The organism is Acinetobacter sp. A22 (assembly GCF_030913345.1).
GTDB classification, from domain to species: domain Bacteria; phylum Pseudomonadota; class Gammaproteobacteria; order Pseudomonadales; family Moraxellaceae; genus Acinetobacter; species Acinetobacter junii.
This window is the reverse complement of record NZ_CP133162.1, coordinates 1,498,437-1,729,122: the sequence shown is the minus strand read 5'-3', so window position 1 is coordinate 1,729,122 and position 230,686 is coordinate 1,498,437. Positions and strand designations below refer to the sequence as shown.

The window sequence follows — 230,686 nt, the reverse complement described above, 5'->3', positions numbered from 1 at the left end:
AAAATAGTCATATTTATAGTGGCAATAAAATAGATTTAAGGAAAATCATATTTTAAAAATTGCTTATTAAATATAATTTCTCATAATAAACAGATCGGACTACATTGAAGTATTAATTTGTCTAATTTAGAAATTTTCGCCGTTTTAATTAGTATTATTGGCGTTAGCTTAACCATAAAGCGAAATATGTGGTGTTGGGGATTTAATGTATTCGCATGTGTTCTCTATGCATATCTTTTTTTTAATTTTAAGCTGTATGGAGAAACGATTCTACAGTTCTTCTTTGTAGGTATGAATCTATATGGATTGTATGTATGGCTGACAGGTAAACGCCAAGATCATGAAATTCGCGTTGAAACAATAAATATAAAATCGATGTATCTGCACATAATTTTAGCGTCGATTGGTGGTTTGTGCTTCGGTATGTTTCTTAAGCAATTTACGGATGCATCTGTTCCAATGCTGGATTCACAGTTAGCAGCATTTAGTTTACTAGGAACCTATTGGACAAGTCGAAAATATATTGAGACTTGGATTTTATGGATCGTCGTTGATATTGTTTATGTGGCTATGTTTATCTATAAAGAGTTACTATTAACAGCAGGCTTGTATGCGGTATTTGTAGGTTTAGCGGCTTATGGTTGGTGGCAATGGCAACAGGTAAAGCGTAATCAAATTGCGATGTAAGGAAATGGGTAGTCTGAAACTACCCATTTTTTTGATTTATTGTGCAGAGGTAGTTAAATAACTTTGGACCGCTTTGCGCCCAATAGCTGGATCATCAGTAAATACACCGTCAACACCTGCTTTAAAGTAGAGTTGCATTTCTTTGATAGAGCCAGATTCACAACGTTCGTCAGCTTTTGAGCTGCATTTTAAGGATTCAGCCAAGAAATTATTCTCAGGTCTGAAAGTATAAGGATGAACTTTTAAACCAACTTGGTGTGCATCTTTTACAAAGGATGTGGTTTCAGTCATGCTTGCATCTTTAAAGACATATACTTTCCATGGTCCAACACCATTTGCATAGCTTGCCACTTCTTTTAAGCCTTGAGCTGTTGCCATATCTCCATATGTTGTCGAGATTTGTTTAGCAACATAGTCTGCTGGTCGAGCTGATTGTTCATCGTAAAGCTGGATGAGTTGTGCGTGTTTGAGGCTCTTGTGCAAATCTAACTGTTGTTTAAGGTATTTTAAATTGCTTACTTCAAATGATTGAAGATAGATTGGAGCAATATCTCGACTGTATTTATATTTAGATAAAGTTTGAAGTAAACGATCTTCCATTGCTAGATTTTGATTTTGGAAATACGTTGGATGTTTCGTTTCTATATATAAGCCGACAATCTTGCCTGTTTTTTTTGTAATGAGCATCAGCAAGTTCAATAATTTGCTCTAGAGTCGGAACTGGATATAAATCATTGTATTTAGTGTTTTCTGGTCGATATTGTGGAATTCGTTCACGCGCTTTCAGTTGCTGAAGCTCATTTAAGGTAAAGTCTTCTGTAAACCAGCCTTCAATACTTACGCCGTCAATGACTTTAGTTTTTTTACGATTAGCAAATTCTGGCAATTCTGCAACATTGGTTGTTCCACTAATTTCATTTTCATGACGTGCGACTAACACACCATCTTTGGTCGAAACTAAATCTGGTTCAATGAAATCTGCACCATCTTCGATAGCTTTTTGATAGGAGGCGAGTGTGTGTTCTGGGCGTAGAGCACTAGCACCACGGTGACCAACGACTAAGATTTTCGGTAGCTCATAATTCGGTTGTTTGGAGTTGGTTTGATCATTATTGTCATCATTACAACCAACTAAACTGAGTAAGCTCAGGCAAATCACTGCTTTTTTTAACATAAATTGACTCTTTCATTTTTAATTAAAGCAGTCAGTGTGCAAATTAAATTTATCAAACGGATGACAATAAGATGATAATTTTATGAATTTTTTATAGATAAAAATAAACCCAGCTTAACCTCTTGATCAAACTGGGTGAGATAATAATTTTCTTAGGATTTATTTTCCCAGTAGGGCCAATTTGCCTCAGGTGTAAAACGATAATCTTGATCTAGCCAATACGAATGATTGGAAGAGGATTTATCTTTCAAGCCCATGATATGCATTAAATTCTGATCCAGTTCAGCGGTATTGAGATTTGTGTCTTTATTCACGCCTGTTAAATTTAACTTATCCGACCACATGATGACAGGAACTTGGTAGCCTGCTTTGGTTGTTGGGCTATGACCAGCATAATCTAGTTCATGTCCAACTTCATTACCGTGATCTGAAACTACCGTGAAAGACCTAAAATCAGGTAAATGATCAGCTCTTAAAGTGTCCAGCATTTTTGCCAATAAATGATCTTCATATAGCACTGCATTGTCATAATCATTACGTAAGGAGCGAATCCAAGGATCGATATTTCGTGCTTTTAAATCTGATTCAACACGATCATTACTATTACTATTAAATTTATTGAATGTCGTTGGGTAGCGTTCTTGGTAATTAGGATGAGTCCCGATCAGATGTAAAATAATAAGCTTCTTCTCGACGGGATCAGCAAGTGCCTGCTGGTAAATAGGGAGTAAATTTTCATCTAAAGATGAGCTGCTACGACCTGAACGGGTATTTTTATAAATGGCTTGATCCGCATAAGAGCCAAACAATGATGATAGATAACTATCATCTTGATTACTTAGCCAATAAATTTTATATCCTGCTGCTCGAGCATAAGCCAATACACTTTCGGGTGAATATTTTTTATGTTCTGATGCAGGGCTTTCAGTCAATAAAACACGTAAAGCATTGATGGTAGATGACGATGGCGAAAATGCATTACAGAAAACTTTAATCTCTGAAAGTCGTTTATTTAACTCAGGAGTGGTATCTCTAGGGTAACCGCAAATGCCAAGATTCAAACTGGTTAAGCTTTCTGAAAGCACTAGGACATGGGTTTGTTTACCTTTGGCCTGTCGCGTCATGACTAGATTTTTTTCAGCACTTAAATCCCATTGCTTATGTACATTTTTATGTTGTTTTACTCGCCCGCGGAAATCTTGAATCTTAGTTTGATATTCTGTCCAAAAAATAAGAGGATGCACCTTGCGAGAAGGTTTCATCAAATAGCTAGTCAGACTTAATACGGTAAGCAAAATGATAAATGAGCGAAAGATTTTACTTTGCCAAATTTGCTCTACATGTTGAACTTTAATTAATTTAAAGACTGCAAAACTATGCAGCGCGATGAGAATAATTAAACTGATAAAAACAGTAGATACTGCGACTGAATGAAGTTGTAGAAATTCCCAAATTTCTTGGCGATTAGTATTGGCAATCGCTTCAATAATAAAGTAGGCTTCACTATCACTACTGAAAAGAAACCATGTACTTGATCTGAGCAGTGAGTCGAGTAAAAAAATAAACCACCACAACAAAGAAAAAATATACCAGTATGTATTTCTTCGTGTGATTGCAAAGTAAGTAAAAATAACGCCTGGTAGGGATAAAAAACCTAGACGTAAACCATCTGATAGGTTTCCTGCAACAATTAACAAAACACCTGTAACGAGAGCAGGCAACAGAATAAGTAGCAGAATATTAAAACTTTTTAAGCTTGCCGTCATAAATGTCAAGTACAATAGGAGAGAGAGCCGAACACGCTAATATCTGTGGAAGTTCTTGACCTGTCAATCTGTATTTGTGAAGTATTTGATTGCGCAGTAAATTAATTTTAAATGTATGATCTTCATTTCAAAATGCTTCATACATTTAAGATGTGAACCTTGTAATAAAATCCATTATTTCTCCTCATTTCCTTCGATTTGAAATGATATGTTAAAAGGCATAGTGTTTGCTTAATTGTTCAGTAATGATCAAGAACTGAACTACTCTTATTAGTCTCATTTAACAATTGACTGTTTCAGAAAATGGAATGAACAGCCATGCTATCCAAGTTTTTTATTGAGCGACCAATTTTTGCCACCGTACTCGCGATTATCGTTATGGCGGTTGGTATTTTTTCGATACAAAATCTCCCTGTTGAGCGATATCCAGATATCGCGCCTCCTCGAATTACTGTTTCTGCAACTTATAGTGGTGCAGATGCTCAAGCTGTTGAAGATAGTGTTACGCAAGTGCTTGAACAACAGATCAAAGGAATCGACAATTTACTGTATTTTAGCTCCAGCAGTGATGCGAGTGGTAATAGCCGAATAAGTTTGTTCTTTGAACAGGGCACAGATCCAGATCAAGCACAAGTCCAAGTCCAAAATGCAGTTAATGGGGCAATAAATCGTCTGCCTGAAGATGTTCAACGTCAAGGGGTGAACGTACGCAAGTCACTAAGCGATTCATTTATGGTGATTGGTCTAGGTGATAAATCTGGACGTTCAACAAATTTAGATATTTCTGACTATTTGACCAATAACTTTGAGCTTAATTTGAGCCGTATTGAAGGGATTGGTGAAGTTAATATTTTTGGTTCGCAGTATGCAATGCGAATTTGGTTGGATCCACAAAAACTACAGAGCTATCAATTACAAGTTAGTGATGTTCGATCAGCATTAGAAAATCAAAATACTCAAGTAGCTGCAGGTGCAATTGGAGAACTACCTTCGGTTGAAAATCAATATCTGAATGCGAAAGTGACCTCAGGGTCTTTGTTACGAACACCTGAACAATTCGAAAACATCGTCGTAAAAGCAAATAATGATGGGCAATTTATTTATCTAAAAGATATCGCACGCGTTGAAGTAGGAGCAGAAAATTATCAGGTTTTTAACCGTTTAAATGGTTATCCAGCATCAGGTCTTTCGCTGTCATTGACCGTTGGTGCAAATGTAATGCAAGTTGCTGATGCAGTATATAAAGAGGTTGCTCGATTAGAAAAAGCATTACCTGAAGGGTATTTTGTGGTTTATCCACGTGATGATACTCCTTTTGTAAATGAGTCTATGTCACAAGTGGTTTCGACATTAGTTGAGGCAATTATCCTCGTTGTCTTGGTGATGTTTATCTTCCTCCAAAACTGGCGAGCAACACTTGTTCCTGCTGTGACCGTACCCGTTGTGATTTTGGGGACGTTTGCTGTTTTATCTGTTTTAGGGATGAGCATTAATACCCTGACATTATTTGCGATGGTATTGGCAATTGGCCTGTTGGTCGATGATGCGATTGTTGTGGTTGAAAATGTTGAACGTCTTATGCACGAACAGCAATTAAGTGCTAAACAAGCTTCGATTCAGTCCATGCAGGAAATCAGTGGAGCATTGGTCGGGATTACTTTGGTTCTAACTGCGGTTTTTATTCCGATGTCGTTCTTTAGTGGAGCAACAGGGATTATCTATCGACAGTTTTCGATAACCCTTGTCGTTGCCATGGTGCTATCACTTTTTGTTGCTTTGATTTTGACTCCAGCAATGTGCGCCATTTTACTCAAACCGCAACAGAAACAGGCGAAATGGGCGATCTGGTTCAATAATAGTTTGGACAATATCAAAACGCGTTATTTGAAGTTTTCAAGTAAGGTTATTGGTTTTAACGTATTTTCTTTAATCACGATTGTTGGCTTAATTGCAAGTTTTGTTTTGGTTTATCGAATTCTTCCAACGAGTTTCCTACCTCAAGAAGATCAAGGTTTGCTGGGAGTACAATTTACGCTTCCACAAGGTACACCGATGAGTAAAACAGAAGCGGTAGGTAAGACGATTTCTGATTATTTCCTTGAAAATGAAAAAGCAAATTTGAATGGTGTCATGGTCATCCATGGTCGAAATTTCTCTGGTACAGGACAAAACCTTGGACAAGCATTTATTTCTCTTAAACATTGGGATGATAGACCTGGTTCAGAAAATAGTGCTCAACAGATTCGTGCTAGAGCGATGCAATATTTTTCCAAAAATAATCAAGCGCGAATCATGGTGATTATGCCTTCAGTGATTCGCGGTTTAGGTAACTCAGACAAAATGGATTTCTGGCTTCAGGATACTCAAGGTCTGGGGCGGGATAGTCTTGTGAAGTCTTTTGAAGCTTTACAACAGCAGGGCAATCAGCAGGATTCTGTAGAGAATCTCGATAAAAAAAGCAATGATGATCAAGCTGTATTAAATATCAAGATCGATTATAAGGCTGCGATGATTCATGGTCTTAATGTAAATGATATTAACCAAACTTTATCTACTGCTTGGAGCGGAAGCTATATCAATGACTTTATTGATCGTGGACGGATCAAACGTGTCTATTTACAAGGTGATGCACCATATCGTTCAAAGCCTGAGGATCTAAACTATTGGTATGTAAAAAATGCCAGTGGACAAATGGTGCCTTTTACTCAATTCAGCCAAATAGATTGGCAAGGTGCACCGCCCATGTTAGAGCGTTTTATGGGTTACCCTGCGATCAATCTCGAGGCTGATGCAGCTGCTGGTTTTAGCAGTGGGCAAGGCATGCAAGCGATTCAAACTTTAGTAGATCAAATGCCCGAAGTCGGATTGGAATGGAGTGGTCTATCCTATCAAGAGCAACAATCGAGTAATCAAGCGATTTGGTTATATCTGGTTTCAGTCGCGTTTATTTTCCTTTGTTTAGCAGCACTTTATGAAAGTTGGTCTATTCCATCTGTTGTGATGGCAGCCATTCCTTTAGGAATTGGAGGAACGATTATCTTTAGCTATCTGTTTGGCTTTGCTAATGATATTTATTTTCAGATTGCACTACTAACCACGATTGGTTTGTCATGTAAGAATGCAATTTTGATGGTTGAGTTCGCAGCAAGCTTACAGCAACAGGGTCGCAATAGTTTAGATGCGGCATTGCATGCGGCAGGTTTACGTTTAAGACCGATTCTAATGACATCAATTGCTTTTGGTGCGGGTGTTATCCCATTAATGTTTTCAACAGGAGCAGGGGCGTTGAGCCGACAAGCGATTGGTTTTAGTGTGTTTGGCGGTGTGGTTTTTGGAACTGTTTTGGTGCTGATATTTATTCCATTTATGTACGTGTTAGTCACACATTACTTTAAGCCTAAAATGAAAACTGCAAAATTATAGATTATTAAAACTTTAAGTTTTACGAATGAACAATTTGATAGGGGGTATTTTACCTTTGACTCAAATTGTTCATTTTTGTTGTGTAGGTTGAGTAAAAAAAGAAATATTTGTAGTATTGCCCTGCCGTATAAGCGGTTCTAAGAGGTTTTGTTCCCTAAATGGACATACATAGTTGTGATTTATTCATAATTTCACATTTTTTTATTCATCAAAATCAGGATGAAGAGCTTCTTTTATCAGTCAAATAATTGACTGTACATCACTCTTCATTGCTGATTATTTGTAGTGAAGAGATCCACATGAGCTATAACAACTTTTTATATTTATTAAGCGACGCGTTAAAAAATAATCATATCGAACTCGCTCTAGCATCACTAAAAACATTTCGCCCTGTTGATATTGCAGATGTATTGACCCAGTTATCTTTAGATCAAAGTCAATTATTATTGACTCATTTGCCTGATCGTGCCTATGTGTTTTCATATTTAGCACCGAATGCACAAGTCAAATTGGCAAAAGCCATGCCACGAAATACCTTGGCTGAAATCATAGGTGAAATGTCATCTGATAAACGTGCAGATGTATTTAAGTGTTTGGATGAAGATCAACAAAATGCACTGTTGCCTGCACTAGCGCAGGCTGAAAGAGAAGATATTCGCCAGCTAGCATCCTATCTTGAAGGAACAGCTGGTGCGATTATGAGTTCGGAATATGCAACCTTAAAGCCTAATATACAGGTCAATGAGGCGATCAAAATGTTGCGTTTAGAGGCTCCTGACACTGAGACGATTTATTTTGCATATGTTCTCGATGATGCTAGAAAGCTTCTAGGTGTTTTATCCTTAAAGCAACTCATCTTAGCAGCTGAAGATCAAAATATTAATCTACTTATGGAAACCAATGTACTGACAGCTTATGCCGATACAGACCAAGATGAGGTTGCAAAGACGATTGCACGTTATGATCTATTGGCATTGCCGATTATTGATCGCAAGGGCATGATGGTCGGTATCGTGACCTATGATGATGCGATGGATGTTGCTAGTGAAGAAGCAACAGAAGACTTTTTAAAAGTAGGTGCAGTAAATGCATCATCGAAACTTAGTATTAAATCTGCTCCGATTCTTCAGCTCTATCAAAAACGTGTCTTTTGGTTGGTGTTTTTAGTTTTTGGTAGTTTGCTTTCAGGTATCGGAATAGCACACTACGAAGATGTGATTGCCCAAAACTTAGTTTTAGTTTTTTTCTTACCGTTACTTGTGGGGAGTGGAGGAAATGCTGGTTCGCAATCATCTACTCTGATCGTGAGAGCTTTAGCGACAGGCGATGTCCAATTTAAGGATTGGTTTTACTTACTCGGACGTGAAAGCCTAGTCGCGTTGTGTTTGGGGGGAACAATGGCGATCGCTGTATCATTACTAGGTATTTTCCGTGGTGATGAAATGGTGGCTTTAGTCCTTGCCCTAAGTATGATGGGAATCGTATTGATGGGGTGTTTGATTGGTATGAGTTTGCCTTTTATTCTGAATAAAGTAGGTTTAGATCCTGCAAGTGCTTCTGCGCCTTTAGTTACTTCGATTTGTGACGCGACAGGTGTCATTGTTTATTTGTTTATTGCATCAATGATTTTATTCTGAATTTTAATAATAAATGTACCGACAAAATCTAAAAACTACTTTATTCTCAAGCATAAACGTAGTTTTTAGGTTAGGTTGATGACTGGTCAAACAGAACAAAAAAAATTAACTCAACAGCAAGCAATCGCAGTCGAGCGAGATTTAGCTAAATTTGCCAACACAATGGATAGTTTAGTCCGAATTCCTTTCACGAAACAGGGCGTTGGTGCGGATGCTGCATTAAGCACAATCCCATTTGCAGGAGATATTGCGGGTTTCATTCTGACCATGTATGCCTTTAAAAAGGCAAAAGAAGTTGGTGTACCGCAACATAAATTAGCTGGTGTAATTAAGCTTGCCATTCTCGATATGCTGGTTGGATTTGTACCGATTGTTGGGACACTATTTGATGTATTTATACGTCCAAGTCGTAAAACATTAGAGATTGTGCATGACCACATCCGTGAGGAATACCAAGTGCATAGTGATATCCATGTGGTACATCCATTTTTGCATGAGTCTTTGGAACAAAAGCAAAAGACCTCAGCATTTTGGCGTAATCCTATTGTAAGTTGGATTTGGTTACGTATTCCTGATCTATTAGGAATTGCTGTGTTGATCTTACTGATTATCGCTGTTTGGCTCGGTGTCAGTTATTTATGGCAACTTTATCACTCATTATAATCGGCTTAATTTGCACTCATAAATATAAATAAAGCCTCCATTAAGGAGGCTTTATTTTGTTTAATCTATTTGAATTATTGAACATTTAATTGTTGTAGAGCTGCTACACGTTGTTCAATACTTGGGTGAGTTTGGAATAAAGCTGCTAAGCTGAAACCTTGCTCTTTACCTTCAGTAATCGCAAAAGCTTTCATTTCTTTTGGCATTTGATCAGGCATCTCTGATTCTGCTTGTAAACGGAGTAATGCCGAAATCATCGCTTGTTTACCCGCTAAACGTGCTCCAGCCTCATCTGCGCGGTATTCACGTTGACGAGAGAACCACATCACGATCGTAGAGGCTAAAATACCAAATACGATATCGAGAACAATGGTAATTGCGAAGTAAGCAAGACCAGGTGCTTCTCCATCTTCACGACCAAAGACATTGCGGTCAATGAAATCGCCTGCTACACGTGCAAAGAACATCACAAAGGCGTTCACAACACCTTGTATCAATGCCAAAGTAACCATATCACCATTTGCAACGTGACCGATTTCATGTGCAAGAACCGCACGCAATTCATCTTTATTCATTCGCTCAAGTAAGCCAGTTGATACAGCTACTAGAGCATCATTCTTGTTCCAACCCGTTGCAAACGCATTTGATTGGTATGACGGGAAGATACCCACCTCAGGCATTTTGATACCTGCACGTTGGGATAATTGAGCAACTTCTTGTAACAACCACGCTTCAGCCTGATTTCGAGGCGCATTTGGGTCAATTAATTCAGTTCCAGTGGTTTTTTTAGCCATCCACTTCGACATGAAGAGGGAAATTAATGAACCCACCATACCAAAGACAAAACAGACGACCAAAAGGTTGCCTAGATTCAAGCCACCCGCGCCATGGTAACTACCGACACCGAAGAGTGACAAGATAATGCCAGCTACAACCAGTACCGCGAGGTTGGTTAGCAAGAACAAACCAATCCGCATCATTGAGAAAACCCTCATGTAAAGAAAAAGTAATCTGATTTATAAATTTAAATCATGATCATAATATGCAGGGCGATGCTTAAAAATTCAAGCAAAAAATGGGCGTAGATACATTAAGCTAATAAAACAATGAACTAGTATTTAAACAGTCACTTAGCGAGTGAGAAAGTTATAAAATCAACACCAAAATCATAGTATGAGAATATAGGCTAAACGATCATTCGCTAATATTTATTCGAGCGGATGCAGTTGCATTTGCCGTAGTATATGTACCTGATGGTGCATCAGTAAAAGTACCATCAGCTAGGGTAATGATTTGTCGATTATATTGTTTTGGTGGAGGACTCGGTTCGCTTCGTGGTGGAGTAGTGTAGTTCGCAGACTGAGCTAGTACTTGTCCACTTTGAGCAGACGATGAATTACTCATGCCTAGACCAGAAGCATATAAGTTTTGATAACGACTAGTTACTCGACGGACATAATCTTGAGTTTCTCTAAATGGAGGAATTCCACCATATTTATCAACATTACCTTCACCAGCATTATAGGCTGCAAGTGCAAGTTGAGTATTTCCATTAAATCTTCGTAGTAACCAACTGAGGTATTTTGCACCAGCATATATGTTTTGTTGAGGGTCGTATGCATTACTTACATTAAAACGTCGAGCCGTTGCTGGCATGAGTTGCATTAAACCTTGAGCGCCAACAGGAGAACGTGCGTTGATATTAAATCCTGATTCAGTATGCATCACGGCTTTGATTAATCCTTCTGCAACTCCATGTTGTTGAGCTGCTTGTCGAATTATTTGATCAAATGCATTTTTATTACGACTATAGCTAGGAAGTACTGAAGCTTCACTCGCACCCCAGTTGCTATAACTGTGAATATTACTGTCAGGATAATAAGTGGCTTTTACCACTTTGAGATGGCTATATTCTGCCTTTTTCTTATTGGTGAGAAGTGTAGTGCCGTTAGTATCTTTGAACTGATAAATGGTCTGACCAGCATATATTGCTGAGCAGCTCATTAAACCGACTGTCCCCAACCAAAGGGCGAAAAAATAATTTTTACTATCCATCGTTATAATATTCGCAAAAAAGCATAATTTCTTCACAGCAGTTTAACAAAAAAAATCATAAAAAGAACTTTTGCTACAATTTTTTTAATTTTGACTGTCTGACAAAAATCAAGTCCTTTTGTGCGAATGTTCATCAAAAAAAATTAAATATTTTTTTTGAAAACGAAAACTTGACATATATAAGTAATTGATTTTAATTGTTAAAAAGTGTTGGTTAAAAAATGATCAATTTGATCGGAAGCCTTATTTTCAGATAAAAGCAGTTTGTCAATAGCGAAGAAATCCACAATTTTATCCACAGGTTTTGTGGAAAACTGTGGAAAAGTTTGAAATATAAGCAATCTAGCTAAATCTGATCAAATTTGATGCAGGTTTTGTCAGTATCCTTTTTGAATATGACGAATGAAAGAAATTGAAAAATTCTTTTGGTGCGCAAATTTTCGGAATCGGATAAAATCTCGCGGTATTTTTGTTTATGGGTAAATCACGTCTATGTACGCGCCAGTGGAGTCCAACCAAGGATTTAATTTCAAGCCAGAACTTCCGACAAGTTCGGCGTATTATCGCCTGTTGAAAAAACTTCGTCGCCAAGTAGGGCATGCAATTCGTGATTACAACATGATCGAAGATGGCGATAAGGTAATGGTATGTGTGTCTGGAGGTAAAGACAGTTATACATTGCTTGATATCTTGTTGCAGTTTAAGCGCATTGCACCGATCAATTTTGACATCGTGGCTGTGAATCTTGACCAAAAGCAACCTGGTTTCCCAGAAGACGTGCTACCACGCTACATGGAAGAAAATAATATTCCATATTATATCCTTGAGAAGGATACCTATACGATTACTAAGCGTTTAACGCCAGAAGGTAAAACGTATTGCGCCGTTTGCTCTCGTTTACGTCGTGGTTCACTCTATGGTTTTGCTCAAGAAATTGGCGCGACCAAAGTTGCATTAGGTCATCACCGTGATGACATCATGGCGACATTCTTTTTGAACTTGTTCCATGGCGGCAGTTTAAAAGCGATGCCACCAAAATTATTGTCTTCGGATAAAAAGAACATTCTGATTCGTCCATTGGCATATGTTGAAGAAAAAGACATCATCAAATATGCAGAGTTAAGAAAGTTCCCGATTATTCCGTGTAATCTTTGCGGTTCGCAAGAAAATCTACAGCGTGCGATCATCAATGACATGCTACGTGAATGGGATAAACAATATCCGAAACGTTTACATAGTATTTTTGGGGCATTACAGAATGTTTCTCCATCACAACTAGCGGACCGTGAATTATTTGATTTCGAGGCATTGGATAGTCAACGTGAGTTTGATATGAAAGATCCAGAAGAAATGAAAAATCGTCTCGATGTAGTGAATTTGAGTTTTGCTGCAGAGTAAAATGTAAAAGTTTTTTAAAAGGCACTTTGATAAGTGCCTTTTCTTTATAAATTTTTTAAAAATTGAATATCGCGTACAAAAAATCATAGCCTAAAATAAAAATTACATGCTATAACAGGGCACGAGCAAAAAGCTTCATGTGATGTCGTCTGGATAGATGGCACAAGAAACTGAACAAATACATTTGAGGAATAATCATGGCTGCATTTTTAACTGATGATTGGTTTGCAACTGTTGAAAAACTTACTGCTGAAGCAGGTGATTTAAATTTACCACCAGCACTTGCAAACTTAGCGATTAACTTGGTTGTAACAGATGCAGCTGGAAATACAGAGTTAGCTTTAGACGCTGGTAAAATCCAAAAGGGTTTATCTCCAAATGCTAAAACAACTTTAAATATGGATGCAGAGACTCTACGTAAAGTGTTCTTAGAGTTTGATATGGCAGCTGCTATGCAAGCATTCATGACAGGTAAAATTAAAGTGCAAGGCGACATGTCTCAATTGATGGCATTACAAACTGCTAAGCCTAGCCAAGAACAAAAAGATTTATTCAAAAAGGTTCTTGAACAAACTGCATAAGTTTATTCATAAAAAAAAGCTTACCGTTGGTAAGCTTTTTTTTGCTCTAAGCATTTTAAACTTCCATACGATTACTCGTTTTGAGATGCTCTAGATATGTACGGATTCGGGTGACGTACTGTAATGCTTGCTTGTAACGACCATTACGCGCTTGATTACGCTGTAAATAGTCATATAGGTTTACCCATTGATTTGGGTTCTTACCTTGAGCCTTAATACGTTTTTGAATCTGATTTACTGCACCTGGTCCCATATTGTATGCAACCAGCGCATACCAGTTACGATCTGGATAGGGAACATTTTCATATTGATCTAACATAAGATCATAATACTTTGCACCGCCCTGAATGCTTTGTATTGGATCTGTACGGTTAGTTACACCCATAGCTTGCGCTGTGCTGCTCGTCAGCATCATCAAACCACGAACACCCGTGGGAGACACCGAAGTGGGTTTTAAATATGATTCTTGATAACCAATTGCAGCTAATAAATGCCAATCTAAATTATATTTCGCAGCACTTTGTTTAAAGCTTGCCTTATAGATTGGAAGACGCTGATTGAGGTCTTTTTGAATCGTTGACCAAGATTCAGGTTTAACGACATTACGATTATAAAAAGAGGCTAATTGCTGAGTTGTTCCTGACTGTTTGCTTTGGCAAACAAAACCACTCGCAGTTAAAGTCAGTGGATCGTCAGCTTGTTTAAACACCCAGTTTAATTGAGGGTTTAAACCATTTTTACTCAAAGTTGCTTGATCGCCACAACTTGCAGAAAAGGAAACAAGGTGTTTACTTTCTATCATTGCAAGATTTGCTGTGGTCATTGCAAGATTTGCTTTGCCTTGAGCAATCCACTTTAAAGCAGTGGCATTGTCAGGAACGGTCTTAAAATCTAACTTTACGTTGAGACTTTGTGCGTAGTTTCGAGCTAAATCGTAACCAAAACCATGTAAAAATTCGCCGTCTTTAAAAACTGTGGTTGGATTTTCAACTGCAACCACGGTTAAAACTTTTGTCGTTACGACTGTGTTGTATTGATGAGATTTCTCAGCATTCAAGCTATTAAAAGGAAGGATTGCGAATCCTAAAGCTAAAGCTTGAAATGGACGTTTAGAAGATAAAGAGTTAAGGCTAGGCCTAGACCCAGAACTTGAATTACTGTGCATGTTGTCTCCGCTACAGATAATTTATGCCCTAAAAGCTCAGAAAACAAAAACTTCGCTTTTAAAAGTTGATAAATTCGATAAGGGGTGGGCAAGTCATGAACGTCATTCAAAATGACATTGGGTTGATCGGATATTTAATAAATGTTTCACAACATTTACAAAATGTATAAAAAGTAAACAAAAACTAACTTAGGGGCGCATATTAAGGGTCAAAAAACTGATTGTCAAATTTTGTACAGTAAAAAAATGCGAAATACATCACAACCGTCTGATTTGAAAAAGAATAAAATTTATACACTTTGGTGATGATCAAATAAGGAATACAATGCTAAATCTTGTAAATGGAATGTTGTAATAGCGTATTTTTATCTATGAAATCGAATTTAATTACTCGTACAGGACATGATTTATTGGTTGCTGAGTTGAAAAAGCTTTGGCATGACGAGCGACCTGAGATCACTAAAAAAGTAAATTGGGCAGCAAGTTTAGGCGATCGTTCGGAAAATGCTGATTATCAGTATAATAAACAATTACTTAGGAAAATTGATCGCAGGGTTAGATATTTAGGAAAGCGTTTAGAAGAATTAAAAATTGTAGATTATGTCCCTGAGCAAGAAGGAAAAGTTTACTTTGGAGCTTGGGTTGAGATAGAAAATGATGCTGGCGAGAAAAAAACCTTACGTATTGTCGGTGTCGATGAAATATATGATCATCATTCACAACATATATCCATTGAATCACCAATGGCGCGTGCTTTATTGAGTAAACAAGTGGACGACGAAGTTGAGGTCATCACTCCTCTAGGGAAAAAACTTTGGTATATCAACTCAATTCGCTATGAAAAATCTCAAAATCAATAAATTTATAAGCTGTTGATTTTATTTTGAGCGTTCAGTGCATTATTTTGAATAAAAGATTTGCCAAGTTGAATTTTTATTTATATGATAGCCGCCATTGGAAGCGTGGCAGAGCGGTTTAATGCACCGGTCTTGAAAACCGACGAGGGTGTGAGTCCTCCGTGAGTTCGAATCTCACCGCTTCCGCCAAATACTTAAAAAGCCTCTGTTTATACAGAGGCTTTTTTATTTCTATAAGAAAATTTTAAACATCTATTTATTATTTAAATTTTTTATGGAATCTAAAGTGGATAGATTTTGTGAAAAAAGAATACTGATGTTAATGCGTTCATCCAAGCAAATTTCATACTCAATTTATTGTTTGATAAATTAAGAGAATTGTTATCTAAAATAAAAATAAATTTTGTATGCCAAGAAACAAGAAAAATCTTTGCTAATTGGATTGCATAATTATTATCTATGTTTTGTACTGTTTTAAAAATCATGCATTTTTTGCATGAAATATTTAATTTTTGCATTATCGTTTTTAAAAGAAAAAAGTAACACTTGCCTGTGCTTATTGTTGAGTCGAAAGTTCTGCTGTATGGCTGAAAACTTTTGACTGAATCAACATGGATTATCACCAAGGTTTGATGTGTATTGATCACATTGGTGTAAAGAAGGATAGGGAAGGAATAATTATTATGAACCAAAAAAGGTTGCTCAAATATATTCTCATCGCAATGATATTGGGAATATTAGTTGGTTGGGCATGTCATAGCTCAGTAAGTACAGCACAAGCAACGGATATTGCATCTTATTTTAAGATTGTCACGGATGTCTTTCTTCGATTGATCAAGATGATTATTGCTCCATTAGTCTTTGCGACGATTGTTTCAGGATTAATTTCGATGGGTAAATCATCCTCTTTAGGATCGATTACAGTCAAAGCTATGAGTTGGTTTATTGGCGCCTCATTTATTTCACTATTGCTAGGTATGGGACTTGCGAATTATTTCCAACCGGGTGTGGGAATGAATCTCGTTATACCAAAGGAAGCTGTAGATGTGGGTGTAAGTGCATCAAGCTTAAGTCTTCAAACATTTATTACGCATATTTTCCCGCGTAGTTTCGCTGAGGCAATGGCGAATAATGAAATTCTTCAGATTTTAGTCTTTTCGATATTTTTTGGTTCGGCTTTAGCTTATGTCCAACATCAATCTGGGGCTACCATCATTGGGCGCATTATTGATGAGCTATGTCGTGTGATGTTTCGTATCACGGATTACGTGATGGCTGCTGCACCAATCGCTGTTTTCGCGGCAATTGCATCTGCAATCACAGTTCAGGGTCCGAAGCTGATCTTAGACTATAGTATTTTTATCGGGCAGTTCTATGTGGGTCTGTTGATCTTATGGATGATTCTGATTTCTTTTGGTTATATTTTCTTGAGGAAAGATGTTTTTAGATTGGTCAAAGCTGTACGTGAACCGACAACTTTAGCTTTTGCTACGGCAAGTAGTGAATCTGCTTATCCTAAGACAATGGAAGCGTTGAATAAGTTTGGTGTACCGAAACGGATTACCAGTTTTGTGTTGCCACTTGGTTATTCATTTAACCTAGATGGTTCAATGATGTATATGTCTTTTGCAGTACTCTTTATTGCGCAAGCTTACAATATTGATCTAAGTTTTACTCAACAAGTTTTAATTCTATTAACGTTAATGATCACCAGTAAAGGAATAGCCGGTGTTTCAAGAGCTTCAATTGTTGTGATTGCATCTACTTTAGTGATGTTTAAATTGCCTGAGGCTGGAATTTTATTGATCCTTGCGGTTGATCAATTTTTGGATATGGGCAGAACTGCAACAAATGTCATAGGCAACAGTATTGCTACAGCTGTGATTGCTAGAACTGAAGTGGGCAATGAGGAAGTCGATGAGGTTGAGGAAGTGGTTGTTGATTCGATCGTGCCAGTGAGTCGTTTAGCAGATAACACTTAACTTTTGAAACCAGTAAAAAGGATTGGATGACAAGTAAATTTATTTCATAATTATTATTATTTAAATTCTTGTGAGGTTAAAAAATCCCAAATATAGTTTATTCTTTTGGAGAGTACGATTTTTCTTCTGATGATATAAACGTCTTGATATGTGTGAAAATTAATTGGTTCAACGATTTTAAGTTTATTTTCTGCAATCTCTTTTTCAACAAGAAGCTTTGGTAGCCAAGCAATTCCTAAACCTTGTAAAACGAGTTCTTTTAAATCACTTGCATTATCAGTTTCATATAATATTCGATAGTTTAGTTGATTTTTTATAATATCATCGACACATTTTCTCAAATAAGCCTGTTTGCTATATGATAACAACGGAAATAATTCATTAAATGAATATTTTGGTTGGTTATTATAAAGGGCGGTGACAGGCAAAATTTCCATTTTCACGATTTTGTGGAAAAGAAAAAGTGAAAAATCCATTTGAGCTAAAGTTTTCTGGTCACAATAACAAATCAAGAAATCGCAAGAACCATCTGTGAGCAAGCGCATGCCTTGTTTGAGGTTTGCTGCAATAATTTCTAATTTTAAATCACTCAGATCTTCGGAAAGCTCATGAATAAAACGAGGGAAAAATTGTGTAATAAGAGAATGCGAAACAGCAAATTTGGTATTTAGTTCATTGTTTTTAATATTTTTTTCTAAATAGGTAATTGTGCTTGAAAGTTGGTTGTGAATGTTTTTAGCAGTAGCTAATAAAATTTGTCCAGCTTCAGTGAAATCAATATTTTTACTTTCTCGATCGAGGATTGGGAAACCCAAAGCATTTTCAATATTTTGTAGTCTACGTGAGAAGGCAGACTGAGTTACATGCCTGATCTCTGCTGCTTGGGAGATTGATTTTTCCTGTTCTAATGCAAGTAAATCTTCAATCCATCGAATTTCCAAGGTCATAAATTATCCTTAATGCATGCTCATACACTATTATAATCTATTATGCAAAAAATGCATGTAGTAATATTTTTTTACATTAGAAAAAACACACACAGTCTTTTAACATAAAAATATAGTCGTACAGGATTTATTCAAATGAACATTAAGATTAATACGCGGACTGAAAAAGATTTATTGGGTTTTAAAGAAATTCCTTCGAATTGTTATTATGGTGTACAAACTTTAAGAGCAATCGAGAATTTTAATTTAAGCCAAAGTAAATTAAGCCAGTTTCCAAACTTTATTAAAGCATTGGCAATGGTTAAGTCTGCGTGTGCTTATTCAAATCTTAAATTAAATAAAATTGATGAAAATAAGAACAAAGCAATTCAATATGCATGCCAGCAGATTTTAAATAACCAATATCATGACCAATTTATGGTGGATATGATCCAAGGTGGTGCTGGAACCTCAACCAATATGAATATAAATGAGGTTGTGGCAAATATTGGATTGGAATATCTAGGTCATAGCAAAGGAGAATATCAATACTTACATCCTAACAATGATGTGAATATGTCTCAGTCGACCAACGATGTATATCCTACTGCAATCAAAATAGGTTTAATTGCGGCAATTGAACAGTTAAATGTACCTTTTAATCATCTAATTGCGAGTTTTAGAGCAAAATCTGAAGAGTTTTCGGATATTTTGAAAATGGGTAGAACTCAGTTACAAGATGCCGTGCCGATGACATTAGGACAAGAATTTGGGGCTTTTGCTGCTACATTACAAAATGATTTAGATAAATTAAATCAGATCATGCCTGATGCTTTGAGTGTTGTAAATCTAGGTGGTACCGCGATAGGTACAGGCATCAATACTGAAGTGAAGTATCGTGAATATGCTATCGAAGCTTTGTCAGAAATTACGGGTCGTAAGATTAGCAGTTCACCTGATTTAATCGAAGCCACATCAGATATGGGTGATTTTGTTTTATTGTCGAGTTTCCTAAAACGTACAGCGACGAAGCTTTCAAAAATCGCCAATGATTTGCGTCTATTATCGAGTGGTCCACGTGCTGGTTTAAGTGAAATTTATCTTGAGCCACGTCAGCCTGGAAGTTCAATCATGCCAGGTAAAGTGAATCCTGTAATTCCAGAGGCAATGAATTTAATTTGTTTCCAAGTGATTGCAAATGATTTGGCCGTCACTTTAGCTGCTGAGGCAGGGCAGTTGCAGCTTAATGCAATGGAACCATTGATTGCATTCAAACTATTTGAATCAATTGATTTGCTAGGAAAAGCAATGCAAATGTTCCAACTCAAATGTATTGATACGATTCGTGCTAATGCGGAACTTTGTCAGTCACAAGTTGAAAATTCGATTGGTATTATTACAGCATTAAATCCATTTTTAGGTTATGAAACAACGACACGTATCGCTAAACAAGCAAATGAATCTGGTCAAAGTGTGCTGAGTCTAATTAAAGCTGAAAATCTAATTTCTGATGAAGTTTTGGCAGATATTTTAGCTGTAAAAAATATGGTACATCCAAAGCAATCAGTCTGACTTTTAAAGACTTGATGTAAATTTGTTAAACTCAAGAAAGCTTGTGACAGCTTTCTTGGGTTATTGATCTTCAAAACGATATAGCTCTAAACCGCTCTGAAAAAATAAGAAATAAAATCGTATTTTTACATTTTCAATACTACTCCTATACATGTGGGTCCAAGCAGAATGATTCTTGCTATGTAAAATATGAAAAATTAATTAATTTTTATAGTTTTGCTCGTAGTTTACAAAATTTTAGTGTTGAAGTTGACATTGAATCCTTGTGTAAACGTTCAAACCATATTTGGAAATAGATGATCTTTTTAATCATTCCAATTTGAAATTTTGATCCATCTATTGAGTTTATCCAAGTCTAAAACCGAAGCTGATTTAGAGACTTTTTATGTTTTCTCCCTACATCCATGCATTTGCATTGTTTTTTTCATTACTGAATCCATTCCTTATGAGTGTTTATATGATTGGTATGATCCGTAATACGGATGCTAAAGTTTTTAGCAAAGCATTGATTCAAGGATGTTTAATCGCATTTATTGTCTTTATTTTATTTGCTTGGGGTGGTGAAAGTATTTTTAGCCGTTATTTGAATGTTCGATTTGAATCATTTCAAATTTTCGGTGGTCTCATCTTTTTAGTCATTGGTTATCGTTACGTTTTTCAAGGTGCAGAAACAATTGGTGAGATGAGAGGTGCACCTGAACATTTAGCTGGAACAATAGCTATGCCATTTATGATTGGTCCAGGAACCATAAGTGCTGCAGTAGTCACGGGGATTAGTGTTCCATTTTCAGGTGCGGTTGCAGTCATTGCGATTACGTTGATGTTAACGTGTAGTATTTTGATTCTGATGAAATTTGCACATGATCATTTACGCTATAAACATGCAAAATATATTGATCGTTATTTTGACATTGTAGGGCGTTTGTCGGCTCTGCTGATTGGCACAATTGCTGTTGATATGATAGTTAATGGGATTATGGGGCTGATTGAAAGTGCTAATATTATTAAATAGAAGTATATATGGTATTTAAAATATAAATGCCAAATGAACAATTTTCTCATTTCTATCCGAAAATTGGTGCGATGTAATCATTTTGAAATATTCATCGTAATTTATATAAATATATTTGATGGTATTTTGAGCTAATTTGCATATGTTTAATTGTCTGAATAAAGGATAATAGTGGCGTAGCATATTTACGAGTTTTACTCATGTCTCCTTTAGATCAATTAAACCAAGCTCCCGATGATCAATCTGAATTAACGATGTCAGTGCTTATGACACCTGATATGGCAAATTTTTCAGGCAATGTTCATGGTGGAGCAATTTTAAAGTTACTTGATCAAGTCGCATACGCCTGCGCTAGTCGTTATTCAGGTAGTTATGTTGTGACTTTATCTGTGGATAAGGTCAATTTCAAAGAACCTATTTATGTAGGAGAGCTGGTTACCTTTTTAGCAAGTGTGAATCATGTTGGTCGTACATCTATGGAGATTGGTATTCGAGTGGAAGCTCAAAATATCCAAAAAAGAACGATTCGTCATACCAACACATGCTACTTCACGATGGTAGCAGTAGATGAACAACGTCAGCCAAAAGCAGTTCCAGCATTAAATTTAGATACAGATTGGAAGCGTTGTCGTTTTGAAGCAGCTGAATTACGCAAAATTCATCGTTTAGAAGAAGTGCAACAACCATCATGCAGCATTTTCAAAAAATCTTCTCAATGCTAATAGCTTAATTCTCTGATTTTAAAAAAGAACGAACCGCAGCATGGTTCGTTCTTTTGCATTAATAACAAGATTCTATTGTTATTAATGTGGTCTAAAGGTCTGGAGGAACCTTGAGATCAGTTTAGTTTGTAGCAGCAGGTGCAGATGCAGGTGTTTCACTCGCAGTTGCATCAGTTGTTGCTTGACCTTGAGTTTCTGGCTGTTCTTGAGTTGAGACAACAACTTTCTCTTCTGTTTCATGCGCAGCATGTGATTGATCATGTGCTGTAGCAGCAAAGGTTGTTGCAGCAGCAAGTGTAAGCGTAGTAGCTAACAAAGTCTTAACAAGTTTCATAATTGGCATCCTTAAATTCAATTTTTAAAAGCCGCTATCAAGTTTACTGAACAACCAGAGCCTGATTTCGACATGGGATCATGCTAAGTGCCAAAATTATTTACAGCAATATTCTTAACAATGTTTTACGCCTAGCTTAACAATGTGAAATAATAATTAATGTTATGTTGCAGACATGTAAAACAAAACGCCAAAATGAATCATTAAAATGTGTGCAAATATGTTTTTTTGATTAAAAATAGAACAGGTGAATTACGAACGGGAAACATAAATTCAGATTTATATAAAATCTATTTATTGTATAAAACGATTATATTTTTTAATTTAATTCCTTTATTTGATTTAATGTGTTTATTTTGTCTTGGAAAATAATAATTATGTGACTTAAGTCTCAACTTGTGGTTTTTAATAAATTGCTTCATATTCAGTTTTCTTTATCGATACAATAGGCTTAACACTTAGATTGAGATTGTCGTGAAACTCATTAGCCATAAAGCTGTACCCACTCATATTATTTCTGGTTTTCTCGGTGCTGGTAAAACCACATTACTTCAGTATTTATTGACTCAAAAACCTGAACATGAGACTTGGGCTGTTTTAATGAATGAATTTGGGCAAATTGGTGTGGATCAGCAGCTTATTACTCAACAGCAAGGCTATGCGGTTAAAGAATTATTAGGTGGATGTTTATGCTGTAGTAGTCAGCTTCCTATGCAGATTGCACTTTCACGACTTTTAAGTGAAACACAACCAGATCGTTTGTTTATTGAGCCGACAGGTTTGGGACATCCCGCCCAATTGCTTGAGCAACTTACAGAACCGCACTGGCAACGAAGTTTAGATATGCGCGCGTTGGTCATTGTTGTTGATGGAAGTCGATTACATGATGAAAATTGGGTCAGACAGAACTTATATACAGATCAACTTAAAGCTGCACAAATTGTTGTAATTTCACATGCTGATTGCATGACAGATAGTGATCAACAGATTTATTTTGAACTAAAAAAAGAATTTCAGGCTTATGTGCAGGATTGGATTGAAGCTGAACATGGCCACGTCCAACTCGAAGTGATTGATAAAGCACAGCGACCTGTTTTACGTAAAATTCAACCATTATTGAAATTACAACAGCATCAAACGCTAGATGAAAATGTCAGCGCAGTGAAACAACTACCGTACCATTATGTTGAGTCATCACAAGGCTATACCGTTGCAGGGTGGAAATTGCCGAAACGCTGGGTGTTTAATTTTAATGAGCTTTTAGATTTGCTTTGTGCACAACAGGATTGGGTGCGTATAAAAGGTATTTTTAATACAGATCAAGGTTGGAAAAGTTTCAATTTTAATCCTGAGCAATTTAATTACAAGTCAACTGAAGCAGGGCTAGATAATCGAATTGAAATTATTACGCAGGCATCAAATGACTGGTTTAAGTTTGAATCGGAGTTGTTAGATTGTCAGCTAAAAGATGAATGATTCATCGTCATAACGGTCAAATGGCATCTTTATTTTTTCAAAATAGAGTATGCTTAGCGCCAAATTTGAGGATGTATTCTATGGCTCTAAAAGCAACGATATATAAGGCAGATTTGAATATTGCCAATATGGATGAGCATATTTATGCTGATTATCAACTTACACTTGCGCTGCACCCGTCTGAAACAATTGAACGACTCATGGTCCGTGTGCTCGCTTACGCGCGTTTCGCTGACGAGCGTTTAGAATTCACAAAAGATCTGTTTGAAACTGACGAACCTGCTTTATGGCAAAAGGATCTAACAGGGCTTTTGGAAAAGTGGATCGAAGTAGGTTGTCCAGCAGAAGATAAAGTCAAAAAAGCAAGTGCTCGTTGCAAGCAAGTCGCAGTTGTTGCATATGGTTCGCAAGTAGATGATTGGTGGAAACGTAATAGTAAAATCAAAACTTTAACGAATGTCGAAGTTTGGCAGCTGGGTGATAAAATAACTAGTGAACTAGAGCAGTTGTGTGAAAGAACGATGCAGTTACAACTGAATATTTTAGATGGTGAGTGGACTTTGTTGAGCGATAAAGGTCAAGTCGATATTAAATGGCAAAAATTGCAATAATTGGCTTGAACGATATTAGGAGATAATTTGAGATGATAACTGAATTAGAAATTATTGATTTAAAAATTGGTGAAGGTAAAGAAGCGGTTAAAGGTGCGCTTATTACCACTCACTACACGGGATGGTTAGAAGATGGTACTAAATTCGATTCTTCAATTGACCGTGGAAATTACTTTGAAACCGTGATTGGCACAGGTCGTGTAATCAAAGGTTGGGATCAAGGTATCATGGGAATGCGCGTGGGTGGAAAGCGTAAGCTGATTGTTCCTTCACACTTGGCATATGGTGAAAGAAAAATGGGAAAAATAATTCCTGCACATTCAAACTTGATATTTGAGATCGAATTATTTGATGTCAAAACACGTGATGAATAATTAAAAAAATATGTTGATAGAAATCACAATTTAATCTTAATTTATGATTTTATTGTGATTTTTATATTTCATACAAAAACAATACAAATAATATTATAGAAATAAAAATAAGCATATGATTTATATAACTTTTATTTAAATGAGTTTTTTAATAATTTCTGCTTAAAGTTATTGATTCTATAGACAGTTCTGTATATCTTTGAGTTAAAAGAGCAGTGTTTTGTGAATCAAACTTTTTTCATAAAATGTGAATTAAGTTTACCTTTTGGAAAAATTGATTAAACTGGATAATCATTAGGCAAACTAGCTTATTGATGTAATTGGCTAAATATAAAAATATTTCACTTGTATGAACCAAGTGATAAAAATTGAGTGAGTAGAGGTGGGTATGAATGACTATTTGGATATTACCGCGTCTGAGCTATTAAAAGAGCTAAATAATTTTTTCATGATTGATACGTATGATGGCTCGGAAAATGGTTTTTGGGCAAATTCTAAAGCATTGACGGATAAACATTACTGGATGGATGGAGACAACAAAGTTGAAATCATTCGAGAGTTGAGTTCTTCTAATCCTCATGCAGAATGTAATTATAAAATTACATTACTTTCACCTGAGGAGGGTAATGTAGTTCTTCTTGATTATGATGGATTCAATAAAAAGATTTTAACTTTCCGTCGTGGTGATTGGGTCAACCGTCTTTATCGTTACTTTTATCATAAAGAGCGCTGCTACTTACAAGACCGTGCAGAACATCCAAATTTCCAACTTATTCAATACTAGTCTGGATACATTGATAAAGATTGCCTCGACTATCCAAGATGATCGAGGCAAATTTTTTTGTGGGTTTAAAATAACAATTTATTTTTAAGATTATTTTCAGTTTAAAAAATTATAACTACAATCCTCATATTACCCGACAAAGTCAGCCATCTAATTGTCGATAAGATGAAATCCTTCTGCATATCTCTGTACTGATTTTTCTTTATTATTGAGAATATTCTCCATGTCTACTCCTTCAAGATCGCCAGCTTTAAAATGCTTTTTAGGGCTCGTGGTTGGTATGTTATGCAACGCGGCAACTTTCGCAGCCAACCCCAAAATTGATGCTACTACCTTGACGGTGATTGGTTATCATGAGATTACCGATGAAAAAGATGCCCTGATACCAAGCTATGCGGTAACAACGCAGCAATTTAGTGAGCATATCCAATGGTTAAAGAAAAATGGTTACCATTTTATTAATGTAGATCAACTTATTAAGGCTCATCAAGGCAAGTATAGATTACCCAAAAAACCTGTTTTATTAACAGTAGATGATGGTTATCAGTCTTTCTACCAAAATGCTTATCCAATTATTCGTAAAAATAAAATTCCAGTCTTACTTGCAGTGGTGGGTTCATGGTTAGAGCCATCCAATCTTGAAAAAGTCGATTTCGGTGGTGAGCCGATTGATAGAAATAAAATCTTAAGTTGGAGTGAACTTAAAGAAATGCAGAGTTCGGGTTTAGTGGAAATTGCTAGCCACAGTTATCATCTGCACGAAGGAGTCAATGCAAATCCACAAGGTAATTTAGAACCTGCTGCAATTTCTCGAATTTATGATCCCAAAAATCAAAGTTATGAAAGCGATTCAGCTTACCAGCAACGTATTTATCAAGATTTAAAAAAGAATAATGATTTACTACAGGCACATGGATTGCGATCACCACGAGTTATGGTATGGCCATATGGTCGATATAATATGCAGCTTGTGCAAACAGCAAAACAACTTGGTATGCCAATCACCATTACTTTGGATGATGGTGCAGATCATGCCAAACAGTCCTTGCAGAATATGAGTCGTATATTAATACAAGGTAATATGTCGACAAATGCTTTGGCACAAGAAATCAAAAATAGAGAATTGAATTTAAATGACAATAATCGACCGCAAAAAATTATGCATGTCGATCTTGATTACATTTATGATCCCGACCCTCAACAAGAAGAACGCAACTTAAGCCATTTGCTTGATCGTATTAATGGTATGGGCGTGAATACAGTTTATTTGCAAGCGTTCTCTGATCCTGATGCCAATGGTTCAGCAGATATGGTGTATTTTCCAAACCGTCATATACCAATGCGGGCTGATCTATTTAATCGTGTAGCTTGGCAAATTCAAACGCGTACCTCAGTACAACGACTTTATGCATGGATGCCAATGTTGGCTTGGGAGCTACCAAAGACTAATCCTGTTGCAAATGAGCTAGTTCAAACAGAGCAGGCCAAAGCAGGTGAACATTTAAACATGGGCTATATACGTCTGAGCCCATTCTCGCCAAAAGCTCGACAAACGATCAAAGAAATTTACCAAGATTTAGCGAAATCCACACCATTTGATGGTCTGCTATTTCATGATGATGTGACTTTATCTGATTATGAAGATGCTAGTCCTCAGGCTTTGGCTGCTTATGCGCAACAAGGCTTAACAACCGACTTAGCTAAAATTAGAAATAATGATGCTGATTTGCAGAAGTGGACTGCATACAAAACTCAATATCTAGATGATTTTGCAATGGAATTAGCAAATGAAGTGCGACAATACCAACCTTATTTAATGACTGCTCGGAATCTATATGCTCAAGTTGCATTAAATGCTTATGCAGAAAACTGGTATGCACAATCACTAGAACAATCTTTAAGTCGTTATGATTTCACTGCGATTATGGCAATGCCATATATGGAAAAGGTAGACCAGCCTGAACAGTTCTATAGCAACATTTTAAACCGTCTTAAAAAATATCCAAATGGTATTAAAAAGTCAGTGATGGAATTACAAGCCGTGAACTGGCGAAATGATCAAAAAATTCCATCTGAAGAGATGGCTGCGACAATCAAATCATTATATCAACAGGGTGCAATGCACATTGCTTACTATCCAGATGATCCGATTAAAGATCACCCTGATGTAAAGCAAATGCATGATGCTTTTGCACAGAAATCATCACAACTAGTGCCTTAATTGAGTATATGAAATGACTGAAATTGCAGCCTTATGGTCATATGCCATTAAGTTCGTATTCTATTATCCGTTATTCATGTCTTATTTATGGATGATGGGGGCAATTCTATTTTATTGGAAAGAACGCCAAGACCCACCTTATCAACAACCAAAAAGTTTAGAGCTTTATCCAAAAGTTGCAGTACTTATTCCTTGTTTTAATGAAGGTGATAATGCTGAAGAAACCATTAGCCATGCTTTACAGCTGGATTATCCGAATTTTGAAGTGATTGCGATTAATGATGGTAGTTCAGACAATACGGGAGAAGTGCTTGATCGTCTCGCAAGTCAATATGAAAAATTACGTGTTGTACATCTAGCTCAAAATCAAGGCAAGGCAATGGGATTGCAGGCGGGTAGCTTGATGACTGATGCTGAGTTCTTGATTGGCATTGATGGTGATGCTTTACTTGATCCTCATGCAGCTAAATGGATGATGCGACATTTTCTAGAGGATGAAACGGTTGCAGCGGTCACAGGAAATCCACGTATAAGAACACGATCAACCTTGCTTGGTCGAATTCAAGTGGGTGAATTCTCATCTATCGTTGGAATGATTAAAAGAGCACAGCGCACGTTTGGTCGATTATTTACGGTATCGGGGGTGATTACGGCATTTCGTAAAAGTGCCGTACATCAAGTCGATTATTGGTCTCCAAATATGTTGACTGAAGATATTGATATTACTTGGAAGCTTCAACGAGCAGGGTGGGATGTACGTTTTGAACCGAATGCCTTGGTGTGGATTTTGATGCCAGAAACCTTTAATGGTTTGTGGAAGCAGCGTTTACGGTGGGCGATGGGCGGGGCACAGGTCTTAATCAAGAATTTGGACGTCTTCTTGAAACCCAAACTTAACTTCTTATGGCCATTAATGCTTGAATTATGCTTGACCTTGGTATGGTCATATTTGATGCTAATTATGGCTGTCATATGGCTATTACATTTTGTTATTACACTCCCAAGTCTCGCTATTGTAAGTTCGCCATTTTTGCCTTACGGAAGTGGGATTTTATTAGGGGCAACCTGTTTAATTCAGTTTGCTTTAAGCAAATGGATGGATAGTCGTTATGAACCAAACTTGGGTAAAAATTACTACTGGATGATTTGGTATCCCTTTGTATTTTGGTTAATTACGATTACTGCTACAATCGTCGCCTTTCCAAAAGTACTGCTTCGTGGACAGGAAAAACGTGCACGTTGGATTAGTCCTGATCGTGGTATTCGTTAAGTTGTAAGTCTAATCTTACAGAGTATAGTGAAATGAAAGTAAATAGCTTGATTATTGATTTACGTCGCCAACTCCCATGGCATAAACGCTATTTTTCGACCACAACAACAGCGATGATGTGGGCAGGCTGGTTATTATTATGGCGTCCATTCGTTTTAGTTTGGGTATTGATTGAAATTCAGAAAACCCATCTAGCACAGCGTTTAATGTCAGGATTTAGTAATGGTATTGAACATGGTGTAATCGCATTAATTTTTTGTGCTGTCATACTTATGTTATGGGGTTTATTGCCTTCTAAATCAGTGAGTGAAAGGCAAACTGTTGAAAAGCGAATCACGGATTTTGCTCGCTATTTTGAACTATCAGAACAAGAAATATCTTCTGGTCGTCAGCAAAAGATCACAATCGTTCACCACGATGAGAATGGTAAAATCATCCGAGTGGAATAACATTCAATTCTAATAGATTTATTAGATACCTTAGTTTCGACTGAGGTATTTTTTTTATTTTATAAATTTTAGGCATAAAAAAACCAGCATACGCTGGATTTTTTTACTGCACCAAACTTCAATAGTTGAAGGATGGTGCCCGAGGCCAGACTCGAACTGGCACGCTTTGTGGGCGGGGGATTTTAAATCCCCTGTGTCTACCGATTTCACCACTCGGGCATGTGCGCAATAATAGTGGAGGCTTTAAATCTTGGCAAGAGTAAAATCAACTATTTGCTTTATTTTCAATCAAAACATGTTTTTAACCTATAAAAAATAATCATGTGCTATGTATTTTTCATAGTTCTTTCACAAAATTGAGATCATTTGTTCATATTAGCTGATTAGGTTTAAGCATTTAAGGTGATAAAAATAAGGTAGTACTTAAATGACTGTAAATATTTCACGACGGGAACTCATTCAAAAAAGTTTATTCGGTTTGGGTGCATTATCACTCACAGTGGGAATGACAGGTTGTAATGATAGTTCAGATAATGAAACTAATAGTTTAAAGGTGAGTTTTGAACATGGTGTTGCGAGTGGTGATCCGTTGCAAGATCGCGTTATTTTATGGACACGTTTAACGCCAAATGAAACCAGTGCACGTTTACAAGTGACATGGGAGCTTGCATTAGATCAACAGTTTAAACAAATCATTAAAACAGATAAAGTGACTACATCAGCATCACAAGATTTTACGGTGAAAGTGGATGCAACGGGACTTCGGGCTGATACAAGTTATTATTATCGGTTTATTTTTGGAAATAAGATTTCTCCAATAGGGCAGACTAAAACGTTACCCCTAAGCACATCTAAAGTTAGTTTTGCAGTATGTTCATGCTCAAATTATCCAGCGGGATATTTTTATGTATATCGTGAAATTGCAATGCAAAATGTAGATGTAGTGATTCATTTAGGTGACTATATTTATGAGTATGGTGCTGATGGATATGCCACTGAAGATGCTACAAAACTTGGTCGTACTTTAGCGGCAGATAACAATAAAGAAATTATTAAATTAGATGATTACCGAAAGCGATATGCACTATATCGAAAAGATAACGACTTACAGGCTGCACATCAACGTCATCCATTTATCGTGATTTGGGATGACCATGAGTTGACGAATGATACTTGGAAAAATGGTGCTGAAAATCATCAAGCAAATGAAGGTTCGTTCCTTGAGCGTAAGTTGGCTGTCTTACAGGCATATTTCGAATGGATGCCAATTCGTCCTGTAGATGATCAGCATGTAAAGATTTATCGCCAATTCGATTTTGGTAATCTTGTTCAATTGACTATGTTGGATACCCGTATTATTGCTCGAGATCAACAATTAGATTATGCAAATTATTTAACTGCGACAGGCATAGACGTTGCAAAGTTTCAAGCTGATCTTACTAGTCCTACGCGTACTTTGATGGGGGTTGAACAACGTGATTGGTTATTAGGCAAATTACAGCAATCAAATGCAACTTGGAATGTTTTTGGACAGCAAATTTTAATGTCTAAAATGTTTATTCCTGCTGAGTTGTTACTTTCTTTGGCTGAAATAACTTCAGGCAATCCAACAGCTGAAACACTCACAAAAATGAATACGCAAATTACTGAACTGGTAACGCTAAAAGTTCGACTACAAAATAATGATCCAACACTTACTCAACAAGAGAAAGCGCGTGTACTTACGACTGCACCGTATAATTTAGACGCTTGGGATGGTTATTTCACTGAACGCGAGATTTTGTATGGCACATTAGCGCAGTTGAAAAAGAAAATCGTGGTCTTGGCGGGTGATACACACAATGCTTGGTCTTCAAATTTATACAGTAAAGATGGGGTATTCGTTGGAGTAGAGTTAGCTACCAGCTCAGTATCTTCACCAGGATTGGAAAAATACCTCAACATTCCTTTGGCACAATTGCAACAATTTGAATTTGCATTCAAGACATTAATTGATGAATTGAATTATTGTAATTTGAATCAACGTGGTTATTTGGTGGTTGAATTTGATCAGTTACAGGTACAGTCGAAGTGGATTTTTGTTGATTCTATTAAGCAGACAAACTATTCCGTTGATGAAAGTCGTCAGCACCAACTTAATTTAGATGTCAATTTATTGCCCATTCAGACAGTTCAGCAAGTTGCATAATTTTTGAAATCAAAAAAGCCAAGTATGCAAAGCTTGGCTTTTTATAAAACATCAAATTTTAGACATAAAAAAACCAGCTTACGCTGGATTTTTACTGCACCAAACTTCAGTAGTTGAAGGATGGTGCCCGAGGCCAGACTCGAACTGGCACGCTTTGTGGGCGGGGGATTTTAAATCCCCTGTGTCTACCGATTTCACCACTCGGGCTTTACCAATGGAGGCGGAGGTCGGAATCGAACCGGCGTACACGGAGTTGCAGTCCGCTGCATGACCACTCTGCCACCCCGCCATCTCTTGGTGATGCACATATTAGCAATCTTTAAAAAAAAAACAATAGTGTTTGCGGTGAATATGCACATAAAAACAACATCTAAAAGAATATTGGCTAAATTATCATGTATTATTTGCATTATTGATTCATACCCACTTTGGAGATGCGCTGTGGCATTGGTTTTAGACGGTCGTGCATTGGCAACACAAATCGAAGCTGATTTGTTGGTACGTGTAGAAGCATTAAAAGCAAAATCGGGTCGTACCCCAATTTTGGCAACAATTTTAGTTGGTGATGATGGTGCATCTGCAACTTATGTGCGTATGAAAGGAAATGCTTGCCGCCGTGTAGGCATGGATTCTCTAAAGGTTGAACTGCCAAAAGAAACGACAACTGAACAATTACTTGCTGAAATTGAAAAATTAAATGCAAATCCTGATGTGCACGGTATTTTGCTTCAACATCCAGTACCTGAACAAATTGATGAAAGAGCATGTTTCGATGCGATTTCACTCGAAAAAGATGTGGATGGTGTGACTTGTCTTGGTTTTGGTCGTATGTCAATGGGCGAAGCCGCGTATGGTTCAGCAACTCCAGCGGGTATCATGACGATTTTAAAAGAAAACAAGATTGAAATTGCAGGTAAGCATGCCGTTGTTGTTGGTCGTTCAGCAATTTTAGGTAAACCAATGGCAATGATGCTATTACAAGCCAATGCTACCGTGACGATTTGTCATTCACGTACTCAAAACCTTCCTGAGTTAGTGAAGCAAGCCGATATTATTGTGGGTGCAGTAGGTAAGGCTGAATTAATTCAGAAAGATTGGATCAAACAAGGTGCTGTTGTCGTTGATGCTGGTTTCCATCCACGTGATGGCGGTGGTGTGGGTGATATCCAATTAGTGGGTATTGAAGATGTTGCATCAGCTTATACACCAGTCCCAGGTGGTGTAGGACCTATGACGATCACGACTTTGATTCGTCAAACAGTTGAAGCTGCTGAAAAAGCTTTAGGTTAAATATCCACTTTAAGCCCTTCTAAATAGAGGGGCTTTTTTCAAGAATTTAAGAAATATGAGCTGTACATTTCAATTTGCGAAAGCACCTGATCAATTGCTTAAAGCCTTACATGAAGTTATTCCAAACACTGATTTATTGGCACAGCAGTTACCTGAAACCCCAATTTCATTGTGGCTAATTCCTCCTGTATTTCCAACTGATCGTTTAGATGATGAGGTGATTCGTCGTATTTGGAATGAAACTCCTTATTGGATTTTTTGCTGGGCTTCAGGGTTGGCGATGGCGCAATGGCTACTCGCTGAACCACATCATGTAAAAGATAAGGTGGTATTGGATTTTGGTGCAGGCTCAGGTGTGGTTGCAATAGCAGCAAAAATGGCTGGTGCAAAACGTGTTATTTGCTGTGATATTGACCAAGTAAGCTTGGAGTCATGTCGTGAAAATGCATTACTCAATAATGTAGAACTTGAATATTTAGATGATTTATACAAATCTGAACAGGTCGATGTCTTACTTGCTGCTGATGTACTTTATGATCAGTGTAATCGTTTCTTTTTAGATGAGTTTTTGAAGTTCGCACCTGAAGTGTGGGTGGCGGATAGTCGTGTGAAAAATTTTAGCCATCCACAATATTTGAAAATAGATGAACGAAGTGCAACGACTTGGCCCGATTTAGATGAAGCCAAAGAATTTCGGAATGTAAGTTTTTATCGTACACATCCTCAATAGGCTCTAAATCAAGATAGGGTACTTTGTTGTGTTCTCTGTTTATCAAATAGCAACAGAGATTATTTTGTGTGGATGATAAAACAAGTCTCAGCGATTCAAGTATTGAAAGTTAATTCATTAAATGCTTTCGTACTTGATCGCAATACAATCAAAATGAGGCTTAAATAGTGAATATTAAACAATCAGATGACACTAAACACGGGACCTTTGAGATTTTTGATGCTGATGTAAAAGCTGGTGAGATGGCTTACACGTGGGCAGGTGATTCAATGTTAATCATTGATCATACAGATGTCGAAGATCAATTTCGTGGACAAGGAATTGGTCGTCAATTGTTGGATGCTTTGGTTGCATTTGCACGTGAACGAGAGATTAAAGTTATTCCTTTGTGTCCTTTCTCTAAATCTGTTTTTGATAAAGATCAGTCAATTCACGATGTGCTAAAAGTATAACGATTGATGAAACGTATCTGAAATTGATTCAGATACGTTTTATGTCTTTTATGAATTAGTTGCAGTGATAGCGAACGACTTTAAGGGTAGAAGGTCGAGCTTCTAAAGCCTTACGAGTCGCATAACCTTCACTATTGTTCAGATCTGGCGAATTTGTAAGACCAAAAGTGGTACGGCTATTGCCAAGCTTAACACCATATTGTTCTTGTTGAGTTGGGTTCATGATTTCATTCACACTCAGCACTGAGATTTTATAATTTTTATCAGCACCTAAAACTTGTTTACAAGCATGTTGTAATTTGCGCTCGTCAACATCACGATTGCTATGTGCTGCTAAGGTGTATGCTAGAGTCGCTGATGTTGCTGTTTTATTTTCAATTTGATAGCCAGTCACGCCATTATATTGATGCGGACTAGTTTGACATGCTGCAATGAAAAGACTACCGCTTACAATAACGAATAAATTAGTTTTTTTCATATCAATGGTCCTGTTATTTCTGTTTTTAAGTATCGCATAAAATCAGCTTTAAGTTGTTAGGATTCTTTAAAACCTAAGCTATTCATCGCATATGGGTTCAAAGTTAAAGAAAGAATTTTCGTTTTCGAACAATTTTGCATATAATCTGCCAAGTTTTTTTATTTAATACAGAAGTCATTGCTTTATTGCAGTATCGAAGCCCGTTTTTTTACGGGCATTTAATTTGTTGCTCAAATAAATAAGGCAAGTCTGGATAGGTATGTCATGATCTCTACAGATAGTCAAAAAAAATATGTGGTTGCATTTGACCAAGGTACCACGAGTTCACGTGCGATCGTTTTGGATCACGATGCAAATGTAATCACGATCGCTCAACGTGAGTTTACTCAAATCTACCCACAACCAGGTTGGGTAGAGCATGATCCGATGGAGATATGGGCAACACAAAGTGCAGTCTGGGTTGAGGCACTTGCACAGGCAAGTATTTCAAGTGATCAAATCGCAGCGATTGGGATCACCAACCAACGTGAAACTACTGTAATTTGGGATAAAAAAACAGGTAAACCTATCTACAATGCGATTGTTTGGCAAAGTCGTCAAAGCAACGAAATTTGTAATCAGCTTCGTCAAGATGGTTGGCAAGACTATATTCGTAAAGTCACAGGGCTTGTAATTGATCCTTATTTTTCTGCAACAAAAATTAAGTGGATCCTAGATCGAGTAGAAGGTAGTCGTGAGCGTGCGGAGCGTGGTGAGCTTCTTTTCGGTACGATTGATACATGGTTGATTTGGAAACTTACCAATGGGCAAGCACATGTAACTGATTATACTAATGCTTCTCGCACCATGCTTTTCAACATTGAAACTTTGGAATGGGATGATAAGTTACTCGAAGCTTTAAATATTCCGAAAGCAATGTTGCCTGAGGTACGTAGTTCTTCGGAAGTGTACGGATATACACATACAATTAGTGGGCAAGAAGTTGGAATTCCAATTGCAGGTATTGCTGGAGATCAGCAAGCAGCATTGTTTGGACAAATGTGCGTAGAAGTTGGACAAGCTAAAAACACTTATGGTACGGGTTGCTTCCTTTTAATGAACACGGGCAAGCGAATTGTTCAGTCTGAACATGGTTTACTTACAACAATTGCATGTGGTGCAAAAGGTGAAGTGAATTATGCATTGGAAGGTGCTGTGTTTAATGGTGGTTCATGTGTGCAATGGTTGCGTGATGAATTAAAAGCGATTAATGACTCACATGATTCTGAATACTACGCAACGAAAGTAAAAGACAGTAATGGGGTCTATGTTGTACCTGCGTTTACAGGTTTAGGTGCGCCATATTGGGACCCTACAGCACGCGGTGCGATTTTGGGTATTACACGCGGTGTGAGTATTGAGCATATTATTCGAGCAACTTTAGAATCGATTGCATATCAAACACGTGATGTTTTAGATGCGATGCAACAGGATTCGGGTGAAAAATTACGCACATTACGCGTTGATGGTGGCGTAACTGCAAACAATTTCTTGATGCAATTCCAAGCTGATATTTTAGGCACTTCAGTTGAACGACCTGCAATGAAAGAAACTACAGGTATGGGCGCTGCGTTTTTAGCTGGTTTAGCGGTCGGGTTTTGGTCTGATTTGAATGAATTAAAGAGTAGAATGACGATTGAGCGTAGTTTTACTCCTGAATGTACCCGCGACGAAACCGAAAAACTCTATAAAGGGTGGTTAAAAGCTGTTGGACGTACTCGTGATTGGGCAGAAGATTAGGGTAAAATAGCCGCCGAAGATATACAACAACACAGGATATATGAGCATGAGCTTGATACTACGCCAACAAAAAACCCTCGAATTAGTGAGAGAACGTGGCTATATAAGTATTGAAGAGCTTGCTCAATATTTTGATGTAACACCTCAAACGATTCGTCGTGATATCAACCAGCTTGCTGATGAGGGTTTGCTGCGTCGCTATCATGGCGGAGCGGCACATGATTCAACGGTGGAAAACACGGAATATACGACTCGTGTTGGCTACATGCTTGAAGAAAAAAGAACGATTGCGGCTGCTGTAGCAGCGGCTGTTCCAGACCATGCATCTTTATTTATTAATATTGGTACAACAACTGAAGCAATCGCTCATGCACTTTTAAATCATACTGGTTTAAAAATCATTACTAATAATCTTAATGTGGCTAAGATTTTGAGTAATAAGGAAGACTTTGAGGTCTTAATTGCGAGTGGTCGTGTTCGTCCTGATGGTGGGGTTATTGGTCAAGCTACGGCTGATTTTTTTAAACAATTTAAAGCTGATTATGCGTTGATTGGTATTAGTGGTATTGAAGAAGATGGAACGCTTCTTGATTTTGATTTTCAAGAAGTGTGTGTTTCTCAAGAAATTTTATCTAGTGCTAGGCAAGTGTTTTTAGCAGCCGACAGTAGTAAATTTGGTCGTAATGCCATGATCCGATTGGGATCACTCAAACAAGTTGATTGTATATTTACAGATCAGCAGCCTAATGAAGAATACATGAAGACAATCCGTGAATTGGATGTTGGTTTGATTGTCGCAAAATAAGTATTCATTTTCGAACATTGCGATGTACTATTTGAGCTAATTGATTTAGCTCAATATTTCTATTATTTAGTCTAAAAACTTTCAAAAAATCTTTTTTGTTTAATACTTCAGCATTTTTCCTGTGATTTATAAATTTACCATTTATCTTTAAATGACTGCTGATTGGCATTTTTATGTCTATTTTTTATTGTTTATTTTCATTTGATGTGTTTTAATTTTCATTATTGAACAATAATGAAAATTTGCGGTGACATATGCAAACTTCTCCTCTGTTAAAAGACAAAATTTATGATATCGCTGTGATTGGTGGTGGTATCAATGGTGTAGGTATCGCTGCAGATGCAGCAGGACGTGGTTTGTCTGTGTTCTTATGCGAAAAAGATGATTTAGCAAGTCATACATCATCTGCAAGTAGCAAGCTCATTCATGGTGGATTGCGCTACCTCGAACATAAAGAATTCCGTCTCGTCCGTGAGGCATTGGCTGAGCGTGAAGTGTTATTGGCTAAAGCGCCGCATATCATTCGTCCAATGCGATTTATCATGCCGCATCGCCCACATTTACGTCCAGCATGGCTGATTCGAACAGGCCTATTTTTTTACGACCATTTAGGTAAACGTGAGAAATTATTGGGATCAAATAATGTCTATTTTAAAGATGATAGCCCACTAAATTCAGCAATTACTCGCGGTTTTGAATATTCTGATTGTGCGGTTGATGATTCACGTCTGGTTGTGTTAAATGCTATGCATGCACGTGAAAAAGGCGCTGATGTTGTTACTCGCACACGTTGTTTATCAGCTCAACGTGTAGAGGGTTATTGGGTTGTAGAACTAGAGAATGCACAAGGTTCATTTAAAATTAAAGCTAAAGCTTTAGTTAATGCTGCAGGTCCTTGGGTCGCACAATTCATCAAACAAGATTTAGAGCTCAAATCACCTTATGGCATTCGTTTGATTCAAGGTAGTCATATTGTTGTGCCGAAACTGTATGAAGGTGACAAAGCATTTATTATGCAAAATGATGACCGCCGTATTGTGTTTGCGATTCCGTATTTAGAACAATATACAATGATTGGTACGACTGATCGTGAATATCAGGGTGATCCATCAAAAGTACAAATTACGCAAGCAGAAACAGATTATTTGCTTGAAGTGAGTAATGCACATTTCAAAAAACAGCTTACTCAAGCTGATATTATTTGGACATTTGCTGGGGTTAGACCATTATGTGATGATGAGTCCGATAATCCTTCAGCCATTACACGAGACTATACCTTAGCTTTATCTCAAGAAACTCATGATCAGACACCATTACTTTCTGTTTTTGGTGGAAAGTTAACGACTTATCGGAAATTGGCTGAGTCGGCTATGCAGCAGTTAAAAGCATTCTTCCCTGAAATGAAGGGGAGTTGGACTGCAACTGAGGCTTTACCTGGTGGCGAAAATATGGCATCTGCTGAACAATTAGTGAATGAGATTCGTGCACAAATTACAGATGTTTCTGAGAGCTTAGCAAAACGTTGGGCGACTTCTTATGGTTCGCGTATTTGGAATATCTTGGGCGAGGCTGTTTCAATTGATCAGCTTGGACTGAGTTTTGGACATGGATTATTTGCTAAAGAAGTGGATTACTTATGTCGATTTGAATGGGTAACAACTAGCGAAGATATTCTTTGGAGACGTTCTAAATTAGGATTGGTTTTTGCGCAAAATGAAATTGATCGCTTAGATGCCTATTTATCAAATAAGCCGAATCATATTGTAGCCGCTTAAATAGACTAATATAAAAAAGATCGCTGAAGCGATCTTTTTTATTATCCCTTGATCCCTCTTTATTAAAGGGAGGGAGCTAAGGTAATTAAGCAGATTTAACAGCTGCTAATAATTCATTTTGACGATCTTTAAGTGCTTGTGGTAAACGATCACCAAGTTTAGTAAATAACTCAGTGTGGCTTTCAAGCTCTTTGATCCATTGGTCTTTGTCTTGTGCTGTAACAGTTTCGAATTGCTCTTTAGAGAAGTCGATACCTGTCCAGTTCAATTGTTCATAAGTTGGAACGTAACCAATAGGAGTTTCAGTTGCTTCAGCACGACCTTCACAACGATCAATGATCCACTCAAGAACACGCATGTTTTGACCGAAACCAGGCCATACGAAGTTGCCTTCAGCATCACGACGGAACCAGTTTACGTTGAAGATTTTTGGTAATTTATTACCTGCAGCTTCTGCTTTAGCACCCACTTCTTGACCAAGTTGTAACCAGTGACCGAAGTAATCAGCCATGTTATAACCTGCGAAAGGAAGCATCGCAAATGGATCACGACGAACAATACCTTGTTGACCAACAGCAGCAGCAGTTGTTTCTGAGCCCATAGTTGCAGCTTTATACACGCCATCAACCCAGTCAAATGCTTCAGAAACTAAAGGTACTGTGTCTGCGCGACGACCGCCGAAAATGAATGCAGAGATCGGTACACCTGCTGGATTTTCCCAGTCAGCGTCGATAGAAGGGCATTGACCTGCTGAAACTGTGAAACGTGCATTTGGATGTGCCGCTTTTTCACCAGCAACGTGTGGCTGACCTTTCCAGTTGGTAAGGTTTGATGGAACTTCTTTAGAAAGACCTTCCCACCAAACTTCACCGTCTTCAGTAACTGCAACGTTTGTATAGATTACATCTTTAGTTAATGTCGCCATACAGTTCGGGTTGGTTTTGGTGTTTGTACCAGGTGCAACACCGAAGAAACCAGCTTCTGGGTTGATTGCATATAAACGACCATCTTCACCTGGTTTAATCCAAGCAATATCGTCACCTACAGTCTCAATCTTCCAACCTTCATAACCAGCTGGTGGAATCAACATTGCAAAGTTAGTTTTACCACAAGCAGAAGGGAATGCCGCTGCGATGTAGTGTTTTTCACCTTGTGGGTTTGTTACGCCCAAAATAAGCATGTGCTCAGCTAACCAGCCTTGTTCACGACCCATTGCAGATGCAATACGTAAAGCTAAACATTTTTTACCAAGTAAAGCGTTACCACCATAACCAGAACCGTAAGACCAGATTTCACGAGTTTCTGGGTAATGCACGATATATTTTTCATTGTTACAAGGCCAAGCAACATCTTTTTGACCTTCTTTAAGTGGAGCAGCTACTGTATGTACACATGGGATGAATTCACCATCTGTACCTAACACGTCATAAACTGCTTTACCCATACGCGCCATTTTAGTCATGCTAACAGCAACGTAAGGTGAATCTGTTAATTCGATACCGATATGTGCAATGTGGCTACCTAATGGACCCATAGAGAAAGGAACCACATACATGGTACGGCCTTCCATTGAGCCATCAAATAAACCATTTAACTTTTCGCGCATTTCTGCAGGAGCAACCCAGTTATTCGTTGCACCAGCATCTTCTTGGTTTTGAGAGCAGATATAAGTGCGATCTTCAACACGAGCAACGTCAGAAGGGTCAGAATTTGCAAGGTAAGAACCAGGATGTTTTTCTTGGTTAAGTTTTTGCATGGTGCCGTTAGCGATCATCAAGTCGATCAGACGTTGATATTCTTCTTCGCTTCCGTCACACCATTCGATTTTTGCTGGTTTGGTTAGTTTTGCAATTTCTTCCACCCATGCAATAAGCTTAGGGTGACGAACGAATTCTGGTGCGTTCACTTGGGTCATGGTGATGCCTTTTTAAAGTGTGTACGACGTACAGTTCTATTCATTGGGTGACAATGAAAATAGATGAAGTAAAAAAAGTGGCTGTATTAAAGCACAAAATCGTAAAAAAAATAAGACTATCGGATCATATTCCCGATTAGCGAAAGAATGTATATTTTTTCATAAGTTATTGTTTTTGATGTTTTTGGTTATGGTTTTTGTTCGCATGTGATTTTTTTATGTGTGTTATTTTTATTATAAATACTTATTAAAAACAATAGTTTATGATTTTTAACTTTTCTTGAGAATTATTATTGATAAATTGAATAATCATCATCCGAATTTTACATAAACTAGCTTTTAATTGTTGTTTTTATAAACAAATATATTGGATATCGTCGTCAAGGCTGCAGTATATGAATCAAGAGTTACAGCCCTTATCTATTATTTATAATCAAAAGTCTGGATTTCATGCAGCTCAACAAGATGAAGTCTACGAGCGTTTGATGACATTTTGGACTCGATATGGTTTTGAGATTCAGGTATTTGAGCTAAATGCGAGAAATGATTTTGATGCGATGATGGAAACAGTATTACTAAGACATCAGCAATCAGAAAAAACTGGTGTTATTGTGGCTGCTGGGGGAGATGGTACTCTGAATGCAGTTGCAAAAAAATTAATGCACACTGATATTCCTATGGGAATTATTCCTTTAGGAACATTTAATTATGTTGCTCGTGTTTTAGAAATTCCAATTGATATTTTTAAAGCTGCCGAAGTGATCGCGACAGGTACTTATCGAGAAGTGCATATTGCAACTTTAAATGATCAGATCTATTTAAATAATGCAAGTTTAGGTTTATACCCATTCTTTATAAAAAAAAGAGAAACATTCAATCGACTTTTTGGTCGCTTCCCCTTACATGCTTATACATCCGCTTTAGATGTTTTATTGCGTGAGCATCAATCTTTGAAATTATCGATTAGTATTGATGAAAAAAAATATCCAGTTAAAACACCTTTGATTTTTTTTGGAAATAATCAATTGCAGCTCTGTGATATGAAATTAAGAATTGCAGAATGTGCTGCAAATGGAAAACTGGCTGGTGTTTTGGTGGCTAAAAATGATCGATTGAGTTTATTAAGAATGTTATTTCAGTTTGTTCAAGGAAAAATTGATCAAGCATCTGATGTTTATTCATTTTGCGCAGAACATATTCAGGTTGAATCTAAAAAGAAAAAATTAACGGTTGCACTCGATGGTGAAATTGTCGAGTTGGAAACTCCTTTAAATTTCGCAGTAAAAAAATCAGCATTAAAAGTGATGGTTCCCCATGTTATTACACCTGTCTGACTTACATTTTGGAACTGAGCGTGAAGTTTGTATTCAGGCAATTCGTGATTTTTGTGAATTACACCGCCCAGAAGCTGTGATTGTCAGTGGAGATTTGACGCAAAGAGCGAGATTGAAACAGTTTTTTGATTGTCGACAATTTCTCGATTCCTTAGATTTGCCTTATTTGGTTGTTCCAGGTAACCATGATATTCCCTTGTTTCACGTATGGAATCGCTTTTTTTCACCATTTGTTCGTTATCAGGCATTTTTTGGTCGATTAGAAACGACACTAGAAACATCGAATTTCTATATTGTTGGGGTGAATAGCATACGTCGCCGCTATCATACACGCGGTCATGTATCACTAGAACAAATACATGAAGTAGCTGAAAAGCTAAGAAATGCTCCGAATAATAAAACCAAGCTCGTTGTGTTTCATCAACCTTTTTATACATTTCCTCATGATCATGGGGATAAAGATTGTCCTGTACTGGCGAAGATAGCGCTTGAACAATGGGGTAAGACAGGACTTTGGGGACTGTTACATGGACATTTGCATAAAGTCGCTATCCATGATTTGAATCAGGTGTTTAATTTGGGATTTGATCATTCAATTTATGACATTCATGCTGGAACAGCTATTTCTAATCGATTGCGTTTTGGCTTGTCTAACAGTTTTAATATAATTTCAGCAAATGGCAAAATCGAACATTATTGGTTTGATGAAAATGAAAAAAAATTTTTAAAATCAAATAGTGTCGATTTATGAGTCAATCATTTTTTTGTTGGATTAAAAAATCATCAAAAAAGTATAAATTTTTTTATTTTTACCCTTGAAGCCTTTTTTTTTAACCCCACAAATGTGGCATATCAAATTTTTTGTTCATTGCTACTGATTAGCAATGCAAATTAATCAAAAAAGACTAAGTCTGATGGAGTTAACTATGAGCAACATTCGTCCGTTACATGATCGTGTTGTGATTCGTCGCGTAGAAGAAGAAACCAAGACTGCTGGTGGTATTTTACTTCCAGGTTCTGCTGCTGAAAAACCTTCTCAAGGTGAAGTGATCGCAGTAGGTAATGGTCAAATCACTGACAATGGTGTGCGTGCTTTGGATGTTAAAGTTGGAGACAAAGTATTATTCGGTACTTATGCAGGTACAACTGTAAAAGTAAACGGTGAAGAACTCTTGATTATGAAAGAGTCAGATATCTTAGCTGTGCTTGAAGGCTAATCGACACATAACTCACATTTATTATCAGATAAAGTATTTAAAGATTCGGAGTTTAACATGTCAGCTAAAGACGTAAAATTTGGTGATTCAGCTCGCTCAAAAATGATTGCAGGTGTAAACGTACTTGCAGATGCGGTTAAAGTCACTTTAGGTCCTAAAGGTCGTAACGTTGTAATCGATCGTTCTTTCGGTGCACCTCACATCACTAAAGATGGTGTAACTGTTGCTAAAGAAATTTCTTTAAAAGACAAGTTTGAAAACATGGGTGCTCAACTTGTTCGTGAAGTTTCTTCAAAAACAAATGACATCGCGGGTGATGGTACAACGACTGCAACTGTACTTGCTCAAGCAATCTTAAATGAAGGGATCAAATCAGTAACTGCTGGTATGAACCCAATGGACTTAAAACGCGGTATTGATATTGCAGTTAAAACTGTTGTTGAGAACATCCGTGCAAATGCAAAGCCTGCTGATGATTTCAAAGCAATTGAACAAGTCGGTTCGATCTCTGCAAACTCTGATACTACTGTTGGTAAGCTTATCGCCCAAGCGATGGAAAAAGTAGGTAAAGAAGGCGTTATCACTGTAGAAGAAGGTTCTGGCTTCGAAGATGCATTAGATGTTGTAGAAGGTATGCAGTTCGACCGTGGTTATATCTCTCCATACTTCGCAAACAAACAAGATACTTTAACTGCTGAACTTGAAAATCCATTCATTCTTCTTGTTGATAAAAAAATCAGCAACATCCGTGAATTGATTTCTGTTTTAGAAGCAGTTGCTAAAACTGGTAAACCTCTTCTTATCATCGCGGAAGATGTTGAAGGCGAAGCGCTTGCAACTCTTGTTGTCAACAACATGCGCGGTATTATCAAAGTATGTGCAGTTAAAGCACCTGGTTTTGGTGATCGTCGTAAAGCGATGCTTCAAGATATCGCAATCTTGACTGGCGCAACTGTAATCTCTGAAGAAGTAGGCATGTCTTTAGAACAAGCTTCTCTTCAAGATTTAGGTACTGCTCATAAAATCACAGTGTCTAAAGAAAACACAGTGATTGTTGATGGTGCCGGTAATGCTGAACAAATCGCTGAACGTGTTCAACAAATCCGTGCGCAGATCGAAGAGTCTACGTCTGAATATGACAAAGAAAAACTTCAAGAACGTGTTGCTAAATTAGCAGGCGGTGTTGCAGTGATTAAAATCGGTGCTGCAACTGAAGTTGAAATGAAAGAGAAGAAAGACCGCGTAGACGACGCACTTCACGCAACTCGTGCTGCAGTTGAAGAAGGTGTTGTTGCTGGTGGTGGTGTTGCTCTAGTACGTGCTGTTAATGTGTTAGAAGGTCTAAAAGGCGCTAACGAAGATCAAACAGCAGGTATTAATATTTTGCGTCGTGCAATCGAAGCTCCACTTCGTCAAATCGTTTCAAATGCTGGTGATGAACCATCAGTTGTAATTAACGCAGTGAAAGCAGGTGAAGGTAACTTTGGCTACAACGCTGCAACTGGTGAATACGGTGATATGTTAGAAATGGGTATCCTTGACCCAGCTAAAGTAACTCGTTCTGCATTAGAACATGCTGCTTCAGTTGCTGGTTTAATGTTGACTACAGAATGTATGATCACTGATATCCCAGAAGATAAACCAGCTGCTCCAGATATGGGCGGAATGGGTGGTATGGGCGGAATGATGTAATCACATTGTCGCTCATATTTAAAAAAATCCCTGCCTTGGCAGGGATTTTTTACGTTTGAAGTATAGAAAAATCACAATCAAAACGTTATTAATGATCTGACTTAAATAAATAACTTGATAAGTAAATTTTAAATAATTAAACGGTTTTAGGAGTAGAAAATGGTTCGGTTATCATTATTAATTCTTGGGTGTATGGCTTTAAGCTCGTAAGCCTACGCGGATACGATAAAAGATTCATTCCAAGGTGAGACTAAGGTTTTTTTGAATATTTATGGTTTTGCGGCGGACATAAATGGAATAATAGGTTATCAAGGGATTAACTATCAGTTAGATCAACCTTTTAAAGATACCCTAGAGGCGCTTGATCAAGCTTTGATTGGACATCTGGAAGTAACCAAAGGGAAGTGGGGGATTTATACTGATATTTAATATGTAAAGACTGAAGAAGAAAAGCAAGTTTATAATTACCCAATTGCATTATCGACCACTGTAAACTTAAGTAATGCAGGAATTTATTATCGTGCATTTGAACAATTTTCTGATGGTACAGGCTGGATCATTGAACCCACTCTAGGTGTGAATTATACAGATCTAGAGGGAACCTTAGATGCTTTGGGCAAAGGTGTTGCTGTTGAAAAACACTGGTTTGAATATTTTGGTGGGGCGCGGATACGTTACAACTCTACTTCTCCGTGGAATTTAGCAGCGCAATACACTAACGGTACCGAACAAACACAAATCGCTCAGGCTTATTTGGGATACCGTAAAGCTGTATTTTCAACCCCAGTAAATTTTAGTGTGGGTTATCGATACGTATCACAAGACTATTCTGATGGTAACTTTAAATGGGATACCTTACAAAAAGGTCCTGTCGTTGGTCTAGGATTCGGATTTTAATTTAGAATCAAATGACTATGAGTATTGAAAAAATAAGAAATGCAAAAGCATTTCTTATTTACAAATCACTTTAACAGGATAATCATCCATGTTGAAAAAATGATTCCAAGAGATATAAATTGAGCAGCACTGCCCATATCTTTGGCATTTTTTGAAAGTTGATGTTTCTCCAACGATATTCGATCAACCACAGCTTCAATTGCAGAATTAAATAACTCTACAATAATAGCAAGTAAGCAAACAGCGACCATCAATGCTTGTTCAAGGGCAGAAACATGAACAAAAAAGCTAGTTGGAATTAAAACAAGATTGAGTAATAAAATTTGTCTAAAAGCGGCTTCATGGCTGAATGCGGCTTTAAATCCAGCGAGAGAATAACCCGTTGCATTCAAAATACGCTTGATACCATTTTTGCCTTTGTAGGGAGAGTAAGGCGTCATAACAGAACTTTAAGAGATAAAATATGTCGCCATTATAAAAGTAAAACTGCTTCTGAGGATTGGCAATAAGTCGCATGATCTCTGCAAAGTTGTAATGTTTCTCGCCATTTTATTGGAAACGTTGATATTTAATTTGTCAATTTGACTGATGCTAAGGATAATAAGCCTAGTTCAACAGATGGAATATCCTGCATGAAAATTATCGCAGATGAAAATTTGGCTTTTACCGATTATTTCTTTGCGGAATTTGCAGAAATACAACATCGAGCGGGGCGAACATTGACTCATGCAGATGTTCAAAATGCTGATGCTTTATTGGTTAGATCGGTTACTAAAGTTAATCATGCCCTAATTGACCAGACTACAATTCAGTTTGTCGGTAGTGCAACGATTGGAACAGATCATCTCGATATTCAAGCGCTAGAACAACAAAACATCACGTGGACGAACGCAGCGGGTTGCAATGCTCAAGCAGTCGCAGAATATGTGATTACTGCGTTGCTGCACCTAGACATTAAATTATTAGAAAGAAATCATGAATTTACTTTAGCGATTGTTGGCTTAGGTAATGTTGGTCGTCGACTTGCAAAAATGGCCCAATTATTAGGTTGGACAGTGATTGGCTATGATCCTTTTGTACAGCTAGATGGTATTGAAAATGTATCGTTTGATGCGTTACTAGCACGTGCTGATGCCATATCCATTCATGTACCGTTAACGTCAACTGGTGATCATCCAACACAACATTTATTTAATGAAGCAACGTTTGCTCAAATGAAAGAATCCGCGATACTGATTAATAGCGCGCGTGGTCCAGTGATTCAAGAAGCAGCTTTAATGACAGATATCCAAAGGAATAATCGAAAAGTTGTGTTAGATGTATTTGAGTTTGAACCTGAAATTTCGCAACAGTTACTAGATATGTTGGCTTTAGCAACACCGCATATTGCGGGTTATAGTCTTGAAGGTAAGGCCCGTGGTACACAGATGATTTATGAGGCATTTTGTCATAAATTTGATTATCCAATATCTAAACAGTTCGAAACCCAATTACCGCATGTTGAGCAATTCTTTGAACAACAAGACTTGAAAGAAGTACTCAAGCAGCATCTTAGCCAAATTTATAATATTGCTGAAGATGATAAAAAATTAAGGGCTTGTGTCATGGATGGAAAAGTTGAACAAAAAGCGTTTGATTTGCTCCGAAAGAATTATCCATTACGCCGTGAATGGGCAGCACACGGTGGACCAAAAGCATGAGCCAGACTAAGAAATCTTATCAACCGACTTGTTCGCTTGAGGCAATAAAAGCCCGTGCAGAGATGTACAATAAAATTCGTCAGTTTTTTGCTGAACGAAATGTTTTAGAAGTTGAAACCCCAGTTTTGTCTCAAGCAGGGGTCACAGATGTGCATTTGGCGTCAGTACAAGTACAGCGTCATATTCATGGAAAATTAAATACTCAATATTTACAGACTTCGCCTGAGTTCCCGATGAAGCGATTGTTGGCGAGTGGTAGTGGCCCAATCTTTCAAATTTGTAAAGTCTTTCGTGATGATGAGCATGGACGTAAACACAATAGCGAATTCACCATGTTGGAATGGTATCGACCTGCTATGGATTTGAAAGCCTTAATGCATGAGACAGCGGATCTATTGGAAACCTGTTTAGCACATCGTTTTGGTGAAATTCGTCCTATTATTTTGAGCTATAAGCATGCTTTTCAAGATCGTTTAGAGATCAACCCATTACAAGCCAGCTTAAAACAACTTAAGGACACCGCACATCGTGTCGGTCTGAATCTTGATTTGGGTGATGATCGTTTGGCTTACATGGACTTATTATTTTCTCATTTTGTAGAGCCAAGTTTGGGCTTTGACAAACCTGTATTTTTGACAGATTTTCCACCTGAGATGGCATCATTAGCAAAAGTAAAACAAGATGAAGATGGGGAATGGGTTGCAGCTCGTTTTGAGGTCTATATTGAAGGCTTAGAGCTTGCTAATGCCTATGACGAACTTCTGGATGCAGAAGTATTAGCAGCACGATTTGAAGCCGATAATCAAGAACGTGCTTTACAAGGTTTACCCGTGATACCTACTGATCAATATCTATTATCTGCTTTACCTCATATGCCTGAATGCTCCGGTATTGCATTGGGTATTGATCGTTTACTTATGGTTGTAATGAATAAGATGAAAATTGATCAAGTGATCGCTTTTCCTGCTGAAATTGCCTAGAGCTGTTATAGAAATTGCATTAATAATTGGATCAACTCACTTTGACGGTGAGTTTGGGTCTTTTTAAAGATGGACTGTAAATGCTTTTTGACAGTATCTGATTGAATATCTTGTGACATAGCAATTTCTTTGACCGTTTTTCCATCTAGGAGTTGTTCACAGATTCTGTGTTCTACAGGTGTAAACATAAATAGTTTTGCGCAAATTTCTTTCTGATATTTGGGTCTATGTTTTAAGCCTGAGAATGTTACTAACAAAACTGGTCGCAAACCAAAAATCTTATGCGCTTTTTCAGGAGAGAGTAAATCTAGGCTCAGGAAAAGTTGGTGATCCAACATCATAATTTTTGTTCGCTCGGCATAACTTAGATCTGGATTATTTTTATAATTTCGCTCCAATTCGATTAGATTTTGGTCGAAAATAGTTTGATTCTCACCAGTAAAAACAAAGCGTCGCTGTTTTATTTGAATTTGAGGATTTATTTCAAATAATTGTTGTGCCTCCGCATTAAATTCTAAAATATCACCGTTAAAATTAATGATCGCAATAGCTTGCTTCATCTTTTGAATAAGTTGGGAGCCTAAAAGGGTCATTGTGGAATATTCAAAATGATGTCGATATTGCTGAATTTTTTGCTGCAAGATCGGCAAAATTTCATAAACAGGCTGAACCGTACCGGGTTTGTCGGAGACTTTTTTATTTAAGTTAGGCCACCTGACCTAACGGGTTAATCTTATCATAGTACATTGCTTCAAACTCAAAAGGTGATACATAACCCAGTGCACTGTGTACACGCTCTTTATTGAACCAATCTACCCAGTTTAGTGTCGCAAGTTGTACATCCGCTAAACCTTGCCAATCCGCTTTTAAATATTCAATCACCTCTGTTTTGTATAAGCCATTCACCGTTTCAGCCAAAGCATTATCGTATGAATCACCGGTCGTACCGACTGATGCTCGTAAATTTGCTGCTTCTAAACGATTGGTATAACGAATGGAAAGATATTGCACGCCTCTGTCACTATGATGAATCACGTTCTTTGGCATGCCTCGATCATGCAATGCTTGCTCCAGTGCATCGAGCACCATATCTGTATTCATACGTGTTGATACTTTCCATCCAACAATTGCTCGCGAGAACACATCAATAATAAAGGCGGTATAGACCCAGCCTGAATGAGTTTGAATATACGTGAAGTCAGCGACCCACAGCTGGTCAGGATGATCTGCATTAAAATTGCGTTTTACTAAGTCATCTGCTCGTTTTTGATCATCTCGGCTACGGGTGGTTTGTTTATTCTTACCACGCCAAACACCTTGTATACCTAGCTTCTGCATCAATCGAGCAACTGTACAACGTGCGATAACATAACCTTCACGTTTCAATTGTTGCCAGACCTTACGCACACCATATCGACCTAAACTTTCTTTCCAAATACGTTTGATTTGCTCTGCATGATGTAAATCATGCAGAGCACGTTTCGCTCGATGTTCTGGGTTATCAACGAGATCTAAAGCCCGATAATAGGTCGAAGCTGCAATCGGTAAAATTCTACAAATCGCTTCAACACCATATCGATCTTTATTGTTCTGGATAAAATCCACCATTATTTGTGTGGGCGGTCGAGCTCCGCCTGGGCGAAAAAAGCGGCTGCTTTACGTAGAATTTCGTTAGCACGTTGCAGTTCTTTATTTTCACGTTCGAGTTGTTTAATACGTTCTTGATCTGAAAGTTGCTGTACTTTAATTGGGTTTTGTTTATCTAAATATTTTTGATACCAAACACGTAGAGTTTCAGGAGTACAACCTATCTTGGGAGCAATAGCGGTGATTGCAGCCCAAGTAGAAGGATAATCTTTTTCAGATTCAATCAATAATTGAACCGCTCTATCTCTGATTTCAGGGGTGTATTTTACTTTTTTCATCGGGACATTCTCTCAAGAAAAGTGGTCTCCGACAAACCCGGTACGGTTCAGGCTTCAACTCAGAACAGCTTAAGGCACCACGATCATAACTGGTTAGAAATGAAAGAATGACACATACCTTATGATCAAAAATAACTTGGATGGCAGAACAGAATCTTAGATCAAGTGGTTTTAATACTTGTTGATAAACTTGTGTTTGGGTGATCTCATCTTCTTGGAAATGCTCTTTGCAATGCATCCAACCATTCATCGGTGCAGATAACATTTTTTTTAAACGAGGATCATCGTCAATTTCAAGACGAATTTGCTTGAGTGCTGCTTGTTCAAGTTGATGCGAGTCAAGGTTGACACCGTGATGAATACTAAATGAAAGTGCTTGAACTTCGAGATCAACTGCTAAAAGTTGAGATGCTTGGACATCAAAATGATGATTGAGATGCTCTAAAAAAATAACCCAGTCATCCGCATTCTGAACTTGATTCAGGATTTCTTTAACTGCACAGCGTTGAATTAGATCCATTGAAGAAATCCCATCAAAATGAAGAGAATAGATTTCCTTATATTTTATATGGCATTTTAATAAATGAAATCGCTAGAAGTAAAAAAGTGTGAAGTTTTAGGCAATTATTCGATGAAATGTGTGTTTGAATTAGTAATGATTTTCATTTGATTGCAGGAGGAGGAAATTGTCTAAACCCAACAAGTGAGTTTAGACAAAATTAAACTTAGCAGCGACCTTTTTTAGCCTGTCCAGGAGGACAGAAATCTCCATGGCCACCACCATAGGTACGATCTGGATCAACAACGACGCTACCATGAGGTGTATGTACAGCACACGCTGATAAACCTAAACAGAACAATGCGCTTAGGCACAATAATGCTTTCTTCATAACTTCATCCCAAAGTTTTGTTTATTCATTTTAGACTTTAATGTGCAATTCATTTTTCTACTAGATGAATGACGCATTTTTTTATTCAATTTCTGTATCTTGGCATACATTGTCAATAATCCCTTTTGTTATTTACAAAAGGGATTGAGTGTGAATATTTTAGTTTAGAAGGGGAGTTTTGTGAGTTGGCTAAGAAAATGTGGCAGAACTTTAGGTTCGAGGATAACGGTAACAATGACACCGTATGCTGCTCCCCATAAGTGAGCACTATGGTTTATATTGGTATTTCCACGTTTACCAGACCAAATACTGTAAGCCACATATAAAATAGCGAAAATAATCGCAGGAACTGGAATAAAGAATACGAAAATTAAATTCCACGGTTGAAATAAAATATATGCAAATAAAACGGCCGAGACTGCTCCTGAAGCGCCCAGACTCGCCCAACGGACATCATTCTTATGTTTTAAATAACTTGGCAAGATAGCAAAAATTAATCCACCCAAATAAAACAGTACAAAGCCCATATCGTAGAAGAATTCACGATAAAAGCTTTCAATGATATTACCGAAGAAAAATAGGGTAATCATATTGAACAGTAAATGTGTCCCATCTGCATGTACAAAACCATGGGTAATAAAGCGGTCAAATTGCCCACGTTGCATCGCTGGTGGCCAAAAAATCAAACGGTTCATCACGGTTTGATTGCTAAATGCTAATAAAGAAATCGCAACGGTAATAATCATCAGAGTCACAGTGTGACCAAAGGGTAGATGTAGCATAAATGAATTAAATTGATCAGTGTCTAAGCAATAATGCCATTAAAAAGTTAATAAACAATCATCTTGCATATAATTCCTACAAAAATGGTTGATTTTTTTTTATTACCCTCCATCTTCGGTTAATATAACGACATCAGCTTGAGGATTATTGTTATGTCGACTGAGAACACCAACACTGCTGTCGCAGAAGAAATTCCAAACCTTTTGATTACTCCCTCTGCACAAGAGTATTTACGTGATCTATTAGCAAAACAAAATACTCCAGGAATTGGCGTTCGAGTTTTTGTAGAGCATCCAGGAACACCACGCGCTGAATGTTGTATGGCTTATAGCGCGCCTGAAGAAGTGGTACCAACGGACTATAAACAGGATTATCCAGACTTTCCTGCATATGTAGATGCACCATCGATTCCTTATTTAGTTGATGCAGTCATTGATTACAATAAAGATCGTTTTGGTGGTCAGCTGACTTTCCGTGCACCTAACTCGAAAGTTCCACGTGTAGGGCCTGATGCATCAATCGAAGAGCGTATTACTTATGTATTACAATCTGAAATTAATCCAGGTTTAGAAGGTCATGGCGGTAATTGTAGCCTTGTGGAAGTACAAAATGATCCAGAACATGGTTTAACAGCCGTATTGAAGTTTGGCGGTGGTTGCCAAGGTTGTTCAGCGATTGATGTGACTTTGAAACAAGGTGTTGAAACCACTTTAAAACAGCATGTACCAGAATTACAGCGTGTTGTAGATCAAACAGATCATACTCAATCAGAAGGTGCATATTTCAAGTAATTTGAAGGATTGCATTCATGAATAAAAGAGAGCCTATATGAGGCTCTTTTTTAATTTTTGAACCTTTGCTTTGTTTTTAATATTGTTTCATAACAATAAAATCATGTGCATTAATGAGTATATAAATAATAATTATCATTTGTATTGAGTTTTATTTGTTTTTTGTTGGAATTCACATAAATTTTTAAGCAAATCTTAAGATTTGTGTCGTTTAGGTGAAAACTATGTCGAATAAAATAACCCGTAAATCTTTACTCACACTTTCAGTGATGAGCGGAATGTTTTCCATTGCATATGCAGCAGAAACCAAAACACAAGAGCTTAATCAATTAGAGACCATCGTGGTGACAGCGAGTGGTTTTGAGCAAGATATAAAGAAAGCAGCAGCCTCGATCTCAGTACTTTCACAAGAAGAAATTAATAAAAAAGCTTATCGAGATGTCACAGATGCACTGAAAGATATTCCAGGTGTTGTCGTGACGGGGGGAGGAAGTTCTAGCGATATTAGTATACGGGGTATGGGAAGTGCCTATACCGTGATTATGGTCGATGGTAAAAAAGTGAATACCCGCTCTGTGAGACCAAATAGTGATAATTCTGGGATCGAGCAAGGTTGGTTACCCAATATTGGCGCGATTGAACGAATTGAGGTGATTCGCGGTCCAATGTCTGGTTTATATGGCTCTGATGCGATGGGCGGTGTAATTAATATTATTACTAAAAAAAATACAGCTCAATGGACAGGTTCTATTAAGCTAGATACAACACTACAAGAAAATTCAAAATCAGGTCATCTTTATCAAACCAATGCATATATCGCTGGTCCTTTAATTGCAAATCTGTTGTCGTTCAAAGCAAATGGCTTATATTCTCAGCGAGATGAAGACGAGATATATGGAGGTTATAAGGAGCAGAAAATTCGAGCGGGTGGTGCAGCCTTGAGTCTGACCCCGAATGATCAGCATACGATTGATTTGGACTATCAGCGTTCAATTCAAAATCGTAATGGAACCGTTGGAAAAAGTATCTCTCCTGTGCAAACAGGTCGAAATCCTCCAGTAGATTCACTTACAGATTATTATCGAACAGAGTACAGCTTAACTCATCGAGGTCAGCTTGGCCCTGTTGAAACACATTCATATATTCAGCGTGAAGAAAATGAAAATCCATCACGCAATATGGAAGCCATCAATACTACTTTTAATACGATTAACAAGATTAACTTTGATTGTCATAGTTTGAGTTTTGGTGGAATGTACTTAAAAGAAGAATTAGATGATCAAGGCAATCAACTAAGTGTGGGAGGGGCAAAACCTGTCTCAAGTTTAGATCGTTATAGTTGGGCATTGTTTGCTGAAAATGCATGGAATATTGTTGATGATTTCACTCTGACTACATCATTACGTTTAGATGAAGATGAGAAGTTTGGTGATCATTGGAGTCCAAAAATCTATGGCGTTTGGGGTTTAAATGATCAGTGGGTGATTAAAGGAGGCGTGTCTACAGGATATAAAACGCCTGCACTTCGTGCGACGGTAGCTGAGTGGGGGCAAGCAACAGGTGGTGGTCAAAGTAAGGGCGTAATTGTTGGTAATCCAGACCTAAAACCTGAAAAAAGTGTTAACTATGAGGTGTCTTTCAACTGGGATAATTTAGATCATCTCACTGCTGGACTTACTATTTTTAATAGTGATTTCAAAGATAAAATTACAGAAGTTAGAACCTGTCAGGGTGAAAATATTGGTGCCTTAGAGTGTGATTGGTTAGGTGAAAAATTCGACTTTGTCAGCTTACGTGAGAACGTGGATAAAGCCAATATGCGTGGTGCTGAACTGACGTTTGGATGGCAGGCGTTGCCTAATGTGAATGTATCAGCGAATTACACCTTTACAGATACAGAACAGAAGAGTGGTATTAATAAAGGTAAGCCTTTAAATGAAATGCCTAAGCATATGTTCAATACAACAGCGGATTGGGAAGTATCGGATCAGTTTTCTAGTTGGGCAAGAGTTAATTATCGCAGTAAAACATCTGACTATTTAAGTCGAACAGCGATGACCAAAGGTAAGCCTGCCTATAGCATGGTTGATGTTGGTTTCAATTATAAACCTACGCAAAATGTCGCAATTGCCGCAGGGGTATATAATTTGCTAGATAAGGAAATAGATATAGAAACTTATAGTTATGTGTTGGATGGTCGTCGTTACAATTTAGGTCTTACATATAGTTTCTAACTTTAAATGATAAAAAACAAGGCGCTTAGGCGCCTTGTTCATGATTGAGGATGTTCATTACTTGGTCAGAATAATAAAATTTCTCTAAATGAATACGTGCGCGTTGTCTTAAATAACCAGTGTCAATTAAACGCTTTAACACTGGCGTTAATAAAAGACTTAATTCATTTTGAATCAAACTCTCATTAATATTGAGATCTCGAAGGAGTTGATCAAACGTACGCTCCTGATTGCGTGCATACCATGCGTAAACACCATCATGTACTTGTTGTTTCATATAGGGTGTCTGACGAAGATGATCCCAGATCTCATGTCCCATACCAACAGTTTGAGTTAGATCTTGAACTTCAACATAATTTTTTAACACGGAAACAGGCATAACTTTAATTTTGTGCCAAATATTAGCTTGGAAATGATATAGCTTTTCATCATTAAAATGCTGATTGAGCACACGCTCACTCATTTGGCTAATTTTAAGAATATTCTTCTGTAAATAATGGCCGACTGTGTCATTTAGATTAGAGTCCGTAACAGTCTCTAATACAGATTTCCCCATTTTCATGAAATGACCAACGCCTGGGACACGTTTAGACATCACTGAATTATCCAAATAATCTTGAATAGAGTGTTGAATAAGTTGAGTAATCAGAGCAGAAAATGCAGGATTATTTACAATCGTTTTAATTAAGCGTTGGCGATGCCCACTTTTACTTGCAACGTATTGAGCAATCGTATCGATCGTTAAAACAGGAATAATTTCTTCGATGGTTGTTTCATCATTTAAAGGATGAATAAGTGCAAATCGAATGTGCTCGGCAATTTGTTCAACTAAAAATGAACTAGCAGGTGTATTTAAGATCTGTTTTTCAATTAAGGTATAAATTTGTTCAAAAGACCAAATATGTTGTAGTTGTTGTAAACGTATCCAATGATAGAGCTGCGAGAACTCTTGTTGAATTGTTTCTGATTGCGAAAACTGTTGATCTAAAAAGTCCAGTTGAGCATCAATCAGTTGTTCTATCATTGGGTGTTTAAGCATAAAGACTCTAAATAAATGATTAAGGAGTAGGTGCAGTCACCGACTTTTGGGCTTGGGTTTTACTCAAGAACGGTAGATATTGTTGAACGACGAGCTGATCTGCTTCTAAGATCGGCATATGACCGACATTATCCAAGATGACAGGTGCTTGAGCGTTTTTCAAAAGTGATTTTAACTCAGGTGCGACTTCAACATTGATAATTTTATCTTGCTTACCCCATAAAATCAGTGTTGGTGCATCAATTGATTTAGCAAGTAAGGCAAATGAGTCTGGTGTAAATAATTTATTGAGTGCAATGATTTGGTCAACCATTTTCTGAGTTTGTTCTATTTGTCCAATCATCATCTTCTCTTGTGCTTGGGCAATTTCTTTAGGAATAAACGGCGGGTTATGCATTGCTTGCTGCATTAAGAAATTAAAGTCGCCTTTTTTACTGACGATCATACTTCTGATTTGGTTTGGATCTTTTAAGTAAGGTGTATTTCCAGCTTTGTAGACACCAGCCGCATCAACTAAAAATAAACTCTTGGTTTCAAATGGATATTGACCCGCATAAAGCATCGCAATAGAGCCACCTAGAGAGTGTCCTGCAATATGAGCAGGTCCTGTTAAGTTTGCAGCCTCAATAAAACGGCGTAATTTTTCTGTGACATTAGGTACAGAATAATCAAATTCTTTCGGAACTTGGGTTTCGCCACTGGCAGGTAAATCTGGAATGATCACATGATAGTTGCCTGTTAATGCATTCGCGACACGATTCCAGTTATCACGACTACCAGCCAAGCCATGAATAAGTACAACAATCGGTTTACCGACTTGACCACCTTCACTATAAGACCATGTAATGTCACCAACTTTAAGCGTTTTACTTTGTAACCCAGCCCAAGCACGTTCCTGTTGTAATACATTTTGGAAACTCATTTCGATTTCAGCGGCTTGAGTCATCGTTGTTGTCATGGTTGCAGCAAGACTGCAACTGAAGGCGATAGCCGTCAGTGTTTTTCGGATTGGTGTGGAAAAGCTTCTATTCATCATGATTTTTCTGTCCTTGATTTATTTTTAAACCTTTTGATTATTGTTGAAGTTTCAAACATAGTCATTTGCATATTCAACAGATGTCTGTAAATTATTGCCAATGAAATGATTATTTTTTCCTTATTTTTCTTGATAAATCGATCACCAAATGTTTGAGAGTTTTTATTTTTGTCAGTGACAATCTATCGTCCTCACATTAAACTATTTTTTCATGTCAATCATAGATGGATTTAAGCATGCTCACCGCTCATGAAGCTCTAGAACGTTTAAAAGCTGGTAATGCTCGTTTTGTGAAAGGGGAAGCCGCCCTACAGAAGCAACTCACTCACCAAGAACGTGCTGAAATGGCAAGTGAACAAAACCCTTTTGCTATTGTTTTAGGATGTTCCGATTCTCGAGTGCCAGCGGAAATGGTTTTTGATCAAGGCTTAGGTGATTTATTCGTTATTCGTGTAGCAGGAAATATTGTTGCACCTTCTCAAGTAGGTAGCGTTGAATTTGCTGCTGAACGTTATGATTGTGCTGTTGTTGTGGTATTAGGTCATAGTCACTGTGGCGCAATTCAAGCAACGATCGATACTTTAAAGCATCCTGATCAAGCACCTTCTTCCAACTTAATGTCGATCGTAAACCGTGTACGCCCATCTGTTGAAATCTTAATGCAAACAGAATTGAAAGATGATTTGAAAAAGTTATCGGCACATGCTGTACGCTCTAATGTATTTGCTTCAGTAAATCAGTTGCGTCATGGTTCCGCTGTACTTGAAAGCTTAATCGAGAAAGGCAAAATGATCGTGGTTGGAGCTGAATACTCACTTGAGACAGGTGAAGTGACTTTTTTTGATTTCTAAATAAAGTTATAGATTGTTAAATTATAAAAGGTGCCTACAAGGCACCTTTTATATATGGATAAGCTAAATTTAACATGATCGGCTGCGCCTGAGCATTTGGATGAATTTGATCTTTTTGAATAAGATTTTTATTGCCAGCTACACCTTCCAAAAAGAAAGGTAAAAGCTTAACTTTGTATTGCTGACTTACAACTTTATAATTTTTTTCAAACGCTGTGCTATACGCCGTTCCATAATTTGGTGGTATCTTCATACCAAACAGTAAAACTGTTGCCTTTTGTCTTTGACTGAGTTGTACCAACTGAGCAAGATTACGTTGGATCATTTGAGGTGGTTGTCCTCGAAGTCCATCATTACCACCTAGCTCAATCACCACAATTTCAGGCTTATAGGTTTGTAATAGCTTAGGCATTCTTGCAAGTGCACCGCTTGTTGTTTCACCGCTTACACTTGCATTGACCACTTTGTGTTTTTTCGGATACTGTTGGTCAAGCCGTTGTTGTAATAAGTTAACCCAGCCTTGTTTGACATCTATTCCATAGCCTGCACTCAGACTATCTCCCACAATCAATATGGTCTTAGCTGAAACGATTGTCGGGAATACACATATTGCAAGCGCTCCCAGTGTTTTAGAAACGAACAAGATAACTTTAGATATTTGCATAGCACTTAAAATTTGTTCTAAAGGATACGTGACATCATGCCACAACCGATTATTTCTGCTCGAAAAGTTACACAAACCATTCAAATTAATCAGCAAAATTTAACGATTTTAAAAGAAATTGATTTGGAAATTTATCAGGGAGAGCAGATTGCAATTACGGGACGTTCAGGTTCAGGAAAGTCAACATTGTTGGGGATTTTAGCGACTTTGGATCGTCCTAGTAGTGGTGAATTGACGGTTTGCGGTCAAGATGTACATCAGCTAACAGAGGAACAGCGAGCACAAGTTCGTTTAGAAAATATTGGGTTTGTATTTCAGTCATTTCAACTTCTTCCACAGTTAAGTGCTTTAGAAAATGTCATGCTGCCGATGCGTTTACAGCCAGACTTCCAATTTAAAGATGCTGAGAAAAAAGCGTTGGCATGGTTAGAGCGTGTTGGTTTGATTCGACAGGCTCATCAAACACCCAAAGTTTTATCTGGTGGTGAGCAACAGCGTGTCGCTATTGCACGTGCCTTGATTGCTGAACCTAAATTAATTTTTGCAGATGAACCCACAGGTAATTTAGATGGGCAAACTGCAGAAGAGATTGAACAATTACTTTTTGATTTAAACAAAGAGTTGGGAACAACATTGGTTCTAGTCACGCATGATCAAAACTTAGCTGAACTTTGTCAACGTCATGTCAAACTTATCGATGGTCAGATTCAGGAGATTGTTCGATCAGAGGGGGCAATATGAGTTCTATTTTAAAGCCATTACTGATACAAAGTTTTCGAACGGGTGGTTTGTATTTACTGATTATTGCACTTTCATTGGCGATCAGTGCGACAACGGCTTTGAAATTTAGCAACACTCAAGTACAAAATGCTGTGACCTTACAAGCAGCTGAAATGCTTGGAGCTGATCTGGTATTGTCGGATAGTCATCCGATTCAGTCCAGTTGGATAGAGCAAGCGAATAAGCTGAACTTGAAGCATTCTCCAGTCACTGTATTTGGTTCTATGGCACATACCCATGATCAATTTGTCATGGTTAATGTCAAAGCGGTCAATGATCAATTTCCTTTGCGAGGCAAGTTAGAAATTGAACCCCAAGCCAAATCAATACAACCAAATCAAGTCTGGTTAAGCCCACGGGCAGTTGATTTACTCAAAGTTAAATTAGGTGAACAAGTTGCAATTGCAGATGGAACATTTACTTTCACAGGCGTGATTGAACATGATTCAAATCAAGAGTTAGGTTTCTCTGGATTTTCACCAACAGTTATTATTCATCAGGCGGATATTGCGAAGACAAATGCCATACAAGTAGGGAGTCGGATTGAATATCGTTTATTGATGGCGGGTCAGCTAGAACAAGTAAATGCATTTAAAACGATTTATAAGCAGCAAACGCATCAAGAGGATGAAACCTCTCCGAATGCAAATTCATCTGTAGAAAATTCGGAACAAACTTCACTTCGATTACGTGATGCTAGTCAGTCCAATACACGATTAATGAAACCAATCGAGAATTTGGATACATTCCTACAGCTCGCCAATTTACTTACTATTTTGCTTTGTGGGATTGCGATTGCTCTAACTAGTCAACGTTATGTACAACAAAACCAAGATCATATTGCTTTGATGCGGTGTTTGGGTTCAAGTAAGAAACAGATATTGATTGCTTATTTAGGCTTGTTAGCCTTGGTAAGTGCTATTTCCATCGTGTTAGGAAGCCTGATTGGAATCGCATTAGGCTATGGATTATTGCAATTGATGTTGCAGCTCATTCCGCAACTACAAGTTAGTTTTGCTGTATTTGATATCCTGATGGCATTACCGATTGCTATTTTCACCAGTGTAATGGTTTTGATTGGTTTTATTCTGCCGAGTATTTGGGAGTTATTAAATACGCCGCCAATACGCGTAATTCGTCAACAAGAACGTTCACGCAAATCCTATATAGCAATGTTTGCTATCGGCACGATCAGTTTAATGATTTTTAGTTTAGTTCTTAGTGATAATTTACAATTGAGCCTAATGGTTCTCGCTGCAATTCTTGTGCTTTGTGGAGTCTTATATGCTGTTATTTGGTTGCTTCTCAAACTGATCAAACAATTAAAGCACCCATTATCTGCCTATGTTCGGATACCGCATCAAACTGCATTGCAAATTACGGCACTTGCACTGGGATTAAGTTTAATTACGGTACTTAGTGTATTGAGAACAGACTTACTTGAGCGCTGGCAACAACAACTTCCTGAGGGAACACCTAATCAATTTGTGTATGGTCTGCCTCCATTTGACATGCCTTTGTTGAAACAATCGTTGGAACAGAATCATTGGAGTTCAACGCCGTTGTATCCAAATATTCGAGGTCGATTGATTTCAAAAAATGGTGAAGCTTTCTCTCCAGAATTGATCAAAGAAAATAACTCATTACGTCGTGAATTAAATCTTACGCAGTCCTCTGTGTACCCTAAAGATAATGTGATTATTCAAGGACGTTCAACATTTACTCAAACTGGGCAAGTTTCTGTTGAAGAAAAATTGGCGAGTGAACTTGGAATCAAAATTGGCGATCAACTGAGCTTTAGTCTGCCTGAAGGAAGCTTGAATGCAACCGTGATTAATTTACGCTCCGTAGAATGGGAAAGTTTTAGCCCCAATTTCTTTTTCATTTTTTCACCTAAAACGATGGATGAAAATGCTGGAAGTTATTTAGGTAGTTTTTATGTTCCGCCAACTGATCAGGCAAAAATGGTTGAGTTGATTCAGCAATTTTCAAATACTGTTTTTATTGATGTTGGACGTGTTCTAGATGAAGTGAAACGTTTGATGACTGTGTTGGTTCAGATCGTGACAGTACTTGCAATATTGGTTGGTTTGTCAGGTATCTTAGTCTTGATTGCGTGCTTAAATGTATTGATGGATGAACGTCGTCGAGAAGTGGCACTGTTAAGATCATTTGGAATCGCTAAGAATCGATTAAAACGCATGTTGAGTTTAGAAATCGGTTTTATTGGATTAGTCTCAGGTGTTGTGGCGTGTTTTTTTGCTGAGGTGATCAGTGCTATCGCTAGCTATAAAATGCAAATGTCTATTCAATGGCATCCAGAAATCTGGATTATTCTTCCTTTGACAATGATGGTGGTATGTACATTGATAGGTCGTTATCGCTTAAGCTATCTTTGTGATATACCACCTTTGCAAAGTTTAAGAGAAATTAATCAGTCTTAAAAACTGATCTGATTTTGGCGCAGAATCTCAGTCCACAAAGGAGTGAGTTCTGTGCTGAGTCGGGTGCAATACCAATAAAAGATACTTAAAGTAGAGACTGCAACAAGCAGTGCTATAAATTGGAATACACCCGTTCGTTGTGTTTTTTGAGACAGGTACCATAAGCCCGCCAACAAACCACCCATCAGCATGCCACCGATATGTGCGGCATTGTTGATGCCAGATACGGTGAAACCAAATACAAGGTTGATTGCCATAATCATCAGTAATGATTTTTTATCTAGAATAAAACGTTGATTTGCGAGTTGAGGCAATAATGAAATTACGGTCAATGCAGCACCGAGTCCCATAACCGCACCTGATGCACCTGCGCTAATACGAGGTAATAAAGCAGGATCAAAGTTTTGTAGCAAATCATATGTATCTCGAATCGAGAGATAACTCGATAATACACTTCCCATTAAACCAGCAAGAAAATACATACCTATATAATAGGGACGACCAAATAGTTGTTCAGCTACACTGCCAAAAATATAAAGCGCCCACATATTTAGCATCAGATGGATGAGTCCAAAATGGAAAAACATGCTAGTGAATAGGCGCTCAGGCTGAGATAAGAATGTAAGTGGTGTAAAATCTGCACCCCAAGCAATTGCATCTAGAGGTGAAGGGTCGGTAATATTCACACCTGAAAGAACTTGCCAACCAAATAAACTGACATTGACGGCAATAAGTAATGCGGTAAACCACCATGTATGGATTCTCAACTTTTGATTGATTTGTGGTGGTGTCATGTCAGTCATATGTGTTTAAGCTAGTCATCAATATAAAAAACAGCTTAGCATGAATTCGTTGCCCTAGGAGTGATGCACTTTAATGAAAGCCTTTTTAGCACGTGCAGTAATGTTGATTATTGGAGTGATACTCCTCATCCAACTTTGGATCTTTGCAAGTTTAGTTTGGTGGAGAACCAATCCAGTTGAAACTACAATGTTTATGCGGTTGGACTATTGGTCTGATATGAAGCCAATTCAGCAAGATTGGCGAGATTATGATGAGATTAGTGACAACTTTAAGCACGCAATTCTTGCAGCCGAAGATGCGAAGTTTGTCCATCATCATGGATTCGATTGGGCAGGTATCCAACATGCTTTAGAACGTAATAATGAGAAGGGTGAAGTGGTTGCAGGTGGATCAACAATTTCGCAACAATTGGCAAAAAACCTATTTTTATACAACCAACGTTCGTTTATTCGCAAAGGACAAGAAGCAGTTGCAACTTGGATGATGGAGCGGATGTGGTCAAAGCGCCGAATTTTAGAGGTATATATGAACTCTGTAGAATTTGGTGAAAATATTTATGGGGTTGAAGCTGCAACACAATATTATTATGGGAAAAGTTCAAAAAGCTTAACACGTGAACAAGCCGCATTTTTAGCAGCGTTGTTACCAAATCCTAAGTATTATCAAGATCATCGTAATGACCGTAAGTTGCAATATCGCAAACGCGTCATATTGAGATATATGAACGGAACACAGCTTCCAGAATAATCCGATCGATTAAAAAAGCTCAATATTTTTGGGCTTTTTTACCAAATTGACATAAATTTGCAGCATACTTAAATTATCAGTAGATGAATGCATAAATAACAAGGTTCAGTATGAATACGGCAGTGACGACAACAACGCCAATAGAATATAGTTACAACGATCGTTATATTAATCGCGAATTATCCATCCTCGATTTCCATTTACGTGTCTTGGAACAGGCTGTCGACCCACTTCATCCGTTATTGGAGCGTATGAATTTCTTACTGATCTTTTCCCGCAATTTAGATGAGTTTTTTGAAATCCGTGTTGCAGGGATGATGGAGCAACTAACTCTGGGCAATGAAAGTCGCACACCAGATGGCTTAACTCCAAAGCAAGTTTTAGATCAAATCTCTGTTACTGCTCATGCTGCAATTGAACGACAATATCGAATTCTAAACGAGCAGATCTTACCTAAGTTGCGTGAAGAAGACATTTGTTTCCTACGCCGTGGTGAGTTGACACCTGCACAGTCAGCATGGATTAAAAAGTATTTTCAAGAGCAAGTCGCTCCTGTGTTAACGCCAATTAGTCTTGATCCAGCGCATCCATTTCCTCGTTTAGTGAATAAAAGTCTAAACTTTATCGTGACCTTGGAAGGTAAAGATGCTTTTGGTCGTCAAATTGATCTAGCTGTCGTCCCTGCACCGCGCTCATTACCGCGTGTGGTTCGTTTACCAGATGAGCTGACAGGTGGAAAAGAACATCATGTCATGCTATCTGCGATTATTCATGAGCATGTATCTGATTTATTCCCTGGTATGACAGCGACGGGTTGTTATCAGTTTCGTGTAACACGTAATGCCGATTTAGCTCTTAACGAAGATGTTGAAGACTTAGCGAAAGCCTTAAAAGGTGAGTTAAGTTCTCGTCGTTTTGGTCGTGCTGTACGTTTAGAAGTAACTCATAATTGTCCAAAACACATCTATGAATATTTGTTAGATGAATTTGATCTAAATGAAGAACAACTTTATCGTGTAGACGGTCCTGTAAATTTGGCGCGTTTGTTGTCCAATTTTAAACGTCCACATTTACGATATGATTCCCACACACCAATTATTCCAAAAGCATTCAAGAAATCTGAAAGTGTGTTTTCTGCGATGCAAAAGCAAGATATTTTGCTGCATCATCCATTCGAATCTTTTGCACCTGTAATTCAATTATTACGTGAAGCAGCACGTGATCCACAAGTGCTTGCAATTAAGCAGACTTTATATCGAAGTGGTGCTGATTCTGAAATTGTTCAGGTACTTGCTGAAGCTGCACGTAATGGCAAAGAAGTCACAGCAGTAATTGAATTGCGGGCTCGTTTTGATGAAGAGTCAAACATCGAGGTTGCAAACGTTTTGCAAGAAGCAGGTGCGGTCGTTGTATACGGCATCGTAGGCTATAAAACACACGCCAAAATGATCTTAGTTGTGCGTCGTGAGAATAATAAACTAGTCCGTTATGTTCATTTAGGGACAGGTAATTATCATGCAACCAATGCCCGTATCTATACGGACTATGGTTTGATGACGACAGACAAAGATTTATGTGAAGACGTACATCGCATATTCCAAGAGTTAACTGGCATGGGCAAAATGGCGAAGCCGAAGAAGCTCTTGCATGCACCATTTACTTTACATGCTCAATTGATTAACTATATTGATGATGAAATTGCTAATGCAAAAGCAGGTAAGCCAGCTCAAATCATTGTCAAAGTAAATGCTTTAACTGAAGTTCAATTGATCAATAAATTGTATGAGGCATCTCAAGCGGGTGTTCAGATTGATTTAATTATTCGTTCAATTTGCTGTTTACGTCCTGGTTTACCGAACCTGTCAGAAAATATTCGCGTCCGTTCGATCGTTGGGCGTTTCTTAGAACATACCCGTGTTTATTACTTTAGCAATAATGGAAATCCACGTATTTATTGTTCGAGTGCAGACTGGATGGATCGTAATTTATTCAACCGTGTTGAAGCTTGTTTCCCAATTGAAGACCCTGCATTGAAAAAACGTATTTATCAACAAGGTCTGCTTAACTATCTGAAAGATAATCAGCAAGCATGGTTATTGCAAGGTGATGGTGTTTGGGAGCGTGCTAAACCTGCGGAAGGTGAGGAGCTACATAATGCTCAGCACACCTTGTTAGACTTGATTAAATAAGCACTAAAAAACCGATCTTCAATAGATCGGTTTTTTAATTCTGCCTTGATCAGTGCTTAATATGATTTCATTTCTAAAACCAATTGGTTAATGAGATCAGCTGCTTCAAGTTCACGAATTTGTGCAACATTACTACCTGCCCAAAATGCATTGTAGCCAAATTCTTGTTGTTTGTTGGCAATAGCCATCAGTTGTTTGGTTAGATCATAAGTGTATGGGTAGGCTGGAACTTTTGGTCGCTGTGGTGAGTCAATTTCTGTATGCCATGTGCCCAATAAGCCACGTGCAGGGCGACCAGATAAACTCGCACTGATCTGGGTGATTTTTTGACTAAACAATGCTTTTCGATAAGCTGCATTTGCACTTGAACTTTTACATTGAACAAATGCTGTTCCAAGTTGAACAGCTACAGCTCCCGCTTTCATCATCTGTTTAACTTGATCACCATTCATAATACCGCCTGCAGCAATCACAGGTATTTTGCAATGTTTTGAAATTAAGCTCACCAAATCTAAAGTTTTGATAGCTGCATCAAATTCTTGATTAAAAATACCGCGATGTCCTCCAGCTTCTATACCTTGAGCGATGATCAAATCTATACCAGCAGCTTCAATGGCTTGGGCTTCAATTAAATTTGTTGCAGAAACCATGGTGATAATTCCTGCTTGTTTTAGTGCAGAAATTTGATGAGCTTTGGGAATGCCGAAATGGAAACTGACAGCTTTGGGTTGGGTTTGTAAAACAATATCCAAATAATCATCGCTGTCTAAAAAGCTAGGATATATACAATTCAGTTGTTGGGGTGGTTGTGCATCAAATTTCTCAAAATGAGGGCGTAGGTAGTTGATCCATTGTTGTGCTACATCTTGATCAAGCTGTTCAGATTGATGACAAAAGAAGTTCACCTGAAAAGGTTTATCAGTTAATGATTGAGTTTTAATAATCTGTTCTTTAGCTGCTTCAGGTGTGTTTGCACCCAACCCAAGAGCACCAAGAGCGCCTTGGTTAGATACCTCCGCTGCAAGTTCAGGTGTGGAAACACCAGCCATCGGTGAAATAAAAATGGGATGTTTAATTTCTAATAATTCTAAAATAGTCATATTCTATACCTACATCATTTTTATTCAACATAGCTTAAATGCTTAAAAAATGGCAAATAATAATGGTGATCCTAGCCAAAATAATGGACAGATAGTCCCTCTAAAGCTAACGTAAAGTTAACTTTGGAGATACAAGAAATGGCGAAACGCTTTAGTCCTGAATTTAAACAACAATCGATAGAGTACGCACTAGCAAACACACATGAACCATTAGCTGTCATAGCCAGGAAGTTAGGTGTGGGTTATTCAACACTAGATAAATGGGTACGTGCAATGAATCTGGCTGGAACCAGTAAACGACAACTTACACCAGAACAACAACGTATTGTTGAACTTGAGAAGGAAAACAGACAACTCAAGGAAGCCAATGATATTCTAAAAAAGGCGCATGTGTACTTTCTGACCGCCGATCAAACCAAGAAAAGTACACGGTAATAGCGGATTTAACGATGAAAAAGGCAGTCACTATATCTTCCGCCTGTAAATACTTAGCCGTCAGCCCTTCTGGTTATTATGCTTGGCGTAAGCGACGAGTTGATACTGCTCAGAAATATAAGGATTTAAAAGCAGTGTATTGGTACCATCATGCTCGCTTAGGTGCCCCATCACTAGTTCATGATATGCATGATTTGGGTTATAACCTGAGCGAACGTACGGTAGGAAGAATGCTCAAGCATCTCGGGTTACGCAGTAAAATTTCCCGTAAATATAAACATACGACAGATTCAAATCATCGTTTGCCTACAGCTCCCAATCTATTGGATCGCCAATTTACCGTCACAAAGCCGAATCGGGTATGGACGACAGACATTACATACATTCGAACCAAAGAAGGCTGGTTATATTTATGCGTGATGTTAGATTTGTTTAGCCGTCGTATTGTGGGTTGGCAAACCAGCTATCGAATAGACCGTCAATTGGTGTGTGACGCATTTAATTATGCAATGGCACGTCAGGGTTATCCAAAGGGGGTGATGGTTCACTCAGATCAAGGATCACAGTACTGTAGTCGTGATTTTAGAGCGATACTATTGACGAATGGGTGTATTCAAAGCATGTCTCGCAAGGGGAACTGTTGGGATAATGCTGTTACAGAAAGCTTCTTTCATACATTGAAAGGTCATGTGGTACACGGTAGTGTGTTTACTACTAGAAAAGAAGCCAATGCTGTCTTGTTTGAATATATTGAGATTTACTACAATCGAATGAGGCGACATTCTGCCAATGGTTGGTTAAGTCCAGAAGCCTTTGAACAGAAATATTTTAAGAATTTAGAGGGATCGATTGTTCACAATTCTGTCTAGGATCACCGTTAAGCCTAAATCCATGATGAATCCTCCATTTCTCTGATCAAAATATTTTGATTAACAGAGTGAAAGAGTGCTTTTTTAAGGGTGTGTGTAACACGCTCTTGCTGAAAATCAGCAAAAGAAAAATGATTAAGCATAGATAAACTCACATTCTCAATAATTGATTAAATAAATGAATACATTGAGAACTTAGAGGGCGGGGCTCGACCTTGAGGGATGAGAAATAGACGTTGTAGTGAAAAGAAGAAACCAATAAATACTTGATACAAATGCAAGTATCGGACTTGTACACGCACGAATACTTCTTTAATCCCAAGTGTGGGTGGTGCAACTAAGTGTCCATAAAAGAAACAAAAAGGACATTGGTGATTAAGATCGTGATGGTGCTGCTCAGAATGAGAATCTGCTTGAGGCTGATCTAGATGCAAACTGTGGTGATCAGTATGTAAAACTTGTTCCGAATGTAGATGTAATTTTTGTTTTATTTGGGTAGACAGAAGCAAAACAGTCTCGCATGCAGGGGAAATTTGATATTCCTCTGGCAATAAAGGCTGTAAAAAAACAGCGATCTGTAATGCAATTGTTGCAAAAGCCAACAATATCCCAAGTCGATGTATCAAGACACTTCTCTACATTGGACATTTCAAACCAGAAAGTTAGTCTTTGGTTAATTCAGACCATCAAACTAGGCTTTGTGTTATATGTCATCATACACCTAATTTTGAAAAAAATCTTAATGATGCTTGGGATATATTATTAATTTGTAGTTTGATTGATTGGTCAAAATAAAATGGTTATCTTACAAGGGTTGCAGATTAAATAATGAGCCTACCCAACTTGAAAATGCCATTGCGATCACGCCCCAAATCACTATTCTTAGGCTTCCTTTAAGCATCGATGTGCGTGCAAAATAACTAGATAAAGCACCTAGAACTGCCAAAGACAGAACACCCGTAATTAAAACAGTTTTTGATACCCATTCATTTGAACTTAATAAAATAGCGAGCATGGGGAGTGCTGCACCACATGAAAATGATGCGGCGGAAGATAATGCTGCTTGAATGGGATTTGCTGCTGTATTTTCGTGAATTCCAATTTCATCGCGAGCATGTGCGCCAAGTGCATCATGTGCAGTTAATTGAGTTGCAACCTCATGTGCAAGTTCAGGATTTAAACCCCGTGAGATATAGATTTCAGTCAGTTCTTTTAATTCAGCATGAGGGTTTTTCTCAAGTTCTTTAGCTTCTCTTCGAAGATCAGATGTTTCTATATCTTCTTGTGACTTAACCGAAATATATTCTCCTGCAGCCATAGATGTAGCACCTGAGATTAATCCTGCGATACAGGTAATCAATAAAGTATGAGAACTAACACCGCTTGCAGCCACCCCCATAACTAAACTCGTGACGGAGATGATTCCATCATTCGCCCCAAGAACTGCGGCACGGAGCCACCCTGAACGTTGCATAACATGAAGTTCTGAATGATGTGAATGTGACATAGGCTTACTCTTAATTAATCAATATTGTTAAAAATATTAAAGTCATTTATCTGTGATTATTGCTAAATTTTTCAATGATTCATCAACTTATCATACTTATAAAATAACTTATTTTAACGATACCGTGATGATCTCTTGGTTATAATATGTGAATAATTTGACATTTTAATGCTTTGATTCTTCTTTGAAGTTTTCGTTGTGAACCATAATTATTTGAAAATAAACCTTCATACACACATTATTTAACTTTAGTGTAAGAAGGCTATTGTGCTGTTTTATGATAATGCTTGGAAAGCTTGAATAGCACGTTCTCGACTGGTTTTTAAGTCAACAATTGGATGGGGATAATCTAATTTCAATGCGGTATTTTGGGCATAAGGCTCATGAATGCGTTTGGCATCTAGTTGAGTTAGTTCTGGTACCCAACGTCGAATATAAACGCCATTTTCATCGAACTTTTGCGATTGGCTAATTGGATTAAAAATTCGGAAATAGGGAGCTGCATCAGTTCCAGTGGATGCACACCATTGCCAACCGCCATTATTTGCAGCTAGATCGCCATCAATCAGGTTTTGCATGAACCATTGTTCACCTTTACGCCAATCAATTAATAGATTTTTAGTTAGGAACATGGCACAAATCATGCGAACTCGGTTGTGCATCCAACCTGTAGAAAGAAGTTGACGAATACCCGCATCAACAATTGGAATACCTGTTTGTCCTCGTTTCCATTTTTCAAAACCTTCGCTATCATCACGCCATTGAACATTCTGTGTTGCAGCTTTAAAAGGCAAGTGCTTAGAAACTTGTGGAAAATCAAATAATATATGTTGATAAAACTCACGCCATAATAATTCATTTAACCACGTTTGTTGTCCTTCGGACTGGATAACAAAATCACCTTGTTGATGTCTAAATGCTGCTTGAATGCACTGACGAATTGAAATAATTCCAATATTTAAATAAGCAGAAAGTTGACTAGTTCCTTTAACCGAAGGGTAGTCCCGTAAAGCGTTATATTGAATAATTCGTTTTTCAACAAACTGATTGAGTAGGTTTCTCGCATGTTTTTCACCCACTCGCCATTCACTCGCATTTTTGTCTTTAATTTTGTCAGCATAGTGATTTTGGATGTGCTGTAAATCTGTTTGGTGTAGTTGACAAAAATCAAACTCTATGGGTGCTTGGGTTTCTGGGATTGGATAACACTGAGGTAAACCGAGTTCTAAGCGTTGATAGCAACTTTTTTTGAAAGCACCAAAAACTTGATAGGGTAGATTCGATTGAGTTCGAATACTTGCAACTGGAAACAGCGTTCGATCTTGAAACAGTATCAGTTGTTTTTTTTGACGATTTAAACTTTGTTGTACTTCATTATCGCGTTTGAGTTCATTGAAGCCAAATTCAATATTGGCATACACATTTTCAAATGGTAATTTTTCTGCGAGATCAACAAAAAACTCCGCAATGTCATCCCAAAGAGGCACAGTAAATATGAGTAAAGGGATCTGTAGTTTGGAAAGTTCTGTTTTTAGCTCTAAAAGTTGGCGCAAATAAAAATCAATTTTAATATCCGCATCGTCATGACGTTGCCATTGTTCAGGTGACAGAATACAAATCGCTATACATGGACCATTCTGACGGGCATGCCATAAAGCAGCCTGATCACGGACGCGGAGGTCTTGGCGGAACCAGATTAATTGATAAGTATTTGACATAGCAATTCTATAAATTTCTTTAAAAATTATTATTTATATTTTATAAGTGCTTATGTGAAGAAAAAGCAAAGCCGAGGCTTTGCTTTTTGAGATGTTCTAATTCACAGAGGAATTAGTGGTGGTGACCACCTACACCGTGTACGTGACCGTGATCTAACTCTTCTTGAGTCGCATCACGAATTTCAACGATTTCAACTTCGAAAGTAAGATCTTGACCAGCTAATGGGAAGTTCGCATCAACGATAATGTTGTCACCTTCAACAGCTTTAACAGTTACGATTTGAACGCCATCATCAGTTTGAGCTTGGAACTGCATGCCCGCTTGGATGTTATCCACGCCTTGGAACATTTGAGCTGGAACTTCTTGAACTAGATCAGGGTTATATTCACCGTAGCCTTCAGCAGCAGGTACGTTTACAGTGAATTTTTCACCAACAGTTTTACCTGTAAGAGCATTTTCTAGACCAGGGATGATGTTGCCTGCGCCGTGCAAATATGCAAGTGGTTCACCTTGAGATTGATCAAGTGTTTCACCCTCAGCGTTTGTTAAAGTGTAGTGGAATGAAACCACGTGGTTATTTGCAATAGCAGTCATGTTGTTTGATCCATTCAATCAATTTAGATGTATATCATAAAGTGAAAAATAGATTTTGTTGACTATTTTCCACTTTTTGAAACTATTTCGTTATAAATGGGAACGAAATTTAAGATTTCAACTCAATAAAGCTTAATTTTTGGACGTACACGACGAGTTAGAAAATCTTTCATCGTCAGCATGCCTGCTTGTGTGTAGCCGTGAATGTTGGCTTGATGTAGTCGATAAAGGGAAACGTACATGGTTTTTGCAATAAACCCTTGTACGCTAACATCGCCGAGTAGTTCACCCACAGCCTGATTACGACTTAAGGAAACCAATGAACCTTTGTCATTAAAGCTGAACATCGGTTGTGGTGTGCTTGCAATACGCGCTGCCATAGCGTCAACTAAAAAAGTTGCTTGTTGACTAGCGACTTGAGCACGAGGTCCGAGTGGTGGTTGACGAGCATCTAGCTGACAGTTTGCACAATCACCAAAAGCGAATACATTTGGATCAGTCTGCGTTTGTAGTGTTGCATAAACCATCAAACGATTAATCTTGTCACGCTTAAAGTCATGAAGTGTTTCTAAGATTTTAGGTGCTTTAACCCCAGCAGCCCAAACGGTAATGTCTGAATGTAAAACTTCACCATTACTAAAATAAACGTTTGACTCATCTACTTTTTGAACTTTATGTTCAGTCAAAACATCAATACCCATTTTCTTGAGTTGCTTGGCGCTGTGTGCAGCCGTCTTCTCATTCAATGCGGGTAAGATGCGATCTGAGGCTTCGATTAAAGTGATCTTGACTTGTTTAGGGTCGATTTTTTTCAAGCCGTAACGATAAAAGTTTTTCGTTGTTTCAATCAATTCGGCAGCAAGTTCAACACCTGTAGCGCCAGCACCAACAATACCGATATTTAAAGCACGTTCAGTTGACTGATTTTGAGCTTCGATATAAAGGTGGAATAAATCTTGTTGGAATACATCTGCTTGTTGTCGGCTATCCAAGAAGTGACAATATTCACGTACACCTTCAGTTCCAAAGTCATTCGACACAGATCCCACGGCGAGAACTAAGGTGTCATAATTGAGATCTTGAATGACAGGGGTGTGTTCTTTAGAAAGCTGAGGAGGGGAAAGCGTGATTTGTTTTTGATCTTTATCAACTGCGACGAGGCTACCGAGTACAAACTCAAAGTGATGTTTTTCTGCATGTGCAAAATAATTGGTTTGTTCTTCGTGGGGGTTAAGCGAGCCAGCGGCAATTTCGTGTAGTAGAGGTTTCCAAATATGGGTGAGGTTTTGGTCAACTAGGGTAATTTTAGCTTTCTTTCGTCTGCCAAAACGTTCACCTAACTGTGTTGCAAGTTCTAAACCACCTGCGCCACCACCCACAATCACGATATGATGTAAGGTTTTGCTCATGATCAACCTAATTATTTTTGTGAAAGGATGGTCCGATTATGCCATCCTTTTCACTGGATTCTGTGGTTAATCTTGAGAAAAATAGTCGAGTTTCTACCCTTGATTTAATGGGTAGAGTTTGGCACTCTGACTGTCATTTGTTGAAAAAAATGAAAATAAATTAGAAAACCAGATCATAATTTTTTGAAAAATATTAGCTTCTTCAATTTGTACATCATTTTCAATCTGGAGACTTCGGATCAATTGATTATTCTGATAAACCGAAACTGTCGCTAAGTTCATGACTTGCATCAGCGGCGCTGTCAAATGCTGTTCATTCAATTCAATATTGATATGTGTATTGGTACTTTGGAGCGGTTCAACTGTAGTGACCAATTGATTTGCGTCAACTAGGTGGATGCGCTGAGTTAAAAGATTAAATGTATTCAGATCAATAGGCATTGGTCGATCATAAAGAGAAGTTGTCACAATAGTAGGTTGTTGTGTTTCTACTCTGAACATTTTTAGCGTTGAACGAATTACAGGAAGTTCTGCAATTAAACGGTGCTTAGGGATTACAACTTCAACCCGTGTATAAGTAAATGCGAGATTCATTAACTTGTGTGCGACTTCAGCACGTTTTACAGCACTAGGTGTCCCTAAAACCACAACGATTAAACGGCGTTTCTCGACATCAGGATTGAATGTTGGACGCTCTGCTGTTAGTGCCAAATTATAACCAGCAGCTTTGGTATAACCTGTTTTGAGACCATCTGCGGTCGGATCCATTTTGAGTGCGAGGTTAGTTGCATGATGGAATCTTTGGTTATAACTGAAGCTAGGCATTTTTGAATAATATAAATATTCAGGCGTATCTTGAACGATGGCTTTGGCTAATAAACCTAAATCTGCTGCTGTCGAATAGTGATCAGGCATTGTAATTCCAGCAGGATTACTAAAATGTGTATCTTTCATCCCAAGAGCTTGTGCTTCTTGATTCATACGAGCAACAAATTGAGGGACGCTACCTGAGATTTTCTCGGCTAGTGTAACAGCTGCATCATTTGCAGACATGACAATGAGTCCTGCCAGTAGTTGGTCAACTGAAATTTTTTCGCCCGTTTTTAAATACATTTGGGACTCATCCCACATGACCGTATTTACAACGGGTGTAGCCGTTAAGATATCTTCTTTACGTAATTTTCCTGCCTCAATTTCTTTTAATGCGATATAAGCAACCATCATCTTAGTGAGTGAAGCAGGGGCACGTTGAACGTGGCTATTGTGCTCGGCAATAATTTGTCCAGACTGCGCATCGACAATAGACCATGCTTGTGCTTCGACCGTTTCAGGCGCTATTTTGAGTAAGCTTGCATGTGCAAGATTTACACACAATAGGCTAAAGAACGTAAAGAGGGAGAGGATGAATTTCACGAGTACACCTTGAGCAGCCGATCCATGGGCATGGAATGCGAAAAAAGCATCCTATGACTTTTTTAGTGGAGAATCCAGCCACTTTTGCTGACAATTACGACATCTACGCATGACTTTGTAAAAAAATGCTAAGCTGTGTGAAACCGTTCTTATTTTTATGATCTTAAATTATGTTGCACTATCAAATTGAGTTCGACGATTATCGCCAACATCTGATTCACGTCACCCTTCGTTTTCTGGCTAACCCTAATCAAGAATTATGGTTACCGACTTGGATTCCTGGTAGTTATTTAATTCGTGAGTTTTCTAAGCATATCGAATCGGTAAAAGCTTCTGACGAAGCTGGGCGCTTATTAAAAATTAAAAAAACAGAGAAAAATCGCTGGCGTTTGTTTAATACCGATCATGAGCTTATTACTGTTGAATATGATGTCTACGCATATGATTTATCCGTACGTGGTGCTTATGTTGATCAAACACGACTATACGTAAACCCAGCGTGTGTTTGTCTAGGTCTCCAAGATCAGGAACATGCGCCATGTGAAGTAGAACTATTTCTACCAAGCGAATTAAAGCATTTCCAACTGGCAACAGGACTAGTTTCAAAGAGTCTTGTTAAGGGGCGTTTTACTTTAAAAGCAGAGAGTTACGATCAGCTAATCGATAGTCCATTTGAGTTAGCCGAGCAAAGCCGTTTTAGCTTTGATGCAAATGGTATCCCACATGAGTTTGTGATTTCAGGCAAACACGCGACTAATTTAAATCGTCTTCAGGCAGATATTGAAAAAATATGCCGTACTGAAATAGATATGTTTGGTTCAGCACCTTTTAAAAACTATACCTTTATGACGATGGCAACAGGCAATAGTTATGGTGGTTTAGAGCACTGTAATAGCACAAGCTTAATTACACCTCGTGATGATTTGCCTAAAGCAAATGAACCAGAAGAACCATCAAAAGACTATCAGCGCTTTTTGGGTTTGTGTAGCCATGAGTATTTCCATTCATGGTTAGTTAAATTTATTCGTCCAGAGAATTTCGCAAATTACGATCTACACAAAGAGTCATACACCAGTTTGTTGTGGATCTTTGAAGGATTTACTTCGTATTACGATGATTTAATTTTGTTGCGTAGTGGCGTCATTTCACAAAAGTCTTATCTTGATTTATTAAAAGCTCAAATTGACCGTTATCTACAGAATCCTGGACGTTTTATTCAATCTGTTTCTGAGTCAAGTTTTGATGCATGGATTAAATTCTATCGTCAGGATGAAAACTCAAATAATGCAGGAACGAGTTACTACAACAAAGGTAGTCTAGTCGCATTGTGTTTAGATTTGGGTTTACGTTTACGTGGTTCAAATCTTGATGCACTTATGCGTCGTTTGTATGAAAACACTCAAAATGGCATACAAGTTAATGATCGCACGATTTTTGAGTTATGTAATGAATTGACTGGCGATAATTGGATTGAACAGATTAATCATTTGATCAATACCACTGATGAATTACCACTAGATCAACTTTTACCTGAGTTTGGTTTGAGCTATACGCTTAAAAATGACAAAGCATTACCATTCGGCTTAAAAGTTACTGACAAAGCTGAAGGTGTTGTTATTCAAAATGTTCGTCGAGAAAGTTCTGCAGCAAAAGCAGGCTTATCTGCAAATGATGTGATCATTGCAATCGATGGCTTAAAAGCTTCCGAAAAACTACTATCTAAGTATGCTAAACAGCCAGGGACATATAATGCATACGCATTTCGTAGAGATGAGTTATTGCAATTTGAACTCATAGCAGGGGAAAACACCTTAGCGACTGTTGAACTCAATATTGAAGATCAAAACAAACTGGATGCATGGCTAAAACTTTAGTCTTATCCAAGCTTTCAAAGAAACACCGCTCAAGATGACAGTCTTGAGCGGTGTTTGTTTTTGTTTCTATTAAATTATTGAAATAAATAATAATTTGTAAATTCATTTCAAATTCTAAAATAACGAAGAGTATATGTTTTGTAGTATTTCTTAAAGAAATGTCGTTATCACAGGATATGACATTGACTGGCTTAGTGTGAATCCTGATAATCTCATGTTTTATTTAAGCTAACCGGTTCGCAGGGCTAAATGCCTAAGCTCACAACTACTATTTCGTAGCGAAATGTCGTTATCACAGGATATTGCGTTGACTGAGATGCGATCAAGACTGATACTCTCAGGCCTAAATCAAGCAAACCGGTTCGCAGAGGCTGGGCCAAAAGCTCGCTTCTAAAAACTCAATTTAACACAAGGGGCTATATATGGCTGGTGGAAAGTCAAAAATCATTTATACACTGACTGATGAGGCGCCGTTATTGGCGACCTACTCGCTACTGCCGATCATTGAGACCTTTACTAAGCCAGCTGGCATAGAAATTGTCAAGAGTGACATTTCTGTTGCAGCGCGTGTGCTTGCAGAATTTTCGGACTACTTAAGTGATGAGCAGAAGGTGGCTAATAACCTTGCAGAGCTTGGTCGCCTTACTCAAGATCCAGATACGAATATCATCAAACTGCCGAATATCAGTGCGTCTGTTGCTCAATTGACAGCATGTATCAAAGAGTTACAGTCCAAAGGATATGCAATTCCTGATTATCCAGAAAACCCTACTACGGATGAAGAGAAAGAAATCAAGACTCGTTACGGTAAATGTCTTGGTTCTGCTGTAAACCCTGTATTGCGTGAAGGTAACTCAGATCGTCGTGCGCCTGCTGCTGTTAAAAACTATGCGAAGAAGCATCCACATTCGATGACTGAATGGAAACAGTGGTCTCAAACCCACGTATCACACATGGAAGAAGGTGACTTCTATCATGGTGAAAAATCAATGACGCTTGATCGTGCACGTAACGTGAAGATGGAATTGATTACTAAGCGTGGTGAAACGATTGTTCTGAAACCGAAAGTAGCACTTCAAGATGGCGAAGTAATTGATTCAATGTTCATGAGCAAAAAAGCATTGTGTGACTTCTATGAGAAGCAACTCGATGATTGCCGTGAAGCAGGTATTTTATTCTCGTTACACGTAAAAGCCACAATGATGAAAGTTTCACACCCGATCGTTTTTGGTCACTGTGTGAAAATTTACTACAAAGAAGCATTTGAGAAACACGGTAAGTTATTTGATCAGTTAGGTATTAACGTCAATAACGGTATGGCTGGTCTTTATGAAAAGATCGCTACTTTACCAACCTCACTTCGTGAAGAAATCATTGAAGATTTACATGCTTGCCAAGAACATCGCCCTGCATTAGCAATGGTTGACTCAGCAAAAGGCATCGACAACTTCCATTCACCAAACGATGTAATTGTAGATGCTTCAATGCCTGCAATGATTCGTGGTGGCGGTAAAATGTGGGGTGCAGATGGTAAACCTTACGATTGTAAAGCGGTAATGCCAGAATCGACCTTCGCACGTATCTACCAAGAAATGATCAATTTCTGTAAGTGGAATGGTAATTTTGATCCGAAAACGATGGGTACTGTACCTAACGTTGGTTTGATGGCTCAAAAAGCAGAAGAATACGGTTCACACGATAAAACATTTGAAATTCCTGAAGCTGGTATTGCGAACATTACAGATTTAGACACGGGTGAAGTACTGATGTCTCAAAATGTAGAAGAAGGCGATATCTGGCGTATGTGTCAGGTGAAAGATGCACCGATTCGCGATTGGGTAAAACTTGCAGTAAGTCGTGCGCGTAACTCTGGTATGCCTGCAATTTTCTGGCTTGACCCATATCGTCCACACGAAAATGAGTTGATCAAGAAAGTTGAGAAGTACTTAAAAGAGCATGACACTGAAGGTTTAGACATTCAGATCATGTCACAAGTACGTGCAATGCGTTATACGCTTGAACGTGTAGCTCGTGGTTTAGATACTATTTCTGTAACTGGTAACATTTTACGTGACTATTTAACTGACTTGTTCCCAATCATGGAGTTGGGTACTTCAGCGAAAATGTTATCTATCGTTCCGTTAATGGCGGGCGGTGGCATGTATGAAACAGGTGCAGGTGGTTCAGCGCCGAAGCATGTTCAACAGTTAGTTGAAGAAAACCACTTACGTTGGGATTCGCTAGGTGAATTCCTTGCGCTTGCAGTATCTTTAGAAGAGCTAGGTCTTAAAGAAGATAATCCACGTGCTAAATTACTAGCGAAAACACTTGATCAAGCTACGGGTAAACTGCTCGATAACGATAAGTCTCCATCACGTCGTACTGGTGAGCTAGATAACCGTGGTAGTCATTTCTATTTAGCAATGTATTGGGCTGAAGCACTTGCTGCTCAAGACGAAGATGCTGAGTTAAAAGCGAAGTTTGCTCCTCTTGCAAAAGCTTTAGTTGAAAATGAGCAAAAAATTCTTGCTGAATTGAGTGAAGTACAGGGTAAAGCAGCTGATATTGGTGGTTACTACGCTGTGGATCCAGTAAAAGTAAATGCAGTAATGCGTCCAAGTTCAACTTTTAATGCTACGCTTGAAACGATTTAAGTTTTAATGCAGAACTAACAAACCTGTTGGTAATGTAAAAATACCGATGCGAAAGCATCGGTTTTTTATTTGATAAATAAGATATTTTTAAATTTGACTGTTTATTAATAATCTATTTAAATTTAAATAAAACATAAATTTATAATTCATTTCTTTAAAATCTATGAATAAGAGAAGTTTAACTATTGGAATTCTTGTTACAGTAATTTGGATTGCAATTATTGTATTTATTTATCTTTTTACAGGCTTAGAACATCCGAAGTCTTTGAATGAGTTTGGAGATTTCTTAGCTGGTGTTTTTGCACCCGTTGCTTTCTTTTGGTTGATTTTAGGGTATATGCAGCAGGGCAAACAATTAGAACAAAATACCAAAGCTTTAGAGCAACAAGAAAGAGCGCTTCAACTTCAGATTGATGAGATGAGAGAAGGGATAAAACAGCAAGTTGAATTAGTGCAACTTCAAAGACAACAACTCGATGAACAGCATAAGATGCTCGAACCAAGATTTATTATTTCTCAATCTAAAGTAAATTCTCCCGTTTATGGCAGTAGCACAGATCCTAAGATAGATATTAACCATAATATAGTATTTCTTGTGATCAATTACACTCTAGAAAATTTGGGAGGAGATGCTTTTAATTTGAGAATAACACACCCGAAGAGTAAGGAGATTTTAAAAAAACTTAGTACCGTAAAAGCATCTACATCAGAGGAAATTAGATTTGAATTGGCACAATTTCAAATAGATCAATTAAATCAAAAAAAAGAATTGGAAGATTCATTAGATTTTTTTTATGAAAGTATAAATGGGCGTTCAGTAAAATATGAATTACTTATTCATGTATATCAAACCAACCATCCATTTTATGGTGTAAATCTCTTTTTGAAGAAAGCTGATTTATAGAAAATACAAACTATACAAATTTAAAAAGCCCACTTCCGTGGGCTTTAAAACATCTAAATTCTAACGACTATTTCGGCTACGTCCGCGTGGAGCTTTGGTATTTGGTCGTGTTGTGCCATTAGTCTTGCGACGTGGTTTCTCACTTTCATCCATTTGCCAAATACGCTTAGTACCAGACTTCTTCTTATTTGGGTCTTTTTTATCGCCTTCTTTCTTTTTCTGATGCATTGGTTTACCACCAGTGCCGCCTGGTTTTTTCACGTATGAGCGAGAACGATAAGGCTTATCTTCAGGAAGATCTTTAAAATCAGGATAAAGTAAAGGTTCGATCTCTTTTTGTTCACCAGGTTGTAAACCTAAACGTACAAGGTCGATGGCACCAATCTTAGTACGAATTAAACGTAATGTCGGAAAACCAACAGCAGCTGTCATACGACGAACTTGACGGTTACGACCTTCACAAATCTGAAGTTCAATCCAACTCGTTGGGATGTTGGCACGGAAGCGAACAGGTGGATCACGATCCCACAACCACTCAGGTTGATCAACCTTAATTGCTTTTGCAGGGAGTGTCATACCATCAGCAAGCTCAACACCTTTACGTAGCTGTTCTAGCGCTTCTTCTGTGACATCACCATCAACTTGTGCGAGATAAGTTTTAAATTTTTTATTGGTTGGATTGGTGATGTACTGGTTTAAACCGCCGTGATCAGTCAGGAACATGAGGCCTTCAGAATCGAGGTCAAGGCGACCCGCAAGACGTAAATCAGGATCGTGGATAAAATGTGACAGCGTTAAATGCGCCTCATCCTCACGAAACTGTGACAACACGTCAAAAGGTTTATTAAATACAACTATTTTCATATGAATATACTACTTTGGCTTTAAGTGGCACCATGACATAAAGCTTTTTATTTAAGAGAGAAATGTTTGTATTTCTCCTATAAATCTCAAAAACCTTGCTTATGGATTAAACTGTTTCATGTAATAACAACGAAAGTATGCCATAGAAGGCATACATTTACTCGCAAGATACACATGAGGGAGAACCTGTAAAATGGGTTATCAGAAGATCGTGGTTCCTGCTGACGGTGACAAAATCACAGTAAACGCAGACCTGTCACTGAATGTTCCAAATCATCCAATCATTCCTTTTATAGAAGGTGATGGTATTGGTGTGGATATTACACCAGCTATGAAGGCAGTAGTAGATGCTGCTGTTCTAAAAGCGTATGGTGGTAAACGTTCAATTGAGTGGATGGAAGTATATTGCGGCGAAAAAGCAGATAAAATATATGGCACTTATATGCCAGAAGAGACTTTCGAAGCATTACGTGAATTTATTGTTTCAATCAAAGGTCCTTTAACCACTCCTGTTGGTGGTGGTATCCGTTCATTAAATGTTGCGCTCAGACAAGAACTTGATTTGTATGTCTGTGTTAGACCAGTGCGTTGGTTTGAAGGTGTACCATCACCTGTGCAACATCCTGAGTTAACAGACATGGTTATTTTTCGTGAGAACTCTGAAGATATTTATGCAGGGATTGAATGGAAAGCAGATTCGGATGAAGCTAAAAAAGTTATCAAATTTCTAAAAGAAGAAATGGGCGTAACAAAAATCCGTTTTGATGAAGGTTGTGGTATTGGGATTAAACCTGTTTCAAAAGAGGGTACTCAACGTCTTGTCCGTAAAGCCATTCAGTTTGCAATTGATAATGATAAACCTTCAGTGACGCTTGTCCATAAAGGCAATATCATGAAGTACACCGAAGGTGCCTTCAAAGAGTGGGGCTATGAGCTAGCGATGGAGCGTTTTGGCGGAGAACTATTAGATGGTGGTCCTTGGGTTAAAATTAAAAATCCAAAAACAGGCAAAGACATCATTATTAAAGATGTGATTGCAGATGCATTTTTACAGCAAATTCTTATGCGTCCAGCGGATTATTCAGTTATTGCCACGCTTAATTTAAATGGTGACTATATTTCTGATGCGCTTGCAGCAGAAGTTGGTGGTATTGGTATTGCGCCAGGTGCAAATATTGGTGGTGCGATTGCGGTGTATGAAGCGACACATGGTACAGCACCAAAATATGCGGGACAAGATAAGGTAAATCCAGGTTCGATTATCCTTTCTGCTGAGATGATGCTGCGTGATATGGGATGGATTGAAGCTGCTGATCTGATTATTAAAGGTGTATCAGGTGCGATTGAAGCAAAAACAGTGACCTATGATTTCGAGCGTTTAATGCCTGGTGCAACCTTGGTACGTTGCTCTGAATTTGGTCAAGCAATTATTGAACATATGGGTGATTAATCTATTCATGATTTTAAAAGAGCGGTTAAACCGCTCTTTTTTTGTTCTATATATTTCATATTAATTCTGTGTTGACCTTTTTAGTTGTATCGTAAATTTTAAAAAAACTGTATCTAGTATTTTTAGATCATTTGTTCAAAATATGCTGAAAATTATGAAGAGTTTGCTGTTATGAAAATGTATCAAGTTGATGCTTTCACCAAAGAATTATTCAAGGGCAATCCTGCAGCGGTTATAGTTTTGGATAATTGGTTAGATGAGCATTTAATGCAAAATATCGCATTAGAAAATAATCTATCAGAAACAGCTTTTGTCCGAAAAATAGATGATGCTAATTACGAAATACGCTGGTTTTCACCGACAGATGAGGTTGCCTTTTGTGGACATGCAACTTTAGCTAGTGCTTATGTTTTATTTAAAGATTTTACAGAAGCGAAGACCATACAGTTTCATGTCCGTCAACTTGGAATTTTTGTAGTTACTCAAGATGCTGATGGGAAAATCAAAATGAATTTTCCGATTCGTAAAGCTGAACAGGTTTCTGATTATCCACAAGCTTTACGTGATGGCTTAACCAAGCCATTTAAGGCAGTTTATTTAAATGCTCAAGCCTATATTGTTGAATATGAGTCTGTCCAAGATGTATTGGATGAGCAACCGAACCTAGAGAAATTAAAACAATTAGGACAGGTACGTACAGCAATTACTGCATCTCAACCTGATATTGCAATAACTGCAAAGGGTGAGGATGGAAAGTTCGATTGCGTGTCACGTTATTTTGCTCCTGCGATTGGGATAGATGAAGATCCTGTAACAGGTTCGATTCATACGGCAATTGTTCCACTTTGGGCAGAAAAACTGAACAAACAACGATTAGTTGCATATCAAGCATCAGCACGTGGTGGCATTTTGGAATGCTTCATTGAGTCAGCAGAGCGTATTGAAATTTCGGGATATGCAAAGTTATATATGCAGGCTGAACTATCTATTTAGCTTGTAACAAAAAACGAATAAAAACAATGAAAAAAGCTGTTTAAGTGAACAGCTTTTTTCAAAATATAACTATTAAAAAACTATGCTGTTTACTAGTATGGACACTTGTATTTATTTAAATCATCAAAAATATTCGGATAATCTATGTTAATGCGGTTTAAGCAACTTACACTCTCTCTTTGTTTACTTGGGGTGAGCGCAGCTTCATGGTCTCAGGCTGTACTCGTAAAAACTGAAAAAAATATCGAAGAATATAAATTAGACAACGGCTTTAGAGTTATTCTCGCCCCAAATGAAAAAGAAAATAAAGTCTTTGTAAATACAGTTTATATGACAGGTTCTTTGAATGATCCAAAGGGCAAAGGTGGTTTGGCTCACCTGCTTGAACATTTGGCTTTTAAAGGAACACAAAATGTAAAAGGTGAGGAATTTCAACGTCGCCTTGATCAATATACCTTAATGACAAATGCAAGCACGGATTATTATTCAACTAAGTATTTGAATATTGTTCGTCCAGAGAAAAATGCGCTCAATGAGATTCTGTATTTAGAATCTGAACGCATGGATAAATTGGTGCTTCAGGAGAAATTTGTTCCATCAGAAATTGAAATTGTGAAACGTGAACGTGAAATCCGTATGGATCAGCCATTTGCGGTATTGATGGATCAAATGTGGAAAGCTGCCTACGGAAATCAATATTTAGGGCGTTTGCCGATTGGTGATCTACCTGAATTGAAATCGATCAAAATGAATGAGCTGAACCAGTTTTATAAAACTTGGTATGCACCTAATAATGCGGTCATGGTGATCTCTGGTAAATTCGATAAAACAGAAGTTTTACAGAAAATTGATCAGTATTTTAGCCCTATTCCAGCACGTAAAATTCCAAACCCAGTACAAGTCCCTGTTTTAGATTCAAGTAAAATTGAACAACGCCAGTTTACGGTACAAAAGGGAAGTGATCTTGCCAAGTTTAATATTTATATGAATGGCAAGAATGAAAAATTACAGCCAGCTTTAGCGCTCGCTCCAGCATTATTTACGATGCAACCGAGTGGAACTTTATATAAAAGTATGGTTGAAACAGGAATTAGTACAGCAGTCCAATCAACCACTTGGTTAGATCAAGACTTTAATGTCGTATTTATGGGGGCGATTTACGCACCTAATCATGATGCGAAAAAAGTGGGTGATGCTCTAGTTGATGGGGTTGAAAATAGTAAAACTTTTACTGATGCAGAATTACAACGTATAAAAAATATTACTCAAAATACAGCCGATACGATTGCAAATGATGCAGTCGCTTTAGGCTCACGTTTGAGTGATTATGCTGTGTCTTCACACGGTCAGTGGGATGAATACTTTAGAGACTTAGAGGCGATTCAGAACCTAAAACTTGAAGATGCTAATCAAACTTTAAAACAATTTTTAGTCGCTTCACATCGAATTTCTGGGGACATTTTGCCTACTCCAGAAGATCAGAAAAAAGCGATGACTTTAAAAGCTGAAGATAAACCAAAAACCTTAGATCAAAATACTGAGCAAGCTGAACCGCTGAAAGATCCAAGTGTTTATCAGCAAGAGGTCAAACAGTTCATCGAACAATCTGCCCAGCAGTTACAAAAGAATGAAAAGAAGATTCAACGAGGCGAATTAAAGAATGGCATTCGTTATGCTTTATTCCCAACCCCAACTCGTGATGATAAAACCTATGCCACGATTAGTTTAGATTTTGGTAATGAGAAATCTTTATTCGGTAAAGGTGTTATTTTAGATTTAACCAGTTATTTGATGCTACGTGGTTCAGAAAAACATACTTTACAAGAAATTACCGATAAGGCGATTGCTGCAAGTGGGGGAGCATCGGTGAGTTCGAATGGTAATGGAATGACCATTGTGGTTCAGGCTAAAAAAGACAAATTTGAAGACTTTTTAAGTTTTATCATTGATGTCATTAAACAACCTAAGTTTTCTCAGTCTGAATTCGATTTGGCTAAAAATCAGAGTTTATCTGCTTTAGATCGTCCTTATACAGAACCAGCGATCGTATCATCAATGACTTTAGCAAGGCTACTTGAAACCTATCAACCAGGTGACTTGCGTTATCATTTTGAACCTGAGTTGACTAAACAACAGCTTAAAGATGCCACTCAGTCACAGGTTAAGCAATTTTATGATCAATTCTTCATGACCAATCATGCGCAAATTGCAGTGACTGGTGATTTTGATGCTATAAAAATACAGAAAACTCTAGAAAATGCATTTGGAAAATGGAAGACGAAACAGCCATATCAAAAGATAGTCACTCCATTTGTAGCATTTAAAGCTCAAAAAGTTCATGCCTTATCTGAGCAACGTGAGTTTGGAAGTTATCAAAGTGTGCTCACAATTCCAGTAGGTGCTTATCATCCAGATGCTGCTGCATTGATGATTTTAAGTCACATTATGGGGAACTCTCAGCTTTCGTCTCGTTTAGCACAAGAGCTAAGAGAGAAAAATGCATTGGTTTATGGATTTGGTAGTAGTGTAGATTTAGATTCAGATACAGAAAGTGGTTCACTGAGTATTTCAGCAAATTATACAGCTGGCCGCTCAGATCAAGTCTCACAGTCTGTGCATAAAGTATTGAATGACTTACTTGATAAAGGTGTAACTCAGCAAGAAGTTGAAGCTGCAAAAGCTGACATTATGAAGAAACGTGTGACTTCATTAGAAGATGAACGTTCGATTCATGGCATGTTGACGGGTCAACTTGAGCGCAATAAAACACTGCTGGATCGAGCAAAACGTGATCAGGAAATTGCTAAACTAACGAAATCTGACATTGATACTGTGATTAAGAAATATATTAAGCTTGATCAGTTTGTTGAGGTTATGGCAGATCAGTATGGAAAAGCGCAACAATAATTGGCATCAATAGTTTCGGACTAAGCTAATTTTTAGTCATCAATAAAATAATACTTAAGTGCTTTATTTTTTTTGCATGAAATGAGATTTTATGATTCATAAACCTCATTTCAAACTAAAGTGCGGGGAATAATATGCTTTTAGCTTTAATCGCTGTTCTTGCTGGAATTGTTTTATTAGTGTGGAGTGCTGACAAGTTTATTGATGGTGCTTCTGCAACTGCTCATCATCTAGGAATGCCTTCATTATTGGTTGGCATGATCGTTGTCGGATTTGGTACGTCTGCTCCTGAACTTGTTGTCTCGGTCATGGCTGCACTAGATGGTAATCCTGGTATTGCGTTAGGTAATGCTTATGGTTCAAACATTGTTAATATTGCATTAATACTAGGGCTGACGGCTATCATTCACCCCATCGTGGTGCATTCAACAATAGTTCGTAAGGAGCTACCTCTTTTATTAGCCGTGACAGTGGTAGCGATTATGCAAATCATGGATGGCGAACTGAGTCGGAATGATGCATTGTTACTGTTCTTGCTTTTATTTGTTTATATGGGATGGACAATTTGGCAAGGTATGCGCAGTAAAAGTGATGTTTTAAGCCATGAATTTGATTTTGAATTACAAACACATCAAATGCCTCTTAAAAAGGCTATTCCACTACTAATATTTGGGTTAATTGTATTAGTTATAAGCTCACGTCTATTGGTGTGGGGAGCTGTTGAGATTGCTCAATCCTTTGGTGTAAGTGAATTAATTATTGGTTTAACTGTTGTAGCTATTGGAACTTCATTACCAGAGTTAGCCTCATCCATCGCTGCTGCTAGAAAGGGTGAACTTGATATCGCGATAGGAAATGTAATTGGTTCAAATATGTTCAATACTTTGGCAGTGGTTGGACTTGCTGGAATGATTCATCCTACTACAGTACCCCATGAGGTTTTACAGCGTGATATGGTGGTAATGGGTATACTCACCTTGAGTCTACTTTTTTTCACTATCAGCTTGAAAGGGCATGGACGTATCGGGCGTTTAAAAGGTGGAACTTGGTTATTCAGTTTTATCGCTTATACAGCTTATCTAATTAATACAGCTTTTTAATTTATTGAATCAGAACAAGGCATTAAACTAATGAATGCCTTGTTCTGATGAAGATAAATATTTAATCTCTAAAGACTAATTTACTCGTCAATGATCATGTTTATGAGCATGAAAATCTTCATTTTTACGGAAGCGTAAATAGTTTTCAAACTGCTCGCAATATTCGTCAAAATTATCTTCGAGCATCATTTGAAATTGTTGAAGCAAATAAGTCATCACTTGCTCTTTAGCGTCGCGCATTTCATTGCCATCTTTAAAGTTATTTGCAGCAACCCATGTATTAAAACGAGCAGTCGCAAATAGCATAGCAGCGCTCACTTGTCCGCGTAATTCCTCTGGTTTTGCTGGTTGACCTTTCGGTGGGCGGCAATACTCATTGGCGAGTTTGATGAATTCATCTGCACGCTCAAAAAACACCGCATTTAACGCTTCTTCTTCCGTCACATCGGTGGCGTTGATTTTTTGAGACATGATCATTTTCCAACAAAAATAAGACGTCTTATTATAGTCAAAGCCTTGTCGAAACTAAACCTTTGCCTTAATCTAAAATAGCCTAAGCAAATCGAATTATCATCATGCAAGATGCTATCGCCATTCAAAGCTTAAAAACAGATATCGCTTTACTTCGTCAACATATTTATCCACCTCAATATTTGGAACATGTTGAAGGTTTACCGATTTATTATGGTCTAAAAGATCAGGTCGATGAGTATTATCGTCAATGGCAACCATTGATTGAAAGGGCGCAGGAACTTTGTCAGCCTTTTATGGAAGATGAGCCTGTGGATGCGATTCATTTACCCAGCCATCTGAATCTGCCATTGTTTTTCTTTCACGTCGATCGTATTCGAATCAATAAAACTCGCGCTAAAGAGTCTAAAACTTTTCGTGGTGTTGCGGCATTGATCGAAAAGTGTGGGCAATTTGACACAGATCAGATTTTTGCGATGCAAGAATGGTTAGGGAGTGATGACACTGCTGCTTTGGTGGCTCATCGTGAGTTTATAGATTTACGTACTTACGTCTTTCAGCATGGGCAAAGTGAATATACACGAACCCGTTTTTATATGAATGGTGTAATTTTAAGCGTCGAACCACATTTTAAATTGGTGGATGCACGGGATAAACTACGTAAGCAACGTAATGATAGTTATAGTGATCCGATTGCAGATAATGGAACATGGAAGATTTTTGGGAAGTATCGGTAAATGATTTAAGTGGAATAAATAGTTTAACACTCTAATTTTCATTAAAAAATAATAGCACAGCCACAAGTGCTATATAAAGTTTGGATGTTTTCGCGCAGACGATTTCCTACTTTGTTTTCGGACAAAGTAGGCAAAGCCATTGTCATCAGCAAAACCTGTTTATTTCTTGGATTTATTAAAATGCATCGCAGAAACATTACTTTGCTTATATCACGCAGGTTGCTGATGACGTTTCAGAGTATCCGCTTTTTTTGTTAAGATTTAGATTATTTGTGGCGGCATCCATGCCACCAGCACGATAACAGAGTGAGGTGATTTTCCCTTGCAGAGCAATCACTCCTCATCCCAAAAAATGTCTTTGATCGATAAATCCTCTAGTTTCTTTGCAGCCTTCTTAGCAACATGTGGTTGTTGTGCTTTTACCCAACCTAAAGCAAATAAAAATTGTGGGTGCTCTGTAGCTTGTTCCTCGAAAATATGTTCAGCGACAAACAAATCATTATAAAAACCTAAATATTCCTGAATTGGCTGTAATTTATCTAGGAATTGTTGAACATCTTTCTCAGGATAAAGATCAGAAATAAAGTCGATGCAATAACGCAATTGTTTTACTCGTTTGCGGGTTCGATGCTGTTCTTCTACAGCAAGTGATGAAAAATGTTCTGCATCCTTGAGGATTTTTTGATAGAGCTTGGTTAAACTTTTTGCAGCTTGTTTAGTGACTTTAGGCTTTGATTCAGATTCACGATAGCTAAAGTTGAGTAGTGATAAAAATAGCTCAGTAGTTTGAGTCCGACTGAAAATCTGAGCAATATTAGTTGCGTCAGAGGCTGTAAGCTTAAATTCAAAATCACACACTTTCTGAATTAAAGGAATGACCGAATCTTGGATTGCATCATTGTCACGCGATTTACCCAAAGCTCTAAAAATTTCAGCTAACTGACTTTCCCAAGACTCATCAACTTGAGTTGACCAGTTTGAAAAATGTTTTAAGGCAGAACGCAAACGTCTTATTCCCACACGTGCTTGGTGAATATGATCCGCTTCTGCAACACCATCAGCAATCGCTGCTGCATTAGGTAAAATATGATTTAACGTATTTTCGACAATTTGTTTGATTGCTTGATCAGCACTAATATCAGATTCTAATTTGAGCGTTTTTGCTTTAGTAGCAGGAGAGACACGTTTAGTTACGGCAAGCAAATTACCACGTTCAGCCTTACTGCGAACATCTAGCCATAATTGATATTTCTTCACCCATGTATGTGCGAATGTAATTAGGTCTTGGGGTGAGCCTTGTTTCAGTTCAAATTCAACTTCACATATTTGGGCTTGATCGTTAGGTGTACGAATTTCACCATCATCTAAACAAACTTCAATTAGCGAATTTTCAAATTCAAAAACATGAAATGTACGTTGCACATCTGTTTGGAACTGAAGTAGTAGTTCAGTAGGCGAGTCACCTAATACATCACGTAGTACACTTTGAACGGTTTGATTATGTTTATAAAGTGTAAGGTCCAATTCAGGTTCTTGTTCACATTTACCTAAATAGATGTCTTCTTCAATACGTTGCAAATGATTTTTAGTCGCAGCTTTAAAGGTTTGTACCCAATGATCACCCTCTTGACGCAGACGAATAGCCACATAATTTTTTGCTAATAGACGATCAGCAGTATCATAGTATTTTGCTTGCAAACGAATTTTCTGAGCCGATTGTTTATTTAAAAATTGCAGGACACTTTTTTTCTTAGATTCAGGTAGCTGAAATTTAAGCTCTATTTCCATGATGTTATAACTCCTGACCATTTTTGATAAATATTCTAAAATTTAGTATAACGTGTTGATCTCAAAAATTATTGTAAAGATCTTTTAAGTCTCGTTGAGGATGGCTCACAATGACTTTATTTTGAGCAAAAAATACTTTAAGTTGTGGGGAGTTTAAAGATTAGGATGATCCACATGAATGCACCAGCGAAGATCGACAAGCCAGTAGAATTCACATTGCCAATTAAAGACTATAATGAATTTTACCGCTTTTATTTAACTGAACATCGTAGTATTGCGAGCCGACGTTTGCATGTAGCAGGTAGTACACTGGGTTTGTATTTTTGGAGTAAAGCAATTAGCCAGCGTAAAGCAAAGTATTTAGCTTATGGTTTATTGTCTGGATATGCGTGTGCATGGGTTGGACACTTTTTCTTTGAACACAATAAACCAGCGAGTTTTAAACAACCGCTTTATAGTTTTATTTCAGATTGGCGTATGTTGTCTGATGTTGTACGTGGTCGTCTCAGTTTAATTGATCGCAAGTTTGACAAGATTGAGTCTTAAACAAGATATTAAAATTAGAAATGTCTAAAGCTGCGTCATAGCAGCTTTTTTGTTCTAAGGTTTATTTTTAGTAATGTAAATGTGCACACTCTCTTTAATTTTTAAATAAGAAAATATACCCTGAAACCAACGTTTTTTTAGTGAAATTTTCATGCGCGGTTTATACCTCATCACCAATGATGATCCCATTCAACTTCTTTTAGAAAAGTTAGAGACTGCACTAGCTACTGGTCATATAGCTATTTTGCAATATCGTCGAAAAAAAATAGAAAAAATAAATCAACCATCTGAAGTGGAGTTGATCAAAGTCCTGTGTGAAAAATATCAAGTCCCTTTTGTCATTAATGATGATTTGGCGTTAGCAGAACAATTTGGTTTAGGTGTGCATCTAGGGCAGTCCGATGGTGAAATTACTGATGCGATTAAGCGTTTACCCCAAGGAGTAATTATCGGACGTACTTGCTTAAACTCTTTAGACTTGGCAGCAAAAGCAATTTCCGAAGGCGCGACTTATGTAGCATTTGGTGCTGTCTATGCGACATCAACTAAACCAGAAGCGGGCAATGTGGGAATCGAAGTCATCAAACAGGCTCAACAAAAATATGATGTGCCAATTTGTGCGATTGGAGGTTTAACTGTTGAAAATTCTCAAGTCGTGATAGAGGCTGGAGCAAGCCTTTGTGCAGTAATTAGTGATATATTAGGACGATCAACAGCCGAAATTCCTGCTCGTGTCAGCGCATGGGCGAAATTATTTGCATAATTCTGTGTGTTCACAAGTTGGGACTTTAGTCACTCCCCATTATTTCGATTTAGGTTGAGCCTCATATGAGTTTATCTCCAAAGCAAGAACAGTTATTTAAACAGGCGAATAAACATATTCCAGGTGGCGTAAATTCACCTGTACGTGCATTTAACGGTGTAGGTGGTACGCCAGTTTTTATTGAGAAAGCGAAAGGTGCGTACCTGTGGGATGTTGATGGCAAACGATATATTGACTATGTAGGTTCATGGGGACCGATGATCTTAGGTCATGCACATCCTGATATTATTAAAGCGGTGCAAATCGCAGCTGAGGATGGCTTAAGTTTTGGTGCGCCAACCGTGCATGAAACCACTTTGGCAGACACGATTTGCGAAATTATGCCTTCGATCGAAATGGTTCGTATGACCAGTTCAGGAACTGAAGCGACGATGACTGCAATTCGCTTGGCACGTGGTTATACAGGACGTGACAAGATTGTGAAATTTGAGGGCTGTTATCATGGTCACTCTGATTCATTATTAGTTAAAGCAGGTTCAGGTTTACTTACTTTGGGTGAGGGGGAGCCGACTTCTAAAGGAGTACCTGTTGATTTTGCAAAACATACTTTAACTTTGCCATATAACAATATTGAAGCATTAAAAGAATGTTTTAGTAAGTTTGGTCATGAGATTGCAGGCGTAATCATTGAACCTGTAGCAGGCAACATGAATTTAGTAACGCCGATTGAAGGATTCTTGCAAGCCATTCGTGATGTTTGTGATGAATATCAATCAGTCTTCATTATTGATGAAGTAATGACAGGTTTTCGTGTTGCTCTTGGTGGAGCGCAATCAGTCTATAAGGTAAAACCAGATTTAACGACTTTAGGTAAAATCATTGGTGCAGGATTACCAGTGGGTGCTTTTGGTGGTAAACGTGAAATCATGGAGTGTATCGCACCGCTAGGCGGCGTGTATCAGGCAGGGACATTGTCAGGAAATCCTTTGGCAATGCGTGCGGGTATTGCGATGTTTAAGCATCTACGTGAACCTGAATTCTATGACAAATTAGCTGCCCAATTAGAAAAACTGCTTGCTGGTTTACAAGTTGCAGCAGATGAAGCTGGTATTCCATTCAAAACTCAGCAAGTGGGAGGAATGTTTGGTTTGTACTTCACAGATCAAGATGACATCACAAGTTTTGATTCGATGTTAGCCTGTGATGTGGGTGCGTTTAAGAAATTCTTCCATGGTATGCTTAAACGCGGTGTTTACCTTGCACCTTCAGCATTTGAGGCTGGTTTTATTTCTTCAGTACACTCTGATCAAGATATTGCAGAGACCATTCAAGCAGCAAAAGAAACATTTGCTGAAATGAAAGCTTCTGCTTAATTTCAGATATCAGGAAACACCATGACTATTGTTGTGGTGTTTTTTTAGATATGGAATAAAAAATTAGAATTAAATCGATTTTTTCATTGTATTTCTAGTCTAAGCTTTTTATGATTGCCCGCTTGTTTTCATCGAGTCGTTGGAAGGCTATCTTGAGTGATTTTCTAAGTGAACATTTGATTCATCGTGATGAAGATTTTATGGTCATCCATAAACCCGCAGGGCTACTCACCGTACCTGGAAAAACACCTGATTTGCAAGATTGTTTAATCAATCGCTTATTAAAACTAGAGCCAAAAACTTTACTGATTCACCGTTTAGATCGGGATACTTCAGGAATACTCGTTTTTGGTTTATCTAAATTTGGGCAGAGTCATATTTCTCGCCAATTCCAAGATCGTCAAACCTCAAAAATTTACCAAGCTTTGGTTGCTGGACATCTCGAAGATGAAGGCATCGTCGATATACCCGTGATTTATGATCCAAGCCGTCCGCCATTGCATATCGTTGATGCATCGCATCACAAACCAGCATTAACAGAATGGCAAGTCATCGAACATTTAGAAATTAAAGGACATCCTGTAACCCGAGTTCAACTCGTTCCGATTACAGGTCGTTCGCATCAGCTTCGTGTGCATATGCAGTATTTAGGTCACCCGATCTTAGGTGATACTTTGTACGCTACGCCAGAACAACAACAGCTTTATGATCGTTTGTGTTTACATGCGACAGAACTAAGCTTCACTCATCCTAAAACAGCTCAGCAGTTGACATTCAATTGTCCTGTACCGTTTTAGCCCAAAACTTTTTTATGAAACATGATGTGATGCGCGCTATCTGAACGCGCTTTGTGTCAAAATACATATCGTTGAAAACTACATAAAATGCATTAATTCTTCGTTGAATTAGGCACTACAATATGTAGGCTAACTTGAGATAAAGGTGGAAAAATTGCAGCAGTTTGCTATTGGTCAACGTTGGTTATCAGATACAGAAACTGAACTAGGTTTAGGCGTTCTTATTGATGTGGATGAACGTTCTATCAGCATTTTATTCCCCAAAAGTGATGAAACACGTGTGTATGCACGTAACAATGCACCTTTATCTCGTATCATTTTCAATGTAAACGATGAAGTGCAAGATCAAGAAGGCTCAAAATGGATTGTTGAAGCAATCGAAGATCGTCATGGAGTGCTTCGTTATGATGTTGTTCGTACTTTAGAAAATGGCGAGCAAGAACGAAAATCATTGAATGAAACACGTATTGGTGCGCAAATTCAGCTTTCAAAACCTTTAGAGCGTTTGCTTGCTAGTCAAATTGATTATAAAGAATGGTATGACCTTCGTATCGAAGCGATGCTATTACAAGCGCAAATGCATACTAGTCCTTTACGTGGTTTCCTTGGTGCTCGTGTTGGATTGATTCCACATCAACTTTATATCGCTCACGAAGTCGGTAAGCGTTTTGCCCCACGTGTTTTGTTAGCAGATGAAGTGGGGCTAGGTAAAACCATTGAAGCTGGTTTAATCATCCATCAACAATTAAAAACGGGTCGCTCAGAACGTATTCTGATTTTGGTTCCTGATTCATTGCAGTATCAATGGATGATTGAAATGCGCCGTCGTTTCAATTTGCAATTTTCACTTTTCGATTTAACACGTACTGCTTCGATCAAAGAACACGATCCTGATCTCAATCCATTTTTAACTGAGCAATGTATTATTGCCAGTGTTGATTTGATGGTTGACCATGAAGACTTACGTGAGCAAGCCGTAGAAGCTGGCTTTGACTTACTCGTCGTAGATGAAGCACATCACTTAATGTGGAGTGAAGAAGACGGCGGTAATGATCGGTATGATTTAGTAGAAGAACTCGCTGAACAAACAGCAGGTGTGCTTTTGCTTACTGCCACACCAGAGCAACTAGGTGTAGAAAGTCACTTTGCGCGACTTCGTTTACTGGATCCACAACGTTTTAGCAGTTTAGATCGCTTCCTCGACGAAGAAGAACAATATCAGCATACTGCGAAAATAGCAGAAGTATTGATGTCTGATGAGGCATTGACTGAAGAGCATTTGGTCGTACTAGATGGCCTATTGGGTCATCGTATTGATGATCAGCCAGAACAGCGTATGCGAGCGATCCATGAGTTATTAGACCGTCATGGTACAGGTCGTATTTTATTCCGTAACACGCGTGAAGCGATTCAAGGTTTCCCAGGTCGTGACTGTCAACCTGCACCATTGCCTGCACCAGAAGACTGGTCTTTTGACGGCAAAATGCGAGAACAAATGTGGCCTGAAGAGGGACAGCTCGATGGTTCTTGGATGGAAACCGATCCTCGTGTGCCGTGGTTGATGGAAGTACTGCGTAAAGATCTCAAGCACAAAAAAGTATTGTTGATCGCACGTAGTGGACCTGTAGTTGAAGCTTTAGAAAATGCCCTACGTTTACATGCAGGTATTCGTACAGCAATGTTCCATGAGGGCATGAGCTTATTAGAGCGTGACCAAGCCGCCGCATATTTTGCTGAAGATAGTTATGGTGCTCAGATTTTACTGTGCTCTGAAATTGGTTCAGAAGGGCGTAACTTCCAGTTTGCCAGTGATTTAATTTTATTTGATTTGCCTGCAAACCCTGATGTGCTCGAACAGCGTATTGGTCGACTAGATCGTATTGGTCAAGAAAACCGTATCCAAATTCATGTGCCATATTTGGTAGGCACCGCTCAAGAGCGTATGTTCCGTTGGTACAACGAAGCACTTAATATTTTCAGCAATATCTCTCCAACTGCGCAAACCTTGCAAGAGAACTTTATTGTTGAGTTGAAAGATTGTTTGCTTGCTGATCAAGGTCAGACTTTTGAAGATTTACTTGAAGAGGTGAATGTACAACGTCAAGCTTTGGAAGCTGAATTACAAGCTGGTCGCGACAGATTGCTAGAATACAATTCATGTCGTCCAGTGGTTGCACAAGGTATTGTACAAGCACTCGAAGATTATGATGACAATACGACTTTGCCGATGTTTGTTAAACGTTTTATGTCATCTACCAATATCGATTTTGATGAGCAAAGCAATGGTACTGTAATCATCAAGCCTACTGATCAAATGCAAGTTCAAGGTTTGACCTTAGACGAAGAAGGTATGACAGCGACTTTCTACCGTGATCAGGCTCAGATTCGTGAAGATGCGCAGTATTTGACACTTGAGCATCCATTTATTGAAAGTGTGATGGAAATGATCCGCACACAATCATTTGGTAGTACCAATGTTGCGTTGTTAAAATCAAATGCATTAAAACAAGGTTCAGTTCTGTTGGAAGTTTGGTTTAAGGTGGATGTGGTTGCACCAAAAGCCCTGAACTTACCATCAAGCCTTCCAAAGCAGTTGATCCGTGTTTTATTGAGCGAAAATGGTCAAGATTTATCTGCCAAGATTGATCCAAGTATTTTACGTCCATACTTGCACCATTTAGATGGTAATAGCTGCCGTCAGGTGGTGAAAGCGCGCCGTGATGTGATTGAGACACGTTATGCTCAAGCTTTGGATATTGCTAAAACATCGTTACCTGAATTGATGCAGCAAGCGAAAGAGCATTACAGTAGTAAATGGCAATATGAAATTGACCGTTTAACTTATCTGAAGCAATTCAATCCAAGTATTCGCCAAGATGAAATTGAGCGCTTACAAAAATTCCAAAAAGAAGGTTTAGGACTACTTGATGGACTTTCTGTTACCCCAGAAGCGATTCAGGTACTGGTTGTGGTTAAACCATAATTAGCGCTAATAAAAAAGAGGACTGAATTGTCCTCTTTTTTCGTCTTGAATAAACTAAACTTAGTTTTGGTCAATATTGGCTTCTAAGAACCATAAATACTGATCTAAGTCTTCTAAAGCTGCATGAATAATATCTTCAGAAATTGGGTCTTTAATATCTTCGATCGTATCACGAAGGTGATTTGCGACTACACCATAACGATCTGCCAATTCTTTCAAATGGTCTTGTACAGCATGAATCGCGACAGGATACGGTTTAAGATGTGAACTTTCAGCAACTGTTTGGGTTGTACCGAAAGCTGTTCCACCAATTTGCACAGCACGCTCAGCGACATTGTCTAGATGGGTAATGATTGAGGTGCGGAACATATCTAACATTTCATGGACTGCAATAAAATTACTACCACGCATATTCCAATGTGCTTGTTTAGTAAGTAGTGATAAATCAATCAGATTCGCAAGAATTTGATTTAGAATTTTGACCGTTGCTTCTTTAATAGAATCATCTAAATTATTACGTGTATATACTTTTAGAGCTGCTGAAGAATTCATAGTTACCTCATTCAATTATTGTATGTGAAATTTGATGAATTAAACGAATGATCTATTTCAAGTTTCAGCTTAACCCGCGCTGTGCAGAAGGAGTGTTTTAATTCTTAACCCTTTTGTAAATTATGGTGAGTTTAAATATTTTTTCTATTGTAATTACATGGTGTTAGAGTAAGGTTGAACTAAGCATGATTTAAATAATCAACCAAAAAGTAAATTAGGACTTTGCATGAAACTTCTGTTTATGAGATGAGTATAAAAACAATGGAAAATGAAAAAGATAGACCTACAATCGTCATTAATGATCATCCTGAACAGGCTCATATAGAACGTTTAAAGGAAAAGCTTAGATATAAACAAGCCTTAAGAGAAAATTCTAGGAAAATTGATCACAAGCATGTACGACTAAATATTCAGGCAGATGCTTTACCAACCAAAACGTATTTTATTATGAATGCCTTAGCTGCAGTGATTGCTGGTTATGGATTGTTGGCAGACTCAGCCGCAGTTGTAATAGGAGCAATGCTGGTTGCAATGATGTTGGGACCCATTTCAGGCATTGCACTAGCATTTATTGATAATCGGTGGATTCTATTACAAACCGCTCTGAAAACCCTAGCACTGGGCGTGGTGATGATTTTTAGTATTGGTGTCGTATTGGGTTTGATTAACTTCAATATGCCTTTAACCAGTGAAATTTTATCTCGAACTCAGCCGACAGTAATTGATTTGATGATTGCCTTAGCAGGCGGTGCAGCAGGGGCGTTTGCTTCAATTTCACCAAGATTGTCTGTAGCGGTGGTTGGTGTTGCTGTGGCGACTGCATTGGTTCCACCATTAGTGGCAAGTGGCATATTGTTAGCCCATGCGGAATTACGTCATTCAGCAAATGCATTTTTATTGGCTTTAACCAATATGGTTGCTATTCAGATTAGTTCTTCACTCGTGTTGTGGATTGCAGGTTTCAGACGTGGTTCAAATGAACAAGTACAAAGTAATGTTTTGGAATTTATCAAAAGAAATGCAATCAGCTTAATTTTCCTTTTGATACTCGCAATTTATTTATCTGCTAATTTCATACATATGTTGCAAAAACAAATGTATGAAACTAAATCTAAAACTGCGATTGAGCAATTACTAAATCAAAAAAATAATATTATTGACACTATTCAGTTCGAGCAGCAAAAGCAATACACCTTAATTCGAGTTGTCGTGCGAGGGGATACGGTACCTACGCTCAGTCAAATCAAGCAACTGAATCAGATGATGGCAGCAGATGATCGAAGTAATCCGACTGTCGTGCAGGTTCGATTTATTCCTGTAGAAATTATTGAAGAGCAAATTCGCTTTAATACTGAGATTTCACCCGATGAGGCGAAGCGGCTTGTCGTGCAGTGATGAACAAGTATTATCGAATACTTGATTCATCTAAATGACGTGCACCTTCCAAGATCATACGAATCATAATCATGGTTTGTTCAGCAACTTCGGTGCGCTGTTCAGCAGGTATCTCAATAACTTTTGCACCCATATTAAATACGAGTTGTGTAATCGCTTTCGCGGCAATATCAGCATGACTAATTTTGCCATTATTCATTTGTTCTAAGCGGATTAAATCTTCTTGGAGTTCTTGTTGGAAAAAATTGAGTTGGCGATCAACAGCAGCTTTGTAGGAGGTTGAACCTGTATAGCCTTCACGCAACAATAAACTTAAGTTGCCTTCATCTGCATCCAATTGCTGGATAAAGACTTCAACAGAACTGCGAATAATACTTTGTTGTTTAGAGGCTTGCAGTCGAGCTTCACGAATGATACGGCGCAATACCAAACCAGAGCGGTCTATCAATGCAATCGCAAGTTCATCAATGTCTTTGAAATGACGATAAAAGCTATTTGGTGCAATCCCTGCTTCACGGGCTATCTCACGCAGACTAAGAGAAGCGATACTTTTTTGAGGACCGATCAAGTTTAAGGTGGCTTGGAACAATTCCTCACGCGTAATCGTTGCTTTTCTACCAACCGAACGTACTTGAGATTTCATTTGGATGACATCTTGTTCATTTACTGTGTCATTGCCAAGCGGTAAAAAAGAAGAATGAACCATTGTTTTCAAAATATAAGTGAGCTAGTCAGGATTATAGCTGTTGTACAAAGACTTGTGAAATGTAAATTTTTATACGAGTGTATATACAAATATATATACACATGTATAATAATTAAAAAACGATCAGAGTTCCCGATCATGCAAGCACTCCAAAAGAGAACTTCATTATTTAATTCATTGGTTCAAAGCGTAATAGCACATCACGATGCTGATTTTTGGTTGCAAAAAGTTAATCCTTTATGGTCAATCAATCAGTCCCTAGCACGAGTCGTAAAAAAACAAGTTGTAGCAAAAGATACAGTTAGCCTTATTTTAGAATGTAATCGTCATGTAGCACGTGGACTTGCAGGGCAACACCATCCTGTGACGGTTGAAATTGCAGGTCGTCATTACGAACGGACATATAGTCTGATGCAGTTAGATGCTGATCATCTGTGCTTAACAGTCAAAAAAGTTGATCAAGGTTTGGTCAGTTCATGGTTGGTCGAAAAAAGCCAAGTTGGAGATATCCTCCGTTTGGGACAACCATATGGTGATATGCAACAGAGTATTCAGACACCAAAGTTACTTTTACTCGCTGCGGGCAGTGGTATTACACCGATGTTGAGCTTGATCGAAAGTTTGAGTCAGACCAAGCAATTGAACAAAACACCTGTACAACTTATGTACTGGGTCAAAACTCATCAGGACGCTGCATACACAGATTATTTAAAAGAGATCGCAGAAAACTTTCCAAATTTCAGTTATCAGATTTTCTATACCCAAGAACAAGATCAACGCCTAAACCAAAATCATGTCGAAACTTTGGGTGCGTTAAATGAAATTACCGTTTACGCATGTGGTCCCTCAGGATTTGCTTCAACAGCAGAATCTTTATTTGTTGAGGCTGCCGTCGTACAGACTGAGGCTTTTAGCTTAAGTCAATTTAGTGCTGAGCAAACAGATATTGGCTTCATTAATGTCACGTTGACTAAGTCCAATAAAACAGTCGCCATTCCTAAAGGTCAGTCGATTTTATCGAGCTTAGAACAGCAAGGTATCAAGCCAAATCATGGTTGTCGTATGGGAATTTGCAACAAATGTGCTTGTACTAAAGCCCAAGGTGCGACAAAGAACTTGCTGAATGGTGCTGCAAATCAAGAACCGACTCAGTTATTAAAAATTTGTGTGAATTCAGCTCAATCAGATCTTGTGATTGATCTATAAGAGAGATAAAGATTATGAACATGTCTGTTAAAGTTCAATATTTTAAAAATCCAAAAAACCGTGATTTAACTGCTGCTGAGTTAGATGCTTTTGCCCGTGAATTAGACCAAATCAAACAAGAAGTACTGAATGATTTAGGCGAGAAAGACGCGAAGTATATTCGTCGAGTTTATGCGTCTATTCGATATAGTAGTTTCTTAGGTCGTGCATTACTCTTTGCTGGATGGTTTCCACCAGCTTGGCTATTAGGTACTGGCTTATTGGGCTATGCCAAAATCATGGAAAATATGGAATTAGGTCATAATGTGATGCATGGACAATATGACTGGATGAATGATCCAAAATTTAACGGTCAAACCTACGAGTGGGATACAGTTGGGACGTCGGATAACTGGCGTCAAACTCATAATTATAAGCATCATACTTATACCAATGTTAAGGGAATGGATGATGATGTGGGTTATGGGGTATTTCGTTTATTTCCAGAACAACGTTGGACTAAATTTACTTTAATTCAACCAATTTATATCGTGCCATTTAGCCTATTGTTCCAATGGGGTGTTGCGATTCAAAATCTTGAATTAGGTAAAGTTGTCTACAAGCGTAAGACCATGGACGAGTTTAAGCAGGAATGGAAACCTGTGCAAAAGAAAATCGCGAAGCAACTGTTTAAAGATTATGTTTTCTTTCCATTGATCGCGGGTCCATCGGCGATTCCTGTTTTCACGGGTAATCTTGTTGCCAATGGTCTTCGTAATATCTGGACATTCAGTATTATTTTCTGCGGACATTTTACTAAGGATGCAGAAGTTTTCCCTAAAGCAGTTTTACAAAATGAAAGCCGCGGTCATTGGTATATGCGACAAATACGCGGTTCGTCAAATTTAACAGGATCGGAGGCTTTTCATATTTTGACGGGTCATTTGAGTCATCAAATTGAGCACCACTTATTTCCTGATATTCCAGCACGCCGTTACCGTGAAATCGCACCTAAAGTTGAAGCGGTATGTAAAAAATATGGTTTGAATTACAACAACGCAAGCTTTGTAAAGCAATTCGGCGAAGTTGTGGGACGTATCTTCAAATATGCATTACCTTTTAAAAAGTAATCTCTGATTCAAAAAAAGCCCCGATATGTTTTTATATCGGGGCTTTTTTTATTTCTTTTTAGAAATCCACATTGTAATTTTTGCGTGGAAAACTTTTTCATTGGCTTTGTCGAAAACATCGACATTGACAAGATATTCACCTGCTTTATCCCAATCATAATTTTGTTCAACAGGTGAGGCAATTGCGATCAAATCAGTTTCTGCTTTTTTCAAATATTCAACAGTCATTCCTTTAGGAATCCAACGATGTGTTGCAGGAACGGTAACTTCTGTCATTGTTCCTCCAGCAAGTTCAGCCATATTACACATCGCGATCGCGTGTACAGTTCCTATATGGTTGAGCACTGAACGTTTTTTCTTAATCGAAATTTTGCACGAATTCGGCTTTAGTTCTTCAAATAGCGGAGAAATACTACTGAAATATGGTGCTTTTAGGCAAAGCATGCGTGTAAATGTCCATTTGCCTGCGGGTAAAGCAGAAGCTTTGTTCCACAATTCTAGAGTTGAAGCCATGTTAAATTACCTTGATGAAAACAGAATTTAATTCTTTTACAGAATATAATTCTGTTTACAAGTTATGGTCAAGTCATTCACAATAGTTCCGACAATCGGTGAACTCAAATTGAATATGCAAACGGCTCAACAATTATTAGAAAGGTTGTATCCTCAACGAAGATCTTTATTAAAGCGTCAAATATTATTTGATGCGTTATCGTGTTTTTTAGAGTTTGGATTAGATGCCACTAGCATTGAGATGATTAGAGAACGTTCAGACAGCAGTGTAGGAGGGATCTATCATCATTTCAAAAATAAAGAGGGTGTAATTGCCGCTTTAATGTTTGCAGCTTTAGATGATCAATCAAGATTAAGAGATCAATACTTAGAGCAGACGCAATCTTTAAAAGAACTGATCTATAGCTTGATTTATAGTTATGTTGATTGGGTTGCTGATCAGCCAGAGTTCGCTAAATTTTTATTACTTGCACATTACAGTGTGATGAAAGGTGAACACCGTTCGGTTCTAATTGAAAAGAATAAGCTCAGAAATAAAACGCTACGCAACTACATTTCACAGTATTCTGAAGCATCTTTATTGAAATCAGCTCCAGCAGAGTTAATGATGTCTTTAGTGATTGGTGCAACAGAAAACTATTGCCGTGCTTGGTTATTTGAAAAGGTTGATACTAATCCGAAAATTTATCGGGAAATGTTGGCTAAAGCTGCATGGGATTCTTTACAAAACTTAGCTGAGATAGAGTGAAGAAAAGGCATATTACATGCCTTTTCTTGTATTTATGCCCATTCAAAAATTATTTGAATTGAATCGAACCATTAGCATTTACGATAATTTTTGACTCACCCGCAGCCATATCTTGAGCAGGAGCAGCTTCTGCCATTGCAAATTTTGCAACGCCACCACGCATCATGGGTTGAGGGAAGTAATTGCTCGTATTTAAATTTAAACTGACAAGATTATATTGTGCTTTGTTCCACGCTTGCGTGATTGATAGAGCACGCTGTTGAAAGTTTTTAGAAGCCTCAATCATTAACTCATTTTCAACTTTCTTTCGTTGCTCATCAGATACGGTAAAGTTAATAGATTGAGTTTGAAAATTTTGTTGCAGTTCACTGATTAGCTGACTTGCCGCCTTGAAGTCCTTACTTTCTAACTGGATTTCTGCACGTGCACGCCATTCTTTTAATTTATTGTTGTCATTGTCATAAATAGGATAAGTGCTTTGAGCACCCGTTTCGACTTTGACTTGAGGATATTTTCGAGAAAGAGCTTGAGCTTGATTCATCAGTTGATTGATTTGATTTGAGAGTTCTGCAGGTTGCTTATGACTCTTTTCGATGTACAGAACTGCCTGCATTTGATCATTGGCAACTTGGCGTGATGCATCTGCTTGGATATTGACGATATTATAGTTTAATTGGTTGGAATCTTGGGCAAATGCGCTTGAACTGAGAGCTGCACCTAACATCATCGAAGCGAGTGCTAAAGTACGCATAAATTTTTCCTTAAAGTGACGATTAACAAATTATTTTTACAACTTTCATATTAAAAAGAACTGATGTTGAACTTCTGCAGATTTTGTGGTGTCTTTGTAATAAATTTGAGATGTTTTGCAATGAGAAAATAAAATAAAAATATTTAAATAATAAATAGTTATGATGATGGTTTTGACCATTTATCGGCTTTGTTGCACAAACCTATCTGTAAAGGCTTTTTCAGCGATATAATTTTCAAATGAAGAAGCCTACACACAAAATCTACCGCACAACCAATTGGCCCGCATATAACCGAGCACTTATGAGTCGCGGAAATATTGCCATTTGGTTTGATCCGGCTACGCAATGGTATGCTCCATCAAAAGGCAAACAAGGGCGAAATCAAACCTACTCCGACGCAGCCATCCAATGCTGCTTAATGATTAAATCCTTATTCCGTCTGTCTTTACGTATGGTTACTGGCTTTGTGCAAAGTCTGATTAAACTTTGCGGATTAAATTGGATAGCTCCAGATTACACCACGCTTTGTAGAAGACAAAAGCATATTGATATTGTAATCAGCTACCAAAAAAGTAGCGATGGGCTGCATCTACTCATGGACTCTACAGGCATGAAGTTTCTAGGTGAGGGCGAATGGAAGCGCAAGAAACATGGACCTGAATATCGTCGCCAATGGCGTAAACTTCATATTGGTATAGATGCTAAAACCCTACAAATACGAGCAGTTCAGCTTACAACCAATAATGTCAGTGATTCACAGGTGCTTGGTGATTTACTTAATCAGATTCCACAAGATGAGCAGATTGACTCTGTTTATACCGATGGAGCTTATGACACCAAGCAATGCCGTCAGGTCATTGCAGATCGGCAAGGGCATGCGGTGATTCCACTTAGAAAAAATGCGAAACCATGGAAAGATACAAAGAGTAGCTCGCTAGAGCGAAATGAATTACTTCGAACAGTTAAGCGTTTAGGCAGGACACTATGGAAAAAATGGTCAGGCTATCATCGGCGAAGTTTGGTTGAAACTAAGATGCATTGCATCAAATTATTAGGAGATAAACTCAGTGCAAGGAGTTTTGATAGCCAAGTGAATGAGATCCATGCACGTGTAGCAGTCCTTAACAGATTTACGGAATTAGGTCGACCACTTACCCAAGTTACGCCTTAAATTTGGCTCAATTAGGGGCGCTTTGCATTTCAAATCTTTGTGCAACAAAGCCCCATTTATCTAAAAATTAATATGTAGATAAAAAAAGCATACTTTCTTTCGCTTGTCACATAGTATGATGATAATTCATCATAGTTAATTGAAAGAAACATTTTTTCAATAATATTAGATGAATGTCAGGCATAAAAAGAGTTTATTTTATTTCAAAATTAGGTATCATCTCGCACCTAGTTGAAAGATATAAAACATTTTGTCTGCACTAGATTCTAAAAAGCACCGAGTCAAACGACCGCAAGTCACCAGACTTATTTCTTTTACCCATATCAGAGATGGTAATTCGATATGAGCGTTACTTCCGTAAACCCTGCCGCTAATGCATCCAACGAATATTATTTGACTCGCCAAAGTCAGATGGAATCAAATGTTCGTAGTTATCCACGTAAATTACCGTTAGCGATAGCGAAAGCACAGGGCTGCTGGGTTACAGATGTTGAGGGTACTCAATACCTCGACTGTTTAGCTGGGGCAGGAACATTGGCTTTAGGTCATAATCATCCTGCGGTGATTCAAAGTATTCAAGATACATTGGCAAGTGGCTTGCCTTTGCATACTTTAGACTTAACGACTCCTTTAAAAGATGCTTTTACTGAAGCACTTTTGGCTTACTTGCCAGGCGGTAAAGAAGAATATTGCTTACAGTTCTGTGGACCATCTGGTGCAGATGCTACAGAAGCGGCGATTAAACTTGCTAAAACATATACTGGTCGTAGTTCTGTGATCAGTTTTTCAGGTGGATACCACGGTATGACTCATGGTTCACTGTCGATGACAGGTAACTTGAGTGCTAAAAATGCCGTGAATGGTCTTATGCCTGGCGTTCAGTTTATGCCATATCCACATGAATATCGTTGCCCACTTGGTTTAGGTGGTGAAGCGGGTGTTGATGCTTTGACTTACTTCTTTGAAAATTTCATCGAAGACGTTGAAAGTGGTGTAACGAAACCTGCTGCTGTGATTCTTGAAGCAATTCAAGGTGAAGGCGGTGTCGTAACTGCACCTGTTAAGTGGTTACAAAAAATTCGTGAAGTGACTGAAAAGCACAACATCGTTTTAATTTTGGACGAAGTTCAAGCTGGTTTTGCACGTTCAGGTAAAATGTTTGCCTTTGAACATGCCGGTATCGAGCCTGATGTTGTGGTGATGTCAAAAGCTGTAGGTGGTGGTTTACCATTAGCCGTGCTTGGTATTAAGCGTAAGTTTGATGCTTGGCAGCCAGCAGGTCACACGGGTACTTTCCGTGGCAACCAGTTGGCAATGGGTACAGGTTTAATGGTTCTAAAAACTATTTCTGAACAAAACCTTGCTCAAAATGCGCAACAGCGTGGTGACTTCTTACAAGCTGAATTCAAAAAGTTAGCTCAAGAGTTCCCATGTATTGGTAATGTCCGTGGTCGTGGTTTGATGATCGGCGTTGAAATCGTTGATGAGCGTAAACCAGCTGATCATATGGGTTCACTTCCTGCTGATGCACAATTAGCTGCGGCAATTCAAACCGCTTGTTTCAACAATAAACTTTTACTAGAGAAAGGTGGTCGTAACGGTACTGTAATTCGTTTACTTTGCCCACTTATCATCAATCAAGACGAATGTGTTGAAGTAGTTGCACGCTTCAAAAAAGCGATTGCAGAAGCTTTAAAAGCAGTACGAGGCTAATCCATGGTTGATTTTGCAGAACATCGTAAAGCGTTACTCTGCAATGATGCACAATCCATTGCTGACTATCAGTCAGCAATGGGCGAAGCGGTTAAAGCCGTTTCAGCATGGTTGCAAAATGATAAAATGTACACAGGTGGAAGCATTAAAGATTTGCGAGCAGCAATTTCTTTTAATCCATCAAAAGAAGGTTTAGGTGTACAACAATCATTACAACGTATGGTTGAGCTTTTCCTCAACAAAAGTTTAAAAGTACATCATCCACACTCACTTGCACATTTGCATTGCCCAACGATGGTGATGAGCCAAATTGCGGAAGTGTTAATCAATGCAACGAACCAATCTATGGATTCATGGGATCAAAGCCCAGCGGGTTCATTGATGGAAGTTCAGCTTATTGATTGGTTACGCCAAAAAGTGGGCTATGGCGCAGGTCAAGCAGGTGTATTCACTTCGGGTGGAACACAGTCTAACTTGATGGGTGTATTGCTTGCACGTGACTGGTGTATCTCGAAAAACTGGAAAGATGAAAATGGTAATCCATGGTCTGTTCAGCGTGATGGTATTCCTGCAGAAGCAATGAAAAACGTCAAAGTCATTTGTTCTGAAAATGCACACTTCTCTGTGCAAAAGAATATGGCAATGATGGGGATGGGCTTCCAGTCGGTCGTGACTGTTCCTGTCAATGAAAATGCGCAAATGGATGTCGATGCACTCGAAAAAACCATGGCACATCTTCAGTCTGAAGGCAAAATTGTTGCTTGTGTTGTTGCTACAGCGGGTACGACAGATGCTGGTGCAATCGATCCACTCAAGAAAATCCGTGAAATTACCAATAAATTTGGTTCTTGGATGCATATTGATGCTGCTTGGGGTGGTGCGCTGATTCTTTCTAATGATCATCGTGCAATGCTTGATGGAATTGAATTGTCAGACTCAATCACACTTGATTTCCATAAGCATTATTTCCAAAGCATTAGTTGTGGCGCTTTCTTGTTGAAAGACGAGGCTAACTATCGCTTTATGCATTATGAAGCTGAGTATTTAAACTCTGCTTATGATGAAGAGCATGGTGTACCTAACCTTGTGTCTAAATCATTGCAAACGACTCGTCGTTTTGATGCATTGAAATTGTGGATGACGGTTGAAGCATTAGGTGAAGAGCTTTATGGTTCAATGATCGACCATGGTGTGAAATTAACACGTGAAGTTGCAGACTATATCAAAGCAACCGCAGGTCTAGAATTGTTGGTTGAACCACAATTTGCTTCTGTTCTGTTCCGTGTTGTTCCAGAAGGCTATCCAACTGAGTTTATCGATAGTTTGAACCAAAATGTTGCAGATGAATTATTTGCACGTGGTGAGGCGAATATTGGTGTGACTAAAGTTGGTCAGGTTCAATCATTGAAAATGACAACTTTAAGTCCAGTTGCAACGCTTGAAAACGTTCAAAATCTTCTTGCGCTTGTGCTTGCAGAAGCTGATCGTATTAAAGATGCAATCGTTGCTGGTACTTATGTTCCTGCGATCGATTAATTGCAATTTAATTTGATATGCCAATAAAAAAGAGGTCTTTGAAAGACCTCTTTTTTATTTATAAATTTATATAAAGTAATATTAAGCTGCAAAAATGTAAGCGTCCGCTGAACACACCTTATGAATTCATCCTATAAGCCTTAATTTAGTCCCCACTTAAAAACAAGTGGGGACTAAAATTTATGACTACAAATCACCAGACATCCATCGCATCTCTTGCGAAAAAACGAAGAACATACAGTGCTGAATTTAAACAGCAGATCGTTCAGGCTTGTAAAGCACCGGACGTTTCAATTGCTTCGGTCGCTTTGCAACATGGATTGAATACAAATCTTGTATCCAAATGGATTCGCTTAATTGATGGTAAGCCAGGGAATGATCGCTCACCACTACCGAATAAACCTGCATTTATTGCCTTATCTTGCTCTGCACCATTAGATCCTACTCCTACTGACATGTTAAAGGTTCAAATTACTTTACCCCACTCAAAAGCAGAAATTGGCTTGAAATGGCAAGTATCAGAAATACCTGCCTTGGCAGAATTACTCAAGGCACTTGCAACATGATCCGCATTGATGAAATCTGGTTGTCTACTCAGCCCATGGACATGCGTGCAGGTATGGATACGACCATGGCTCAGGTGGTGAGAGCCTTTGGCTACATCAAACCGCATTGCGCCTACCTGTTCTGTAATAAACGTGGTCATCGTATGAAAGTGTTGGTACATGATGGACTGGGCATCTGGCTGTGTGCCCGGCGTTTGGAACAGGGTAAATTTCACTGGGCTCAAGTTCACCAAGGTGAAACCGTGGCCCTCAGCCCGGAACAGTTACAGGCACTGATCCAGGGTTTGCCCTGGCAGCGCATTGGACGACAGCAGGTAGTGACGATGCTCTAAACCAGGTTGGTGCATTCTGCTATTCTCCAAACGTTCTATTTCCTCTGCGTCATGACCTCAGGCATACTGCGGTCATGAATACGCTGCCTGACTTAAGCCAACTGACCCATGAACAACTGCTGGAATTCACCAGACAGTTGGCAATGCAGCATCAGTCTCTGGCACAATCAAATCAAGAATTAGAAAAATCAAACCAGCAATTAGATTCTAAAGTTCAACATCTTTCTATTCTCAATCAAAAATACGAGCATGAACTGGCGCTGTTTAAAAAGCACAAATTCGCTCAAAAGAATGAACACTTAACGGCAAAACAAATCCATCTGTGGGATGAAGCGGTTGAAGAAGATATTGCCGCGGTTGATCTAGAACTGGAACGGCTAAATGCAGATAAAACCAATGCAGCGACACACAAAGCCACAGTCAATAAACCTAAACGTCGACCACTGCCAGATCATCTACACACCATCCGTATTGAGCATGAACCTGCATCAACCCAATGTGCTTGTGGCTGCCAACTCCGTCGTATCGGCGAAGATATCAGTGAAAAACTGCATTTCAGACCGGCACAGTTCTATAAGGAACAGCATGTGCGTGGCAAATGGGTCTGTGATCAGTGTGACACCCTGACTCAGCAAGCGATGCCCGCCTATGTGATTGATAAAGGCATTGCTTCACCTGAACTGCTCAGCCATGTGCTGGTATCGAAGTATGCCGATCATTTGCCGCTGTACCGTCAGCGCCTGATCTATCAGCGGGCGGGCATTGATCTGTCCAGATCTACTTTATCTGACTGGATAGGTCGCTGCGGTGTGGAACTGGAACCTCTGGCCAATGCCTTAAAACAGGTGGTGCTGCAACAGCGGGTGATCCATGCAGATGAAACACCAGTCACCATTATGCGGATGGGTGATGATGAGAAAAAACCGAAGAAAGGTTATGTCTGGGCCTATGCCACTACACAGTACAATCCAGTTCAAGCGGTGATCTATGACTTTCAGGATAGCCGTTCAGGTCAGCATGCTGCAGAGTTCTTGAATGGCTGGCAGGGTTATCTGGTCTGTGATGATTACAGTGGTTATAAAGCACGCTTTAAATCAGGCGATGTCATTGAGGTGGGCTGCATGGCGCATGCACGTCGTAAATTCCATGAGCTACATGTGACTGGGAAAAGTCAGATCGCTGAACAGGCATTACTGATGATTCAGAAACTGTATGCGATAGAAGCCGAACTCAGGAAAAAGACCGATAGTACAGCAGAACACCGCCGCGAATACCGACAACAGCACAGCCAACCGGTGATGCAACAACTGTATGAATGGCTCAACCAACATTATCTGACGGTGCCATCGAGTTCTCCAACCGCCAAGGCCATCAATTACAGTCTGAAGCGTTGGCCAGCCTTAAGCCGCTATCTGGATGATGGCAATCTACCCATTGACAATAACTGGGCAGAGAACTCAATGCGCCCCTGGGCATTGGGCCGTAAGAACTGGTTGTTTGCAGGTTCGCTGCGCAGTGGACAGCGAGCGGCAAATATCATGACTTTAATCCAGTCAGCAAAGCTGAATGGGTTGGATCCGTATGCCTATCTCAGTGATGTGCTGAAAAGGCTGCCGACGCATAAAGCGACCCAAATAGAAGAATTACTGCCACATCGCTGGAAATCCAACTCAAATTAAAAAATAGGCATGGGGTTCAGCGGACGCTTACGCAAAAATTGGACTGAATCCCATTTTTCGCAATAGTTTTCGATACATGCTTGAACTGCGATCGGCTGGAAAATGAGCTTCCATAGAAAGATCTAATGGAAGATATTTAGGTTTTTGCGTCTCGACAATTAGTCTGTCTTCTTCAAATATAGCTAAGTTAAATTTATAAGCATCTTCAACAGGGAGATATTTATCATAATTCCGACAGATTGGAGCAAATAAGCGCGTTTGACGAGCAGATACAGGACTCGCTGCATTCATAATTACTTGCTTACTATTGTGGGGAAAATGGATCGTTAGTGTTGCAGTGAAAGGAAGACTGATTTCGAAATGTCTTAGCCATTGAAAACCTTCTTTGCCACGTTGGTCAATCCCAATTGGATAACGACCAACACTGCTGAGATAGTCTGCATCAAAACCATAATTGGTCTCGGTTGTTATGTAATCAGGAACTTCAACATTGTCAGGATCACCAAAAGTATCAGGATGTACCCAAGCAAAATGAGCCACATCAATGAAGCCTTCTAGCTGACGACCAGCAAAACAATTTAAATCTACAAATGGACAAACCAGTTGTTGAAAATTTGAATCATCCCAATAGGGCATATGTGGAATATTGGGTTTTTCATTTAATGGAGCGGTTAAGCAACACCAGATCAACCCATATTTTTCAGCAGCAGCATATGTTTTTAAATGGAAGCGATCAGATATTTTATGCTCTGGGTACGTAGGAATTCGATTGCATTTTCCATCTTCGCCAAAACGTAAACCATGATAGCGACAAACTACTCCAAGACCATCATTACGCCCTAGACTTAGAGGAACACCACGGTGAGGACAAGCATCCTTTGCAACAATAACTTGATCGGCTATTTTATAAATTACTAATGGCATATCCAATAGCATTGTAGCAGTTGGCTGTTCTGTAATATCACGTGCTAAGGCAATCGGATACCAGTGTTGGGAAAGCAAGTGCCAGTCATGCTCAGGAAAGGTCATATGGATCGGTAAATCTGGGTTAAATGTCGCAATGGCTTTGGTATTCATGATCTCAGTTTTCTATTCATTTAAAATGAATATAGATCAATACACCGTTCTAAGAAATTTCAATAAACTGAATAGATTGTTGATTTTTTTAGAACACAGTCTTTATTTAAATGTACTATTTTTTGATCATTCGATGAGTTTAAAGAAATCTAAAAACATACTTTTAAATTCAAAAATGTTGGAATTGTTTGGTTTTTAGACCATATTTGAATTAATAAAATTGTCATACTATTTTAGAGTGGGAAAAATGCTTTAAATCTTAGTCGCAATATTTTTTCAATTAATGGATGCATATTTCCTTTAAAAATCGAGCAGAGGGTGTAATAATTCAATGAAATATTGCAGCTCTGCTGAAAATAGCAATTTTTTAACAATAAAATTATTCGTTTATATAATTGATATTGATAAATATTTAATTAATTATCACACATCACATCAATTATCATCAAAGCGTCACAAAGTTGTAACCTATTTGTCATATTATCTGATCAAAATGCAGTTAACCAAAGTACAACACTTGAAGTTAAAAGAGTTGTAAATCAAATTGTATAAATGAGAGAAGACAGAATGCGCTTAAATCCACGTTATATCGCACTTGCATTAGCTGTATCTGGGGCAACTGTAGCAGGAACTGCTAACGCAGCTCGTGATACGATTCAAATTGCTGGTTCATCAACTGTATTACCTTATGCAAGTATTGTTGCAGAAGAATTTGGTAATACTTTCCCACAATTCAAAGCACCAGTTGTTGGTTCAGGCGGTTCTTCAGGTGGTTTGAAACAATTCTGTCAAGGTGTTGGCGACAACACAATTGATATCGCGAACTCTTCACGTGCTATCAAAGATACTGAAATCGCTGCATGTAAAAAAGCTGGCGTAAACCAAATCCAAGAAATCAAAATTGGTTATGACGGTATCGTATTTGCATCAAATGTAAAAAAAGCTGCGTATAAATTAAAACCTTATCACGTATTCACAGCATTATCTGCTCAATTACCTTCAAATGGTAAATTAGTTCCAAACCCATATACAACTTGGAACCAAATTGATAAATCTTTACCAAATGAGCCGATTACTTTAGTTATTCCTGCATCTAACCACGGTACTCGTGAAGTATTCCAAGAGAAAATGGTTGAAGCAGGTTGTGAAGCTTATGATTACTTCAAAAACTTAGACAAAGAAGCTCAGAAAAAAGCGTGCTCTACATTCCGTAAAGATGGTCGCGTAATCGAAATCGCTGGTGACTATACAGAAACTCTTGCTCGCTTAAAGACTTCACCAAGCGCTGTAGGTGTATTTGGTCTTGGCTTCTATGACTTGAACCGTGACAAGTTACGTGTTGCAACTGTAAACAACGTTGTTCCTTCTGAGAAGACAATTTTAAGTGGTCAGTACCCAGTTTCTCGCCCATTGTTCTTCTATGTGAAAGGCGAACACTTGAAGTCAATCAAAGGTTTACCACAATACGTAGAATACTTCTTAAACAAGAAAGTATCTGGTAAAGGCTCTAAGTTAGAAAAAGCTGGTTTGATCGCTTTGAGTGACAAAGAACGTGCAAAAATCCTTGCTGATTTTAAAGCTGGTAAAACAGTTAAATAAGTTTACTTAATAACGGAGGCTGGTGAGACTTAGGTTCATCGGCCTTTTTGTCTAGCTAAGTTTTTTCAAATGATGAAAATTGAGAAAACAGTGGAGATTACATGAATCTGCTACTTATCGGTGTGTTATTAGCCCTTGTGGCAATCGCATATCAAATCGGGCTGAGCAAAAGCCGTAACCTAGCAGGTAAGGGGAATAACTCAGTAGCACTACATTCTCGTCCTGTGTATTACGGGGCTTTGGTTGCCTTGTGGTGTGGTATTCCTGCTTTTTTAATTTTGATAATTTGGAACTTGGTTGAACCGAGTGTTTTACAACATATTATTTTTAATAATATCCCAGCATCCGTCAGTGCAACTTTAGATGAAGCAGGGCGTGATGTATTAATTGATCGTGTTCAAGCCATTGCTTCAGGTTTTGGTGTCACGGATCAAGCTGCGGCTTATGAAGTTGCTGCTGCACAACAATTAGCAAAATTTCAAACGATTGGGACTTTTGCTAAGTTAGCTGTAGTTATCAGTGTCGCGTTAGCTGGTTTAGTTTGGGCAAAGCGTAAAGTTAGTGAGCAATATCGTGCACGAAATCAGGTTGAAAAAACAATTAACGTTGCCTTGATTCTATGTTCTGGTGTTGCGATTTTAACAACTATTGGTATCGTTCTTTCGATGCTGACAGAAGCATTACATTTCTTTAAATTTGTCAGTCCTACTGATTTCTTCTTCGGTACAGAATGGAACCCAGGTTTCAGCACAACAGGAAATGCTGAAGGCAGTTATGGTATTTTGCCATTACTTTGGGGGACATTAATGGTCAGTGGTATCGCATTACTTGTTGCGGTTCCGATTGGCTTAATGATTGCAATTTACTTGGCAGAATATGCATCTCCAAAGCTGCGTGCTTGGGCAAAACCAATTATAGAAGTATTAGCAGGTATTCCTACTATTGTTTACGGTGTATTTGCACTTATGGTCATCGGACCATTCTTTAAAATGGTAGGTGAAAGTGTTGGTATCAATATCAATGCGACAAGTGCTTTGACTGCTGGCTTTGTTATGGGAATTATGATTATCCCATTCGTATCATCATTATCAGATGACATCATTACTCAAGTTCCACGTTCACTCCGTGATGGTTCTTTAGGTTTGGGTGCTACAAAATCTGAAACGATTAGACAAGTTGTTTTACCTGCTGCACTTCCTGGTATTACAGGCGCATTTTTACTTGCTGTTTCTCGTGCTGTTGGTGAGACCATGATTGTGGTACTCGCAGCAGGGAATAGTCCATTACTGCATGCAAACCCATTAGAAGCGGTTTCAACAGTGACGGTAACGATTGTAAAACAGTTAACTGGCGATACAGATTTCGCAAGTCCACAAGCATTGGTTGCATTTGCCCTAGGTTTAACGTTGTTTGTGATTACTTTGGGTCTAAACATTATTGCACTGTATATCGTGCGCAAATATCGTGAGCAATACGAATGAGTTCATCAAAGACATCTCCTTTGGATCCAAATGCGTTTGATCCTCAAGTGGCTGCTGAACAACGTGAACAGCGCAAAAAAGTTATCCAAAGCTCGTTGGCAAAACGTCATCGCAAAGAAAAAATGTTCCGTCTGGGAGGTTTTTCTGCAGTCGTGATTGGTTTGGCATTTGTTGCTTTACTATTCGGAAGTATTTTAGCGAGAGGCTTACCAGCTTTCTGGCAGAGTAGTATGACTGTTCCTGTTTATTTTGATCCTACGATCATTAATGCAGGACCGAAACCAAAACCAACTGCGGGTGAATCGCCAGCTCATTTTGAAGAGCGCTTTGTTGCTTGGCAAACTGAAATGGGTATGGTGGATTGGGATGCATTGATCGTAAATGGTATTGTTGCTAAAGACCCAGCACTTGAGTCGCAACGTGATTATTTGACTGGTATGTATACTAGCTCTGAAGCATACCGTTTACGTGATATGGTTCTTGCAAATCCAGCATTAATTGGCACTAAGCAAGAACTTAAATTCTTGGCAGATGCCAATGTCGATGTATGGTTATCTGGAAATATTGATCGTTCATTGCCTGATGATCAGCAACAACTTGATCCAGAAGTACGTCAACTCGCTGATCAGTTAGAAGCAAAAGGGATCATTGAAAGTACGTTTAATACCAACTTATTTGTTAGCCCTGACTCTCGTAGTTCTCCTGCAATCAGTGGTTTGGCTGGTGCATTCATGGGTTCATTGTTCATGATGCTCATCGTGATCGTGATCTCTATTCCAATTGGGGTTGCAAGTGCCATTTACTTGGAAGAATTTGCGCCGAAGAATATGATGACAGACATCATCGAAGTAAATATTAATAACTTGGCTGCTGTTCCTTCGATTGTGTTTGGTTTGTTAGGTGCTGCTATCTTTATCGGATGGATGCAACTGCCACTTTCAGCTCCGTTGGTGGGTGGTTTGGTTTTAAGTCTAATGACATTACCAACTGTAATCATTACTACACGTGCATCATTGAAGGCAGTACCACCATCTATCCGTCAAGCTGCATTAGGTTTAGGCGCATCGAAAGTACAAACGGTCTTCCATCATGTATTGCCACTCGCGCTTCCTGGCATTATGACGGGTTCGATTATTGGTGTAGCACATGCTTTAGGTGAAACAGCGCCATTACTTTTAATTGGTATGAGTGCCTTTGTAGCGAGTGTTCCGACAACGCCTCTTGATCAAGCAACAGCATTGCCTGTACAAGTATATTTGTGGCAAGGTAATGAACTACGTAACTTCTTTGAAGGACGTACAGCAGCAGCGATTATTGTGCTTTTGGCATTGATGATTGGTTTAAACAGCCTTGCTATTTGGCTACGTAAGAAATTTGAAGTGCGTTGGTAATTGAGGAGAGTACAATGAATACGATTGAAATTATGAACGCATTAGAAAAGGATAAGTCAGTGAATCCACAGCAAACAGAATCGAATTCATCTGAAGCACAAGTTCAGCAATCTAATACTGCTTTTGTTTCTCAGTTTGAAACGGCTTCATCAAATAAAAAGCCTAAAAGCAATGAAGTAAAAATCACGACCAAAGATGTTCATGTTTACTATGGTGAAACTGAAGCGATTAAAGGTATTGATCTTGATATCTATCAAAATGAAGTGATTGCTTTTATTGGTCCATCAGGGTGTGGTAAATCGACTTTCTTGCGTACTTTGAATCGCATGAATGATACGATTGATACTTGTCGCGTAACAGGTAAAGTCACTCTAGATAACCAAGATATTTATGATCCAAATCTTGATGTGGTTCTACTACGTGCGCAAGTTGGTATGGTATTCCAAAAACCGAATCCATTTCCTAAATCAATTTTCGATAACGTAGCTTATGGTCCTAAGCTACATGGCTTAGCTCGCGATAAATACGATTTGGAAGAAATCGTTGAAAACAGTTTACGTAAAGCTGGTCTGTGGGAAGAAGTGAAAGATCGTTTGAGTCAGCCAGGAACAGGTTTGTCAGGTGGTCAGCAACAACGCTTATGTATTGCACGTACAATCGCAGTAAGCCCTGAAGTGATTTTAATGGATGAGCCATGTTCAGCGCTTGATCCAATTGCAACAGCGAAGATAGAAGAATTAATTTCTGAACTTTCAGAACAATATACGATTGCCATTGTAACGCACTCAATGCAACAAGCAGCTCGTGTATCTGATCGTACTGCTTACTTCCATTTAGGTGATTTGATCGAAGTGAACTCAACTGAGAAAGTATTTACTCAGCCAGATCATCAATTAACTGAAGCATATATTACAGGTCGTTTCGGTTGATATTTTTACAGTGAAAAGAAGAGCCTTCGGGCTCTTTTTTTGTATAGGCAGATGAAAAAGAATCTATTTTTCAAAATCACTATTGAATTTTAACTCAACTGACCACATCTTAGACGGATAAAAGCCGAACTTAAGAGCACTTATTTTATGTTATTCCATTTACCTAAATTTCCTGCTGAGATTCGTATAAGTCATTTAAATGCGCGCGTGAATGAGCAAAGAAAAAGAATTGCGCAAACAACAGCATCTCGTTTGGAACTTTTACAACTGGTGCAACAGCTTGCAAAAGAAGCGAAAATTCGTAAAAAAAATGATCAGAAAATTTATGTGCTCGATTTCAAAGGTGATGTACAAGCCTCTGCTGTAGATACGATTCGTGAGGAAATTACCCTTATTCTAGCAACCGCAAAAGCAGGGCACGACCGCGTTGTAGTTCGTTTAGAAAGTCCTGGTGGAATGGTACACGGTTATGGTTTGGCTGCTGCTCAGTTAGTTCGTTTACGTGATGCGGGTTTTAATGTGACGATCTGTGTAGACAAAGTAGCTGCAAGCGGTGGCTATATGATGGCTTGTATTGCCAATGAAATCATTACAGCACCATTTGCTGTGGTCGGTTCAATTGGTGTGGTTGCACAGGTTCCAAACTTCAACCGTCTTTTAAAACAACATAACGTTGATTTTGAATTGTATACGGCTGGTGAGTATAAACGTACTGTGACAATGTTCGGAGAAAATACACCTGAAGGCAAGGCGAAATTTGAAGAAGAATTGCAACAAACGCATTCTTTATTCAAGCACTTTGTTGAAAAATATCGTCCTCAATTAGATATTTCAAAAGTGGCAACAGGTGAGCATTGGTATGGTGAAGATGCTCTCGCATTAAATTTGGTGGATAAGTTACAGACTTCGGATGAGTATTTACTTAGCTTGTTACCAAAACATGATGTATACGTGATCAATACTCGCAAACGCCCGACATTTGGTGAGAAACTTGGATTACAAGCAGCGCAAATGGCAGAAAGTTTAATTCCAGCAGTACTTGGGAAAATGACTGATACTCTAGTAAAAGCAAACAATACGCTCGTTCAAATGCGCGATCCTAAATTCTAAGTTAACAAAGAAATCTTTAAACCAGCTTCGGCTGGTTTTTTGTTTTATGACATCTGATTTTAATTGATGGTCAATTAAATAAAATGACAAAACTCAGCTTTGAATAGATTATTCTAAATGATTGCATTTGATATTTTAACGAACAGATTAAGTGCTTAATTATTCATTAATCTAAAGTTTTTAAAATAAAATTGATCAGTGGGTATAATAATGACAAGAGTTATCGTTTCTTCAAAGACGAGCCTAAACATTTTACAAGATGGACAAATCAAGGATGTCATATTAAGTCAGCCATCTATTATTCAATTAGGTATCAACCAAGAGAGTATAAAATCCATCATCAAGCAAGGCGATGATTTAGTCATTACTTTAAAAAATGGCGAGAAAATAATCATTCGTGATTTTTACAATGAAATGAATGCCAGTGAGCATACATTGGCGCTTAGCAATGATGATGGTAGCTACTCGATTGCCGAATTTGATGATTCGGGCAAATTTGTTCGTTACACATCATCAAGTCAAGCTGTACCTCAAGTTTCGACAGAGTTACCTACACAAGTCTCTTCAGTATCAGAACCCGCAGATGATCTTGGGATCACTAAATCGCAATTGATTAAAGGCGGACTGATAGCTCTGGCTGCTGAAGGTCTTTATTTGTTGGCAGTGAATGATGATGACGACAATAATAATGATAAAAATGATTCGACGGATATGATTGCTCCGATAACACCAACGGCAGTACTCAGTTCGGATACACAAACGATTACAGGTAAAACTGAAGCCAAAGCAAAAATTGAGATTAAAGACTCAACAGGAAAAGTCATTGCCACTGGTCTAGCGGATCAGGATGGAAACTATACAGTAAAACTAAACGAACCTTTAGTGAATGGAAGCAAAGTGGCTGTCTCTGCAATTGATAGTGCTGGTAATGTTTCGAAATCAACAGTTGTGACTGGAACTAAAGATACAATTGCACCTGATTCACCTTTGGCACAGCTTAATCAAGATGGCACTATTGTGACAGGCAAAGCTGAAGCAAATGCAAAAATAGAAGTTAAAAGTGCAGATGGTCAAACAACTATTGGCTCTGGAACAGTTGGTGCGGATGGTAAGTTCAGTCTGAGTTTGTCACCTGCTTTAACAGATAAAAATATTGCCAAAATTTATATTATCGATTCTTCAGGAAATCGTTCTGAACCTACAGATATATTTGGTGCTAAAGATACAATTGCACCGACTAAGCCTCTGCTACAAACGGTAATGGATGATATTGGCGCAGTTAAAGGCGCTGTTAGTTCAGGTGGAAGTACCGATGATACCAAGCCAACATTATCAGGAATTGGTGAAGCAAAAGCAGTACTCACAATATTTGATAATGGCTATCCGATTGGGACTGTTACAGTTGGAGATAATGGTAAATGGAGTTACACCGTAACGAATGATTTAGTTTTAGGCTCACACAAAATTACTTTAACTCAAACAGATGTAGCTGGTAATACCAGTGAACTCAGTGATGCCTTTAATTTCACAATTGTAGCTCCAGCTCAACCTAGTGCGCTGATGTTGAGTGATTCCTTAATCATTGAGGAGGTTCAAACTTCTTTTGTGGACTCTGTTAATTTAGATCGTCTTTTAAGAGCTCCAAACATATCGGATAGCTTTGTAGATGAGGAACAATTATCAATTCCGCTAGAGCATTTATTAAGTGCAGAAAAGTTGGAAACAGATGTGATAGATCAATTATTAAATGAGTTTGATCAGAATCTTGTGAGTCAAAACTCGCTATTAGGCACTGTGGAGACGATTTCTGTGCAAACTGACTTAGCTGAGACATCTTTCAAAGAATTATTCAATGATTTAGATGTCTCTTCAAATTGGATGTTCTAAACATGGGGAAAACTCTTATTTGTTCTGAATAAGAGTTTTTTCTTTATATAGATATAGTAAACCAATCAAAATCGAACCAAGAGTTGCTAGAAACATATCTTTATGTGCATCCCAAATATCTCCTTGTTGCCCATTGTAATTTTCGGCATCTTCTGGCGATAAACCGATTGCGATCCACCATTCAATCAACTCATAGACTAAACTCGATGCCATGACAAATTGGACAACTAATAAAAATATTGCAACGGGTTTAGATTTGGGAAAGAAGAACTCAAAACAGCGGTAGAAGAATGGGTAGAGTAGTAGCCCATAAGCGAAATGTACAAAACGATCATACATGTTTCTCGACCATCCCATTGTTTGATTCAAATCAATATGGAATAGCGTTTGAAACCACTCATTGTAAGGTACGTATGAATATAAATAGTGTGCACCAACAATATGAATGAATAAAAAAGCAAGGTATAAGCAAAAACTATAGAAATCGATACCAATTTTCTTAATTGCAATAATTAATGCAATCAACATGAGTACCGTGCCAGCTTGATGCAACAGATACGATTCAAACTCAAGTGGGCGAATACTAGCGATGATGACTGCGAGGCATATAAAACCGAAGGCAATATAATGTTTTAAAGTTATTTGTTGTTCTATCATGCGAAGCGATCCAATTCGCTATCAAGCCCCGCTAGTATCCTCATGATTATTGGTTACTATTACAGGCTCAGTTCTAGGTGCAACACCACCAAGTGCTTGACATGCTTGTTTATAAAGTTGATATTTTTGTTGTACTACTTCATCGAGTGGTATGTCAAAGAGATCTTCGCCATTTTTGTATTGCTCAACATATGTTGATGCTTTTGACTTGTTTGCAGCCAAAGTTTGCTGATGAAAATTGGTAATTGATGAGGTTGCAATTTGGTTGGTTTCAATATTATTACATTCAAAACTCTGCAAAACTTTTTCTGCACGTTTCACTTCATTGGATTGACCAAAGATACAACCTGTTAAATTCAAGATTATCGTTAACAAGATAAAACGTTTCATAATTTTTTGGAGTTGAATTAGATGATGAGATTGGGGGTATTGTATATAGAATTCAATCTATAAATTAATAGTTTATGTCAGACACAAATGAAATTAAATAATCTTTTTGGACATCATTAGCAATTTCTACATTCCGAAATTCACTTAGACGTATACTTGATTCTATAAAATTGGGTTTGAGGACTTGTTGAATTGTTATTTGCCAAATCCGTTGATTACTATCACATACTTTTAAACTCTATGTTGCTTATGCTCAAGAAACTTTTATTGAATGCTATGTTAGCTAGACGTCTATGTTTACTTACTTGTCTTTTGATGCCTTTACAATTTTTAGCAGCACAGCAATACGACTTTTTTGCTGGATTTGAGGATCAACATACTGAAGAGATGTTTGAATCTGCTTATCCAGAAATTAAAACGGACTATTCAATTTTACACAATCAATTTTATCATGATGAACGTCTAAGAATTTATAACTATACGGCTTATCAAACTGACCAGCTGAACCAAAAAGTGTGGACGGGAGACACGATGAGTTTTGGTCTCAATGATTTATCCATTTCACTTGGCTATGGCATCGTTTATCAGATTAACCAAGACAATCGAATAGGATATGAATATTTGTCGAGTTTTCCGTTTGATCGAGGACAAATGGTTCGATTGTTTTGGTTAAGAGTCCTTTAAGGCATTTTCTGATATAAACCTGCTTTTACTATTCCTGCTTTGGTTTCTTTAACCTTTTTCCAAGAAGCAGGCAGTTTTAGTTCAGATAACTCACGATCAGCTTCTACATAAATAAAACCATTCGCTAAGATCTTTGTATCCACAGACTCAGCTAACTCTTGCCATAAATTCAAGCCATAGGGCGGATCAAGAAAAACAAGATCAAATTGTTGGTTAATTTTATGTAAAGCTTTCTGTGCTGTGGTCACGTAGAGCTGACATTTATTGGTTTTTAATAGCTGAATATTTTGTTTTAGAAATCCAGATTGAGTGACATCGGGTTCAATCATGATAACTTCAGCTGCGCCACGAGAAAGCGCTTCAAAAGCTAAAGCTCCTGAACCACTGCATAAATCTAATACCTTACTATTTTGGATATCCCACATTAACCAATTGAATAATGTTTCGCGTACACGATCAGGTGTTGGTCTTAATCCTTCAATAGATGCGAACGGTAATGTTCGACGTTTCCATTCTCCTCCGATAATGCGTAACTGATTTTTCATTATTCAGATACTCCATCGGCATGTGCTGTTGAGCTTACAGCAGGAGTTGAAGCAGGAGCATTTGTTGAACTAAATGTACCACTACCGCTTGGAAGTTCTGCAGGTTTGATGCCAGCTGTCATTAACCCACCACTGACTTGATGGTTCAAAGGACGAATTGGATTTTTCTTACGATTAACCAACCAATAATCAAATACTGGACGCGCAAGTTGAGCGGCGGAACCACCATGCTTACCATTTTCCCAAACTACGGCGATCGCAATTTCTGGATTTTCTGCAGGTGCAAATCCGACAAATAGACCATGATCCCACTGTCTAGAGGACAATGCTGCTTCGTTATATCTTTTGCCCTGAGCAATACTTTTTACTTGTGCTGTACCTGTTTTACCTGCAATAGAATAACGCAGACCGCCTTTGATCCCGCGACCTGTACCAGATTGAATGACATCAATCATGGCAGCGTGCATATTGATCCAATCTTCATCTGTCCCATTAAACTGAATTTTTCCATCAGGAGCATTGTGAACAGGAAGCTTCTTGGCGCCTTTATGATCTCTCAAAACATGTGGTGTGACATGTGAGCCTTTGTTGGCTGTAATTGCCGTTGCCATAGCGAGCTGTAATGGTGTCGCTGTAAATGCGCCCTGACCGATACTGACTGAAATGGTTTCACCTTTTAACCATTTCGTATTTCGAGTTCGCATTTTCCATTCTGGACTTGGATATAAGCCTGAGCTTTCACTTGGTAAATCAACACCAGTTTTCTCACCAAAACCGAATTGGCGCATCCAAGTATTCATTTTGTCGATTCCCATACGATACGACAAAATATAAAAGTAGGTATCACAAGAAACCACTTGGGCTTTATGTAAATTTACTGCACCATGCCCACTTTTTTTATGGTCACGGAAGCGATGGCTATCACCTGGTAAAGAGAAGTAACCTGGGTCTGAGATTGCGGTACTCCAATCGACTAATCCGTAATGAATCCCACCTAGACCAAACATTGGCTTGATCGTTGATCCTGGAGGATAAGCACCTTGAACAGCACGATTGTAAAGAGGTTGATCAGGATTATCCCGTAAACCACTATAGTCTTTAGTACTGATCCCTGTAACGAATAAGTTTGGATTAAAACTTGGACTTGAAACTAATGCTAAAATTTCTCCTGTACGAGGGTCCATTGCAACGATTGCACCACGGCGATCAACTAACTGTTGTGCTGCAATGGTCTGTAAACCATAATCAATAGACAAATAAAGGTCATTTCCACGTACAGGGTCTTGTCGACCAAGATGTCTAAGAACGTTACCGTGTGCATCAGCTTCTACAGATTCATAACCTGGAGTGCCATGTAATAATTCTTCGTAACTTTTCTCGGCACCAATTTTCCCGATCAGGTTGGTTCCAGCATATAAATCTTTATCAATCGATTTGAGTTCTTTGTCGTTGATTCGTCCAACGTATCCAATCACATGAGCAAACAACTCGCCATGTGGATAGTAGCGAGTCATTTGAGTCTCAATTTTTACACCAGGAAATGCGTATTTAACTTCACTAAATTTGGCAATATCTGCTTCTGTGAGATTTAACTTAATCGCGATTCGTTCTGTTTTTCGAGCAGTTTTGACGCGGCTTTTAAAACGCTCAATATCTTCTTCAGTGAGACTCAAAATTGGAATAAGACGTGCTAGGGTTCCGTCTATGTCGCTAACATCAGTTTTACTTAATGTGGCACTGAATACTGGATAATTGTCTGCGAGCAATACACCATTACGATCGTAGATATAACCACGTGCTGGAGGGAGGGGCTGCAAGCGAATACGGTTTTTGTCAGAAGCCGTTGTAAAGTCATCGTAATGAATAATCTGTAAATATGCATAACGACAAATCAATAAAAGTAGGAAAACAACGACGACTGAAATCGCAAAAAAAATTCGACCCTTATAAATGCGCTTCTCTTGTTGCATATTTTTTAAAGGAAAGTGCTGTTTCATAGGGTATCGACTTAAATTGCAGGATGGCAGAGAACGAAAGTGGACTATTTTAACGTAAGTTGAACGATCTTACTGTAGATTTTTCAACTGATCATATAAATGATGGTGCGACAGTTTTTGACTTTGCAGACATGAAAATTGTAGGGTCTTGTATATTAGAAGCAAAATAATTCTGTTAAAGTCTGAAACTGTTTGAAATAGGAATGTCTAAGACACACTCTTAGGGAAAATGGAGAAAATAATGAAAAAACTTTATCTTTTATTAGCGGTTATGTCGTTGAACACTGTTGTTTACGCAGACGAAAATCCTTATTTACCTGAGCCAAAATTAAAAGACGCTAAAGTTTCAACATGGAATGTTGGTGCAGGTTTCACTAAAAAGTTACTACATGGCAATGTTGAATGGGTTAATCCATATGGGATTGCTTATGCCAAAGCAGGTGTGTTTTTGAATGATGACAATCCTGCAGGTGGTCAGGTTGGATTTCGTTATCCATATCATTTAACTGGTACAGATAAAAACGGATATTACATTGGTGCTTATGCAGGGCACATTGAAAGCAAACAAATTAATGGAAAAGAAAAAGCACGTCTCGGTGCAGGCGTAGATTTAGCCTATGTTTGGCTAAACCCTGAACGCATCAGCACATTTAGTGTAGGAATTGGTGCTGGTGAGAGAATGAAAAATGGTCGTGGAGAAGTAATTGAAAAAACTGAACCAACGATTCAATTCTCTTATACATTAAGTTTTGGTTTGTAAGTGCTGTACTGATTGTTTAGCCCACAAGCCATAATCTACTAATAATTTTGAGAGTCATGCATGTTTGATTACGTCAATGAATTGTGGCAGATTTTCCTCGCTCGCCCAGATTTTTGGGCAGTTCTGAGTATTATTCCAGTAACTGCTTTTGTGACATGGGCGCATGTGTGGATGGCTTTAAAAATGGTATTTTACCCAATTACTTTTTGGGGATTCCATTTAGGTCCATTACCCGTAGGCTGGCAAGGAATTGTACCTCGTAAAGCAGGGCGTATTTCAGGCATCATTACTGACAATACATTATCTAAGTTAGGCTCATTGCGAGAGTTTTTAGAGGCAATGGACCCCGAAGACATGGCGATGATCATTGGTGAGCAAGTCGGTTTCGAGCTTGAACACCTCATTGACGAAGTCATGATTGATCGTAATGCTGTTTTATGGGAAAACCTACCTTATTCGATTAAACGTCGTATTTATGCTCAAGCACATAAACAATTACCAAATACCTTAAAAGAACTTGTGACTGAGCTGACCATGAACGTCGAGTCACTTGTTGATATGCGAGAAATGGTTGTTCGCCAAATGGAAGGTGATCGCCGTTTGATGGTACGAATGTTCTTAAAGGTTGGTCAAAAAGAAATCAATTTTATTTGGCATATCAGCGCATTGATTGGTATGTTCTTTGGTATTTTCCAAATGATCGTTTGGTTTGTGGTGCCATGGCATTGGACTGTACCTTTTTGGGCTGCAATATGGGGTTTCCTAACCAACTGGATTGCAATTTGGATGGTTTTCAATCCTATAGAACCTCACTATATTCGATATCCTCAGATTTTCCGTCTGACTAAAGATCGTAAATTCCCTTGGATTGTCCCAGTCTTGAAAATCGGTACATATAACGTTCAAGGTGCATTTATGAAACGTCAAGAAGAAGTTTCTGATGTGTTTGCTAGTGTGGTTACGGAAGACCTTATTACGCTTAAATCGATCATGACAGAAATGATGTATGGGGCGAAGAAAGATAAAACTCGTCGAATTGTCAAGCGTCATATCAATGAAATCATGGAAACCCCATTAGTCAGAACATCATTACAGTTATCATTAGGTCCAAGAGAATATGCTAGACTCAAGACCGACTTGATTGATCGCTCAATTGAAATTACCATGGGGCCAGTATGTGATCCTGCATTAAATGCAAGCCGTGCACAGAAAATCTTTCAAATGTTTAGAGATCGTATTCGTGAGCTAACACCGAAAGAGTTCCAAAACTTATTGCGTCCTGCGTTTCAGGAAGATGAGTGGATTTTAATTGTGTTGGGTGGTGTGACTGGTTTTTTAGCAGGTTTAATCCATTTATTTGTTGCTTTCTTATAATTAATTTGATGTTGGTTGAGCAATAAGTCTGTATGATATTGCTCAATTTAAGATTTATTGTTTTTAAATGAGGATGTTCTTTATGCGCATTATTTTACTCGGACCACCTGGGGCAGGAAAAGGTACTCAAGCTCAGTTGATCTGTAAGCGCTACAATATCCCACAAATTTCAACCGGTGATATGCTCCGTGCTGCAATTCGTGAAGGTACTGAACTTGGCTTAAAAGCGAAAAGCGTTATGGAGTCAGGTGGTTTAGTATCCGATGAATTGATCATTGGTCTGGTGAAAGAGCGTATTGCTCAACCTGATTGCGCTAACGGTTGTATTTTTGACGGTTTTCCACGTACGATTCCACAAGCTGAGGCATTAGAAACAGCAGGAATCTCTATTGATCACGTGATTGAAATTGATGTTCCTGATGAGGAAATTGTTCAACGACTTTCTGGTCGTCGTCAGCACCCAGCATCTGGCCGCGTATATCACTTAGTTTATAATCCACCTAAAGTGGAAGGTAAGGATGATGAAACTGGCGAAGACCTAGTACAACGTCCTGATGATCAAGAAGAAACAATCCGTAAGCGTTTAGCTTCTTACCATAGTGAAACTGAGCAATTGGTTGGCTTCTATCAAGGTCGTGCTGCTTCAGGCGAAAATGCACCGACTTACGATAAGTTGAATGGCTTGCGTGCGATTGATGAAGTTCAAAAAGATCTTTTTGCTATTTTGGATAAATAATCTAAACAGCAAATTTAAAAGAGCTCTTTAAATAGGGCTCTTTTTATTTTGGAGAGGTAAATGTTGAAGTTTGTTCTTATCCTTGTCGTTATTTTAAGTGCTTTACTGTTACTTTTTCTATTATACCAAAGTCAAAAAATGCTACGTCATGTGCAGAAACAGCAGGCGATTGAAAATAAAAAATATGGCAAGCCACGCCAGTTACACCCAAAATTACAGCAGACTAAAAAAGATCAGGATTAATGTATTTCTTTGAGTTTGATGGGCTTTGTCGCTCCAAACTCAAAACGATCTTTCCAATTACAGACATCGGCTACGATACATTCACCACATTTCGGTTTACGTGCGATGCAACAGTAACGACCATGTAAAATAAGCCAATGATGTGCATCAACAATGAATTCTTTTGGAATAACTTTGATGAGTCGATGTTCTACTTCTAGAACATTTTTTCCTATCGCAAGTCCAGTGCGATTACCGACACGAAAGATATGCGTATCGACCGCCATAGTCGGATGCCCGAAAGCTGTATTCAAAACAACATTCGCTGTTTTTCGACCCACACCAGGAAGTGCTTCGAGTTCTTTACGTGTTTCTGGAATATTTCCTTGATATTGATCAACTAAAATTTGACAGGTTTTAATGACGTTTTCAGCTTTAGAGTTATAGAGTCCGATGGTTTTAATATAACTCTTTAATCCTTCAACACCGAGATTTAGAATGGATTGTGCTGTATTGGCAATAGGATAAAGTTTATCAGTTGCTTTATTGACACTCACATCAGTGGCTTGGGCTGAAAGCATAACTGCAATCAATAGTTCAAAAGGAGATGAGTAATTGAGTTCAGTTTGTGGGGTCGGTCTTTGTTCTCGTAAGCGCTCGAAGAAAGTCTGAACTTGCTTCTTAGTCATATTTTTACTCGACATTTAGACCTCCTGTAATTCTTTTAATTGTGTTTGTAGGGCATCAAGTTGTGCTTGCTTTCGCGGATCAAGTCGAACACTTAATTGTTTTTCCAGTTTTTTGATTTGAGTTCGTATTTTGGCGAGCTCAATAGTAGTTTTAGCATCTTGTGCGCTATGGTCTTTTGCTTTTTCAGCTAATGTTATAGTCGGAACATTTTTCAAAGCCTGTGAAAATTGTGCGAAAAATTCAGTGTCAATTTCGGCTCTAACTACAGGACCTTTGCGGTCGATACGACGTTTTTCTTCACGTTGAATATGTGCGTAGTAACGCTGACGAAGATTGTCCTGCTCGTTAATACGTTGATCCTCAGTGGGGATGGGATTGTTATCAGGAACGAGGTCAATACAATCAACAGGGCAAGGAGGGATACAGAGCTCACAGCCTGTGCACAAATCTGTCAGAATCGTGTGCATGAGCTTACCACTTCCGATAATTGCATCAACAGGACAAGCACTAATGCACTTGGTACAACCAATGCATTCATCTTCGCGAATAATGGCTTTCATTTGTTGTGGGCGACCATCAGCTTGGATATCCCAAACACTCGATTCAGCTATTAAACGCGGTCGATCAAGTAATTGAGCGAGTGCATCTGCTACAGGTTGCCCGCCAGGTACACATTTGTTTGCTGCTTCACCCTCGCTAATCGACTTTGCATATGGCAAACACCCATCACGGTGTCCACATAAACCACATTGTGTTTGAGGCAGTAATTGGTCTATTTGAACGATAAGAGAGACTTGCTGATCAGAAAGTAACATAGAAGCAGTGAGGTGAAAGTAAGAGCAGAACTGAATTATAACAAATAATCCTTTATTTAGAGACTGTGGATTTATTTAAACAATAAGTAGCATTTTTATCTGAATTAAAATGGTGCTTCATTGGTTTTATTTTGGTGCGATTTTATTTTTAAAAATTAGTTATTTTCACTTTTTTGTTAATTATTCATGTATATTTCTCAGCATTTATAAAATAAATAATGAATATTTATTGGATTAAGTCTTTGAAAATTATATTTAATTTTATTTTGTAGAGGAAGTGCTTTGCTTGTCTGATAGTAATTTATAGTTGTTTTATGAGATATTCTACTTTGGTGCAAAAATGGCACTAATTTGAATCATAGACTCGGGGGTGAGTGTTGAAATACGGTAGCTTAAATGAATTCTTGGATTACGTGAAACGCAGAGATCCTCATCAACCAGAATTTCTACAAGCTGTAGAAGAAGTGATGATGAGCCTGTGGCCATTTATCCAGAAAAACCCTAAGTATGCACAATACGGTTTACTTGAACGACTGATTGAACCTGAACGCGTGATTCAATTTCGTGTTTCTTGGATGGATGACCAAGGTCAAACTCATGTAAATCGTGCTTTTCGAGTTCAATATAATTCAGCGATTGGTCCTTTTAAAGGTGGGATGAGATTTCATCCTTCAGTTAATTTATCGATTTTAAAGTTTTTGGGATTTGAGCAAACTTTCAAAAATGCACTTACAACTTTACCGATGGGTGGTGGTAAAGGTGGTTCAGATTTTGATCCAAAAGGAAAATCTGAAGCCGAAGTGATGCGCTTTTGCCAAGCCTTGATGATTGAGTTATATCGACATTTAGGTGCAAATACAGATGTTCCTGCGGGGGATATCGGTGTAGGCGGGCGAGAGGTCGGTTACATGACTGGCATGATGAAAAAGTTGAGTAACGATACTGCATGTGTTTTTACTGGGAAGGGAATTTCCTTTGGCGGTAGTCTTATGCGTCCTGAAGCAACAGGCTATGGAACGGTTTACTTTGCTGAAGAAATGTTGAAAACACGTGGCGAAAGTTTTGATGGCAAAACGGTATCAATTTCAGGTTCCGGTAACGTTGCTCAATATGCTGCTGAAAAAGCCATGTTCCTCGGTGCAAAAGTCGTAACTTTATCGGATTCAAATGGAACTGTTTATCTCAAGAATGGTTTTACAGATGAGTTACTTGCAGAAGTTATGGAACTCAAAAATGTTCAACGTGGACGTATTTCTGAGTTTGCTTCAAAACATGGTTTTGAGTATTTTGAAGGTCAGACACCTTGGCATATTGCTGTTGATATTGCTCTACCGTGTGCCACACAAAATGAATTAACGGGTGCTGATGCTGATAATTTATTAGCGAATGGCGTCATCTGTGTAGCTGAAGGTGCAAACATGCCTTCTACCTTAGAAGCCGTAGAAAAATTTATTGCGGCGAAAATTCTTTATGCTCCTGGTAAAGCCTCAAATGCTGGTGGAGTTGCGACATCAGGACTTGAGATGTCACAAAATGCATTACGTTTTGGTTGGACACATGGTGAGGTTGATGAAAGACTTCATGCGATTATGAAAGACATTCACGCAAACTGCTTACGATATGGTACTCAAGAAGATGGAACTGTGAACTATGTCGATGGTGCAAATATCGCTGGTTTTGTCAAAGTAGCAGATGCAATTCTGGCACAAGGGATTTATTAATCTTTGAACAAAAAAATCCGATGCATCTGCATCGGATTTTTTGACTGAAATTATGATTATTTAACGATTTCTTGTTCAATAACCATATCTAATACATCAGCAAGACTTGACTGATCTGCGGCCGGATTTTTTATCTCAAAACGTTTTACACGTACGATCACGCGTTGCTTAGGATTGTGTTCAAACCCTTCAATTTGACCGTAGTATAAAGACCAGTTTTTATCAGTATATGTTTTGATACCTTTTTCGTCGTATTTAACTTCACGTACTTGCATACAAGTTTGTGGTGCAACGCCTGTACATGATTTAGTTTCAGGTGAGATTTCTAAAAATACGGTTTTAGGCTCTGATTGATATTTAGTTTCAGGTGTCATTTTACCGATGAAATTATATTTTTGACCTTTAGCATCTGTAAGCGTCAAAGTCGGTTCGTGTAAGTTTGTAGTATTCACTTCAAAAGAGATTTGACGTTTTTGTAATAATTCACCTGCAAACTTCTCTTGCTGCATCAGTGCTGGTTCACATGCCATCATCGTTGATGCGCCATCACCTGTCACGATCAAACCATTCTCGACTTTCCAAGATGTATTTAAGCGGTTACAGCCTGTATCTACTGATAAGCGATCATTATTTAAGAATGTTAAAACGATAGGTTTTTGTGTATTTGTCGGCTGGTACGACCATGTGTAATTGCTTAATACATTTGCATTCACAATTTTAGTTCCTGTAAATACATGTTTTTGCCCTTTGCTGTCTGTTACAGTCAGGATTGCTTGATCATTGCTTGTACTAAGTGAAAAAGGTACTTTCTTTTCGCTAAAAATATCAGATGACAAACGCTCTTGTTGCATTAAATCATCAGCACACGCCATCATGGTTGAAACAAGAGGTGAGGTGACAATTTTGTTGCCTTCAACTTTCCAAGTTCCACCTTGATTATTACAACCTGTTTGAATTGTTACTCTTTGATCAGCGTTAAATGAAAGCACTATTGGTTTTGAAGCTGTAGAACCTTGATAAGTCCAATTATATTCAGTTAGATTTTTTTCAGCATTTGAGTTGATTTGAGAAACTACACCGTCAGTTACATTTTGTACTGTTTGACAAGCCATCAAAGAAAGGGGAAGTAGAGCAAGAACTAAATATTTAATTTTCATCGTTAAAACAACAGTTAATAAATCACAGCCCTAAGCCTAAAGTATTCTTAAAAAAGAAAATGTAATCCAGTTAGCGGTTAAGTTTGTTAAATGTATCTGATTGTAATTTTTAGAAAAGCATAATAGATACTGAGGTTTAAACACAATTGTTAAACCTCGATTTAAATATTTGGTAAATAATCATCTTTAGTCGAAACGATAGATATCCATGCCAAGTGAGCCCATCGAGAAACTACTGTGCACGATATTAAATCGATGACCTGTGCCCATAGCGAAAAAAAGTGGGGCAAAATGCTCAAGCGTAGGGTGGTTACGTTCTATAAATGGCAATGAAGGCCAATCAAGGACAGCATCAAAATTTTGATGTTGGAGTCGATTGACGACAGTATTTCTAAAAGTACTAGCCCAAGTGGGAACTTGTGCATCTGCATGCCATGACAACTCAGCCAAATTGTGCGTTATGCTTCCTGATCCGATTAATAAAATCTGTTGTTCACGCAGGGGAGATAAAGCTTGTCCAATCTTGTAAATTTCTTCTGCATTCATTTTTGTTGGCAGTGAAATTTCTATCACTGGAATATCTGCATCTGGATACATATGTAATAAAGGCATCCATACACCGTGATCACGAGGACGTGTGCTATTGGCATGTGCCTGAATACCAGCTTCTGCAAACATGGATAATATTTTTTCAGCAATTGTTGGTGATCCTGGTGCTGGATAGCGAATTTCATAAAGCTCTTTAGGAAAACCTCTAAAGTCATGCCAAGTATTTGGTCGAGTGGCAATATTGACTTCAAGAACTTGACTTTCCCAGTGTGCAGACATGACAACAATCGCTTGTGGCTCAGGTAAGTTGATACTCAAGCGATGTAGTGCAGGACCAACCTGCTCTGGATCTAGTGCAAGCATAGGCGAACCGTGGGAGATAAATAAGCCTGGTAAAGTTTGCACATTCATAATCGGGCACCTGATCGAAATTACCTATTTATCCTGACAAAAACATCAAGACAATGATAGCGGATTAAACTCAACAGATTGTTCTATAATCAGAACAACCACATTCAACGTTAAGCACGATGGTAGGGATGATTATGATTAATGCTCATGGCTCTATACAATTGTTCAATTAATAAGATTCGAACCATTGGGTGAGGCATCGTTAATTTAGATAAAGACCAATGCCATGCTGCTGCTTTGCGTACTGCATCAGAATGTCCGTCAGGTCCTCCAATTGCGAGTGCAATATCGTTACCATCAAGCATCCATTGTTTCATGGTATCGGCAAGCTTTTCTGTACTGAGTTCTCTGCCACCGACTTCCAGTGCAATTAGGGTTTCATTAGGTTTGAGCGCATTTAAGATACTCTCACCTTCGATTTGACAATATTTTAAAATATCTGCTTCTGAATCATTTTTACCACGTTTAGCCATAGGTAATTCAATGACTTGGGTTTGAACGAAAGGCTGAATTCGTTTGAAATAATCCTCAAACCCAGTGAGAACCCATGCAGGCATTTTTTGCCCAATAGTCAGAATACGAATCTTCATAAAATTTAAAGGTAAAAATAATTTATGCGGATTATAAACTGAGTCGAAGTTGCTAGGTAATTTAGATCTAAGTAATAGCTGTAATAAAAACTAAAAAAAGAAAATTTATACTCACCATAAAAAACGCAGCTCAAAATGTGTATGAGCTGCGATCAAAGTGCCTTCCGTCTGGAGTTCAGAGGGCACTAAAAATTAGTTTCAGAGTCAATTTTAGCCTTTATTTTTATCGACTCTATTTTATTATGCAATAAATTGGTTGTTTTTCAATCAAATTGTGTAACAAAAAAAGAGAGCCGAAGCTCTCTCTTTAATCATGATCTTTACATCAATGACGTGCAGCTTTTGTATCTTCAACTGGTTTAACAATTGGTGTCTTAGGCAATGGCTTTGGTGTATCTGTCAACGCCAAAGGTAAGATTTCATCAATGCTTTTCACAGCTTTGATTTCTAAACCTTCTTTTACGTTATTAGGTATTTCAGCCAAGTCACGGACATTGTCTTGTGGAATAAATACAAGTTTGATTCCACCACGGTGAGCTGCTAAAAGTTTTTCTTTTAAGCCGCCAATACGTAATGCGCGACCGCCTAAGCTAGTTTCACCTGTCATCGCAATATCTGGGCGAATTGCGATACCAGTAAACGCTGACACTAGCGCTGTAGTCAAAGCTAAACCTGCCGATGGACCATCTTTCGGTGTCGCACCTTCTGGTAAGTGGACATGGACATCAGTTTCATCGAAACGTGATGCTTCAATACCCAATTCATCAGCACGAGTACGAACAACTGTCATCGCAGTGGTAATTGACTCTTTCATTACATCACCGAGCGAACCCGTAGTAATGAATTTCCCTTTACCTTTTACAGCTGCGACTTCAATAGTCAATAACTCACCACCAACAGATGTCCAAGCCAAGCCATTTACACGACCTACTTGGGCTTCATCTTCTGCGATGCCAAAGTCGAACTTATGTGGACCTAAGTATTCAGGAAGATTTGCCGATGTCACATCAAGCTGTAAGTTTTTAGATTTTTTGCTGACTGCTTCTTTAACAACTTTACGTGCAATTTTAGACACTTCACGTTCTAGACTACGTACACCAGCTTCACGTGTATAACGTTGCACGATGTCACGAATCGCTTCTTCATGAATTGTTAATTCTTTTGCACGTAAACCGTTGTTCTTGATTGCTTTCGGAACAAGGTAGCGTTCAGCAATATTTACTTTTTCATCTTCGGTATAACCCGGTAGACGAATGACTTCCATACGATCCAGCAAAGCTTCAGGAATATTCATGCTGTTAGCTGTACAGATGAACATTACTTCTGAAAGATCAAGATCAAGGTCTAAATAATGATCGTTGAACTTGCTATTTTGTGATGGGTCTAATACTTCAAGCAATGCAGAAGCAGGATCGCCACGATAGTCTTGTGCCATCTTGTCAATTTCGTCGAGCAAGAATAATGGATTCTTCACGCCGACTTTTGTTAAAGACTGCACAATTTTACCTGGCATCGCACCGATGTAAGTACGACGATGACCACGAATCTCAGCTTCATCACGCACGCCACCTAGCGCCATACGTATAAACTCACGACCTGTTGCTTTAGCAACCGATTCACCTAGTGAGGTTTTACCTACACCCGGAGGACCAACTAGACAAAGAATAGGACCACGGAGTTTTTTCACACGTGATTGAACAGCAAGGTATTCAACAATGCGATCTTTAACGTCATCAAGACCGTAATGATCTGCATCCAGAATTTCTTGTGCTTTTGCCAAGTTAATGCTGACTTTGCTTGCCTTGTTCCAAGGTGTATCTAGAATCACTTCTAAATAGTTGCGAACAACTGCCGCTTCACTTGAAGCAGGTTGCATTGCTTTGAGTTTACGAAACTCAGCTTCAGCTTTTTTACGTACATGTTCAGGTAAGTCAGCTTCAGCAAGACGCTTCTCAATCTCAGCAACATCATCCTCAGCACCGCCGTTCATATCAGACAGTTCACGTTGAATGACTTTCATTTTTTCATTTAGAAAGTATTCACGTTGGTTTTTTTCCATCTGACGTTTAACGCTGTCGTGTAGGGTTTGTTCAATTTGCTGTTCAGCAGATTGATTCATCAAATAACCCATCAACTCTTGTAAATGTGCCTCGAACTCATCGTGTTCTAAAAATTTCTGTTTGACTTCGATATTTAAAGGCACACGAGTTGCAACGAAGAACATCAATTGCAGAAGGTCTTCAATTTTGTTTGCTGCCGCAATAAGTTCTCGTGCATTACGAAGTTTAGCTTCGGCATACTGAGCAAAGAGTGTACGTAATTCATTTAAGCGAGTTTCTTTACTTTCTTGATCCAATTCCACTGTCATTGGGCTTAAATGATGTTCAGCAGTCAGATACTCTTCACCATCAATGATACGCTCTAGCTTCGAACGATGTAGTCCTTCAATCAATACTTTAATGCAGTTTTCATCATTCTCATGATTGACCACTTGAACGATTTTAGCCACAGTTCCGTACTGATACAGATTATCGTGATCAATTTCTTCTGTAAGCGAATCTTTTTGCGCAACTACAAATACTAAATTGTCACCGTTACGAGCCACATCCACTGCATTGATCGATTTTTCACGACCCACGAATAGCGCAATTTGCATGTGTGGATAGACCACAACATCACGCAATGCTAATAGTGGTAATACACTTGGAACCTGTGGCTCTAAGCTTGTTTCATTATTTAAAATATATTCAGACATGGGCACTCCTAATGAGTGACAACGGTGTTGCCATGTTTTTATAGTGATGTGCATTTCAAAAATTACAAGGGTTTTAGAGTAGAAAATATAAAAAAAGACAAAATTAGTTGGTTTTAATATTCAAATAACTCTAAAAATAATGTTTGTGAGATGGTGTGATGAGTGCATCAAGTGGTTGGTCCCAGATGTTGCGGTGTAAAGTTTCTTCAATATATTGAAAATCATGTGCTATCCCTAAACGAAAGGGAAAATGGCGGGCTGATGCAAGAGTACGGTCATAGAATCCGCCACCCATACCAATTCGAGTACCATGATGATCACAAGCGAGTAGGGGCATGATCAAAAGATCCAACTTTGAAACATGATGTCCACGACTAGCCATTGGTTCTTTCATACCCAAAGGATGATGGGAAAAGCGTTTGTTTTTATATTGTTGGAGATTGATTTTTACCCAGACTAAATTCTGATTCATGTTGCAAATCATGGGTAAATAAACATCTTTGTGATGTTGAAAACAAAGTTGAATAATTTTTTGAGTACGTATTTCCCCAAATGCATCTAGGTACAGACCAATTTTTTGAGACGTTTTAAATTGTGGGGTGTTTTTAAGTCTGTTTAAGATCTGATGTTCGTTTTTTTTATGTTGTGAAATACTGACATTTTTACGTTTTCGACGAATGTCACTGCGCAGAGATTTCAGATGATCTTTCATAGATGCCACAACAATTTTAATTACTGTAAATCTTACTTGATTTAATCCCTATATTTAATCAGATTGCTCATCTAAATATTTTTTATGACCGGAAAAGCTTCCACGCATTTTTTTAAAGCGCTCCTCAAGAGGTCTTGAGTCGCGCTATAAATTTTTTTGGTAAACATTTTATTTAGTGTTTACTGAGTAGTCTAAATTAAGCTAATGCATAAATTCTTATTTCTTTATGAAAATATTGAATAAGAACAATGCTTTTTTGAACATGTGAACCGTACCGGGTTTGTCGGAGACTTTTTATTTAAGTTAGGCCACCTGACCTAACAGATTAATTTTATCATAGTACATTGCTTCAAACTCAAAAGGCGACACATAACCCAGTGCACTGTGTACACGCTTTTTATTGAACCAATCTACCCAGTTTAGTGTCGCAAGTTGTACATCTGCTAAACCTTGCCAATCTGCTTTTAAATATTCAATCACCTCTGTTTTGTATAAGCCATTCACCGTTTCAGCCAAAGCATTATCGTATGAATCACCCGTTGCACCGACTGATGCTCGTAAATTTGCTGCTTCTAATTGAGTTTAAATGCAGAATGGCTACTTTGACGTAGCCATTTTTTTATCAAAAAACTGGTGCGACAATAAATGTCGTTCATGCCTCATCCTGCGATTAACTCTCAGTAATATTTCTTTATAATCAAAACATCAGAAAATAGTCGTTGGATGAAGATGAATTGTTATAGAATCTTGGAATTAAAAGAAATCTTATATTGATTTTTAAACCAAAAAATCAAAAGTAATTAAAAAATTGGGGAAAATAAGAGGTTATTTTATGTTTGAAAGTATTAAGAATAAAGTCGCTGAATTCATCAATCCGCAGAGTCAAAACTCACTAGATTCTGAAAGTTTGGCGTTACTCAGTACCATTGTTGAACCTTTATCTGAAGTAGAGGCGACGTTACCAAATCAAGTTTTAAACTTTATCGTGAATGGTCAAAAACCAGAGGTTTTATTGACATTACAGCAGCAAGCGACAGATAAAGTATGCGCCTTACTAGGTAGCCCTGGAACTTATGGATGGTATTGGCCATCAACTGAGCTTACTAAAGCACAAGAAAAACTATGTAAAGCCTCACAAAATGCGCGCTATAAACTATATATCAATATCTTTTCAAAACTGAGTAGCGATCAGATTATTCGCTATGGAAAATTCTTAGAAGCCGCAACTCAGCAACGTAATTATTCTCAACTTTCTAAACAAACTCCAGTTTGGTTTAGCTATGTACTGATAGATGGATTATTAACAAGTTTTAATCATCAAAGTTTTGATGATCGTCAGAAAAAATCACATCGTGATCTTTGGTCACTTACAGCATTAAAGCAACTTTATTTATTTGAACCTGAAAATAATATTGAAGGGTTTATTACGACTTTATTTGAGCGTAATGGCGTAAATAGTTATCACTACGATCAATTAAATTTCTTGTTTAAGCTTTCGGATAGTGTCCAGTTCTTCACTGATTATGCACAAGAAATTCGTGAGACTTTACCTAAACTTTCTGCCGCAGCGCAGGGGATTTTCCTAGAGTTTATTGCTCAGCATCACGACTTATTACAACAGCAAACTGAACTTATCATCATGCTCGCATTAAGTTCGAGCAAAGGTGTTCGCGAGCAAGCGACTGTTTTACTCACACATCTTGACGATGCTCAAAGCCAGCAACATTTGCAAAATTTCTTGATCAATGGCGAAAGCAAACAACGTAGTTTCGCTGCCGATTTGCTAGCACGTTTAGGAGAGCAAAATCGGGAAATCTTGCAGCAAGCAGCAGAAAATGAAAAATTAAAATCAGTTCAGGCAAATATCCTTTCTGCTTTACAACGACTCGAATCTTTGGGTCAAGTGGTCGAGCTTGAATATACCTTACCTGATATTGAAGTGATTGAGGCTCAAGACATTCCTGAAAGTTTTGTTCAGGTTCTACAGGATAATTATTTGGCAGTAAAAGAAAAATATCGTCAAGCTGCAGAACAGGAAGTTGAAGATAATAAAGCTGTTGAGAAAGGTGGATACAAAAGCCATTGGAGACAGAATAACTACCGAGACTTCTGCAAATCATATGACAAAGTTGAAAATGTTGGGCAATTAATTCTTGGTCATCTAAATGGTCAAAAAAACTATCGTTCCTATATTGAAGAAATTGCCAATTATCAAAAAAAATTACAGCAGTTACCTGAGTTTAGTTTGATTCATGCAGCGCGTTTGGTGCTAGGGCATCGAAACAATGATTGGATCAACTGGTATCAGTTTTTCCAGTTTTTAGAGACTAAGAGTTGGGAAACAATTGAGTTACGTCAGTTAGCCCAAGTTTTGCAACAAGTCGGTATTTCAGAAGAGAGTAGTAAACGTTGTATTGCAAATGAATACCTAGAAAACTATAGCGGTGATGAACTAAACACTCGAATTGCTGATGATGAAAAAGTCATTCCTTTTTTTGTTGAGAACATTGATTTAATTGCTGAAGCTTTGGGATTACTACCAAGTAAAAATCAAAATTCATGGCGCTATTATGATCCGATCAAGGCATTAGCTCTATTACAACGTTTCCCACAAGTACCTAAACAGTTTATTCCTCGATTACTTGAGTTCGCTTTGGGTGATGGAAAACGTTTACGTTTTGACGCTCAGGAAGTATTAAAAAAACTCCCTGATATTCATTTAAGAGCGATTGAAGCTTTAGAAAATGGTAAACAAGAAATTCGTATTACAGCAGTCGAATGGTTAGCGCGTTTACAACATCCTTCTGCGGTCACAGCGCTTTATGATTTATTAAAAAAAGAGAAAAAAGAAGTTGTTATTGCTGCAATTCTGACGGCTTTAGAGCAGTTAGGTGAAGATATTAATATTTATCTTTCGCCAAAAGCATTGCTCAAAGATGCTGAAAAGGGTTTGAAAGCTAAGATTGCTAGTAGTTTTACTTGGTTTGATTTACAGCATTTACCTCAAGCGCAGTGGCAAGATGGTACAACAGTTGATCCTCAAATTATTCAATGGTGGGTCGTTTTAGCAGACAAATTGAAAGACCCTGTGCCCAATGCATTGTTACAGCGTTATATGGGACTGTTAAATGATAAAAGCCAACAAACGCTTGCATTGTATTTACTGCAAAGCTTTATATATCAAGACACTCGTAATCCAACTTTAGAAGAGGCGATGGAGGTTGCAACGAAAGAAGCACCGAGTCGTTTAGCATCTTATCAAGATTCATTTAAACGCTGGGGACAAAAGTACCCTGAATATTATGGACGTTATGAACACATCACATTGGAAGAAGTGGTTGAAGAAATTAAACGTGAGCGTTTAGCAATTTATTTAGGTTCTGCAATTAAAAGTAAAGGAATGTTGGCACTTACTTTTAAAACGCAAGGTAGTGTTGCGGTGAAATTGTTGCAAGATTATATGAAGCTACATTACCAACGTCGTGCACAAATCGAAGCGATGTTGAGTAGTTTTTCAATCAGTGATGATCCATTGATTATTCAATTACTTCTGAGTTTGTCACGTCGTTACCGCACTGCATCTGTTCAGAATCTAGCGAAACAATTGGTTGAACAAATCGCAGAGCGCAATCAATGGAGTAGTGATGAATTGGCAGATCGCACAATTCCGACCGCAGGCTTAGATGATGCAGGTGTACTGAGTCTAGAGTATGGTTCTCGAGTCTTAACTGCCTATGTAGATGATAAAGATAAGTTCGTACTTAAAAACGAAGATGGAAAAATAATTAAAGCGTTGCCTGCTGCACGACAAGGTGATGACGAAGGCTTAATTAAAGAAGCTAAATCATTATTCAGCAGTAGTAAGAAAGAATTTAAACAAGTGATTGATCTACAAACACAACGCTTATATGAAGCGATGTGTAGTGAGCGAGCTTGGAGCAGTACGGATTGGCAAGAATACCTGTTTGCACACCCAATTATGAAACGTTTGATTCAACGTTTAGTTTGGTTAGAAGTTTCTTCAGAAGGTACTATTTTACAAAGTTTCCGTCCTAGTGATGACGGCAGTTTATTAAATCTTGAAGATGATGAAATTGAATTAGCACAAAATAGCCAAATCAAAGTTGCACATGGTGTTTTGATCAGTGCTGAAGATGCAGAAGCATGGCAAGCACATTTTAAAGATTATAAAGTGAAGTTCCTATTTGAGCAGATGACACACCAGCTTCCTGTTTTTGAAGCACATGCGGAAATCATTGAGGATCGTAAAGGCTGGTTAACCGATACATTTACTTTACGTGGAGTGATTACCAAGCTTGGCTATCAACGTGCTTCAATTGAAGATGGTGGCTCTTTTGATAGTTACTTTAAACCATTTAGCCAAATTGGTTTATCTGCGGTGATTCGTTTTAGTGGCAGTTATGTGCCTGAGGAAAATCTTGCAGCTGTATTGTACGACCTCAGTTTTGAGAAAAAGAATGTACGTTCTTGGCGTGACAGTGGAATGAATTTAGCAGATGTACCGCCAGTGTTATTAGCTGAAACTTATGCTGATTATTTAAAAGTTGCTGAGGCATGTTCTGGTTTTGATCCTGAATGGCAGAAGAAAACACCTTGGTAAAATGGTAAAGATATGAATCCACAAGACATTATTAAATTAAGTGCTGAACAACGTTTTGCAGAAGAACTTGCAATAATCAGTGAGCATGACCATGCGCCTAAACCACAAGGTTGGTTACGTTCACCACGTGCGGTACGCCAATTTATTCTCGGTGATGAGAAATTAGCGATTAGCCGTAAATTTTATGGTGATGATGCTTTAGTCGACAGAGCAATTGTGACTTTACTGGGTAAACAAGGTCTCATGTTAGTAGGTGAACCAGGTACAGCAAAATCTATGCTGTCCGAATTATTAGCAGCAGCGATTAGTGGTGATTCAGGATTAACCATTCAAGGAACAGCAGGCACAACTGAAGATCATCTTAAATATTCATGGAACTATGCTTTATTACTTGCTGAAGGTCCTAATGAGAAGTCTTTAGTTGCATCACCTGTTTACCAAGCGATGCAGCATGGCAAGATCATTCGTTTCGAGGAAATCACGCGTTGTCCACCTGAAATTCAGGATGTCTTAGTTTCATTAATGTCTGAAAAGACCATGATGATTCCTGAGCTTGGGGATCAAGGTCGTGTTTATGCCAAAGCAGGATTTAATATTATTGCTACCGCAAATTTAAGAGATCGCGGTGTGCATGAGATGTCATCGGCATTGAAACGTCGTTTTAATTTTGAAACTGTACGACCGATTGCTGATCCTGTTTTTGAACGTGAGCTTGTACTGACTCAGTTGAAACGCGAGTTAGGAGAGTTATCTGATCAGATTCAAATGTCTGAATCTGTGGTTGATCTACTGGTCACAGTTTTTCAAGAGTTACGCCAAGGCACAACCAAAGACGGTACCTCAATTAAAACACCTGATGCGGTGATGTCGACTGCTGAAGCGGTCAATATCGCTTATGCAGCTGCTTTAGAAGGTTATTATTTAGGTGATCAATCTTTGAGTGGTGCTGCGATTGCACGTCAGTTGATTGGTGTAGTGTTAAAAGATAATGCTGACGATGCCAAGCGGATGCGTTTTTATATGGATAATGTTGCCCGTGAACGTGCCAAACAGGATGTAACTTGGAAGGCTTTTTTTGATGCAGGAAAAACGTTTTGGCAATAGATTTTTTGAGTCTTAACTAGGTCGTGCCGAGTTCTCATCTTATTTGAGGATAAGCCTTCGGCTCGACCTACTTTTGTTTCGACAAAAGTAGGTAAAACCATTTGTCATTCACAGAACCTGTTGACTTCTTACATTTAGTTAATCGAGTCGCAGAAACAACATTTGACAGATACCACGCAGGCTGTGAATGACGTTCCGAGTATCAGATGTTGTATGTAGTTTATATAAAAAGTGAAAATTTATTGAAATAAAGAATATGACGATACCACAACGCTTACAACAAGCATTACAACAGCAAAAGGCTTTGGCAGATAAAGGTATTCATTTTTTACCGATTCGCCATCATAGCCCAGCGTGTGCTTATGCGGTTTTACAATCGTTGCAGCAATTGCAGCCTAAGCATGTATTGATTGAAGCACCACGTTCATTTAATCGCTTAATTGCAGATTTACAGCATCCAGATAGTCAGCCACCACTGGCTGTGCTGTGTCAAACCGAAATCATCGAAGCAAAGAGTAATGCTGCTACTGATGAAAAGACGGAACAGAAACAAACCCGTACTGCTTATTATCCATTTTGCGATTATTCACCTGAATGGGTTGCGCTGCGATATGCGCCAGAAATTGATGCTGAGGTTGAGTTTATTGATTTAGCATGGACAAGTCAGATTGATCATGAATTAAAGACGATCACCAAACAAACTTGGCAAAGTCGAAGCTTACAGCAAGAGCGCTATTTGGCTCATAGTCAGTATTTACAAACCCTAGCACAGAAGTTGCACTGTCGAAATCATGATGAACTTTGGGATCACTTATTTGAGTTAAAGCCAAAGCTGGAGATGCATGATTGGCAAAGCTTTTTCCATGAGGTGCTCGTTTGGTGTGCTATGTCTCGTTTAGATTATGAGGATAGCGTTTTAGAAGCTGATGCTTCTTTAATCCGAGAACAATGCATGCTGCAAACCATCTTAGAATGTTATGCAAATAAAAAGGGTACAATCTGTATCCTCACAGGTGGTTTTCATACCTTAGCCTTAATTGAGCAATTGGCAGCATATTTACTGGTTGAGAAACCTAAGAAAATTAAAAAAATGAAGTCAGCCGATCAGGATGACCAAGCGTGGTTGATTCGTTATAGTTTTGATCGTCTTGATGCTTTAAATGGTTATGCTTCTGGTATGCCATCACCTGCATTTTATCAACGTTGCTGGCAACATATGATGGAGAAACCCTTTGATGATGCTCAACAGCGACAAGCCTTAATCGTTGAGTCACTGTCTGATTTTTCTACGCAATTACGCGAACAGCAGATTTTAGAAAGCAGTTTTATTACGGTTAAAAATGCGACTGAACAGGCGATTAGATTAGCGACTTTAAGAGGACATCATTTAATTAGTCGTTTTGATTTGATTGATGCCTGTCAAAGTAGTTTTGTCAAAGGCAGTTTAGATGAGGGACAACAAGCATTTCAAAGCCTATTGAAGCAAATTCTGGGTGGTGCACGTCTAGGACAAGTGGTGCAATCCACACAGACACCACCATTGTTAGCTCAAGTCTATGATCTAGCAAAAGTTCATCGTTTTAAATTGGATGAAACGACGACCAAACGCGCAAAACTGGATGTCTTTCGTAATCAAAAACATCGTTTGCGCAGTCGTTTTCTACATTTACTTGATTTCTTGCAAGTGGGATTTGCCAAGTCAGTGAGTGGCCCCGATTTCTTAGGTGGTGGGCGCTTACATTTATTATTTGAAGAATGGGATTATGCATGGACACCCCATGTTGAAGCTCAGTTGATTGAATTATCAGAGTTAGGAAGTGAATTAAATACTGTTGCAGTACAAAAACTCTTGCATATCAAACAGACTTTTTCTCAGGCAGGACAAGGAAGATCATCACATCTTGCAGTACAGCTTTTAATTCGAGCAGCATTGATGGGATTGCACAAACAAATTCCAATTCTGTTTGCTGAAGTTCAACAATTCTTACCCACTGATCCTGATTTGGATTCGGTGATTCAATGTGGACAAAAATTATTAAATTTATGGACAGGCAAAGATTTCTTAGCTTTTCAGCAACAACCTGAACTTAAAGCACTGATGCAGCAAGTCATTCCCACAGCATTATTTTTACTGTCTCAGTTGGCAACGCCACCAGCAGACCAACAACAGCAAATTCTTAATCAAGTTTTGCAATTACGCAATTTGTCTAAGCAGATAAATCGTGTACTAGGTGGTGAGCAAAATTTCTTAGCACAATTTTATAATGCTTTAGCACGATTAAATACGGACTGGCAAAAGCTAGATGTGTTGGCGGGTGCGGTTGATGCCTTACGTTTTATTGATGGTGATTTGACTGAACAGGATTTACAGCAATCAGTTCAGCGACATTTTGGTTTGGGTGCTAACCCTGAACATGCGGTCGCTTATCTATCTGGAATGATGCAAAGCGCACCTGAATTATTATTGCGTTATCCTGCAATGGCACAACTACTGAATCAACTGTTATTAAAATGGGATGAGGCTGCCTTTGTGGCGATTCTACCTGATTTACGCCAAGCATTTACTCATTTTAAACCGAAGGAAACGGCAGCTTTTGCTGAGCAGATTGCGCAGTTGAATGATGTTTCAAGTTTGGATATCTCTAAATATATCAGTGAGGTTTCGCAAGCTGAAATGCTACAAGGTGTTCAATTAAATCAACAACTACAAGAATTTTTGATCGAGCGAAATTTACAAGGTTGGTTAGTATAATGAATGATTCAAACTCTAATAACCTTGCAGCACGTTGGCGGTTGATTCTGGGTCGCTATAGTGATCGAGCTTTGGATCAGGTACAGCTTGATGGAGAACAATTACGTTTGGAACGTACTCTCGATTATTTATACAACCGTGAGTATGAACAACGTGGTCATCTTGCAGGGGAGTCTCGTCATGGCTCATTAGATGACTCACAGCTCACTGCAATTAATTGGCTCAATCAAGCGCGAAAATTATTTCCGCAAAGTACTTTTGAACGTATTCAAACTCAAGCAGTTGAACGCTACCAATTAGATGCATTACTCAAAGATCCGCAAAGCTTAAAAAGTTTAGAACCTACACCTCAACTTGCTAAAGCCTTATTGACGATGCGTGGGCGAATGAATGCGCAAACTCGAGATGCTGTCCGAGAGATTATTCAAACCGTAGTAGAGCAAATCGTTGCACGATTAAAACCTAACTTTATCAATACGATTCATGGTCGACGCAATCGTTTTCGCCGTTCTTTGATCGCAAATAGTCAGAACTTTGACTGGCGACGAACGATTCGAGAAAATCTAAAACACTATAACGCTGATTTAAATAAGCTCATTATTCAACAACCATTCTTCAATGCGCGGGTACAACGTCATTTACCTTGGACTGTCGTGTTGTGCGTGGACCAAAGTGGTTCAATGATGAACTCTGTCATGTACAGTGCGATTTGTGCCAGCATCCTCGCCAGTTTACCTGCTGTGAAAGTACATCTCGTATTATTTGATACCAATATTGTTGATTTATCTCATATGGCACATGACCCCGTTGAAGTGCTATTGACTGTTCAGCTTGGTGGTGGCACAGACATTGCTAAAGCGGTGAATTATTGCGAACGTTTTATCACTCAACCAAATCGCACGATTTTTACGTTAATAAGTGATTTTGAAGAAGGTGGTTCTGTAGCACATTTACTCAATGCGATTAGTCGCTTGCAAAGTCAACACGTAAAGTTATTGGGCTTAGCTGCTTTAGATGAACAAGCTAACCCTGTCTATGATATTCAAATGGCACAAAAACTGAATGAGAGGGGCATGTCTGTTGCAGCGCTCACCCCTGAACATTTTGCTGAATGGATGGCGGAGGTGATGCAATGAGCTGGCAACACCAATATTTGGCTTATGATCAAGACAGCCTTTCCACTTATGCAAATACAGGTTTAGTTCGCCGTGCCTTAAAAGATATTGAGGCAGGAAAGGTTATTTTACAAACCGAGCAATCTGAACACATCACCATTGAGAGTGATGGTCAACAGGTCAGTTTATCATCGACAGGTTTAGTCAATGCATCATGTACCTGCCCAGCAACAGGTGCTTGTAAGCATATTGTTGCAGCCGTTTTGTATCTGCAACAACATTTACAAAGCCCTGTTCAGCAACCGATCGTAAATCTAACAACAGACTCAGCTGAGGATATTCAAAGTACGACTGTTGAATTGGTTGAACAACTTGAAAATAATTTCCAACCCAATCTGATCGAAGAAATATTGAGAGTTGATCTCAACCAAATCGCAAAGAAAATAGGTAAAGCTCAAACTCAAAAAGCCATCAAACTCGCTCGGCTTTGGCAAAAAGAACAACAAACAGAATTATTTGAAGAAGAATACAGTTTAAAAATTCGTATCAAGAGTCTGGCTGAAGACATTATTTATGTGGCAGGGGCTGGTTTTGCTGGAATGCTGTCCAATTTAGAAAAGGATCAGTCTGCATATTATCTAGCAGCTTTAAGTGAAGTACAGCGACTTCAAGGAAAATTCTGGACTGAGTTGGAACTCAATGAGACAGAGAATCCCGCGGTTCTGAGTGAGAGTGAAGGTCAATTTATTATTGAATTAAAAGATGATCTTGCTCAGTTGATTGAGTTTGGTTTATCGCATGTAAATGAAATGACTGCACGACAATTACATCTACTGAATATGTCTGCTAGAAGTGAGTCATTACCTCGTTTGGCTGCAATGTTAAGGCAACTGAGCGGTCAGGTCAGTAGACTTTTAAATCGTGACGAACATAGTTCTGAACACGAAACATTATTATATTTAGCTCAAATCAATGCGTATCTTTACCAGTTAGAACATGCTGAGGGTGAGGCTTTAGTTCGCTTAAGAGGGAAGTCACGTCGTCAATATGAAGTAGGTCAAGAACAAATAGACTTAGAACTTTTACCTTTAGGCACACGTTGGTGGCGAACATTGGGTGGTGCTAGAGGAATAACTTTATATTTCTCAGAGCAAGAAAACCCTCAAATTTTTGAGGTTACACTAGCGCGTACTGAAAATAATGACCCGAACTTTAATCGTTACAATGCATGGTCTCAGCAAAGCATTTGGATGATGACAGCTCAACAACTCATGCAAAAAAAAGTACGATTACAACAGCCAAGATTTTCTGAGGATGATCGTTTATCTGCTTCAGGACAAAGTCGAGCCTTACCACTTAATAGCTTAAAGGATCTTCAGGATTTTAGTATTTATCAACACATCGGATTTGATAATTGGCACAAACTACAGCAACTTTGGCAGCAACAATTACAAAGTATTGAAGGTGTTGATCAAACAGTAATGCTTAATATTTCTAGCTATGACAATCCTCAAGTTGATGAAATTGAGCAATGTTTGTGGTGGACGGTCTATGATCAGAAGAAATCAGCGATACATTTACGTTTAGATTGGAAAACGTCAGAAATAGAAAAAATTCGTCAGCTCGAACGCTTGTGTAATCAAAAAACTCAAATCAACTCTGTTTTTGTGTATTGCCAGATTAAAGGACATGCGTTGGTGTTATCGCCAATGAGTTTATTGATCACGCAAAATGAAAAAACTCGCTTGTTTAACCTAGATTTTGATCAATTCACTGAATCAAAAAAGACTTTGAAAGAAAGTATCGTTGGACGGATTGAACAACTCTTAATGAAAAAACAACAACAGAGAGCAAAATTTTCATCTATTCAAATGAGTTTAAGTCAAAAAGTGTGTGAACCAATTTTTGATGTATTACTTAGTCTGAGTTGCTCTGGGCGTATGATGCTGAGTTCATCACAGATCGAAACATTGCAACAACAACGTCAGTTGGCATTAGATGCAGGAATGAACATACTTACAAAGCAAATCACATCACTTTTAGCCGAATCTAAAATCAATGTTGAGTCAATTTTACGGCTTATTTATCTCTGTGATTTAATTCTACGAATGCAAGTGGAGTTACCAATTCAACTCAATTAAAACTTGTAATATGTTTGATATTTGATTTTTAGTTAAAGAAAACTCGTTGGATTAATTCTAGATTTTTCATACTTTATGTTGTTTGGAAAAGCCGATTTGGGGTTTTACTAAGGTATAGAAGCTGGTTTTAGATTGTTTTAGTCGGATAAATATCGTCTCTCGTATTCTATAAACTTCGATAAAATATAGACTATTATCAAATAACGAGAGTTTTTATACTTTTCTTAACTTAATTGACATCATCTAAGTAAAAGCAGTCAATTCTATTTTGATTTAATGACCTTAACTTCAATAAAAATTATTGGGAAATAGCTAAAAATGGACCGTTTAATCCAAAAAAATAAGTGCAGGATGTCAATTAAATCAATTCTTATCTCAGGAATGTTGGTCTCGTCATTCGCCATGATGAGTCCAACCTATGCTGCACCTGAAGGGAAGTTGGATCTAACGCTTTCAACTCATTCGCAGAATAAAGTTAAAAAACTACTCAATGACCCTAAAACTTGGCAGCAGATTCCTAAACAGGTCACTTTATGTGTGTATTCGCCGAATGGTGAGCATAGTGAAGCATTTGAACAAGCAACTAGCTATATCACTGAAATTCCAAGAATGGTAAACGTCGCCAAGCAGTTTGGTGTCAATATGAAAGTTGCTCGCCCTTCGCATTTACAATTTAAACTGGATTTTGATTATCCTAAACTTAAAAAAACAGCATCTACATTGGTGAACCTAAAGGTTTATACCAATGAAGCTGTTTTAACCGAAGATTTTCGTAGTAAACGCTGTGATGGTGCAGGTATTAGTAATCTACGAGCGAAACAATTTAATAAATTTGTTGGAAGTATTGATGCAATTGGTGCACTACAAACATACAAACAATTGAGCGCAGTGATCCAAGTTTTAGCAAATCCAAAGTTTGATGAAAAGATGGTGAACAAAGACTATGAGGTTGTCGGGGTAGTACCATTAGGTGCTGCTTATATTATGGTCAACGATCGAAATATTAATACTCTAGCTAAAGCTGCAGGTAAAAAGATTGCCGTATTCCAATTCGATGAAACCCAAAAGAAATTAGTTCAAAATGTAGGTGCTCAACCTATTTCGGTAGATTTAGTGAGTGTCGGTGGTAAATTCAACAATAAAGAAGTCGATATTATGGCTGGACCTGCGATATTGTTTGAACCACTTGAGTTACATAAAGGGATGAGTGATAAGTCTGGCAAAGTTGTTGGTGGGATTATCAAGTTCCCTGTCATTCAAGTGACAGGCACATTGATCATGCATCGCAATAAATTCCCAGCAGGAATGGGATCAATTGCGCGTGAGGTCATTTCTAAACAGCTCAATCCAGCATTTGAATTTGTCGATAAATTGGAAGCTAAAATTCCAAGTAAATATTGGTTAACACTAAATGAAAGTGATAAGCCTGGTTATGTTCGTCTCATGCGTGAAGCACGTATCCAAATGACTAAAGAAGGCTATTACGATCCAGATATGATGAAGTTGCTGAAACAGGTTCGTTGTTCACAAGCGCCAAGTCACTATGAATGTGCCTTGAACGATGAATAGATCTTAAAATTTTGAACTGATAACGCCATAGTACATATCGCATGTGCTATGGTTTTTTTAATTTGAAATGTACTAAAAATAAGAAGAGTTTTGAAGGTTATAAAAATAAAAAACGTTTTGATTGAGAGGGGGATTATAAATTGAATTTTCTTTTGGTGAGAACCATTAGAAAAGTAATGCTCCAGAAGTGCCGCTGCATGGTCGTTACCCTGAACCCGATGAGTTCAAGGTGGAGGTGACGTACACTTACTGGGTTTCCTACTCGAGGCAGGCATACACTCAAAATGTACAGGACACATCCATAAATTTAAGTATCGGCAGGGGACTAGACGTACTGGCGAACACCCTAGAGACAGTTTTAGTATAACTGATCTTTACACGATGACAATCCTTGCAGATCACATATCTGTAAAGATACTTACTAATTGATGGGGCTTTGTGCAATTTTACTCAACAGTTTGTTCGACATCTTCCAAGATGGTTTGAAGTAGGCGCTCACAGTGAGCATATTCCTGCAAAGATTTATTCAAACTAAACACATCTTGTGCCATCTGTAAGGCAACCATAATGACTAATTTATTGTGTTCTACACGAGGAGCATTACGTCGCATATCCTGAAACTTTTGATTCAGTAGTTCAGCTGCACGCTCTAATTCTTCACGTTTGTCTTCAGTGGTATTTAAGCGAAAAGTCTGTTCAATTAAACGAAGTTCTACTGTCACTTGTTCACTCATGATCAGTTTTCCTCTTGTAGTTCAGCATTCGGGTGAGCAAGTTGCTGAATTTCTTGTGCATGATGATCTTGCGCAGTACCTAGGATGGCAAGACGTTGAATAATTGCTTCAACTTTTGATTTTGCAAGCTCATTTTTTTGCAATAAACGATCACGATCTTGCTGAAGATCTTGGATTTCTTGCTGGCTATGACGTTGTTGCGCTTGGAGCTTCTCTTTAGTCACACGTAAATCATTACGCTCTGCCAAAATCTCTTGAAAGCGATTTTTTAAGTCAGTCGTACTTTTTTCCAAGCGGCTATAGCGTTCAGCAAGTGTTGTCGCATCTTGATTGAGCTGTTTAAATTGATCTTGTAACTGAGTTAATTGTTCAGTTAAGTTATCAACTTCGTCCTGCTTTTGCGTGATGATGCTATTTTTTTGCACGATTTGTGCATGATGGTCTGTTTCAGCTAAAGCTTTAGCTTCAGTGAGCGAAGTGTTTTCGCGCTCTAAATGATGTAAACGTGTTTTTAAAACACCAATATGCGCTTGTAGACGCTGTAATTGTTCTAACATAACGAGGTCGCACAGAGTTGCAATCAAAGGTAATATATACAGCAGTATAGAGATTGGATAAACGAATGCAAGACGATATTTCAGGTTGGACGGATTGGAATGCCCATTTTGATGGGATTGAAGAGATTTCAAGTCCAAGTGAGTTACATGGATTACTCACAGGTATAGTTTGTGTCACACAAGCACCAACCAAAGACGAATGGTCACAAATTTTAAATACTTTAAATGTTCCTGCATTATCGGAAGAGGCATTAGAAAGCTTAACTGACGAAAGCGAAGATGTTTCTCATGCCTTGTCTGACGATGAGTTAGATTATTTGCCGATGTTGCCAGATGATAGTCATCTACTTGTTGATCGAGTTCAAGCTTTGGCAGATTGGTGTGCTGGTGTGGTTCTAGGCTTCGGTTTAGCATCAGGACATATTCGTGCTGATGAACAAGAACTCATTGAACACTTACAAGATGTTGCAGCAGTAGAGTTTGAAGATTCAGATAATGATGACGAAGGTGAAGCAAGTTATGAAGAGTTATACGAGTTTGTTCGTTTAATTCCAGTGAGCTTATCGATTGGTCGAAAAAAGATTTCTGTTAGTGAAAGCTCACTCTTAAAAAACTTTCATGCCAAAAGCAGAAATCAAGAAAGCACAGCTGATCCACAAACTATCGTAGAAATGTTTACACCGCATCGTCCGAGCTAATGCGGTTTTAAATCTCCCTAATAAATCCCTCTTACTTTTTAGAGGGACTTTCAAGCTGTAGGATAATATGAAACTAACTCAAGCTGATTTTAAACAACGCCGTGATCATTTAGCTCAGAAAATGGGTGCAAATAGTGTTGCTATTATTGCGACACGTGCAGAAATGTACCGCAATCGCGATGCAGACTATAAATATCGAGCTGACAGTAGTTTTTATTATTTAACTGGTTTTGCTGAACCTGAAGCAGTTGCGGTTTTGGAAACCTTCGCTGAAGGTGAAACGTATCGTTATTCCTTATTTTGCCGAGAGCGTAATCGCGAAATGGAGATTTGGAATGGATACCGTGCTGGTGTGGAAGGGGCTGTTGAAATCTATGGTGCAGATGAAGCATTTGCAATAGATTTATTGGATCAGGAAATCATTGCAAAGCTTTTAAATAAAGATCGTCTGTATTTTCGAATTGGTCATCAAGCTGAGTTTGATGCCAGAGTAAGTCAATGGATTCAAAAAGCTGATGCTCAACAACGTCGTGGATCAACCTCTCCAGCAGAGGTCATTCAGCTTGATCGACTTATAGATGAGATGCGTCTGAAAAAATCAGCGCAAGAAATCGAGCTAATACAAATCGCATCAAATATCAGTGCAGATGCACATACACGTGCTATGCAATCAGTGAAACCAGAAATGATGGAGTATGCACTTGAAGCAGAACTCAATTATATTTTTGGTAAGAATGGTTGTGTACCAGCCTACAATAGTATTGTCGGTGGTGGTGAGAATGCATGCATTTTACATTACGTAGAAAACAATAAACCATTAAAAGATGGTGATTTGGTTTTAATAGATGCTGCTTGTGAATATGAATTCTATGCATCTGATATCACTCGCACTTTCCCAGTCAATGGTAAGTTCAGTCCTGAGCAAAAAGCACTTTACAATATTGTATTAGATGCACAACTAGCTGCGATTGATGCAACACGTATCGGCAATCACTACAAATATCCACATGAAGTCGCTGTAAAAATTTTAACTCAAGGTTTGGTTGATCTTGGCTTACTTAGCGGTAATGTAGCTGAGTTGGTTGAAAATGAAGCATTCCGTCAATTTTTCATGCATGGTACAGGTCACTGGCTAGGTATGGATGTGCATGATGTTGGTGCTTATAAGCATGGCGAAGACTGGCGTGCTTATGAAGCAGGTATGGTAGTCACCGTTGAGCCTGGTTTATACGTCGCACCCGATGATGAAACCGTTGATGCGAAATGGCGTGGTATTGGGATTCGTATCGAAGATGATATTGTAGTCACTGAAAATGGACCGTTGGTTTTGACTAAGAATGTAGTGAAAACTGTTGAAGAAATTGAGCAATTAATGGCTAGTTAAGTCAGAAATATTGATCTAAAGGCTTATTCTAGGATAAGCCTTTTTTATTTGTCGAATTAAAATAAAACACAGACCAAACAAAGTACAAATTCCAATCCCAATTTGAGTTAGAGTAAGATAGGCTAGGGTCTGTAGATATTTCATAAATGCTTGCGACAGTGGATATTTTTTAGGTGATACAAGGCATGGCTTATGAAATTTAGTCATTCTAAATAAATAAGCCATAACGCAGTAGCGACAAAAAATATCCCTGTCCCACAGGGTTATGGCTAAAACTTCCTTAAACTTTGTTATGAAACTTGACAAGGAGTTGCCATTGCCTACGTTTCATGCCTCGTTTAAGTTGTTTTAGCCTATAACGCAACCATAGATGAAATATCAACAGACCCTTAACATCAAGTCATGAAAAACTGATAAGGAATAATATTATGCAGCAACAAGTCATCATTGTCGGTGGGGGTATGGTTGGACTCAGCCTTGCTTTAATGTTGGCAAAATCTAATATTGCCGTAAAGCTATTAGAAGCTGTGAAATATCCAAATTACGATGACGAAAATCTAGCTCCATATCACTCAAGTTTTGATGCTCGTAACACCGCTTTGTCACGCCGTAGCGTGCAAATTTATCAAAAGTTAGGATTGTGGGATGCATTACAACAACATGCGACCCCAATTTTACAAGTGCATATCACAGAGCAGGGTAGCTTTGGTAAAGCACGACTAGTAGCAGAACAAGAGAAAGTAGAAAGCTTTGGGCAAGTAATTGAAAATGCGTGGTTAGGTCGAGTATTACTCACCCAAGTTCGTCAGCAGCCTCTGATTGAATTAATTGATGGGGTGCAAGTGACGTCACTGACACAAGATGCAGATGAGGTTCACATTGAAGTCATGCGTAATGGTGAATATATACACTCGCTCAAATCAAAGTTAGTGATCGCAGCAGATGGTCGTGATTCTTTCTGTCGTCAAGCAATTGGTGTGGGCGTGGATGAACATGATTATGATCAAATTGCGATTGTCACAACGGTTCAAACCTCTAAACCTCATCAACAGGTTGGTTTTGAGCGTTTTAGCGCATTAGGACCATTGGCATTATTACCTTTACCTGGTGAATATCGTCGTTCTGTCGTTTGGCCAGTTAAAAAAGGTACTGAAGCTGAATGGTTGGGTGAAGAAAATGATCAACACTTCTTAGATGCTCTACAAGAAACTTATGGCGATCGTGCGGGTAAATTTGAAAAAACGGGTAAACGTTTTAGTTATCCATTGTCACAAGTTCTGGCTCACAAGCAGGCGGTTGGTCGTGTAGTTCTCATGGGTAATGCAGCGCACACAATTCATCCTGTTGCAGGGCAAGGCTTTAACCTTTGTTTGCGAGATGCCGATGTATTGGTTCGCTATTTACTAGAGCAGTTAGCGAAGTCTGATGATATTGGTCATCCTGATAATTTATTGGCTTATGAGCAAGCACGTTTAACAGATCAGCAGCGTGTGATTAAGTTCTGTGATTCAGTGGTGCGTGGTTTTAGTAATCAAAATCCGCTTCTTAAATTAATAAGAAATACAGGATTGATTGCATTTGATGTGATTCCTGGCATTAAGCCTTTGGTTGCGAACTACGCGATGGGGCTAAAAGCATGAGTGAAATGTTAGATGTCGTCATTGTTGGTGGTGGATTAGTCGGTGGTTTAACAGCGTTGTTGCTATCACAAGGTGGCGTGCAAGCAACAGTATTGGATGCTGCACCAGTACTTGATCAAGACAAAACTTTAGCCGTGATGAATCCACGTGTGTTGGCTTTAAGTCAAGCAACGATTCATCTACTAAAGACAGTTGACGTTTGGAATGATTTAGCACGCCGAATGCCATATTCAGGTATGCAAGTTTGGAATAAAAATGGTTATGGTGAAATAAATTTTGGGCATGCTTCCGAAGAGCAACCTCGTGCAGATCAAGCTTTAGGTTCAATGGTTGAGCCAAGTGTTTTGAATATTGCGATACAGCAAAAAATGTTACAGCAGCTCAAAGATTACCGTACCCAAGTAAAAGTTATTCGCATTGAGCAAATTGCAAAAGGTTGGTCGATTCAACTCGCCGATGGCACGATCCTCAAAACTAAGTTATTGATCGGTGCTGATGGTGCAAACTCATTTGTACGTGAGCAAGCTTATATTGATTTAGATATTTTAGACTACAAACAAGCCGCAATCAGTTGTGCGATTAAAACGACACAACCGAATCAATATGTCGCACGCCAAATTTTTTTACCTACTGGTCCACTTGCATTTCTACCTATGGCAAGCTTAGATCAACAAGAAAATGGCTACTGGCAATCAATTGTATGGACTCTACCAGATGATTATGCAGATGAATATTCGAAGTTATCAGATCAGGAGTTTATGCAATTACTGACACGTGAAAGTTTGCAAATGTTGGGTGAAGTGGTCGATGTAAGATCAAGAGCACAATTCCCACTTAAAGCAAGAGCAGCTCAGCGTTATATCAAATCTGGTTTAGCTTTGATTGGAGATGCTGCACATGTCATCCATCCTTTGGCAGGTCAGGGCGTAAATATCGGTTGCTTAGACGCAGCAGTTTTATGTGATGTTTTATTGCATGATTTAAAACGTGGTGTATGGGCAAATGAGCAAACTTTGCTTCGCTATGAACATCAACGTAAAGGTCAAAACGATGCCATGATGCACAGTATGTCAGCAATCGGGTGGTTAGAAAGTTCAGAGCTATTTCCCTTTGTTTGGGCAAGGAACTTTGGATTAAAGCAAGTTGAACAATTTGAAGTACTCAAGGATCGCTTTATGCAACAAGCGAATGGATTGGGTGCATTGCAACACACACGCTACGCTTGCTAAAAAATAGTAGATATTTTTTATACAATCATTTATAAATCAGAGTGAATTTGGTCGTTAAAAGTACAATTTGTTAAACATTCTACTTTGATAAATGAGAAGAGCTTGTTACATTTCACAAAGTTCTGATGACCAAATAACGATGATGAAGATTTAGTCATTGTGGGGAGAGTAATATGACGGAAATTAATGATTACGATGAAAATACTGAAGACTCTGCTGTAGACGATGAAGAGGCGAAAGCAGCAGAAAGCGGTGCAGATAGCGAAGAAGCAACGATTGATGATGCTGATCTAGCTGAAGCTGAAACGCTAACAGTGACTGCTAAACAGAAGCAGCGTCAGGCTTTGGAAGACGAAGTGGCTGCGTTCCTCGCTCGTGGTGGCAGAATTACTGAAGTTCCTCCTGGTGAACATCACGACTGAATTTAAAGCATTTGAAAGGCATCACGATTGTGATGCTTTTTTATGTTGATGTAATGTGAGATCGCATTCTAGTGGCTGATGTAATCCTTTTAAAATTCCGCATTGTTCTATCGTGCGGTGTTGAGAGCATTGTTGTTTCAGTTGAATAAAGTCTTGCTTGAGGTGCTCTAAATTTTGAATCTTTTGAGAAACTTCATTAAGGTATTGATCAATCAAGTGATCAACTTCGATACAGGTTTGGTTGGGATGAGTTGATAACTCTTTCAACTTTTGAATATCTTGCAGGGTTATGCCCAATTCGCGGCAATGTTTTAAAAATAAAAGTTCTGAAAGTATCTCTTCAGAATAATGTCGATAATTTCCTGCTGTACGTTTTGCTTTTTCAAGTAATCCAATCTTTTCATAATAACGAATGGTATCTATTGAAACACCTGACTTTTTAGATAATTGCCCAATTGTAAAATTCATTATGCTTGACTCTAGAGCTACTCAAGGGTTTTTAATCACTATAAAAGATTCTTAGAGAAAAGTCATGGCAGGATGTGGTTGTAATACAGCGTGTTCCCCAGCAAAAACAATGAGTCCTAAGTTTAGAAAGGCATTATGGATCGCATTAATTTTAAATGCACTTATGTTTTTTGTAGAAATCATCGGAGGAGCGCATGCACAATCTGTGTCTTTATGGGCTGATGCACTAGATTTTGCAGGAGATGCTGCAAACTATGCTATTTCATTAATTGTGCTTTCTATGAGTTTGTATTGGCGAGCAACGGCAGCTTTACTGAAAGGAATCACAATGGCTGCTTTTGGTATCTTTGTGATCATTAAAGTGATTTGGTCATGGTGGATAGGTGTGATACCTGAACCTATGCTAATGGGAGCTATTGGGGTATTGGCATTACTGGTTAATGTGTTTGTTGCCATCATGCTTTATACATTTCGAGATGGTGATGCCAATATGCGTTCCGTATGGTTGTGTAGCCGTAATGATGCGATCGCAAATATTGCGGTAATTTTCGCTGCAGCAAGTGTTTGGGGAACAGGAACCGTCTATCCAGATTTATTGGTCGCTTTTATTATTGCTTATCTCGGTGTGAGTTCAGGATTGAGCGTAATTCAACAGGCGAGATCAGAGCGAAAAATGGATCAAAGTCGAATTTAAAAAAAATGCTAAGTTGATAATCTTTTTAAAAAATGGATGTAGATATTTTCAGTAATCTACATCCATACTATTTTAATCTTGTTGTGTAAGTTCTAAAGCACGTTGGTAGGCAACTTTCTTTTTGATGCCTGTTAAATCAGCTGCCAATTGTGAAGCTGCTTTGACGGAGAGATCTTGTAGTAATCGTTTTAATAAGTCATCTAGCTTATCTTGTTCCATATCTTTTTCAGTCGTAGCACCACCAACGACAACAACGATTTCACCTTTTTCTTGGTTATGATCATTTTGGATAAACGTTACGAGTTCTTTTAACGTCATTTTTTTGATCGTTTCGAAAGTTTTGGTAATTTCGCGAGCAAAACCTACAGGTCGATCTTCACCAAAGACCTGAACCATGTCTTGGATACATGCCAAAATTCGATGAGGTGCTTCGTAGAAAATTAATGTTTGTGTTTCATCTTTAAGCTTTTCAAGTTGGCTAATGCGTTGAGATGCTTTGGATGGAAGAAATCCTTCGAAACTAAAACGATCGCTAGGCAAACCAACAGCACTTAATGCTGCGATCGCTGCGCATGCACCAGGCACAGGAATAACACGTATTCCATGTTCTTGAGCAGCACGAACCAGTTTGAAACCAGGGTCACTAATTAAAGGTGTTCCAGCATCACTGATTAGCGCGACATCTTCACCATTTAACATTTTTTGGAGAAGTTGATCAATTTTGTTACTTTCATTGTGATCATGACACGCAGTTAATTGAGTTGAGATATTATAGTGTTTAAATAACTGTGCAGATTGACGAGTGTCTTCTGCCGCAACTACCGATACAGACTTTAAAATATCAATTGCACGATAGGTAATGTCATCTAAGTGCCCAATCGGGGTTGCTACAACAAATAATTGAGCACTCATAAAAGGTAACTCCCTAATGTATATAAAAAAATATTGGCTGCCACTTTTTTTTGCAGCATTCGTGAGCCCAGCTTATGCGGACATCTTGGTGATTCTACCTGAATCTGGTGCTATGGCGCGAGCGAGTGAAAACATTAAACGTGGTTTCTTGAGTGCTTATGCAGCATCTGGCAGCCAAGAAAAAATAATTTTTGCCGATTCAACTAAAAACAGTATGGATTACATCTTTAAGAAGAAGGTGAATAACAAAATTAAATTGGTCGTTGGTCCTTTGGCTAGAACTGATATTGATGCTGTCATACAACTGGAGCCTAAGCTTCCTGTACTGGCACTAAATGATGTGAATCAACATGCTGAAAATGTGTGGCAATTTAGTTTGTCGAAACAACATGATGCAGCTGCCTTGACCCAATTATTAAAAAACGATCGCGTAAAAAAATTATGGGTTCTGCGTGAGACTGGTACTGAAGCAGCCACAGAATTATTTATGCAGGCTCTTTCGGTAGAATTCGGTTCAGAAATACAAGTTATAGACACTCTGCCTAAAAAAATCTCAAGAAAGGAAGGGTTGTTACTGCTGGGGCATCATCAATGGATTCAACAACTAGGTGAGCTACCTGAAAAGAAAGTCTATGCAACACCATTAAGTATCGAGCAGGGACAGACTATCCCTGTAGGACTTAGCTTTTGTGATACGCCTGCATTGTATAATGGACAATGGGTAGATCTTATTGAAGCGTATAAAGAGCAGCCCGAAAATATGGCATTTCAACGCTTACTTGCATTTGGTGGTGATGCATGGACAATCACTCAATATTTATTGAGTAATCAGAATCAGCAAGAAACTTCATTTATGGGGCGAACTGGTGCAATAAGTTTTAAAGACAATAAAATTTTCAGACAACCAACTTGCTACCAGCAACAAGAGCACGGAATCCAAATCTTAAAATAAGAAATAAATGTCATGACAGAAAACGCAAATGAACTCGGACATTGGGCTGAGCAACAAGCATTAATCTATCTTCAACAATTTCAATATGAATGTGTCGCTCAAAATTACCATTCACGTTATGGAGAAATCGATTTAATTGTAAAACGACAGAATGAGTTGATTTTTGTTGAGATAAAGGCACGATCGGCAGGGAGCTATGCGGAGTCATGTGAAGTGATTACACGCTCGCAACAACGAAAAATAATAAAGACCGCGCAGCAGTTTTTACAGAAAAATCCTGATTATGAGGATTTTGATTGTCGTTTTGATGTGATTTGTTTTGATTTTCCACAGAAAATTGCAAAAACAGTACAACCAGACTTTTCAAAATTGCAGTATGATCAGCAGTGGATTGAACATGCATTTACTTTAGATTGAGCATTAATTTGGTCATTTTGAGATAAATACCTAAGATTGAACAAGTTTGTAGATAGGGAGTCTTGCCAAGTGTTAAAACGTTTAACGATTACGTTACTTTGCGCTGCAAGTTTATCAGGATGTGCGAGTTTTATTTCGGGTGGAACAGGAACTTCACCTGTCGGCACAGATAGTGGGGAACGTAGTCTCGGACAAGTATTTATTGATTCGTCTATCAAGCGTACAGCCAATATTAATTTGTATAAATTAGATCACCGTTTTAAACAGTCCCGCATCAATATTGAAAGTTTTCATAGTAATGTGTTGTTAACGGGGCAAGTACCTGATCCATATTTGAAGCAATTAGCTGAAGATAATCTTCGAGCAATGAGTGATGTCAAAGCTGTACATAACTACATTACTGTTGGTGATAAAGTTGGCTACAACACGATTATGCAAGATGCAACAGTAACCGCAAATACTCGTGGTTTACTGATGAAAGCACCTGTAGTTTCAGATAGTAAAGTGTTGGTACACACTGAAAATGGTGTTCTTTATGTCATGGGACGTCTAAATACTGCGGAAATAAGAGATTTGGATGACGTCTTACAAAAAGTTGGTAATGTGAGTAAAATTGTTACTCTGATTGATAATATTGACCAATCATCTGGAACGATGGCGAGTTCAACCACAGCAACTCCTATGGTGGGTACAGTGACGACACAACCTCTCGTTGAAACTCCAGTAGCAATTGATCCCGATCAGGCAGAACCTGCGACTTCTACACCGACTGTACCCTAATTTATGAAGCAACTTATTCAACAAGTTCAAGAAAATGTGACACGGGCGAAAAGCTTTTATCAAGAGTTTCGTCTGTATGATCTAGCCAGTTACTCAATCAATTATCTGACACCAAAGGATACCTTTGAAAAGGAAGAGCATCTTGCCTATGGTTTAAAGGCAAGACATCGTTTAGACCTTTATCGAACTAAAAATCCTAAAAAGCAGCGACCATTGATTGTGTTCGTGCATGGTGGTTCATGGCAACATGGTAATAAACGTGATTATCTTTTCGTAGGTGAAAGTTTTGCTCGAGAAGGTTTTGATGTTGCTGTTATTAATTATCAACTTGCCCCAGAACAAATTTTTCCTGCATTTGTTGATGATCTTGCTCAAGCAATTCATTATCTAAATCAAAACCAAGCAAAACTTAATATTTCTACTGAAAACATTATATTAATGGGGCATTCCGCGGGTGCTTTTAATGTAATGTCAGTGGTTTATTCTCCGTACGCTCAGAACTTCAAATATACTGATAAGATCAAAGCAATCGTGGGAATGGCTGGTCCATATCATTTTGATTATAAAGATGATCCTCTTTCTGAACATGCCTTTGATCAGCATGTACCGTATAAGCAAGTGATGCCATATTATTTTGTCAATCCGAACAAGATTAAGCACTATTTGTTGATGGCGGAAAACGATCAGTTAGTAGGTAGTCATAATACATTTGATCTGGATAAAGCACTAAGAGAAAAAGGCAATCATAGTCATGTGATGGTGATTCCAAAAACAGGACATATTACCATCGTGGCAACACTTGCAAGTTTTGTCAGTCACTACTTCAAAACGAAACGCACCATTATGCATTTCTTGGAAGAGGCTTTAGAAGACTAAATAAAAAAGCATCTTAATTAAGATGCTTTTTTTTGACCTATGATTTGAGTAATCATACTGTGGGCAATACTGCCTTTGAATGGGATTTCAGGTAATTCATTAAACTTGAAGAACTGAGCGTCACTAATTTCTTCTACTTGCAATTCAATGTCACCCGATTCGTATTCAGCATGAAACGCTATCATTAAGTTACTAGGGAATGGCCAAGGTTGGCTAGACATGTAACGAATATTTTTGAGCTTTAAGCCAACTTCTTCAAGTGTTTCACGTTGTACAGCCTCTTCAAGAGTTTCGCCAACTTCAACAAAACCTGCAATCAAACCATACATATTTGATTTGTTATGAGCGGATTTTGCTAGAAGAATCTCGTCAGTCCCTTTTGTGATCACTGTGATAATACAAGGTTGAACTCGAGGATATTGGTGGTACCCACAAGCAGGGCAAACCATCGCATATTCTCTCGAATGCACCTCGGTCATATGACCACAATGACTACAGAATTTATGGTTACGACGCCACTCAAGTAATTGGACAGCACGGCTTGCTTGTAAGAAATCCGAAGTATCCCATGATTGTATGAGTTCTCTGATCGGAACTAATTGATAGCCCTCTGGAATTGGCTCATCATCAAGAAGATCACGCGCAATTACTTGGTCATCGTGATGAATAGGCAAATCACTTGCTAACTTTTCAACTTGAGGTAACTGTAAATTTTCATCTACTAAGAGCTTTTGATGTTGAAAAATATAAGCAAGTGATAGTTGGGTCATTATGCCGCTGCGCTTTGTAACTGTTGACTGTTTGATAATGCCACATCAAACATAGATTGCAACACAGGTTGTTTGTTCTTTAAGTTATCAACTAATAGATCAAGTCCTGCGACAACATTTAAAATACAGTTAATGTGTTCAGCCTCAAAAGTTTCATTTTGAGCAAGTCGATGTTCTGCAAATTGAACTGCACCTAACAAAGCGGTTTGTTGTGCAGTACTTCCCAAGAATAGGGCAGCACCTGATAGTTCTTTGAGATAAATAGGCAGAGACTCTAAATTGTGTGCTGTAGAGTCTTGAGCGTAAAGACTAAGTGTTTGGGTAAGCGTTTCAATGAGAGTTTTGGTTTCGCTTAATAAAGCTTTGTGAGCTTCATCTAAACGATCCAAAGAGATTTGCATGTTATTCACACGTAATTGTAAACGACTTGAAGTATAGTTACGTTCAAGAATCCCAATAGAATTCATCGAAGCTAAGATACTATTCATTAAATGTTGTACTGATGCTGCATCAGTCAATGTATTTGTTTGGCTGAGTTTTTCTGCTTGCTGCGTCAGTTCTTTTGCCGCTTCATTTAGATTGAGAATTTTAAATACATTTGAGAGCTGATGAAGTTTTTGCTGAAGTTCTTGAGTTTTTTCAGCAGACATATTTTCATGGTTATATTCAATCTCGTTGCGGATTTGAGCCATCTCATCCGTCATTAGTTGGCTAATGGTATGAATGGTTTCGTAGTCTGGTCCGTACAAATGGCGACTCAAAACTTGTAACTGAGTATCACTGAGTAATTCATCACCAATATTAAGTTGTTCACGAATATGATGAGAAAGATCATCTTCTTGACTGATACAAATACTCAAGATATCTGCTAAATCATTTAAGTCAGTTTGAAATGCATTTGGATTAGCAAGAAATTGACCAATATTGGTTTCAATCTTAATAAATGTACGTAAGCGTGCTTCAGTAATCAGTAGAGCTTCAATATGTCCTAAACCTACATTCACAAGTTGCCAATATTGTTGACTTGGCAAACCCGATGCTAAACCAGCCATATAAACCGCAACAAGTTTTAAGCCTTGTAAATCCAAAGGTGTTTCTGCTTGTTTAATCAGTTTGTTTAAGCACAATTTATATAACTGATGGACGTACTGTGATTTTTCTAAATCAGGGGCCTTTGGCAAATCAAAATTTGGCGTAAAGCAATCCAATAAAGGTTGAATCGTTTGACCTTCTTTAGTGATTGGCTTGCCTAATGCTTTTTCTAAACGATTGAGTGTATCTAATAGGAACTGTGGAACTTTAACTTCACGTAAACAAATGAATTCGATATAACGTTTCAGCATGGTTGTGCCTTCGCTCAAAGCCACAACATCACTAGTTTTAATTTGTTCAGGTTGAGCCATGATTTTACGCATAAGCTCAGCAGAGTATTGCGTAATCTGCGATAGGTGTGGGATATCAATCAAGGCTAGAACATTCGTGCATTGTTCAAACTGATTGAGAGCATCATCAATCCCAAATGGCAAGGCTTGTTCTTCGGCAAGAGTATTGACTGCAGTCTCTACCAATTTAATCGAATTATCGATCTCATTTTTTATTATTAATAATGCCGTTGGGTCGAAATGAATCGAGGTTTGGTAAGACATATGACCTACACCTTTCCTAAGTTGTTATATCCATGAACCCTCTATGGAGAGGGTTTAAATCTTTAAGAGTTAATATAACTTAACTTTGAAAGCTTGAAACAAAAAAACCTGAACTTATAAGCAAATTTATTTTGCAAAAAAGCATGGTTTTCCATGTTTTTCTTCGAATTGTTTGACCCAAGTCTCATGTTGCTGAAGTTCATCATCAGTCGGGTAAATAATTGGCAAATCAATTTGTACGCGTTGGCGAGTGGTTTTATTCTGTTGTTGTTCGGTTTGGGATAGGGCATCCATATCAAATGAGACTTGTCCACCTGTCATCGCCAAGTAAACATCAGCCAAAATTTCAGCATCGAGTAATGCACCGTGGAAGGTACGATCGCGAGCAGGAATTTCATAACGACGGACTAAGGCATCAAGTGAATTTTTTTGACCAGGATGCTTGTTTTTAGCAAGGGCGAGTGTATCCGTAACTTCACAAACTTCTGATAATGCTGGAAGCCCCGCGCGTTTAAACTCCATATCTAAGAAGTTCATATCGAAGGTCGCATTATGTGCAATAATTTCAGCACCTTTTAAAAATTCGAAAAGTACATCTGCGATTTCAGCATATTTAGGTTTGTCCGCTAAGAATTCATCAGTGATACCGTGTACATCGACTGAGTCGCCAACTGGTTTTTCTGGGTTAATATAAATATGAATAGAACTACCAGTAAGCTTACGATTAATCATTTCGATTGCACCCACCTCAATGATTCGATCGTTGTCTTGATGATAGAAACCTGTCGTTTCTGTATCTAGAATCAATTGGCGAGGGCCTTGTAGATTTAATTTTGCATCTGTAATTACAATGTATGGGTTTGAAGATTCATTTACAGATTTAACCTCTATAATTTCTTCGATTTGCTCTGTGACTTGTAAATCAATTTCAATCTCTTCAATCAACTCATCTGCTTCTGCATCGAGGTCTAAACCAAAGGGATCATCGAGTAGCCAATCAGATTCAGGCTTTTTTGTATCAGCGTTAGCCTGCGTCATTTTTAAGTTTTGTTTAGCAGTTTGTTCAGCACCCATGTTTGCTAGTTGATCAGCCATTTCATTTCCTGGATGACCCGCATGACCTTTGATCCAGTTCCACTCAATATTTCTATTTGCGCACACGGCGTCTAATTTTTTCCACAAATCAGGGTTTTTAACATCTTTCCAATTTTTCTTTTTCCAACCATGTATCCATTCAGTGATACCTTGTTTTACATAGTTTGAATCTGTCCAGATAATGAGGTGAGCATCGACTGGACAAAAAGAAACACCTTCTATCGCTGCAGTTAATTCCATTCGATTATTGGTCGTTTCTAGCTCACCACCATAAATTTTATGCTCTTCGGTTTCTGTAATGATATAAGCCCCCCAACCACCTAATCCTGGATTGCCTTTACATGCGCCATCTACATAAAGTGTGATTGTTTGAGACATAGTTGAACCTAAAAGTTTAATCGAGAATGGTAGAGCGGATCATCATCAAAATAAGCAGAGTACTTTTTAAAAAGTACAAGCGAAAACAGTGTATCACCCCTTGATTACGGGCGGTATTGTAAAGCTAAATTGCATTGATGAACGTTACAAAACTCATCTTTTTTAATTTCTTGTAACATTTCGATGCGAATCACGTTAAATTATTGCCTTGTCTAAGTGACATGCTTTACTACAATGGCAAATCGAAGAAATAAACTAGCGTGAGTTGACTGGAAGTTTTTATGTATAAATCGACCACATTGGTGTGGCAACAATCTGCAACATCATTATTTAAAATTACTGTACTGACTTCTGCTTTAGCTGCGCTAGGAATCACGACAGGGTGTTCAACTACACCTCAGTCTTCTAAAGTCTCATCATCAAAACAATTAGGTTCTGGCTATTTGGATGCTAGTAGTTTGGATTCGCTTGAGGATTTACTATCAGCAACCGACATGCGTGCAGTAGAGGGTGATCGATTACTGGTTTTAAAACATGGTGATGTGTGGAAACGTATGACTGTTGGATTCAAAATGGATTTAAACCATTGGGATTCACGTATCGAAGCACAGCGTGGTTGGTTTATTTCTCGTCAACCTTATTTAGATCGTTTGAGTGCGCGTGCCAGTCGATATCTTTATCACACTGTTAAAGAAGCTGAACGCCGTGGTATGCCAACGGAATTGGCTTTACTGCCAGTTATCGAAAGTTCATACGATCCAGCAGCAACGAGTAGTGCAGCAGCAGCAGGATTATGGCAATTTATTCCAAGTACTGGACGTATTTATGGTTTACAGCAAACCAGCCTGTATGATGGTCGACGTGACGTAGTTGAATCTACGCGTGCTGCATATGAGTTTTTAGGCAGCTTGTACAATCAGTTTGGATCATGGGAGTTAGCATTAGCTGCTTACAACGCAGGTCCTGGGCGTATTCAACAAGCGATTAACCGTAATAAGGCAGCTGGCTTGCCAACTGATTATTGGTCATTGAAATTGCCACAAGAAACAATGAACTATGTACCTCGTTTCTTAGCAGTTGCTCAAATTATCAAAAATCCAAGTGCTTATGGCGTGGCTTTACCTCCAATTGCCAATCGTCCTCACTTCCGTGAAGTCAGTTTGTCAGCACCTTTAGATCTGAATCAAATTTCATCTATTACAGGTCTAAGCCGTGCAGAGTTATATGCGCTCAACCCTGCATATCGTGGTGAAACGGTTGATCCAACAAGTCCGATGCGTATTTTGATTCCTGCAGATTTGAGTCCATCGATCGATGCAAAACTTCGTTCGGGTAAATCAAATTCTGGTGGCTTCTGGGCGAGCAATCAGACTCCGCCTGCTATGAATAATACATTGAGTACTTCAACGACAACGCGCACAAGTACTGGACAGGCAATTAGACCTTCGACAAAAACACCTCCGCCATTAACGGCAAGCACTACAACGCGTCCAACATCTACCACAACGACTAAGATGAGTACGCCTAAAGGTGCTGATGCATTGGCATCTTTTGCTGCTGCTGCTGATGTACCAAGTGCACCTCGTATTCCAGTGGCGATTACACCTGCGCCTAATGTCAAACCTGTGAATATTGAACCACCAATTTCACTAAAAGAGCGTGAGCAAATCGTTGCAGCGGTAAAAGACGAAGGTGAGAAGAAAACTGTTGCTCAAGTTTTAGAGCCTCAACCTACGCAGGCTGAAAAAGACCAAGTTGTTGCTGAAATTAAAGCAATTGCACCGAAAGGAACTGAAATTGTTGATCCTTTTGATGGCAAGATTAAGCTCACTGCGATCCAAACTAGCCAATCAGTTGCTGATGAAAAAGGTCAAGAAGTCACTAAAGGATTCGCTTATCCAAAAAACTTGGTTGAAGACGAAACGACTGCGAACAGTGATGATGCTAAACGAAACCAAGGTAAACCTTATATTAAAACGGACACCGATGTTGTTGTTGTAGCACCAAAAGGCAAACGTAGTACTTATGTCGTATTACCTGGTGACACATTGGCTATGATTGCACAGAAAAATGGAGTGAACTGGCGTGATATCGCGCAGTGGAACCAAATTGATCCAAATGGAACATTATTTGTAGGTACTAGCTTGTATCTCTATGATGCAAAACCACAAGCTGAAGTTGTGAAAGCAACAGAGAATAAGCCTGATAGCTATGTCGTACAATCAGGTGATAGTCTTACCAATCTTGCTGCTCGTTTTGATTTGACTATCAAACAACTAGCCGATTTTAATAATTTATCAGTTACTGATGGATTATTTGTAGGGCAAAAACTGAGCTTAAAAGAGCCAAAAAATTCAATACGTAGTTCTCAACAAAGTAGTCGTGTGATTGATAAAGTTTCCACTAATAAAAAAGTGGCAACAAAATCATATACTGTGAAACGCGGTGAATATCTCAAATTAATTGCTGATCGTTATGCATTATCAAATCAAGAGTTGGCTGACCTAACTTCAGGTTTGACGGCTACGAGCGATTTGATGGTTGGTCAAAAAATCAATGTACCTCTACATGAGGTATCTAAAGTAGATGAGCCTACTGAATCAAATGCTAAGGTTAACTATAGCAATGTGACAGCTTCAACAAGTTATAAAACTGAAAATTATACTGTTCAACGTGGTGATACCTTATCCAGTATTGCTAGTAAATCGAAAATAACATTGAGTGAACTGGCTGATCTAAATAACTTGAAGTCCAACAGTGGTGTGCGTTTAGGCCAAACCTTGAAGATACCAGCAGGTTCATCTGTTCCAGAGCAGTACGTCGTTCAATCAGGTGATAGTTTAAATGCAATCGCAGGTAAATATGATTTAAGTGTAAATTATATTGCTGATTTGAATGGATTGGAGCGTACTGCTGGATTACGTGTAGGACAACGTTTAAAACTTGCTGGAGATGCACCTTCCAAGTCATCAAATGTCACAGCGACAAAAGTCAAAGATAAAGATGAAACGGCACCTGATATTTACACCGTAAAATCAGGAGATACTTTAAGTAATATCGCTAGTCGTTATTATCTACAGCTCGATTATGTAGCTGCATTAAATGGTTTGTCACGTAACAGTACTGTTCGGATTGGTCAGAAGCTCAAACTTTCTGGTGATGTACCAAAAACAGAAACAGCAAAAGTTGAGTCAAGTAAAACGAGCTCAAGATCTGTTTCTAGTAAAAATACGGAAAAATATACTGTAAAAGCAGGTGAATCCCTCAACAGTATTGCAAATCGTTTTGGTATGTCGAGTCGTGAGTTAGCTGATCTTAATGACTTGAAAGCAAATGCAGGGTTGCAGCGAGGTCAAACAATTTCTGTTCCTAAAGTTGTAACTGAATACAAGGTGAAGCGTGGTGATACCTTAATTGGTTTAGCAAGTAAATATGGTATGGAAACTAGCGCTTTGGCTGAGATGAATGATTTAACGCCAAGTACACAATTGCGTATAGGTGATGTTATTAAAGTGCCAAACCTGTAAGTACTGATGCTTTCATTATCTACAACTCAAAAGCTTAGTCTGTTCGGGCTAAGCTTTTTTGCTCAAACCACATTTGCAGCCCTTCAAACGACACCATACTTAGCGATGCATGTGCAGCCTAAATATGCCAATTTTTCAGTCATGCCATATGCGGATGTTAAAGCACCTAAAGGTGGTTTATTTAGCCAATCCACATTAGGCACTTTCGATAATTTAAATAGTATGAATGGAAAAGGGAGTGCAACAGAGGGCGTGAACTATCTTTTTGATAGTTTAATGGATCGCTCTTTGGATGAGCCACGAGTGATGTATCCACTACTTGCCGAAAAAGTAACTTACGATTCTGACAATCTGAAGTCCGTAATTTTTCACCTGAATCCTCAAGCACGATTTAATAACGGGCAGGCATTAACATCGGATGATGTGAAATTTACTTTTGATACATATCAAACCAAAGCAAATTTTGGTTTGCAGATGTATTTATCAGATTTGGCAAAAACCGAAATTCTATCAAAGCACCAAATCAAATTTATATTTAAATCCAACAAAAATGTTGAAATGCCATTAATTGTGGCGAGTCTTCCAATTTATTCAAAAGCAGATTGGAAAAACAGAGATTTTACTCGCACTACGCTGCAACCTATTATTGGATCAGGGCCTTATATAGTTGATCGTATCGATGCGGGTCGGAGTATTACTTATAAACGCAATCCAAATTACTGGGCAAAAGACCTCGCTGTTAACCGAGGGCGTTATAATTTTGATCGACTAAAATATGTGTATTATCGAAACTTAGAAGTGAGTTTCGAGGGATTTAAATCTCAACAATTTTATTTCTATGAAGAAAAAAATATCCGTAATTGGGTGATGGGGTATAATTTTCCATCTTACCGATCAGGTTGGGTTAAAAAGTATAAGGCTCAATTAAGCACCCCACTGGATATACAAAGTTTAGTATTTAATACACGACGATCACCATTTCAAGATATTTATTTCAGACAGGCATTAACTTATGCCTATGATTTTGAATGGCAAAATAAAGCACTTTTTTTTAATCAAAATAGACGACTACAGAGTTTTTTTGATAATACTGACTTAGCCGCAGTTTCTAAACCGAGTTCTGCTGAGCTGAAGATTTTAAAACCTTATCTAGCGAAGCTGCACCCGATCATCCAACAAGGTGTAGTCGCAGATTGGCGTTATCCTAAGTCAGATGCCAGTGGATTTAATCGTAATAACTTACTACAAGCACAAACAATCCTTAAACAAGCAGGATATAAGATCGTTAATGGTAAATTGCATGATCCGCGAGGTCGATTGATTCAAATAGAATTATTACTTCAACAAGAGAATCCACAACGTGAGCTGATGCCATTCGTGCGTAATTTAAAGCGACTTGGAATACAGGTCAATTTGCGTCAAGTGGATGCCCCGCAGTATATGGAGCGGATACGTCGTCAAGATTTCGATATGATGGTTTTTAAAATGCCGCAGACTTTGACCCCTGGAAAAGAGCAGGCACAATTTTGGGGAAGTAAGGCTGCAAATGAAGCAAATAATTATAACTATGCAGGAATACAATCTCCTGTAATTGATCAAATTATTGGAAAAATAATTGCAGCTAAAAGTCGAGATGAAGTTGTACTCTATACTCGAATTCTAGATCGCTTACTGCGTGCGGGCTATTACCATATTTTGACATATGGTAAACCAGATCGTTGGTTCGCTTATTGGGATATTTATCAGCAACCAAAAACTAAACCAAAACTTTCTGTCGGGTGGGAATATTGGTGGGTTGATGCAAAGAAAGCCAAGATGCTCAATCAATCTTCGATTAAACATTAAATCAAATAATGAAGGATTAAGTTTATGCTTCACTATATTCTGAAAAGAATGATTTTGATGATTCCGACATTATTTTTAATTCTGTTAATCAATTTTATCATCGTACAAATCGCACCTGGCGGCCCAGTTGAGCAAGCCATACAACAAATACAAAATGCTCAAGGATTGGGTGTAAACCCAAATAATTCAAATACGCTGGGTGAATTGGCTCAGTATGAAGGCGCTCGCGGCTTAAGCCCTGAGATGATCGAAAAAATTAAAGCGCAATATGGGTTTGATCAGCCTGCTTATGAACGGTTTTGGATCATGCTCAAAGGATATTTAACCCTTGATTTTGGAACAAGCTTTTTCAAGGATAAAACAGTTGTACAATTACTGTATGAAAAACTTCCTGTTACCTTGTCCTTAGGTATATGGAGTACTTTCCTGATCTATATGATTGCAATTTCGCTAGGGATCAGCAAAGCCAAAAAGAATGGTTTGCTTTTTGACCGTGCGACCTCATTGTTATTGGCAATCAGTTACGCCGTCCCATCATTTGTATTTGCTATTGTACTTGTGGTTTTTTTTGCAGGTGGAAGTTATTGGCAGTGGTTTCCTTTACAAGGATTAGTGTCGGAAAATTTCGAGCATTTAAGCTTTATAGGAAAAGTTAAAGATTATCTTTGGCATATGTGCTTGCCGATTATCAGTATGGTATTGGGAAGTTTTGCTGCGTTGACGTATTTGACGAAATATTCTTTTGTTGAAGAACTTAATAAGCCTTATGTGCTGACAGCAAGATCAAAGGGATTGAATGAAAATCAGGTACTTTTTCGACATGTATTCCGCAATGCGATATTGATTGTTGTTGCTGCTTTACCTGAAACCTTGGTTGGTATTTTCTTTGTTGGTAATTTATTTATCGAAATCATTTTTAATTTGGATGGCGTAGGATTATTGGGTTTTGAAGCGATTACGCAACGTGATTATCCTGTGATTTTTGGTACTTTATTTCTATTTACATTCTTCGGTTTAATTCTTCGCCTTATAGGGGACGTACTTTATCACTGGATAGACCCTCGCATTGATTTTGAATCACGAGGTGGGCGTTGATGTCACCTTTAATGAGAAATCGACTATATCGTTTTAAGCAAAATAAATTAGGATTTTTCAGTTTAATCTTATTTTTGATTATTTTTAGTCTTTCTATCTGCGCTGAGTTTATAGCAAATGATAAACCTCTGCTTGTTAGTTATAAGCAGTCACTCTATTTTCCATTATTCAAAGATTATCCTGAAACAACATTTGGTGGCGTATTTGAAACATCGACTGATTATCAGGATCCTGCTGTAAAACAATTGATCCAACAGCATGGCTGGATGATTTCACCAACTGTAGCTTTTTCATATCAAACTCCAAATTTATCTCTCACTGTTCCTGTACCATCTCAGCCGACATTACAAAATTGGTTAGGGACAGATGATCAAGGTCGTGACGTATTTGCTCGCATCTTGTATGGTCTAAGGGTTTCACTTTTATTTGGAATCGGGCTAACTATAGCGGCAGCTTGCATCGGAATAGTTGTAGGTGCAGTACAAGGGTATTATGGTGGTTGGATTGATCTAATCGGACAGCGACTTTTTGAGGTATGGGGGGGCTTACCCATGCTGTTTATTGTGATGATATTGGTCAGTATGTTTAGCCCAAATGTATATTGGCTCTTTTTAATTATGTTGTTATTTGGATGGACTGAATTAGTAGGATTAGTAAGAGCTGAGTTTTTGAGAGCACGAAATTTAGATTATGTACGCGCTGCTCAGGCTTTAGGTGTCAAAGACCATAATATTATTTTTAAACATATTTTACCAAATGCAATCAGTTCAAGTTTGTCGCAAATACCATTTATGCTTACAGCAAATATTATTGCTTTAACGGCATTAGATTTTCTTGGTTACGGATTACCTGCGGATGCAGCATCGTTAGGCGAGCTGTTGTTGCAAGGGAAAAATAATTTAGATGCACCATGGTTAGTATTGTCTGGCTTTTTTACTTTGGCAATTGTGCTTTCACTTTTGATCTTTATTGGGGAGGCTGCTCGTGAAGCATTTGACCCAAAACAATAATACTGCCTTATTGAAAGTTCAGAAATTAAGTATTGAAAACCAATTAGGTACTAAGCTTGTTGATAATTTCAACTTTGAACTTCATCATTCACAGACTTTGGCGATCGTTGGTGAAAGTGGTGCAGGAAAATCAATAACTTGCCTTGCAATATTAGGATTGTTATCTGATAGCCTTAAAGTAAAAGGTGAGATCCTGTTTGATGGTGTGGATTTGCTTAAAATGAATCAGCATCAATGGCAGCAAATTCGTGGAAAAAAAATTGGGATGATTTTTCAGGAGCCGATGACAGCACTTAATCCATTGCATCGTGTCGAAAAAATCGTTGGAGAGAATTTGTTGTTGCAAGGATTGTCTAAATCTAAAGTCAAAGAAAAGACCCTCGACTTATTAAATGAAGTAGGTTTAGAAGATGCAACTCATCTCTTGAAACGATTTCCACACGAGCTTTCTGGTGGTCAACGGCAGAGAGTCATGATTGCTATGGCATTGGCATTGGAACCTGAAATTTTAATCGCTGATGAACCGACTACAGCTTTGGATGTTGTTTTACAAAGACAAATTCTTGATTTGCTCAAACAATTACAACACCATCATAAAATGGCAATTCTCTTAATTAGTCATGATTTAAGTGTTGTTAAACAATATGCAGATGAAGTTTTAGTTGTTAATCAAGGACGAATTGAACAACAGGGTGGTATAAATGAAATTTTTCAACATCCCAAAACTGAATATACCAAAAGCCTGTTGCACCATGATTTTGGGATTGCACTAGAACAAAATAGTGGAAAAACATTGCTTGAAATTCAAAATCTGTCAGTACGTTATCCGATTCGAAAAGGATTATTCAATCAAATAAAACAATATAAAACAGCTGTTAGTAATATTAGTTTCTCATTAATGTCAGGTGAGGCGTTAGGTATTGTGGGGCAAAGTGCCTCAGGTAAAACATCGCTAGCACTAGCAATTGCTCGACTTATTCCTAGTGAGGGAGAAATAAATTTTGAGACTCAGAATTTAAATCAACTAAATCAAAAACAGTTAAGACCTTTGCGTCAGCAATTTCAAATTGTCTTTCAAGATCCTCTAAGCAGTTTGAATCCTCGATTATCAGTTTTTCAAATTATCGCAGAAGGGCTTGAACTGAGTGCAGTAAAATCAAACCTGATCGAAAATATGATCGATGAGGTGTTAATAAAAGTTGAATTAACTCCTTCTGAAAAATTTAAATACCCACATGAGCTTTCTGGTGGGCAAAGGCAACGAGTCGCCCTGGCTAGAGCCTTGGTTTTGAAACCAAAGTTGTTGATCTTAGATGAACCGACATCAGCTCTTGACCGGATTACACAACAAGCAATTATTTTGCTGCTGCGACGGTTGCAACACCAAGAGCAGATCAGCTATTTAGTGATCAGTCATGACTTACAAGTCATAAAATCCCTCTGCCAAAATGTTTTGGTGATGCATGAAGGTAAAGCTTTGGAATATCAAGCTTCACAAGATTTATTTCGTGATCCTCAAAATGAATACACAGAATTATTGATTGAGGCGAGTTGTATATAGCATTGTAATTAAACTGACATATGTTATTGTCAACTTATCGGAAGATATCTTGACATCAACAATAATCAGATTAAATTAGAGTAATTACTCTAATTTGTAGCAGAGGATGACCATGAGTCAGATTGCAGACAGTATCCAAATTCGCAACACAACATTCAAAAATCGTATTATCAAAGGTGCTATGAGTGAAGCTTTAGCTAATAACGAAGGTCAGCCGAATGATTTACATATTGGATTGTATGAAGCTTGGGCTAAAGGTGGCTTGGGGTGTGCAATTACAGGAAATGTAATGGTTAACATTGCGGCTAAAAATGAGCCAGGTGTCGTTGCGATCGAAACTGAACGTGATTTGGCGAAGTTGCAACAATGGGCTGCGGTAGGCAAAAAATACGGTATGGTACAATTAATTCAGTTGTCACATCCGGGTCGTCAATGTCCAAAAGGATTAAACAAAGAAACAGTAGCACCGTCTGCTGTACCTTTTAGCCCGATGTTAGCAACGATGTTTGGTACCCCACGTGAGTTACGACATGAAGAAATTCTAGATATCATCCAACGTTTCGCTACAGCTGCAGCAGTCTGTGAGAAGGCTGGATTTGAAGGTGTACAGTTACATGGTGCTCATGGTTATTTGATTAGCCAATTTTTATCACCACTAACCAATAAGCGTACTGATGAATGGGGTGGTTCAATTGAGAACCGTATGCGTTTCTTAATTGAAATTTATAAAGCCGTTCGTGCTGCGACTTCAGAAAACTTTATTATTTCGGTAAAACTCAATTCAGCTGATTTCCAACGTGGTGGTATTACTGAAGAAGATGTGATTGCAGTATTTAAAGCAATTGATGCTGCAGGAATTGATATCATCGAGATTTCTGGTGGTACTTATGAAGCACCTGCAATGGCTGGTGCAAAAGCAGAATCACGCAAAGCAAGTACTATTGCACGTGAAGCATATTTCTTAGAGTTCGCTGAAAAGATTCGTCAGCATGTCACATGTAAGTTAATGGTGACAGGTGGTTTCCGTACAGTCGCAGGTATGAATGCTGCACTGGAAAGTGGTGCATGTGATTTTATCGGGATTGCACGACCATTAGCGGTTGAAACAGATTTAACAGATAGCCTAATTGCAGGTAATGATGTGCGTTATGCTGTAAACCAAATTAAAACAGGCATTCCTTTTGTTGATAAAATGGCAATTATGGAAATCATTTGGTATGCGGCACAATTTAAAGCAATTGGTCAGGGTAAAAAACCAAATCCTAAATTATCACCATTACTTGTTTTCTTGAATTATGCTAAAGGCAATATTAAAGCGGTTGTTAAAGGTCGAGTGAATTCGCGTAAGTCAGCATAATATTTTAAGGACGCTTCGGCGTCCTTTTTAATTCCAATCAAAAATGATGCAACCCAAAAAAATATTTGCCGAAATGATCATAAGAACATGCAATTTATTCAATAATAAGGTTAAGACAATCGCTTTTGTTAGATAAACAATTCAATGTGGTCACGATTCTTGAACTTGATGATATGTTGTTTAAATATTAAAAAACTCTGATCGAGAGGAATTTATTTTTAGAGTTGATGCGAATCTGCATAAAGACAGCACAAATTTTTTAATATAAAAAAGCCACTGTCTTAAAGATGATGCAGTGGCTTTTTTGAATTTGGCGTCCCTACGGGGATTCGAACCCCGGTTACCGCCGTGAAAGGGCGATGTCCTAGGCCTCTAGACGATAGGGACTTCTTGAGGTGGGTGTATATTAGGGCTCTGTCACCAAACTGTCAAGAAGGTGGGGTGATAGTTTGTTCAAAATATAGCAAAACAGTTCTGCTGTCTTTTGCGTATCGTATAAAGCAGAGTGAGCTTCTTTACCATCAAACTCAATTCCAGCTTGAATACATGCTCTTGCCAATACAGTTTGTCCAAACATCACCGCGCTAAGCGTGACCGTGTCAAAAACTGAAAAACTATGAAAAGGATTTTGGTTTTTAGTTCCTGAACGTGCGATAGCAGCTTGTAAAAAACCTAAATCAAAGTGTGCATTGTGTCCAACCAGTACAGCATGTGTGCAATGCTGTGCTTTTCGGACTTCATTCAATGATTTAAAAATACGGCGTAAAGCACCGCGTTCATCTTCAGCCATTGCAACACGCATAGGATTGAAAGGATCAATTCCAATAAAGTCTAAAGAACGACGATCGAGATTAGCACCTTCAAATGGATTAATGTGTGCATGAAAAGCAGGACCAGGTATAAATTGTCCCTGTTGATCATAGACAATTGGGATACATGCTATTTCAAGCAAAGCATCCGTTTGTGAGTTAAAACCTGCTGTCTCAACATCGACTACAACAGGTAAGAATCCACGGAAACGTTGACCAATGACAGGAGCTTGGTTTTCTTCGTGTGTCACACTTTTCTCCATTGCAGTGTCTTACCTGCATGAAGTGGGATAATTTTTTGACCATCAAGATAATCAAATGATTCTGCAACGGTATTTTCTTCTTTCACCAACGTAATGGTTGATGTATTTCTTGGCAAGCCATAGAAATCAGCACCGAACATACTTGCAAAACCTTCCAAGCGCTCTAACTTGCCAACTTGATCAAATGCTTGTGCGTAAAGCTCAATCGCATTTGGTGCACTATAGCAGCCTGCACAACCACAAGCATTTTCCTTGGCATTTTGAGCGTGTGGCGCACTATCAGTACCTAAGAAGAATTTTGGACTACCGCTTGTTGCCACTTCTAATAAAGTTGTTTGGTGTGTTTGACGTTTTAAAATCGGCAAGCAATAGAAATGAGGCTTCACACCACCAACCAACATATCATTTCGATTAAAAAGTAAATGTTGAGGTGTAATTGTTGCAGCTACATTACGATCTTGTTCAAGAACAAAATTTGCTGCATCACTGGTCGTGATATGTTCAAGTACGACTTTGAGCTTAGGGAACTGTTTCAATAATGGAGAAAGAATTTCATCCAAGAAACGTTTCTCGCGGTCGAAAATATCTACATGGTTATGAGTTACTTCACCGTGAAGTAATAAAGGGACTTGATGTTCTTCAAGTTGTTCAATGACAGCATAAACTTTGCGAATATCACTAACACCATTATCAGAGTTTGTCGTTGCACCAGCAGGGTAAAGCTTGATTGCATTTACAAATTCTGATTCTTTGATTTTTCTAACTTCATCAGGCGATGTAAAGTCAGTAAAATAAAGCACCATGCGAGGATCAAAATTTAAGCCTTCAGGTACATGAGCAAGAATACGTTCACGATACGCTACAGCTTCTTCTACAGTTTTGACGGGTGGAACAAGGTTCGGCATACAAATCGCACGTGCGAATTGTTTAGCCAAATCGGGTACTGTGCGTTTTAATGCTAAGCCATCACGTAAATGAGCATGCCAATCATCGGGTTGTAAAAGCGTAATAGTATTCAAGGTGAACTTCAAACTTAAAAATAATACAAATAATAATGCATAAAGTGTGAAAATGGTAACTACAATTACGGATAAGTGGTTAAGCAAAGTGCATGACAAAATGAGAAATTGTGTTATTTTTATCCAGCACAAAAATACATCACCATAAGAAGAGTAAAAAGGATGGAAAATCAATATGATCTTGATGAATTACAGAGGTCTAAAGAGGATCTAGAGCAGCTTGTTGCTCGACACTATAAAGGTCAAAAAACACAAAAAACTTTACCAGCAAAACTAGAAGAAGATTTCTGGAAATTTAACATTGATCGCACACGTATTAATGCGATTCAGTTTTTTGGACAAGGTGTCATTACTTACACGATTTTTGTCTTATTAATCTTACCTTCTAACTATTTGGTTATTCGTTCCAGTCCTCATTTTATTGTTGATTTTGTTTATAGCATTTTAAGTTTACTCATCGTTGGTGCAGCATTATTTTTATTTTGGACTTTTTCTAGATTTAGAAAATTGAGCCGACTTTTTTATCCAGTTGCTTGCGTTATTGGCTTTTGCACAATTTTCTTTCCATCTTTATTGATGATGAGTGTGTCTAACGTTGTATTACAGAATCAGGCAATGGTACTGATTGCATTTTTGTATATGTTAGGCTTTATTCTGAGTGGAATAAAACCCAATCATATGCTGTGGATTGGAACACTGGCTGCAGTATGTATTTTATTATCCCTCTATTATTTTAATATACCGTGTGATTTTTTGATGCTTGGGCGCACTTTTATAGGAAGCTTGCTCTTAGGTTTTTCTATCAGCATCATGTTGACCTCAAAAGAAAGAAAACTATTTTTAAAAACTAAAATTTCGGAAATAAATGAGAGAATTCTCCGTTTACAAGCATCAGAACTTTTACATTTAAGCCAGCATGATGAATTAACAAAGGTTTCCAATCGACGAACTTTTGAGGAAATGTTTAGTTATTACTATGACATGGCTTGTAAAGAAAATAAGTCGATGTCAGTTCTGTTTATCGATATTGATTATTTTAAAAATTATAATGACTTTTATGGCCACCAAATGGGAGATCAGGTTATTTCGTCTATAGCGAAGACCATTAAAAGTTCAATTCGGCACATGGACTTTATCGCGCGCTATGGGGGGGAGGAATTTGTTGTATTACTTCCTGAAACATCGGCTCAAGGTGCTTATGCCGTCGCAACGAATATTTATAAAGCAATTGATCGGCAAATGATTCCTCATGAAAAATCATTAGTTTCAAATCATGTCACGATCAGCTTAGGAATTACGGTATTTAATGGTAATCCTAAAATTAGCCAAGAATTATTGATTCATACTGCTGATAAAGCACTTTATAGAGCCAAACAATTAGGTCGAAATCAAATCTATTATCAGCCACTGCCTGTTGTTGAATAATTATAGAATTAAAAAAAGCCGAATCATAAAATTCGGCTTTTTCAATTATGAAATGATTGGAATTATTCAAGGAATTTTACAGTCACACCTGAGCGAACTTTGTTACCCAAATCATTTGCATCCCAGTTCGTTAAACGAATACAGCCATGTGAAGCTGTTTTAGAGATTAATGAAGGACTTGGAGTACCGTGAATACCAAATGATTTTTTACTTAAACCAATCCAAATATTACCCACTGGCGCGTTAGGACCTGGTGGTAAAGAAAGAGGTTTAAGGTTATTACCTTGAACAAAGTTAGACGGTGAATAGCTATACCAAGGATTTTTTGCAACGCCGACTACTTTATACGTACCAGTCGGAGAAGGCGTGTCAGTACTACCAATTGTTGCAGGAAATGAAGCAATCATTTGGTTGCGACTGTTGAAAAGATAAAGCTGACGAGCACCTTTATGTGCAACGATCAAGTGAATATCTTCTGGTAAATCATTACGCACATTGGCAACAATAATTTTTTCACCAGCTTTTTTGAAAGTTGTTGTTGGGTTGATCTTTTTCAAGAAGTTTTCATCCATATGAAACTTCTCACCCAACATTTCTGTTACACGTGTGTAATACAAACCTTTCATTTTTGCTTGTAAAGCATAATCAGAAGGAATTGATTCGGCATATGGACCTTTCAAATCTGCTTCTGTAATTGTGTATTCTACATAAGCTGGTTTAGTTTGTTTCGCAACTAATGCATCCCAAGTTTCCTTGGTAAGTTCACCTGTCGGTGTTAAACCATTCATCTGTTGGAAAGATGCAATTGCTTTTAAAGTGTTTTTACCATTTGAGCCATCAATTGCACCAGGTGAAGCATGTGCATTGTTTAGCATTACATGAGCACGCGCATATACCGGAAATTGACCCTTACCAATATTCTCATACCATTCTGAATTGTTCAGACTGTCTAAAGTCCAAGTAACTTTTGGTGCTGGAGTTGTATTGGTTGTATCAGGAGTATTTTCTAGTTTTGAAGAAACTGCTGAAGCAACACCTGTGTTTACTTGAGGATCAGAAACTGCATTATCAGCGACACTAGATGCTGGTTGAGCAACAACGCTTGAAGCAGCTGAACGTTCTACTGCTAAAGGATCAATCGGATCTTGAACAGGTGCCGAGATTTTTTTTGGATTTAAAGGTTGCTCAGTTGTTGGGGCAGCAAAAGCAACATTGGCAATAATACAACTTAAACTCATAGCGAGTAATGAGCGAACGAACATGTAATTCAACCTTAAGAATTATTCATATTGAGATATAAGATGTTGCAAGTATTACAGAAAATCAGTGAGCTTGCAGTAGCAGTTTTGTGTCTAAGTAAAAAAATAATGTAGGAAGTCTGAATTTTTGTATGGATTTGGAATTATAAAAATTGGGTTAACTTTGTTATCATGCGTTTCACATGAAAAAATTTAGAGATTGGTAATGACAACGTTGAAAAATGATCGTTTTTTACGAGCTTTGCTACGTGAGCCTGTAGACACCACACCAGTGTGGATGATGCGTCAAGCAGGGCGTTATTTACCAGAATATAGAGCAACTCGTTCACAAGCGGGTGATTTCTTATCTCTTTGTAAAAACACTGAATTTGCTTGTGAAGTTACTTTGCAACCGTTGCGCCGCTATGAGTTGGATGCTGCGATTTTATTTTCTGATATTTTGACGGTTCCAGATGCGCTTGGATTAGGGTTGTATTTTGAAACAGGTGAAGGCCCAAAGTTTCATAAAACAGTACGGACAGAGCAAGATGTTGCTAACTTGCCGAAATTAAATTCAAAGTCTGATTTAGCCTATGTGATGAATGCTGTGTCCACGATTCGATCTGCATTAGGTGGTCAGGTCCCTTTAATTGGGTTCTCTGGAAGTCCTTGGACTTTAGCAACTTATATGGTTGAAGGTGGCTCAAGTAAAGAGTTTCGTTTCACTAAAAATATGATGTACGCTCAACCAGAAGTGTTACATGCATTACTTGATCATCTTGCAGATTCAGTAATTGATTATTTGAACGCACAGATCGATGCAGGTGCGCAAGCGATTCAAATCTTTGATAGTTGGGGCGGAGCACTTGCACATCGAGAATATGTGGAATTCTCATTGAATTATATGACAAAGATTATTGCAGGGCTTCAACGAGAAAAAGATGGTCGCCGAATTCCGATTATTGTCTTTACCAAAGGTGGTGGACAATGGTTAGAGACGATGTTAACTACAGGTGCAGATGCATTTGGCTTAGATTGGACGACTCCTCTTTATACTGCACGCGAAGTTGTAAATGGTCGTGCAGCATTACAAGGAAATCTAGATCCAGCGGTACTTTATGGATCAGCAGCATCAATTGAAAAATCTGTAAAAGCGATGCTCGATGACGCTTATAAAAATGGTGAAAAAACAGGATATATTGCAAATCTTGGTCATGGTATTACTCAATGGGTTGATCCAGCTCAGCCGAAGATCTTTGTAGATACTGTCCATGCATACAGCCAGAAATATTTAGGTTAATCCCTTCGAATTTTTCATGATTAAATTGATTAGGATCATTTCGTGCATTTGATTGGATTAGCTTTAAATTTTGGAACTAAGGCAGCTTCGGCTGCCTTATTTGGATTGTTACTTTTAATCGCTTTTGCAGTAACAGCACCGATGGGAAGCCAAGAATATTATGGTTTCTTCCGTTATGATTATCTGTTGTTTTATGCATTGAGCATTCAAGTCTGCCTAATCTATTTAAAGTTAGAATCTTGGGCAGAGGCAAAAGTGATTGCTTTGTTTCATATCATGGCGATGGGGATGGAAATTTTCCTAACCCATCCAGCAATTGCTTCTTGGCAATATCCACAACCTGCAGTATTCAAACTATTAACTGTGCCTCTATTTGCGGGTTTTATGTATTCAGCTGTAGGTAGTTTTTTTGCTCGTTCATTGAGATTATACAAAGTTTCTTTTGAGAACTTGCCAAGATTTGCAAATATGTTGTGTTTGGCAGTTTTATCCTATTTAAACTTTATGACTAAGTTTTTTATTCCAGATTATCGGTTGGTTCTATTTGCATGGAGTATCATTATTTTCTGGAAAACAAAATTATATTTTCAGTTAAGCGATTCACGGTTCAAAGTGCCGATGCTTCCAATCTTACTTTTACTTGCATTTTTGATTTGGATTGCTGAAAACATTAGTACATTTTATAAAATTTGGCTGTATCCAAGCCAAGTCGATGCTTGGCATATGGTGGGATGGGGGAAATTGGGGTCTTGGTATTTATTATTACTCTTAAGTTTGGTTTTGGTATTAAAAATCTTAGGAAAAAGAGATAAAAAAGGTACTTGGCAGTTAAACTAGCTCAAGAGTTAAGTTTAAAATGAAGTGATTATTAACTTCTATATAAATATTTCAACTTTATTTCGAATTTTATTTGCTAAAAAAAGCTAACCTCGTTATTTTAATTCACGTGCGTATAGATTTAATGCTAAGCACGATAGTGATAACAAATACCAATAAATAATTGATACTGGAGATCTTTCCTATGTTAAAAAAAATTGCATTAGCAGCTTTGTTAGCAGCTGGTTCAAGTGTAGCTATGGCAGACAATGATGTTGGTTGTGGTGCTGGTACACAAATTTGGGCAGGACAAAAAGGTATTGCACCTAAAATCCTTGCTGCAACTACAAATGGTATTTTTACTAACCAGTTATTAGGTATTACTTTCGGTACTTTAGGATGCCGTCAAGGTGGAACTGTTACGGCTCAAGTCGTTACATTTACAAATGAAAATGCTGAATCTTTAGCGCGTGATATGGCAGTAGGTCAAGGTGAAAGCTTAAACGTACTTGCTGAACTTATGCAGATCAAAGCAACAGATAAAGCGCGTTTCTTTGCTGTTTCTAAAGCAAATTTTGCTGAAATTTACTCAAGCAAAAATAAAAATACGCTTCAAGTTTTAGATTCTTTACAAAGTGTAATGGCGAAAGACGCTGTACTCAAAGCTTACGTTTAATACGTTTGAACATAAAACCCTGTCTTAATGGCAGGGTTTTCTTATAGATAATTTATTCTTAATAATCTTAAAATTTGCGACTGAATGAAATTAATAACTTGCACCATTACTACTTTGATGTGCCATTTTGCACATGCTTCAGTTGAAACCGATATACAAAATTATTTGAAGATTGCTGAGCAGAAACAACTGCACCAAGACATCACATGGCAACGCCTAATGTATGCTGATCAATCGCAAAAAAGTGAGGTTGCATATGATGGATATTTTTATGCAAAAGATGGAAAAAATAATTTAAAAAATGAATTACAAGCTGATGTAAAAGCTTTATTTATTAATTCAGCTGAGAATCAATCGATTCGTTGTAAATTTCCTGCTCGTAGCCGTTGGTTGATCCAACAACTCAATATTGATATCGAAAAGCTTCCAATCGTGAAGTGTTCTGAGTTTGATCAATGGATTAATCAAATTAAACCTTATAAAGCCACGTTGATTTATGCAACTGACTTTATGGGGAATCCTAGTTCGATGTTTGGGCATACCTTACTACGTTTAGATCCTAAAGATCAGAAACAACTGAACTTAGTTTCATACGCAGTAAACTATGCAGCGACAGTCAGTGGTGAAGATAATTGGTCATATGCTTGGAAAGGTTTAACAGGGCAGTATCCTGGTGAATATTCTTTAATGCCTTACTATCGTAAAGTAAAAGAGTATGGTGACTTTGAAAGCCGTGATTTGTGGGAGTATGAGCTCAATTTAACGCCTGAAGAGACTCGTTTCTTAGTCGAACATATTTGGGAAATGCAACATGTGAGTTTTCCTTATTATTTCGTAAGTGATAATTGTGCATATCGTTTGCTTGGATTAATTGATTTAGTTCGTCCGAACTTAGACTTAAAAAAACAATTTAATTATGCTGCAATTCCGATTGAAACGTTAAAAGCAGTTGATCAACAAGACTTAGTCAAAGAGGTGGTCTATCGTCCAGCCTTGGAAACTCAATTATTATCACAAGCAAAACAACATGGTACACCACTGGCTAAAGTTGCCCATCAAATTGCATTTCAAGATGTGGAAAAAGCTCAACCTTTATTAGAGAAATTTAATCAACACGATCAAGCAAAAATCTTAGAAATGGCATATGACGATTTGTATCTGCAATATATCAGTCGTCAGGTTGATGCAGACTTTGCACAGCCGCAGCTAAGACAACTTCTTGCTGAGAGAAGCCAAATTGATGTTGAAAAGCAACGTCAAGAGCCTGAGCGTCCTAAAAAGCAACCTGTTGAAGGACACCATGCGCGAAATCTATCTGTAAATGTCGGTGAACTACAAGCACAGAAGTTTATCGAGTTAGGACATCGTCAGGCTTACCATGATCTGATTGATCCTCAAGGTGGTTATCGTTTAGGTACTCAATTATTGTTTCTAGACGGTAATATTCAATATCGTGATGATCAACTCAAGCTCGAACATTTAGATTTATTGACCGTGAATTCCTATAACCCTATTCAGCCATTTAAATCACCCATTACTTGGGGATTTAATTTAGGTTGGAAACAAGAAGCTCTAGATCAAGGAAATTTTAGTGATGATCAGCAGCATGGTGTTATGAACCTAAATATGCAGGTCGGCTACAGCTTAGCTGATTATGATCGTCGACATTTGTGTTATGCCCAAATGCAAAGTCATTTTCAAGGTGGTCGTTCGCTGGATAAAGGTTGGCGAGTTGGTTTAGGACCAACGGTTGGTTGTATGAACAAATGGACGGACAATATTAATAGTGTTGTGCAAATTGAATTGCCTTACTGGGAAGATCAAAGTCAGTGGAATCTAAGAGTAGGTTCTCAACTCCAATATAGTTTAAATTCAAATAATGCTTTAAGGTTGAATTGGGACTTCGAACAGCAAGATCATAAAGACTGGAGTAAAGTCGGTTTGGGTTATGTTTGGTTCTTCTAGGATTAAATTTTAAAGAGTTTGATAGATAAAAACCTATCAAACTTCAACAATAACAAAGTATTTTTTTACAGCTTCAATTACTTCAAATGTACCCACAAATGCAGGTGGGATAATACCTGCATGGCCCGCAGAAACTTCAATATATGAATCTGTTTTGGGATCATGAATACGAACAACACCTTCAATGACTTGAAAGAACTCTTGTTTATTGTCTGCAAACTGAATGTTCCAAGCACCCACTTCACATTGCCAAATTCCACATCCCATATGTGGGTGTGTATATAAGTCATAGGTAAGACGTTGTGGATTGCCCTTAACCAAACGGTCAGGCCGAGGATAATCAATGCTGGCTTCAGATTGAATTAACTCACCAAAGCCTGCTAATTGGATTGAAGACATGACAATGCTCTGATTAATAACTTTCAGGGACAGCGCTTAAAAACTCACGACGTGCATCTTTGTCCGTTTTAAAATCACCCACAAAAGAAACAGTACGAGTGGTAGATTCTTGCTTACCAACACCGCGCATCATCATACACATATGTGCAGAATCGATCACTACAGCCACACCACGTGCTTGAGTTACCTCAGCAACAGCTTCAGCAATTTGTTGAGTCAAGTTTTCTTGAATTTGCAAACGGCGCGCAAACATTTCTGTAATACGTGCAAACTTAGATAAACCTAAAACCTGACCTTCAGGCAAATATGCAATGTGGACACGACCGTAAAAAGGGAGTAGGTGATGTTCACAAAGTGAATAAAATTCAATATTTTTAACCAATACCATTTCATGGTTATCGGATGGAAAAACCGCACTATTTGTAACTTCTTCAAGTGTTTTACTATAACCAGAAGTTAAAAAAGAAAAAGCTTTAGCCGCACGCATAGGCGTATCTTTGAGGCCAGGACGATTCAAATCTTCGCCAACGGCAGTTAAGATATTTGCGTACGATTGCTGCATAGACATAACAATGTTCACTTAGGTGGGTTGAACAAAACGGGAATTGTATCAGAAAACGATTCAAAAACTTAATTTTGAGTCAAATGCCGATTATTGTTTGTACTTTGGATTCTTTTCTGCACGTTTTAGTAGCACGAGAACAGCACCCGTACCACCTTGATTTTCAGGTGCACTGACAAAGGCAAGTACATCACGATGTTGTCTAAGCCAGCCATTTACATAGGTTTTTAAAATCGCTTCTGGACCTTTACCATGAACAATTTTGATGACATTTTGATTTTCGTCTTTAGCCATCTGAATGATTTGTAAAACTGCGGCACGTGCTTGCTCGACAGTACAACCATGTAAATCTACAGCTTCAAACCAGCGAATTTTACCTGCTTTTAAGTCTTCAAATACTTTGTGCTGTAAAGTTGCAATTCGATAGCTTAATGCAGCTTGGCTTGCCACAGGATTTAAAATCGCTTGAGTATCTGAAATCTCAGTGAGTTCCTGTTCAGCGCTACCTTCAGCTGCTGCACGTTTTGCAAGGGTTTGCGCATCAATTTTTTTTACGCGTTTTGGTTTGATTTGTGCAATGTTACCGTTATCAATTGGCTTTACGCCTGTTAAGGCTTTTTTAAAAAGCTCAGTATCTTCCATTTCTTCTTCAACAGCTTGAGATTTTTTCATCTCTGCTTGTTTAACAAGATTGCTGGATTGAGGATTTGAGATTTGCTTTTTAAAAGCTTTCAGTAAATTAAACTGATCTTTAGAAAGCGAAGAATCATTTTTACTCATAATTTTAAGAAAATATGTAAGATACGAGAGGGATGTAAAATTATAGTCTGAAACCGTGTTGATTTGAACTGAATCAGATTCACATAATTTTTTTGATCAATGAAAGCTTGGTAGTGGTCTATTCTAAAAACAATGATTGATTATCTAAATCATCTTATTTCATATTGATGGTTTATATAGCCTATATTTTATAAAAAGTTCACCACTAAGCATAATTTCACTTTCCAGCTCAAATCCTAATAAATAAACCCCTTTAAATTTATTTCTTGTAGCGGGGGAATAAGATCGTGATTGATTCCATTCCCATTTCATTAAATGCTCTTCTTATAATTTCATTAAAGATTTTCTTGCCGAATCCCCAGTATTGAGGATGTAACACTAGTGCTAAATCAGCATCTCCATTTTCATATTGTAAGCCACCCCAACCTGAAAATTTATTGTCAACTAGAAATGCCCAAGGACCATAACCATGGTCTTGCCATTGTTTTTCTTTTTCTTTAACCCAATCGAGACATTGTTTTTCATCAAATAGGCTATCTTTAGCCAAAGGCATATGTTTGAGCACTCGGTCGTTAGTTAGTAACAAAATAATGTCAGCGATTTCAATATTACTTAGATGACAAAACTCAATATTCAATGTTTATTCCTAAAAATATGAATGGTTCTTTATTATAAAATTTAAATGATTATTCATAATTATTCTTTTTCAAAATAAGATTGAGATATGAAAAAAAGCCCAATCATAATAATTGGGCTTTGCATTGAGCTATAAATTTAAATTTGCTCAGGTTTTCCAAACAATGCTGCAAATGCTTGATCTGGTTTAGGCTGTTTCATAAAGCTCTCACCAACTAGGAAAGTATGAATATCATTTTCCTGCATCATTTGGACATCAGCAGGAGTGGCGATACCACTTTCAGTGACTAAAACACGAGAAGCAGGTAACAACTTCTTCAAACGGATAGATGTATTCAAATCTACATCAAAGGTTTTAAGGTTGCGATTGTTCACACCTAAAATGCATTGTTCAGAGAGTTTTAATGCACGCTCTAACTCATGTTCATCATGTACTTCGACCAGTACATCAAGCTGATGTTCAAATGCGGTCTTTGACATTTCTTCAAGTTGTTGATCAGATAAACATGCCACGATTAACAAAATACAATCTGCATGTAAGGCACGTGCTTCAACAACATTATAAGGATCAATCAAGAAATCTTTACGTAGCGCTGGAAGGGCACAATGCTGACGCGCAATTGCAATATTCTCATCAGCACCTTGGAAAAAGTCTACATCGGTCAGAACAGATAGACAGGCTGCGCCAGCTTGTTCATATTGTTGAGCAATTTCAGCGGGATTAAAATCTGCACGAATCACGCCCTTTGACGGTGATGCTTTCTTGATTTCAGCGATTACAGCGGGGCGTTTGTGTTGTAAAGCATTCGCAAAACCTCGAACAGGTGTTGCTTCTTTTGCCCACTGTTCTACATCATGCAAACTACGTTGTTTTAAACGTGCAGTAAGCTCCTCATGTTTGCGGTCAACAATTTTACCTAAAATGGTATTTTGAATATCGATCATGAGAAGTCCTTAGTCAGCCTGATATTGTTTCAATGTTTTAGTAAATTCAGCCAAGATACTCATTTTTTCCAAGGCTTGACCGCCATAAAGAATATCTTGAGCGAGTTCAACTGCTTGTTTATATGTTTTAGTCATGCCAGCCACGTAAATACCAGCACCAGCGTTCAAAGCAATCATATTTGCTGCTTTTTCACCAATTTCAGACTTATCTCGACTCAAAGCATCCTTGATCAACTTTAAACTTTCTTCTGAGCTATTCACCACTAAACCTGTAAGGGTTTGCGATGGGATACCTACTTCATCAGGTGTAAGTGTCCATTCAGTGATTTCACCATCTTTAAGTTCAGCCACAGTAGTTGGCGCAGCAAGACTGATTTCATCTAAACCATCTTTAGAATGTACAACCATTACGTGCACAGCACCGAGTTGTTTTAAAACCTCTGCGATTGGTCGGCAAAGTTCATCTGAGAACACACCTATGACGAAACGATTGACACCAGCTGGATTGGTAAGAGGGCCGAGTAAATTAAAAATACTGCGAATACCTAGCTCACGACGTGGAGCAACCGCATAACGCATTGCTTTATGATGATTCGGCGCAAATAGAAAACCTACACCAATTTCACGGATGCAACGTTCGGTTTGTTGCATATCCAAATCAAGTTGGATACCCATCTGTTCAAGTACATCAGAGGAACCAGATTTACTCGATACACCACGATTGCCATGTTTCGCAATGGTTGCACCAGCGGCAGCAATTACAAAACTAGATGCTGTAGAGACGTTAAATAAATTTTGACCATCGCCACCTGTACCAACAATATCAACCAAATGTGGAATATCACTGACATCAATTTTAATCGCAAACTCACGCATGATACGCGCAGCCGCAGTTATTTCATCAATACTTTCACCCTTCATACGCAAGCCCATCATCAATGCGCCAATTTGTGCATCAGTTGCTTCACCTTGCATGATACTGCGCATTACATCTTCCATTTGAGGCTGGGTAAGATGAATATTTTTAGTAATGTGATTCAGTGCCTGTTGGATATTCATAGTCATGAGTTACAGCATTAGGATTGATTAAAATTTGAAAATAACCTGATTTGGTCGCAATTGGTTCGGTATGACGAAAGAGTAATACTTGAGCTAAAAGCTAGAGAGTTATGTTATCAGAAAATAAAGTGGATTTTATATGCTTTGAATAAAAAGCTGATGTGCTCTAAATTTAGACATATTGCTATAATTTTCCACTATTATACTTGGTTAATAAAAATTGAATTAATTAATATTTTGATGAGAATGTCGATATGTACGTCAGTCAACTTTTAAATTATCCAGTGAAATCTTGTAAAGGAAATCAACTATCTGAAATGGAGATTGATAGTTTTGGACCAAAGTGGGATCGTAGGTGGATGCTAGTTGATGGCGATGGTCGTTTTGTGACTCAGCGACAAATTGCTGAAATGGGGCAAATAGGAGTTACTGTTTCATCAGACATCATTCGCTTTGATTATCACTCTGAACATATGGAACTCAGTTTAATTGAGGCTCAGGGGTATAAAGACGAACGCCTTGTAACTGTGTGGCAAGATCAGGTAAAAGGAAATCGTATTGATCATCCTGTGAACGATTGGATCAGTGATAAATTAGGCAAGAAAGTACAGTTGGTTTATATGCCACAGGAAGCGATTCGCCAAGTCGATCTTGAATACGCACAATTAGGAGATCGTGTAGGTTTTGCAGATGGTTTTCCCTTTTTGATTTTAAGTGAGGCATCTGTCCAATTTCTTTCCGAAAAAGTTGGATATTCATTGGATGTACGACGTTTTAGACCTAATATTGTCATCTCTGGTTGTGAGGCTTTTGCAGAAGACACATGGCAGCAGATACAAATTGGTCAAATTGTATTTGATCTAGTTAAACCATGCTCACGCTGTGTCATTCCAACGATTGATCTTAATACTAGTCAAAAGCAACCTGAAGTCATGCAGGCGATGTTGGTTTATCGAAAACAAGGTAATAAGGTGATGATGGGGCAAAATGCATTACATCGTGGAGAAGGTATTATTCGAGTTGGAGAAGAGGTTAAAATTCTCTAATAGAAATGATTAGATTAAAAAAATAGGGGCTTAGGAAGTTAAAGAGGATTGTTACGGAGTAATTTAAGCAAATCGAGATATAAATTACCGTTCCGATGATTGAAGCGATACTCCGTTTCTTTAAGATGCAAATAAAACATCTTTTTGTCAATTCCATTAAACTTGACGAGTCGCTTTTTAGCATATCCCCAGAATGATTCTATGCCGTTAATATGACGCTCCCCGCATGCAAATTCGTTGTCCCCATGATTCACTCTTAAATGTTTGTCAAAACCAATATCAACTAAACCATCATAGCCTCTCCATCCATCTGTATTGATCACAGAATCAAGCTCTATATGCCCCCGAATAATACCCTGTAGCGTAGCTTTGGAGCAATCAGGCACAATTTCTGTGTATACGTTTCCATCTCTTTTGAGTAGTCCAAATACAATGGTTTTTCCTGATGCACCACGTCCACGTTTTCCTCGAATACGACGAGCACCAAAGTAGGATTCATCAAGTTCAACGATACCGTTGAAAGGAGATATTTCCTCACATTGAGCCGCAATCTTTTTACGCAACCTGATGTAAATTGTATTGATGGAACGTACAGAAATATTGGTGAGTTTAGCTGTATCTGAAGCAGTTAAATCCATGGCAAAAAAGCGAATGATCTGTCTGAATTTTGCCTCTGTGATTCTTGAACGGGAATAGTATCTATTTTTTGCTTTCATATAAGGAAGTTACCATACTTTTTTATATGCTTAACTTCCTAAGCCCCTGATTAATTATTGAAAAAGAATGAATTGTTCTAAATAAATGTTTCTTGTTTGATTTTAATGCTGAAAATTTAACCAGTGTGTATAAGTTATATATTGATTTTATATGTTCAAAATAAAAACAGCCTATTCATAAAATAGGCTGTTTAAAGAATGAGAATTTGTTAATTCTTGCGATTATGCATAAATATCCAAGAAGTTTTTAAAAATCTGATGCCCATGTTCGCTTAAAATTGATTCAGGATGGAATTGGACGCCTTCAACAGGTAAGGTTTTATGCTTCACACCCATAATTTCTTCAATCGTGCCATCTGGTTGATTAGTCCAGCAGGTAACTTCTAAGCAATCAGGCAGTGTTTCTTGTTCAATCACTAGAGAGTGGTAGCGAGTAGCAGCAAAAGGAGAGGGTAAATTACTAAAAATTCCTTTATCACTATGGTGCATATCAGATAAACGACCATGCATGACTGTTTTAGCACGGATAATATTGCCACCAAAAGCTTGTCCAATCGCTTGATGCCCTAAACAAACGCCTAGTAATGGAATTTTTCCAGCAAAATGATTGATCGCAGGTATCGAAATCCCAGCTTCAGTCGGTGAACAAGGACCAGGGCCAATCACTAGGTATTTAGGCTGCCATCGTTCGATGTCCTCTAATGTCACTTGATCATTACGAACAACTTTTACTTCTTGATTCAACTCGCCAAAGTATTGAACGATGTTGTAAGTAAAACTGTCATAATTGTCAATCATTAGAAGCATGATTATAACCTTTTGAAAATATGCACTTTATTGTGCTTTTTTGGATTCAATTGACCGACCAAAACAATTCAATATCCGTTACTAAGAATATATAAAAATATGTTCAAGATCGTTAGGGTAAATAATCATAGCAAAAACAGAAGCTCAATGTTCAATATTTCTAATTTGGTCGAGTAAGTCGTCAGTTTAAAATGAGCTTTTGACACACAAATAATTATCAATATTATTTTAAAATTTATAGGTTTGATAAAAAAACATGTTGGTGAATCGAAAGTCCAGTGGAATTGATTGGAATGTACTCCAAAAGAATGATATAAAAAGCCAATTTATGCTAATAAATGACGGCGTAATTTAGCACTACAATAGTTCTTTGTTGCATATACTGCACTATTTTGGTTCATTATGTCTTTTTTGGGGACGGGCTGAAATGGAAATGTGTGAATATGGTGCATTTGCGATTGCAAACATTATAGAAGACATAGGACATGGAGCTTAAAGCATTTTTTCTGTAAAGAATTTCAATGTTTTAGGTATGCTTTAAAATTGTTGGTATGATAATTGCTAATTGTACACCAACAACTAACACGCACTTAACAAGTGCATATAAATTTCATTGGAGCAAATGAGCATGGCGAACAAGGTCCTTCAACTCATCAAAGAAAGTGGCGCAAAATGGGTCGATTTTCGCTTTACTGATACTAAGGGTAAAGAGCAACACGTAACTTACCCAGCTGACACGATTGATGAAGATACATTTGAAGATGGTAAAATGTTCGATGGTTCTTCAATCGCTGGTTGGAAAGGCATTGAAGCTTCTGACATGATCTTACGTCCAGATGCTGAAACAGGTTTTCTTGACCCGTTCTTTGCTGAGCCAACTGTTGTTGTGACTTGTGACGTTATTGAGCCATCTACTGGTCAAGGTTACGAGCGTGACCCACGTTCGATTGCTCGTCGTGCTGAAGAATATTTAAAATCTACAGGTATCGGTGATACAGCATTCTTTGGTCCAGAACCAGAATTCTTCGTTTTCGACGAAGTTAAATGGGATATCGATATGTCTGGCGCTCGCCATACACTAATCGCTGAAGAAGCTGCATGGTCTACTGGTAAAGATTACGAAGCTGGTAACTCTGGTCACCGCCCACGTGTGAAAGGTGGTTACTTCCCAGTTCCTCCAGTTGACTCACATCAAGACATGCGTGCTGAAATGTGTGCACGTATTGAAGACATCATGGGTCCAGGTCGTGTAGAAGTACATCACCACGAAGTTGCTTCTTGCCAATTAGAAATTGGTGTGAGCTTCAATACATTAGTTCGTAAAGCGGACGAAGTTCAACAATTCAAATATGCAGTTTGGAACGTTGCTCACCAATATGGCAAAACAGCGACTTTCATGCCTAAGCCAATGGTAGGTGATAACGGTTCTGGTATGCACGTTCACATGTCTATCTCTAAAGATGGCAAGAACTTATTTGCTGGTGATGAATATGCTGGTTTATCAGAAATGGCATTGTTCTTCATCGGTGGTGTAATCAAACACGCTCGTGCTTTGAACGCAATTACTAACCCTGGTACAAACTCGTACAAGCGTTTAGTTCCTCACTATGAAGCTCCGATTATGCTTGCTTACTCAGCACGTAACCGTTCTGCTTCTATCCGTATTCCTTACGTTTCTAGCCCTAAAGGCAAACGTATCGAAGCACGTTTCCCAGATCCTTTAATGAACCCATACTTAGGTTTTGCGGCATTGTTAATGGCTGGTCTTGATGGTATTCAAAACAAGATTCACCCAGGTGAAGCTGCTGACAAGAACTTGTATGACCTTCCTCCTGAAGAAGAAGCAAAAATCCCTACAGTTGCTCACAACTTAGAAATGGCGATTGATGCTCTTAAAGCGGATCACGAGTTCTTATTAAAAGGCGGTGTATTCACTAAAGAAATGTTAGATGCTTACATCGAACTTAAAACTGAAGATGTACGTCGTCTTAACACGACTACTCACCCAGTTGAATTTGATATGTACTATAGCTTGTAATACATCCCAAATAAAAAAGCTCGCTTAGGCGAGCTTTTTTTATGCTTTTGATTCAATTGAAAGTCATACGCTTTTTATCAAAAAATTCATGTAAACTAGATGCGATGTTTTTAGTGAGCCAAGCATGCGAAATTTACGACCAAACACAATAAATTCAAAGCAGATTCCTAAAGAATTAAAAAAATGGTTGTACGCATCAGGTTCATTAACTCAACAACTTACTGATCTTGCTAGTGGTGATTTCCATGTTGAGCGGATTAGAGAGCATTATCAACGTTTAACATTTGCTGACAGTAAATGGATGTTAATGCCTTACCATCATGTTGCTTGGGTACGTGAAACTCATTTATATGGTAGCGAGCGAGAGCCTTGGGTGAAGGCAAAAAGTATTTTCCCGATTCTTAGTCTACAAAAAAAAGCAAGAATATTTAAATATATACGCAATAAGCCAATCGGTTGGTTCTTATTTCAAAGAACTGATCCTCAGTGTGAGCGACGTGTTATTCAACTTGATGAGGGCTGGACTAGGCAAAGTTGTTATACATGGCATGGGTGTAAATTTATTGTGCAGGAAACTTTTTTGCCTGCTTTTGAACAGTTTATTCGACAGCATTGACTCTCAGGATTATTCATGGAAACAGTGCAACATATAACATGGCGACAACGTTTAGAAGCCTATTATTATCTATGTAGATTTGATAAACCGATTGGTACGGAATTGGTTTTTTGGCCAACCATGTGGGCGTTATGGATTGCATCTAAGGGCATACCTGATCTTAAGATATTGCTAATCATGGCTTTGGGATGCTTATTTATGCGTGCTGCAGGTTGTGCAATTAATGATTTTGCTGATCGTAAAGTAGATGCACATGTAGAACGAACGAAAAATCGTCCTTTAGCCACAGGTGTGATCAAAGCCAAGGAAGCAGTGTTTGTTTTTTTAGCCTTGGTAGTGCTTAGTGCAAGTTTGTTGTTGTTCTTGCCTATAGAAGCATTTTATTGGTCATTTGGAGCGTTATTGTTAGCGTTCATATATCCATTTATGAAACGTTATACGCATCTACCACAAGTTTTTCTCGGTGCTGCATTTTCTTGGTCAATTCCAATGGCATATGCCGCTGTTGGACAAACCCCAGATTTGACTTGTTGGTTGCTTTATTTTGGCAATTTGGCATGGACTGTAGCATATGACACCCAGTACGCGATCACAGATCGTGAATATGATTTAAAAATTGGGGTCAAATCGACGGCTATTCTATTTGGTCGCTACGATATACAAATTATTGGTGTGTTACAGCTTGTGAGTTTGGTATTGATCGGCATTGCATTGTATATCGAAAGTTTGCTTGTACCTTTTGGAATAGCTGGATTGATTGTCGTTGCTGTAGATTTTATTTATCAAACATTTAAGACTCAAGATAGGGATCCGCAACTTTGTTTTTGGGCATTTCGTCACAATAGATGGGTTGGAATGATAATTTTTCTAGGAATCTTTTTACAATTAGTGGTTTAAAATGACCAATTAGTTGAAAAGTGTTCTATGCAGAGCACTTTTTTATGCCTTAATAAAGTCGCATGTAGTTTCGTGCACACAAAAACAAGACTAAAAGGAAATTTTATGAAACGGTCTAAAATTGGATTAGCAATTAGCTTTTCAATCTCTGCTTTATTTCTATCTGCGTGTAATGACAGTAATGATGGTTATTCAAGCAGCAATAAAGATAAAACATATATTTCAGAAAGTAGCTATTCAAAAGATAATTTGACTTTTGCAGCATCGATCAAAGTTATGACCTATAACATGACTAATGTTCAGGGTAAAACAGCAAAAGCGACTGCGATGGTTATGTTTCCTAAGGTTGCTGCACCAAGCGATGGTTATCGTGTAGTGGTATGGGAACATGGAACAGTGGGAGTAGCAGATAGCTGTGCTCCTAGTAATAATGTGCTTAATCCGCGTTTTAGAATTTTAGCTGAAACCCTACTTGCCGCTGGTTATGTGGTGGTTGCACCTGACTACGAGGGTTTGGGAACGGCTGGTATCCATCCTTATCTTAATTTAGCAAGTGAAGCAAAATCTGCTATCTCAGCGATGCAAGCGGTTAAAGATCGTTATGGCACCCAATTAAATGGTGCATGGATGTCAGTAGGGCAGTCTCAAGGTGGGCAAGCTTCTATTGGTACGGCTGAATATGCAAATGCTGATATATCTTATAAAGGGGCGGTTGCTGGAGCACCAGCTTCAAGTTTAGGTAAGATTATTCTTGAAGTCGCTCCAGCTGCATTGGCAAACATCGAGCAGGCAGAAGTAGCCAATAATGTTCCATTAGTAAATCGTGTGTCTGTAGATTCTTACGCAACGCTACTGGCATACGCTGCTTTAACGGGTGTTGGTATCAAAGCATATGAACCAAGGTTTGATTATCGAGATATTTTCCAAGATCGTGCTAAATCATTAGCAGAGTTTGCTGAAGGTACAACTGGTGAAAATGGTTTATGTCTTGATAATGAAAGTGACCCAAGTGCAAGCCTCATCGAGAAGTTTAAAGCAGATATCATCAAATTTATGACGGATAATCCAGATAAAAAAGTGATGGATTACCCTGGATTAGATACAAACAATTTTAAAACCAATCCAACCGTTCAGAAGTTTTTGGTAGATAATCAGCCTGGAACTAAGCGAATTGATAAGCCGGTCTTAGTTGTACAAGGTACAGCTGACACTAACGTTCCTTTCCCAGTGACTCAGGCATTGGTAGCTAATTTACAGGCATTAGGTTCTGATGAGGTGGAATTAAAACCTGTGCTTAATGCAACACATACCCAAGCGATTGTATGTAAAAACTTAGATATTTATAACTTTATTCAAGCGAAAATGCCTGCTAAGACAAATGTGGTGATTGATCCTGCAAAAATTGATGCAAGCAAAGACCCGCAGTGTACAGGCGTGAGTTCTTAATTATTCAACGATATTATGATTAGATTTTAGAACTTGTAAATCAAAAAAGAGTCTCATCAGTGGGGCTCTTTTTTGTTATATTGTTGCATCGATTTTGATAGCGCATTTTGAATACTATGAGTCAGAATTCAGTTGAAAAAAAGCAAATACCATGGGGTTTAATGGCTTTGGGTTTATTGATACCAATATTTATTGTTGGTATGGCTTTTATTGCAGCAAGAAGTGATGCAGAAACAAAACGTAAATATGATCAACAACGTGCTGAGATTGCAAAGAAGTTTGAAGATCAAAAAAATGCTGAACAAGCTAAGAATGCTGAATAAATGCTTATAGCATTGTTTTTAAGAACGAATATCCATCTGTAATTGTTTTATGGATGGAATTTCAGTATAGCGAATGACATCATAGCCTGCCTCTTGTAACATTTGATCTCTTTGTTTGTCTTCCTGCTCTTTTCCGAGATGACTCGGATCATCTAATTCAATAATCACAACAACTTTCATATCTTTATTGAGTAGCACGAAGTCGGTAACTTTACGATTAAATTTGCTTCGAATTTTATAATGATCACTCGTAATTAATGCACTAAAAGCCACTTGAGTCAGAACGTGGTAGTGGGGGAAGGATTGTTTTAATCGAAGGAACATTTCAGTTTCAAATGAGCTAATTACCGATCGAGGAAAGAATTTTTGTTTAGGTAGAAAAAAAGGAATAAAGCTAACAAGAAGAATAATACTACTTATGCATCCAATAACTAGGAAAATAGTTTGAAGAAAGTCCAGCATATTCAAATCAAATAGTTAATAAAAAACCCACTCAAAGTGAGCGGGTTTTTAGAATTTGGCTCTCCCACCTGGGCTCGAACCAGGGACCTGCGGATTAACAGTCCGTCGCTCTACCGACTGAGCTATGGGAGAATCTAGGTAGGCATTCTATGCATGAAGCAGATGTAGGTCAAGTGAGTTTAAGCTAAAAAATTTAAATATTGATTTAATTGTATTTTTTATCATCATTTTCTAGATTTTAGAGATAAGGAAATGAAAACTGATTTTATTTGACAGAATTGGGGGAAATAAAAAAGCCTACATCAATGATATAGGCTTTTTTGAATCTTGGCTCTCCCACCTGGGCTCGAACCAGGGACCTGCGGATTAACAGTCCGTCGCTCTACCGACTGAGCTATGGGAGAATAGTAGATGGCTCTCCAACCTGGGCTCGAACCAGGGACCTGCGGATTAACAGTCCGTCGCTCTACCGACTGAGCTATTGGAGAATCTGATGCGCATTTTAGGGATGAATTTCAGATGCGTCAACAAGAATAGTAAAGAAAATGAATTGTTTGCTTGATAATTATTCTTTTATGATTGGATAAATAAAAAAACTGCCCGAGATGGGCAGTTTTTATGCAAGAATTAAAAATTATTTCTCTACACCAGCTGGCTGACCAGCTAATTTAGCGTTAGCGTAGTCCCAGTTCACTAAGCTTTCTAAGAAAGTAGCGATGTATTTTGGACGTAGGTTACGGAAATCGATGTAGTAAGCATGTTCCCATACGTCAATTGTTAATACTGCAACTTGACCGTGTGCAAGTGGAGTATCTGCGTTTGAAGTTTTAGTAATTGATAATTTACCGTTAACTTCATCAGCAACTAACCAAGCCCAACCTGAACCGAATTGAGTTGTTGCAGCAGCAGTGAATTCTTCTGCAAATTTTTCATAGCTACCAAAAGCTTCTTCGATTTTTGCAGCGATCGCGCCAGTTGGTTTACCACCACCGTTTGGTTTCATGCTGTTCCAGTAGAATGTATGGTTCCATACTTGAGCAGCATTGTTGAAGATACCTGCTTTAGAAGCATCACCAGCAGATGCTTTGATGATCTCTTCTAAAGATTTACCTTCAAGGTCTGTGCCTTTGATCAAGTTGTTTAAGTTAACAACATAAGTATTGTGATGTTTATCGTGATGGTATTCTAAAGTTTCGCGAGTAATATGCGGAGCTAAATCATCATAGCCATATGGAAGTGCAGGTAAAGTAATGGTTGTCATGTTCCAATCCTTGCAATTGCTGGGTTTTACGTTAAGTGGCTCTATTGTAAATGATTCCAAACACAATAGGGCAGTCTTTTAAAGAACGATATACAATAAAGGTTCAATTAAAAACGATAAATGAAATCGGATTATTCAATTTAATTAAATCGGGTTGTTCAACTCAAAATAATGTGTTTCTACTGAAAATTGTGTTGCGATTGCCTTAGCTAAACGTTGAACGCCATAACGTTCTGTTGCATGGTGACCACATGCAAAATAATGGACGTTTTGCTCTTTTGCTTCGTAGAAAGTGCGTTCGCTGACTTCACCAGATATGTATGCATCACAATTGGCTTCAGCTGCTTTTGCAATGAAGTCTTGAGCGCCTCCAGTACAAAAACCTACCTTGTGAATAGTGTTCTTGCTGCAAGGTAAATGGAGAATATTAAAATCAAAAATATTTTTTAACTTTTCTTTGAACTGTTCAGGGCTTAATGGACTTTCTAGGTAGCCAATATTGCCAATTGGATGCTTTTCAAATGGATCCAAAGCTTCCAAATGGTTTAAACCAATTAAATCTGCAATTGCGGCATTATTACCAAGCGTGGGATGTGAATCCAAAGGTAAATGGTAAGCCACTAGAGAGATATCATTTTGGATTAATTTCTTAATTCGATTACCGCGCATTCCTGTGATTGGATATGGTTCGCCCTTCCAAAAGTAACCATGATGTACGAGCAAAACATCTGCATTTTGCTCAATTGCTGCATCAATTGCGTCTTCAGATGCTGTGACAGCGCAAAGAATTTTATTAACTTCAGTTCGACCTTCAATTTGTAAGCCGTTAGGAGCATAGTCTTTAAATTCGTTGGTTTTTAAAGTTTGATTACACCATTGCACAATTTCATGCAAATTAGCCATGCTTATCCTCAGATTGTTAACATTTTCATTGTGAATAATAAAAACATATTTTTAAATGTAACTAAAGCTAGACAAAACTTTTTTAACTTTTGCATTGATTTTAAGGTATTTACTTTACAATGATAGAAATTTCTAGTTCATCAATATTTTACTTACTCATAAACTAATTTCGCCTAGAGGATAATAGACGTGCGCCGTGCATTTACATGGTTACCTTGGGTATTACTCATTCTTGTTATATTTAGTTTTCTGGCTTGGCAGAGATTTCATCAACCTAAACCAACAGTTGCAGCTGATGGTGTAAAAATGCCTGCTGAAAAAGTTGAACCTCTGATTGATACTACACGAGCTGGTGGCGTTGTTTCATATAGTGCTGCAGTTAAAGTTGCTGCACCTGCTGTAGTCAATATTTTTACTACACAAAAAGTGAAACAGTTGAATCATCCATTGCTTAATGATCCTGTATTTCGTGAGTTTTTTGGTAATCAAATGCCACAACAACCACAGAATGAAAATAGTTTAGGTTCTGGAGTAATTGTTCGTGCGGACGGTTATATTCTAACGAATAATCATGTAATCGCTCAGGCTGAACATATTGTGGTTGCTTTGCATGATGGTCGTCGTGCAGAAGCGAAAGTGATCGGCACTGACCCTGATACAGATCTAGCTGTGATCAAGATTGAGTTGGATAAGCTTCCTGTATTGCCATTCAAATTGAGTGGTAATGAAGTCGGTGATGTCGTTCTCGCAATTGGCAATCCATTTGGTGTAGGGCAAACCGTGACTCAAGGGATTATCTCTGCCACTGGTCGTTCAGATCTTGGTATTAATACTTACGAAGACTTTATTCAAACAGATGCTGCAATTAACCCAGGTAACTCAGGCGGTGCATTAATTGATGTCGCTGGTAACTTGATCGGTGTAAATACCGCTATTTTCTCGCAATCAGGTGGATCACTTGGAATTGGTTTTGCGATTCCTGCAAATGTATGCCAACAAGTTCTAAATTCAATTTTGAAAGATGGACGTGTTGTGCGTGGTTGGTTAGGTATTAGCTTAATTCCGAACACTGTTGAGCAAGATGTATTAGCAGCCAAATCTGTAGGTGTTGTTGTTGCCGATGTTTTACGTGGTGGACCTGCGGATGAAGCAGGGGTGAAGCGTAATGATAAAATTATTCAAGTGAATAATGAGCAGATTACATCTGCATCTCACTTAATTAATTATGTAGCATTACAAGCACCTGAAAGCATCATTAATGTGATCGTTGAGCGTGATGGAAAACAACAAACACTGCAAGTGAAAGTTGGTGAGCGAAAAGTTCAACAAAATGCTCAGTCACAGTACATACCATTACCAAAACGTTAATCAAAGAAAAAAGCTTGCTGAAGGTCAATCAGCAAGCTTTTTAGTTTTTTTTAAGCTTTTTTATTTTTCATTTAACCAGTCAATTCTTATGTTTTGATGACAGTTTTTTGATGCTTTGATGACATTTCATCGCAACTTAACCTTTTCAATTTCTGCAACTTGGTTAATAAAGTGAATCAAATGAAATGATTAAGTGCATTCAATTTCACTGGATTAAAGTGAATGGTTGTTGATCAATATTTATAATCGACCTGTAACCATAATTTTTGTGTATCAGCACCAAAATCATTTGCTTGATAGTCTGAATATTTTGCTAGAGCAGATAAACCTTTGATTGGTAGGGTATGGCTATAAGAAATTGAATATTCTTGACCGTAATCTATATTCTTTTCCTCGCTTCGATATTGATGTAATTCCGTACCCAGTTTTCCTTTGCTGAAAATATTAAAGTTAGATGTGATGTACAAGTCTTTCAAACCATTGGCAGGTGTCGTTAAGAACATATCCGTCCAACCATTAAATTTATGTTTGGTTGCTAATGGTGTTTGGAATGCAATTTTTCCATCATCACTACCAAGAACTTCATAACCAATCGAAATGTCCCCAATAGTTGTTGATTGACTCGATATATTGTAACCCAGCTCAAGAGCATAATAGCCAGCATCATAATCTGTTGGTTGGTCTGCATATTCTGTTTGATTTGCATATTCTGCTGAATATTTGAAGTCATTTTTCTTACCTGTCACTCTCAAACCATAGGTTTGATTTGACCATGCAGCAAGATCTTCAAAGTCCATCAAATAACCATAAACCACAGCATTTAAAAGAGGGTTGTAATTCATTTTGGCTTGAATCAAATGAATTTTACTTTCTTGTTTACTCGCTTGGGCTTGAATGAACTTAGGCTCAGGTTCTTCACTACCAAAAATTGTATTGACTTGATCAATATATGAATAAAATAATCCAAATTCTTTGCAAGGTTTATAGTTCAAACTTACAGCGTCAAAGGTTTGGTCATTCTGTCTCCAAGCAACTGTACCTACAAAACGTTGATTATCTAAATTAATTGTTTGACGACCTACGGTTAAATCAAAATTAGGGTTGTAAACATATTTTAAATACGCTTGATTGAGTTGCAAGTTTTCAGCATCAGGAACAGTGCTGTATTGAGTTTGACTATTTCGAGTGCTATTAAATTCATCATTAATCTCGACTGTACCTTCACCTTGAACGAATGCACTTAGACCGTACCATGAACCCGTTTGGATGGCAGGACGAATACGTAATGTCCATGCATCAGCATTTTTGAGAGTATTATCTTGATCAACAAGCTCGTAACGTAAGCGAGTATCTAAGCTAAGTTTTGTTTGAGAGAAAAAATCATCTGATGCTGAAGTAAGGGTAGATAAACATGCAAGCGAGATTAATGAATACGAAAATTTATTCATCGCAGTATCCTTAATAAAGTATTTGAATTTGGAGAGAGGGAGGATGAGAAAGCCTCATCCTCTAAAAGTATGCATTTAGGTTGTTAAATTACGCTCAAGCAAAGCTTGTTCATATAATTCTTTTTCTTTGTCTTTGTGTTCAACTGAGAAGCGAATGAGAACGACAGTGAATGCAGCTACAGTCACAAGGCATCCCAAAATCATCAAACAAGTTTGAACATCAAGTAAGCCTTTTAATAAGAAACCTGCTGCGACTGCACCCACATTTCCGCCTGCACCAATAATACCTGCTACGCCACCAAGTGCATTACGATCAATAAATGGTACTAATGCATATGTCGCACCGCATGACATGTGTGTAAATAATGCAAACACGGTCATCGTGATGATCGCCAAACCAATTGTATTCATTTGAGAGAATAAAATGAGGAATAAGCCTTCAAGTAAAATCAGGATGAATAAAACTTTTGTACGACCATCTAATCCTTTAGTAAGTGCCACTTTATCCGATACGATACCACCAAGTGCGCGAGCGAATAGTGCGAGAAGACCAAAGATACCCGCAGTTAAACCTGCTTCTTTTAAACCCATGTTGAAGTGGTCGACGTAGTACATTGCTGCAATATTATGAATGAAGATTTCGATACCGAAACATGCTGCATAAGAGACAAATAGGATCCATACGCGGTAGTTACGTGCTGCCTGCATTAAAATCGCGATTCCACCTTTTTTACCGCTACCAACTTCGACACCGTTCGCACGTAATTCTTTGAAATCACCTTGTGGACAGTCTTGAGTAAGTTTCCAATAAAGTACACCAACAATTACCATCATAATGCCAGGTACAAGCAGTGCAATTCTCCAGCCCATTGCTTGTTCTACACCAAACATCACAATTGCACCGAGAATTAACGGCATGATTGCTTGTGTTGCACCACCACCTGCATTTCCCCAACCCGCAGATGCTGCATTTGCTGTACCGACAACGTTAGGCGCAAACATAACGCTGGTATGGTATTGAGTAATAACGAAGCTCGCACCAATTGCACCAATTAAAAGGCGGAAGAAAAGGAACGACTCATAGGTATTTGCTGCTGCAACACCGAATACTGGGATACTCCCCAAGATTAATAATGCAGTGTATGTTTTACGAGGTCCGTACTTATCGCAAAGTGGACCAACGATTAGGCGAATCAGAATAGTGATGGCAACAGCCGCAATATTGATATTTGCAATCTGATCTTTGGTTAAATTAAATTCCCCTTTAATGACTGGCATTAATGGCGCACATGCAAACCATGCGAAGAAACACACGAAAAATGCAAGCCATGTCATATGGAAGGCGCGCATCGCAGGAGTGGAAAAGCTGAATAATTTTATTTCAGTCGCTTTTTTTGCATCTAAATTCATATTTGAAGACATAGCCTTCTCCTGAACTGAACGTTATTAATTTTTGCTTCGCAATATTTGCGAGAGCACATCGAACAGAACGGACATCGTTGGCCGTCAACAAATTTTTTTGAATCGACATTGATTCTGTATGTTATGAAGTATGCAAGGGATGTGCCAATAAAAATATTTAACCAAAAGAACAATTTAAAATTCTAATTTAAATCGCGAAAATTAATTATTCTATTGTTATAGATTCCGAGTGGGCAGTTGCTTAAATTTTAAAAACAGGAAATGTGATAGCAACTGTAAGGCAATATTGAATGAGTTGTTTTTAAATGGTGCATCATTTTTATACAGTTTGATTAAAAACATAGCGATCGAAAAAAAGCAGCCGAAGCTGCTTTGATAAAAAGAAAAGATTAGAAACGGTAGCCGATACCTGCATAACCTAAAATAGGATTAATTTCGATATCTGCTTTGGCTTTAATTAATTCCCCATATTTTGAATCATTCACAGTAATAGTAGCATCAGTACTTAAGTGAGCATAAGATACAGAGCCTACAGCGTACCATTTTTCATTAAAATCATAGGTAAAACCAACCGTTGCTACAGGAGCAAAAGTATCTGAAGCATCTAACTTAACTTTTGGATTTCCTGAGCTTTTTTTCTGGTCTAGAGCTGCGCCAGCTTTACCGTCTTTAATATTGACAATCATATGACCAGCATTGACAAGATCTTTTTCCAAGTCTGGGTTCATTTCTAGTTCACTGAAGTAAGCATACATGAGCCCTAAACCAACATATGGTCTAAATTTATTTATACCGGTTTTTCCAAAGCGGTATTGGAGTTCGAATGCAGGTGTCCAAGCACGTGCGGAAGATGTCTTTTTATGGGCTTCTAAGTCCGTAATGAAAATATCTTTCTTTAATGGAAGATCACCAACTACTACACCTAATCCTTCTGGAGTAGCGATCCCTGTTAAAGGTGCATAAATTTTTCCTTTACCTTGAATATCTACTTTAGGAGGGATACCAGCTTTAACTTCCAACGACAGATTATCTGTAAAATGATAACTTGTCATGATCCCTAAGGTTAGAACATCATCGGCTTCAAGACCTGTACCTTGATTTTCCCATGAAGATAAACCATTGATTTCTGCTGTACCTGCAGTGCTCGCTCTGAGGTACTGTGCTCCATCATCACCTTTATAAGAGACAATACCTTCTTTACCCAAATTAAGGAGTGTATTTCTTTCTAGATCAAGAACGCCTTTTAATATAGCTTTTTTAGCTGTAGCTTCTGGTTGTGATTCATCAATCGCGTCTAATACAGAATCGCCTTTGACATCTCCAACTTTGGTTTTGGTTCCCTCTGCAACAGAGGTATTTACACGTATAGGTTGTCCTTTACCCGTTGGTTTTACATATAGGGGACCAGCTGAAATAGAGAAGCGCTTAAACCCATCTCCATCTTTGAGGCTAAAATATGGTGAATCTGCAAAAGTAAGTGTAGGAAGGGCACATAAACCTGTTGTAATCAGGCATGCAAATGACTTCTTCATCATCTTGGGACTCCATGTCCTAAAGTTTGTAAGGATTTTTCTTGCGCTCACCATAACGTTTTTTTATGCAGAATTTGTATAGATAGAATTTATAATTGTTATTCTTATGAATGTTTTTGTTTAATTTAATTAACTAATAACTTTTTTAAAAGCATAAAAAAAGCTACCGAAGTAGCTTAAATGAAACAAAGAAATCGCTTACATGAAGCGAGATAAATCTTCTTCTGGACGAGCGGTAAGGACTTCAATACCAGTTTGAGTTACTAAAATAGTATGTTCATATTGTGCGGACAACTTATGATCTTTTGTGACAACAGTCCATTTATCACCTAATAATTTTGTTTGCCAAACGCCAGCGTTCACCATTGGTTCAATAGTAAAGGTCATGCCAGCCTCTAAACGCATTCCTGTACCTTTTTGGCCGTAGTGTAGAACTTGTGGTTCATCATGGAACACATTTCCAATACCATGACCACAATATTCTCGAACTACGCTAAAACGCTCAGACTCAACATATTGTTGAATAGCATGTCCGATATCACCTAAATAAGAACCATCACGTACAGTCGCCATACCACGATACATAGCTTCTTGTGCAACCTGACACAAACGGTTTGCCAAAATAGACGTCTCACCACCTACGATATACATCATATTGGTATCGCCGTGATAACCGTCTTTGATTACTGTGACATCAATATTTAGAATATCGCCGTTTTTTAAAATTTTATTTTCAGATGGAATACCATGACAAACGACATGGTTAACAGATGTGCAAATCGAATGTTGAAATGCAGGTCGACCTGGAGCTGCACCATAACCTACACAAGCAGGAATAGCTTCTTGTACATTTTCAATATGATTGCGACAGATTGTATCGAGTTCTAAAGTACTCACTCCCGCTTTAATATGCGGTTTAATCATGTCTAAAACTTCAGCCGCCAATTTCCCCGCGATGCGCATTTTTTCAATTTCATCGGGAGTTTTGATTAATCGACGAGGAGCTGTATAAGTCGTGTTCATGATCTCTAAAAACTTTTGGTAATTCGCAAGCGTCTATGGTATAAATAGCCGCCTATTTTATCAAATGCTTTTCGTGACTATTTTCTAAATAAGAAGTGGTTCGAAAAATTGATAAGTAGTTATACAAAATCCGCACATATATCGTCACATTACTCTGGGTGCCTAGCAATAGGTGGAGAATGCGGATATATGGAGGCCTAACCCAAACTTTAAGGTAAAGAAAATGGCAGATTACAACGTAAGCATGCGCGACCTTCTTCAAGCAGGCGCACACTTTGGTCACCAAACTCGTTTCTGGAACCCAAAAATGCGTCAATACATTTTTGGCGCGCGTAACAAAATTCACATCATCAACCTTGAGCACACTGTTCCTGCGTTAAATGATGCATTGAACTTCGTTAACAACTTGGCGAGCAAAAAGAACAAAGTATTATTCGTTGGTACGAAACGTGCTGCTTCTAACATCATCCGTGAACAAGCTCAACGTGCTGGTCAACCATATGTAGATCACCGTTGGTTAGGTGGTATGTTGACGAACTGGAAAACTCTTCGCCAATCTATCAACCGTTTAAAAGATCTTCAAACTCAATCTCAAGATGGTACTTTTGCTAAGCTTACTAAACGTGAAGCTTTAGAGCGTACTCGTGAGATGGACAAGCTTGAACGTGCTTTAGGCGGCGTTAAGAACATGGGTGGTTTACCTGACGCATTATTTGTAATCGATGTTGACCACGAAGCGATTGCAATCAAAGAAGCTAAAAACTTAGGTATTCCTGTAATCGGTATCGTTGATACAAACTCAAACCCAGATAACGTAGATTACGTTATTCCTGGTAACGATGATGCGATCCGTGCAGTAACGTTATACGCTTCAGCTATGGCTGACGCTATCATTGCTGGTAAAGAATACGCTCAATCACAAGCGAACGCTCAAGCAAAAGGCGATGACGCTGCGAAAGACGCTTCTGAGGCTTAATGCGTTTTGACGCAAGCTTGTCATTTTTGCGACATGTAATGGTGGCAAATTAAAGCGTCGAGATTGCAAACGGTCCAGAGTTTCTTTGGGCCGTTTTTGTTGAACAGATTTATTTTCTACCGATTTAGGAGATCAACATGACTGCAATTACTGCAAGCATGGTAAAAGAATTACGTGACCGTACTGGTCTTGCAATGATGGAATGCAAAAAAGCATTAACAGAAGCAAACGGCGACATCGAACTTGCAATTGATAACCTTCGTAAATCAGGTCAAGCAAAAGCAGCTAAAAAAGCTGGTAACATTGCTGCTGATGGTGCGATCACGATCATTCAAAACGGTAACAAAGCGATTCTTGTTGAAGTTAACTGTCAAACTGACTTCGTTGCTAAAGACGACAACTTCAAAAACTTCTCTGACAAAGTTGCTACAGCTGCTCTTGCTGCTGGCGAAACTGATGCAGCAAAAATTGCTGAACTTAAGCTTGAAGACGGTGCTACTGTAGAAGAAGCTCGTGTTGCGCTTGTTCAAAAAATCGGTGAAAACATCCAAGTTCGTCGTGCACAAATCGTTGAAGGCGAAAACTTAGCTGTTTACAAGCACGGTTTAAAAATCGGTGTTGTTGTTTCTTATACAGGTGATGCAGACACTGGTAAAGGTATTGCAATGCACGTTGCTGCGTTCAACCCAGTTGCAGTTAATGCTGAAGCTGTTCCAGCTGACTTAATCGCTAAAGAGAAAGAAATTGCTGAAGCGAAAGCGTTAGAATCTGGCAAGCCAGCAAACATCGTTGAGAAAATGGTAACTGGTTCAGTAGAAAAATACTTGAACGAAGTTGCTCTTGATCGTCAAATGTATGTTATCGACAACGACAAGAAAGTTGCTGATGTATTAAAAGCAACTGGTACAGTTGTAGCTCAATTCGTTCGTTTCGAAGTAGGCGAAGGTATTGAGAAGAAAGCTGAAATGAGCTTTGCTGATGAAGTTGCTGCTGCTCAAGCTGCTGCTGCTCAATAATTTTTATTGAATCAGTAAAATAAAAAAACCCAGTCATTTTGACTGGGTTTTTTTTATGCAAAATTATGATGCAGATGATGGCTCATCATGCTGTTCTTTAAATTTAGCCAAAGCATCAATGCGATATTGAATCAACATTTCACCTATTTCAACACCTTGAATATCTGGCGGTAAATCTTGAGCGCGTATTTTTCTCACAATTTCCATCGCATCTAAGATGTATTGTGCTTGTGGATAGGGGCGATTCTCTAAACCTAAACGACCTTTGGCATCACATTCACATGCCTGAACAAATGCCTGAACTTTCTCAGGTTTGCGTAATACATCTAAACGTTGTAATAAGCGCCATAGCGTGCCAGGTTTAAGGTTTTTGGCTTGGTGACATTTTAAATGTTCTTTACAAACGATAAGCGCCAAGTTCTTGAGCTGTGTAGGAACTTTTAAGCGATCAGAAATATCACCAACAGGTTTTAAACCTCTTTCTTCATGCATAATATGCTTGGGTAATTCCTCAGCAGGTGTGAGCGCCTTCCCTAAATCATGTACAAGTACTGCATAACGAACGTCTAGGGCGTAATTTGCTAAACAAGCTTGTCGTAATGACATTAATGTATGAATACCACAGTCAATTTCTGGGTGGAATTCGGGGCGTTGTGGGACACCAAATAATGCATCTATCTCAGGAAACAAAACTTTGAGAGCATTACAGTCTTTGAGTGTTTGAAAGTACACATCGGCATGATCTTCCATCAATGCACGAGAGGTTTCTTTCCAAACCCGTTCAGGTGTTAGTGCATCTAATTCACCAGAACTTGCGATTTCACTCATTAGGTTTAATGTTTCTTCAGCAATCTTAAATCCGTAAGCTGTATAACGTGCAGCAAATCTTGCAACGCGTAAAACACGGAGTGGATCTTCAATAAAAGCATCCGAGACATGACGAAGAATTTTTTGGTTAAGATCATCTTGACCACCATAGGGATCATAAATGTTTCCATTTTCATCCATTGCCATTGCATTGATGGTGAGATCACGACGTATTAAGTCTTCTTCTAATTTGACTGTTTTATCGGTATGAAATTGAAATCCATGATATCCCACGCCAGACTTACGTTCTGTACGCGCGAGAGCATATTCTTCTTTTGTTTTTGGATGAAGAAATACAGGGAAGTCTTTACCTACAGGTTGAAATCCATCTGCGAGTAATTGTTCGGGTGTTGCTCCGACCACCACGTAATCTTTTTCGTGATAGGGGTGCCCAAGTAAATGATCTCTGACAGCACCGCCTACTAAATAAACTTGCATAAAAAACCTCTATTCTTCACACAATCATGCAACAGAATAGAGGTTTTCTCAAGCATTAAGCGAAGCTTTTCTCGAAAAGCTCTGCTTAAGATAATTAGTTTTGACTTTGTTGAATTTCTGCAACCGTCAATGCTGTCATATTAACTAAACGACGTGTTGTTGCCGTTGGGGTTAAGATATGAACTGGCTTAGCAGCACCTAATAAAATAGGACCAATAGTAACGTTGTTACCAGAAGTTGCTTTTAAGAGGTTAAATGAAATATTCGCTGCATCAAGATTAGGCATGATCAAAAGATTTGCTGAACCTTTAAAACGTGAGTTCGGGAATGCAAAATGACGAATATTGTCGTCTAATGCTGCATCACCATGCATTTCACCTTCAACTTCAAGCTCAGGAGCTTGTTCTGAAAGTAAACGGAAGACTTCACGCATCTTTTGAGCACTTGGGTCAAACTGATCACTACCAAAACTAGAGTGAGAAAGCAGAGCAACACGAGGTGTCATACCAAAGCGACGAACTTCTTCAGCAGCTAAAATTGTCATTTCAGCAAGCTGTTCAGCAGTAGGGTTAGTATTTACATAGGTATCAGCAATAAATAAGTTGCGATCTTCAAGCATCAGCGCATTTAAAGTAAAGAATGTACTGCGACCTTCTTTTAGTCCAATGACATTTTTAACGAAATCTAAATGGATATCGTAGCTTGAATAAGTACCGCACAACATACCATCTGCTTTGCCAAACTTCACCATCAAAGCAGCGATTAGTGTTGAGCGACGACGTGCTTCACGCTGAGCATACTCAACTGTTACGCCTTTGCGCTGCATCGTTTGATAATAGTCTTTCCAGAACTCTTCATATAAAGGGTTTTGTTCCTGATCAGCGATTTCAATGTTTACGCCATGTTGTAAGCGTAAGCCTAATTTCTTGATATTCGCTTCGATCACAGTTGTACGACCAATCAGGATTGGTTTAGCAAGACCTTCATCAACAACGATTTGTACTGCACGTAATACGCGTTCGTCTTCGCCTTCAGCATAAGCAATGCGTTTAGGATCAGATTTAGCTTGAGAGAAAATAGGCTTCATCAAGAATGCTGAGTTGTATACAAACTCAGAAAGACGCTGACGGTAAGCAGAAAAATCTTCGATAGGACGAGTCGCTACACCTGAATCCATCGCTGCTTTAGCTACCGCTGGCGCAATTTCAAGAATCAAGCGTTGATCAAGTGGGCGAGGAATTAAATAATTACGACCAAAAGATGCTGATTTCTCACCATACGTTGCAGCATCCGCTTCAACATGGGCCATGCGAGCGATTGCATGTACACATGCGATCTTCATTTCCTCATTAATTGTAGTTGCACCGACGTCTAGTGCACCACGGAAGATATATGGGAAACAAAGCGCGTTGTTTACTTGGTTAGGATAGTCTGAACGACCAGTTGCCATAATGACATCAGGGCGAACTTCATGTGCGTGTTCAGGCAAAATTTCCGGATCTGGGTTAGCTAATGCAAAGATAATTGGGTTTTCAGCCATTTCTTTAACCATTTCTTTGGTTAAAATGCCAGCTGCTGAAAGACCTAAGAACATGTCAGCGCCAGCCATTACTTCATGTAATTGCGTTGCTTGAATGTCTTGTACATAACGTTTCTTTGATTCATCTAGACCATCACGTGAAGTTGTAAGCAAACCACGAGAGTCAGCTACGGTGATATTTTGTTTATTTACACCGAGTGCACACAATAAATCTAAACAAGAGATGGCAGCTGCACCCGCACCTGAAGCGACAATTTTAATATCTTCGATTTTTTTATTTACGATTTGCAATGCATTTAGAAGTGCAGAACCAACAATAATACTTGTACCGTGTTGGTCATCATGGAACACAGGAATTTTCATGCGTTCGCGTAATTTTTTCTCGATATAGAAACATTCAGGTGCTTTGATATCTTCTAGATTGATACCACCAAATGTTGGTTCAAGAGATGCCACGATATCGACGATTTTATCCGGATCATTTTCAGCGATTTCGATGTCGAAAACATCAACGCCAGCAAACTTCTTGAATAAAACGCCTTTACCTTCCATTACAGGTTTAGAGGCAAGAGGACCAATATTACCTAAACCAAGCACGGCGGTACCATTACTCACGACTGCGACTAGGTTTCCGCGAGCTGTGTATTTCGCAGCAGCAGAAGGGTCACGTTCGATTTCCAAACATGGAGCAGCAACACCAGGAGAATATGCAAGCGCTAAATCTCGTTGGTTAACGAGTTGCTTGCTAGGTGTCACACTGATTTTTCCTGGGGTTGGAAATTCATGGTAATACAAAGCGGCTTGTTTTAAAGATTGATCGTCCATCTGAGTCTCGATTGTTCCGATAATAATCAGGATATATGTCTGATTATTATATTAAGATAAGTGCACAAGAATATAGCACTAGTTCACGCATTCGCCCAGTCAAAATAGCTTATTTTCACTGAACGTATATGCTTATTGACAATTTATTTTTTGATCAAAATAAACATTCAAAAAGCTCGAATTGTAACGTTATATGGAATATCTCGCGGTTGACATTCTCATGTGTTGTTGCAAGTAGTCTGTAGCATCCGAAGCAGTTAAAGGTTTCGCAAATAAGTAACCCTGTAATATGTCACAATTTTGTCGCTTCAAGTAGTCACGTTGCTGTTCAGTTTCTACACCTTCAGCAACAACTTTTAAGCCAATGGTTTTACCCATTGCAATCATGGCATTAACTATCGCATCTTGCTTTGGATCACCAATTTTTGAAATGAATGCACGGTCAATTTTTAAAATGTCAATTGGATATTCGGTTAGGTAGGCGAGTGAAGAATAACCAGTCCCGAAGTCATCTAATGCAATTGAAATATTACGTTCTTTGAGTGCACAAAGCACCATTTTTACGTTTTCAGTATTTTCTAAAAACGCAGATTCAGTGATTTCTAATTCAAGATTTTCCCCACCAATTGAGTATTGATCTAACACAGCATCAATATCTTGAAGCAATTGTCCCCGCAAGATTTGTTGAGCAACAATGTTCACAGCAACGTGTATGTGGACAAAGCCAAGTTTTTGCCAAACTTGAAGTTGACGAGCTGCCTCATAAAGTACAAAACGACCAATATCAGAAATTAGACTTGTACTTTCAGCAACTGGAATAAAGATGTCAGGCATGATTAAGCCTTTTGTTGGATGCTTCCAACGAATCAGAGCTTCAAAACCTGTAATATTGGAATTTTGAGTATTTATCTTTGGTTGGTAATACACCACAAGTTCTTTATTTTGAATTGCTTTTCTTAGATCAAGCTCTAAATCCGTATGCTTAGCCACAAAGTTTGTGCGTTCGCTTGAGTAATAACGGATGGTATTTCCACCTAAACGTTTGGCTTCTGTGAGTGCTTGTTCTGCGTGAGTATTTAAATTATCTACTTGACGTCCATGCTCAGGGTAAATTGCAACACCAATCGAGATACTAACCACATGTTCTTGATCTGCAATGTAGAAAGGTTTGCTAAAGGCTTCCACGATATTATTGCAAATTTGATGAATTGGAGGGTGCAAAGGGGACATTTCATAGATGATTGCAAAATCATCAGCACTTAAATGAGCGACCAATAATGCATCTATATTGCTGATTCGTAGGCGTTGTGCAACTTGTTTTAAAAGCTCATTACCAGCTTGATTACTTAATAATTCATTTAATGCACGGAATCGATCTATATTTAAGCGAATGACGGCTAGATGCTGAATCGATGCTTCATTTACCAAGTATTGATGGAGTTGTTGATGGTAATAAAAGCGATTTGGTAGATCAGTTAAAGTGTCATAATTGGTTAAATATGATAAGCGTTGTTCTTGGTGTTTACGTTCACTTTGATCTGAAACGATACCGATATAATTTAATACTCGATCAGACTCATCTTTAACTGCATTGATATGTATCCAAAGAAAACAAGATTTTTCAGATAGATAGGTTTCTTGGAACTCTCCTTCATATTCAAATTCTTCATGTAAAGTATCGAGAATAGAGAGATGAAAATTTAAGTGATGTTGTTTAGTCTGTTTTGTGATTTCGAATAAATGTTTATTCAAAATATATTGTTTGTCTAAACCAGTAAGTTGTTCATATTTTGGATTGACTTCAAGATAGTTAAAGTTTTCATCTAGAATAAAAATACCTTCAGATGCTTGTTCAAAAACACTTGCGGCTAATTTTAGTCGTTCTTGATCTTTCTTTTCTTGATTAATGTCTCGATGAATACCAACCATTCTAAGTGGTGTACCGTCTTTTGGATTTCGCTGAATCACCTGACCAACATCATGAATCCAACTCCAATCACCATTCGAACGTTTTATTCTGAAGGTTTCTTCATAACGTTTGGTTTGACCACACAAATGACTATGTATCGTATTTTTTACACGTTCAGCATCATCAGGATGAACGATTTTACTCAATAGTTCGTAATGATTCTCTGAATTGCGTGTCACTTCTTTTTGGTGAGAATTTGTTACACCAACCGTATTCTCTTCAAGATTCCATTCCCATGGACGGATTCCAGCAGTTTCATGCGCAAATGCTAAATTTTGACGATGCTCTTCGAGTCGCTCATTCATCTTAGTAAGATCGTATGTCCGTTCACGTACTTTCTGTTCCAATAAATGGTTGTTGAATTGCAGTTGTGCCTCGATATCTTTAGATTTATTTACTTCTCGCTGCAATTGTTGGCATAGCTCTTCAGTCCATTGGTTATGTTGTTCTGCAACATCTATCAGTTGCTTATTTTTTTCAAGGACTTGAAAGAAACGTTTATGAATTTTGAATGTTGCATGTGCACATAATAAAGTTGCAACAAAAGAAAAATAATAGGCTACATAAAACAAAGTATGTTCTTGGTCTCTATTTATAATTTGAGAAAGAACAAGAGGGAGAACACTAGGAATAAAAAACAAGAAAAAATAGCGAATATGCTGTGTTAAAAAGGTCAGCGAAATAATGTGTGATGATGTGAGGAGTAGTGCAGTTAATGTGAGAATATGAGAGTGTGAGAGATGGGGAACATCTTTAATAAGCAGTTGGCTAATAACCACAGTGCCTACACCCATTAAGCTACCTATACAAAGACAAATCAGTTGAAAAGTCAGATTGGTTTTTTTAGCATGACGAACGGATGTGTAATGTTTAAGCGAGAAGTTGCAGATAATTAAAAAAATACTTAATACAATTAGTGAACTTATTGTCCAAATAGAGAAGATGTTTAAATCAAATGAATAGAAAAAACCGAATAAAAAATAATCGATTAAAATAATGAAGATTACGCTTACAACAAATAGACGTATATGATTAGGATAATTAATCTGATCCGTATATATAAATTGTGGCAAATTTTTTTCCAGAACCCCTGACATATAAAGAATAATCCTTTTCGTTTTTTATCAGTGTTCACAGTCTTTATTTTTTTGTAAACACTATAGAGTTTTGTTTTAAATTAACGCTAAAGACAACTGAAAGCAAATGAAATGCATCAATTGCTAGCAAAGTGATAATTTAAAATTGATAAAGCCACGACTGGAGCTGTTTCTGTCCTTAGAACACGATCTCCGATACACCAATTTACAAATCCATGTTGATTCGATAGCCCAATTTCTGATTCACTCAGACCACCTTCTGGGCCAATCAATAAAGCGAGTTCTGGTTGTGCATCTAGTAATACATTTTTCTGATCTTTGTTCGGCGCCATTACAAAACGCGATATTGGCAGATCTGTTTGAATCCATTCTTCGATTGAAATTGGAGCTAAAACTTTGGGCACAATATTCATCCCACATTGTTCACAAGCTGCGACTGCAACTGATTGCCAATGGTCTAATTTCTTTTGATCACGGTCATATTTAAGACGCATTTCACAACGATCACTGGTTAATAATTGAATCGTTGTCACACCAAGTTCAGTTGCTTTTTGAATCGCATAATCCATGCGATCACCTTTGCTCATCACTTGACCCAAAATCACCTTGAATGGTGCAGTTCGATCGATTTCTTCAAAATGATCAACAGATACGAAAGCATTTTTCTTGTTAATTTCAGTTAGCGTTACACGATATTCACCACCTTTTCCATTAAAAAAGATGGCTTTTTCTTGTACTTTCGCACGAAGTACACGAACCCAATGATGAAATACTGACTCGGTTAATTCAATCGTGTTGCCAGTATTTAATTTAGTTTCGATATAAAAACGATTCATGCTTGGGTCGTGCTCGTAGAAATTAGTTTAAACCTAAATCAACAACAAGTTGTCGGGTTGGTTCAGTTTGGTTCATTGAGTAAAAATGTAGCGTAGGTGCTCCACCAGCAATTAAGCGTTCACAAAGGTTAACGATGACTTCGTGACCAAATGCTTTAATGCTTGCGCTGTCATCACCATAAGCTGCAAGTTGCTTGCGAATCCAACGTGGGATTTCTGCACCTGTACCATCCGCAAAACGAATCAAGTTGCTTGCATTTGTGATCGGCATAATACCCGGTGCGATAGGAATATTAATTCCTGATTTCGCTAAGCGTTCGATGAAATAGAAATATGCATCAGGATTAAAGAAGAATTGGGTAATTCCTGCATTTGCGCCAGCTTGTACTTTTTCGACGAACCGTTGGATGTCTGCATCAAAACTTTCAGCTTGTGGATGCATTTCAGGATACGCAGCAACTTCGATATGGAAATGATCACCTGAATGTTCGCGTATGAATCGAACTAAGTCTTGAGCATACGGAAGTTCACCTAAGCCAACCTGACCAGAAGGCAAGTCACCTCTTAGTGCAACGATGCGGTCAATTCCTTGTGATTTGTAAAGATCAAGAAGTTCAGCAATACGTGCTTTGTCGTCACCAATACATGAAAGGTGAGGTGCAACTGGTGTGCCCTTACCATTAAAATCATTAATCGCTGCCAAAGTGCGTTCACGGGTTGAGCCACCAGCACCATAAGTAATAGAAAAAAACTCAGGGTTGAGAAGTTGTAACTCTTGATGAACAACACGTAATTTTTCTGCACCAGCATCAGTTTTCGGTGGGAAAAACTCGAAAGAAATAGGCACTCGTTTCGTCATTTCAAATCCTTTTATAAATTACTGAGAAGATTTTATAAAAAAGGGCAGTCCGTGAAACGTCTGCCCTAATTGTCTTAGTATTTATAAGCGTCAGATTTGAATGGGCCTTCAACAGGTACACCTAGATAATCAGCTTGAACTTGAGTTAATTGAGTTACTACACCACCAAAGCCTGCAACCATTGCCGCTGCAACTTCTTCGTCTAATTTCTTAGGAAGAACTTCAACACGAATCGCCGCTTGCTTTTGATCAGCTGGTAAATCTGCAAATTTCTCAGCGAAAAGATGCATTTGTGCGAGCACTTGGTTTGCAAAAGAACCATCCATAACACGTGATGGGTGACCTGTTGCATTTCCAAGGTTCACTAAACGACCTTCAGATAAAAGGATGAGATAGTTATTTTCATCTTCTGAGCGGTACACTTGGTGAACTTGAGGCTTCACTTCAACCCATTTATAACCACGTAAGTATGCCGTGTCGATTTCAGTATCAAAGTGACCAATATTACATACCACAGCACCAGCTTTTAAACTGTCTAACATCGCTGAATCACATACGTGGTAGTTACCAGTAGTTGTGACAACAAGGTCAGTATTTGATAACAAGTCTTGGTTAATGTCTTCTTTCTTGCCAGATTGAACGCCATTTTTATATGGAGAAACAACCTCGTAACCATCCATACATGCTTGCATTGCACAGATTGGATCCACTTCTGTCACACGAACAATCATGCCTTCTTGACGTAAAGACTGAGCTGAACCTTTACCTACATCGCCATAACCAATCACTAAAGCGCGGCGACCAGAAAGTAACATATCAGTTGCACGTTTGATTGCATCATTTAATGAGTGACGGCAACCATATTTGTTGTCGTTTTTAGACTTAGTAATCGAGTCATTAACGTTGATTGCAGGAACTTTAAGAGAACCATCTTTCCACATTTCCAACAAACGTTGTACACCTGTTGTGGTCTCTTCAGTAATACCGTGGATGCGCTCTAAAAGAGCAGGGTATTTGTCATGAACAAGTGCAGTCAAGTCACCGCCATCGTCCAAAATCATGTTGGCATCCCAAGGTTTGCCGTTCACATTGATTTGTTGTTCTAAGCACCATACATATTCTTCTTCAGTTTCGCCTTTCCAAGCAAAAACAGGAATACCACGAGCAGCAATTGCAGCAGCAGCATGGTCTTGTGTTGAGAAGATGTTACATGAAGTCCAACGAACTTCTGCACCGAGTTCAATCAAAGTTTCAATAAGAACTGCTGTTTGGATTGTCATATGAATACAACCCAAAATTTTAGCGCCAGCAAGTGGTTTAGCAGCTGCATAACGCTTACGTAAGCCGATCAAAGCTGGCATTTCTGCTTCAGCAAGTTTGATCTCTTTACGACCGTAGTCAGCAAGGGAAATATCAGCAACTTTATAATCTGTAAATGAAGCATTCACCGCGTTCATCAGGATCTCCTAGAAAAAATAGTATTGATCATTCAGTTCGCGGATGCCGTTGTTGGTTAAAACGAATGTTTAACCGATCGTCGAGCCTAGCATGTGATTTATAGTCATAAATCAAATGTCGCAGCATCCCTCGACTAGGACATTATAATACTTGGAAAACTGTTTTGTTCCAATGTTATTTTTTCGAGAGATGGTTATAAAGTGAGAGATTGAAATTAAAAAAGCAAAGTTTGATTAGGTCTCTTTTATGCTTTAGGGCTTCATGTCCGTTTGAAACCCTAAATAATTAGCATGAACATTATGCTTTTAAATGGTCTTCAAATTCTTCACCGAGTTGCATTGCTAAAGCATTTCCTGATAAGTCACCTGTAACCAAGCCGTATTCTTTTTTAAAACTGAAAGTGAACCCGCGATTGTCTGCTAAATTTTTCACCGAATAACCTAATTTTTCTAACCAAATACGGAAAGCCAATAAATTTTTTGCTTTAACAACTCTGTTTTTCATAACCAGTACTCCTTGTGAATCATTATTCATTAATAGGGGTTGATGAATTTTTTTTAAAGGGGGATTGCATATATTTATTTTTCTAGATGTAAATAATGTAAAACTAGAGTAAATTTTTAATACTAATTTTTGAGAATTAAAAAATAAATAATTGTATTATATTGAAAAATAAATTATTAAAGTGATATTTGATAAGCTGAAAAGCAATAAATCTGGGAAAATATATGTAAAAAATAATTTCATTTTCCATAATGTTGTTAGGTTGGAAAATGAAATTATTGATTAACCTAAAATTTTAAAATTGATCTTTCAGACTGCGAATGCGAGCAAACTCTTCAGCATTTTCTGTGCGTAAAAATGGATTGGTTTCTAGCTCAAGTTCTATCGTAGAGGGTAGGGTGATTTGATCTGATTCTCTTAGCATTTTTACTTGCTCGAAACGTTCTTGAAGAACAACATTGTGAGGTTCTATGGTTAACGCAAATTCAGCATTCGAAAGTGTATATTCATGAGTACAATATACTTTTGTCTGAATAGGTAAAGCTGCCAATCTATTCAATGAATGATACATTTGCTCAGCAGTACCTTCAAATAAGCGACCGCATCCCATTGCAAACAAAGTATCTCCACAAAACAAAGAATCTATTTCTTCAATAAAATAAGTGATATGACCTAAAGTATGTCCAGGAGTTGCAATCACTTCAATTTTTAAATCATTAAAGAAAAAATGATAATCATGCTGTAAAGGGTTTGAAAGGTAGGGAATTTTGCTGAGTTCATCACGCGGACCATAAACCAATATGTTTTGCTCAGCCAACAAGCCTTCTACGCCATTTGTATGATCAGGATGCCAATGCGTCAGCCAAATTTGTTTAAGGTGTAATTGATGTGTTTCACAAAAATCCGTGACTAGTTTCGCTTCTGTTGGATCTACAACAATCACTTCATTTGTACGTGTATCTTCTAACAACCAAATGTAATTTTTTAGGTTGTTTTTAACATCGATAACGTGGATTTTGTATTGCATAAACCATCCCTAAACAGTTATTAAAATAACTTTTGTAGATCAATCAGAAAATCATTACTTAACAGTGTAAGTCCAAATTGTGACAAGTGCAAAAGCATGAACATCTTATCAGGTGAGTTATTGACCTTTCACGTCATTATATGACCTATCTAATCTAGGGTTGAATTTAAGGTTGACAAGTGTAGTAAATTGCATGAATATGAGATCAGAAGTCTTTATAAGATCATGATTTTTATGGGGCTTTGACAAAGAACGGAAACTCGATATTTGAATAATAAACTCGAGCTGATATATCTAAATAAATAATTATGAATAAATGAAAGGGATGAAGTGGTGCTTGTGGGATATAAGAAGAATGAGGAGGGATTATGTCTGAATTAGTTGATCATGAAGTTGTCACTATTTTTAAAAAATATTTGCATCCCTTATCAGCAAAACTCACTGAAATGTTGAATGAACATTTCAGCCATCAAACTGAAAGACGGGGATGTGGTTATACACAAGCCACACGGGTAATAGCGGAGTTTGTTTCACAACCACGTGATTTAATTGGCTTTCAAGACTTACGCATTTTTGATGACTACGATACCAAAGCACTAAGAAATATTTTAAATCAATCTTCGTCATATGGTTTGGAGTTATCTACATGGCGCAATTTGGATCAAAATCCACAAGTGATTGAGAGTTTAACTCGTTTGAATCCCCAAGAAACATTTACCCAAAACCTACAACAAGAATATGATTTTCAATCGAAATTAAGAACACTACATCAATATGCAGAGTTAGAAGAAAGTATACTGATATGTCAGTTACTTGCAGATATTATTCTTCCACAAGATTCAACAGCCTTAGATATGATTGAATGTCTTGCGCTGACCGAGAAGCCTAAAGTAGGTTCCTGTCCTATGGCGGAGAAGTTCTTTTTAAGAATTGCACATCATCGACTTCTTAGACAAGGCGAGATAAATATTTTTGTAGATGAACATGATCAACCGATAATGATGGAAAAAATGAATATGGGTGATAATCATTCCTGTATCAGTTTAGTTCCTTTGATCATGAATGGTGTACGGTTACCAGCAGGGAGTCTGTTTTCTGCGCAATATGAGATAGAGAACTTAGAGAAATCAAAAAATAAACAATATAAAGGTTATGTGATTCCGATTTCTCAGATGAATGGTTTTTGGTTTTTAAGACTGACGACAATCGCTGTATCTCCTCAAAATCGAGCGCGTGCTTTTGGTTATCATTTCAAGCAACAAGTCGATAACGGGCTATTTAGACCTGATTCAACTGAATTGAGTCAATTGATGGAAATTGCTCGAGATCAGTTATGCGTAGAGCATCCATGCTAAAAGCTTGTTATTCACCTCGATATTACGCAAAGACACATACCAACAGTATGGAGAAGCTTTCAGCTGTGGCGGAGGTCTTGCACCACCAACAAATGGTAGAATTTGTTGATCCTGGAATAATAGATGTTGAGATTTTAAAAAAGTTACACAACCCTCAGTTTGTTGACGCCTTTGTAACAGGTGAAAGTTCTTTCGCAACTATCCAAGGATTTAAACCGTGGAATGAACAATTGCGTGATGCAATTTTGTCAGTACAAGCAGGACAGTTGGTTGCTGCTGAGATCGCTTTTAAAGAGGGTGTGGCAGCCAATATCGCCCAAGGTTTTCATCATGCTAGTTATGAGTCGGGTGCTGCATATTGTACTTTTAATGGTCTAGCATTGGTGGCAAAACAATATCCAGAAAAGCGCATTTTTATTTTGGATTGTGACCAACACGGTGGTGATGGTACTGCCATTTTTACTAACCGCCTGAGTAATCTTGTGAATTTTGGAATTTTTGGGATTCGATTTGGTTGTAAAGCTGGTGAGCGTAGTCTGACGCGCTATATACATCCTAAACAAGGGAATTTTGATTTATATCGTGAAGCTGTATATGAGGCATTTCAATACGCTTCTCGTTGGGAAGCAGACTTAATTATTTATCAAGCAGGGATGGATTGTCATCAACATGATAAGTATGGGTCTAAATGGTTTACGACAGAATTGTTATATGCTCGAGACTATTTGGTTTTTGATATGGCAAAAAAAATGAAAATCCCAATTTTGTTCGTTTTGGCTGGTGGATATCAACAATTAGAGGATTTGGTACCATTACATGTAAATACTTTCAAGGCTGCAAATGAGATTTACTATCCTATGTAAATAAAAAACTCTCAAAATAAACTAAGATTATTTTGAGAGTTTTTTTGATGTTTTAACTTATCGAAGTTTAGCTAACCAGTCACCAAAAGATTGAACGAATTGAACTAAAAGCAATAGCACGATCACGGTTAAGATGACCACACTAGTATCAAAGCGTTGATAACCGTATGAAATCGCTAAATCACCAATACCGCCTGCACCAACTGCACCAGCCATCGCCGTTGCGCCAATTAAAGAAATTGTGCCAGTGGTTAAGTTTAGGATAAGAGAGCTACGTGCTTCAGGAATGATAAACTTGAAAATAATTTGCCAAGGCGAAGCTCCCATTGCTTGTGCAGATTCAACAATCCCTTCGTTAACTTCAAGTAAAGATGTTTCGATGAGACGACCTAAATATGGTCCTACATAGATCGTTAGAGGTACAATCGCAGCCCATGTCCCAATTGATGTACCGACTAACAGTTTAGTCAATGGGATAACAGCAATCAGTAAAATAATAAAGGGCAAAGAGCGGAGTGCGTTTACGATGGGGTTTATGGCATAGTAAATTGCTTTATTCTGTAAAATACCACCTGTACGCGTAACAACTAAAGTTATGCCTTGAATGAATCCCCAAATGCAACCGAACAATAAGGCGAAGAAAACCATTTGAAATGTTTCTTGCAATGCTGTAACAAACTGGTCGATTGTTAAAGCACTTTTCCAAAAAGGAGCTGTCACTTCAGTGAGCCACTGTACAATTAAATCTCTCATTGACTGACTCCTGATTGCTCAACTTTTACACCTTGACCCTCAAGAAATTTGATTGCTTCCTGAATGATGAGTTGATCGCCCAAAAGTTGAATAAACATTTGTCCGATTACAGTGCCATTAATTTCAGTCATGTTTGCAAAAAGAATATTTAAGCTGATATCAAATTTTTTAATGACGGCTTGAATAACAGTTTCTTGGGCTGACGTGCCGAGAAATTGCAAGCTATAGATACTATTGTGATTTTGGTGTTCTAAATTATCTAAAATATTAATCGGCAATTGCTGTTGTAAAACAGTTTGAATAAAGGTTTTGGTTGTTGGATGTTGAGGCTGACTGAAAATATCTAAAGTTGGACCAGTTTCAATCACTTTGCCCGCTTCCATGACCGCAACAAAATCGCAAACAGATTCAATTACATCCATTTCATGGGTCACCATAACAATCGTAATATTCTGCTCTTTATTAATCTTCTTTAATAATGCTAATACTGATTTTGTGGTTTGTGGATCTAGAGCGGAAGTTGCCTCATCACAAAGCAGGATTTTAGGATGATTGGCCAGTGCACGTGCGATACCCACGCGTTGCTTTTGACCGCCAGACAACTCATCTGGATATGCATCTTTCTTATGTTTTAGATCAATAAAGTCTAACAGCTCATTCAAACGCTTTTCACGTTCAACTTTGCTATGACCTAGTAATTTTAGTGGCATCTCGATATTTTCAGATACCGTCTTGGTCTGTAATAAATTGAAATGCTGGAAGATCATGCCAATATTTGCACGTTCTTGACGAAGGCTACGGGCATCTAAAGCCGTAAAATCAGTCTGATTGATAATGACTTGACCTTGAGTAGGGCGTTCAAGCAGATTAATCAAACGTATTAGCGTACTTTTCCCCGCACCACTATACCCAATAATGCCAAATATACTGCCTTCTGGAATCTCTAAATTAATTTGATCCAGAGCGTTGATCGTTTGACCTTTTAGCTGGTAATGCTTTGAAATATTTTTAAATTGGATCATATCGTCAATACTAAGCAAAAATGAAAAAAACAGGCAAAGTGATTTGCCTGTTTCCTATACAGATTATATTACGAATTTGTTTCTGTGAGATAACTAACAGGTTTATTCACGTCAACTTTCGTACCAGCAAAATGTTCTTGAACATATTTTTTCACCGCTTCAGTGTGATAAAGAGTACCAAGCTTTTGTAATACAGGATCATTTTTTCTTGAATCAGCTACAGCTAAAATGTTGACATTCAGCTTCGTGCTTTGGTCAATTGGTTCATAAAAGATAGAATCTTTTAGAACATTTAAGCCGCCTTCCATTGCAAGGGTATTCCCCAATACAATCGCATCAACTTCATCTTTAACACGTACAGCAGTTGCCATTTGAATTGGTTTAATATCGAGTTTTTTCGTATTTTCGATAATATCGCTTGGTGTGCCTTTTGCTGGATCAAAGTCAGCCTTTAATTTGATCAAACCAGCACTTTGCAATAACAATAACGCACGAGCTTCGTTTGCTGCATCGTTTGGAATCGCGATAGAAGCACCTTCAGCAAACTCTTCGACCTTTTTGACTTTGCTTGAGTAGATGCCCATAGGCTCTAAGTACGTCGTTGAAACTGGTGCAATCTTATCTTGATTTGAAGTATTAAAAGCAACAAGGTAAGCATATGATTGGAATGCATTCACATCAACTTCTTTATTTGCTACAGCTGTATTCATTGCTACATAGTCTGTAAAGTTTTTCACTTCAAGCTTGATACCAGCAGCTTTAGTTTCTGGCAAGGTCGCAATAAAACGCCAAATATCAGCATCTGAACCTGTTGATGCCATTACAACGGTTTGTAATCCACCCGCTTCATTTTTTTGTTCTGCTTTGGTGTCAGGTTGTTTACTGCACGCTGCAAGTAATAACACAGACACACTTAAAAAAAGACTAATTAGCTTTTTCATGTGTAAATCCTAATCGGAATAATGCTTAGTAAATAATTCGCTAATGCATTACTTAAGAGCTATAGGGTTCTTGTTACAAAGAGGTGAGTCGGTTCAAAATTTAGTGTTATGAACAGGCGACTGATCGAATTATTTGCAACAACAGAAAATTAAGAACGTTGATCTTAAGAATTTGACTTAAGCACATTAGTTCAATAATTTTCATATCAAATCGAGATTAGCTGATACTTTTCGAGGGCTTTGTTGCACAAAGATTTGAAAGGCAAAGCGCCCCTAATTGAGCCAAATTTAAGGCGTAACTTGGGTAAGTGGTCGACCTAATTCCGTAAATCTGTTGAGGACTGCTACACGTGCATGAACCTCATTGACTTGGCTATCAAAGCTCCTTGCACTGAGTTTATCTCCTAATAATTTGATGCAGTGCATTTTAGTCTCAACCAAACTTCGGCGATGATAGCCTGACCATTTTTTCCATAGTGTCCTACCTAAACGTTTAATTGTTCGAAGTAATTCATTTCGCTCTAGCGAGCTACTCTTTGTATCTTTCCATGGTTTCGCATTTTTTCTAGGTGGAATCACCGCATGTGCTTGCCGATCTGCAATGACCTGACGGCATTGCTTGGTGTCATAAGCTCCATCGGTATAAACAGAGTCAATCTGCTCATCTTGTGGAATCTGATTAAGTAAATCACCAAGCACCTGTGAATCACAGACATTATTGGTTGTGAGCTGAATAGCGCGTATTTGTAGGGTTTTGGCATCTATACCAATATGTAGTTTACGCCATTGGCGACGATATTCAGCTCCATGTTTCTTGCGTTTCCATTCGCCCTCACCTAGAAACTTCATCCCTGTAGAGTCTACGAGTAGATGCAGCCCATCGCTACTTTTTTGGTAGCTGATTGCAATATCAATATGCTTTTGTCTTCTACAAAGCGTACTGTAATCTGGTGCGGTCCAATTTAATCCGCAAAGTTTAATCAGACTTTGCACAAAGCCAGTGACCATACGTAAAGATAGACGGAATAAGGATTTAATCATTAAGCAGCATTGGATGGCTGCGTCGGAGTAGGTTTGATTTCGCCCTTGTTTGCCTTTTGATGGAGCATACCATTGCGTAGCAGGATCAAACCAAAGGGCAATATTTCCGCGATTAATGAGTGCTCGGTTATATGCGGGCCAATTGGTTGTGCGGTAGATTTTGTGTGTAGGCTTCTTCATTTGAAAATTATATCGCTGAAAAAGCCTTTACAGATAGGTTTGTGCAACAAAGCCCTTTTCGAGTTAAATTTCATATTCTTATTCATATATAAAAAAATATGTATATAACTAAAAGTACTCGCCGAAAATTTTGGCAATCATAACAATAATTTGGGTTCTGTTATAGTGTTCTATTTTCTACTTATGGGTATAAATATATGATTATTAGAAAAATAGTTTAATTTTGGTAAAAGTAAATAAATGATACTTTTATAGTTTTTTCTAATGGTGGAAATGTCAGATTTTATTAAATTAGTGATATATATTTTTCTGAATTTAATATTTAAATAATGAATAAGGAAATGATTTTTATGCTAATTAAAGAATAAAAAAGCCTTCCGAAGAAGGCTTTTGTTAATTAACCAAAGCTTATTCTGCTTTTTCACGTGCTATTGCGCGATAACCAATATCACTACGATACTGCATACCTGTAAATGTCACTTGACCACATACTTCTAGTGCATTGATTTGAGCTTCTAGAACGGTGTCTCCAAGCGCAGTCACGCAAAGCACGCGACCGCCTGCAGTAATCACATGACCATCTTCAGTCGTTGCAGTACCTGCATGGAAAATTTTTGTATCTTCTGGAGATTGACCAATACCTGATATCACATCACCTTTGCGTATAGTTTCAGGATATCCTTCAGCTGCAAGTACAATGCCGATTGATTTGCGATCATCCCATTCGGCTTCACTTGGCAAGTTACCAGCAATACCAGCTTCTACTAAATCAACTAAAGATGATTTTAAACGCATCATGATTGGTTGAGTTTCAGGATCACCAAAACGACAGTTAAACTCGATCACACGTGGTTGACCTTGTTCATCAATCATCAAACCAGCATACAAGAAACCAGTATAAACATGACCATCTGCTGCCATACCATCAACAGTAGGACGCATAACTTCGTTCATTACGCGTTCAAATACTTCCGGTGTAACAACTGGAGCAGGAGAGTACGCACCCATACCACCCGTATTTGGACCTTGGTCACCTTCAAAAATACGCTTATGGTCTTGTGAAGTTGCCATCGGTAAAATGTTTTTACCGTCGATCATGCAAATGAAGCTTGCTTCTTCACCTTCGAGGAATTGTTCAATCACAACACGTGATCCAGCATCACCGAATTTGTTGCCCGCTAACATATCATCAATGGCATCAAATGCTTCTTGGTTTGTCATCGCAACGATAACGCCTTTACCAGCGGCTAAACCATCAGCTTTAATTACAATAGGGGCGCCATTCTGCTCGACATAAGCCTTAGCAGCATCCACTTCAGTAAATACATCATAAAAAGCAGTTGGAATGTTATGACGTTTTAAGAAATGTTTAGCGAATGCTTTTGAACCTTCAAGCTGAGCTGCGTATTGAGTTGGACCCCAAATTTTTAGACCAGCTTCGCGTGCTGCATCCACAACACCGTTTACTAATGGAGCTTCAGGTCCTACGATCACTAAAGCAACATCATTTGCTTTGGCAAAAGCAATAATTGCTGGATTATCTAAAATATCAAGTTCAACGTTTTCACATTTGTCTTCAGTTGCAGTACCAGCATTGCCTGGCGCAACAAAAACTTTAGTCACTTGTGCATCTTGTGCGATTTTCCATGCAAGTGCATGTTCACGGCCACCGCTACCCAAAACTAAAATATTCATTATTAATTTATTTCCTTTTTAAGTATCTCAAGTACATCCACTAAAAATAGAAAATTCCCCCTTGAGATGCAACTAAAACATCGCAAGAGGGATTTTTTAAATCTATTAGTGACGGAAGTGGCGCATACCAGTGAAGACCATTGCAATACCAGCTTCATCTGCTGCAGCAATCGTTTCTTCGTCGCGCATAGAACCACCAGGTTGGATGATACATTTGATACCAGCTTTTGCAGCGTTATCAATACCATCACGGAATGGGAAGAATGCATCTGATGCCATAACTGCACCTTCAACAATTAAACCTGCATGTTCAGCTTTGATCGCAGCAATACGAGCAGAGTTCACGCGGCTCATTTGACCTGCACCTACACCAATGGTTTGACGGTTTTTGGCATAAACAATTGCGTTTGATTTCACATATTTTGCAACTTTCCAAGCAAAAATCATGTCATCAATTTCTTGTTCAGTTGGCGCTCGTTTAGTCACAACTTTAAGATCATCTTTAGTGATCATGCCTAAGTCTTGATCTTGAACTAACAAACCACCATTGACACGTTTATAATCAAGTTGCGGCGCACGTGCATCAATCGCTGGAAGCTCACCGCAAACCATGACACGGACATTTTTCTTGGCACCAGTGACTTCAAGTACACCTTCTGCGATGCTTGGAGCAATAATCACTTCAACGAACTGACGATCAACAATCGCTTGAGCAGTCTCTACATCTAATTCACGGTTAAATGCGATGATGCCACCGAATGCTGATTCTGGATCTGTAGCATATGCAAGATCATAAGCTGCCTTAATGCCATCTAAAGAAACAGCAACACCACATGGGTTGGCATGTTTAACGATGACACAAGCTGGTTTAGCGAATGATTTTACGCATTCAAGTGCAGCATCAGTATCAGCGATGTTGTTATAAGAAAGTTCTTTACCTTGTAATTGCTTTGCAGTTGAAACAGATGCTTCTTTAGCATTTGCTTCAACATAGAACGCTGCATTTTGGTGTGGATTTTCACCATAACGTAAATCTTGTGCTTTATTTAACTGCGTATTGAACGTGCGAGGGAATAAATCTGCTTCACCCTCAGCTTTACCAACACGTGCTCCTAAATAGGATGCGATCATGCCATCATATTGAGCAGTATGTTCAAATGCTTTAACTGCTAAATCAAAACGAGTCTCGTAAGAAAGAGCTCCATTTGTCTTTAACTCTGCAATTACAGCATCATAGTCAGATGCATTCACAATGATACCAACTGAAGCATGGTTTTTCGCAGCGGCGCGAACCATAGTTGGACCGCCGATATCGATATTTTCAATCGCATCTGCAAGTGAGCAGTTTGGTTTTGCAACTGTAGCTGCAAATGGATAAAGGTTTACAATCACCAAATCAATCGGATCGATGTTGTGTTCTTGCATTACAGCTTCGTCCAGACCACGACGAGCTAAAATACCACCATGAATTTTAGGATGTAGTGTTTTTACACGACCATCCATCATTTCAGGGAAACCTGTATGCTCAGAAACTTCTACGACAGCGATGTTGTTGTCTTTCAGCAACTTATAAGTACCGCCAGTAGATAAGATCTCTACCCCTAGAGCAGCAAGGTTTTGAGCGAATTCAACGATTCCAGTTTTGTCGGAAACAGAGATTAAAGCACGTTTGATAGTCATGATTTTGGTCAACAGTTTGAAGTCTACAGATTAAAACAATTAAGCATAAAAAAATGCCCACGAGAACGTGAGCATTTTATCAATTATTCACTCATTAAGCCGTGAGCTTTTAACTTTTTACGCAAAGTACCACGGTTAAGGCCTAAAATCTCGGCAGCACGAGTTTGATTGCCACGAGTA

Annotated in this window: 193 protein-coding genes, 8 tRNA genes, 1 other RNA gene, 6 pseudogenes and 1 other annotated feature (1 of these 209 running past the window's edge); of the genes and pseudogenes, 114 read left to right on the top strand and 94 right to left on the bottom strand. The window is 38.2% G+C overall.

Features of this window, described 5'->3' with window-relative positions:
• Positions 1–117: 117 nt before the first annotated feature.
• Positions 118–687, top strand: a complete 570-nt coding sequence (pnuC, locus tag Q9Q86_RS08505) for a nicotinamide riboside transporter PnuC (protein WP_099949005.1) — start codon at positions 118–120, stop codon at positions 685–687.
• 36 nt (positions 688–723) lie between these two features.
• Here pnuC and Q9Q86_RS08500 read toward each other — a convergent pair.
• Together Q9Q86_RS08500 and Q9Q86_RS08495 are read right to left on the bottom strand one after the other, a co-directional pair.
• Positions 724–1,861, bottom strand: a pseudogene (locus tag Q9Q86_RS08500) (glycerophosphodiester phosphodiesterase).
• A 152-nt stretch (positions 1,862–2,013) separates the two neighbouring features.
• A complete protein-coding gene (locus Q9Q86_RS08495; RefSeq protein ID WP_112986593.1) occupies positions 2,014–3,627 on the bottom strand; it encodes a phosphoethanolamine transferase in 1,614 nt (537 codons plus the stop codon).
• Between the two features lie 318 nt (positions 3,628–3,945).
• On the opposite strand from Q9Q86_RS08495, the gene Q9Q86_RS08490 reads away from it, so the two are divergent.
• The 3 genes from Q9Q86_RS08490 (at position 3,946) to Q9Q86_RS08480 (ending at position 9,350) form a co-directional block, all read left to right on the top strand.
• On the top strand, positions 3,946–7,050 hold the full coding sequence (locus Q9Q86_RS08490) for a multidrug efflux RND transporter permease subunit (protein WP_112986592.1): 3,105 nt from the start codon (positions 3,946–3,948) through the stop codon (positions 7,048–7,050).
• 299 nt (positions 7,051–7,349) lie between these two features.
• Positions 7,350–8,687 (top strand): magnesium transporter, encoded by a 1,338-nt coding sequence (gene mgtE, locus Q9Q86_RS08485; protein ID WP_112986591.1) that lies wholly within the window; start codon positions 7,350–7,352, stop codon positions 8,685–8,687.
• Between the two features lie 78 nt (positions 8,688–8,765).
• Entirely contained in the window at positions 8,766–9,350 is a 585-nt protein-coding gene (locus Q9Q86_RS08480) for a DUF4112 domain-containing protein (protein ID WP_112986590.1), read from the top strand.
• A 74-nt stretch (positions 9,351–9,424) separates the two neighbouring features.
• Here Q9Q86_RS08480 and htpX read toward each other — a convergent pair whose 3' ends face one another.
• Complete coding sequence (gene htpX / locus Q9Q86_RS08475) at positions 9,425–10,330, bottom strand: protease HtpX (RefSeq protein ID WP_004908232.1); 906 nt, start codon at positions 10,328–10,330, stop codon at positions 9,425–9,427.
• 214 nt (positions 10,331–10,544) lie between these two features.
• Positions 10,545–11,405 carry a lytic transglycosylase domain-containing protein gene (locus Q9Q86_RS08470; protein ID WP_004956064.1) on the bottom strand — a complete coding sequence of 287 codons (861 nt, stop codon included), beginning with the start codon at positions 11,403–11,405 and terminating at the stop codon, positions 10,545–10,547.
• Positions 11,406–11,897: 492 nt separating this feature from the next.
• Between Q9Q86_RS08470 and ttcA the strand changes: the two genes are divergently transcribed.
• Both ttcA and Q9Q86_RS08460 read left to right on the top strand, forming a co-directional pair.
• On the top strand, positions 11,898–12,803 hold the full coding sequence (gene ttcA / locus Q9Q86_RS08465; RefSeq protein ID WP_004908226.1) for a tRNA 2-thiocytidine(32) synthetase TtcA: 906 nt from the start codon (positions 11,898–11,900) through the stop codon (positions 12,801–12,803).
• Positions 12,804–13,000: 197 nt separating this feature from the next.
• Entirely contained in the window at positions 13,001–13,384 is a 384-nt protein-coding gene (locus Q9Q86_RS08460) for an SCP2 sterol-binding domain-containing protein (RefSeq protein ID WP_004676693.1), read from the top strand.
• Positions 13,385–13,439: 55 nt separating this feature from the next.
• On the opposite strand, the gene Q9Q86_RS08455 is transcribed toward Q9Q86_RS08460, so the two are convergent.
• Positions 13,440–14,549: a transglycosylase SLT domain-containing protein gene (locus tag Q9Q86_RS08455; RefSeq protein ID WP_112986589.1), complete on the bottom strand. Its 1,110-nt coding sequence runs from the start codon at positions 14,547–14,549 to the stop codon at positions 13,440–13,442.
• Positions 14,550–14,920: 371 nt separating this feature from the next.
• Between Q9Q86_RS08455 and greB the strand changes: the two genes are divergently transcribed.
• The 3 genes from greB (at position 14,921) to Q9Q86_RS08440 (ending at position 17,388) form a co-directional block, all read left to right on the top strand.
• Entirely contained in the window at positions 14,921–15,409 is a 489-nt protein-coding gene (gene greB / locus Q9Q86_RS08450) for a transcription elongation factor GreB (protein ID WP_112986588.1), read from the top strand.
• A gap of 96 nt (positions 15,410–15,505) precedes the next feature.
• Positions 15,506–15,595: transfer RNA gene (locus Q9Q86_RS08445), tRNA-Ser, on the top strand.
• A gap of 494 nt (positions 15,596–16,089) precedes the next feature.
• Positions 16,090–17,388 carry a dicarboxylate/amino acid:cation symporter gene (locus Q9Q86_RS08440; RefSeq protein ID WP_112986586.1) on the top strand — a complete coding sequence of 433 codons (1,299 nt, stop codon included), beginning with the start codon at positions 16,090–16,092 and terminating at the stop codon, positions 17,386–17,388.
• A 56-nt stretch (positions 17,389–17,444) separates the two neighbouring features.
• On the opposite strand, the gene Q9Q86_RS08435 is transcribed toward Q9Q86_RS08440, so the two are convergent.
• Positions 17,445–18,335: a LysR family transcriptional regulator gene (locus tag Q9Q86_RS08435; RefSeq protein ID WP_112986585.1), complete on the bottom strand. Its 891-nt coding sequence runs from the start codon at positions 18,333–18,335 to the stop codon at positions 17,445–17,447.
• A 135-nt stretch (positions 18,336–18,470) separates the two neighbouring features.
• Between Q9Q86_RS08435 and Q9Q86_RS08430 the strand changes: the two genes are divergently transcribed.
• From Q9Q86_RS08430 to Q9Q86_RS08420, 3 genes are all read left to right on the top strand, one after another.
• Positions 18,471–19,886 carry an aspartate ammonia-lyase gene (locus Q9Q86_RS08430; RefSeq protein ID WP_004912797.1) on the top strand — a complete coding sequence of 472 codons (1,416 nt, stop codon included), beginning with the start codon at positions 18,471–18,473 and terminating at the stop codon, positions 19,884–19,886.
• Between the two features lie 385 nt (positions 19,887–20,271).
• A complete protein-coding gene (locus Q9Q86_RS08425; RefSeq protein WP_004956101.1) occupies positions 20,272–20,898 on the top strand; it encodes a MarC family protein in 627 nt (208 codons plus the stop codon).
• Positions 20,899–21,098: 200 nt separating this feature from the next.
• Entirely contained in the window at positions 21,099–21,620 is a 522-nt protein-coding gene (locus Q9Q86_RS08420) for an acyl-CoA thioesterase (RefSeq protein WP_004912784.1), read from the top strand.
• 121 nt (positions 21,621–21,741) lie between these two features.
• Here Q9Q86_RS08420 and Q9Q86_RS08415 read toward each other — a convergent pair whose 3' ends face one another.
• The gene (locus Q9Q86_RS08415) at positions 21,742–21,954 is read right to left on the bottom strand and encodes a hypothetical protein (protein ID WP_004912781.1); all 213 of its coding nucleotides are present in this window, start codon (positions 21,952–21,954) and stop codon (positions 21,742–21,744) included.
• A gap of 474 nt (positions 21,955–22,428) precedes the next feature.
• Between Q9Q86_RS08415 and Q9Q86_RS08410 the strand changes: the two genes are divergently transcribed.
• From Q9Q86_RS08410 to pgaD, 7 genes are all read left to right on the top strand, one after another.
• Entirely contained in the window at positions 22,429–23,430 is a 1,002-nt protein-coding gene (locus Q9Q86_RS08410) for a GTP-binding protein (RefSeq protein WP_112986584.1), read from the top strand.
• Positions 23,431–23,510: 80 nt separating this feature from the next.
• Positions 23,511–24,041, top strand: coding sequence for a YaeQ family protein (locus Q9Q86_RS08405; protein ID WP_112986583.1), 531 nt, complete (start codon positions 23,511–23,513; stop codon positions 24,039–24,041).
• A 32-nt stretch (positions 24,042–24,073) separates the two neighbouring features.
• Positions 24,074–24,415 (top strand): FKBP-type peptidyl-prolyl cis-trans isomerase, encoded by a 342-nt coding sequence (locus tag Q9Q86_RS08400; protein ID WP_004912770.1) that lies wholly within the window; start codon positions 24,074–24,076, stop codon positions 24,413–24,415.
• A 388-nt stretch (positions 24,416–24,803) separates the two neighbouring features.
• The gene (locus tag Q9Q86_RS08395; RefSeq protein ID WP_004963404.1) at positions 24,804–25,199 is read left to right on the top strand and encodes a hypothetical protein; all 396 of its coding nucleotides are present in this window, start codon (positions 24,804–24,806) and stop codon (positions 25,197–25,199) included.
• A gap of 223 nt (positions 25,200–25,422) precedes the next feature.
• Complete coding sequence (pgaB, locus tag Q9Q86_RS08390; protein ID WP_112986582.1) at positions 25,423–27,420, top strand: poly-beta-1,6-N-acetyl-D-glucosamine N-deacetylase PgaB; 1,998 nt, start codon at positions 25,423–25,425, stop codon at positions 27,418–27,420.
• Between the two features lie 13 nt (positions 27,421–27,433).
• The gene (pgaC, locus tag Q9Q86_RS08385) at positions 27,434–28,690 is read left to right on the top strand and encodes a poly-beta-1,6-N-acetyl-D-glucosamine synthase (RefSeq protein WP_004956116.1); all 1,257 of its coding nucleotides are present in this window, start codon (positions 27,434–27,436) and stop codon (positions 28,688–28,690) included.
• Positions 28,691–28,722: 32 nt separating this feature from the next.
• Positions 28,723–29,139, top strand: coding sequence for a poly-beta-1,6-N-acetyl-D-glucosamine biosynthesis protein PgaD (gene pgaD / locus Q9Q86_RS08380; RefSeq protein ID WP_112986581.1), 417 nt, complete (start codon positions 28,723–28,725; stop codon positions 29,137–29,139).
• A gap of 133 nt (positions 29,140–29,272) precedes the next feature.
• Here the strand turns inward: pgaD and Q9Q86_RS08375 are convergent.
• Positions 29,273–29,358: transfer RNA gene (locus Q9Q86_RS08375), tRNA-Leu, on the bottom strand.
• Between the two features lie 208 nt (positions 29,359–29,566).
• On the opposite strand from Q9Q86_RS08375, the gene Q9Q86_RS08370 reads away from it, so the two are divergent.
• Positions 29,567–31,327, top strand: a complete 1,761-nt coding sequence (locus Q9Q86_RS08370) for an alkaline phosphatase (protein ID WP_112986580.1) — start codon at positions 29,567–29,569, stop codon at positions 31,325–31,327.
• 121 nt (positions 31,328–31,448) lie between these two features.
• Here the strand turns inward: Q9Q86_RS08370 and Q9Q86_RS08365 are convergent.
• Both Q9Q86_RS08365 and Q9Q86_RS08360 read right to left on the bottom strand, forming a co-directional pair.
• Positions 31,449–31,534: transfer RNA gene (locus Q9Q86_RS08365), tRNA-Leu, on the bottom strand.
• A gap of 8 nt (positions 31,535–31,542) precedes the next feature.
• Positions 31,543–31,616: transfer RNA gene (locus Q9Q86_RS08360), tRNA-Cys, on the bottom strand.
• A 152-nt stretch (positions 31,617–31,768) separates the two neighbouring features.
• Between Q9Q86_RS08360 and folD the strand changes: the two genes are divergently transcribed.
• From folD to Q9Q86_RS08345, 3 genes are all read left to right on the top strand, one after another.
• Positions 31,769–32,617: a bifunctional methylenetetrahydrofolate dehydrogenase/methenyltetrahydrofolate cyclohydrolase FolD gene (gene folD / locus Q9Q86_RS08355; RefSeq protein WP_004956122.1), complete on the top strand. Its 849-nt coding sequence runs from the start codon at positions 31,769–31,771 to the stop codon at positions 32,615–32,617.
• Positions 32,618–32,672: 55 nt separating this feature from the next.
• A complete protein-coding gene (locus tag Q9Q86_RS08350) occupies positions 32,673–33,347 on the top strand; it encodes a methyltransferase (protein ID WP_004956126.1) in 675 nt (224 codons plus the stop codon).
• Between the two features lie 167 nt (positions 33,348–33,514).
• Positions 33,515–33,799, top strand: coding sequence for a GNAT family N-acetyltransferase (locus Q9Q86_RS08345; protein ID WP_004912740.1), 285 nt, complete (start codon positions 33,515–33,517; stop codon positions 33,797–33,799).
• A gap of 55 nt (positions 33,800–33,854) precedes the next feature.
• On the opposite strand, the gene Q9Q86_RS08340 is transcribed toward Q9Q86_RS08345, so the two are convergent.
• Positions 33,855–34,277: a hypothetical protein gene (locus tag Q9Q86_RS08340; RefSeq protein WP_042892853.1), complete on the bottom strand. Its 423-nt coding sequence runs from the start codon at positions 34,275–34,277 to the stop codon at positions 33,855–33,857.
• A 264-nt stretch (positions 34,278–34,541) separates the two neighbouring features.
• On the opposite strand from Q9Q86_RS08340, the gene glpK reads away from it, so the two are divergent.
• From glpK to glpD, 3 genes are all read left to right on the top strand, one after another.
• Positions 34,542–36,056, top strand: coding sequence for a glycerol kinase GlpK (gene glpK, locus Q9Q86_RS08335; RefSeq protein ID WP_004912734.1), 1,515 nt, complete (start codon positions 34,542–34,544; stop codon positions 36,054–36,056).
• A gap of 46 nt (positions 36,057–36,102) precedes the next feature.
• Positions 36,103–36,861 (top strand): DeoR/GlpR family DNA-binding transcription regulator, encoded by a 759-nt coding sequence (locus Q9Q86_RS08330; RefSeq protein WP_004963376.1) that lies wholly within the window; start codon positions 36,103–36,105, stop codon positions 36,859–36,861.
• 254 nt (positions 36,862–37,115) lie between these two features.
• Complete coding sequence (glpD, locus tag Q9Q86_RS08325) at positions 37,116–38,636, top strand: glycerol-3-phosphate dehydrogenase (protein WP_112986579.1); 1,521 nt, start codon at positions 37,116–37,118, stop codon at positions 38,634–38,636.
• Between the two features lie 85 nt (positions 38,637–38,721).
• Here glpD and Q9Q86_RS08320 read toward each other — a convergent pair whose 3' ends face one another.
• Positions 38,722–40,551 carry a phosphoenolpyruvate carboxykinase (GTP) gene (locus tag Q9Q86_RS08320; RefSeq protein ID WP_004963370.1) on the bottom strand — a complete coding sequence of 610 codons (1,830 nt, stop codon included), beginning with the start codon at positions 40,549–40,551 and terminating at the stop codon, positions 38,722–38,724.
• A 395-nt stretch (positions 40,552–40,946) separates the two neighbouring features.
• On the opposite strand from Q9Q86_RS08320, the gene Q9Q86_RS08315 reads away from it, so the two are divergent.
• From Q9Q86_RS08315 to Q9Q86_RS08295, 5 genes and pseudogenes are all read left to right on the top strand, one after another.
• Positions 40,947–41,885 (top strand): diacylglycerol kinase family protein, encoded by a 939-nt coding sequence (locus Q9Q86_RS08315; protein WP_075696712.1) that lies wholly within the window; start codon positions 40,947–40,949, stop codon positions 41,883–41,885.
• Positions 41,866–42,636 (top strand): metallophosphoesterase, encoded by a 771-nt coding sequence (locus tag Q9Q86_RS08310; protein WP_005402232.1) that lies wholly within the window; start codon positions 41,866–41,868, stop codon positions 42,634–42,636. Before Q9Q86_RS08315 ends, Q9Q86_RS08310 begins: the two co-directional genes overlap by 20 nt.
• Before the next feature lie 175 nt (positions 42,637–42,811).
• Positions 42,812–43,102, top strand: a complete 291-nt coding sequence (gene groES, locus Q9Q86_RS08305; protein WP_000065579.1) for a co-chaperone GroES — start codon at positions 42,812–42,814, stop codon at positions 43,100–43,102.
• Between the two features lie 57 nt (positions 43,103–43,159).
• The gene (gene groL / locus Q9Q86_RS08300; RefSeq protein ID WP_004956155.1) at positions 43,160–44,794 is read left to right on the top strand and encodes a chaperonin GroEL; all 1,635 of its coding nucleotides are present in this window, start codon (positions 43,160–43,162) and stop codon (positions 44,792–44,794) included.
• 225 nt (positions 44,795–45,019) lie between these two features.
• Positions 45,020–45,691 (top strand): annotated as a pseudogene (locus Q9Q86_RS08295) (hypothetical protein).
• Between the two features lie 65 nt (positions 45,692–45,756).
• Here the strand turns inward: Q9Q86_RS08295 and Q9Q86_RS08290 are convergent.
• Positions 45,757–46,131 (bottom strand): diacylglycerol kinase, encoded by a 375-nt coding sequence (locus Q9Q86_RS08290; RefSeq protein ID WP_112986578.1) that lies wholly within the window; start codon positions 46,129–46,131, stop codon positions 45,757–45,759.
• A gap of 192 nt (positions 46,132–46,323) precedes the next feature.
• On the opposite strand from Q9Q86_RS08290, the gene Q9Q86_RS08285 reads away from it, so the two are divergent.
• Positions 46,324–47,391 (top strand): 4-phosphoerythronate dehydrogenase, encoded by a 1,068-nt coding sequence (locus Q9Q86_RS08285; protein WP_042892862.1) that lies wholly within the window; start codon positions 46,324–46,326, stop codon positions 47,389–47,391.
• On the top strand, positions 47,388–48,371 hold the full coding sequence (gene epmA / locus Q9Q86_RS08280; RefSeq protein WP_087540769.1) for an EF-P lysine aminoacylase EpmA: 984 nt from the start codon (positions 47,388–47,390) through the stop codon (positions 48,369–48,371). The genes Q9Q86_RS08285 and epmA overlap by 4 nt, the downstream gene beginning before the upstream one ends.
• A 5-nt stretch (positions 48,372–48,376) precedes the next feature.
• On the opposite strand, the pseudogene Q9Q86_RS08275 reads toward epmA, so the two are convergent.
• From Q9Q86_RS08275 to Q9Q86_RS08255, 5 genes and pseudogenes are all read right to left on the bottom strand, one after another.
• Positions 48,377–49,042, bottom strand: a pseudogene (locus Q9Q86_RS08275) (helix-turn-helix transcriptional regulator); the annotation flags it as partial.
• A 34-nt stretch (positions 49,043–49,076) separates the two neighbouring features.
• Positions 49,077–50,296, bottom strand: a protein-coding gene (locus Q9Q86_RS08270) for an IS3 family transposase (RefSeq protein WP_100833221.1) whose coding sequence is annotated in 2 segments (ribosomal slippage) — positions 49,077–50,020 and positions 50,020–50,296 — 1,221 coding nt in all. Because the reading frame shifts where the segments join, the coding sequence is not laid out codon by codon here.
• Positions 49,905–50,021 (bottom strand) — a sequence feature (AL1L pseudoknot). Its footprint overlaps the gene before it by 117 nt.
• A 49-nt stretch (positions 50,297–50,345) precedes the next feature.
• Positions 50,346–50,816: pseudogene (locus Q9Q86_RS08265) on the bottom strand (helix-turn-helix transcriptional regulator); the annotation flags it as partial.
• Between the two features lie 205 nt (positions 50,817–51,021).
• Entirely contained in the window at positions 51,022–51,186 is a 165-nt protein-coding gene (locus Q9Q86_RS08260; protein ID WP_004912673.1) for a hypothetical protein, read from the bottom strand.
• 164 nt (positions 51,187–51,350) lie between these two features.
• Complete coding sequence (locus Q9Q86_RS08255; RefSeq protein WP_112986962.1) at positions 51,351–51,968, bottom strand: rhomboid family intramembrane serine protease; 618 nt, start codon at positions 51,966–51,968, stop codon at positions 51,351–51,353.
• A gap of 153 nt (positions 51,969–52,121) precedes the next feature.
• Here Q9Q86_RS08255 and nfuA point away from each other — a divergent pair, with 153 nt between their 5' ends.
• Both nfuA and Q9Q86_RS08245 read left to right on the top strand, forming a co-directional pair.
• Positions 52,122–52,760, top strand: coding sequence for a Fe-S biogenesis protein NfuA (gene nfuA / locus Q9Q86_RS08250; protein WP_004956172.1), 639 nt, complete (start codon positions 52,122–52,124; stop codon positions 52,758–52,760).
• A gap of 224 nt (positions 52,761–52,984) precedes the next feature.
• Complete coding sequence (locus tag Q9Q86_RS08245) at positions 52,985–54,994, top strand: ligand-gated channel protein (protein WP_112986963.1); 2,010 nt, start codon at positions 52,985–52,987, stop codon at positions 54,992–54,994.
• Positions 54,995–55,019: 25 nt separating this feature from the next.
• Here Q9Q86_RS08245 and Q9Q86_RS08240 read toward each other — a convergent pair whose 3' ends face one another.
• On the bottom strand, positions 55,020–56,033 hold the full coding sequence (locus Q9Q86_RS08240; RefSeq protein ID WP_112986964.1) for a hypothetical protein: 1,014 nt from the start codon (positions 56,031–56,033) through the stop codon (positions 55,020–55,022).
• Between the two features lie 19 nt (positions 56,034–56,052).
• Positions 56,053–57,069 (bottom strand): alpha/beta fold hydrolase, encoded by a 1,017-nt coding sequence (locus tag Q9Q86_RS08235; protein ID WP_039047393.1) that lies wholly within the window; start codon positions 57,067–57,069, stop codon positions 56,053–56,055.
• 236 nt (positions 57,070–57,305) lie between these two features.
• On the opposite strand from Q9Q86_RS08235, the gene Q9Q86_RS08230 reads away from it, so the two are divergent.
• Entirely contained in the window at positions 57,306–57,920 is a 615-nt protein-coding gene (locus Q9Q86_RS08230; protein WP_004912657.1) for a carbonic anhydrase, read from the top strand.
• A 34-nt stretch (positions 57,921–57,954) separates the two neighbouring features.
• On the opposite strand, the gene Q9Q86_RS08225 is transcribed toward Q9Q86_RS08230, so the two are convergent.
• Complete coding sequence (locus Q9Q86_RS08225; RefSeq protein ID WP_171053779.1) at positions 57,955–58,578, bottom strand: arylesterase; 624 nt, start codon at positions 58,576–58,578, stop codon at positions 57,955–57,957.
• Positions 58,579–58,620: 42 nt separating this feature from the next.
• Between Q9Q86_RS08225 and Q9Q86_RS08220 the strand changes: the two genes are divergently transcribed.
• Together Q9Q86_RS08220 and Q9Q86_RS08215 are read left to right on the top strand one after the other, a co-directional pair.
• Positions 58,621–59,325 carry an ABC transporter ATP-binding protein gene (locus Q9Q86_RS08220; protein ID WP_005402242.1) on the top strand — a complete coding sequence of 235 codons (705 nt, stop codon included), beginning with the start codon at positions 58,621–58,623 and terminating at the stop codon, positions 59,323–59,325.
• Entirely contained in the window at positions 59,322–61,808 is a 2,487-nt protein-coding gene (locus Q9Q86_RS08215) for an ABC transporter permease (protein WP_112986965.1), read from the top strand. The genes Q9Q86_RS08220 and Q9Q86_RS08215 overlap by 4 nt, the downstream gene beginning before the upstream one ends.
• Here the strand turns inward: Q9Q86_RS08215 and Q9Q86_RS08210 are convergent.
• Positions 61,805–62,611, bottom strand: a complete 807-nt coding sequence (locus tag Q9Q86_RS08210; RefSeq protein WP_112986966.1) for a rhomboid family intramembrane serine protease — start codon at positions 62,609–62,611, stop codon at positions 61,805–61,807. The two genes, Q9Q86_RS08215 and Q9Q86_RS08210, sit on opposite strands and share 4 nt — an antisense overlap.
• A 73-nt stretch (positions 62,612–62,684) precedes the next feature.
• Here Q9Q86_RS08210 and mtgA point away from each other — a divergent pair, with 73 nt between their 5' ends.
• Together mtgA and ppk1 are read left to right on the top strand one after the other, a co-directional pair.
• Entirely contained in the window at positions 62,685–63,359 is a 675-nt protein-coding gene (gene mtgA / locus Q9Q86_RS08205; protein ID WP_004912643.1) for a monofunctional biosynthetic peptidoglycan transglycosylase, read from the top strand.
• A gap of 110 nt (positions 63,360–63,469) precedes the next feature.
• Positions 63,470–65,548 carry a polyphosphate kinase 1 gene (gene ppk1, locus Q9Q86_RS08200; RefSeq protein ID WP_004912640.1) on the top strand — a complete coding sequence of 693 codons (2,079 nt, stop codon included), beginning with the start codon at positions 63,470–63,472 and terminating at the stop codon, positions 65,546–65,548.
• 56 nt (positions 65,549–65,604) lie between these two features.
• On the opposite strand, the gene Q9Q86_RS08195 is transcribed toward ppk1, so the two are convergent.
• Positions 65,605–66,648, bottom strand: coding sequence for a nitronate monooxygenase family protein (locus tag Q9Q86_RS08195; RefSeq protein ID WP_039047389.1), 1,044 nt, complete (start codon positions 66,646–66,648; stop codon positions 65,605–65,607).
• A 138-nt stretch (positions 66,649–66,786) separates the two neighbouring features.
• Here Q9Q86_RS08195 and Q9Q86_RS08190 point away from each other — a divergent pair.
• Positions 66,787–67,952, top strand: a protein-coding gene (locus Q9Q86_RS08190; protein WP_087540997.1) for an IS3 family transposase whose coding sequence is annotated in 2 segments (ribosomal slippage) — positions 66,787–67,033 and positions 67,033–67,952 — 1,167 coding nt in all. Because the reading frame shifts where the segments join, the coding sequence is not laid out codon by codon here.
• 170 nt (positions 67,953–68,122) lie between these two features.
• Here Q9Q86_RS08190 and Q9Q86_RS08185 read toward each other — a convergent pair.
• The 6 genes from Q9Q86_RS08185 to Q9Q86_RS08160 form a co-directional block, all read right to left on the bottom strand.
• Entirely contained in the window at positions 68,123–68,578 is a 456-nt protein-coding gene (locus Q9Q86_RS08185) for a DUF2946 domain-containing protein (protein ID WP_227540273.1), read from the bottom strand.
• Between the two features lie 179 nt (positions 68,579–68,757).
• On the bottom strand, positions 68,758–69,459 hold the full coding sequence (locus tag Q9Q86_RS08180) for a VIT family protein (RefSeq protein WP_112986968.1): 702 nt from the start codon (positions 69,457–69,459) through the stop codon (positions 68,758–68,760).
• 275 nt (positions 69,460–69,734) lie between these two features.
• Positions 69,735–71,177, bottom strand: a complete 1,443-nt coding sequence (locus Q9Q86_RS08175; RefSeq protein WP_112986969.1) for a deoxyribodipyrimidine photo-lyase — start codon at positions 71,175–71,177, stop codon at positions 69,735–69,737.
• A gap of 112 nt (positions 71,178–71,289) precedes the next feature.
• The gene (locus Q9Q86_RS08170; RefSeq protein WP_005402252.1) at positions 71,290–71,772 is read right to left on the bottom strand and encodes a peptidylprolyl isomerase; all 483 of its coding nucleotides are present in this window, start codon (positions 71,770–71,772) and stop codon (positions 71,290–71,292) included.
• Positions 71,773–71,894: 122 nt separating this feature from the next.
• Positions 71,895–73,181 (bottom strand): NAD(P)/FAD-dependent oxidoreductase, encoded by a 1,287-nt coding sequence (locus tag Q9Q86_RS08165; RefSeq protein ID WP_004912601.1) that lies wholly within the window; start codon positions 73,179–73,181, stop codon positions 71,895–71,897.
• 93 nt (positions 73,182–73,274) lie between these two features.
• Positions 73,275–74,594 carry a D-alanyl-D-alanine carboxypeptidase PBP6B gene (locus Q9Q86_RS08160; protein ID WP_112986970.1) on the bottom strand — a complete coding sequence of 440 codons (1,320 nt, stop codon included), beginning with the start codon at positions 74,592–74,594 and terminating at the stop codon, positions 73,275–73,277.
• Between the two features lie 170 nt (positions 74,595–74,764).
• Between Q9Q86_RS08160 and Q9Q86_RS08155 the strand changes: the two genes are divergently transcribed.
• From Q9Q86_RS08155 to Q9Q86_RS08145, 3 genes are all read left to right on the top strand, one after another.
• On the top strand, positions 74,765–76,468 hold the full coding sequence (locus Q9Q86_RS08155) for a M61 family metallopeptidase (protein ID WP_004963304.1): 1,704 nt from the start codon (positions 74,765–74,767) through the stop codon (positions 76,466–76,468).
• Positions 76,469–76,890: 422 nt separating this feature from the next.
• Positions 76,891–79,122: an NADP-dependent isocitrate dehydrogenase gene (locus Q9Q86_RS08150; protein WP_042891140.1), complete on the top strand. Its 2,232-nt coding sequence runs from the start codon at positions 76,891–76,893 to the stop codon at positions 79,120–79,122.
• Between the two features lie 163 nt (positions 79,123–79,285).
• Positions 79,286–80,026 carry a hypothetical protein gene (locus Q9Q86_RS08145; RefSeq protein WP_004963298.1) on the top strand — a complete coding sequence of 247 codons (741 nt, stop codon included), beginning with the start codon at positions 79,286–79,288 and terminating at the stop codon, positions 80,024–80,026.
• Positions 80,027–80,086: 60 nt separating this feature from the next.
• On the opposite strand, the gene Q9Q86_RS08140 is transcribed toward Q9Q86_RS08145, so the two are convergent.
• Positions 80,087–80,890, bottom strand: coding sequence for an rRNA large subunit pseudouridine synthase E (locus tag Q9Q86_RS08140; RefSeq protein ID WP_004912587.1), 804 nt, complete (start codon positions 80,888–80,890; stop codon positions 80,087–80,089).
• 193 nt (positions 80,891–81,083) lie between these two features.
• On the opposite strand from Q9Q86_RS08140, the gene icd reads away from it, so the two are divergent.
• The 4 genes from icd to Q9Q86_RS08120 all read left to right on the top strand — a co-directional run bounded on the left by icd (position 81,084) and on the right by Q9Q86_RS08120 (position 87,340).
• A complete protein-coding gene (gene icd / locus Q9Q86_RS08135) occupies positions 81,084–82,340 on the top strand; it encodes an NADP-dependent isocitrate dehydrogenase (RefSeq protein ID WP_087540023.1) in 1,257 nt (418 codons plus the stop codon).
• 171 nt (positions 82,341–82,511) lie between these two features.
• Positions 82,512–83,333 (top strand): PhzF family phenazine biosynthesis protein, encoded by an 822-nt coding sequence (locus Q9Q86_RS08130; protein ID WP_112986971.1) that lies wholly within the window; start codon positions 82,512–82,514, stop codon positions 83,331–83,333.
• 144 nt (positions 83,334–83,477) lie between these two features.
• On the top strand, positions 83,478–86,240 hold the full coding sequence (locus tag Q9Q86_RS08125; protein ID WP_112986972.1) for a pitrilysin family protein: 2,763 nt from the start codon (positions 83,478–83,480) through the stop codon (positions 86,238–86,240).
• 134 nt (positions 86,241–86,374) lie between these two features.
• A complete protein-coding gene (locus tag Q9Q86_RS08120) occupies positions 86,375–87,340 on the top strand; it encodes a calcium/sodium antiporter (RefSeq protein ID WP_112986973.1) in 966 nt (321 codons plus the stop codon).
• Between the two features lie 87 nt (positions 87,341–87,427).
• Here the strand turns inward: Q9Q86_RS08120 and Q9Q86_RS08115 are convergent, their stop codons facing one another.
• On the bottom strand, positions 87,428–87,811 hold the full coding sequence (locus tag Q9Q86_RS08115) for a DUF3144 domain-containing protein (RefSeq protein ID WP_004912579.1): 384 nt from the start codon (positions 87,809–87,811) through the stop codon (positions 87,428–87,430).
• 104 nt (positions 87,812–87,915) lie between these two features.
• Between Q9Q86_RS08115 and Q9Q86_RS08110 the strand changes: the two genes are divergently transcribed.
• A complete protein-coding gene (locus Q9Q86_RS08110) occupies positions 87,916–88,548 on the top strand; it encodes a hypothetical protein (protein ID WP_112986974.1) in 633 nt (210 codons plus the stop codon).
• Between the two features lie 333 nt (positions 88,549–88,881).
• On the opposite strand, the gene Q9Q86_RS08105 is transcribed toward Q9Q86_RS08110, so the two are convergent.
• Positions 88,882–90,336: a CYTH and CHAD domain-containing protein gene (locus Q9Q86_RS08105; RefSeq protein ID WP_112986975.1), complete on the bottom strand. Its 1,455-nt coding sequence runs from the start codon at positions 90,334–90,336 to the stop codon at positions 88,882–88,884.
• Positions 90,337–90,510: 174 nt separating this feature from the next.
• On the opposite strand from Q9Q86_RS08105, the gene Q9Q86_RS08100 reads away from it, so the two are divergent.
• The 5 genes from Q9Q86_RS08100 (at position 90,511) to rapA (ending at position 96,798) form a co-directional block, all read left to right on the top strand.
• A complete protein-coding gene (locus Q9Q86_RS08100) occupies positions 90,511–90,882 on the top strand; it encodes a DUF962 domain-containing protein (protein WP_112986976.1) in 372 nt (123 codons plus the stop codon).
• Positions 90,883–91,033: 151 nt separating this feature from the next.
• Positions 91,034–91,645: a thiamine phosphate synthase gene (gene thiE / locus Q9Q86_RS08095; RefSeq protein WP_042891131.1), complete on the top strand. Its 612-nt coding sequence runs from the start codon at positions 91,034–91,036 to the stop codon at positions 91,643–91,645.
• Between the two features lie 65 nt (positions 91,646–91,710).
• Positions 91,711–93,018 (top strand): glutamate-1-semialdehyde 2,1-aminomutase, encoded by a 1,308-nt coding sequence (gene hemL / locus Q9Q86_RS08090; RefSeq protein ID WP_112986977.1) that lies wholly within the window; start codon positions 91,711–91,713, stop codon positions 93,016–93,018.
• A 152-nt stretch (positions 93,019–93,170) separates the two neighbouring features.
• On the top strand, positions 93,171–93,815 hold the full coding sequence (locus Q9Q86_RS08085; protein ID WP_171293774.1) for an RluA family pseudouridine synthase: 645 nt from the start codon (positions 93,171–93,173) through the stop codon (positions 93,813–93,815).
• 145 nt (positions 93,816–93,960) lie between these two features.
• On the top strand, positions 93,961–96,798 hold the full coding sequence (gene rapA / locus Q9Q86_RS08080) for an RNA polymerase-associated protein RapA (RefSeq protein ID WP_112986979.1): 2,838 nt from the start codon (positions 93,961–93,963) through the stop codon (positions 96,796–96,798).
• A gap of 60 nt (positions 96,799–96,858) precedes the next feature.
• Here rapA and dps read toward each other — a convergent pair whose 3' ends face one another.
• Positions 96,859–97,350, bottom strand: coding sequence for a DNA starvation/stationary phase protection protein Dps (gene dps, locus Q9Q86_RS08075; protein WP_112986980.1), 492 nt, complete (start codon positions 97,348–97,350; stop codon positions 96,859–96,861).
• Between the two features lie 261 nt (positions 97,351–97,611).
• Between dps and Q9Q86_RS08070 the strand changes: the two genes are divergently transcribed.
• On the top strand, positions 97,612–98,745 hold the full coding sequence (locus tag Q9Q86_RS08070) for a TIGR00341 family protein (RefSeq protein ID WP_112986981.1): 1,134 nt from the start codon (positions 97,612–97,614) through the stop codon (positions 98,743–98,745).
• 10 nt (positions 98,746–98,755) lie between these two features.
• Here Q9Q86_RS08070 and fabR read toward each other — a convergent pair whose 3' ends face one another.
• On the bottom strand, positions 98,756–99,451 hold the full coding sequence (fabR, locus tag Q9Q86_RS08065) for an HTH-type transcriptional repressor FabR (protein ID WP_004912559.1): 696 nt from the start codon (positions 99,449–99,451) through the stop codon (positions 98,756–98,758).
• A 138-nt stretch (positions 99,452–99,589) separates the two neighbouring features.
• On the opposite strand from fabR, the gene Q9Q86_RS08060 reads away from it, so the two are divergent.
• Together Q9Q86_RS08060 and Q9Q86_RS08055 are read left to right on the top strand one after the other, a co-directional pair.
• The gene (locus tag Q9Q86_RS08060) at positions 99,590–100,657 is read left to right on the top strand and encodes a ferredoxin reductase (protein WP_112986982.1); all 1,068 of its coding nucleotides are present in this window, start codon (positions 99,590–99,592) and stop codon (positions 100,655–100,657) included.
• 14 nt (positions 100,658–100,671) lie between these two features.
• Positions 100,672–101,766 (top strand): acyl-CoA desaturase, encoded by a 1,095-nt coding sequence (locus Q9Q86_RS08055; RefSeq protein ID WP_112986983.1) that lies wholly within the window; start codon positions 100,672–100,674, stop codon positions 101,764–101,766.
• A gap of 48 nt (positions 101,767–101,814) precedes the next feature.
• On the opposite strand, the gene Q9Q86_RS08050 is transcribed toward Q9Q86_RS08055, so the two are convergent.
• Complete coding sequence (locus tag Q9Q86_RS08050) at positions 101,815–102,279, bottom strand: hotdog fold domain-containing protein (protein ID WP_004912553.1); 465 nt, start codon at positions 102,277–102,279, stop codon at positions 101,815–101,817.
• A gap of 115 nt (positions 102,280–102,394) precedes the next feature.
• On the opposite strand from Q9Q86_RS08050, the gene Q9Q86_RS08045 reads away from it, so the two are divergent.
• On the top strand, positions 102,395–103,027 hold the full coding sequence (locus Q9Q86_RS08045; RefSeq protein ID WP_112986984.1) for a TetR/AcrR family transcriptional regulator: 633 nt from the start codon (positions 102,395–102,397) through the stop codon (positions 103,025–103,027).
• A 49-nt stretch (positions 103,028–103,076) separates the two neighbouring features.
• Here Q9Q86_RS08045 and Q9Q86_RS08040 read toward each other — a convergent pair whose 3' ends face one another.
• The gene (locus Q9Q86_RS08040) at positions 103,077–103,778 is read right to left on the bottom strand and encodes an SIMPL domain-containing protein (protein ID WP_042891121.1); all 702 of its coding nucleotides are present in this window, start codon (positions 103,776–103,778) and stop codon (positions 103,077–103,079) included.
• Between the two features lie 239 nt (positions 103,779–104,017).
• Here Q9Q86_RS08040 and Q9Q86_RS08035 point away from each other — a divergent pair, with 239 nt between their 5' ends.
• The 6 genes from Q9Q86_RS08035 (at position 104,018) to Q9Q86_RS08010 (ending at position 110,776) form a co-directional block, all read left to right on the top strand.
• Positions 104,018–104,950, top strand: coding sequence for an IS5 family transposase (locus tag Q9Q86_RS08035; protein ID WP_075696753.1), 933 nt, complete (start codon positions 104,018–104,020; stop codon positions 104,948–104,950).
• A gap of 342 nt (positions 104,951–105,292) precedes the next feature.
• Positions 105,293–106,663 carry a diaminobutyrate--2-oxoglutarate transaminase gene (locus tag Q9Q86_RS08030; protein WP_042891120.1) on the top strand — a complete coding sequence of 457 codons (1,371 nt, stop codon included), beginning with the start codon at positions 105,293–105,295 and terminating at the stop codon, positions 106,661–106,663.
• A 3-nt stretch (positions 106,664–106,666) separates the two neighbouring features.
• Positions 106,667–108,199, top strand: a complete 1,533-nt coding sequence (locus tag Q9Q86_RS08025) for an aspartate aminotransferase family protein (protein WP_005402276.1) — start codon at positions 106,667–106,669, stop codon at positions 108,197–108,199.
• 182 nt (positions 108,200–108,381) lie between these two features.
• Positions 108,382–108,765: a transposase gene (locus Q9Q86_RS08020; protein ID WP_148699016.1), complete on the top strand. Its 384-nt coding sequence runs from the start codon at positions 108,382–108,384 to the stop codon at positions 108,763–108,765.
• Between the two features lie 20 nt (positions 108,766–108,785).
• Entirely contained in the window at positions 108,786–109,097 is a 312-nt protein-coding gene (gene tnpB, locus Q9Q86_RS08015) for an IS66 family insertion sequence element accessory protein TnpB (protein ID WP_158319084.1), read from the top strand.
• A 74-nt stretch (positions 109,098–109,171) separates the two neighbouring features.
• Positions 109,172–110,776, top strand: a complete 1,605-nt coding sequence (locus Q9Q86_RS08010; protein WP_305155932.1) for an IS66 family transposase — start codon at positions 109,172–109,174, stop codon at positions 110,774–110,776.
• 27 nt (positions 110,777–110,803) lie between these two features.
• On the opposite strand, the gene Q9Q86_RS08005 is transcribed toward Q9Q86_RS08010, so the two are convergent.
• Positions 110,804–111,853: an aromatic ring-hydroxylating dioxygenase subunit alpha gene (locus Q9Q86_RS08005; RefSeq protein ID WP_112987189.1), complete on the bottom strand. Its 1,050-nt coding sequence runs from the start codon at positions 111,851–111,853 to the stop codon at positions 110,804–110,806.
• 567 nt (positions 111,854–112,420) lie between these two features.
• Here Q9Q86_RS08005 and Q9Q86_RS08000 point away from each other — a divergent pair.
• The 6 genes from Q9Q86_RS08000 (at position 112,421) to Q9Q86_RS07975 (ending at position 120,250) form a co-directional block, all read left to right on the top strand.
• A complete protein-coding gene (locus tag Q9Q86_RS08000) occupies positions 112,421–113,452 on the top strand; it encodes a substrate-binding domain-containing protein (protein WP_004963196.1) in 1,032 nt (343 codons plus the stop codon).
• A gap of 101 nt (positions 113,453–113,553) precedes the next feature.
• Positions 113,554–114,933 (top strand): phosphate ABC transporter permease subunit PstC, encoded by a 1,380-nt coding sequence (pstC, locus tag Q9Q86_RS07995; RefSeq protein WP_004912533.1) that lies wholly within the window; start codon positions 113,554–113,556, stop codon positions 114,931–114,933.
• Positions 114,930–116,324, top strand: a complete 1,395-nt coding sequence (pstA, locus tag Q9Q86_RS07990; protein ID WP_112987191.1) for a phosphate ABC transporter permease PstA — start codon at positions 114,930–114,932, stop codon at positions 116,322–116,324. Before pstC ends, pstA begins: the two co-directional genes overlap by 4 nt.
• Positions 116,325–116,338: 14 nt before the next feature.
• The gene (pstB, locus tag Q9Q86_RS07985) at positions 116,339–117,253 is read left to right on the top strand and encodes a phosphate ABC transporter ATP-binding protein PstB (RefSeq protein WP_112987192.1); all 915 of its coding nucleotides are present in this window, start codon (positions 116,339–116,341) and stop codon (positions 117,251–117,253) included.
• 147 nt (positions 117,254–117,400) lie between these two features.
• Positions 117,401–118,363, top strand: a complete 963-nt coding sequence (sohB, locus tag Q9Q86_RS07980; RefSeq protein ID WP_004912525.1) for a protease SohB — start codon at positions 117,401–117,403, stop codon at positions 118,361–118,363.
• Positions 118,364–118,573: 210 nt separating this feature from the next.
• A complete protein-coding gene (locus Q9Q86_RS07975) occupies positions 118,574–120,250 on the top strand; it encodes an Ig-like domain-containing protein (protein ID WP_039048251.1) in 1,677 nt (558 codons plus the stop codon).
• Between the two features lie 15 nt (positions 120,251–120,265).
• Here Q9Q86_RS07975 and Q9Q86_RS07970 read toward each other — a convergent pair whose 3' ends face one another.
• Positions 120,266–120,907, bottom strand: coding sequence for a DUF2238 domain-containing protein (locus Q9Q86_RS07970; protein WP_112987193.1), 642 nt, complete (start codon positions 120,905–120,907; stop codon positions 120,266–120,268).
• Between the two features lie 21 nt (positions 120,908–120,928).
• Entirely contained in the window at positions 120,929–121,297 is a 369-nt protein-coding gene (locus tag Q9Q86_RS07965; protein ID WP_004963179.1) for a hypothetical protein, read from the bottom strand.
• Between the two features lie 315 nt (positions 121,298–121,612).
• On the opposite strand from Q9Q86_RS07965, the gene Q9Q86_RS07960 reads away from it, so the two are divergent.
• Positions 121,613–121,981, top strand: a complete 369-nt coding sequence (locus Q9Q86_RS07960; RefSeq protein WP_227540308.1) for a hypothetical protein — start codon at positions 121,613–121,615, stop codon at positions 121,979–121,981.
• Here Q9Q86_RS07960 and rsmD read toward each other — a convergent pair.
• The gene (rsmD, locus tag Q9Q86_RS07955; RefSeq protein WP_112987195.1) at positions 121,978–122,526 is read right to left on the bottom strand and encodes a 16S rRNA (guanine(966)-N(2))-methyltransferase RsmD; all 549 of its coding nucleotides are present in this window, start codon (positions 122,524–122,526) and stop codon (positions 121,978–121,980) included. The genes Q9Q86_RS07960 and rsmD overlap by 4 nt on opposite strands.
• Positions 122,526–124,523 carry a penicillin-binding protein 2 gene (mrdA, locus tag Q9Q86_RS07950; RefSeq protein WP_112987196.1) on the bottom strand — a complete coding sequence of 666 codons (1,998 nt, stop codon included), beginning with the start codon at positions 124,521–124,523 and terminating at the stop codon, positions 122,526–122,528. Before mrdA ends, rsmD begins: the two co-directional genes overlap by 1 nt.
• A 241-nt stretch (positions 124,524–124,764) precedes the next feature.
• On the opposite strand from mrdA, the gene Q9Q86_RS07945 reads away from it, so the two are divergent.
• The 4 genes from Q9Q86_RS07945 (at position 124,765) to Q9Q86_RS07930 (ending at position 127,636) form a co-directional block, all read left to right on the top strand.
• The gene (locus Q9Q86_RS07945) at positions 124,765–125,283 is read left to right on the top strand and encodes a hypothetical protein (protein ID WP_112987197.1); all 519 of its coding nucleotides are present in this window, start codon (positions 124,765–124,767) and stop codon (positions 125,281–125,283) included.
• Between the two features lie 60 nt (positions 125,284–125,343).
• Entirely contained in the window at positions 125,344–126,657 is a 1,314-nt protein-coding gene (locus tag Q9Q86_RS07940; protein WP_112987198.1) for a hypothetical protein, read from the top strand.
• A gap of 82 nt (positions 126,658–126,739) precedes the next feature.
• Positions 126,740–127,393 carry an adenylate kinase gene (adk, locus tag Q9Q86_RS07935; protein WP_004912504.1) on the top strand — a complete coding sequence of 218 codons (654 nt, stop codon included), beginning with the start codon at positions 126,740–126,742 and terminating at the stop codon, positions 127,391–127,393.
• 60 nt (positions 127,394–127,453) lie between these two features.
• Positions 127,454–127,636 carry a hypothetical protein gene (locus Q9Q86_RS07930; RefSeq protein ID WP_112987199.1) on the top strand — a complete coding sequence of 61 codons (183 nt, stop codon included), beginning with the start codon at positions 127,454–127,456 and terminating at the stop codon, positions 127,634–127,636.
• Here Q9Q86_RS07930 and nth read toward each other — a convergent pair.
• On the bottom strand, positions 127,633–128,319 hold the full coding sequence (nth, locus tag Q9Q86_RS07925; RefSeq protein WP_004956303.1) for an endonuclease III: 687 nt from the start codon (positions 128,317–128,319) through the stop codon (positions 127,633–127,635). The genes Q9Q86_RS07930 and nth overlap by 4 nt on opposite strands.
• Positions 128,320–129,120 (bottom strand): RnfABCDGE type electron transport complex subunit B, encoded by an 801-nt coding sequence (locus Q9Q86_RS07920; protein ID WP_112987200.1) that lies wholly within the window; start codon positions 129,118–129,120, stop codon positions 128,320–128,322.
• Between the two features lie 374 nt (positions 129,121–129,494).
• On the opposite strand from Q9Q86_RS07920, the gene gdhA reads away from it, so the two are divergent.
• Positions 129,495–130,841: an NADP-specific glutamate dehydrogenase gene (gdhA, locus tag Q9Q86_RS07915; protein WP_112987201.1), complete on the top strand. Its 1,347-nt coding sequence runs from the start codon at positions 129,495–129,497 to the stop codon at positions 130,839–130,841.
• Positions 130,842–130,897: 56 nt separating this feature from the next.
• Here gdhA and Q9Q86_RS07910 read toward each other — a convergent pair whose 3' ends face one another.
• From Q9Q86_RS07910 to Q9Q86_RS07885, 6 genes and pseudogenes are all read right to left on the bottom strand, one after another.
• On the bottom strand, positions 130,898–131,998 hold the full coding sequence (locus tag Q9Q86_RS07910; protein WP_112987202.1) for an META and DUF4377 domain-containing protein: 1,101 nt from the start codon (positions 131,996–131,998) through the stop codon (positions 130,898–130,900).
• Positions 131,999–132,184: 186 nt separating this feature from the next.
• Positions 132,185–132,958: a class III extradiol ring-cleavage dioxygenase gene (locus tag Q9Q86_RS07905; RefSeq protein ID WP_112987203.1), complete on the bottom strand. Its 774-nt coding sequence runs from the start codon at positions 132,956–132,958 to the stop codon at positions 132,185–132,187.
• Positions 132,959–133,068: 110 nt separating this feature from the next.
• Positions 133,069–133,548, bottom strand: a complete 480-nt coding sequence (rlmH, locus tag Q9Q86_RS07900; protein WP_004912481.1) for a 23S rRNA (pseudouridine(1915)-N(3))-methyltransferase RlmH — start codon at positions 133,546–133,548, stop codon at positions 133,069–133,071.
• A gap of 325 nt (positions 133,549–133,873) precedes the next feature.
• The gene (gene lon, locus Q9Q86_RS07895) at positions 133,874–136,303 is read right to left on the bottom strand and encodes an endopeptidase La (RefSeq protein ID WP_112987204.1); all 2,430 of its coding nucleotides are present in this window, start codon (positions 136,301–136,303) and stop codon (positions 133,874–133,876) included.
• A gap of 130 nt (positions 136,304–136,433) precedes the next feature.
• On the bottom strand, positions 136,434–137,015 hold the full coding sequence (locus tag Q9Q86_RS07890; protein ID WP_004963152.1) for a 5-formyltetrahydrofolate cyclo-ligase: 582 nt from the start codon (positions 137,013–137,015) through the stop codon (positions 136,434–136,436).
• A 303-nt stretch (positions 137,016–137,318) separates the two neighbouring features.
• Positions 137,319–137,594: pseudogene (locus tag Q9Q86_RS07885) on the bottom strand (integrase core domain-containing protein); the annotation flags it as partial.
• 253 nt (positions 137,595–137,847) lie between these two features.
• Between Q9Q86_RS07885 and Q9Q86_RS07880 the strand changes: the two are divergent.
• The 6 genes from Q9Q86_RS07880 (at position 137,848) to Q9Q86_RS07855 (ending at position 150,317) form a co-directional block, all read left to right on the top strand.
• Positions 137,848–141,636 carry a DUF4132 domain-containing protein gene (locus Q9Q86_RS07880; protein ID WP_112986677.1) on the top strand — a complete coding sequence of 1,263 codons (3,789 nt, stop codon included), beginning with the start codon at positions 137,848–137,850 and terminating at the stop codon, positions 141,634–141,636.
• A 12-nt stretch (positions 141,637–141,648) separates the two neighbouring features.
• Entirely contained in the window at positions 141,649–142,740 is a 1,092-nt protein-coding gene (locus Q9Q86_RS07875) for an AAA family ATPase (protein ID WP_112986678.1), read from the top strand.
• 256 nt (positions 142,741–142,996) lie between these two features.
• On the top strand, positions 142,997–145,492 hold the full coding sequence (locus Q9Q86_RS07870; RefSeq protein ID WP_112986679.1) for a DUF5682 family protein: 2,496 nt from the start codon (positions 142,997–142,999) through the stop codon (positions 145,490–145,492).
• A complete protein-coding gene (locus Q9Q86_RS07865) occupies positions 145,492–146,628 on the top strand; it encodes a VWA domain-containing protein (RefSeq protein WP_112986680.1) in 1,137 nt (378 codons plus the stop codon). Before Q9Q86_RS07870 ends, Q9Q86_RS07865 begins: the two co-directional genes overlap by 1 nt.
• On the top strand, positions 146,625–148,748 hold the full coding sequence (locus Q9Q86_RS07860) for an SWIM zinc finger domain-containing protein (RefSeq protein WP_112986681.1): 2,124 nt from the start codon (positions 146,625–146,627) through the stop codon (positions 148,746–148,748). Before Q9Q86_RS07865 ends, Q9Q86_RS07860 begins: the two co-directional genes overlap by 4 nt.
• Before the next feature lie 330 nt (positions 148,749–149,078).
• Positions 149,079–150,317 (top strand): putative solute-binding protein, encoded by a 1,239-nt coding sequence (locus tag Q9Q86_RS07855; RefSeq protein ID WP_035338690.1) that lies wholly within the window; start codon positions 149,079–149,081, stop codon positions 150,315–150,317.
• Between the two features lie 174 nt (positions 150,318–150,491).
• On the opposite strand, the gene ssrS is transcribed toward Q9Q86_RS07855, so the two are convergent.
• The 3 genes from ssrS to Q9Q86_RS07840 form a co-directional block, all read right to left on the bottom strand.
• Positions 150,492–150,673: non-coding RNA, 6S RNA (gene ssrS, locus Q9Q86_RS07850), on the bottom strand.
• 90 nt (positions 150,674–150,763) lie between these two features.
• Positions 150,764–151,051, bottom strand: a complete 288-nt coding sequence (locus tag Q9Q86_RS07845; protein ID WP_004912439.1) for a cell division protein ZapA — start codon at positions 151,049–151,051, stop codon at positions 150,764–150,766.
• A 2-nt stretch (positions 151,052–151,053) separates the two neighbouring features.
• On the bottom strand, positions 151,054–151,608 hold the full coding sequence (locus Q9Q86_RS07840; protein ID WP_004912436.1) for a hypothetical protein: 555 nt from the start codon (positions 151,606–151,608) through the stop codon (positions 151,054–151,056).
• Positions 151,609–151,673: 65 nt separating this feature from the next.
• Between Q9Q86_RS07840 and Q9Q86_RS07835 the strand changes: the two genes are divergently transcribed.
• The 5 genes from Q9Q86_RS07835 (at position 151,674) to Q9Q86_RS07815 (ending at position 156,981) form a co-directional block, all read left to right on the top strand.
• Positions 151,674–152,306, top strand: coding sequence for a UPF0149 family protein (locus Q9Q86_RS07835; RefSeq protein ID WP_004912433.1), 633 nt, complete (start codon positions 151,674–151,676; stop codon positions 152,304–152,306).
• A 67-nt stretch (positions 152,307–152,373) separates the two neighbouring features.
• Positions 152,374–153,690, top strand: coding sequence for a Xaa-Pro aminopeptidase (pepP, locus tag Q9Q86_RS07830; protein ID WP_112986682.1), 1,317 nt, complete (start codon positions 152,374–152,376; stop codon positions 153,688–153,690).
• A gap of 428 nt (positions 153,691–154,118) precedes the next feature.
• Complete coding sequence (gene ubiH, locus Q9Q86_RS07825) at positions 154,119–155,330, top strand: 2-octaprenyl-6-methoxyphenyl hydroxylase (protein ID WP_112986683.1); 1,212 nt, start codon at positions 154,119–154,121, stop codon at positions 155,328–155,330.
• Positions 155,327–156,559 (top strand): FAD-dependent monooxygenase, encoded by a 1,233-nt coding sequence (locus tag Q9Q86_RS07820; RefSeq protein ID WP_112986684.1) that lies wholly within the window; start codon positions 155,327–155,329, stop codon positions 156,557–156,559. The genes ubiH and Q9Q86_RS07820 overlap by 4 nt, the downstream gene beginning before the upstream one ends.
• 173 nt (positions 156,560–156,732) lie before the next feature.
• Entirely contained in the window at positions 156,733–156,981 is a 249-nt protein-coding gene (locus tag Q9Q86_RS07815) for a hypothetical protein (RefSeq protein WP_004912421.1), read from the top strand.
• 21 nt (positions 156,982–157,002) lie between these two features.
• Here Q9Q86_RS07815 and Q9Q86_RS07810 read toward each other — a convergent pair whose 3' ends face one another.
• On the bottom strand, positions 157,003–157,452 hold the full coding sequence (locus Q9Q86_RS07810; RefSeq protein ID WP_171053783.1) for a MerR family transcriptional regulator: 450 nt from the start codon (positions 157,450–157,452) through the stop codon (positions 157,003–157,005).
• A gap of 61 nt (positions 157,453–157,513) precedes the next feature.
• On the opposite strand from Q9Q86_RS07810, the gene Q9Q86_RS07805 reads away from it, so the two are divergent.
• Complete coding sequence (locus Q9Q86_RS07805) at positions 157,514–158,143, top strand: cation transporter (RefSeq protein ID WP_112986685.1); 630 nt, start codon at positions 157,514–157,516, stop codon at positions 158,141–158,143.
• A gap of 72 nt (positions 158,144–158,215) precedes the next feature.
• On the opposite strand, the gene rsmI is transcribed toward Q9Q86_RS07805, so the two are convergent.
• Positions 158,216–159,055 carry a 16S rRNA (cytidine(1402)-2'-O)-methyltransferase gene (rsmI, locus tag Q9Q86_RS07800; protein WP_112986686.1) on the bottom strand — a complete coding sequence of 280 codons (840 nt, stop codon included), beginning with the start codon at positions 159,053–159,055 and terminating at the stop codon, positions 158,216–158,218.
• Between the two features lie 16 nt (positions 159,056–159,071).
• On the opposite strand from rsmI, the gene Q9Q86_RS07795 reads away from it, so the two are divergent.
• The 4 genes from Q9Q86_RS07795 (at position 159,072) to Q9Q86_RS07780 (ending at position 162,080) form a co-directional block, all read left to right on the top strand.
• Positions 159,072–160,007 (top strand): penicillin-binding protein activator, encoded by a 936-nt coding sequence (locus tag Q9Q86_RS07795; RefSeq protein ID WP_112986687.1) that lies wholly within the window; start codon positions 159,072–159,074, stop codon positions 160,005–160,007.
• Between the two features lie 12 nt (positions 160,008–160,019).
• On the top strand, positions 160,020–160,424 hold the full coding sequence (locus Q9Q86_RS07790) for a YraN family protein (RefSeq protein WP_004955268.1): 405 nt from the start codon (positions 160,020–160,022) through the stop codon (positions 160,422–160,424).
• A gap of 69 nt (positions 160,425–160,493) precedes the next feature.
• The gene (locus Q9Q86_RS07785; protein WP_004955265.1) at positions 160,494–161,204 is read left to right on the top strand and encodes a BON domain-containing protein; all 711 of its coding nucleotides are present in this window, start codon (positions 160,494–160,496) and stop codon (positions 161,202–161,204) included.
• A 3-nt stretch (positions 161,205–161,207) separates the two neighbouring features.
• Positions 161,208–162,080 (top strand): alpha/beta hydrolase, encoded by an 873-nt coding sequence (locus Q9Q86_RS07780; protein WP_004912398.1) that lies wholly within the window; start codon positions 161,208–161,210, stop codon positions 162,078–162,080.
• Positions 162,081–162,097: 17 nt separating this feature from the next.
• Here Q9Q86_RS07780 and nudC read toward each other — a convergent pair whose 3' ends face one another.
• The 3 genes from nudC to dnaQ all read right to left on the bottom strand — a co-directional run bounded on the left by nudC (position 162,098) and on the right by dnaQ (position 165,969).
• Positions 162,098–162,850 carry an NAD(+) diphosphatase gene (nudC, locus tag Q9Q86_RS07775; protein ID WP_004912396.1) on the bottom strand — a complete coding sequence of 251 codons (753 nt, stop codon included), beginning with the start codon at positions 162,848–162,850 and terminating at the stop codon, positions 162,098–162,100.
• Entirely contained in the window at positions 162,850–164,496 is a 1,647-nt protein-coding gene (locus tag Q9Q86_RS07770; RefSeq protein WP_112986688.1) for a chemotaxis protein, read from the bottom strand. The genes nudC and Q9Q86_RS07770 overlap by 1 nt, the downstream gene beginning before the upstream one ends.
• 126 nt (positions 164,497–164,622) lie before the next feature.
• Positions 164,623–165,969: a DNA polymerase III subunit epsilon gene (dnaQ, locus tag Q9Q86_RS07765; RefSeq protein ID WP_112986689.1), complete on the bottom strand. Its 1,347-nt coding sequence runs from the start codon at positions 165,967–165,969 to the stop codon at positions 164,623–164,625.
• A 281-nt stretch (positions 165,970–166,250) separates the two neighbouring features.
• On the opposite strand from dnaQ, the gene Q9Q86_RS07760 reads away from it, so the two are divergent.
• The 6 genes from Q9Q86_RS07760 to Q9Q86_RS07735 all read left to right on the top strand — a co-directional run bounded on the left by Q9Q86_RS07760 (position 166,251) and on the right by Q9Q86_RS07735 (position 176,364).
• Positions 166,251–169,496: a LysM peptidoglycan-binding domain-containing protein gene (locus Q9Q86_RS07760; RefSeq protein WP_112986690.1), complete on the top strand. Its 3,246-nt coding sequence runs from the start codon at positions 166,251–166,253 to the stop codon at positions 169,494–169,496.
• A 6-nt stretch (positions 169,497–169,502) separates the two neighbouring features.
• Positions 169,503–171,341 (top strand): extracellular solute-binding protein, encoded by a 1,839-nt coding sequence (locus Q9Q86_RS07755; protein ID WP_112986691.1) that lies wholly within the window; start codon positions 169,503–169,505, stop codon positions 171,339–171,341.
• 24 nt (positions 171,342–171,365) lie between these two features.
• Positions 171,366–172,436: a microcin C ABC transporter permease YejB gene (gene yejB, locus Q9Q86_RS07750; protein WP_112986692.1), complete on the top strand. Its 1,071-nt coding sequence runs from the start codon at positions 171,366–171,368 to the stop codon at positions 172,434–172,436.
• The gene (locus tag Q9Q86_RS07745) at positions 172,436–173,446 is read left to right on the top strand and encodes an ABC transporter permease (RefSeq protein ID WP_112986693.1); all 1,011 of its coding nucleotides are present in this window, start codon (positions 172,436–172,438) and stop codon (positions 173,444–173,446) included. Before yejB ends, Q9Q86_RS07745 begins: the two co-directional genes overlap by 1 nt.
• On the top strand, positions 173,421–175,007 hold the full coding sequence (locus Q9Q86_RS07740) for a dipeptide ABC transporter ATP-binding protein (RefSeq protein ID WP_112986694.1): 1,587 nt from the start codon (positions 173,421–173,423) through the stop codon (positions 175,005–175,007). The genes Q9Q86_RS07745 and Q9Q86_RS07740 overlap by 26 nt, the downstream gene beginning before the upstream one ends.
• 112 nt (positions 175,008–175,119) lie before the next feature.
• Positions 175,120–176,364 (top strand): NADH:flavin oxidoreductase/NADH oxidase family protein, encoded by a 1,245-nt coding sequence (locus Q9Q86_RS07735; protein ID WP_112986695.1) that lies wholly within the window; start codon positions 175,120–175,122, stop codon positions 176,362–176,364.
• A 311-nt stretch (positions 176,365–176,675) separates the two neighbouring features.
• On the opposite strand, the gene Q9Q86_RS07730 is transcribed toward Q9Q86_RS07735, so the two are convergent.
• From Q9Q86_RS07730 to pyrC, 3 genes are all read right to left on the bottom strand, one after another.
• Positions 176,676–176,751 (bottom strand) — tRNA-Glu (locus tag Q9Q86_RS07730).
• Between the two features lie 19 nt (positions 176,752–176,770).
• The gene (gene rnt, locus Q9Q86_RS07725; RefSeq protein WP_004912370.1) at positions 176,771–177,436 is read right to left on the bottom strand and encodes a ribonuclease T; all 666 of its coding nucleotides are present in this window, start codon (positions 177,434–177,436) and stop codon (positions 176,771–176,773) included.
• The gene (pyrC, locus tag Q9Q86_RS07720) at positions 177,421–178,455 is read right to left on the bottom strand and encodes a dihydroorotase (protein ID WP_005402315.1); all 1,035 of its coding nucleotides are present in this window, start codon (positions 178,453–178,455) and stop codon (positions 177,421–177,423) included. The genes rnt and pyrC overlap by 16 nt, the downstream gene beginning before the upstream one ends.
• Positions 178,456–178,617: 162 nt before the next feature.
• Here pyrC and Q9Q86_RS07715 point away from each other — a divergent pair, with 162 nt between their 5' ends.
• The gene (locus Q9Q86_RS07715; RefSeq protein WP_004963058.1) at positions 178,618–179,880 is read left to right on the top strand and encodes a GGDEF domain-containing protein; all 1,263 of its coding nucleotides are present in this window, start codon (positions 178,618–178,620) and stop codon (positions 179,878–179,880) included.
• 62 nt (positions 179,881–179,942) lie between these two features.
• On the opposite strand, the gene Q9Q86_RS07710 is transcribed toward Q9Q86_RS07715, so the two are convergent.
• Complete coding sequence (locus Q9Q86_RS07710) at positions 179,943–181,142, bottom strand: L,D-transpeptidase (RefSeq protein WP_112987622.1); 1,200 nt, start codon at positions 181,140–181,142, stop codon at positions 179,943–179,945.
• Between the two features lie 202 nt (positions 181,143–181,344).
• On the opposite strand from Q9Q86_RS07710, the gene hemE reads away from it, so the two are divergent.
• The 4 genes from hemE (at position 181,345) to Q9Q86_RS07690 (ending at position 185,875) form a co-directional block, all read left to right on the top strand.
• Positions 181,345–182,418, top strand: a complete 1,074-nt coding sequence (gene hemE / locus Q9Q86_RS07705; protein WP_004912363.1) for a uroporphyrinogen decarboxylase — start codon at positions 181,345–181,347, stop codon at positions 182,416–182,418.
• A 42-nt stretch (positions 182,419–182,460) separates the two neighbouring features.
• A complete protein-coding gene (locus Q9Q86_RS07700) occupies positions 182,461–183,255 on the top strand; it encodes a DUF817 family protein (RefSeq protein ID WP_004955231.1) in 795 nt (264 codons plus the stop codon).
• A 184-nt stretch (positions 183,256–183,439) separates the two neighbouring features.
• Complete coding sequence (locus Q9Q86_RS07695; protein WP_004912357.1) at positions 183,440–183,910, top strand: DUF3015 family protein; 471 nt, start codon at positions 183,440–183,442, stop codon at positions 183,908–183,910.
• A gap of 84 nt (positions 183,911–183,994) precedes the next feature.
• Entirely contained in the window at positions 183,995–185,875 is a 1,881-nt protein-coding gene (locus Q9Q86_RS07690; protein ID WP_112987621.1) for a DUF4105 domain-containing protein, read from the top strand.
• Between the two features lie 36 nt (positions 185,876–185,911).
• On the opposite strand, the gene Q9Q86_RS07685 is transcribed toward Q9Q86_RS07690, so the two are convergent.
• The 6 genes and pseudogenes from Q9Q86_RS07685 to trpD all read right to left on the bottom strand — a co-directional run bounded on the left by Q9Q86_RS07685 (position 185,912) and on the right by trpD (position 190,256).
• Positions 185,912–186,274 carry a cupin domain-containing protein gene (locus tag Q9Q86_RS07685; protein WP_087540557.1) on the bottom strand — a complete coding sequence of 121 codons (363 nt, stop codon included), beginning with the start codon at positions 186,272–186,274 and terminating at the stop codon, positions 185,912–185,914.
• A gap of 13 nt (positions 186,275–186,287) precedes the next feature.
• Positions 186,288–186,836, bottom strand: a complete 549-nt coding sequence (gene folE, locus Q9Q86_RS07680) for a GTP cyclohydrolase I FolE (RefSeq protein WP_017397502.1) — start codon at positions 186,834–186,836, stop codon at positions 186,288–186,290.
• A gap of 90 nt (positions 186,837–186,926) precedes the next feature.
• On the bottom strand, positions 186,927–187,616 hold the full coding sequence (locus Q9Q86_RS07675) for a Smr/MutS family protein (protein ID WP_004955223.1): 690 nt from the start codon (positions 187,614–187,616) through the stop codon (positions 186,927–186,929).
• Between the two features lie 159 nt (positions 187,617–187,775).
• Positions 187,776–188,253, bottom strand: a pseudogene (locus Q9Q86_RS07670) (GNAT family N-acetyltransferase).
• A gap of 137 nt (positions 188,254–188,390) precedes the next feature.
• Positions 188,391–189,197, bottom strand: a complete 807-nt coding sequence (gene trpC / locus Q9Q86_RS07665; RefSeq protein ID WP_112987620.1) for an indole-3-glycerol phosphate synthase TrpC — start codon at positions 189,195–189,197, stop codon at positions 188,391–188,393.
• 9 nt (positions 189,198–189,206) lie between these two features.
• Entirely contained in the window at positions 189,207–190,256 is a 1,050-nt protein-coding gene (trpD, locus tag Q9Q86_RS07660) for an anthranilate phosphoribosyltransferase (protein WP_035338689.1), read from the bottom strand.
• Positions 190,257–190,510: 254 nt separating this feature from the next.
• Between trpD and Q9Q86_RS07655 the strand changes: the two genes are divergently transcribed.
• Complete coding sequence (locus Q9Q86_RS07655; RefSeq protein ID WP_112987619.1) at positions 190,511–191,302, top strand: MOSC domain-containing protein; 792 nt, start codon at positions 190,511–190,513, stop codon at positions 191,300–191,302.
• Positions 191,303–191,340: 38 nt separating this feature from the next.
• Here Q9Q86_RS07655 and Q9Q86_RS07650 read toward each other — a convergent pair whose 3' ends face one another.
• Together Q9Q86_RS07650 and Q9Q86_RS07645 are read right to left on the bottom strand one after the other, a co-directional pair.
• The gene (locus tag Q9Q86_RS07650; RefSeq protein WP_017395466.1) at positions 191,341–192,018 is read right to left on the bottom strand and encodes an IS1595-like element ISAju1 family transposase; all 678 of its coding nucleotides are present in this window, start codon (positions 192,016–192,018) and stop codon (positions 191,341–191,343) included.
• Between the two features lie 222 nt (positions 192,019–192,240).
• Positions 192,241–192,825 (bottom strand): aminodeoxychorismate/anthranilate synthase component II, encoded by a 585-nt coding sequence (locus tag Q9Q86_RS07645; RefSeq protein WP_004912335.1) that lies wholly within the window; start codon positions 192,823–192,825, stop codon positions 192,241–192,243.
• Positions 192,826–193,447: 622 nt separating this feature from the next.
• On the opposite strand from Q9Q86_RS07645, the gene glnA reads away from it, so the two are divergent.
• The 5 genes from glnA (at position 193,448) to Q9Q86_RS07620 (ending at position 198,145) form a co-directional block, all read left to right on the top strand.
• Positions 193,448–194,863: a type I glutamate--ammonia ligase gene (glnA, locus tag Q9Q86_RS07640; protein WP_005402324.1), complete on the top strand. Its 1,416-nt coding sequence runs from the start codon at positions 193,448–193,450 to the stop codon at positions 194,861–194,863.
• A gap of 124 nt (positions 194,864–194,987) precedes the next feature.
• The gene (locus Q9Q86_RS07635; RefSeq protein WP_039048088.1) at positions 194,988–195,479 is read left to right on the top strand and encodes a chorismate lyase; all 492 of its coding nucleotides are present in this window, start codon (positions 194,988–194,990) and stop codon (positions 195,477–195,479) included.
• Between the two features lie 15 nt (positions 195,480–195,494).
• On the top strand, positions 195,495–196,376 hold the full coding sequence (gene ubiA / locus Q9Q86_RS07630) for a 4-hydroxybenzoate octaprenyltransferase (protein ID WP_112987265.1): 882 nt from the start codon (positions 195,495–195,497) through the stop codon (positions 196,374–196,376).
• Between the two features lie 105 nt (positions 196,377–196,481).
• Entirely contained in the window at positions 196,482–197,822 is a 1,341-nt protein-coding gene (locus Q9Q86_RS07625; RefSeq protein WP_112987264.1) for a prolyl oligopeptidase family serine peptidase, read from the top strand.
• Between the two features lie 116 nt (positions 197,823–197,938).
• On the top strand, positions 197,939–198,145 hold the full coding sequence (locus tag Q9Q86_RS07620; protein WP_004912325.1) for a hypothetical protein: 207 nt from the start codon (positions 197,939–197,941) through the stop codon (positions 198,143–198,145).
• A gap of 18 nt (positions 198,146–198,163) precedes the next feature.
• Here Q9Q86_RS07620 and Q9Q86_RS07615 read toward each other — a convergent pair whose 3' ends face one another.
• The 6 genes from Q9Q86_RS07615 to Q9Q86_RS07590 all read right to left on the bottom strand — a co-directional run bounded on the left by Q9Q86_RS07615 (position 198,164) and on the right by Q9Q86_RS07590 (position 200,771).
• Positions 198,164–198,607: a DUF2726 domain-containing protein gene (locus tag Q9Q86_RS07615; RefSeq protein WP_112987263.1), complete on the bottom strand. Its 444-nt coding sequence runs from the start codon at positions 198,605–198,607 to the stop codon at positions 198,164–198,166.
• A gap of 56 nt (positions 198,608–198,663) precedes the next feature.
• Positions 198,664–198,739, bottom strand: a tRNA-Asn gene (locus tag Q9Q86_RS07610).
• A 196-nt stretch (positions 198,740–198,935) separates the two neighbouring features.
• Positions 198,936–199,011: transfer RNA gene (locus tag Q9Q86_RS07605), tRNA-Asn, on the bottom strand.
• An 8-nt stretch (positions 199,012–199,019) separates the two neighbouring features.
• Positions 199,020–199,095 (bottom strand) — tRNA-Asn (locus Q9Q86_RS07600).
• A 146-nt stretch (positions 199,096–199,241) separates the two neighbouring features.
• Entirely contained in the window at positions 199,242–199,868 is a 627-nt protein-coding gene (locus tag Q9Q86_RS07595) for a superoxide dismutase (RefSeq protein ID WP_004963006.1), read from the bottom strand.
• A gap of 144 nt (positions 199,869–200,012) precedes the next feature.
• Positions 200,013–200,771 carry a Nif3-like dinuclear metal center hexameric protein gene (locus tag Q9Q86_RS07590; RefSeq protein WP_112987262.1) on the bottom strand — a complete coding sequence of 253 codons (759 nt, stop codon included), beginning with the start codon at positions 200,769–200,771 and terminating at the stop codon, positions 200,013–200,015.
• Positions 200,772–200,960: 189 nt separating this feature from the next.
• On the opposite strand from Q9Q86_RS07590, the gene Q9Q86_RS07585 reads away from it, so the two are divergent.
• The gene (locus tag Q9Q86_RS07585; protein ID WP_004912314.1) at positions 200,961–202,139 is read left to right on the top strand and encodes a trypsin-like peptidase domain-containing protein; all 1,179 of its coding nucleotides are present in this window, start codon (positions 200,961–200,963) and stop codon (positions 202,137–202,139) included.
• Positions 202,140–202,372: 233 nt separating this feature from the next.
• On the opposite strand, the gene Q9Q86_RS07580 is transcribed toward Q9Q86_RS07585, so the two are convergent.
• From Q9Q86_RS07580 to map, 4 genes are all read right to left on the bottom strand, one after another.
• Positions 202,373–203,587 (bottom strand): alginate export family protein, encoded by a 1,215-nt coding sequence (locus Q9Q86_RS07580; RefSeq protein ID WP_112987261.1) that lies wholly within the window; start codon positions 203,585–203,587, stop codon positions 202,373–202,375.
• A gap of 75 nt (positions 203,588–203,662) precedes the next feature.
• Positions 203,663–205,009: an MFS transporter gene (locus Q9Q86_RS07575; protein ID WP_112987260.1), complete on the bottom strand. Its 1,347-nt coding sequence runs from the start codon at positions 205,007–205,009 to the stop codon at positions 203,663–203,665.
• A gap of 389 nt (positions 205,010–205,398) precedes the next feature.
• Entirely contained in the window at positions 205,399–206,544 is a 1,146-nt protein-coding gene (locus Q9Q86_RS07570; RefSeq protein WP_112987259.1) for an OmpW family protein, read from the bottom strand.
• Positions 206,545–206,739: 195 nt separating this feature from the next.
• Positions 206,740–207,564: a type I methionyl aminopeptidase gene (gene map, locus Q9Q86_RS07565; RefSeq protein ID WP_099948900.1), complete on the bottom strand. Its 825-nt coding sequence runs from the start codon at positions 207,562–207,564 to the stop codon at positions 206,740–206,742.
• A gap of 223 nt (positions 207,565–207,787) precedes the next feature.
• Here map and rpsB point away from each other — a divergent pair, with 223 nt between their 5' ends.
• Together rpsB and tsf are read left to right on the top strand one after the other, a co-directional pair.
• Positions 207,788–208,540, top strand: coding sequence for a 30S ribosomal protein S2 (rpsB, locus tag Q9Q86_RS07560; protein ID WP_004912304.1), 753 nt, complete (start codon positions 207,788–207,790; stop codon positions 208,538–208,540).
• Between the two features lie 137 nt (positions 208,541–208,677).
• Positions 208,678–209,556, top strand: coding sequence for a translation elongation factor Ts (gene tsf, locus Q9Q86_RS07555; protein ID WP_004955180.1), 879 nt, complete (start codon positions 208,678–208,680; stop codon positions 209,554–209,556).
• Positions 209,557–209,619: 63 nt separating this feature from the next.
• Here the strand turns inward: tsf and Q9Q86_RS07550 are convergent, their stop codons facing one another.
• The 8 genes from Q9Q86_RS07550 to gloB all read right to left on the bottom strand — a co-directional run bounded on the left by Q9Q86_RS07550 (position 209,620) and on the right by gloB (position 220,976).
• Positions 209,620–210,861 carry a multifunctional CCA addition/repair protein gene (locus Q9Q86_RS07550; RefSeq protein WP_112987258.1) on the bottom strand — a complete coding sequence of 414 codons (1,242 nt, stop codon included), beginning with the start codon at positions 210,859–210,861 and terminating at the stop codon, positions 209,620–209,622.
• Between the two features lie 94 nt (positions 210,862–210,955).
• A complete protein-coding gene (locus Q9Q86_RS07545) occupies positions 210,956–213,226 on the bottom strand; it encodes an NADP-dependent malic enzyme (RefSeq protein ID WP_005402331.1) in 2,271 nt (756 codons plus the stop codon).
• 189 nt (positions 213,227–213,415) lie between these two features.
• Positions 213,416–216,292: an EAL domain-containing protein gene (locus tag Q9Q86_RS07540; RefSeq protein WP_112987257.1), complete on the bottom strand. Its 2,877-nt coding sequence runs from the start codon at positions 216,290–216,292 to the stop codon at positions 213,416–213,418.
• A 116-nt stretch (positions 216,293–216,408) separates the two neighbouring features.
• Positions 216,409–217,128, bottom strand: a complete 720-nt coding sequence (locus Q9Q86_RS07535; RefSeq protein ID WP_112987256.1) for a 16S rRNA (uracil(1498)-N(3))-methyltransferase — start codon at positions 217,126–217,128, stop codon at positions 216,409–216,411.
• A gap of 22 nt (positions 217,129–217,150) precedes the next feature.
• The gene (gene metF, locus Q9Q86_RS07530; protein WP_004912291.1) at positions 217,151–217,987 is read right to left on the bottom strand and encodes a methylenetetrahydrofolate reductase [NAD(P)H]; all 837 of its coding nucleotides are present in this window, start codon (positions 217,985–217,987) and stop codon (positions 217,151–217,153) included.
• Positions 217,988–218,061: 74 nt separating this feature from the next.
• The gene (gene ahcY, locus Q9Q86_RS07525) at positions 218,062–219,444 is read right to left on the bottom strand and encodes an adenosylhomocysteinase (protein WP_112987255.1); all 1,383 of its coding nucleotides are present in this window, start codon (positions 219,442–219,444) and stop codon (positions 218,062–218,064) included.
• 298 nt (positions 219,445–219,742) lie between these two features.
• Positions 219,743–219,949, bottom strand: coding sequence for a hypothetical protein (locus Q9Q86_RS07520; RefSeq protein WP_004676939.1), 207 nt, complete (start codon positions 219,947–219,949; stop codon positions 219,743–219,745).
• Between the two features lie 295 nt (positions 219,950–220,244).
• Positions 220,245–220,976 carry a hydroxyacylglutathione hydrolase gene (gene gloB, locus Q9Q86_RS07515; RefSeq protein ID WP_004962988.1) on the bottom strand — a complete coding sequence of 244 codons (732 nt, stop codon included), beginning with the start codon at positions 220,974–220,976 and terminating at the stop codon, positions 220,245–220,247.
• A 368-nt stretch (positions 220,977–221,344) separates the two neighbouring features.
• On the opposite strand from gloB, the gene Q9Q86_RS07510 reads away from it, so the two are divergent.
• Positions 221,345–222,331 carry a hypothetical protein gene (locus tag Q9Q86_RS07510; RefSeq protein ID WP_112987254.1) on the top strand — a complete coding sequence of 329 codons (987 nt, stop codon included), beginning with the start codon at positions 221,345–221,347 and terminating at the stop codon, positions 222,329–222,331.
• Complete coding sequence (locus Q9Q86_RS07505) at positions 222,325–223,194, top strand: histone deacetylase (protein ID WP_112987253.1); 870 nt, start codon at positions 222,325–222,327, stop codon at positions 223,192–223,194. Before Q9Q86_RS07510 ends, Q9Q86_RS07505 begins: the two co-directional genes overlap by 7 nt.
• 57 nt (positions 223,195–223,251) lie before the next feature.
• On the opposite strand, the gene Q9Q86_RS07500 is transcribed toward Q9Q86_RS07505, so the two are convergent.
• From Q9Q86_RS07500 to fis, 7 genes are all read right to left on the bottom strand, one after another.
• Positions 223,252–223,947, bottom strand: a complete 696-nt coding sequence (locus Q9Q86_RS07500; protein ID WP_004912277.1) for a methionine ABC transporter permease — start codon at positions 223,945–223,947, stop codon at positions 223,252–223,254.
• Positions 223,944–224,969 carry a methionine ABC transporter ATP-binding protein gene (locus tag Q9Q86_RS07495; RefSeq protein WP_112987266.1) on the bottom strand — a complete coding sequence of 342 codons (1,026 nt, stop codon included), beginning with the start codon at positions 224,967–224,969 and terminating at the stop codon, positions 223,944–223,946. Before Q9Q86_RS07495 ends, Q9Q86_RS07500 begins: the two co-directional genes overlap by 4 nt.
• 68 nt (positions 224,970–225,037) lie before the next feature.
• Positions 225,038–225,910 carry a MetQ/NlpA family ABC transporter substrate-binding protein gene (locus Q9Q86_RS07490; RefSeq protein WP_112987252.1) on the bottom strand — a complete coding sequence of 291 codons (873 nt, stop codon included), beginning with the start codon at positions 225,908–225,910 and terminating at the stop codon, positions 225,038–225,040.
• A gap of 288 nt (positions 225,911–226,198) precedes the next feature.
• On the bottom strand, positions 226,199–227,131 hold the full coding sequence (locus Q9Q86_RS07485) for an IS5 family transposase (protein ID WP_005064486.1): 933 nt from the start codon (positions 227,129–227,131) through the stop codon (positions 226,199–226,201).
• A 408-nt stretch (positions 227,132–227,539) separates the two neighbouring features.
• Complete coding sequence (gene purD / locus Q9Q86_RS07480; protein ID WP_112986558.1) at positions 227,540–228,826, bottom strand: phosphoribosylamine--glycine ligase; 1,287 nt, start codon at positions 228,824–228,826, stop codon at positions 227,540–227,542.
• A gap of 105 nt (positions 228,827–228,931) precedes the next feature.
• On the bottom strand, positions 228,932–230,506 hold the full coding sequence (gene purH / locus Q9Q86_RS07475) for a bifunctional phosphoribosylaminoimidazolecarboxamide formyltransferase/IMP cyclohydrolase (RefSeq protein WP_112986557.1): 1,575 nt from the start codon (positions 230,504–230,506) through the stop codon (positions 228,932–228,934).
• An 83-nt stretch (positions 230,507–230,589) separates the two neighbouring features.
• Positions 230,590–230,686, bottom strand: the final stretch of a protein-coding gene (gene fis, locus Q9Q86_RS07470) for a DNA-binding transcriptional regulator Fis (protein ID WP_001086304.1). 173 nt of this gene lie beyond the right edge of the window; only the last 97 of its 270 coding nucleotides appear in the window; the start codon falls outside the window, past its right edge — the gene reads right to left on this strand; it ends in the stop codon at positions 230,590–230,592.

Excerpts from the sequence above, each read along its gene's own strand:
- folE (WP_017397502.1), bottom strand. The coding sequence starts at position 186,836 with ATGCAGCAATCGTACGCAAATATCTTAACTGCCGTTGGCGAAGATTTG.
- Q9Q86_RS07650 (WP_017395466.1), bottom strand. The coding sequence starts at position 192,018 with ATGAAAGCAAAAAATAGATACTATTCCCGTTCAAGAATCACAGAGGCA.
- gloB (WP_004962988.1), bottom strand. The coding sequence starts at position 220,976 with ATGCAATACAAAATCCACGTTATCGATGTTAAAAACAACCTAAAAAAT.
- Q9Q86_RS08455 (WP_112986589.1), bottom strand. The coding sequence starts at position 14,549 with ATGCACAGTAATTCAAGTTCTGGGTCTAGGCCTAGCCTTAACTCTTTA.
- Q9Q86_RS07500 (WP_004912277.1), bottom strand. The coding sequence starts at position 223,947 with ATGAGAGATTTAATTGTACAGTGGCTCACTGAAGTGACAGCTCCTTTT.
- Q9Q86_RS08415 (WP_004912781.1), bottom strand. The coding sequence starts at position 21,954 with ATGAAACTTGTTAAGACTTTGTTAGCTACTACGCTTACACTTGCTGCT.
- Q9Q86_RS08005 (WP_112987189.1), bottom strand. The coding sequence starts at position 111,853 with ATGAATACCAAAGCCATTGCGACATTTAACCCAGATTTACCGATCCAT.
- purH (WP_112986557.1), bottom strand. The coding sequence starts at position 230,506 with ATGACTATCAAACGTGCTTTAATCTCTGTTTCCGACAAAACTGGAATC.
- Q9Q86_RS08035 (WP_075696753.1), top strand. The coding sequence starts at position 104,018 with ATGAAGAAGCCTACACACAAAATCTACCGCACAACCAATTGGCCCGCA.
- Q9Q86_RS07760 (WP_112986690.1), top strand. The coding sequence starts at position 166,251 with ATGTATAAATCGACCACATTGGTGTGGCAACAATCTGCAACATCATTA.
- Q9Q86_RS08400 (WP_004912770.1), top strand. The coding sequence starts at position 24,074 with ATGATAACTGAATTAGAAATTATTGATTTAAAAATTGGTGAAGGTAAA.
- glnA (WP_005402324.1), top strand. The coding sequence starts at position 193,448 with ATGAGCATGGCGAACAAGGTCCTTCAACTCATCAAAGAAAGTGGCGCA.
- trpD (WP_035338689.1), bottom strand. The coding sequence starts at position 190,256 with ATGAATATCCAACAGGCACTGAATCACATTACTAAAAATATTCATCTT.
- adk (WP_004912504.1), top strand. The coding sequence starts at position 126,740 with ATGCGCATTATTTTACTCGGACCACCTGGGGCAGGAAAAGGTACTCAA.
- Q9Q86_RS08395 (WP_004963404.1), top strand. The coding sequence starts at position 24,804 with ATGAATGACTATTTGGATATTACCGCGTCTGAGCTATTAAAAGAGCTA.
- Q9Q86_RS08260 (WP_004912673.1), bottom strand. The coding sequence starts at position 51,186 with ATGAAGAAAGCATTATTGTGCCTAAGCGCATTGTTCTGTTTAGGTTTA.
- Q9Q86_RS08025 (WP_005402276.1), top strand. The coding sequence starts at position 106,667 with ATGGTTGATTTTGCAGAACATCGTAAAGCGTTACTCTGCAATGATGCA.
- Q9Q86_RS08490 (WP_112986592.1), top strand. The coding sequence starts at position 3,946 with ATGCTATCCAAGTTTTTTATTGAGCGACCAATTTTTGCCACCGTACTC.
- Q9Q86_RS08120 (WP_112986973.1), top strand. The coding sequence starts at position 86,375 with ATGCTTTTAGCTTTAATCGCTGTTCTTGCTGGAATTGTTTTATTAGTG.
- hemL (WP_112986977.1), top strand. The coding sequence starts at position 91,711 with ATGAGTTTATCTCCAAAGCAAGAACAGTTATTTAAACAGGCGAATAAA.
- Q9Q86_RS07570 (WP_112987259.1), bottom strand. The coding sequence starts at position 206,544 with ATGATGAAGAAGTCATTTGCATGCCTGATTACAACAGGTTTATGTGCC.
- Q9Q86_RS08180 (WP_112986968.1), bottom strand. The coding sequence starts at position 69,459 with ATGTCACATTCACATCATTCAGAACTTCATGTTATGCAACGTTCAGGG.
- glpD (WP_112986579.1), top strand. The coding sequence starts at position 37,116 with ATGCAAACTTCTCCTCTGTTAAAAGACAAAATTTATGATATCGCTGTG.
- Q9Q86_RS08430 (WP_004912797.1), top strand. The coding sequence starts at position 18,471 with ATGAACATTAAGATTAATACGCGGACTGAAAAAGATTTATTGGGTTTT.
- Q9Q86_RS08420 (WP_004912784.1), top strand. The coding sequence starts at position 21,099 with ATGTCTCCTTTAGATCAATTAAACCAAGCTCCCGATGATCAATCTGAA.
- Q9Q86_RS08170 (WP_005402252.1), bottom strand. The coding sequence starts at position 71,772 with ATGACTGCTATTGCAAATAACCACGTGGTTTCATTCCACTACACTTTA.
- metF (WP_004912291.1), bottom strand. The coding sequence starts at position 217,987 with ATGACGAAACGAGTGCCTATTTCTTTCGAGTTTTTCCCACCGAAAACT.
- Q9Q86_RS08125 (WP_112986972.1), top strand. The coding sequence starts at position 83,478 with ATGTTAATGCGGTTTAAGCAACTTACACTCTCTCTTTGTTTACTTGGG.
- Q9Q86_RS08140 (WP_004912587.1), bottom strand. The coding sequence starts at position 80,890 with ATGAAAATAGTTGTATTTAATAAACCTTTTGACGTGTTGTCACAGTTT.
- Q9Q86_RS07970 (WP_112987193.1), bottom strand. The coding sequence starts at position 120,907 with ATGATAGAACAACAAATAACTTTAAAACATTATATTGCCTTCGGTTTT.
- Q9Q86_RS07615 (WP_112987263.1), bottom strand. The coding sequence starts at position 198,607 with ATGCTGGACTTTCTTCAAACTATTTTCCTAGTTATTGGATGCATAAGT.
- pepP (WP_112986682.1), top strand. The coding sequence starts at position 152,374 with ATGAAACTAACTCAAGCTGATTTTAAACAACGCCGTGATCATTTAGCT.
- icd (WP_087540023.1), top strand. The coding sequence starts at position 81,084 with ATGGGTTATCAGAAGATCGTGGTTCCTGCTGACGGTGACAAAATCACA.
- rnt (WP_004912370.1), bottom strand. The coding sequence starts at position 177,436 with ATGGAGAAAAGTGTGACACACGAAGAAAACCAAGCTCCTGTCATTGGT.
- Q9Q86_RS08470 (WP_004956064.1), bottom strand. The coding sequence starts at position 11,405 with ATGGATAGTAAAAATTATTTTTTCGCCCTTTGGTTGGGGACAGTCGGT.
- pstA (WP_112987191.1), top strand. The coding sequence starts at position 114,930 with ATGAGTTCATCAAAGACATCTCCTTTGGATCCAAATGCGTTTGATCCT.
- ppk1 (WP_004912640.1), top strand. The coding sequence starts at position 63,470 with ATGAATACGGCAGTGACGACAACAACGCCAATAGAATATAGTTACAAC.
- Q9Q86_RS07870 (WP_112986679.1), top strand. The coding sequence starts at position 142,997 with ATGACGATACCACAACGCTTACAACAAGCATTACAACAGCAAAAGGCT.
- Q9Q86_RS07880 (WP_112986677.1), top strand. The coding sequence starts at position 137,848 with ATGTTTGAAAGTATTAAGAATAAAGTCGCTGAATTCATCAATCCGCAG.
- Q9Q86_RS07695 (WP_004912357.1), top strand. The coding sequence starts at position 183,440 with ATGTTAAAAAAAATTGCATTAGCAGCTTTGTTAGCAGCTGGTTCAAGT.
- Q9Q86_RS07860 (WP_112986681.1), top strand. The coding sequence starts at position 146,625 with ATGAGCTGGCAACACCAATATTTGGCTTATGATCAAGACAGCCTTTCC.
- Q9Q86_RS08175 (WP_112986969.1), bottom strand. The coding sequence starts at position 71,177 with ATGTCAAATACTTATCAATTAATCTGGTTCCGCCAAGACCTCCGCGTC.
- Q9Q86_RS07485 (WP_005064486.1), bottom strand. The coding sequence starts at position 227,131 with ATGAAGAAGCCTACACACAAAATCTACCGCACAACCAATTGGCCCGCA.
- Q9Q86_RS08210 (WP_112986966.1), bottom strand. The coding sequence starts at position 62,611 with ATGACTGACATGACACCACCACAAATCAATCAAAAGTTGAGAATCCAT.
- Q9Q86_RS07770 (WP_112986688.1), bottom strand. The coding sequence starts at position 164,496 with ATGTCTTACCAAACCTCGATTCATTTCGACCCAACGGCATTATTAATA.
- Q9Q86_RS08000 (WP_004963196.1), top strand. The coding sequence starts at position 112,421 with ATGCGCTTAAATCCACGTTATATCGCACTTGCATTAGCTGTATCTGGG.
- dps (WP_112986980.1), bottom strand. The coding sequence starts at position 97,350 with ATGAATTCTTCAGCAGCTCTAAAAGTATATACACGTAATAATTTAGAT.
- dnaQ (WP_112986689.1), bottom strand. The coding sequence starts at position 165,969 with ATGTCTCAAACAATCACACTTTATGTAGATGGCGCATGTAAAGGCAAT.
- Q9Q86_RS07580 (WP_112987261.1), bottom strand. The coding sequence starts at position 203,587 with ATGAATAAATTTTCGTATTCATTAATCTCGCTTGCATGTTTATCTACC.
- Q9Q86_RS08130 (WP_112986971.1), top strand. The coding sequence starts at position 82,512 with ATGAAAATGTATCAAGTTGATGCTTTCACCAAAGAATTATTCAAGGGC.
- Q9Q86_RS07865 (WP_112986680.1), top strand. The coding sequence starts at position 145,492 with ATGAATGATTCAAACTCTAATAACCTTGCAGCACGTTGGCGGTTGATT.
- Q9Q86_RS08155 (WP_004963304.1), top strand. The coding sequence starts at position 74,765 with ATGTTGCACTATCAAATTGAGTTCGACGATTATCGCCAACATCTGATT.
- Q9Q86_RS07975 (WP_039048251.1), top strand. The coding sequence starts at position 118,574 with ATGACAAGAGTTATCGTTTCTTCAAAGACGAGCCTAAACATTTTACAA.
- Q9Q86_RS08145 (WP_004963298.1), top strand. The coding sequence starts at position 79,286 with ATGAATAAGAGAAGTTTAACTATTGGAATTCTTGTTACAGTAATTTGG.
- Q9Q86_RS07965 (WP_004963179.1), bottom strand. The coding sequence starts at position 121,297 with ATGAAACGTTTTATCTTGTTAACGATAATCTTGAATTTAACAGGTTGT.
- Q9Q86_RS07655 (WP_112987619.1), top strand. The coding sequence starts at position 190,511 with ATGTACGTCAGTCAACTTTTAAATTATCCAGTGAAATCTTGTAAAGGA.
- pgaB (WP_112986582.1), top strand. The coding sequence starts at position 25,423 with ATGTCTACTCCTTCAAGATCGCCAGCTTTAAAATGCTTTTTAGGGCTC.
- Q9Q86_RS07910 (WP_112987202.1), bottom strand. The coding sequence starts at position 131,998 with ATGAAAATTAAATATTTAGTTCTTGCTCTACTTCCCCTTTCTTTGATG.
- mrdA (WP_112987196.1), bottom strand. The coding sequence starts at position 124,523 with ATGAAACAGCACTTTCCTTTAAAAAATATGCAACAAGAGAAGCGCATT.
- Q9Q86_RS08050 (WP_004912553.1), bottom strand. The coding sequence starts at position 102,279 with ATGGCTTCAACTCTAGAATTGTGGAACAAAGCTTCTGCTTTACCCGCA.
- Q9Q86_RS07835 (WP_004912433.1), top strand. The coding sequence starts at position 151,674 with ATGCAAGACGATATTTCAGGTTGGACGGATTGGAATGCCCATTTTGAT.
- Q9Q86_RS07595 (WP_004963006.1), bottom strand. The coding sequence starts at position 199,868 with ATGACAACCATTACTTTACCTGCACTTCCATATGGCTATGATGATTTA.
- groL (WP_004956155.1), top strand. The coding sequence starts at position 43,160 with ATGTCAGCTAAAGACGTAAAATTTGGTGATTCAGCTCGCTCAAAAATG.
- ahcY (WP_112987255.1), bottom strand. The coding sequence starts at position 219,444 with ATGAACGCGGTGAATGCTTCATTTACAGATTATAAAGTTGCTGATATT.
- Q9Q86_RS08440 (WP_112986586.1), top strand. The coding sequence starts at position 16,090 with ATGAACCAAAAAAGGTTGCTCAAATATATTCTCATCGCAATGATATTG.
- Q9Q86_RS07790 (WP_004955268.1), top strand. The coding sequence starts at position 160,020 with ATGACAGAAAACGCAAATGAACTCGGACATTGGGCTGAGCAACAAGCA.
- nfuA (WP_004956172.1), top strand. The coding sequence starts at position 52,122 with ATGTCGACTGAGAACACCAACACTGCTGTCGCAGAAGAAATTCCAAAC.
- ttcA (WP_004908226.1), top strand. The coding sequence starts at position 11,898 with ATGTACGCGCCAGTGGAGTCCAACCAAGGATTTAATTTCAAGCCAGAA.
- Q9Q86_RS08115 (WP_004912579.1), bottom strand. The coding sequence starts at position 87,811 with ATGTCTCAAAAAATCAACGCCACCGATGTGACGGAAGAAGAAGCGTTA.
- fabR (WP_004912559.1), bottom strand. The coding sequence starts at position 99,451 with ATGGTTCATTCTTCTTTTTTACCGCTTGGCAATGACACAGTAAATGAA.
- Q9Q86_RS07690 (WP_112987621.1), top strand. The coding sequence starts at position 183,995 with ATGAAATTAATAACTTGCACCATTACTACTTTGATGTGCCATTTTGCA.
- tsf (WP_004955180.1), top strand. The coding sequence starts at position 208,678 with ATGACTGCAATTACTGCAAGCATGGTAAAAGAATTACGTGACCGTACT.
- Q9Q86_RS07805 (WP_112986685.1), top strand. The coding sequence starts at position 157,514 with ATGGCAGGATGTGGTTGTAATACAGCGTGTTCCCCAGCAAAAACAATG.
- Q9Q86_RS08460 (WP_004676693.1), top strand. The coding sequence starts at position 13,001 with ATGGCTGCATTTTTAACTGATGATTGGTTTGCAACTGTTGAAAAACTT.
- Q9Q86_RS07625 (WP_112987264.1), top strand. The coding sequence starts at position 196,482 with ATGAAACGGTCTAAAATTGGATTAGCAATTAGCTTTTCAATCTCTGCT.
- Q9Q86_RS08245 (WP_112986963.1), top strand. The coding sequence starts at position 52,985 with ATGTCGAATAAAATAACCCGTAAATCTTTACTCACACTTTCAGTGATG.
- ubiH (WP_112986683.1), top strand. The coding sequence starts at position 154,119 with ATGCAGCAACAAGTCATCATTGTCGGTGGGGGTATGGTTGGACTCAGC.
- Q9Q86_RS07905 (WP_112987203.1), bottom strand. The coding sequence starts at position 132,958 with ATGAATGTGCAAACTTTACCAGGCTTATTTATCTCCCACGGTTCGCCT.
- Q9Q86_RS07840 (WP_004912436.1), bottom strand. The coding sequence starts at position 151,608 with ATGTTAGAACAATTACAGCGTCTACAAGCGCATATTGGTGTTTTAAAA.
- Q9Q86_RS07845 (WP_004912439.1), bottom strand. The coding sequence starts at position 151,051 with ATGAGTGAACAAGTGACAGTAGAACTTCGTTTAATTGAACAGACTTTT.
- rlmH (WP_004912481.1), bottom strand. The coding sequence starts at position 133,548 with ATGAAGATTCGTATTCTGACTATTGGGCAAAAAATGCCTGCATGGGTT.
- Q9Q86_RS08340 (WP_042892853.1), bottom strand. The coding sequence starts at position 34,277 with ATGAAAAAAACTAATTTATTCGTTATTGTAAGCGGTAGTCTTTTCATT.
- Q9Q86_RS07930 (WP_112987199.1), top strand. The coding sequence starts at position 127,454 with ATGTTGAAGTTTGTTCTTATCCTTGTCGTTATTTTAAGTGCTTTACTG.
- Q9Q86_RS07745 (WP_112986693.1), top strand. The coding sequence starts at position 172,436 with ATGTCACCTTTAATGAGAAATCGACTATATCGTTTTAAGCAAAATAAA.
- Q9Q86_RS08310 (WP_005402232.1), top strand. The coding sequence starts at position 41,866 with ATGTTATTACACCTGTCTGACTTACATTTTGGAACTGAGCGTGAAGTT.
- Q9Q86_RS08290 (WP_112986578.1), bottom strand. The coding sequence starts at position 46,131 with ATGACGCCTTACTCTCCCTACAAAGGCAAAAATGGTATCAAGCGTATT.
- Q9Q86_RS08045 (WP_112986984.1), top strand. The coding sequence starts at position 102,395 with ATGCAAACGGCTCAACAATTATTAGAAAGGTTGTATCCTCAACGAAGA.
- pstB (WP_112987192.1), top strand. The coding sequence starts at position 116,339 with ATGAATACGATTGAAATTATGAACGCATTAGAAAAGGATAAGTCAGTG.
- nth (WP_004956303.1), bottom strand. The coding sequence starts at position 128,319 with ATGTCGAGTAAAAATATGACTAAGAAGCAAGTTCAGACTTTCTTCGAG.
- Q9Q86_RS07960 (WP_227540308.1), top strand. The coding sequence starts at position 121,613 with ATGCCTTTACAATTTTTAGCAGCACAGCAATACGACTTTTTTGCTGGA.
- Q9Q86_RS07590 (WP_112987262.1), bottom strand. The coding sequence starts at position 200,771 with ATGGCTAATTTGCATGAAATTGTGCAATGGTGTAATCAAACTTTAAAA.
- Q9Q86_RS08220 (WP_005402242.1), top strand. The coding sequence starts at position 58,621 with ATGCCACAACCGATTATTTCTGCTCGAAAAGTTACACAAACCATTCAA.
- rsmI (WP_112986686.1), bottom strand. The coding sequence starts at position 159,055 with ATGAGTGCTCAATTATTTGTTGTAGCAACCCCGATTGGGCACTTAGAT.
- sohB (WP_004912525.1), top strand. The coding sequence starts at position 117,401 with ATGTTATTCCATTTACCTAAATTTCCTGCTGAGATTCGTATAAGTCAT.
- Q9Q86_RS07575 (WP_112987260.1), bottom strand. The coding sequence starts at position 205,009 with ATGTCTTCAAATATGAATTTAGATGCAAAAAAAGCGACTGAAATAAAA.
- groES (WP_000065579.1), top strand. The coding sequence starts at position 42,812 with ATGAGCAACATTCGTCCGTTACATGATCGTGTTGTGATTCGTCGCGTA.
- nudC (WP_004912396.1), bottom strand. The coding sequence starts at position 162,850 with ATGACCCAACTATCACTTGCTTATATTTTTCAACATCAAAAGCTCTTA.
- Q9Q86_RS07620 (WP_004912325.1), top strand. The coding sequence starts at position 197,939 with ATGAGTCAGAATTCAGTTGAAAAAAAGCAAATACCATGGGGTTTAATG.
- pgaC (WP_004956116.1), top strand. The coding sequence starts at position 27,434 with ATGACTGAAATTGCAGCCTTATGGTCATATGCCATTAAGTTCGTATTC.
- pgaD (WP_112986581.1), top strand. The coding sequence starts at position 28,723 with ATGAAAGTAAATAGCTTGATTATTGATTTACGTCGCCAACTCCCATGG.
- Q9Q86_RS08235 (WP_039047393.1), bottom strand. The coding sequence starts at position 57,069 with ATGATGAATAGAAGCTTTTCCACACCAATCCGAAAAACACTGACGGCT.
- Q9Q86_RS07710 (WP_112987622.1), bottom strand. The coding sequence starts at position 181,142 with ATGTTCGTTCGCTCATTACTCGCTATGAGTTTAAGTTGTATTATTGCC.
- Q9Q86_RS08350 (WP_004956126.1), top strand. The coding sequence starts at position 32,673 with ATGAGCTGTACATTTCAATTTGCGAAAGCACCTGATCAATTGCTTAAA.
- Q9Q86_RS08030 (WP_042891120.1), top strand. The coding sequence starts at position 105,293 with ATGAGCGTTACTTCCGTAAACCCTGCCGCTAATGCATCCAACGAATAT.
- Q9Q86_RS07495 (WP_112987266.1), bottom strand. The coding sequence starts at position 224,969 with ATGATCCAATTTAAAAATATTTCAAAGCATTACCAGCTAAAAGGTCAA.
- Q9Q86_RS07735 (WP_112986695.1), top strand. The coding sequence starts at position 175,120 with ATGAGTCAGATTGCAGACAGTATCCAAATTCGCAACACAACATTCAAA.
- Q9Q86_RS07815 (WP_004912421.1), top strand. The coding sequence starts at position 156,733 with ATGACGGAAATTAATGATTACGATGAAAATACTGAAGACTCTGCTGTA.
- Q9Q86_RS07875 (WP_112986678.1), top strand. The coding sequence starts at position 141,649 with ATGAATCCACAAGACATTATTAAATTAAGTGCTGAACAACGTTTTGCA.
- Q9Q86_RS08105 (WP_112986975.1), bottom strand. The coding sequence starts at position 90,336 with ATGGAAATAGAGCTTAAATTTCAGCTACCTGAATCTAAGAAAAAAAGT.
- Q9Q86_RS07940 (WP_112987198.1), top strand. The coding sequence starts at position 125,344 with ATGTTTGATTACGTCAATGAATTGTGGCAGATTTTCCTCGCTCGCCCA.
- Q9Q86_RS07715 (WP_004963058.1), top strand. The coding sequence starts at position 178,618 with ATGGAAAATCAATATGATCTTGATGAATTACAGAGGTCTAAAGAGGAT.
- Q9Q86_RS08010 (WP_305155932.1), top strand. The coding sequence starts at position 109,172 with ATGAATACGCTGCCTGACTTAAGCCAACTGACCCATGAACAACTGCTG.
- Q9Q86_RS07545 (WP_005402331.1), bottom strand. The coding sequence starts at position 213,226 with ATGGACGATCAATCTTTAAAACAAGCCGCTTTGTATTACCATGAATTT.
- Q9Q86_RS07490 (WP_112987252.1), bottom strand. The coding sequence starts at position 225,910 with ATGAAAAAGCTAATTAGTCTTTTTTTAAGTGTGTCTGTGTTATTACTT.
- Q9Q86_RS07755 (WP_112986691.1), top strand. The coding sequence starts at position 169,503 with ATGCTTTCATTATCTACAACTCAAAAGCTTAGTCTGTTCGGGCTAAGC.
- Q9Q86_RS07685 (WP_087540557.1), bottom strand. The coding sequence starts at position 186,274 with ATGTCTTCAATCCAATTAGCAGGCTTTGGTGAGTTAATTCAATCTGAA.
- Q9Q86_RS08425 (WP_004956101.1), top strand. The coding sequence starts at position 20,272 with ATGTTTTCTCCCTACATCCATGCATTTGCATTGTTTTTTTCATTACTG.
- ubiA (WP_112987265.1), top strand. The coding sequence starts at position 195,495 with ATGGAAACAGTGCAACATATAACATGGCGACAACGTTTAGAAGCCTAT.
- Q9Q86_RS07920 (WP_112987200.1), bottom strand. The coding sequence starts at position 129,120 with ATGTTACTTTCTGATCAGCAAGTCTCTCTTATCGTTCAAATAGACCAA.
- glpK (WP_004912734.1), top strand. The coding sequence starts at position 34,542 with ATGATCTCTACAGATAGTCAAAAAAAATATGTGGTTGCATTTGACCAA.
- Q9Q86_RS07645 (WP_004912335.1), bottom strand. The coding sequence starts at position 192,825 with ATGCTTCTAATGATTGACAATTATGACAGTTTTACTTACAACATCGTT.
- trpC (WP_112987620.1), bottom strand. The coding sequence starts at position 189,197 with ATGATCGATATTCAAAATACCATTTTAGGTAAAATTGTTGACCGCAAA.
- Q9Q86_RS08320 (WP_004963370.1), bottom strand. The coding sequence starts at position 40,551 with ATGACCCAAGTGAACGCACCAGAATTCGTTCGTCACCCTAAGCTTATT.
- Q9Q86_RS08215 (WP_112986965.1), top strand. The coding sequence starts at position 59,322 with ATGAGTTCTATTTTAAAGCCATTACTGATACAAAGTTTTCGAACGGGT.
- Q9Q86_RS08255 (WP_112986962.1), bottom strand. The coding sequence starts at position 51,968 with ATGCTACATCTACCCTTTGGTCACACTGTGACTCTGATGATTATTACC.
- Q9Q86_RS07505 (WP_112987253.1), top strand. The coding sequence starts at position 222,325 with ATGCTAAAAGCTTGTTATTCACCTCGATATTACGCAAAGACACATACC.
- rpsB (WP_004912304.1), top strand. The coding sequence starts at position 207,788 with ATGGCAGATTACAACGTAAGCATGCGCGACCTTCTTCAAGCAGGCGCA.
- Q9Q86_RS08150 (WP_042891140.1), top strand. The coding sequence starts at position 76,891 with ATGGCTGGTGGAAAGTCAAAAATCATTTATACACTGACTGATGAGGCG.
- lon (WP_112987204.1), bottom strand. The coding sequence starts at position 136,303 with ATGTCTGAATATATTTTAAATAATGAAACAAGCTTAGAGCCACAGGTT.
- rsmD (WP_112987195.1), bottom strand. The coding sequence starts at position 122,526 with ATGAAAAATCAGTTACGCATTATCGGAGGAGAATGGAAACGTCGAACA.
- Q9Q86_RS07780 (WP_004912398.1), top strand. The coding sequence starts at position 161,208 with ATGAAGCAACTTATTCAACAAGTTCAAGAAAATGTGACACGGGCGAAA.
- Q9Q86_RS07945 (WP_112987197.1), top strand. The coding sequence starts at position 124,765 with ATGAAAAAACTTTATCTTTTATTAGCGGTTATGTCGTTGAACACTGTT.
- Q9Q86_RS08435 (WP_112986585.1), bottom strand. The coding sequence starts at position 18,335 with ATGACCTTGGAAATTCGATGGATTGAAGATTTACTTGCATTAGAACAG.
- Q9Q86_RS08100 (WP_112986976.1), top strand. The coding sequence starts at position 90,511 with ATGAATGCACCAGCGAAGATCGACAAGCCAGTAGAATTCACATTGCCA.
- Q9Q86_RS07540 (WP_112987257.1), bottom strand. The coding sequence starts at position 216,292 with ATGTCAGGGGTTCTGGAAAAAAATTTGCCACAATTTATATATACGGAT.
- htpX (WP_004908232.1), bottom strand. The coding sequence starts at position 10,330 with ATGATGCGGATTGGTTTGTTCTTGCTAACCAACCTCGCGGTACTGGTT.
- Q9Q86_RS08330 (WP_004963376.1), top strand. The coding sequence starts at position 36,103 with ATGAGCTTGATACTACGCCAACAAAAAACCCTCGAATTAGTGAGAGAA.
- map (WP_099948900.1), bottom strand. The coding sequence starts at position 207,564 with ATGAACACGACTTATACAGCTCCTCGTCGATTAATCAAAACTCCCGAT.
- Q9Q86_RS07635 (WP_039048088.1), top strand. The coding sequence starts at position 194,988 with ATGCGAAATTTACGACCAAACACAATAAATTCAAAGCAGATTCCTAAA.
- Q9Q86_RS08110 (WP_112986974.1), top strand. The coding sequence starts at position 87,916 with ATGCAAGATGCTATCGCCATTCAAAGCTTAAAAACAGATATCGCTTTA.
- Q9Q86_RS08370 (WP_112986580.1), top strand. The coding sequence starts at position 29,567 with ATGACTGTAAATATTTCACGACGGGAACTCATTCAAAAAAGTTTATTC.
- purD (WP_112986558.1), bottom strand. The coding sequence starts at position 228,826 with ATGAATATTTTAGTTTTGGGTAGCGGTGGCCGTGAACATGCACTTGCA.
- Q9Q86_RS08480 (WP_112986590.1), top strand. The coding sequence starts at position 8,766 with ATGACTGGTCAAACAGAACAAAAAAAATTAACTCAACAGCAAGCAATC.
- Q9Q86_RS08195 (WP_039047389.1), bottom strand. The coding sequence starts at position 66,648 with ATGACTATTTTAGAATTATTAGAAATTAAACATCCCATTTTTATTTCA.
- Q9Q86_RS08040 (WP_042891121.1), bottom strand. The coding sequence starts at position 103,778 with ATGCGTACTTTAGCACTCGCTTCGATGATGTTAGGTGCAGCTCTCAGT.
- Q9Q86_RS08055 (WP_112986983.1), top strand. The coding sequence starts at position 100,672 with ATGAACATGTCTGTTAAAGTTCAATATTTTAAAAATCCAAAAAACCGT.
- Q9Q86_RS08285 (WP_042892862.1), top strand. The coding sequence starts at position 46,324 with ATGAAAATTATCGCAGATGAAAATTTGGCTTTTACCGATTATTTCTTT.
- yejB (WP_112986692.1), top strand. The coding sequence starts at position 171,366 with ATGCTTCACTATATTCTGAAAAGAATGATTTTGATGATTCCGACATTA.
- Q9Q86_RS08020 (WP_148699016.1), top strand. The coding sequence starts at position 108,382 with ATGACTACAAATCACCAGACATCCATCGCATCTCTTGCGAAAAAACGA.
- epmA (WP_087540769.1), top strand. The coding sequence starts at position 47,388 with ATGAGCCAGACTAAGAAATCTTATCAACCGACTTGTTCGCTTGAGGCA.
- Q9Q86_RS07520 (WP_004676939.1), bottom strand. The coding sequence starts at position 219,949 with ATGAAAAACAGAGTTGTTAAAGCAAAAAATTTATTGGCTTTCCGTATT.
- pstC (WP_004912533.1), top strand. The coding sequence starts at position 113,554 with ATGAATCTGCTACTTATCGGTGTGTTATTAGCCCTTGTGGCAATCGCA.
- hemE (WP_004912363.1), top strand. The coding sequence starts at position 181,345 with ATGACAACGTTGAAAAATGATCGTTTTTTACGAGCTTTGCTACGTGAG.
- thiE (WP_042891131.1), top strand. The coding sequence starts at position 91,034 with ATGCGCGGTTTATACCTCATCACCAATGATGATCCCATTCAACTTCTT.
- Q9Q86_RS08070 (WP_112986981.1), top strand. The coding sequence starts at position 97,612 with ATGGAAAATGAAAAAGATAGACCTACAATCGTCATTAATGATCATCCT.
- Q9Q86_RS07675 (WP_004955223.1), bottom strand. The coding sequence starts at position 187,616 with ATGAGTAAAAATGATTCTTCGCTTTCTAAAGATCAGTTTAATTTACTG.
- mgtE (WP_112986591.1), top strand. The coding sequence starts at position 7,350 with ATGAGCTATAACAACTTTTTATATTTATTAAGCGACGCGTTAAAAAAT.
- Q9Q86_RS07820 (WP_112986684.1), top strand. The coding sequence starts at position 155,327 with ATGAGTGAAATGTTAGATGTCGTCATTGTTGGTGGTGGATTAGTCGGT.
- Q9Q86_RS08495 (WP_112986593.1), bottom strand. The coding sequence starts at position 3,627 with ATGACGGCAAGCTTAAAAAGTTTTAATATTCTGCTACTTATTCTGTTG.
- mtgA (WP_004912643.1), top strand. The coding sequence starts at position 62,685 with ATGAAAGCCTTTTTAGCACGTGCAGTAATGTTGATTATTGGAGTGATA.
- Q9Q86_RS07510 (WP_112987254.1), top strand. The coding sequence starts at position 221,345 with ATGTCTGAATTAGTTGATCATGAAGTTGTCACTATTTTTAAAAAATAT.
- Q9Q86_RS07795 (WP_112986687.1), top strand. The coding sequence starts at position 159,072 with ATGTATATAAAAAAATATTGGCTGCCACTTTTTTTTGCAGCATTCGTG.
- Q9Q86_RS07890 (WP_004963152.1), bottom strand. The coding sequence starts at position 137,015 with ATGAAAGATCATCTGAAATCTCTGCGCAGTGACATTCGTCGAAAACGT.
- Q9Q86_RS08060 (WP_112986982.1), top strand. The coding sequence starts at position 99,590 with ATGCAAGCACTCCAAAAGAGAACTTCATTATTTAATTCATTGGTTCAA.
- Q9Q86_RS08165 (WP_004912601.1), bottom strand. The coding sequence starts at position 73,181 with ATGAGCAAAACCTTACATCATATCGTGATTGTGGGTGGTGGCGCAGGT.
- Q9Q86_RS08405 (WP_112986583.1), top strand. The coding sequence starts at position 23,511 with ATGGCTCTAAAAGCAACGATATATAAGGCAGATTTGAATATTGCCAAT.
- Q9Q86_RS08315 (WP_075696712.1), top strand. The coding sequence starts at position 40,947 with ATGAATCAAGAGTTACAGCCCTTATCTATTATTTATAATCAAAAGTCT.
- Q9Q86_RS07535 (WP_112987256.1), bottom strand. The coding sequence starts at position 217,128 with ATGAATCGTTTTTATATCGAAACTAAATTAAATACTGGCAACACGATT.
- Q9Q86_RS08230 (WP_004912657.1), top strand. The coding sequence starts at position 57,306 with ATGCTCACCGCTCATGAAGCTCTAGAACGTTTAAAAGCTGGTAATGCT.
- Q9Q86_RS07550 (WP_112987258.1), bottom strand. The coding sequence starts at position 210,861 with ATGCAAGTTTATTTAGTAGGCGGTGCTGTCAGAGATCATTTACTTGGG.
- Q9Q86_RS08240 (WP_112986964.1), bottom strand. The coding sequence starts at position 56,033 with ATGCTTAAACACCCAATGATAGAACAACTGATTGATGCTCAACTGGAC.
- greB (WP_112986588.1), top strand. The coding sequence starts at position 14,921 with ATGAAATCGAATTTAATTACTCGTACAGGACATGATTTATTGGTTGCT.